236 protein-coding genes and 4 tRNA genes (1 of these 240 running past the window's edge) are annotated in these 217424 nt (G+C 68.2%); 156 read left to right on the plus strand and 84 right to left on the minus strand.

The annotated features are described in order from the left end of the window. Window positions 1–173: 173 nt before the first annotated feature. From AC3WJT_RS11935 to AC3WJT_RS12090, 32 genes are all read left to right on the plus strand, one after another. On the plus strand, window positions 174–1361 hold the full coding sequence (locus AC3WJT_RS11935) for a GNAT family N-acetyltransferase (RefSeq protein WP_492343349.1): 1188 nt from the start codon (window positions 174–176) through the stop codon (window positions 1359–1361). A 12-nt stretch (window positions 1362–1373) separates the two neighbouring features. Beyond that, window positions 1374–2240 (plus strand): cupin-like domain-containing protein, encoded by an 867-nt coding sequence (locus AC3WJT_RS11940; RefSeq protein WP_492343350.1) that lies wholly within the window; start codon window positions 1374–1376, stop codon window positions 2238–2240. 9 nt (window positions 2241–2249) lie between these two features. Next, on the plus strand, window positions 2250–2822 hold the full coding sequence (locus tag AC3WJT_RS11945; RefSeq protein WP_492343351.1) for an MmyB family transcriptional regulator: 573 nt from the start codon (window positions 2250–2252) through the stop codon (window positions 2820–2822). A gap of 107 nt (window positions 2823–2929) precedes the next feature. Next, a complete protein-coding gene (locus tag AC3WJT_RS11950) occupies window positions 2930–3778 on the plus strand; it encodes a GIN domain-containing protein (RefSeq protein ID WP_492343352.1) in 849 nt (282 codons plus the stop codon). A 678-nt stretch (window positions 3779–4456) separates the two neighbouring features. Then, entirely contained in the window at window positions 4457–4765 is a 309-nt protein-coding gene (gene rpsJ, locus AC3WJT_RS11955; protein WP_004616952.1) for a 30S ribosomal protein S10, read from the plus strand. Between the two features lie 14 nt (window positions 4766–4779). Continuing rightward, a complete protein-coding gene (gene rplC / locus AC3WJT_RS11960; protein ID WP_492343353.1) occupies window positions 4780–5559 on the plus strand; it encodes a 50S ribosomal protein L3 in 780 nt (259 codons plus the stop codon). Beyond that, window positions 5559–6197, plus strand: a complete 639-nt coding sequence (gene rplD, locus AC3WJT_RS11965) for a 50S ribosomal protein L4 (protein ID WP_492343354.1) — start codon at window positions 5559–5561, stop codon at window positions 6195–6197. The genes rplC and rplD overlap by 1 nt, the downstream gene beginning before the upstream one ends. After that, entirely contained in the window at window positions 6197–6493 is a 297-nt protein-coding gene (locus AC3WJT_RS11970) for a 50S ribosomal protein L23 (RefSeq protein ID WP_492343355.1), read from the plus strand. The genes rplD and AC3WJT_RS11970 overlap by 1 nt, the downstream gene beginning before the upstream one ends. Before the next feature lie 4 nt (window positions 6494–6497). Continuing rightward, window positions 6498–7337, plus strand: a complete 840-nt coding sequence (gene rplB, locus AC3WJT_RS11975) for a 50S ribosomal protein L2 (RefSeq protein ID WP_492343356.1) — start codon at window positions 6498–6500, stop codon at window positions 7335–7337. Between the two features lie 3 nt (window positions 7338–7340). Continuing rightward, window positions 7341–7619, plus strand: a complete 279-nt coding sequence (gene rpsS, locus AC3WJT_RS11980) for a 30S ribosomal protein S19 (protein WP_492343357.1) — start codon at window positions 7341–7343, stop codon at window positions 7617–7619. Between the two features lies 1 nt (window position 7620). After that, entirely contained in the window at window positions 7621–8001 is a 381-nt protein-coding gene (gene rplV / locus AC3WJT_RS11985; protein ID WP_492343358.1) for a 50S ribosomal protein L22, read from the plus strand. Continuing rightward, window positions 8001–8759, plus strand: coding sequence for a 30S ribosomal protein S3 (rpsC, locus tag AC3WJT_RS11990; protein WP_488901164.1), 759 nt, complete (start codon window positions 8001–8003; stop codon window positions 8757–8759). The genes rplV and rpsC overlap by 1 nt, the downstream gene beginning before the upstream one ends. A gap of 5 nt (window positions 8760–8764) precedes the next feature. Further along, window positions 8765–9196: a 50S ribosomal protein L16 gene (gene rplP, locus AC3WJT_RS11995; protein ID WP_492343359.1), complete on the plus strand. Its 432-nt coding sequence runs from the start codon at window positions 8765–8767 to the stop codon at window positions 9194–9196. 1 nt (window position 9197) lies between these two features. Next, window positions 9198–9389: a 50S ribosomal protein L29 gene (gene rpmC / locus AC3WJT_RS12000; protein WP_488901162.1), complete on the plus strand. Its 192-nt coding sequence runs from the start codon at window positions 9198–9200 to the stop codon at window positions 9387–9389. A gap of 10 nt (window positions 9390–9399) precedes the next feature. Continuing rightward, window positions 9400–9639 carry a 30S ribosomal protein S17 gene (gene rpsQ, locus AC3WJT_RS12005; RefSeq protein ID WP_488901161.1) on the plus strand — a complete coding sequence of 80 codons (240 nt, stop codon included), beginning with the start codon at window positions 9400–9402 and terminating at the stop codon, window positions 9637–9639. 20 nt (window positions 9640–9659) lie between these two features. Then, entirely contained in the window at window positions 9660–10028 is a 369-nt protein-coding gene (gene rplN / locus AC3WJT_RS12010) for a 50S ribosomal protein L14 (RefSeq protein ID WP_487298383.1), read from the plus strand. Further along, window positions 10028–10342 (plus strand): 50S ribosomal protein L24, encoded by a 315-nt coding sequence (gene rplX / locus AC3WJT_RS12015; protein WP_492343360.1) that lies wholly within the window; start codon window positions 10028–10030, stop codon window positions 10340–10342. The genes rplN and rplX overlap by 1 nt, the downstream gene beginning before the upstream one ends. Then, a complete protein-coding gene (rplE, locus tag AC3WJT_RS12020) occupies window positions 10335–10892 on the plus strand; it encodes a 50S ribosomal protein L5 (RefSeq protein WP_492343361.1) in 558 nt (185 codons plus the stop codon). Before rplX ends, rplE begins: the two co-directional genes overlap by 8 nt. A gap of 21 nt (window positions 10893–10913) precedes the next feature. Continuing rightward, the gene (gene rpsN, locus AC3WJT_RS12025) at window positions 10914–11219 is read left to right on the plus strand and encodes a 30S ribosomal protein S14 (RefSeq protein WP_492343362.1); all 306 of its coding nucleotides are present in this window, start codon (window positions 10914–10916) and stop codon (window positions 11217–11219) included. A gap of 15 nt (window positions 11220–11234) precedes the next feature. Continuing rightward, entirely contained in the window at window positions 11235–11630 is a 396-nt protein-coding gene (rpsH, locus tag AC3WJT_RS12030; RefSeq protein ID WP_492343363.1) for a 30S ribosomal protein S8, read from the plus strand. Window position 11631: 1 nt separating this feature from the next. Further along, on the plus strand, window positions 11632–12165 hold the full coding sequence (rplF, locus tag AC3WJT_RS12035; RefSeq protein WP_492343364.1) for a 50S ribosomal protein L6: 534 nt from the start codon (window positions 11632–11634) through the stop codon (window positions 12163–12165). 2 nt (window positions 12166–12167) lie between these two features. Further along, the gene (rplR, locus tag AC3WJT_RS12040; protein ID WP_492343365.1) at window positions 12168–12524 is read left to right on the plus strand and encodes a 50S ribosomal protein L18; all 357 of its coding nucleotides are present in this window, start codon (window positions 12168–12170) and stop codon (window positions 12522–12524) included. A gap of 12 nt (window positions 12525–12536) precedes the next feature. After that, window positions 12537–13145 carry a 30S ribosomal protein S5 gene (gene rpsE / locus AC3WJT_RS12045; RefSeq protein ID WP_492343366.1) on the plus strand — a complete coding sequence of 203 codons (609 nt, stop codon included), beginning with the start codon at window positions 12537–12539 and terminating at the stop codon, window positions 13143–13145. Between the two features lie 2 nt (window positions 13146–13147). Further along, complete coding sequence (gene rpmD / locus AC3WJT_RS12050) at window positions 13148–13333, plus strand: 50S ribosomal protein L30 (RefSeq protein ID WP_492343367.1); 186 nt, start codon at window positions 13148–13150, stop codon at window positions 13331–13333. Window positions 13334–13447: 114 nt separating this feature from the next. Continuing rightward, window positions 13448–13933 (plus strand): 50S ribosomal protein L15, encoded by a 486-nt coding sequence (gene rplO, locus AC3WJT_RS12055; protein WP_492343368.1) that lies wholly within the window; start codon window positions 13448–13450, stop codon window positions 13931–13933. A gap of 80 nt (window positions 13934–14013) precedes the next feature. After that, window positions 14014–15375, plus strand: coding sequence for a preprotein translocase subunit SecY (gene secY / locus AC3WJT_RS12060; protein WP_492343369.1), 1362 nt, complete (start codon window positions 14014–14016; stop codon window positions 15373–15375). Window positions 15376–15427: 52 nt separating this feature from the next. Next, on the plus strand, window positions 15428–16000 hold the full coding sequence (locus AC3WJT_RS12065) for an adenylate kinase (RefSeq protein WP_492343370.1): 573 nt from the start codon (window positions 15428–15430) through the stop codon (window positions 15998–16000). Window positions 16001–16184: 184 nt separating this feature from the next. Further along, window positions 16185–16553 (plus strand): 30S ribosomal protein S13, encoded by a 369-nt coding sequence (rpsM, locus tag AC3WJT_RS12070; RefSeq protein WP_492343371.1) that lies wholly within the window; start codon window positions 16185–16187, stop codon window positions 16551–16553. A 12-nt stretch (window positions 16554–16565) separates the two neighbouring features. Next, entirely contained in the window at window positions 16566–16955 is a 390-nt protein-coding gene (rpsK, locus tag AC3WJT_RS12075; RefSeq protein ID WP_007662706.1) for a 30S ribosomal protein S11, read from the plus strand. A 76-nt stretch (window positions 16956–17031) separates the two neighbouring features. After that, complete coding sequence (locus AC3WJT_RS12080) at window positions 17032–18048, plus strand: DNA-directed RNA polymerase subunit alpha (RefSeq protein ID WP_488901148.1); 1017 nt, start codon at window positions 17032–17034, stop codon at window positions 18046–18048. 163 nt (window positions 18049–18211) lie between these two features. Continuing rightward, on the plus strand, window positions 18212–18625 hold the full coding sequence (gene rplQ, locus AC3WJT_RS12085; protein WP_492343372.1) for a 50S ribosomal protein L17: 414 nt from the start codon (window positions 18212–18214) through the stop codon (window positions 18623–18625). Window positions 18626–18738: 113 nt separating this feature from the next. Then, window positions 18739–19302 (plus strand): pyridoxamine 5'-phosphate oxidase family protein, encoded by a 564-nt coding sequence (locus AC3WJT_RS12090; RefSeq protein ID WP_492343373.1) that lies wholly within the window; start codon window positions 18739–18741, stop codon window positions 19300–19302. Here the strand turns inward: AC3WJT_RS12090 and AC3WJT_RS12095 are convergent. From AC3WJT_RS12095 to AC3WJT_RS12105, 3 genes are read right to left on the minus strand one after another with little or no spacing between them, the layout of a single operon-like run. Next, window positions 19299–19460 carry a hypothetical protein gene (locus AC3WJT_RS12095; RefSeq protein ID WP_492343374.1) on the minus strand — a complete coding sequence of 54 codons (162 nt, stop codon included), beginning with the start codon at window positions 19458–19460 and terminating at the stop codon, window positions 19299–19301. The two genes, AC3WJT_RS12090 and AC3WJT_RS12095, sit on opposite strands and share 4 nt — an antisense overlap. 4 nt (window positions 19461–19464) lie before the next feature. Continuing rightward, window positions 19465–20334 carry an ABC transporter permease subunit gene (locus AC3WJT_RS12100; RefSeq protein WP_492343375.1) on the minus strand — a complete coding sequence of 290 codons (870 nt, stop codon included), beginning with the start codon at window positions 20332–20334 and terminating at the stop codon, window positions 19465–19467. After that, entirely contained in the window at window positions 20324–21217 is an 894-nt protein-coding gene (locus AC3WJT_RS12105) for an ABC transporter ATP-binding protein (RefSeq protein WP_492343376.1), read from the minus strand. The genes AC3WJT_RS12100 and AC3WJT_RS12105 overlap by 11 nt, the downstream gene beginning before the upstream one ends. 119 nt (window positions 21218–21336) lie before the next feature. On the opposite strand from AC3WJT_RS12105, the gene AC3WJT_RS12110 reads away from it, so the two are divergent. The 9 genes from AC3WJT_RS12110 (at window position 21337) to AC3WJT_RS12150 (ending at window position 29362) form a co-directional block, all read left to right on the plus strand. Continuing rightward, window positions 21337–22560 (plus strand): alkaline phosphatase family protein, encoded by a 1224-nt coding sequence (locus AC3WJT_RS12110; protein WP_492343377.1) that lies wholly within the window; start codon window positions 21337–21339, stop codon window positions 22558–22560. A gap of 86 nt (window positions 22561–22646) precedes the next feature. Next, window positions 22647–23114: a VOC family protein gene (locus tag AC3WJT_RS12115; protein ID WP_492343378.1), complete on the plus strand. Its 468-nt coding sequence runs from the start codon at window positions 22647–22649 to the stop codon at window positions 23112–23114. Continuing rightward, window positions 23114–23443, plus strand: a complete 330-nt coding sequence (locus tag AC3WJT_RS12120) for an ArsR/SmtB family transcription factor (RefSeq protein WP_492343379.1) — start codon at window positions 23114–23116, stop codon at window positions 23441–23443. Before AC3WJT_RS12115 ends, AC3WJT_RS12120 begins: the two co-directional genes overlap by 1 nt. After that, window positions 23443–23904 (plus strand): SRPBCC domain-containing protein, encoded by a 462-nt coding sequence (locus AC3WJT_RS12125; protein ID WP_492343380.1) that lies wholly within the window; start codon window positions 23443–23445, stop codon window positions 23902–23904. The genes AC3WJT_RS12120 and AC3WJT_RS12125 overlap by 1 nt, the downstream gene beginning before the upstream one ends. A 157-nt stretch (window positions 23905–24061) precedes the next feature. Then, a complete protein-coding gene (locus AC3WJT_RS12130; RefSeq protein WP_492343381.1) occupies window positions 24062–24406 on the plus strand; it encodes an MmcQ/YjbR family DNA-binding protein in 345 nt (114 codons plus the stop codon). After that, the gene (locus tag AC3WJT_RS12135; RefSeq protein WP_492343382.1) at window positions 24403–25689 is read left to right on the plus strand and encodes a TCR/Tet family MFS transporter; all 1287 of its coding nucleotides are present in this window, start codon (window positions 24403–24405) and stop codon (window positions 25687–25689) included. Before AC3WJT_RS12130 ends, AC3WJT_RS12135 begins: the two co-directional genes overlap by 4 nt. A 76-nt stretch (window positions 25690–25765) precedes the next feature. Continuing rightward, complete coding sequence (locus AC3WJT_RS12140) at window positions 25766–27187, plus strand: DegQ family serine endoprotease (RefSeq protein ID WP_492343383.1); 1422 nt, start codon at window positions 25766–25768, stop codon at window positions 27185–27187. A 112-nt stretch (window positions 27188–27299) separates the two neighbouring features. Further along, complete coding sequence (locus AC3WJT_RS12145) at window positions 27300–28601, plus strand: replication-associated recombination protein A (protein WP_492343384.1); 1302 nt, start codon at window positions 27300–27302, stop codon at window positions 28599–28601. After that, window positions 28598–29362, plus strand: a complete 765-nt coding sequence (locus AC3WJT_RS12150) for an RluA family pseudouridine synthase (protein WP_492343385.1) — start codon at window positions 28598–28600, stop codon at window positions 29360–29362. Before AC3WJT_RS12145 ends, AC3WJT_RS12150 begins: the two co-directional genes overlap by 4 nt. Window positions 29363–29526: 164 nt before the next feature. Here AC3WJT_RS12150 and AC3WJT_RS12155 read toward each other — a convergent pair whose 3' ends face one another. Further along, window positions 29527–30753, minus strand: a complete 1227-nt coding sequence (locus tag AC3WJT_RS12155) for a hypothetical protein (protein WP_492343386.1) — start codon at window positions 30751–30753, stop codon at window positions 29527–29529. A gap of 110 nt (window positions 30754–30863) precedes the next feature. Between AC3WJT_RS12155 and crcB the strand changes: the two genes are divergently transcribed. From crcB to AC3WJT_RS12170, 3 genes are read left to right on the plus strand one after another with little or no spacing between them, the layout of a single operon-like run. Continuing rightward, window positions 30864–31250 (plus strand): fluoride efflux transporter CrcB, encoded by a 387-nt coding sequence (gene crcB / locus AC3WJT_RS12160; RefSeq protein ID WP_492343387.1) that lies wholly within the window; start codon window positions 30864–30866, stop codon window positions 31248–31250. Further along, on the plus strand, window positions 31247–32248 hold the full coding sequence (locus tag AC3WJT_RS12165) for an RluA family pseudouridine synthase (protein ID WP_492343388.1): 1002 nt from the start codon (window positions 31247–31249) through the stop codon (window positions 32246–32248). Before crcB ends, AC3WJT_RS12165 begins: the two co-directional genes overlap by 4 nt. Before the next feature lie 4 nt (window positions 32249–32252). After that, entirely contained in the window at window positions 32253–34052 is a 1800-nt protein-coding gene (locus AC3WJT_RS12170) for a putative 2OG-Fe(II) oxygenase (protein ID WP_492343389.1), read from the plus strand. Window positions 34053–34057: 5 nt separating this feature from the next. On the opposite strand, the gene AC3WJT_RS12175 is transcribed toward AC3WJT_RS12170, so the two are convergent. Then, on the minus strand, window positions 34058–35293 hold the full coding sequence (locus AC3WJT_RS12175; RefSeq protein WP_492343390.1) for a DUF1501 domain-containing protein: 1236 nt from the start codon (window positions 35291–35293) through the stop codon (window positions 34058–34060). Continuing rightward, on the minus strand, window positions 35290–36699 hold the full coding sequence (locus AC3WJT_RS12180) for a DUF1800 domain-containing protein (RefSeq protein WP_492343391.1): 1410 nt from the start codon (window positions 36697–36699) through the stop codon (window positions 35290–35292). The genes AC3WJT_RS12175 and AC3WJT_RS12180 overlap by 4 nt, the downstream gene beginning before the upstream one ends. Window positions 36700–36784: 85 nt before the next feature. Here AC3WJT_RS12180 and AC3WJT_RS12185 point away from each other — a divergent pair, with 85 nt between their 5' ends. After that, window positions 36785–37504, plus strand: a complete 720-nt coding sequence (locus AC3WJT_RS12185) for an ATP12 family chaperone protein (RefSeq protein WP_492343392.1) — start codon at window positions 36785–36787, stop codon at window positions 37502–37504. A gap of 211 nt (window positions 37505–37715) precedes the next feature. Beyond that, on the plus strand, window positions 37716–39248 hold the full coding sequence (locus AC3WJT_RS12190; RefSeq protein WP_492343393.1) for an acyl-CoA carboxylase subunit beta: 1533 nt from the start codon (window positions 37716–37718) through the stop codon (window positions 39246–39248). Between the two features lie 55 nt (window positions 39249–39303). On the opposite strand, the gene AC3WJT_RS12195 is transcribed toward AC3WJT_RS12190, so the two are convergent. After that, a complete protein-coding gene (locus AC3WJT_RS12195; protein WP_492343394.1) occupies window positions 39304–39612 on the minus strand; it encodes a FliM/FliN family flagellar motor switch protein in 309 nt (102 codons plus the stop codon). On the opposite strand from AC3WJT_RS12195, the gene lipB reads away from it, so the two are divergent. Then, window positions 39611–40381, plus strand: a complete 771-nt coding sequence (gene lipB, locus AC3WJT_RS12200; RefSeq protein WP_492343395.1) for a lipoyl(octanoyl) transferase LipB — start codon at window positions 39611–39613, stop codon at window positions 40379–40381. The genes AC3WJT_RS12195 and lipB overlap by 2 nt on opposite strands. An 85-nt stretch (window positions 40382–40466) precedes the next feature. Here lipB and AC3WJT_RS12205 read toward each other — a convergent pair whose 3' ends face one another. From AC3WJT_RS12205 to AC3WJT_RS12235, 7 genes are all read right to left on the minus strand, one after another. Next, complete coding sequence (locus AC3WJT_RS12205; RefSeq protein ID WP_492343396.1) at window positions 40467–40826, minus strand: hypothetical protein; 360 nt, start codon at window positions 40824–40826, stop codon at window positions 40467–40469. A gap of 15 nt (window positions 40827–40841) precedes the next feature. Next, the gene (locus AC3WJT_RS12210) at window positions 40842–41246 is read right to left on the minus strand and encodes a DUF805 domain-containing protein (RefSeq protein WP_492343397.1); all 405 of its coding nucleotides are present in this window, start codon (window positions 41244–41246) and stop codon (window positions 40842–40844) included. A gap of 50 nt (window positions 41247–41296) precedes the next feature. Beyond that, window positions 41297–41722, minus strand: coding sequence for a DUF805 domain-containing protein (locus AC3WJT_RS12215; protein WP_492343398.1), 426 nt, complete (start codon window positions 41720–41722; stop codon window positions 41297–41299). Window positions 41723–41788: 66 nt separating this feature from the next. Then, entirely contained in the window at window positions 41789–42304 is a 516-nt protein-coding gene (locus tag AC3WJT_RS12220) for a DUF805 domain-containing protein (protein WP_492343399.1), read from the minus strand. Further along, window positions 42304–44277 carry an acetyl-CoA carboxylase biotin carboxylase subunit gene (locus tag AC3WJT_RS12225; RefSeq protein WP_492343400.1) on the minus strand — a complete coding sequence of 658 codons (1974 nt, stop codon included), beginning with the start codon at window positions 44275–44277 and terminating at the stop codon, window positions 42304–42306. Before AC3WJT_RS12225 ends, AC3WJT_RS12220 begins: the two co-directional genes overlap by 1 nt. 104 nt (window positions 44278–44381) lie before the next feature. After that, window positions 44382–45110, minus strand: a complete 729-nt coding sequence (locus tag AC3WJT_RS12230; protein ID WP_492343401.1) for an SDR family NAD(P)-dependent oxidoreductase — start codon at window positions 45108–45110, stop codon at window positions 44382–44384. A gap of 27 nt (window positions 45111–45137) precedes the next feature. Continuing rightward, the gene (locus tag AC3WJT_RS12235) at window positions 45138–45458 is read right to left on the minus strand and encodes a heavy metal-binding domain-containing protein (protein WP_492343402.1); all 321 of its coding nucleotides are present in this window, start codon (window positions 45456–45458) and stop codon (window positions 45138–45140) included. A 51-nt stretch (window positions 45459–45509) separates the two neighbouring features. On the opposite strand from AC3WJT_RS12235, the gene msrB reads away from it, so the two are divergent. The 6 genes from msrB (at window position 45510) to AC3WJT_RS12265 (ending at window position 51153) form a co-directional block, all read left to right on the plus strand. Further along, window positions 45510–45992 carry a peptide-methionine (R)-S-oxide reductase MsrB gene (gene msrB / locus AC3WJT_RS12240; protein ID WP_492343403.1) on the plus strand — a complete coding sequence of 161 codons (483 nt, stop codon included), beginning with the start codon at window positions 45510–45512 and terminating at the stop codon, window positions 45990–45992. 176 nt (window positions 45993–46168) lie between these two features. Next, window positions 46169–46255 (plus strand) — tRNA-Leu (locus AC3WJT_RS12245). A 57-nt stretch (window positions 46256–46312) separates the two neighbouring features. After that, window positions 46313–47761 carry a magnesium transporter gene (gene mgtE / locus AC3WJT_RS12250; RefSeq protein WP_492343404.1) on the plus strand — a complete coding sequence of 483 codons (1449 nt, stop codon included), beginning with the start codon at window positions 46313–46315 and terminating at the stop codon, window positions 47759–47761. A gap of 129 nt (window positions 47762–47890) precedes the next feature. After that, entirely contained in the window at window positions 47891–49354 is a 1464-nt protein-coding gene (locus tag AC3WJT_RS12255; RefSeq protein ID WP_492343405.1) for a lysozyme, read from the plus strand. A 225-nt stretch (window positions 49355–49579) separates the two neighbouring features. Next, window positions 49580–50743 carry an isovaleryl-CoA dehydrogenase gene (locus AC3WJT_RS12260; RefSeq protein ID WP_492343406.1) on the plus strand — a complete coding sequence of 388 codons (1164 nt, stop codon included), beginning with the start codon at window positions 49580–49582 and terminating at the stop codon, window positions 50741–50743. Continuing rightward, window positions 50740–51153 carry a DUF3574 domain-containing protein gene (locus AC3WJT_RS12265; RefSeq protein WP_492343407.1) on the plus strand — a complete coding sequence of 138 codons (414 nt, stop codon included), beginning with the start codon at window positions 50740–50742 and terminating at the stop codon, window positions 51151–51153. Before AC3WJT_RS12260 ends, AC3WJT_RS12265 begins: the two co-directional genes overlap by 4 nt. Before the next feature lie 279 nt (window positions 51154–51432). Here AC3WJT_RS12265 and AC3WJT_RS12270 read toward each other — a convergent pair whose 3' ends face one another. Next, complete coding sequence (locus AC3WJT_RS12270; RefSeq protein ID WP_492343408.1) at window positions 51433–51894, minus strand: DUF3617 domain-containing protein; 462 nt, start codon at window positions 51892–51894, stop codon at window positions 51433–51435. Window positions 51895–51988: 94 nt separating this feature from the next. Here AC3WJT_RS12270 and AC3WJT_RS12275 point away from each other — a divergent pair, with 94 nt between their 5' ends. Further along, on the plus strand, window positions 51989–52762 hold the full coding sequence (locus tag AC3WJT_RS12275) for a methyltransferase domain-containing protein (RefSeq protein ID WP_492343409.1): 774 nt from the start codon (window positions 51989–51991) through the stop codon (window positions 52760–52762). Window positions 52763–52885: 123 nt separating this feature from the next. Here the strand turns inward: AC3WJT_RS12275 and AC3WJT_RS12280 are convergent, their stop codons facing one another. Both AC3WJT_RS12280 and AC3WJT_RS12285 read right to left on the minus strand, forming a co-directional pair. After that, window positions 52886–54631 carry a patatin-like phospholipase family protein gene (locus AC3WJT_RS12280; protein ID WP_492343410.1) on the minus strand — a complete coding sequence of 582 codons (1746 nt, stop codon included), beginning with the start codon at window positions 54629–54631 and terminating at the stop codon, window positions 52886–52888. Window positions 54632–54697: 66 nt separating this feature from the next. Further along, window positions 54698–55975, minus strand: coding sequence for a serine hydrolase domain-containing protein (locus AC3WJT_RS12285; protein ID WP_492343411.1), 1278 nt, complete (start codon window positions 55973–55975; stop codon window positions 54698–54700). A gap of 148 nt (window positions 55976–56123) precedes the next feature. On the opposite strand from AC3WJT_RS12285, the gene AC3WJT_RS12290 reads away from it, so the two are divergent. From AC3WJT_RS12290 to AC3WJT_RS12315, 6 genes are read left to right on the plus strand one after another with little or no spacing between them, the layout of a single operon-like run. Beyond that, entirely contained in the window at window positions 56124–57731 is a 1608-nt protein-coding gene (locus tag AC3WJT_RS12290) for a carboxyl transferase domain-containing protein (protein WP_492343412.1), read from the plus strand. Window positions 57732–57748: 17 nt separating this feature from the next. Continuing rightward, entirely contained in the window at window positions 57749–58588 is an 840-nt protein-coding gene (locus AC3WJT_RS12295; RefSeq protein WP_492343413.1) for an enoyl-CoA hydratase-related protein, read from the plus strand. Between the two features lie 16 nt (window positions 58589–58604). Continuing rightward, on the plus strand, window positions 58605–59540 hold the full coding sequence (locus AC3WJT_RS12300) for a DUF3667 domain-containing protein (protein WP_492343414.1): 936 nt from the start codon (window positions 58605–58607) through the stop codon (window positions 59538–59540). Further along, window positions 59540–61432, plus strand: coding sequence for an acetyl/propionyl/methylcrotonyl-CoA carboxylase subunit alpha (locus tag AC3WJT_RS12305; protein ID WP_492343415.1), 1893 nt, complete (start codon window positions 59540–59542; stop codon window positions 61430–61432). Before AC3WJT_RS12300 ends, AC3WJT_RS12305 begins: the two co-directional genes overlap by 1 nt. Beyond that, window positions 61429–61818, plus strand: coding sequence for a hypothetical protein (locus AC3WJT_RS12310; protein WP_492343416.1), 390 nt, complete (start codon window positions 61429–61431; stop codon window positions 61816–61818). Before AC3WJT_RS12305 ends, AC3WJT_RS12310 begins: the two co-directional genes overlap by 4 nt. 13 nt (window positions 61819–61831) lie before the next feature. Next, window positions 61832–62239 (plus strand): DUF1489 family protein, encoded by a 408-nt coding sequence (locus tag AC3WJT_RS12315; RefSeq protein ID WP_492343417.1) that lies wholly within the window; start codon window positions 61832–61834, stop codon window positions 62237–62239. 88 nt (window positions 62240–62327) lie between these two features. On the opposite strand, the gene panC is transcribed toward AC3WJT_RS12315, so the two are convergent. Beyond that, entirely contained in the window at window positions 62328–63188 is an 861-nt protein-coding gene (gene panC / locus AC3WJT_RS12320) for a pantoate--beta-alanine ligase (RefSeq protein WP_492343418.1), read from the minus strand. Between the two features lie 154 nt (window positions 63189–63342). Here panC and mipZ point away from each other — a divergent pair, with 154 nt between their 5' ends. Both mipZ and AC3WJT_RS12330 read left to right on the plus strand, forming a co-directional pair. Continuing rightward, window positions 63343–64182, plus strand: a complete 840-nt coding sequence (gene mipZ, locus AC3WJT_RS12325; RefSeq protein WP_492343419.1) for a division plane-positioning ATPase MipZ — start codon at window positions 63343–63345, stop codon at window positions 64180–64182. Between the two features lie 18 nt (window positions 64183–64200). Further along, on the plus strand, window positions 64201–64620 hold the full coding sequence (locus tag AC3WJT_RS12330) for a J domain-containing protein (protein ID WP_492343420.1): 420 nt from the start codon (window positions 64201–64203) through the stop codon (window positions 64618–64620). An 87-nt stretch (window positions 64621–64707) separates the two neighbouring features. Here AC3WJT_RS12330 and AC3WJT_RS12335 read toward each other — a convergent pair whose 3' ends face one another. After that, entirely contained in the window at window positions 64708–66036 is a 1329-nt protein-coding gene (locus tag AC3WJT_RS12335) for a serine hydrolase (RefSeq protein ID WP_492343421.1), read from the minus strand. Window positions 66037–66319: 283 nt separating this feature from the next. Here AC3WJT_RS12335 and AC3WJT_RS12340 point away from each other — a divergent pair, with 283 nt between their 5' ends. The 4 genes from AC3WJT_RS12340 to AC3WJT_RS12355 all read left to right on the plus strand — a co-directional run bounded on the left by AC3WJT_RS12340 (window position 66320) and on the right by AC3WJT_RS12355 (window position 69275). Continuing rightward, window positions 66320–66757: a phasin family protein gene (locus tag AC3WJT_RS12340; protein WP_492343422.1), complete on the plus strand. Its 438-nt coding sequence runs from the start codon at window positions 66320–66322 to the stop codon at window positions 66755–66757. A gap of 135 nt (window positions 66758–66892) precedes the next feature. Further along, window positions 66893–67357, plus strand: a complete 465-nt coding sequence (locus AC3WJT_RS12345) for a RidA family protein (protein WP_492343423.1) — start codon at window positions 66893–66895, stop codon at window positions 67355–67357. Next, window positions 67354–68127 carry a glycerophosphodiester phosphodiesterase family protein gene (locus AC3WJT_RS12350; RefSeq protein WP_492343424.1) on the plus strand — a complete coding sequence of 258 codons (774 nt, stop codon included), beginning with the start codon at window positions 67354–67356 and terminating at the stop codon, window positions 68125–68127. The genes AC3WJT_RS12345 and AC3WJT_RS12350 overlap by 4 nt, the downstream gene beginning before the upstream one ends. Continuing rightward, a complete protein-coding gene (locus AC3WJT_RS12355) occupies window positions 68124–69275 on the plus strand; it encodes a GNAT family N-acetyltransferase (protein ID WP_492343425.1) in 1152 nt (383 codons plus the stop codon). Before AC3WJT_RS12350 ends, AC3WJT_RS12355 begins: the two co-directional genes overlap by 4 nt. A 6-nt stretch (window positions 69276–69281) precedes the next feature. Here the strand turns inward: AC3WJT_RS12355 and AC3WJT_RS12360 are convergent, their stop codons facing one another. Next, window positions 69282–70118: a hypothetical protein gene (locus AC3WJT_RS12360; protein ID WP_492343426.1), complete on the minus strand. Its 837-nt coding sequence runs from the start codon at window positions 70116–70118 to the stop codon at window positions 69282–69284. A 91-nt stretch (window positions 70119–70209) separates the two neighbouring features. Continuing rightward, a complete protein-coding gene (locus tag AC3WJT_RS12365; protein WP_492343427.1) occupies window positions 70210–70794 on the minus strand; it encodes a DUF4287 domain-containing protein in 585 nt (194 codons plus the stop codon). 57 nt (window positions 70795–70851) lie between these two features. On the opposite strand from AC3WJT_RS12365, the gene AC3WJT_RS12370 reads away from it, so the two are divergent. The 3 genes from AC3WJT_RS12370 to AC3WJT_RS12380 are packed head-to-tail and all read left to right on the plus strand — an operon-like array spanning window position 70852 to window position 72337. Then, window positions 70852–71292, plus strand: a complete 441-nt coding sequence (locus tag AC3WJT_RS12370; protein ID WP_492343428.1) for an HIT family protein — start codon at window positions 70852–70854, stop codon at window positions 71290–71292. Window position 71293: 1 nt separating this feature from the next. Continuing rightward, entirely contained in the window at window positions 71294–71752 is a 459-nt protein-coding gene (locus tag AC3WJT_RS12375) for a hypothetical protein (protein ID WP_492343429.1), read from the plus strand. A 27-nt stretch (window positions 71753–71779) separates the two neighbouring features. After that, window positions 71780–72337 carry a hypothetical protein gene (locus tag AC3WJT_RS12380; RefSeq protein ID WP_492343430.1) on the plus strand — a complete coding sequence of 186 codons (558 nt, stop codon included), beginning with the start codon at window positions 71780–71782 and terminating at the stop codon, window positions 72335–72337. Here the strand turns inward: AC3WJT_RS12380 and AC3WJT_RS12385 are convergent. The 6 genes from AC3WJT_RS12385 to AC3WJT_RS12410 all read right to left on the minus strand — a co-directional run bounded on the left by AC3WJT_RS12385 (window position 72334) and on the right by AC3WJT_RS12410 (window position 78430). Next, on the minus strand, window positions 72334–73269 hold the full coding sequence (locus tag AC3WJT_RS12385; RefSeq protein WP_492343431.1) for an aldo/keto reductase family protein: 936 nt from the start codon (window positions 73267–73269) through the stop codon (window positions 72334–72336). The genes AC3WJT_RS12380 and AC3WJT_RS12385 overlap by 4 nt on opposite strands. Before the next feature lie 15 nt (window positions 73270–73284). Then, on the minus strand, window positions 73285–73722 hold the full coding sequence (locus tag AC3WJT_RS12390) for an EamA family transporter (RefSeq protein ID WP_492343432.1): 438 nt from the start codon (window positions 73720–73722) through the stop codon (window positions 73285–73287). 42 nt (window positions 73723–73764) lie between these two features. Beyond that, complete coding sequence (locus AC3WJT_RS12395; protein WP_492343433.1) at window positions 73765–74172, minus strand: hypothetical protein; 408 nt, start codon at window positions 74170–74172, stop codon at window positions 73765–73767. A gap of 89 nt (window positions 74173–74261) precedes the next feature. Further along, window positions 74262–76583 carry an ATP-dependent Clp protease ATP-binding subunit ClpA gene (gene clpA, locus AC3WJT_RS12400; protein WP_492343434.1) on the minus strand — a complete coding sequence of 774 codons (2322 nt, stop codon included), beginning with the start codon at window positions 76581–76583 and terminating at the stop codon, window positions 74262–74264. A gap of 11 nt (window positions 76584–76594) precedes the next feature. After that, complete coding sequence (gene clpS / locus AC3WJT_RS12405; protein WP_492343435.1) at window positions 76595–76924, minus strand: ATP-dependent Clp protease adapter ClpS; 330 nt, start codon at window positions 76922–76924, stop codon at window positions 76595–76597. A 240-nt stretch (window positions 76925–77164) separates the two neighbouring features. Then, window positions 77165–78430: a DNA polymerase IV gene (locus AC3WJT_RS12410; RefSeq protein WP_492343844.1), complete on the minus strand. Its 1266-nt coding sequence runs from the start codon at window positions 78428–78430 to the stop codon at window positions 77165–77167. A 99-nt stretch (window positions 78431–78529) separates the two neighbouring features. Here AC3WJT_RS12410 and AC3WJT_RS12415 point away from each other — a divergent pair, with 99 nt between their 5' ends. Beyond that, the gene (locus AC3WJT_RS12415; RefSeq protein ID WP_492343436.1) at window positions 78530–79699 is read left to right on the plus strand and encodes an aromatic ring-hydroxylating oxygenase subunit alpha; all 1170 of its coding nucleotides are present in this window, start codon (window positions 78530–78532) and stop codon (window positions 79697–79699) included. A gap of 176 nt (window positions 79700–79875) precedes the next feature. On the opposite strand, the gene AC3WJT_RS12420 is transcribed toward AC3WJT_RS12415, so the two are convergent. Continuing rightward, window positions 79876–80781, minus strand: a complete 906-nt coding sequence (locus AC3WJT_RS12420; protein ID WP_492343437.1) for an ROK family protein — start codon at window positions 80779–80781, stop codon at window positions 79876–79878. Further along, complete coding sequence (locus AC3WJT_RS12425; RefSeq protein ID WP_492343438.1) at window positions 80778–81416, minus strand: 5' nucleotidase, NT5C type; 639 nt, start codon at window positions 81414–81416, stop codon at window positions 80778–80780. Before AC3WJT_RS12425 ends, AC3WJT_RS12420 begins: the two co-directional genes overlap by 4 nt. Window positions 81417–81546: 130 nt before the next feature. Between AC3WJT_RS12425 and AC3WJT_RS12430 the strand changes: the two genes are divergently transcribed. The 3 genes from AC3WJT_RS12430 (at window position 81547) to AC3WJT_RS12440 (ending at window position 83810) form a co-directional block, all read left to right on the plus strand. Continuing rightward, window positions 81547–81912: a response regulator gene (locus tag AC3WJT_RS12430; protein WP_492343439.1), complete on the plus strand. Its 366-nt coding sequence runs from the start codon at window positions 81547–81549 to the stop codon at window positions 81910–81912. Between the two features lie 11 nt (window positions 81913–81923). Further along, window positions 81924–83288 (plus strand): PleD family two-component system response regulator, encoded by a 1365-nt coding sequence (locus AC3WJT_RS12435; protein WP_492343440.1) that lies wholly within the window; start codon window positions 81924–81926, stop codon window positions 83286–83288. Window positions 83289–83390: 102 nt separating this feature from the next. After that, a complete protein-coding gene (locus tag AC3WJT_RS12440) occupies window positions 83391–83810 on the plus strand; it encodes a hypothetical protein (RefSeq protein WP_492343441.1) in 420 nt (139 codons plus the stop codon). A 39-nt stretch (window positions 83811–83849) separates the two neighbouring features. Here the strand turns inward: AC3WJT_RS12440 and rpmG are convergent, their stop codons facing one another. Next, entirely contained in the window at window positions 83850–84017 is a 168-nt protein-coding gene (rpmG, locus tag AC3WJT_RS12445; protein WP_492343442.1) for a 50S ribosomal protein L33, read from the minus strand. Between the two features lie 100 nt (window positions 84018–84117). Between rpmG and AC3WJT_RS12450 the strand changes: the two genes are divergently transcribed. Next, window positions 84118–84672: a hypothetical protein gene (locus tag AC3WJT_RS12450; RefSeq protein ID WP_492343443.1), complete on the plus strand. Its 555-nt coding sequence runs from the start codon at window positions 84118–84120 to the stop codon at window positions 84670–84672. On the opposite strand, the gene AC3WJT_RS12455 is transcribed toward AC3WJT_RS12450, so the two are convergent. From AC3WJT_RS12455 to AC3WJT_RS12470, 4 genes are all read right to left on the minus strand, one after another. Beyond that, window positions 84669–85253 (minus strand): NUDIX hydrolase, encoded by a 585-nt coding sequence (locus AC3WJT_RS12455; protein ID WP_492343444.1) that lies wholly within the window; start codon window positions 85251–85253, stop codon window positions 84669–84671. The two genes, AC3WJT_RS12450 and AC3WJT_RS12455, sit on opposite strands and share 4 nt — an antisense overlap. After that, window positions 85250–85978, minus strand: a complete 729-nt coding sequence (locus AC3WJT_RS12460) for an NUDIX hydrolase (RefSeq protein WP_492343445.1) — start codon at window positions 85976–85978, stop codon at window positions 85250–85252. Before AC3WJT_RS12460 ends, AC3WJT_RS12455 begins: the two co-directional genes overlap by 4 nt. 55 nt (window positions 85979–86033) lie before the next feature. Further along, window positions 86034–87047, minus strand: a complete 1014-nt coding sequence (locus AC3WJT_RS12465) for a DUF4424 domain-containing protein (RefSeq protein ID WP_492343446.1) — start codon at window positions 87045–87047, stop codon at window positions 86034–86036. A 114-nt stretch (window positions 87048–87161) separates the two neighbouring features. Beyond that, the gene (locus tag AC3WJT_RS12470) at window positions 87162–87872 is read right to left on the minus strand and encodes an N-formylglutamate amidohydrolase (protein WP_492343447.1); all 711 of its coding nucleotides are present in this window, start codon (window positions 87870–87872) and stop codon (window positions 87162–87164) included. A gap of 74 nt (window positions 87873–87946) precedes the next feature. Between AC3WJT_RS12470 and AC3WJT_RS12475 the strand changes: the two genes are divergently transcribed. Together AC3WJT_RS12475 and AC3WJT_RS12480 are read left to right on the plus strand one after the other, a co-directional pair. Continuing rightward, window positions 87947–88885 (plus strand): transglutaminase family protein, encoded by a 939-nt coding sequence (locus AC3WJT_RS12475; protein ID WP_492343448.1) that lies wholly within the window; start codon window positions 87947–87949, stop codon window positions 88883–88885. A gap of 18 nt (window positions 88886–88903) precedes the next feature. Further along, a complete protein-coding gene (locus tag AC3WJT_RS12480) occupies window positions 88904–89713 on the plus strand; it encodes a transglutaminase-like domain-containing protein (RefSeq protein WP_492343449.1) in 810 nt (269 codons plus the stop codon). Here AC3WJT_RS12480 and AC3WJT_RS12485 read toward each other — a convergent pair. The 3 genes from AC3WJT_RS12485 to topA all read right to left on the minus strand — a co-directional run bounded on the left by AC3WJT_RS12485 (window position 89710) and on the right by topA (window position 95220). Further along, the gene (locus tag AC3WJT_RS12485) at window positions 89710–90102 is read right to left on the minus strand and encodes a VOC family protein (protein ID WP_492343450.1); all 393 of its coding nucleotides are present in this window, start codon (window positions 90100–90102) and stop codon (window positions 89710–89712) included. The two genes, AC3WJT_RS12480 and AC3WJT_RS12485, sit on opposite strands and share 4 nt — an antisense overlap. Next, window positions 90099–92399 carry a ribonuclease R gene (rnr, locus tag AC3WJT_RS12490; protein ID WP_492343451.1) on the minus strand — a complete coding sequence of 767 codons (2301 nt, stop codon included), beginning with the start codon at window positions 92397–92399 and terminating at the stop codon, window positions 90099–90101. Before rnr ends, AC3WJT_RS12485 begins: the two co-directional genes overlap by 4 nt. Before the next feature lie 151 nt (window positions 92400–92550). After that, window positions 92551–95220, minus strand: coding sequence for a type I DNA topoisomerase (topA, locus tag AC3WJT_RS12495; RefSeq protein WP_492343452.1), 2670 nt, complete (start codon window positions 95218–95220; stop codon window positions 92551–92553). Window positions 95221–95474: 254 nt separating this feature from the next. On the opposite strand from topA, the gene AC3WJT_RS12500 reads away from it, so the two are divergent. After that, entirely contained in the window at window positions 95475–96356 is an 882-nt protein-coding gene (locus AC3WJT_RS12500) for a hypothetical protein (protein WP_492343453.1), read from the plus strand. Here AC3WJT_RS12500 and dprA read toward each other — a convergent pair. The 5 genes from dprA to AC3WJT_RS12525 all read right to left on the minus strand — a co-directional run bounded on the left by dprA (window position 96353) and on the right by AC3WJT_RS12525 (window position 101471). Further along, on the minus strand, window positions 96353–97438 hold the full coding sequence (gene dprA / locus AC3WJT_RS12505; RefSeq protein ID WP_492343454.1) for a DNA-processing protein DprA: 1086 nt from the start codon (window positions 97436–97438) through the stop codon (window positions 96353–96355). The two genes, AC3WJT_RS12500 and dprA, sit on opposite strands and share 4 nt — an antisense overlap. Continuing rightward, window positions 97435–98085: a glycerol-3-phosphate 1-O-acyltransferase PlsY gene (plsY, locus tag AC3WJT_RS12510; RefSeq protein WP_492343455.1), complete on the minus strand. Its 651-nt coding sequence runs from the start codon at window positions 98083–98085 to the stop codon at window positions 97435–97437. Before plsY ends, dprA begins: the two co-directional genes overlap by 4 nt. 109 nt (window positions 98086–98194) lie before the next feature. Further along, the gene (pyrC, locus tag AC3WJT_RS12515; RefSeq protein WP_492343456.1) at window positions 98195–99496 is read right to left on the minus strand and encodes a dihydroorotase; all 1302 of its coding nucleotides are present in this window, start codon (window positions 99494–99496) and stop codon (window positions 98195–98197) included. Beyond that, a complete protein-coding gene (locus tag AC3WJT_RS12520; protein WP_492343457.1) occupies window positions 99496–100473 on the minus strand; it encodes an aspartate carbamoyltransferase catalytic subunit in 978 nt (325 codons plus the stop codon). The genes pyrC and AC3WJT_RS12520 overlap by 1 nt, the downstream gene beginning before the upstream one ends. Before the next feature lie 77 nt (window positions 100474–100550). Next, window positions 100551–101471 (minus strand): AEC family transporter, encoded by a 921-nt coding sequence (locus tag AC3WJT_RS12525; RefSeq protein ID WP_492343458.1) that lies wholly within the window; start codon window positions 101469–101471, stop codon window positions 100551–100553. Window positions 101472–101568: 97 nt separating this feature from the next. Between AC3WJT_RS12525 and AC3WJT_RS12530 the strand changes: the two genes are divergently transcribed. Beyond that, entirely contained in the window at window positions 101569–102570 is a 1002-nt protein-coding gene (locus AC3WJT_RS12530) for an NADP-dependent oxidoreductase (protein WP_492343459.1), read from the plus strand. A gap of 136 nt (window positions 102571–102706) precedes the next feature. Here AC3WJT_RS12530 and ruvX read toward each other — a convergent pair whose 3' ends face one another. Then, complete coding sequence (ruvX, locus tag AC3WJT_RS12535; RefSeq protein WP_492343460.1) at window positions 102707–103180, minus strand: Holliday junction resolvase RuvX; 474 nt, start codon at window positions 103178–103180, stop codon at window positions 102707–102709. Window positions 103181–103415: 235 nt separating this feature from the next. Here ruvX and gatC point away from each other — a divergent pair, with 235 nt between their 5' ends. From gatC to gatB, 3 genes are read left to right on the plus strand one after another with little or no spacing between them, the layout of a single operon-like run. Continuing rightward, on the plus strand, window positions 103416–103703 hold the full coding sequence (gene gatC, locus AC3WJT_RS12540) for an Asp-tRNA(Asn)/Glu-tRNA(Gln) amidotransferase subunit GatC (RefSeq protein WP_492343461.1): 288 nt from the start codon (window positions 103416–103418) through the stop codon (window positions 103701–103703). A gap of 1 nt (window position 103704) precedes the next feature. Further along, window positions 103705–105180 (plus strand): Asp-tRNA(Asn)/Glu-tRNA(Gln) amidotransferase subunit GatA, encoded by a 1476-nt coding sequence (gatA, locus tag AC3WJT_RS12545; RefSeq protein ID WP_492343462.1) that lies wholly within the window; start codon window positions 103705–103707, stop codon window positions 105178–105180. Window positions 105181–105182: 2 nt separating this feature from the next. After that, complete coding sequence (gene gatB / locus AC3WJT_RS12550) at window positions 105183–106673, plus strand: Asp-tRNA(Asn)/Glu-tRNA(Gln) amidotransferase subunit GatB (RefSeq protein ID WP_492343463.1); 1491 nt, start codon at window positions 105183–105185, stop codon at window positions 106671–106673. Between the two features lie 90 nt (window positions 106674–106763). On the opposite strand, the gene AC3WJT_RS12555 is transcribed toward gatB, so the two are convergent. Next, window positions 106764–107318, minus strand: a complete 555-nt coding sequence (locus tag AC3WJT_RS12555) for an RcnB family protein (protein WP_492343464.1) — start codon at window positions 107316–107318, stop codon at window positions 106764–106766. Window positions 107319–107647: 329 nt separating this feature from the next. Here AC3WJT_RS12555 and AC3WJT_RS12560 point away from each other — a divergent pair, with 329 nt between their 5' ends. Continuing rightward, window positions 107648–107923: a sel1 repeat family protein gene (locus AC3WJT_RS12560; RefSeq protein WP_492343465.1), complete on the plus strand. Its 276-nt coding sequence runs from the start codon at window positions 107648–107650 to the stop codon at window positions 107921–107923. 7 nt (window positions 107924–107930) lie between these two features. Here the strand turns inward: AC3WJT_RS12560 and AC3WJT_RS12565 are convergent, their stop codons facing one another. Further along, window positions 107931–108710 carry a polysaccharide biosynthesis/export family protein gene (locus AC3WJT_RS12565; protein ID WP_492343466.1) on the minus strand — a complete coding sequence of 260 codons (780 nt, stop codon included), beginning with the start codon at window positions 108708–108710 and terminating at the stop codon, window positions 107931–107933. Between the two features lie 87 nt (window positions 108711–108797). Here AC3WJT_RS12565 and AC3WJT_RS12570 point away from each other — a divergent pair, with 87 nt between their 5' ends. Genes AC3WJT_RS12570 through AC3WJT_RS12580 form a run of 3 tightly spaced genes read left to right on the plus strand, consistent with a single transcriptional unit; the run spans window position 108798 to window position 112314 of the window. Next, window positions 108798–110300, plus strand: a complete 1503-nt coding sequence (locus tag AC3WJT_RS12570; RefSeq protein WP_492343467.1) for a GumC family protein — start codon at window positions 108798–108800, stop codon at window positions 110298–110300. 59 nt (window positions 110301–110359) lie between these two features. Continuing rightward, entirely contained in the window at window positions 110360–111064 is a 705-nt protein-coding gene (locus tag AC3WJT_RS12575) for a P-loop NTPase family protein (protein ID WP_492343468.1), read from the plus strand. Continuing rightward, the gene (locus AC3WJT_RS12580; RefSeq protein WP_492343469.1) at window positions 111061–112314 is read left to right on the plus strand and encodes an O-antigen ligase family protein; all 1254 of its coding nucleotides are present in this window, start codon (window positions 111061–111063) and stop codon (window positions 112312–112314) included. The genes AC3WJT_RS12575 and AC3WJT_RS12580 overlap by 4 nt, the downstream gene beginning before the upstream one ends. 10 nt (window positions 112315–112324) lie before the next feature. Here the strand turns inward: AC3WJT_RS12580 and hfsH are convergent, their stop codons facing one another. The 4 genes from hfsH to AC3WJT_RS12600 are packed head-to-tail and all read right to left on the minus strand — an operon-like array spanning window position 112325 to window position 116979. After that, window positions 112325–113077, minus strand: a complete 753-nt coding sequence (hfsH, locus tag AC3WJT_RS12585) for an oligosaccharide deacetylase HfsH (protein ID WP_492343470.1) — start codon at window positions 113075–113077, stop codon at window positions 112325–112327. Next, window positions 113077–114009 (minus strand): polysaccharide biosynthesis protein HfsG, encoded by a 933-nt coding sequence (hfsG, locus tag AC3WJT_RS12590; RefSeq protein ID WP_492343471.1) that lies wholly within the window; start codon window positions 114007–114009, stop codon window positions 113077–113079. Before hfsG ends, hfsH begins: the two co-directional genes overlap by 1 nt. After that, entirely contained in the window at window positions 114006–115454 is a 1449-nt protein-coding gene (gene hfsF / locus AC3WJT_RS12595) for a polysaccharide biosynthesis protein HfsF (RefSeq protein WP_492343472.1), read from the minus strand. Before hfsF ends, hfsG begins: the two co-directional genes overlap by 4 nt. A gap of 4 nt (window positions 115455–115458) precedes the next feature. Further along, complete coding sequence (locus AC3WJT_RS12600; RefSeq protein ID WP_492343473.1) at window positions 115459–116979, minus strand: exopolysaccharide biosynthesis polyprenyl glycosylphosphotransferase; 1521 nt, start codon at window positions 116977–116979, stop codon at window positions 115459–115461. A 178-nt stretch (window positions 116980–117157) separates the two neighbouring features. Here AC3WJT_RS12600 and AC3WJT_RS12605 point away from each other — a divergent pair. From AC3WJT_RS12605 to AC3WJT_RS12615, 3 genes are all read left to right on the plus strand, one after another. Next, window positions 117158–117248, plus strand: a tRNA-Ser gene (locus tag AC3WJT_RS12605). 135 nt (window positions 117249–117383) lie between these two features. Further along, on the plus strand, window positions 117384–117842 hold the full coding sequence (locus AC3WJT_RS12610) for a hypothetical protein (protein ID WP_492343474.1): 459 nt from the start codon (window positions 117384–117386) through the stop codon (window positions 117840–117842). Between the two features lie 6 nt (window positions 117843–117848). After that, complete coding sequence (locus AC3WJT_RS12615; RefSeq protein ID WP_492343475.1) at window positions 117849–118523, plus strand: DNA-3-methyladenine glycosylase I; 675 nt, start codon at window positions 117849–117851, stop codon at window positions 118521–118523. A 30-nt stretch (window positions 118524–118553) separates the two neighbouring features. Here the strand turns inward: AC3WJT_RS12615 and AC3WJT_RS12620 are convergent, their stop codons facing one another. Both AC3WJT_RS12620 and AC3WJT_RS12625 read right to left on the minus strand, forming a co-directional pair. Further along, window positions 118554–120176 carry a long-chain fatty acid--CoA ligase gene (locus tag AC3WJT_RS12620; RefSeq protein ID WP_492343476.1) on the minus strand — a complete coding sequence of 541 codons (1623 nt, stop codon included), beginning with the start codon at window positions 120174–120176 and terminating at the stop codon, window positions 118554–118556. Window positions 120177–120234: 58 nt separating this feature from the next. Then, on the minus strand, window positions 120235–120843 hold the full coding sequence (locus tag AC3WJT_RS12625) for a TetR/AcrR family transcriptional regulator (RefSeq protein WP_492343477.1): 609 nt from the start codon (window positions 120841–120843) through the stop codon (window positions 120235–120237). A gap of 82 nt (window positions 120844–120925) precedes the next feature. On the opposite strand from AC3WJT_RS12625, the gene AC3WJT_RS12630 reads away from it, so the two are divergent. Then, window positions 120926–121783, plus strand: coding sequence for a TauD/TfdA dioxygenase family protein (locus tag AC3WJT_RS12630; RefSeq protein WP_492343478.1), 858 nt, complete (start codon window positions 120926–120928; stop codon window positions 121781–121783). A 182-nt stretch (window positions 121784–121965) separates the two neighbouring features. On the opposite strand, the gene AC3WJT_RS12635 is transcribed toward AC3WJT_RS12630, so the two are convergent. From AC3WJT_RS12635 to AC3WJT_RS12670, 8 genes are all read right to left on the minus strand, one after another. Beyond that, the gene (locus tag AC3WJT_RS12635) at window positions 121966–123207 is read right to left on the minus strand and encodes an ABC transporter permease (RefSeq protein ID WP_492343479.1); all 1242 of its coding nucleotides are present in this window, start codon (window positions 123205–123207) and stop codon (window positions 121966–121968) included. Continuing rightward, window positions 123204–123887 carry an ABC transporter ATP-binding protein gene (locus AC3WJT_RS12640; protein WP_492343480.1) on the minus strand — a complete coding sequence of 228 codons (684 nt, stop codon included), beginning with the start codon at window positions 123885–123887 and terminating at the stop codon, window positions 123204–123206. Before AC3WJT_RS12640 ends, AC3WJT_RS12635 begins: the two co-directional genes overlap by 4 nt. 11 nt (window positions 123888–123898) lie before the next feature. After that, window positions 123899–125473, minus strand: a complete 1575-nt coding sequence (locus AC3WJT_RS12645; protein WP_492343481.1) for an efflux RND transporter periplasmic adaptor subunit — start codon at window positions 125471–125473, stop codon at window positions 123899–123901. Window positions 125474–125553: 80 nt separating this feature from the next. Beyond that, window positions 125554–126303, minus strand: a complete 750-nt coding sequence (locus tag AC3WJT_RS12650) for an EF-hand domain-containing protein (RefSeq protein WP_492343482.1) — start codon at window positions 126301–126303, stop codon at window positions 125554–125556. A gap of 91 nt (window positions 126304–126394) precedes the next feature. After that, window positions 126395–127840 carry an ATP-binding protein gene (locus tag AC3WJT_RS12655; RefSeq protein WP_492343483.1) on the minus strand — a complete coding sequence of 482 codons (1446 nt, stop codon included), beginning with the start codon at window positions 127838–127840 and terminating at the stop codon, window positions 126395–126397. After that, entirely contained in the window at window positions 127837–128595 is a 759-nt protein-coding gene (locus tag AC3WJT_RS12660; protein ID WP_492343484.1) for a response regulator, read from the minus strand. The genes AC3WJT_RS12655 and AC3WJT_RS12660 overlap by 4 nt, the downstream gene beginning before the upstream one ends. A 150-nt stretch (window positions 128596–128745) precedes the next feature. After that, a complete protein-coding gene (locus AC3WJT_RS12665; protein ID WP_492343485.1) occupies window positions 128746–129456 on the minus strand; it encodes an MBL fold metallo-hydrolase in 711 nt (236 codons plus the stop codon). A 119-nt stretch (window positions 129457–129575) separates the two neighbouring features. Continuing rightward, window positions 129576–131225: an amino acid permease gene (locus tag AC3WJT_RS12670; RefSeq protein ID WP_492343486.1), complete on the minus strand. Its 1650-nt coding sequence runs from the start codon at window positions 131223–131225 to the stop codon at window positions 129576–129578. A gap of 132 nt (window positions 131226–131357) precedes the next feature. Here AC3WJT_RS12670 and hrpB point away from each other — a divergent pair, with 132 nt between their 5' ends. After that, window positions 131358–133772 (plus strand): ATP-dependent helicase HrpB, encoded by a 2415-nt coding sequence (gene hrpB, locus AC3WJT_RS12675; protein ID WP_492343487.1) that lies wholly within the window; start codon window positions 131358–131360, stop codon window positions 133770–133772. Window positions 133773–133844: 72 nt separating this feature from the next. Next, the gene (locus tag AC3WJT_RS12680) at window positions 133845–135659 is read left to right on the plus strand and encodes an amidohydrolase (RefSeq protein ID WP_492343488.1); all 1815 of its coding nucleotides are present in this window, start codon (window positions 133845–133847) and stop codon (window positions 135657–135659) included. A 4-nt stretch (window positions 135660–135663) separates the two neighbouring features. Here AC3WJT_RS12680 and AC3WJT_RS12685 read toward each other — a convergent pair whose 3' ends face one another. Genes AC3WJT_RS12685 through AC3WJT_RS12695 form a run of 3 tightly spaced genes read right to left on the minus strand, consistent with a single transcriptional unit; the run spans window position 135664 to window position 138771 of the window. Then, complete coding sequence (locus tag AC3WJT_RS12685; RefSeq protein ID WP_492343489.1) at window positions 135664–136452, minus strand: TrmH family RNA methyltransferase; 789 nt, start codon at window positions 136450–136452, stop codon at window positions 135664–135666. After that, window positions 136449–137339 carry a class I SAM-dependent methyltransferase gene (locus AC3WJT_RS12690; RefSeq protein ID WP_492343490.1) on the minus strand — a complete coding sequence of 297 codons (891 nt, stop codon included), beginning with the start codon at window positions 137337–137339 and terminating at the stop codon, window positions 136449–136451. The genes AC3WJT_RS12685 and AC3WJT_RS12690 overlap by 4 nt, the downstream gene beginning before the upstream one ends. A gap of 16 nt (window positions 137340–137355) precedes the next feature. Then, window positions 137356–138771 (minus strand): glycosyltransferase family 2 protein, encoded by a 1416-nt coding sequence (locus AC3WJT_RS12695; RefSeq protein WP_492343491.1) that lies wholly within the window; start codon window positions 138769–138771, stop codon window positions 137356–137358. A gap of 170 nt (window positions 138772–138941) precedes the next feature. On the opposite strand from AC3WJT_RS12695, the gene AC3WJT_RS12700 reads away from it, so the two are divergent. The 4 genes from AC3WJT_RS12700 to AC3WJT_RS12715 are packed head-to-tail and all read left to right on the plus strand — an operon-like array spanning window position 138942 to window position 142150. Beyond that, entirely contained in the window at window positions 138942–139577 is a 636-nt protein-coding gene (locus tag AC3WJT_RS12700; RefSeq protein WP_492343492.1) for a TetR/AcrR family transcriptional regulator, read from the plus strand. Between the two features lie 4 nt (window positions 139578–139581). Then, window positions 139582–140391 carry an ABC transporter substrate-binding protein gene (locus AC3WJT_RS12705; protein ID WP_492343493.1) on the plus strand — a complete coding sequence of 270 codons (810 nt, stop codon included), beginning with the start codon at window positions 139582–139584 and terminating at the stop codon, window positions 140389–140391. Continuing rightward, complete coding sequence (locus AC3WJT_RS12710; RefSeq protein ID WP_492343494.1) at window positions 140388–141374, plus strand: FecCD family ABC transporter permease; 987 nt, start codon at window positions 140388–140390, stop codon at window positions 141372–141374. Before AC3WJT_RS12705 ends, AC3WJT_RS12710 begins: the two co-directional genes overlap by 4 nt. Continuing rightward, window positions 141371–142150 carry an ABC transporter ATP-binding protein gene (locus AC3WJT_RS12715; RefSeq protein WP_492343495.1) on the plus strand — a complete coding sequence of 260 codons (780 nt, stop codon included), beginning with the start codon at window positions 141371–141373 and terminating at the stop codon, window positions 142148–142150. Before AC3WJT_RS12710 ends, AC3WJT_RS12715 begins: the two co-directional genes overlap by 4 nt. Here the strand turns inward: AC3WJT_RS12715 and AC3WJT_RS12720 are convergent. Beyond that, window positions 142126–144234 carry a lytic transglycosylase domain-containing protein gene (locus tag AC3WJT_RS12720; protein ID WP_492343496.1) on the minus strand — a complete coding sequence of 703 codons (2109 nt, stop codon included), beginning with the start codon at window positions 144232–144234 and terminating at the stop codon, window positions 142126–142128. The genes AC3WJT_RS12715 and AC3WJT_RS12720 overlap by 25 nt on opposite strands. Before the next feature lie 125 nt (window positions 144235–144359). On the opposite strand from AC3WJT_RS12720, the gene dapA reads away from it, so the two are divergent. The 3 genes from dapA to AC3WJT_RS12735 all read left to right on the plus strand — a co-directional run bounded on the left by dapA (window position 144360) and on the right by AC3WJT_RS12735 (window position 146760). Then, window positions 144360–145244: a 4-hydroxy-tetrahydrodipicolinate synthase gene (gene dapA / locus AC3WJT_RS12725; protein ID WP_492343497.1), complete on the plus strand. Its 885-nt coding sequence runs from the start codon at window positions 144360–144362 to the stop codon at window positions 145242–145244. After that, on the plus strand, window positions 145244–145711 hold the full coding sequence (smpB, locus tag AC3WJT_RS12730; protein WP_492343498.1) for an SsrA-binding protein SmpB: 468 nt from the start codon (window positions 145244–145246) through the stop codon (window positions 145709–145711). The genes dapA and smpB overlap by 1 nt, the downstream gene beginning before the upstream one ends. Before the next feature lie 62 nt (window positions 145712–145773). Beyond that, a complete protein-coding gene (locus AC3WJT_RS12735; protein WP_492343499.1) occupies window positions 145774–146760 on the plus strand; it encodes an SPFH domain-containing protein in 987 nt (328 codons plus the stop codon). A gap of 6 nt (window positions 146761–146766) precedes the next feature. Here AC3WJT_RS12735 and AC3WJT_RS12740 read toward each other — a convergent pair whose 3' ends face one another. Together AC3WJT_RS12740 and AC3WJT_RS12745 are read right to left on the minus strand one after the other, a co-directional pair. Continuing rightward, window positions 146767–147423: a uracil-DNA glycosylase gene (locus tag AC3WJT_RS12740; protein ID WP_492343500.1), complete on the minus strand. Its 657-nt coding sequence runs from the start codon at window positions 147421–147423 to the stop codon at window positions 146767–146769. Further along, complete coding sequence (locus AC3WJT_RS12745; RefSeq protein ID WP_492343501.1) at window positions 147413–148021, minus strand: LabA-like NYN domain-containing protein; 609 nt, start codon at window positions 148019–148021, stop codon at window positions 147413–147415. Before AC3WJT_RS12745 ends, AC3WJT_RS12740 begins: the two co-directional genes overlap by 11 nt. A gap of 12 nt (window positions 148022–148033) precedes the next feature. Here AC3WJT_RS12745 and folK point away from each other — a divergent pair, with 12 nt between their 5' ends. The 3 genes from folK (at window position 148034) to AC3WJT_RS12760 (ending at window position 151286) form a co-directional block, all read left to right on the plus strand. After that, entirely contained in the window at window positions 148034–148552 is a 519-nt protein-coding gene (gene folK, locus AC3WJT_RS12750) for a 2-amino-4-hydroxy-6-hydroxymethyldihydropteridine diphosphokinase (protein ID WP_492343502.1), read from the plus strand. Window positions 148553–148626: 74 nt separating this feature from the next. Further along, the gene (rpoZ, locus tag AC3WJT_RS12755) at window positions 148627–148986 is read left to right on the plus strand and encodes a DNA-directed RNA polymerase subunit omega (RefSeq protein ID WP_492343503.1); all 360 of its coding nucleotides are present in this window, start codon (window positions 148627–148629) and stop codon (window positions 148984–148986) included. Between the two features lie 140 nt (window positions 148987–149126). Beyond that, entirely contained in the window at window positions 149127–151286 is a 2160-nt protein-coding gene (locus AC3WJT_RS12760; RefSeq protein WP_492343845.1) for a RelA/SpoT family protein, read from the plus strand. A 39-nt stretch (window positions 151287–151325) separates the two neighbouring features. Here the strand turns inward: AC3WJT_RS12760 and AC3WJT_RS12765 are convergent, their stop codons facing one another. From AC3WJT_RS12765 to AC3WJT_RS12780, 4 genes are all read right to left on the minus strand, one after another. Then, window positions 151326–151733 carry an NUDIX hydrolase gene (locus AC3WJT_RS12765; RefSeq protein ID WP_492343504.1) on the minus strand — a complete coding sequence of 136 codons (408 nt, stop codon included), beginning with the start codon at window positions 151731–151733 and terminating at the stop codon, window positions 151326–151328. A 130-nt stretch (window positions 151734–151863) separates the two neighbouring features. Further along, window positions 151864–152442, minus strand: coding sequence for a hypothetical protein (locus tag AC3WJT_RS12770; RefSeq protein WP_492343505.1), 579 nt, complete (start codon window positions 152440–152442; stop codon window positions 151864–151866). Window positions 152443–152627: 185 nt separating this feature from the next. Then, complete coding sequence (locus AC3WJT_RS12775) at window positions 152628–152753, minus strand: hypothetical protein (protein ID WP_492343506.1); 126 nt, start codon at window positions 152751–152753, stop codon at window positions 152628–152630. Between the two features lie 187 nt (window positions 152754–152940). Continuing rightward, complete coding sequence (locus tag AC3WJT_RS12780) at window positions 152941–153876, minus strand: IS1595 family transposase (RefSeq protein ID WP_492343507.1); 936 nt, start codon at window positions 153874–153876, stop codon at window positions 152941–152943. Between the two features lie 267 nt (window positions 153877–154143). Between AC3WJT_RS12780 and pyrE the strand changes: the two genes are divergently transcribed. The 15 genes from pyrE (at window position 154144) to AC3WJT_RS12855 (ending at window position 168871) form a co-directional block, all read left to right on the plus strand. Then, on the plus strand, window positions 154144–154728 hold the full coding sequence (gene pyrE, locus AC3WJT_RS12785; protein ID WP_492343508.1) for an orotate phosphoribosyltransferase: 585 nt from the start codon (window positions 154144–154146) through the stop codon (window positions 154726–154728). A 7-nt stretch (window positions 154729–154735) separates the two neighbouring features. Then, entirely contained in the window at window positions 154736–155515 is a 780-nt protein-coding gene (locus tag AC3WJT_RS12790; protein WP_492343509.1) for a pyridoxine 5'-phosphate synthase, read from the plus strand. Between the two features lie 63 nt (window positions 155516–155578). Next, window positions 155579–155998, plus strand: a complete 420-nt coding sequence (acpS, locus tag AC3WJT_RS12795; RefSeq protein ID WP_492343510.1) for a holo-ACP synthase — start codon at window positions 155579–155581, stop codon at window positions 155996–155998. Between the two features lie 82 nt (window positions 155999–156080). Further along, entirely contained in the window at window positions 156081–156917 is an 837-nt protein-coding gene (gene lepB, locus AC3WJT_RS12800; protein WP_492343511.1) for a signal peptidase I, read from the plus strand. 124 nt (window positions 156918–157041) lie between these two features. Beyond that, window positions 157042–157878 carry a signal peptidase I gene (gene lepB, locus AC3WJT_RS12805; protein ID WP_492343512.1) on the plus strand — a complete coding sequence of 279 codons (837 nt, stop codon included), beginning with the start codon at window positions 157042–157044 and terminating at the stop codon, window positions 157876–157878. Beyond that, window positions 157875–158576 carry a ribonuclease III gene (gene rnc / locus AC3WJT_RS12810; protein WP_492343513.1) on the plus strand — a complete coding sequence of 234 codons (702 nt, stop codon included), beginning with the start codon at window positions 157875–157877 and terminating at the stop codon, window positions 158574–158576. The genes lepB (AC3WJT_RS12805) and rnc overlap by 4 nt, the downstream gene beginning before the upstream one ends. Before the next feature lie 127 nt (window positions 158577–158703). Next, window positions 158704–159654: a GTPase Era gene (era, locus tag AC3WJT_RS12815; protein ID WP_492343514.1), complete on the plus strand. Its 951-nt coding sequence runs from the start codon at window positions 158704–158706 to the stop codon at window positions 159652–159654. Window positions 159655–159824: 170 nt separating this feature from the next. Then, window positions 159825–160316 (plus strand): nuclear transport factor 2 family protein, encoded by a 492-nt coding sequence (locus AC3WJT_RS12820; RefSeq protein ID WP_492343515.1) that lies wholly within the window; start codon window positions 159825–159827, stop codon window positions 160314–160316. Between the two features lie 75 nt (window positions 160317–160391). Next, window positions 160392–161123, plus strand: a complete 732-nt coding sequence (gene recO / locus AC3WJT_RS12825) for a DNA repair protein RecO (protein WP_492343516.1) — start codon at window positions 160392–160394, stop codon at window positions 161121–161123. A gap of 162 nt (window positions 161124–161285) precedes the next feature. Further along, window positions 161286–162443: a M24 family metallopeptidase gene (locus AC3WJT_RS12830; RefSeq protein ID WP_492343517.1), complete on the plus strand. Its 1158-nt coding sequence runs from the start codon at window positions 161286–161288 to the stop codon at window positions 162441–162443. Beyond that, a complete protein-coding gene (locus tag AC3WJT_RS12835; RefSeq protein ID WP_492343518.1) occupies window positions 162440–163423 on the plus strand; it encodes an isopenicillin N synthase family dioxygenase in 984 nt (327 codons plus the stop codon). The genes AC3WJT_RS12830 and AC3WJT_RS12835 overlap by 4 nt, the downstream gene beginning before the upstream one ends. A gap of 176 nt (window positions 163424–163599) precedes the next feature. Then, window positions 163600–165834 (plus strand): DNA topoisomerase IV subunit A, encoded by a 2235-nt coding sequence (gene parC / locus AC3WJT_RS12840; RefSeq protein ID WP_492343519.1) that lies wholly within the window; start codon window positions 163600–163602, stop codon window positions 165832–165834. 85 nt (window positions 165835–165919) lie between these two features. Further along, the gene (locus tag AC3WJT_RS12845; protein WP_492343520.1) at window positions 165920–167239 is read left to right on the plus strand and encodes a serine hydrolase domain-containing protein; all 1320 of its coding nucleotides are present in this window, start codon (window positions 165920–165922) and stop codon (window positions 167237–167239) included. Window positions 167240–167275: 36 nt separating this feature from the next. Beyond that, a complete protein-coding gene (locus AC3WJT_RS12850; RefSeq protein ID WP_492343521.1) occupies window positions 167276–167833 on the plus strand; it encodes a LemA family protein in 558 nt (185 codons plus the stop codon). 12 nt (window positions 167834–167845) lie between these two features. Next, window positions 167846–168871, plus strand: coding sequence for a M48 family metallopeptidase (locus AC3WJT_RS12855; RefSeq protein ID WP_492343522.1), 1026 nt, complete (start codon window positions 167846–167848; stop codon window positions 168869–168871). A 6-nt stretch (window positions 168872–168877) separates the two neighbouring features. On the opposite strand, the gene AC3WJT_RS12860 is transcribed toward AC3WJT_RS12855, so the two are convergent. From AC3WJT_RS12860 to AC3WJT_RS12870, 3 genes are all read right to left on the minus strand, one after another. Further along, window positions 168878–169336: a GNAT family N-acetyltransferase gene (locus AC3WJT_RS12860; protein ID WP_492343523.1), complete on the minus strand. Its 459-nt coding sequence runs from the start codon at window positions 169334–169336 to the stop codon at window positions 168878–168880. A gap of 2 nt (window positions 169337–169338) precedes the next feature. After that, complete coding sequence (locus tag AC3WJT_RS12865) at window positions 169339–170163, minus strand: arginyltransferase (protein ID WP_492343524.1); 825 nt, start codon at window positions 170161–170163, stop codon at window positions 169339–169341. Window positions 170164–170253: 90 nt separating this feature from the next. Then, window positions 170254–171162: a flagellar motor protein MotB gene (locus tag AC3WJT_RS12870; RefSeq protein ID WP_492343525.1), complete on the minus strand. Its 909-nt coding sequence runs from the start codon at window positions 171160–171162 to the stop codon at window positions 170254–170256. 86 nt (window positions 171163–171248) lie between these two features. On the opposite strand from AC3WJT_RS12870, the gene AC3WJT_RS12875 reads away from it, so the two are divergent. After that, window positions 171249–172109, plus strand: a complete 861-nt coding sequence (locus tag AC3WJT_RS12875; RefSeq protein WP_492343526.1) for an NAD(P)-dependent oxidoreductase — start codon at window positions 171249–171251, stop codon at window positions 172107–172109. Beyond that, window positions 172106–173182, plus strand: coding sequence for an alpha/beta fold hydrolase (locus AC3WJT_RS12880; RefSeq protein WP_492343527.1), 1077 nt, complete (start codon window positions 172106–172108; stop codon window positions 173180–173182). The genes AC3WJT_RS12875 and AC3WJT_RS12880 overlap by 4 nt, the downstream gene beginning before the upstream one ends. A 97-nt stretch (window positions 173183–173279) precedes the next feature. On the opposite strand, the gene AC3WJT_RS12885 is transcribed toward AC3WJT_RS12880, so the two are convergent. The 4 genes from AC3WJT_RS12885 to AC3WJT_RS12900 form a co-directional block, all read right to left on the minus strand. Beyond that, a complete protein-coding gene (locus AC3WJT_RS12885) occupies window positions 173280–174899 on the minus strand; it encodes a pectate lyase (RefSeq protein ID WP_492343528.1) in 1620 nt (539 codons plus the stop codon). Between the two features lie 56 nt (window positions 174900–174955). Further along, window positions 174956–177445 (minus strand): hybrid sensor histidine kinase/response regulator, encoded by a 2490-nt coding sequence (locus tag AC3WJT_RS12890; RefSeq protein WP_492343529.1) that lies wholly within the window; start codon window positions 177443–177445, stop codon window positions 174956–174958. Window positions 177446–177531: 86 nt separating this feature from the next. After that, window positions 177532–178548, minus strand: a complete 1017-nt coding sequence (gene hemB, locus AC3WJT_RS12895; protein ID WP_492343530.1) for a porphobilinogen synthase — start codon at window positions 178546–178548, stop codon at window positions 177532–177534. Then, a complete protein-coding gene (locus AC3WJT_RS12900) occupies window positions 178545–179030 on the minus strand; it encodes a hypothetical protein (RefSeq protein WP_492343531.1) in 486 nt (161 codons plus the stop codon). Before AC3WJT_RS12900 ends, hemB begins: the two co-directional genes overlap by 4 nt. 108 nt (window positions 179031–179138) lie before the next feature. On the opposite strand from AC3WJT_RS12900, the gene AC3WJT_RS12905 reads away from it, so the two are divergent. From AC3WJT_RS12905 to hemA, 6 genes are all read left to right on the plus strand, one after another. After that, the gene (locus AC3WJT_RS12905; RefSeq protein WP_492343532.1) at window positions 179139–180278 is read left to right on the plus strand and encodes an isobutyryl-CoA dehydrogenase; all 1140 of its coding nucleotides are present in this window, start codon (window positions 179139–179141) and stop codon (window positions 180276–180278) included. Then, window positions 180275–181327, plus strand: coding sequence for an enoyl-CoA hydratase/isomerase family protein (locus AC3WJT_RS12910; protein WP_492343533.1), 1053 nt, complete (start codon window positions 180275–180277; stop codon window positions 181325–181327). Before AC3WJT_RS12905 ends, AC3WJT_RS12910 begins: the two co-directional genes overlap by 4 nt. Before the next feature lie 63 nt (window positions 181328–181390). Next, window positions 181391–182194 carry a class I SAM-dependent methyltransferase gene (locus AC3WJT_RS12915; RefSeq protein WP_492343534.1) on the plus strand — a complete coding sequence of 268 codons (804 nt, stop codon included), beginning with the start codon at window positions 181391–181393 and terminating at the stop codon, window positions 182192–182194. Further along, window positions 182194–182949 carry a class I SAM-dependent methyltransferase gene (locus AC3WJT_RS12920; protein ID WP_492343535.1) on the plus strand — a complete coding sequence of 252 codons (756 nt, stop codon included), beginning with the start codon at window positions 182194–182196 and terminating at the stop codon, window positions 182947–182949. The genes AC3WJT_RS12915 and AC3WJT_RS12920 overlap by 1 nt, the downstream gene beginning before the upstream one ends. Window positions 182950–182952: 3 nt before the next feature. After that, entirely contained in the window at window positions 182953–183852 is a 900-nt protein-coding gene (gene mmsB, locus AC3WJT_RS12925; protein WP_492343536.1) for a 3-hydroxyisobutyrate dehydrogenase, read from the plus strand. A 227-nt stretch (window positions 183853–184079) separates the two neighbouring features. Next, entirely contained in the window at window positions 184080–185309 is a 1230-nt protein-coding gene (gene hemA / locus AC3WJT_RS12930) for a 5-aminolevulinate synthase (RefSeq protein ID WP_492343537.1), read from the plus strand. A gap of 6 nt (window positions 185310–185315) precedes the next feature. Here hemA and AC3WJT_RS12935 read toward each other — a convergent pair whose 3' ends face one another. Continuing rightward, window positions 185316–185747 carry a Ros/MucR family transcriptional regulator gene (locus tag AC3WJT_RS12935; RefSeq protein ID WP_492343538.1) on the minus strand — a complete coding sequence of 144 codons (432 nt, stop codon included), beginning with the start codon at window positions 185745–185747 and terminating at the stop codon, window positions 185316–185318. Between the two features lie 166 nt (window positions 185748–185913). On the opposite strand from AC3WJT_RS12935, the gene glyA reads away from it, so the two are divergent. From glyA to AC3WJT_RS12985, 10 genes are all read left to right on the plus strand, one after another. Further along, window positions 185914–187206 carry a serine hydroxymethyltransferase gene (gene glyA / locus AC3WJT_RS12940; RefSeq protein ID WP_492343539.1) on the plus strand — a complete coding sequence of 431 codons (1293 nt, stop codon included), beginning with the start codon at window positions 185914–185916 and terminating at the stop codon, window positions 187204–187206. 28 nt (window positions 187207–187234) lie between these two features. After that, window positions 187235–187702: a transcriptional regulator NrdR gene (gene nrdR, locus AC3WJT_RS12945; RefSeq protein ID WP_492343540.1), complete on the plus strand. Its 468-nt coding sequence runs from the start codon at window positions 187235–187237 to the stop codon at window positions 187700–187702. Between the two features lie 44 nt (window positions 187703–187746). Next, on the plus strand, window positions 187747–188394 hold the full coding sequence (locus tag AC3WJT_RS12950; RefSeq protein WP_492343846.1) for a RibD family protein: 648 nt from the start codon (window positions 187747–187749) through the stop codon (window positions 188392–188394). Then, window positions 188394–188984 carry a riboflavin synthase gene (locus tag AC3WJT_RS12955; RefSeq protein WP_492343541.1) on the plus strand — a complete coding sequence of 197 codons (591 nt, stop codon included), beginning with the start codon at window positions 188394–188396 and terminating at the stop codon, window positions 188982–188984. Before AC3WJT_RS12950 ends, AC3WJT_RS12955 begins: the two co-directional genes overlap by 1 nt. Beyond that, window positions 188984–190105 carry a 3,4-dihydroxy-2-butanone-4-phosphate synthase gene (gene ribB, locus AC3WJT_RS12960; RefSeq protein ID WP_492343542.1) on the plus strand — a complete coding sequence of 374 codons (1122 nt, stop codon included), beginning with the start codon at window positions 188984–188986 and terminating at the stop codon, window positions 190103–190105. Before AC3WJT_RS12955 ends, ribB begins: the two co-directional genes overlap by 1 nt. 3 nt (window positions 190106–190108) lie before the next feature. Beyond that, window positions 190109–190555, plus strand: coding sequence for a 6,7-dimethyl-8-ribityllumazine synthase (gene ribH, locus AC3WJT_RS12965; RefSeq protein ID WP_492343543.1), 447 nt, complete (start codon window positions 190109–190111; stop codon window positions 190553–190555). A 77-nt stretch (window positions 190556–190632) separates the two neighbouring features. Then, window positions 190633–191082 carry a transcription antitermination factor NusB gene (nusB, locus tag AC3WJT_RS12970; protein ID WP_492343847.1) on the plus strand — a complete coding sequence of 150 codons (450 nt, stop codon included), beginning with the start codon at window positions 190633–190635 and terminating at the stop codon, window positions 191080–191082. Beyond that, on the plus strand, window positions 191069–192007 hold the full coding sequence (gene thiL, locus AC3WJT_RS12975) for a thiamine-phosphate kinase (RefSeq protein ID WP_492343544.1): 939 nt from the start codon (window positions 191069–191071) through the stop codon (window positions 192005–192007). Before nusB ends, thiL begins: the two co-directional genes overlap by 14 nt. Window positions 192008–192041: 34 nt before the next feature. Continuing rightward, window positions 192042–192479 carry a hypothetical protein gene (locus AC3WJT_RS12980; RefSeq protein ID WP_492343545.1) on the plus strand — a complete coding sequence of 146 codons (438 nt, stop codon included), beginning with the start codon at window positions 192042–192044 and terminating at the stop codon, window positions 192477–192479. 173 nt (window positions 192480–192652) lie between these two features. Next, entirely contained in the window at window positions 192653–194812 is a 2160-nt protein-coding gene (locus tag AC3WJT_RS12985) for a sodium-translocating pyrophosphatase (protein WP_492343546.1), read from the plus strand. A gap of 116 nt (window positions 194813–194928) precedes the next feature. On the opposite strand, the gene AC3WJT_RS12990 is transcribed toward AC3WJT_RS12985, so the two are convergent. After that, entirely contained in the window at window positions 194929–195423 is a 495-nt protein-coding gene (locus tag AC3WJT_RS12990; protein WP_492343547.1) for an outer membrane protein assembly factor BamE, read from the minus strand. A gap of 113 nt (window positions 195424–195536) precedes the next feature. Here AC3WJT_RS12990 and AC3WJT_RS12995 point away from each other — a divergent pair, with 113 nt between their 5' ends. The 8 genes from AC3WJT_RS12995 (at window position 195537) to AC3WJT_RS13030 (ending at window position 200608) form a co-directional block, all read left to right on the plus strand. After that, the gene (locus AC3WJT_RS12995; RefSeq protein WP_492343548.1) at window positions 195537–196064 is read left to right on the plus strand and encodes a ubiquinol-cytochrome C chaperone family protein; all 528 of its coding nucleotides are present in this window, start codon (window positions 195537–195539) and stop codon (window positions 196062–196064) included. After that, window positions 196061–196594: a YceD family protein gene (locus AC3WJT_RS13000; RefSeq protein WP_492343549.1), complete on the plus strand. Its 534-nt coding sequence runs from the start codon at window positions 196061–196063 to the stop codon at window positions 196592–196594. Before AC3WJT_RS12995 ends, AC3WJT_RS13000 begins: the two co-directional genes overlap by 4 nt. Window positions 196595–196680: 86 nt before the next feature. Then, a complete protein-coding gene (plsX, locus tag AC3WJT_RS13005; protein WP_492343550.1) occupies window positions 196681–197745 on the plus strand; it encodes a phosphate acyltransferase PlsX in 1065 nt (354 codons plus the stop codon). Next, complete coding sequence (locus tag AC3WJT_RS13010; RefSeq protein ID WP_492343551.1) at window positions 197742–198719, plus strand: beta-ketoacyl-ACP synthase III; 978 nt, start codon at window positions 197742–197744, stop codon at window positions 198717–198719. Before plsX ends, AC3WJT_RS13010 begins: the two co-directional genes overlap by 4 nt. An 89-nt stretch (window positions 198720–198808) precedes the next feature. Then, on the plus strand, window positions 198809–199111 hold the full coding sequence (locus tag AC3WJT_RS13015; protein ID WP_492343552.1) for an integration host factor subunit alpha: 303 nt from the start codon (window positions 198809–198811) through the stop codon (window positions 199109–199111). Window positions 199112–199119: 8 nt separating this feature from the next. Beyond that, window positions 199120–199545, plus strand: coding sequence for a MerR family transcriptional regulator (locus AC3WJT_RS13020; RefSeq protein WP_492343553.1), 426 nt, complete (start codon window positions 199120–199122; stop codon window positions 199543–199545). An 80-nt stretch (window positions 199546–199625) separates the two neighbouring features. Then, window positions 199626–199702 (plus strand) — tRNA-Pro (locus AC3WJT_RS13025). 90 nt (window positions 199703–199792) lie between these two features. Beyond that, window positions 199793–200608, plus strand: coding sequence for a hypothetical protein (locus tag AC3WJT_RS13030; protein WP_492343554.1), 816 nt, complete (start codon window positions 199793–199795; stop codon window positions 200606–200608). 13 nt (window positions 200609–200621) lie between these two features. On the opposite strand, the gene AC3WJT_RS13035 is transcribed toward AC3WJT_RS13030, so the two are convergent. From AC3WJT_RS13035 to AC3WJT_RS13045, 3 genes are all read right to left on the minus strand, one after another. Beyond that, the gene (locus AC3WJT_RS13035; protein ID WP_492343555.1) at window positions 200622–200813 is read right to left on the minus strand and encodes a DUF2842 domain-containing protein; all 192 of its coding nucleotides are present in this window, start codon (window positions 200811–200813) and stop codon (window positions 200622–200624) included. A gap of 43 nt (window positions 200814–200856) precedes the next feature. Next, complete coding sequence (locus tag AC3WJT_RS13040; protein ID WP_492343556.1) at window positions 200857–201111, minus strand: GlsB/YeaQ/YmgE family stress response membrane protein; 255 nt, start codon at window positions 201109–201111, stop codon at window positions 200857–200859. A 68-nt stretch (window positions 201112–201179) separates the two neighbouring features. After that, on the minus strand, window positions 201180–201428 hold the full coding sequence (locus AC3WJT_RS13045; RefSeq protein ID WP_492343557.1) for a GlsB/YeaQ/YmgE family stress response membrane protein: 249 nt from the start codon (window positions 201426–201428) through the stop codon (window positions 201180–201182). Between the two features lie 113 nt (window positions 201429–201541). On the opposite strand from AC3WJT_RS13045, the gene AC3WJT_RS13050 reads away from it, so the two are divergent. Beyond that, entirely contained in the window at window positions 201542–202573 is a 1032-nt protein-coding gene (locus tag AC3WJT_RS13050; RefSeq protein WP_492343558.1) for a COX15/CtaA family protein, read from the plus strand. Here AC3WJT_RS13050 and AC3WJT_RS13055 read toward each other — a convergent pair. Beyond that, window positions 202570–203970: an alkaline phosphatase PhoX gene (locus AC3WJT_RS13055; RefSeq protein ID WP_492343559.1), complete on the minus strand. Its 1401-nt coding sequence runs from the start codon at window positions 203968–203970 to the stop codon at window positions 202570–202572. The two genes, AC3WJT_RS13050 and AC3WJT_RS13055, sit on opposite strands and share 4 nt — an antisense overlap. A gap of 227 nt (window positions 203971–204197) precedes the next feature. Between AC3WJT_RS13055 and rplM the strand changes: the two genes are divergently transcribed. From rplM to AC3WJT_RS13075, 4 genes are all read left to right on the plus strand, one after another. After that, window positions 204198–204671 (plus strand): 50S ribosomal protein L13, encoded by a 474-nt coding sequence (gene rplM / locus AC3WJT_RS13060; RefSeq protein WP_492343560.1) that lies wholly within the window; start codon window positions 204198–204200, stop codon window positions 204669–204671. A 3-nt stretch (window positions 204672–204674) separates the two neighbouring features. Next, window positions 204675–205145 carry a 30S ribosomal protein S9 gene (gene rpsI, locus AC3WJT_RS13065; protein WP_492343561.1) on the plus strand — a complete coding sequence of 157 codons (471 nt, stop codon included), beginning with the start codon at window positions 204675–204677 and terminating at the stop codon, window positions 205143–205145. 87 nt (window positions 205146–205232) lie between these two features. Beyond that, window positions 205233–206177, plus strand: coding sequence for an N-acetyl-gamma-glutamyl-phosphate reductase (gene argC / locus AC3WJT_RS13070; RefSeq protein WP_492343562.1), 945 nt, complete (start codon window positions 205233–205235; stop codon window positions 206175–206177). Further along, window positions 206177–206617, plus strand: coding sequence for a GNAT family N-acetyltransferase (locus tag AC3WJT_RS13075; protein WP_492343563.1), 441 nt, complete (start codon window positions 206177–206179; stop codon window positions 206615–206617). The genes argC and AC3WJT_RS13075 overlap by 1 nt, the downstream gene beginning before the upstream one ends. Before the next feature lie 41 nt (window positions 206618–206658). On the opposite strand, the gene phaC is transcribed toward AC3WJT_RS13075, so the two are convergent. Beyond that, the gene (gene phaC / locus AC3WJT_RS13080) at window positions 206659–208617 is read right to left on the minus strand and encodes a class I poly(R)-hydroxyalkanoic acid synthase (RefSeq protein ID WP_492343564.1); all 1959 of its coding nucleotides are present in this window, start codon (window positions 208615–208617) and stop codon (window positions 206659–206661) included. 77 nt (window positions 208618–208694) lie between these two features. Between phaC and AC3WJT_RS13085 the strand changes: the two genes are divergently transcribed. From AC3WJT_RS13085 to AC3WJT_RS13125, 9 genes are all read left to right on the plus strand, one after another. Then, window positions 208695–209156: a hypothetical protein gene (locus AC3WJT_RS13085; protein WP_492343565.1), complete on the plus strand. Its 462-nt coding sequence runs from the start codon at window positions 208695–208697 to the stop codon at window positions 209154–209156. Window positions 209157–209357: 201 nt separating this feature from the next. Continuing rightward, window positions 209358–210578 carry an LL-diaminopimelate aminotransferase gene (locus AC3WJT_RS13090; RefSeq protein WP_492343566.1) on the plus strand — a complete coding sequence of 407 codons (1221 nt, stop codon included), beginning with the start codon at window positions 209358–209360 and terminating at the stop codon, window positions 210576–210578. Continuing rightward, window positions 210575–211864, plus strand: coding sequence for a homoserine dehydrogenase (locus tag AC3WJT_RS13095; RefSeq protein WP_492343567.1), 1290 nt, complete (start codon window positions 210575–210577; stop codon window positions 211862–211864). Before AC3WJT_RS13090 ends, AC3WJT_RS13095 begins: the two co-directional genes overlap by 4 nt. Before the next feature lie 54 nt (window positions 211865–211918). After that, window positions 211919–212872: a class II fructose-bisphosphatase gene (gene glpX / locus AC3WJT_RS13100; protein WP_492343568.1), complete on the plus strand. Its 954-nt coding sequence runs from the start codon at window positions 211919–211921 to the stop codon at window positions 212870–212872. Window positions 212873–212874: 2 nt separating this feature from the next. Next, complete coding sequence (recJ, locus tag AC3WJT_RS13105; RefSeq protein ID WP_492343569.1) at window positions 212875–214677, plus strand: single-stranded-DNA-specific exonuclease RecJ; 1803 nt, start codon at window positions 212875–212877, stop codon at window positions 214675–214677. Between the two features lie 80 nt (window positions 214678–214757). Continuing rightward, window positions 214758–214832 (plus strand) — tRNA-Glu (locus AC3WJT_RS13110). A 163-nt stretch (window positions 214833–214995) separates the two neighbouring features. Continuing rightward, a complete protein-coding gene (locus AC3WJT_RS13115; RefSeq protein WP_492343570.1) occupies window positions 214996–215619 on the plus strand; it encodes a cold-shock protein in 624 nt (207 codons plus the stop codon). A 37-nt stretch (window positions 215620–215656) separates the two neighbouring features. Next, window positions 215657–216157, plus strand: coding sequence for a DUF192 domain-containing protein (locus AC3WJT_RS13120; RefSeq protein ID WP_492343571.1), 501 nt, complete (start codon window positions 215657–215659; stop codon window positions 216155–216157). Continuing rightward, window positions 216154–216606: a PaaI family thioesterase gene (locus AC3WJT_RS13125; protein WP_492343572.1), complete on the plus strand. Its 453-nt coding sequence runs from the start codon at window positions 216154–216156 to the stop codon at window positions 216604–216606. The genes AC3WJT_RS13120 and AC3WJT_RS13125 overlap by 4 nt, the downstream gene beginning before the upstream one ends. On the opposite strand, the gene AC3WJT_RS13130 is transcribed toward AC3WJT_RS13125, so the two are convergent. Beyond that, window positions 216603–217424 carry the 3' portion of an NAD(P)-dependent alcohol dehydrogenase gene (locus tag AC3WJT_RS13130; RefSeq protein WP_492343573.1) on the minus strand. 282 nt of this gene lie beyond the right edge of the window, so 822 of the gene's 1104 nt are visible here — the last part of the coding sequence; its start codon lies off the right edge, out of view; the stop codon is at window positions 216603–216605. The two genes, AC3WJT_RS13125 and AC3WJT_RS13130, sit on opposite strands and share 4 nt — an antisense overlap.

Raw genomic sequence — 217424 nt, forward strand, 5'->3', positions numbered from 1 at the left:
TTTACTCGCCGGCCTCAGCGCACGCTGAACCACAAGATCGAGCCCCCCGGTGGAAACGCCGGGGGGCTTTTTCTATGGCTCGCTTAACCCGACCTTTGCCAGTCGCCCTCATCCTCCGCGCGTTGGTGCGGCCTTTGCTCTCGTCACCAAGGACGCAGACTGGGGGTTCCGAAGTGGGACGCGGCCTTTCCGTAGAGACCGTAAAGCCGGGCGAACTCACGCCCGAGGAGATCGGTCTGTGGGCCGGTTTCATCCAGGCTGACGCCCGCTATGCCTCGCCCTATTTCCATCCCGCCTTTACCCGCGTGGCGGGCGAGGTCGCGCCCGGCGCGGCGGTCGCCCTCATCCATCAGGGCGGCGAGATCGTCGGCTTCTTCCCGCACCAGCGTCGCGGCTCGCGCGTTCAGCCTCTGGGCGCGCCCCTGAACGACTATCACGGCGTCATCGCCCGGCCCGGCTTTGCGCCGGCCCTGCAGGATCTTCCGGGGCTGCTGGGCACCGCCAGTCTCGCCGTCAACGGCTGGACGGGTCCGGGCGAGGGGGAGGGGGTGCTCGGCCGCCAGACCCTGCAGGCCGATCTGTCGCAGGGCTGGGCGGCCTATGACGCCGAACGCCGCGACGCCTGGCGCAAGTATTTCCGCGACAAGGACCGGGCGCGCCGCTCGCTCGAGCGCGACCACGGCGCCCTGACGGTGTCGTTCGATGGCGTCGATCCGGCGGCCCTGACCCGCCTGCTGACGCTCAAGCGCGACCAGTTCAATCGCTCCGGGCGCCATGACATCTTCGCCTGCGGCTGGACCGCGGAGCTGTTGCGGGCGCTGCCGATGGCCGGCGAAGCCGGCTTTGGCGTCCGGCTGGCCGTGCTGCGCGCCGGTGGGCGGCCGATCGCCTTCGAATACGGCCTGTATGCGGGCGACAACTATCATTTCTGGCTGCCGGCCTACGAGGCGGGCACATCGCGGTATTCGCCCGGCATCCTGCTCAGCCTCGAGACCATGCGCCTGGGCGCCGCCGAGGGGTTCCAGCTGTTCGACTACGGCTTCGCCGGCGAGCCCTACAAGAAGTACGCCTGCAACCGCGAGCAGACGGTGCTCGAAGGCGTGGTCCACAGGGCGGGATTCAACACCGCGATCGAGGCCGCGCTGGCGATGGTCGGCGCCGGCCCGGCTCTGACGGCGGGCGCAGCCCTGGGCCGCGCGCCGCTGGGGGTCAGTGTCCGCCGCCGCTGGGCCGCCATCGACGCCTGCGAGACCACTGTCGCGGGCCGGATGCGCGGCGTCGCCGCCGCCGTTTCCACCGTCATGAGCCGCGTCTCGGCGCCCCGCGCGGGCGTCGGCCTGCTCACCCTGCTGAACGTCTAGAAAGAGGCGATCATGCCGCTGCCGTCCGAACCCCTGGTCTTCTCGCATGATGTCGCCGGTCTGGGCCTCGCCACCGACCAGGCGCTGGCGACCCTGCTGGATCACTATCCGGAGCCGTTGTTCGACATCAACGCCTACAGCTACGACGCCGAGGGTCAGGTCAGCCTGGCGACCGGTTCCCGCGGTCGGGCCGACGGCGCAACGCTGCTGGAAGAGATCAAGGCGGGTCGACTTTGGGTCAACCTGCGCGACGTCCAGGACGCCCACCCCGATCTCTGGGAGCCCGTCGCGCGGAGCTTCGCCGGCCTGACCGACCAGCTGAACCTGCGGCCGATCAAGACCACCGGCCAGCTGATCCTGTCCTCGCCGACGACGAAGGTGCCCTATCATTTCGACGCGGCCGGCGTGGTGCTGTTCCACCTGCGCGGCCGCAAGCGCCTGTTCGTCTATCCGCCCGATGACGCCCATCTGCCCCAGGCCGGCATGGAGCAGACCATCATGCGGACGACCACCGAGGAGCTTCCCTACAACCTTGGCATGGACGCCAACGCCTGGACGGTCGACCTCGAGGCGGGGCAGGCCGTGACCTGGCCGCTGTACGCGCCGCACCGGGTCGAGAATCTCGGCGAGTTCAATGTCTCCCTGTCGCTCGACTTCCAGACCTGGGACACGCGGATGACCCGCGGCGCCCACTTCGCCAACGGCGTGCTGCGCCGGTGGGGCCTGTCGCCCGCGCCGATGCATCGCACGCCGATGGCGGCGCGCGCGGCGCTATGGGCCTGTTCACTGGCGATGAAGAAGGCCAGTCTGGTGGAGAACCGGATCAAGGACATTGAGCGCAGCTTTGAACTCGGCGCGGAGAAACGCGCGGCGGCCTGACCGCATCCCATGTCTGTAGAGAAAGACCTCTCGGCGCCGGAGATGGCCCAGGCCCGGCGCGCGATCACCCTGATCCTCGCGCGCCACGAGCCCTGGCCGGCGTTCGTCATCGACCGCGACTGGACGGTGCTCGCCGCAAACGACGCCGCCCAGCGGCTGGTCCGGCTCATGCTCGGCGAGTCCCGCATGGCCAGGCCGATGAACCTGATGCAGCTGTTCCTGGCGCCGGACGAGTTGCGCCGGCACATCGTCAACTGGCCGGCCTGGGCCCTCGCGCTGTTGTCCCGCGCCCGGCGGGAGGCGGCCGATGCGCCGCAGGATGGGCCGGTCCGGGCGGCGCTGCGCGACCTCCTGGCGCTTCCGGACATCGATCAGTTGATCGCGGGGGAGGGCGCTTCCTCGCCCGAGCCGCTCTGCGAGGTGCGGTTCCTGTCGCAGAGCCGCGAACTGGGCCTGATACCCACCACGACGGGCTTTGCGACCCCGATGGGCGCCGCGCTGGACGGCCTGCGCATCGAGGCCTTCCTGCCGTCGGACGATGAGTCCGAGACGCTGCTGCTGGCCCGGGCGGGGGGCGCCTGACGGGCAGGCGCTCCATGACACCTCTGTCATGACCTCGAATTAAGCTGCTCCGGCCGCCGCCCGGGCATAGCGTCCCCCGACACATCGCATTGAGGGGAGACTATCCGATGCGCGCTATCCTGACTTTGGGCGTCGCGGCCGCGGCGCTTCTGGGCGCCACCGCCGCCCAGGCCGCTTCCGTCGAGTTCAAGGACGCGGTCGCCCGCGTCGTGGTCATTCCCGAGGACCGCGCCGACGTGAAGGTCGAGTTCCTGACCACCAACCCCGGCCTGCCCCTGACGGTGCGCGTCGACGGCGGGAAGACGATCGTCAGCGGCGATCTGATCCGCAACGCGATCCGCAACTGCCGCACGATCAACGGCGAAGCCACGGTGACGGTCCGCGGCAAGTCGTACGGCTGGGACGCCCTGCCGCAGGTCGTTGTCCGCGTGCCGATGGACGCGAAGGTCGCCGGCGGCGGCGCGGTGTTCGGCAGCGTCGGCCGCAGCAACAGTCTGGAGCTGTCCAACGCCGGCTGCGGCGACTGGACGGTCGGCAACGTCGCGGGCGAACTGAAGATCAACCAGGCAGGCTCGGGCGACACCACAGTCGGCACGGCCGGCTCCGTCTCGATCAACATCGCCGGGTCTGGCGACGTCGCGACCGCGGCGATCGGCGGCGACCTGGCGGTCAACATCGCCGGATCCGGCGACGTCCAGGCGGCGTCGGTGTCGGGTGCGATCGCGGCCAACATCATGGGTTCGGGCGATATCACCGTGCGCGGCGGCGACGTCGGCGCGGTGGCCGTCTCGATCGCCGGGTCGGGCGATGTGACCGTCATGGGCCCGGCGGAAAGCGTCAGCGCCAAGATCGCGGGTTCCGGCGATGTGCGCGTGCTCCGGGTTACCGGCGCGATCAGCAAGAAGGTCGCGGGCTCCGGCGAGGTGATCGTCGGGCCGATCGACGCGGGCGACTGAACCAACACCCCCCGAACAGGGGATACGCCGCCGGCCACCGCCCACTAGGCTGTGGTTGTGCGGAACTCCCCGGCTGGTCTGCGTATTCGTCGTTCGCGGACGAGCCGGGCGCGGGCTAGCCCGCCTCCAGCCGGTGCTGTCCCTCCAAGGGCGCCGGTCGGCAGGAGTTCCGCCACCTGGAGGCTGAAAACAAGGAAGCCCCGGAGCGCGAAGCTCCGGGGCTTTGTCGTTGCACCGTCTCTTGCCGGGGGGGACGCGACGGCGCAGCGGGTCGTTACGACCGGCTTTGCGCGCGGTCGCTGAATTCAAACGCCGATGTGGCCGTAAGGCTCCGCCCGATCCGGTCGAATGCGCCTGCAAACGACCGCCGATGACATTCTATCCCCTTGCCGGGTTGACGTTTCCGAGTCGCTGCCGTAATACCCGCCGCTCTGTTGGACCGGCAGTGCACTTCGGTGCAGACGCGGCCCGCGGAACGAACCGACCTATGGCTTTCCACCAAAGGAAAATCGCGGTCGGGGAGCAGGTCCTCGCGGATGTCCGCGTGGACCACATTCGTTTTTGCGGACTACGTATTCGACCCATCCCCTCGGGGGGTGACGTCGAGTTGGTCTTTGAAATGGTTTGAAGCACGCGGGCGCCACCCCTTCAGGTCGCCCTTTGGGAAACACGAGCGATATGGATCGTCAGAACATCCGCATCCGGCTCAAGGCCTTCGATCACCGCGTGCTGGATCATTCCACACGCGAGATCGTGAATACGGCCAAGCGCACGGGCGCCACCGTCAGGGGGCCGATCCCCCTGCCCACGCTCATCGAGAAATTCACCGTCAACCGCTCGCCGCACGTCGACAAGAAGTCGCGCGAGCAGTTCGAAATCCGCACCCACAAGCGCGTGCTGGATATCGTCGACCCCACCCCGCAGACCGTGGACGCGCTCATGAAGCTCGACCTGTCCGCCGGTGTGGACGTCGAGATCAAGCTGTAGGGAGCGTAACGACAATGACTCTCCCCGCACAACGTACCGGTCTCCTGGCCCGCAAGCTCGGCATGACCCGTTTCTTCGATGAAACCGGCCAGCACGTGCCTGTCACCGTTCTCAGCCTCGACGGCTGCCAGGTGACGGCCCAGCGCACCGTTGAGAAGGACGGCTACACCGCCCTCCAGCTCGGCGCCGGCGCGAAGAAGCCGAAGAACACCCCCAACGCCATGCGCGGCCACTTCGCCAAGGCTCAGGTCGAACCCAAGCGGGTCGTGGCCGAGTTCCGGATCGAAGAAGGCGCGATGATCGATGTGGGCGCCGAGTTCACCGCCGACCACTTCATGGCCGGCCAGAAGGTGGACATCACCGGCACCACCGTCGGCAAGGGCTTCGCCGGCGCCATGAAGCGCTGGAACTTCGGCGGCATGCGCGCCACGCACGGTGTCTCGGTCTCGCACCGGGCTCACGGTTCGACCGGTCAGCGTCAGGATCCGGGCAAGACCTTCGCCGGCAAGAAGATGGCCGGTCACCTGGGTCAGGAAACCGTCACCACCATGAACCTCACGGTCTGGAAGGTCGACGTCGAGCGCGGCCTGATCCTGATCAAGGGCGCCGTCCCCGGCACCGAGAATTCGTGGGTCAAGATCCGCGACGCGATCAAGAAGGCCGCTCCGGCCGACCTGCCGCGTCCGGGCGCTTTCCGCAAGTCGGGTGAAGCGGCTGTCGCCGCGGCCCCGGCCGAGGAACCCGCCGCTGCCGAAGTCGAGGCTCCCGAAGCCACGCAAGAGGGCGCAGAATAATGAAACTCGACGTCATCAAGCTTGACGGCGCCAAGGCCGGTTCGGTCGATCTCGACGATGCCATCTTCGGCATCGACGATATCCGCGGGGACATCCTTCAGCGCGTCGTCACCTGGCAGCTGGCCAAGCGCCGCTCCGGGAACCACAAGATCCAGGTCCGCAACGAGGTCTCTCGTACGGGCAAGAAGATGTACAAGCAGAAGGGCACCGGCGGCGCCCGTCACGGTTCGCGCCGTGCGGCCCAGTTCGTCGGCGGCGCCAAGGCCCACGGCCCTGTCGTCCGCAGCCACGAGTTCGGCCTGAACAAGAAGATCCGCGCCATGGCCCTGCGCCATGCGCTGTCCTCCAAGGCCAAGTCGGGTTCGCTGCTGGTCATCGACTCCGCCGAGCTGACCGATCCGAAGACGGCCGCCCTGCGCGCCACCTTCGACAAGATGGGTCTGAAGAACGCCCTGATCATCGCCGGGCCGGAAGTGAACGCCAACTTCAAGCTGGCGGCTCGCAACATCCCGAACATCGATGTGCTGCCGAACGCCGGCCTGAACGTCTATGACGTGCTGCGCCGCGGGACCCTGGTCCTGACCAAGTCGGCCGTTGATGGCATCTCGGCTCGCTTCGCTCAGAAGGAAGCCGCGTAATGTCCGTCACCGCTCGCCATTACGACACCATCCTCGCTCCGGTGATCACCGAAAAGGCGACCTATCTGTCTGAACAGAACAAGGTCGTCTTCCGGGTCGCCGACGACGCGACGAAGGACGAGATCGCCGCCGCGGTCGAAGCGCTGTTCAAGGTCAAGGTGACCAAGGTCAACACCCTGAACGTCAAGGGCAAGACCAAGCGCTTCCGCGGTCGCGTCGGACATCGGTCCGACGTCAAGAAAGCCATCGTGACCCTGGCCGACGGCCAGTCGATCGACATTACGACGGGGCTCTAGAGAGATGGCTCTGAAGCATTACAATCCGACGTCTCCCGGTCGCCGCAGCCTTGTGCTGATCGACCGCAGCGAGCTCCACAAGGGCCGCCCGGAGAAGTCGCTGGTCGAAGGTCTGACCAAGTCGGGCGGTCGTGGCGGCGGTGGCCGTATCGCGGTCCGCTTCCGCGGCGGCGGCGCCAAGCGCCTCTACCGTATGGTCGACTTCAAGCGTCGCAAGTGGGACGTCGCCGCGACTGTTCAGCGCCTGGAGTACGATCCGAACCGGACGGCCTTCATCGCCCTGATCAAGTACGCCGACGGCGAGCTGGCCTATATCCTGGCCCCGCAGCGCCTGAAGGTCGGTGACGAAGTCATCGCCTCCGAGAAGGTCGACGTGAAGCCGGGCAACGCCGCCCCGCTGAGCGGTCTGCCGATCGGCACGATCATTCACAATGTCGAGCTCAAGCCCCTGAAGGGCGGCCAGATGGCCCGCTCCGCCGGCGCCTACGCTCAACTGGTTGGCCGTGACGGCGGCTACGCCCAGATCCGTCTCGGGTCGGGCGAGCTCCGCATGGTTCTGGACACCTGCATGGCCACGGTCGGCGCGGTGTCCAACCAGGACCACATGAACCAGGTTCTCGGCAAAGCCGGCCGCGTGCGTCACATGGGCTTCCGCCCGCACGTCCGCGGCGTCGCCATGAACCCGGTCGACCACCCGCACGGCGGCGGCGAAGGCCGCACCTCCGGCGGCCGCCACCCGGTGACCCCGGCGGGCAAGCCGACCAAGGGCGCCAAGACCCGCACCAACAAGGCCACGGACAAGTTCATCATCCGGTCGCGCCATAAAGCGAAGAAGGGCCGTTAAGCCATGACACGCTCAGTCTGGAAGGGCCCGTTTGTCGACGGTTACCTGCTGAAGAAGGCAGAGACCGCGCAAACCTCCGGCCGCAAGGATGTGATCAAGACCTGGTCGCGTCGTTCAACCATCATGCCGCAGTTCGTGGGTCTGGTGTTCGGGGTCCACAACGGCCTCAAGCACGTGCCCGTCTCCGTGTCGGAAGACATGGTCGGCCACAAGCTCGGCGAATTCGCCCCGACGCGGAACTTCCCGGGTCACGCGGCCGACAAGAAGGCCAAGAGGAAGTAGCATGTCGAAGAAAGCGAAAGCCCGTCGACTGCCAGGAACTGAGGTTCAGGCCAAGCTGCGCACGCTGCGCACCTCGGCCCGGAAGCTCAACCTCGTGGCCCAGTCGATCCGCGGCCTGAAAGTGCAGCGCGCGCTGAACGAACTTGAGTTCAGCCACAAGCGCATCGCCAAGGATGTCCGGGCCGCGCTCTACAGCGCGATCTCGAACGCCGAGAACAACCACAACCTCGACATCGACTCGCTCGTCGTGTCGGAGGCCTTCGTGGGCAAGAACCTGGTGATGAAGCGCTTCTCCGCCCGTGCGCGGGGCCGCTCGTCGCGTATCGAGAAGCCGTTCAGCGAACTCACCATCGTGGTTCGCGAACTGGGTGAGGCCGCCTGATGGGTCAGAAAGTCAATCCGGTCGGGCTTCGGCTCGGCATCAACCGCACCTGGGACAGCCGTTGGTTCGCCGACGGCAAGGAGTACGGTCGCCTTCTTCACGAGGACATCAAGGTCCGTCGTGAACTGAAGAAGCGCCTGTACCAGGCCGGCATTTCGCGGATCATCATCGAGCGTCCGCACAAGAAGTGCCGCGTCACCATCTATGCCGCGCGCCCTGGCGTGATCATCGGCAAGAAGGGCGCGGACATCGACAAGCTGCGCAAGGACATCGCGTCCATGGTCGGCGTCGAGGTTCACCTGAACATCGTCGAGATCCGCAAGCCCGAGACCGACGCCCAGCTGGTGGCCGAGAACATCGCCCAGCAGCTCGAGCGCCGCGTCGCCTTCCGTCGCGCCATGAAGCGCACCATGCAGTCGACCATGCGTCTGGGCGCCAAGGGCGTTCGGATCAACGTTTCGGGTCGTCTGGGCGGCGCCGAAATCGCGCGGATGGAATGGTACCGCGAGGGTCGCGTTCCGCTGCACACCCTGCGTGCGGACATCGACTACGGCTTCGCGGAAGCGAAAACCACCTACGGCATCATCGGCGTGAAGACCTGGATCTTCAAAGGCGAAGTGCTGGACCACGATCCCATGGCGCTGGACAAGCGCCTGGCCACTGAATCCGGCCCTGCCGGCGAAGGTGGTGGACGTGACCGTGACGATCGCGGACCCCGCGGCCCGCGCCGCGACCGTGGTCGTGGAGCTGAGGCGTAACTGTCATGCTGTCACCGAAGAAAACCAAGTACCGGAAGGCCTTCAAGGGCCGGATCCACGGAACCGCCAAGGGCGGCGCCCTGCTGAACTTCGGCTCCTACGGCCTCAAGGCTGTTGAGCCGGAGCGCATCACGGCGCGTCAGATCGAAGCGGCCCGCCGCGCGATCACCCGCCACATGAAGCGTCAGGGCCGCGTCTGGATCCGGATCTTCCCGGACCTGCCGGTTTCCGACAAACCCGCCGAAGTCCGGATGGGCAAGGGCAAGGGCGCCGTCGATTACTGGGCCGCTCGCGTTCACCCCGGCCGCATCATGTTCGAGATCGACGGCGTCGCCGACGATATCGCGCGTGACGCCCTGAAGCTTGGCGCCGCCAAGCTGCCGATCAAGACGCGCATCGTCGCCCGGATCGACTCCGGCCAGGCCGCGGAGCACTGAGATGAAGATCGATGAAGTTCGGGGCTTTACGCCCGACCAGCTGGCCGAAGCGCTGCTGAACCTGAAGAAAGAGCAGTTCAACCTGCGCTTCCAGGCGGCGACCGGCCAGGTGGAAAAGACCCACCGCGTGAACGAGATCCGCAAGGACATCGCGCGGATCAAGACCGTGCTGCGCGCCAAGAAAGCGGCGTAAGGAGACCGATATGCCCAAACGTATTCTTGAAGGCGTGGTCGTCTCCGACAAGGGCGACAAGACGGTGGTCGTGAAGGTCGAACGGACCTTCCTGCACCCCCTTCTGAAGAAGACCGTCCGCCGGTCTAAGAAGTATCACGCGCATGACGAAGCCAACGCCCACAAGGCCGGCGAGATCGTCAAGATCGTCGAATGTGCGCCGAAGTCCAAACTGAAGACCTGGGAAGTCCTTCCCAAGGCCGTCAGCTAGTTTCTGGAAGGTATTAAGCCATGATCCAGATGCAAACTAACCTGGAAGTCGCCGATAATTCGGGCGCACGCCGGGTCATGTGCATCAAGGTGCTTGGCGGCGCCAAGCGCCGCTACGCACACGTCGGGGACAAGATCGTTGTCTCCGTCAAGGAAGCCATTCCGCGCGGCCGCGTGAAGAAGGGCGATGTGCTGCAAGCCATCGTCGTTCGCACGTCCTCGGCCATCAAGCGCAAGGACGGCTCGGTCATCCGGTTCGACAAGAACGCGGCGGTGATCGTCAACAAGCAGGCGGAGCCGATCGGCACGCGGATCTTTGGCCCGGTTCCCCGTGAACTGCGCGCCAAGAACCACATGAAGATCATCTCCCTCGCGCCGGAGGTGCTGTAATGGCGGCCAAGATCAAGAAGGGCGATAAAGTCGTCCTCCTCACCGGCAAGGACAAGGGCAAGTCCGGCAACGTTGTGCGTGTTCTCCCCAAGGAAGAACGCGTTGTTGTCGGCGGGCTCAACATGGTCCAGCGCCACACCAAGCCGACCCAGGCGGACCCGCAGGGCGGCATCAAACACAAGGAAGCGCCGGTGCACGTCTCGAACGTCGCCATCGTCGATTCCAACGGCAAACCCACCCGCGTCGGCTTCCGCATGGACGGCGACAAGAAGGTGCGTTTTGCCAAGACCACGGGCGAGGCGATCAATGGCTGATCAAGCTTACGAACCCCGGATGAAGACCATTTATCGCGAGCGCATCCGCGCCGCGATGAAGGAACAGTTCGGCTATTCCAACGAGATGCAGGTCCCCAAGCTGGACAAGATCGTCCTGAACATGGGCATCGGCGAAGCGGTTGCGGACTCCAAGAAGGCCGCGACGGCGATGAAGGATCTGGCGGCGATCGCCGGCCAGAAGCCCGTTGGAACCAAGGCCCGCCTGTCCGTCGCCCAGTTCAAGATCCGGGAAGGCATGACCATCGGCGCCAAGGTCACCCTGCGCGCCGACCGCATGTATGAATTCCTCGATCGCCTGATCACCATCGCCCTTCCGCGGGTGAAGGACTTCCGGGGCCTCAACGGCAAGAGCTTCGACGGACGTGGCAACTTCGCCATGGGCCTGAAGGAGCACCTGGTGTTCCCGGAGATCAATTACGACCAGATCGATCAGATCTGGGGCATGGACATCATCGTCTGCACCACTGCGAAGACCGACGACGAAGCGCGCGCGCTTCTCAAGGAATTCCAGTTCCCGTTCACCGCGTAACGGACGGGAAGGAAAGAACTCATGGCCAAGAAAAGCGCCGTCAACCGTAACGAGATGGTCAAGAAGCTCGTCAAGCAGTACGCCGCCAGGCGCGCTGCGCTGAAGGCTACCGCCAACGACGAGACCCTGCCGCTCGAAGAACGTTTCGATGCCCGACTCAAGCTCGCGAAGCTGCCGCGGAACTCCGCCCCCAATCGCATCCGTAACCGGTGCGAGGTGACGGGTCGTCCGCGCGCCTACTATCGCAAGCTGAGGATGAGCCGGATTGCCCTGCGTGAGCTTGGCTCCGCCGGTCTGATCCCCGGCCTCGTCAAGTCGAGCTGGTAAGGGAGGGTCTGTCACATGGTCAACGACCCCATTGGCGATATGATCGCCCGCATCAAGAACGCCGCCATGCGCAAGCGGGCGAAAGTCTCCACCCCGGCCTCGAAGATGCGCGCGCGCGTCCTCGACGTGCTGGCCGGTGAGGGCTACATCCGCGGCTACTCGCTGGTCGAGAAGCCCGGCGCGTTCCCCGAATTCGAGATCGAGCTCAAGTACTTCGACAACGAGCCCGTGATCGTCGAGATCTCCCGCGTGTCCAAGCCTGGCCGCCGGGTCTACTCGTCGATCAAGGATCTCAAGCCGATCAAGAACGGCCTGGGCATCTCGATCCTGTCGACGCCGAAGGGCGTCATGTCCGACACCGCCGCACGCGACGCCAATGTCGGCGGCGAAGTGCTCTGCAGGGTCTACTGATATGAGCCGCATTGGAAAGAAGACCGTGCCGGTCCCCGCTGGGGTCACCGTCACGCTCGAAGGCCAGACGGTCACCGTGAAGGGGCCCAAGGGCCAACTCGCCTGGACCATCGTCGAAGAGATCGTGGTCAAGCTGGAAGACGGCGAGCTTTCGCTCACCCCGACCAGCGACAGCCAGCGCGCCCGTTCGATGTGGGGTCTGTCCCGCACGCTGGTCGCCAACATGGTCCAGGGCGTCACGACGGGCTTCGAGCAGACGCTCGAACTCGTGGGCGTCGGCTATCGCGCCGCGCTGAAGGGTTCCGACCTTTCGCTGGCGCTGGGCTTCAGCCACGACGTCGACATCATCGCGCCGTCGGGCATCACCTTCGCGGTGCCCAAGCAGACCGAAGTCAAGATCGCCGGCATCGACAAGCAGCTGGTGGGTGAAACCGCGGCCAAGATCCGCCGCATCCGTCCCCCTGAGCCCTACAAGGGCAAGGGCGTGCGGTATGCGGGCGAAAAGGTCCGTCGCAAGGAAGGCAAGAAGAAGTAGTCATGGCGCTTTCTCCTCGCGAATCCCATGTGCGCCGCGCCCAGCGTACGCGCACGCGCCTCAAGGCGCTGTCGAACGGCCGTCCGCGTCTGTCGGTCTTCCGTTCGAGCAAGAACATCTATGCCCAGATCATCGACGACGAACGCGGCGTGACCCTGGCTTCTGCTTCGTCGCTGGAAGGCGACAAGGCGGTCTCGGGTGGCGACAAGGACGCCGCCGCCCGGGTGGGCAAGCTCGTCGCCGAACGGGCGATCGAAAAGGGCGTCAAGGACGTCGTGTTCGATCGCGGCGGCTTCATTTTTCACGGTCGGATCAAGGCGCTGGCGGATGCCGCGCGTGAAGCCGGTCTGAACTTCTAAGGGAACCAGCAGATGGCTCGTGAACCCCGCAGTGGTGGTGGTGGCGGCGAAGGCCGGAACCGCCGGGACCGCAACGCCCCGACCGACGATCGCGCTGACAGCGACATCGTCGAGAAGCTGGTGCACATCAACCGCGTCGCCGCGACCGTTAAGGGTGGCCGTCGCTTCAGCTTCGCCGCCCTGATGGTGGTGGGCGACCAGAAGGGCCGCGTCGGCTACGGTCATGGCAAGGCGCGTGAAGTGCCGGAAGCCATCCGCAAGGCGACGGAAGAGGCCAAGAAGACGATGATCCGGGTGCCGCTGCGCGAATCCCGCACGCTGCACCACGACGGCAACGGCCGTTGGGGCGCTGGCAAGGTGATGGTCCGCGCGGCGCCTCCGGGCACCGGCGTCATCGCCGGCGGTCCGATGCGCGCCGTGCTCGAAACCCTCGGCGTCCAGGACGTCGTGGGCAAGTCGACCGGTTCGTCGAACCCCTACAACATGGTCCGCGCCACGTTTGAGGCGCTCAAGGCCCAGTCCTCGCCCCGCCAGATCGCCGCCAAGCGCGGCAAGAAGGTCAGCGACGTTCTGGGTCGTCGGGCCGACGGCGCTTCGGCGCCTGACTCGATCGAGGGCTAGACATGGCTGAGAAGAAAACCGTCACCGTCCGCCAGACGGCCAGCCCGCTGCGTCGCAAGGGCGACCAGCGCGCGACCCTCTCGGGTCTGGGCCTGAACAAGATCGGCCGCACCCGCGTCCTGGAAGACACCCCGTCGATCCGCGGGATGATCGCCAAGGTCGCCCACATGGTGGAAGTGGTCGACTAAACCCGCTACAGAGCGCCGCCCGTCCCGCAAACCGCAGGACGGGCGGACTCTATTTCTGCAAAGCCGAGTCCGGACCTGGTCCGGGCGCCAGATCTCCAAGGAGAGGCACTCAAGATGACGAAGCTCAACGAACTCGCCCCGCGCGAAGGCTCCACCAAGAACCGCATGCGCGTCGGCCGCGGCCCGGGCTCGGGCAAGGGCAAGACCGCCGGTCGCGGCGTGAAGGGCCAGAAGGCCCGTTCGGGCGTCGCCCTCGGCGGCTTCGAAGGCGGCCAGATGCCGCTGCACATGCGCATGCCCAAGCGCGGCTTCAACAATCCGTTCGCCAAGAAGCTGGTGGAAGTGAACTTCTGGCGTCTCGAGCAGGCGATCGCCGCCGGCAAGCTCGACGCCAAGAAGGCCATCGACGCCGACGCCCTGGTCGCCGCCGGCGTTATCCGCCGCAAGCTCGACGGCGTGAAGCTGCTGGGCAAGGGCGAGCTGACCTCGAAGATCGAGATCACCGTCTATCACGCCTCGGCCACCGCCCAGGCGGCGATCGAGAAGGTCGGCGGCAAGCTGACGCTGACCCGCCCGGCCAAGGTTGAAGCCGAAGCCTGACGCAGACAGGCGGCGCCCGGTGACAACACCCGGCGCCGTCCCTATTTGTGACGCTCCTTTAAAGAGTCGCGGGGAACTACATGGCTTCGGCCGCTGAGCAGCTAGCCGCAAACCTCAACTTCGGCGCCTTCCAGAAGGCGACGGAGCTGCACAAGCGCATCGGCTTCACCCTGATCGCGATGGTCGTCTATCGCCTCGGGACCTACATTCCGATTCCGGGCATCGACCCCGTCCAGTTCGCGCGAGCCTTCGAGGGCCAGAGCGCGGGCGTCCTTGGCATGTTCAACATGTTCTCGGGCGGCGCCGTCGAGCGCATGGCCATCTTCGCCCTGAACGTGATGCCGTACATCTCGGCCTCGATCATCGTGCAACTGCTCGGGACGGTCTATCCGCCCTGGGAAAAGCTGCGCAAGGAAGGCGGGGAGGCGGGTCGCAAGACCCTCAACCAGTACACCCGCTATCTGACCGTGGTCCTGGCCTTCGTCCAGGCGACGGGCATCGCCTTCGGCCTTGTCCGCAGCGAGGGCCTGGTCGATCCGAACATCGCGCCGATGTTCTTCATCGTCTCGACGGTCGTCACCCTGATGGGCGGCACGCTGTTCCTGATGTGGCTGGGCGAACAGATCACCAGCCGCGGCGTCGGCAACGGCATCAGCCTGCTGATCTTCGCCGGCATCGTCGCGGTTCTGCCGCGCAGCGTCTGGCAACTGCTGCAGCAGGTCCAGGTCGGCGCGATCGCGGCCTGGCAGCTGTTTGCGCTGCTGTTCCTGGCGGTGAGCGTGATCCTGGCCATCGTGTTCATGGAGCGCTCGCAGCGCCGGCTGCTGATCCAGTATCCGAAGCAGCAGCGCGGCGGCCGCATGGTCGGTGGCGAAAGCTCCTTCCTGCCGCTGAAGATCAACACCTCGGGCGTCATCCCGCCGATCTTCGCCTCGTCCCTGCTCCTGCTGCCGGCGACGGTGATGGGCTTCGTGGCCGCGGCCAACCTTCCGGCCTGGATGCAGTGGCTGCCGACGGTGGTCGGGCAGCTGCAGCATGGCCAGCCGCTGTTCATGGTCTTCTACGGCGGCCTGATCATCTTCTTCTGCTTCTTCTACACCTCGGTGGTGTTCAATCCTGACGACACGGCCGAGAACCTGCGCAAGTACGGCGGCTTCCTGCCGGGCATCCGGCCCGGCAAGCGGACGGCGGAGTATCTGGACTACGTCCTGACCCGCCTGACGGTCATCGGCGCGGCCTACATCGCTGCGGTCTGTCTGCTGCCCGAGTTCCTGATCAGCTTCATGGGGGCTCCGGAGTCGACCCGCGCGCTGGGCGGGACCTCGATCCTGATCGTGGTCTCGGTGACCATGGATACCGTCGCCCAGATCCAGTCCCACCTGCTGGCGCACCAGTATGAGGGCCTGATCAAGAAGTCGAAGCTTCGGGGTGGCCGTAAGTAGCGTTGTTTCGGGCGGCGCACCGGCGGAAGACCGGGGCGAGGGGAGACTACCGATGAACCTGATCCTGTTCGGTCCGCCAGGGTGCGGCAAGGGCACCCAGGCCAAGCGGCTTGTTGATGAGCGGGGCATGGTCCAGCTTTCGACCGGCGACATGCTGCGGGCGGCGATCGCGTCGGGCTCGGAGCTCGGCGAACGGGTGAAGGGCGTTCTGGCGCGGGGTGACCTGGTCTCGGACGAGATCGTCATCGCCCTGATCGAGGAGCGACTGCCGGAGGCGGAAGCCGCGGGCGGGGCCATCTTCGATGGTTTCCCGCGGACCGTGGCCCAGGCCGAGGCGCTCGATTCGATGCTCGCGGGTCGCGGGACGAAGATCGACGTCGTGCTGCGCCTTCTGGTCGATGAGCCGGTCCTTCTGGAACGGGTTACCGGCCGATTCGAACAACAGGGTCGTCCGGACGACAATCCGGAGACCTTCAAGACCCGCCTGGGCGCCTACAATGCCCAGACGGCCCCGCTGCTGCCCTACTACGAAGGGCAGGGAAAACTTAAAGCCGTTGACGGCATGGGCTCGATGGAGGCGGTTTCCGCCGCGATCCGGTCCGCGCTGGAGACGATCACGGACTAAGCCGGATAGGTTGGAAATCAACCTTTTCCGGCATTGACGGAAGCGCAACGATCCCTATAACGGTGCGCTTCCGCGAAAGGCGCGACTCCCGCGTCGGCTCGAAGTGCAAGCTTAGAGCCGGTGTGATTGTCGCGTTTCATTTTGCGCGTGCGTCCTACAGGGCGCGATAAAAGAGAGATTAGGCGTGGCCCGTATCGCAGGCGTCAATATTCCGACGAACAAGCGCGTAGTGATCGCGCTTCAGTACATTCATGGCATCGGCCAGCGCTCGGCGAAGGACATCGTCGCCCGGGTCGGTATCGATGACGCGCGTCGCGTCAACCAGCTGACCGACGCCGAAGTCCTCCAGATCCGCGAAGCGATCGACAAGGACTTCACCGTCGAGGGCGACCTGCGCCGCGAGACGTCGACCAACATCAAGCGTCTGATGGACCTGGCCTGCTACCGCGGCCTGCGTCACCGCAAGGGCCTCCCGGTCCGCGGTCAGCGCACCCATACGAACGCCCGCACCCGCAAGGGTCCGGCCAAGCCGATCGCCGGCAAGAAGAAGTAAGAGAGAGCCTCGATGGCCAAGGAACCGGCTCGCGTAAAGAAGCGCGAACGCAAGAACATCACCTCGGGCGTGGCGCACGTGAACGCCTCGTTCAACAACACCATGATCACCATCACCGACGCCCAGGGCAACACGATCTCGTGGTCCAGCGCCGGCGCGATGGGCTTCAAGGGCTCGCGCAAGTCGACCCCTTATGCTGCCCAGATGGCCGCCGAAGACGCCGGCAAGAAGGCCGCCGAGCACGGTGTGAAGACCCTGGAAGTGAACGTCTCCGGCCCGGGTTCAGGCCGTGAGTCGGCCCTGCGCGCGCTGCAGGCCGCCGGCATGACGATCACGACCATTCGTGACGTGACCCCGATTCCGCATAACGGCTGCCGGCCGCCCAAGCGTCGGCGAGTCTGAGTTCAATTAGCTGCCCCTCCCGTCGCCGGCCGTGCGTATCGCGGCCGGCGAATACGCGTTCCAAGGACATCCGCCCGTGATCGAAAGAAACTGGAACGAGCTCATTCGCCCCGAAAAGCCGATGATCGAGACCGGCGCCGACGCGAGCCGCAAGGCGCGCATCGTCGCTGAACCTCTCGAGCGTGGTTTCGGTGTGACGCTCGGCAACGCGCTGCGTCGCGTTCTGCTCTCCTCCCTGCAAGGCGCGGCCGTGACCGCCGTCCAGATCGACGGCGTGGTTCACGAGTTCTCCTCGCTGGAAGGCGTGCGTGAGGACGTCGTCGACATCGTCCTCAACATCAAGCAACTGGCCCTGCGGATGCACTCCGAAGGCCCCAAGCGCATGACCCTGCGGGCCACCGGCCCCGGCGTCGTGACGGCCGGCCAGATCGAAGTCCCCTCGGACATCGAGATCCTCAATCCCGACCACGTGCTCTGCACCCTGGACGACGGCGCCAACGTGCGCATGGAGTTCACGGTCAACAACGGCAAGGGCTACGTCCCGTCGGAGCAGAACCGTCCGGAAGACGCCCCGATCGGCCTGATCGCGGTCGACGCCCTGTACTCGCCGGTCAAGCGCGTCGCCTATCGCGTCGAGCCGACCCGTCAGGGTCAGTCGCTCGACTATGACAAGCTGGTGCTGGAAGTCGAAACCAACGGCGCCGTCGGTCCGGTGGACGCGGTGGCCTACGCCGCCCGCATCCTGCAGGACCAACTGCAGATCTTCATCACCTTCGAAGAGCCCAAGGCCAAGACCGACGGCGAAGCGAAGCCGGAGCTGCCGTTCAACCCGGCGCTGCTGAAGAAGGTCGACGAGCTGGAGCTGTCGGTCCGTTCGGCCAACTGCCTGAAGAACGACAACATCGTCTACATCGGCGACCTGATCCAGAAGACCGAAGCCGAGATGCTCCGCACCCCGAACTTCGGCCGCAAGTCGCTGAACGAGATCAAGGAAGTGCTCGCGGGCATGAACCTGCATCTCGGCATGGACGTGCCGAACTGGCCGCCGGAAAACATCGAAGATCTGGCCAAGAAGTTCGAAGACCAGATCTAGACCAAAGCCTTCCGCGCTATCTCCCGGGCCGACCGCAAGGTGGGCCCGGGGCCCAAAGACGCCGCAACAGCGGTCGAGGGCCCCGGCGCTTCGTTCTGACCCAGGCGGGAAACAGGCTGGGATGGGTGACAACACTGCGGGCTGAGGCCCAGGAGAGACCAACATGCGTCACGGTAAAGCACACCGTAAACTGGGTCGTACGACCGCTCACCGGATGGCGATGTTCGCCAACATGTCGGCGAGCCTGATCAAGCACGAGCAGATCGTCACCACCCTGCCGAAGGCCAAGGAACTGCGCCCGATCGTCGAAAAGCTGGTCACGCTCGGCAAGCGCGGCGACCTGCACGCCCGTCGTCAGGCGATCAGCCAGGTTCGTGACATCGAGCAGGTCGGCAAGCTCTTCGCCGTGCTCGGCCCGCGCTACAAGGCCCGCAACGGCGGCTACATCCGCGTCCTGCGCGCCGGCTTCCGTCACGGCGACAATGCCCCGATGGCGGTCATCGAGTTCGTCGATCGCGATCCGAAGGAAAAGGGCAAGGACTCCGGTCCGGTCCAGGACTTCTCCAGCGACGAATAGGCCTCGCGCAAGCGGCCCAGGATACTGAAAGGCCCCGGAGCGATCCGGGGCCTTTTGCTTTGCCGCCAGACCCGGCGCCCGCCATGATCGGCGGCGATACAGGGGAGGGGCGAATGAGCGCCGTCTATGACGAACTGAACGAGGCGCTGGTCGGCTTCATCCGCCGGCAGAAGCTGTTCTTTGTCGCCACCGCGCCCCTGTCGGCCGAGGGGTCGGTCAATGTCTCGCCCAAGGGCTACGACAGCCTGGTGATCCTTGATTCCAGGACGGTCGCCTATCTCGACCTCGGCGGCTCCGGCATCGAGACCCATGCCCATCTGCGCGAGAATGGCCGGATCACCCTGATGTTCTGCGCCTTCGAGGGGGCGGCGAATATCGTGCGGATCTACGGACGCGGCGAGACCTGCGCCTTCGACGCGCCGGGCTTCGCCGATCAGATGAAGCTGTTCCCCGCCTTCGAGCGCGCCCGGGCCGTCATCACCATCCGGATCGACCGCGTGTCGGACAGCTGCGGCTGGGGCGTCCCGTTTTTCGACTACAAGGGCGAACGCGACCAGCTCCGCCGCTGGGTCGACGCCCGGCCGCACGACGAATGGGCGGCGCGCCGCTTCGAGTCCAATGCGGTGTCGATCGACGGCCTGCCGGGCCTGACGCCGTCATCGGATAGTCAGGATTAACTGGCCTTACGCTTCGCCAGCAGCCTGAACGCGAACCAGGCAATGCCGAGCAAGACCCCCAGCACCGGCCACGCCCATGCGGAGTCGAGCAGGAAGGTCGACGGACCGGCCGTCACGGAGACGACATGCGCGGCAGGCAGGGCCGGCGGCTCGGCCATTCTCCTACTCCCGCGTCAGGTCCTGCCGCTTGAACAGCCACACTGCCAGGGCGGTCAGGCCGACGATCCAGGCCAGCAGGGCGGCCAGCGCCGCCGGCCAGTTGACCGGTCCGGCCGTTCCCAGTTCAGCGGCCGGGGTAAGGGCGGCCTTGAGCAGGTCGGCGTCGAGCACAGGCAGGCTCGCCATATACTGCAGCGGCGGCCGCAGCTGGCTTTCGAAGCCCTTGGACACAAGGCTGACGAAGAAGCCCTGGAAGATCCACACGCCGACCGGGACGAGCAGCGCGGCAAGGCCCGCGCGCGTCGCCACCGCGATCACCGCCGCCAGCGCGCCCAGCGCCATCATCTCCAGCCAGGCGATGACGAAGATGCCGGCGAACTGGGTCAGGGTGTAGCCCTCGGGCTTGGCCCAGGTGACCGGACCGCCGGTCAGGCCCGCGGAGACCAGGCCGGCCAGCATGCCGCCGATCGCCAGCAGGACCAGGCCGATCACCGTGGCCAGCCCGAACGTCGCCAGCTTGGCCAGCAGCAGGTTGGTGCGGGTGTTGCGCGGGGTCAGGAACCGCCAGGTCTCCCAGCGATAGTCGCCGGCCAGGATCGCCGAGCCCGCGATCAGGAAGAACAGCTGCATGATGAAGAAGTTGGACCCGGACACGGCGTCGACGGCCTGTTCCAGGAACGCCACCGGCGTGCGGATCAGGTCGAGGTCGCGCGCGCCCTGCGCGGAGGCCTTGATGTTGACCATGCGCAGGGTGAACCCCTGCAACAGCCCCATCAGGACGCTGATGATCGGTACGAAGCAGAGGCTCCAGAACAGCGTCCCGCGCGCCTTGAAGAAGCGCAGCCGCTCGGCGGCGAAGGCGTCAGCCAGCATGGGTCTCTCCCGTATGGCTGAGGAACACCTTCTCCAGGTCGCCGCCGATCCAGCGGGCCTCGGTGATCTCGACATCGGCCTTGGTCAGGGCCTTGATCAGGGCAGGGGCCTCGGCGCGGGTGATTGCGGCGAACACGGCATGCTCGCCGTCCGCGCTGCCCCTGGCCCCCAGAATCTCCAGCACCTTCGCGACCGGCGTCGCCAGCAGCCGCAGGCGCTCGTTGATGCCGGTCAGGGCGTCGACTCGCCCGCCCGCGACCAGCTTGCCGCGGTCGAGGATGGCGACCGCGTCACAGACGCGCTGCACCTCGTCCAGCTGGTGGCTGGCGAGGATGATGGTCACGCCATCCCGGTCGGCCAGTTCGCGCATCAGGGCGCGGATCTCGAGGATGCCGGCCGGGTCCATGCCGCTGGTCGGCTCGTCGAGGATCAGCACCTCGGGTTTGGTCAGCAGGGCGGCGGCCAGCGCCAGCCGCTGCTTCATCCCGACGGAGTAGCCGTTGACCTTGCGGTCGGCGGCCTCGGTCAGACCGACGCGTGCGAGCCAGCCGTCGATGTCGGGCGACGTTTCACCGGACTCCAGGGCCAGCATTTTCAGGGTGTCGCGGGCGGTCAGCCAGGGCAGGAAGCGCGGGGTCTCGATCACCGCCCCGATCCGCCGCAGGGCCTTGATGTCGCCGGCCGGCGCGCCCAGCAGGCGCGTCTCGCCCAGCGTCGGCCGGACCAGTCCCAGCACGATGCGGAACAGGGTGCTCTTGCCGGCGCCGTTGGGGCCCAGGATGCCGAAGATCCCGCCGCGCGGAATCTCCAGCGTCAGGCCGTCCAGCGCCTTGACCGTCCCGTAGGCCTTGCTGACTCCGGTAGCCTCGAGGGCGAAACTCATTGGGTCATCCGGTGGGCCGCTCCCGGTCATATACGCGTGACAGGGGCGGACTATGACCTCGTGGCTTGAGTCCGCCAAGCGCCCGGGTGCAGATGTACGACCCGTTGTCAGGAAGACCCATGACCTCGCTCGTCCGCCGCCTCTGTCTGGCCCTGTCGGCCCTCTTCCTGATCGCCGCGCCGGCGCGGGCGGCCGAGCGGGCGCCGGTGATCCTGATTTCGATCGATGGCTTCCGCGCCGACTACGCGCTGCGCGGCCTGACCCCGACCCTGGCCGCGCTGGCGACCGAAGGCGCCTGGGCGCGGGAGGGCATGCGGCCGTCCTTCCCGGTCAACACCTTCCCCAACCACTACACCCTGGTCACCGGGCTTCGGCCTGACCAGCACGGCATCACCGACAACACCCTGTTCGACGAGGCCCGGCCGGGGGTGAAGTTCAACATGTACGCGCGCGAGCAGGTCGAGGACCGCTTCTGGTGGGATGGCGGCGAGCCGGTCTGGGTGACCGCCGAACGGGCAGGGGTGAAGACCGCGACCATGTTCTGGCCCGGCTCCGAGGCGCCGGTGCGCGGCGTGCGCCCCACCACCTGGTTTCCGTACCATGAGTCACTCCCGGCCTTCGACCGGGTCGATCGCCTGCTGGGCTGGCTGGACCTGCCGAAGGCTGACCAGCCGCGCTTCATGACCCTGTATTTCGAGGCGGTCGACACGATCGGTCATCGCATGGGGCCGGACAGCCCCGAGCTCAACGCGGCCCTTGTGGCGACGGACGCGGCGCTGGCTCGCCTGGTCGCAGGCCTCAGGGCGCGCGGACTTTACGGCAGGGTCAACCTGATCGTCGTCGCCGATCACGGCATGGCGCCCGTGGCGCGGGAGCGGTCGGTCTTCCTGGATGATCTGGTTCCCGGAGGGGGCGTGAGGTCGATCACCCTGGGATCAGTGGCTGGGCTGATCGCCGAAACGCCGGCGGCCGAAGCGGCCATTGTCGGCAAGCACGACCATGTTGAGTGCTGGCGCAAGGCGGACCTTCCGGCGCGCTTCCGGTACGGGACCCACCCGCGCATTCCGCCGATCATCTGCCTGTCCGAAACGGGCTGGGCGCTGACCACCCGGGAGTCTTTCGCTCGGTCGGCCGGTACAAAGCGCGCCGGCGCGCACGGGTTCGATCCGGAGGCCGTCGAGATGCGCGCGCTGTTCATCGCGCACGGGCCGGCCTTCCGCCCGGGCGTCACCTTGCCGGTCTTCGACAATGTCTCGGTCTATCCGCTCGTGATGAGGCTGCTGGGCCTGACGCCGCAGCCCAACGACGGGGCGCTGAAGGACACCGGGCCCGCGTTGAAATAGGCCTGTCGGCGTCCGGCGCAGCCGCCGGCTTGACCAGATAATTGCGGTGTGCGTTAAATATTATGGAAATTGCAAAGGAGGCCACCGTGCCCGCCAAACGCGCCCTGTCGTCCGCCGTCGTCTATCGCGACCCCAAGGCGGCGCTGAAGTTCCTGGCTGAAGCCTTCGATTTCGAGACCACTCTGCTGATCGAGGACGAGGCCGGCAATCTGGCCCACTCCCAGATGGTCTACGGCGACAGCATCGTCATGGTCGGCAACGAATGGACGGACGAGCACAGGAGTCCGCTGTCGATCAACGGCCTGATGACCCAGACGGTGCACATCCAGCTCGCGGACGGGGAGGGGACGGTCGACGCCCACTGCGAGCGCGCCCGCAAGGCCGGAGCGGTGATCCTGGTCGAGCCGGAAACCCAATTCTATGGCGACCGCACCTACCGCTGCAAAGACCTCGAGGGGCACATCTGGACGGTCAGCCAGACGGTTGAAGTCCTGACGCCCGACGAGTGGGACGCCAAGGACATGGGCCTGAAGACCACCGTCTACAAACCCTGATGCCGGCCGCCGCGCTGGACAGGACCCTGGCCGCCCTGGCCGACCCGCACCGTCGGCGGGTCGTCGAGCTGCTGCGCGACCGACCCCGGCGGGCCGGGGAGCTGGCGCAGGCCGCGGGCCTGTCCGCTCCGGCCATGAGCCGCCATCTGCGCACGTTGCGTCAGTCTGGCCTGGTCGAGGAGACCTCGCCTGACTTCGACGCCCGCGTGCGGGTCTATCAGCTCAGGCCCGAGCCCATGGTTCACCTGCTGCGCTGGCTGGAAGAAACCGAGCGGATGTGGACGGTCCAACTCGCGGCCTTCAAGGCGCATGTCGAGAAGCCCGACTGATGGCCTCCCGGGTCGTGGTATCCCTGCGGGTCAAGGCGACGCCGGCGCGGGCGTTCGAGGCCTTCACCGCCGAGATCGGCCAGTGGTGGACCGCCAACAGCCTGTTCGCCTTCACCCCGCGCGCGCCGGGCGTGCTGTCGTTCGAGAACGGCGAGCGCCTGATCGAGACCCGCGAGGGCGGCAAGGTGTTCGAGATCGGCAGGGTCAGCGCCTGGGAGCCGGGCGTCCGCCTCGTGGTCGGCTGGCGTCAGGCGACCTTCACTCCGGACATGGCGACGCAGGTCGAGGTGACCTTCGAGCCGGTCGGCGACCAAACCCGCATCACCGTCACCCACACCGGCTGGGACAGCGTCCCCCAGGCCCATGCAGCCAAGCACGGTTTCCCGGAAACGGCGTTCCTCGCGCGGCATGGCGAATGGTGGCGGGCGCTGCTGGGGCGGCTGGGGGAGCATCTGGGATGAGCAAATCTGAACCTTCTCCCATGGGGAGAAGGAGGGGCCCGCCCTGCGAAGCAGAGCGGGAGGTTGAGGGGGTAAGGCGCCTCCGGACGGACCGTACTCCCTCACCCTCCCACGCCTTCTGCGAGGGCCTCTCCCTCTCCCTCCGGGAGAGGAGCATATGAACCAGTCCGGCCTCCGCGCCCTCGCGCTCGCCCTGCCCGAAGCGCTGGAACAGCCCCACTTCGACCGCGCCTCATTCCGCGTGCGCGGCAAGATCTTCGCGACCCTGCCGCCTGTCGGCGAGGACGGCGTCCACAAGGTCGTCCTGAAGCTGCCCGCGCTGGTCAAGGAGTCGCTGCAGCAGACCGACGCCAACGCCATCGTGTCGCTGGGAAACTGGGACAAGGGCGGCTGGACGCAACTGGACATCGGGCGCATGGACGGGGAGAAACTGGCTGATCTCGTGCGCCTCGCCTGGCGTCAGGTCGCGCCGAAAAAGCTGATCGCCGGGGAGCGGGAATGACGGATCAACAGGCGGCGCCAAAAGGGCGCCGGGCCGCCTTCGGCTTCATTTTCGCCTCGGCGGTCATGAACGCGGTGTCGTTCGGGATCATGATCCCGATCCTGCCCAACCTGATCAAGCAGTTCACGGGCGGCGACACGGCGTCGGCGTCGGAGTGGAATGTCGTCTTCGCCGTCACCTGGGGCGTGATGCAGTTCGTCATCGGCCCGATCCTCGGCATGCTGTCGGACCGCTACGGCCGCAGGCCGGTGCTGCTGCTGTCGCTGTTCGGCCTGGGCGTGGACTTCCTGTTCATGGCCCTGGCCCCCAGCCTGGCCTGGCTGCTGTTCGGGCGAATCCTGAACGGCATGACTGCGGCCAGCTTCTCGACCGCCAGCGCCTATGTCGCCGACATCACACCGCCGGAAGGCCGCGCGAAGGCCTTCGGCTTCATGGGCTCGGCCTTCAGCTTCGGCTTCCTGATCGGCCCGGTGCTTGGCGGCCTGCTCGGCGACATCAGCCTGCGCATGCCGGACCTGGTGATCGGCGCCTGGACGGTCGACATGGACCTGCGCCTGCCGTTCTTCGTCGCGGCCGGCCTGACGCTGGTGAACTTCGTCTACGGCCTCTTCGTGCTGCCCGAGTCGTTGCCGCTGGAGAACCGGGCGGCGGCGTTCGACTGGCGCAAGGCAAACCCGGTCGGATCGCTCAAGCTGCTGCGATCGCATGCGGATCTCGTCCGCCTGGCCGGCGTCGGCTTCCTGTTCCAGCTGGCGCACACGGTCCTGCCGTCGATCTTCGTCCTCTACGTCGGCTATCGCTACAACTGGAGCCCGTCGACGATGGGGCTGACCATGGGCCTGACCGGCATCCTGGGCATCGCCGTCTCGATCCTCCTCGTCGGCCCGACCGTGAAACGGATCGGGGAGAAGGGCGCGCTGCTCGTCGGCTGCCTGTTCGGCTGCCTCGGCTTCATCATCTACGGCTTTGCGCCGACAGGGGTCTGGTACCTGCTCGGCACGCCGGTGTTCGCCCTGATGGGTCTGGTGCAGCCGGGGCTCATGGGCCTGATGACCCGCCGCGTCGGCCCGGCCGAACAGGGCCGGCTTCAGGGCGCCAACCAGAGCCTTCAGGGCATCGCCTCGATCGCCGGTCCGGCGATATTCGGCCTGACCTTCGCCTGGTCGATCCACAACGAAGGCCGCGTACATCTGCCGGGCCTCGCCATCTGGCTGGCGGCCGGGATGCTGCTGGCCGCCTTCGTGATCGCCCTGAAGGCCGGATCGGAACCCAGGGCCGTCTGAAGGCTTTCAAGGCCATCATTGCGCCCGAAATCTTCGCTGTTCTGGCGACGGGGACAATTCTGACCTGAAAGACTTCATGCGCGCCGTGAAACTGCTCCTGCCCGTTCTGGCCCTGCTGGCCGCCTGTTCCGATCCCGCCTCGAAGTCGCAGGCGCAGGACGCCGGGCTCGCCCAGCCGACCAAGGCGCCGCCCTCGAGCGTCGAGGGCCTGAAGACCTCGTTCGCCCCGGTCGTGAAACGCGCGGCGCCGGCGGTGGTCAATGTCTCCAGCCGTCGGCTGGTGCGCCAGCGGGTGGATCCGTTCTGGGACATGTTCAGCGGTCGCGGTGGCATGCCCCAGCAGCGCGTGGCCCAGTCTCTCGGCTCCGGCGCCATCGTCCGCGCCGACGGGGTGATCCTGACCAACAACCACAACATCGACGGCGCCGACGAGATCATGGTCCAGCTGGCCGACCGCCGCGAGTTTCCGGCCAAGGTGCTGCTGGCCGATCCCCGGTCCGATCTGGCCGTGCTGAAGATCGACACCGGCGGCGAGCGCCTGCCGGTGATCGCCATCGATGATCAGGAGACCATGGAGGTCGGCGATCTGGTGCTGGCGATCGGCAACCCGTTCGGCGTCGGCCAGACGGTGACCAACGGCATCGTCTCCGCCACGGCCCGCTCGAACGTCGGCATCACCGACTACAGCTTCTTCATCCAGACCGACGCGGCGATCAATCCGGGCAACAGCGGCGGGCCGCTGGTCGACATGGACGGCGACCTGATCGGCATCAACACGGCCATCCTGTCGCGTTCGGGCACCTCGTCGGGCGTCGGCTTCGCGATCCCCGCCGCGATGGCGCGCCAGGTGGTCAACGCCGCGCTCGGCGGCGGCCAGGCGGTCATCCGGCCGTGGCTCGGCGCCCGCACCCAGACCGTTACCGCCGACGTGGCCCGCAGCCTCGGCTTCCCCGCGCCGCGCGGCGTGGTCATCACCGACATCTGGCCGGGCGGCCCCGCCCAGCGTGCGGGCCTGCAGGTCGGCGACGTGATCCTCGCCGTCGGCGGTGAGGACGTGAATGACGAAGGCGCGGCGACCTACCAGTTCGGTTCGCGCCGGCCGGGCGAGCAGGTGCCGGTCCGCCTTCTGCGCGACAACGCCGAGCGCACCGTCCAGGTCCGCGCCGAGCCTGCCCCCGGCGGCCGGGGCGACGAGCGGACGATCTCGGGCGCCAACCCCTTCCAGGGCGCGACGGTGGCTACCCTGTCGCCGGCCGTGGCGGACGAAATCGGCGTCGATCCCTTCGACGGCAAGGGCGGCGGCGTGGTCGTCACCCGCGTGGCCCAGGGCTTCGCCCAGCAGGCCGGCCTCAAGCCCGGCGACATGGTCCGCGAGATCAACGGCCGCCAGATCCGCTCCCTCGGCGATCTCAACAGCGCCATCGGCGCCGGCGGCAAGGTCTGGCGCGTCACCATCCAGCGGGGCGGCCAGCTGATCACGGCGGCGTTCAGGACCTAGGGGACATGTACCAAAGGTACGTGTCCCCCAATCGAAGCGCGAGAGCCCCAGATGCGCAGTTAGGGGACACGTACCTGCGGTACATGTCCCCGACTGATGCTAAACCCTCTCCATGTCCGACCTGTTCGAGGCCGCCGGCCTGACTCCCCACGCCCCTGCGCCGCTTGCCGAGCGGCTGCGGCCGCGCGCGCTGGAGGAGGTTGTCGGTCAGGATCACCTGCTCGGCGAGGGCGGGCCGATCCGGCGGATGATCGCCGGCAATCGCCTCGGCTCGATGATCCTCTGGGGGCCGCCGGGCACCGGCAAGACCACCATCGCCCGACTGCTGGCGAAGGCTGCCGGCTATGAGTTCCAGCAGATCAGCGCCGTCTTCTCCGGCGTCGCCGATCTGAAGAAGGCCTTCGAACAGGCCAAGATGCGCCGCGCCGCCGGCCAGTCGACCCTGCTGTTCGTCGACGAGATCCATCGCTTCAACCGCGCCCAGCAGGACGGTTTCCTGCCGTTCGTGGAGGAGGGGACCATCACTCTCGTCGGGGCGACGACCGAGAACCCCAGCTTCGAGCTCAACGGCGCCCTGCTGTCCCGCGCCCAGGTCTATGTCCTGCGCCGGCTGGATGAGGCGGCGATGGAACAGCTGCTGCAGCGCGCCGAGGCCGAAACCGGCCTGACCCTGCCGCTCGAGCCGGCGGCCCGGGAGGCGATGGTCGCCATGGCCGACGGCGACGGCCGCTATCTGCTGACCCTGGCGGAGACCCTGCTGTCGATCGGCTCGCCCAAGCCCCTGACGGCCGCCGAACTGGGCGAGGTGCTGCAAAAGCGCAGCCCGGCCTACGACAAGGACCGCGAGGAGCACTACAACCTCATCAGCGCCCTGCATAAGTCGGTGCGCGGCAGCGATCCGGACGCGGCGCTCTACTGGCTGGCGCGGATGCTGGAGGGCGGCGAGGACCCGCTGTTCATCGCCCGCCGCCTGACGCGCATGGCCAGCGAGGACATCGGCGCGGCCGATCCGATGAGCCTGCTGCTCTGCAACGCCGCGAGGGACACCTACGACTTCCTCGGCAGTCCCGAGGGCGAACTGGCCCTGGCCCAGGCCTGTGTCCACATGGCCTGCGCGCCCAAGTCGGTGGCCGTCTACAAGGCCTTCGGCGCGGCTCGCAAGGCCGCGCGGGAGACAGGCTCGCTCGCCCCGCCCAGCCACATCCTCAACGCGCCGACCCGCCTGATGAAGGACCTCGGCTACGGCGCGGGCTACGCCTATGACCCCGACACCGAGGAGGGGTTCTCTGGCCAAAATTACTTCCCGGACGGCATGGAGCGGCGGGTGTTCTACAAGCCGAAGGGCGAGGGGCACGAGGCGAAGGTCAGGGAGCGGCTCGACCGCTGGGCGGCGATGCGGGCGAGGAAGGCGTGAGTCCCCGTCCCCCCAAGAAGATCAAAGCCCACGAAAAGCCGATCACCCTCACGCCGGAGGAGATCGCGTTCATCCGGGGCATCGTGATCGCCGAGGACGCCCACATCATCGCCCTGAACAAGCCGGCGGGGCTCTCCAGCCAGGGCGGGCGGATCAACGCCAATACGCTGGATGAGCTGACCTGGGCGTTCGCCCGGCCGGGCGGATCGCGGCCGCGGCTGGTGCACCGGCTGGACCGCGATACCTCGGGCGTGATCCTGACCGCCCGCACCCAGCCCGCCGCAAGTTTCCTCGGCAAGGCCATGATTGCGAAGCGGTTTCGCAAGACCTACCTGGCCATCGTCGCGCCCGGCGCGCCGTCGCCGAAGGGCGGGGTGATCGACAGCGCCCTGCGCCGCGAGAGCATCGGCCGCGAGGCCTACATGCGCATTTCCCCGCCTGACCATCCCGACGCCGAGACCGCGAAGACGCGCTACCGCACGCTCGCCGCAACGCCGGAGGCGGCGCTGATGGAGCTCAGTCCCGAGACCGGCCGGATGCACCAGCTGCGCGTCCATATGGCCAGTCTCGGCCGTCCGATCGTCGGCGACGCCCGCTACGGCGGCGCGCTGATGGCCGGCGGCCTGCCGGTCCCGCGTCTGATGCTGCACGCGATGAAGCTGACCTTCCCGCACCCGGACGGCGAGACGATGACGATCGAGGCTCCGCCGCCGGAGGATTTCCGGACGCTGGCGCAAGGGTTGGGGTTAGCGCTTCCCTGAATCCTCCCCGCATCGCGGGGAGGGGGACCGCCGGAGGCGGTGGAGGGGCAGCGCGGAGAGTCGGTGATTGGCCGCGTTCTGACTCTGACTTCGAGCGCCGGTTCTGCCCCCTCAGTCAGGCTCCGCCTGACAGCTCCCCGCGAGCGGGGAGCATTGATGGCGGATCACGCCGCCGTCCCCTGCTCCAGCGTCATCGCCGCCACCCGCAATGACGCATGGGTCAGGCCGGCCGTCTCGGCCACGGCGAAGAAGCCGTCGGAATTGAGCCCCTGCACCACCAGCGCCGGCGCCAGGCCGCGCGCCTGGCGGCCGAATTCGAGGATCTGGGCGGCCAGGCGACTGTCCCCGCCGGGCAGGTCGGCCGCGTCGAGCGTCACGCCCATCAGGCGCAAGCCCTGCAGCGGCGCCGTGGCGTCGCGTCCCGGCTGCACCCGGGCGAATACGCCGCGGCAGACGGACTTGAGCAGCCCGACCACCTCGATCAGCCGCGCCAGCGGCGCGCCGCGGTCGATATCCACCAGTTCCAGCATCACGCTGGTCTTGACCCGGCCTGCGGCGGAGCCGGCGCAGTTGATCAGAATCGTCCGGCCCTTGCTTGTGGCCATGGTGCGGAACGACACCGGCACGATAAGCGCCGGCTGACCCGGCTTGTCGATGCGCGGCAGAAACAGGGTGGCGAAATCGAGGGTCGCCTGGTCGATCTGCAGCAGATCGGCGTCCGACAGCTTGTTGAACAGCCGCGCGGGGATCGCCCGACCCGTGGGGACCTCGGTGACCGTCGGGGCGATCCGCAGGGCGGCGGTGATGCCGTGCTTCAGGCTGCGCAGATCCTCGACCGCGAAGTCGATCCGCAGGGGAATGCCGATCCCGGCCTGGAAACTGAACGGATTGCGCTTGCGAAGCTCGGCGGGATCGACCTCGGGCCGGTCGACGGGCTTCGGCGCGGCGACTTCACGCGTTCGCGCCTGCAGGATGAATACCGGATCCAGTGGCGCGCAGCTGACCTGGCCGTCCTTCAGCGACGTCACCGCCTGTACAGCCATGTCGCGCGGCTCGGCGACGCCCAGGAAGTGCATCAGCACCTCCTCCAGCACCTTGAGCGCGACGGCCTGTGCGGCGACGCCTTCCTCGCTCGTCATGGCGATCAGGTAGTCCGTCTCGCCGATCCGCTGGGCCAGGTCCTGATAGGTCAGGTGCTCGGCCAGCTTGCGCTCGACATAAGCCCAGACATCGGGCCGCTTTCGCGACCAGCGCTCGCCGCTGCGGCTCTGGATCGCCGCCAGGCTGATGATGTTGACGGCCCCTCGACCCATCAGGTCGTGACCGCCGAACCGCTCCAGCAGGGCGGAAATATCGGCGGCGTTGAAGCGGTCGATGGTCGATTGGCTCATGAACGCTCGCGAGGCTCGTAGTCTGCGATACCCATAATGAGCCGTCGCGTTTAACGCGACGTTGAAGCCGGTGCTTTGCGCGCAGCGGCGCATCGTCGCATAAGGGCGGCATGGACAAGATTTTGCTCGTGGCAACGGGCGGCGCGGTCGGCGCCGTGGCGCGCTACATGACCGGGGTCGGCGCAACCCGGGCGCTTGGAACGGGCTGGCCGTACGGCACCCTGGCGGTCAACGTCGTCGGCGGCTTCGCCATGGGGCTGCTTGCCGCGTCCCTGGCCCTGCGCGGCGGCGGGGATCAGGAGCGCTGGCGTCTGCTGCTGGGCGTGGGCGTGCTGGGTGGGTTCACCACCTTCTCGGCCTTCTCGCTGGAGGTCGCCCTTATGATCGAACGGCGGCAACTGCCGCAGGCGTTCGGCTATTCGCTGCTGTCGGTCGTGCTGTCGGTGGCCGCGTTGTTCGCGGGTCTGATGCTGGCCCGCCGGGTGCTGGCCGCATGAGCCCGCGCGAGGTCAAGACCCTCTATGTCGACCCGGCCGAGGCCGGTGAGGACGGCGTGCGGCTTGACCGCTGGTTCCGCCGCCGCTGGCCGCACCTGACCCAGGTCCAGATCCAGCGGCTGGCCCGCTCGGGCCAGATCCGCGTCGACGGCTCGCGCGCCAAGGCCGACACACGGCTCCAGGCGGGATCGATGGTGCGCGTGCCGCCGTTGCCCGATGCGCCCGATCCGACCGAGAAGATGGCCCTCTCGTCGCGCGACGCGGCCATGGCCCGCGCGATGGTGCTCTACGAGGACGAAGAGGTGCTGGTGCTGAACAAGCCGGCCGGCCTCGCGGTCCAGGGCGGCACCAAGACCAGCCAGCACGTCGACCGCCTGCTGTCGGCCTGGGGGGAGGGGCTGGAGCGTCCGCGCCTCGTCCACCGGCTCGACCGCGACACCTCCGGCGTGCTGGTGCTGGGCAAGACCCCGGCGGCGGCGGCGAAGCTGTCCGGCGCCTTCGCCCGGCACAAGGCGCAGAAAACCTACTGGGCGCTGGTCGTCGGCACGCCGCACCCGACCGAGGGCATCATCGACGTTCCCCTCGCCAAGAAGGGCATCAACGACCGCGAGATGGTCGTGCCGGTCGATCCCAAGGACCCCAAGGCCGAGGCGGCCGAGACCGAGTTCGTCACGATCAGCCGGGCCGGTCCGCGCGTCAGCTGGATGGCCCTGCGTCCCCACACCGGCCGCACGCACCAGCTACGCGCCCACATGAAGGCCATGGGTCACCCGATCCTGGGCGATCCCAAATACGGCGACGAGAAGAGCGCGGCCCTGTCGGAGGGGCTGCAGCTCCAGTTGCACGCCCGCCGGCTGGTGATCCCCCATCCCTCGCAGGGCATGCTGGCCATCGAGGCTCCGATCAGCAAGGAAATGAAGGCGGGTTTCGAGCGCTTCGGCTTCTCCTCGGATGAAGCCGATCCCGAACCGTTCGCGAGGCGCGGCAAGAAGCGGTGACGATGTGACGCCAGAGATCGCCAGGGCGCTCCAGACCGGAGCGGGTCTGCTCTCGGCGGGCCGGCTGACTGAAGCCGTCGCCCTGCTGTCAAGCCTCGCCCGCGCCCAGCCGCGCCTGGCCGACGCGCGCCGTCTGCACGGCCTGGCGCTGCATGCCGCCGGCCACCTCGAGGCGGCGGAGCAGGAGCTGAAGGCGGCCTCGACACTCGACAAGAAGGCGCCGATCCTGATGGTCGAGCTGGCCGCCACCCTGCTGGCGCTCGGCCGCGACGCCGACGCCGAAAGGGCCCTGCGCGCCGCCCTGGTCCGCGACCGCCGCTTTGTCCCCGCGGCCGGGGCCCTCGGCCGCTTCCTGATCAGCAAGGGCCGGGCGGCCGACGCGCTGAAGGTGACCCTGCCGCTGGCGACCGCCGGCGAGGATCCGGTGGTGCTCAGCGTCCATGCAGAGGCGTTGCGCGCACTGGACCGGCTGGACGAGTCGATCGCTGTCTCCAGACGCATCGCCGACCGCCCGGGCGCTGATCCGGCGGCGGTGCACAATCTCGCGGTCAGCCTGGTCGACGCCGAGCGCTACGAAGAAGCCGGAGCGACCCTCGACCGGCTGATCGCGACCGGGGGCGAGTCGCCCGAGACCTGGCGCCTGCGCGGGCGGGCCGTTCAGGGCCTCAGCCGTTACGACGAGGCCGAGACGGCCTTCCGCGAAGCCCTGCGGCGCAAACCGGATCTGGCGCCGGCCCACCGCGATCTGGCCGACCTGATCTGGATGCGGACCGGCAGCGTGGCGGCGGCCGGCGAGGCGCTCGACGCCGCTATTCGCCAGTCGCCGGCAGACGCAGCCTTGCGGATCGTCAAGGCCAAGCTGCTGGACTTCGCCGGCGAGACCGACGCGGCCTACGAGGCCATCCTGCCGGTGGTCTCACGGCCTGACGCAGACCCTTATGCCGACATATCGGCGGCCCAGATCATCATGATGAAGGACGCGGTGCGCGGGCGGCTCCACGCCGAGCGCGCCCTGGCCCGGTCGCCGGGGGATCCCATGATCCTGGCGGTGTCCGCCGAGGCCAGCCTGGCCGCCGGCCTGCCGGACGAGGCCGCGCGACGCGCATCGATCCTGCGCGAGCAGTCGCCACACGACCAACAGGCGATCGGGCTCCTGGCCACCGCCTGGCGCATGCTGGGCGACCCGCGCTACGGCGAGCTCTACGACTACGACGCCTTCGTGAAGCCCTGGCGGCTGGATACGCCGCCCGGCTGGCCGACGCTGGACGCCTGGCTGGCAGACATGACCGCCGCGCTGAACGGCCTGCACAATCTCGAAGCCCATCCGATCGGCCAGTCCCTGCGCCAGGGCACGCAGACCAGCCAGAGCCTCGACCGCTCGGACAACCCGGTCATCCGCGGCCTGTTCGATGCGATCCGCGGACCGATCCAGCGGCATATCGAGATGCTCGGACGCGGGCGCGATCCCCTGCGCTCGCGTACGACCGGCAAGTTCCGGGTCAACGGATCCTGGTCCGTGCGCCTGAAGCCCGGCGGGCGTCACGTGAACCACATGCACCCCCGCGGCTGGCTCTCGACGGCCTGCTACATCGCCCTGCCGGACGCGGTTGAGACGGGCCGCGAAGGCTGGATCGGCTTCGGCGAGCCGGGCGTCCCGACGCAGCCACCGCTGCCGGCCGAGCACTGGGTCAAGCCCGAGCCCGGGCTGCTCGTGCTGTTCCCGTCCTACATGTGGCACGGCACGGTCCCGTTCGGCGGAGACCAGCCGAGGCTCACCTGCGCGTTCGACGTGCTGCCGGCCTGACGGCCCTACACCAGTCCCGTCACGGCTCGCGCCCCGGCGCTGTCCGGGAAAACCACGGTCTCCAGCGCGGCGCGATCGACGCCCATGTGGTCGGCCAGCACGCCCTTGAACAGGCCGCGCATGTCCAGGGTCGGGCGCGTGTCGCGGCCCTCGAACAGGGCCTCGGACCGCAGGGTTGGCCAGTCGCCGATGATCCCGCCGGGTTTGAGCGCGCCGCCCAGCACGATCGCGGTCGAGCCGGTGCCGTGGTCGGTGCCGCTGGTGCCGTTGATCCGCGCGGTCCGGCCGAACTCGGTGGCGACGACCACGACCGTGTCGCTCCAGGCCGACCCCAGACCCTCGTTCAGGCCCGAGAGCAGGGCGTCGAGATACAGCAGCCGCGTGGCCAGCTGCCCCTCGGCGGCGCCCTGGTTGGCGTGGGTGTCCCAGCCGTCGACGGAGATGGCGACGATCTGCGGGCCGCCCGGCTGGGTCATGAAGCCGGCGACGGTCTTGCCCAGCGTCTGCGCAAGCCTCTGACCCTGGCGGACAAACCCGGCGACGCCGCCTGATCCGGCCATGGCCGGGGCCATTCCCCCGGCCATGTCGCCCTGGGCCGTGGCGGCCATCGCCTCGGTCTGCAGGCCGCTTGCCAGCGCCGGCGCGAGCAGCGGATCGCCCGCATAGAGGTCCATCAGGATGCCCGGCAGCCGCGGACTGCCTTCACCGGCCGCGCCCGGAGACCATGAGGCCGCCTGCGTCGGACCGCGCAGAATCAGCGGAGCAGTCGCGCCGACCGACAACGCCTCGACCTTGCGCCCGCCCGCTGCGGTCAGGGCGCGATTGAGAAAGCCCGACGCGGTGCCGTAGACCACGGACGCGCCGCTCTCGAGCACGTCCTGCGCTTCGAAATGCGACCGGGCGCGGTCTGGACTGGCGATGGCCGGCGCAATCCGCGCCTGACCCTTCAGCGCCAGCGCGTGGACCCCGGCGAGGGCCGGGTGCAGGCCGAAGGTCCCGTCCAGCTTCAGCGCCGCCTCGGCCGGAATGGTGATCCGCCCGCGCAGCGCAGCGTAGTCCGCATCGCCGATGGGGGGAGACACCGACAGTCCATCCATGCCGCCGCGCGCGAGCACGGTGATCAGCTTCTTGCGGCCAACGGCGTCGTCGGCGAAGGCGGCGCGGCCCATAAAGGCGACGCCGAGGCCAAGGCCGGCGGCGGCGGCGAGCAGCGACCGGCGTGTAGGGGCAGGGCGGGTCATCGGCGCTGGAACTCCGGACTCATAAGCAGGATCGAGAGGGCCTCCTGACGTGACTCCGCGCGGGCCACGGCCTCGCGGACCGGGTCGCTCAGTCGCGCGCCCAGGGCCCCGGCGGCGATCGGACCGGGGTCGAGGTCGGCGGCGACCACGGCCGAGAAGCCCTCGGCCCAGGTCATCCGCTTGATGATCGCATCCGGCGCGGCCCAGGTGATGGCCTCGTCTGACCAGCCTTTGGGGGAGGGTGGTGAGAACACCCGCTGGCCCATCGCCAGCAGCGGCGGCGAGATGTGCTCGATGGCCCCCGGCTGTCCGCCGATGGCTCGCCAGCTCGAGATCAGGAACTCGTAGGGCGTCTTCAGCTTGCGCGGCGCGGGGTCCCACGCTTCCGGCGCGTTAATCAGGGCCTCGGCGACGCGGGTCAGATGACCGCCGGACCCGGTCCATGCCGCCTCCAGCCGCGCCACCAGCGACTCCGGGGGATCATCGGCCACGAAGTGCCGGGCGATCTTGCCGCAGATGTGCCGCGCTGTGGCCGGATGGGCGGCGAGGTCCTTGAGCACGGCCAGCGCCTGTCCCGGGCCCGCCGCCGGATAGGTCTTGCCCATCACTGTGCGGGCGCCGGGCTCGTGGGTGTTGGCGCGGAAGACGTACTCGCCGCGTTGGCCGACCGCCTCCCGCAGCCCGCCGACGCTCCAGCCGGTCAGGGCCCGGGCGAACTCGGTGACATCCTCCTGGCTATAGCCGCCCTTCACACCGACCGTGTGCAGTTCGAGAATTTCGCGGGCAAGGTTCTCATTCAGGCCGCCGCCGATACCGGGCATCGGCCGGCGCTTGAGATAGGCCGCCGCCGGGCTGCGTGGCCCCACGGACTGGACCTGGTCGAGGTACACCAGCATCCCCTGGTGGGCCGTCGAGGCGACCAGCAGGTCCTCGAACCGGCCGAACACGCGCGGACGAATCGCCTCCTGCTCGAACGGACCGACCAGCACGGAGGTGATCAGCTTGATGCCGGAAACGGTGAAATGGTTGGCCCAGAACAGCGCCCAGCGCTCGCGGAAGCCCGCCGGCGTGGTCGCCGCCAGTCTTGCCCGGGCCAGGAAGTCCACGGCCGGCCCCTCGCGAAGCATGCGGGCGGCGATCCTGACCGGATCCTCCGCCGGATCGACCTCGCCCTGACCCTCGCGCATCTGGCGGCGGTCCTGCTGGTAGAGCCGGAAGTTCCGCAGCCGCGATCCCGCCGACTCCGGCGTCTGTTGCGGCTGGTCGGCGCCCTCGGCCGGCCGGATCTGGCTGATCAGCCACTGACGCGGACCCGCGGCGGCGGCCGCGGCGATCTCGCCGGGCCGGGCGCCCAGGCCAAATCGCGTCACCGCGATCGCTGCGGTCAGATCGGCGGGTGATGCCAAGGCGGCGCCTCCTTGCACTGGCGGGGCGGTTACGTCACTTCCACGATCAGGCGCGGCGCTTCCGTCGCACGAGGAGATCGACACAGTGGCGGCACGGGAAGACGGGGTCCAGCATCCACGCCGGTTCTATACCGCGGTGACCGTCGCCCCGGCCGGGGACGGCCACGCGGTGCTGCTCGACGGTCGTGCGCCGAAGGCGCCGGGCGGAACGCCGCTGGTCCTGCCCACGCCGGGGCTGGCGGCCCTGGCGGCCGGGGAATGGGACGCCCAGAACCCGCATATCGTCATGGTCTCCATGCCGGCTGTGCGGCTGGCGTTCACGGCGCTGGAGAAGATCGGTGCGGTGCGCGAGGCCGTGGCCGACGAGGTCGCCCGCTACGCCGGCTCGGACCTGCTCTGCTACCGGGCCGAGTCGCCCCGCGAACTGGCCGCTGAACAGACGACCGCCTGGGACCCGCTGCTCGCCTGGGCCCGATCCGAGCTTGGCGTGGCGCTGGAGCCCACGGTCGGCATCATTCATCGCGAGCAATCCGCCGACGCCCTGACGCGGGTGAAGGCGTTGTCGCTTGAGCTCGACGACTTCGGCCTGGCGGCGCTGGCCCATGCCGCCGGCCTGCTGGGGTCGGCGGTGCTGGCCCTGGCCCTGCAGCGCGGCCACGTCTCGGGCGAGCAGGCCCACCACCTCGCCCGCCTCGACGAGGCTTTCCAGGAACGGCTCTGGGGCATCGACGGGGAGGCGGCTATCCGCACCGAGGGCCGTCTGGCGGAGGCCCTCTGGCTGGAGCGGTGGTTCAGGGCGCTTTGACCCCTCTCCCGCAAGGAGAGGGAGGGGCCCGGAGCGAAGCGCCGGGAGGGTGAGGGGTTACGCTGGGTCGGGCGAATCCTGACCCTCCGTAACCTCTCATCCGTCGGGTTCCACCCGACACCTTCTCCCGCCGGGAGAAGGGATTTCGATGCTTGTCACACCCCCGCCGCCGCTTTAACCCGGTCCCGTTCGACAGACAGGGAATGGCGGCGTGCAGAACATCCTCGAAGAACTCGAAAAGCGGCGCGAGCAGGCCCGGGCCGGCGGCGGCGCCACGCGGGTGGCCAACCAGCACGCCAAGGGCAAGCTGACCGCGCGCGAGCGGATCGATCTGCTCCTCGACGAGGGAAGCTTCGAGGAGTTCGACATGTTCGTCGAACATCGCAGCCACGACTTCGGCATGCAGGACCAGCGGGTTCCGGGCGATGGCGTTGTCACCGGCTGGGGCACGATCAACGGCAAGGTCGTTTACGTTTTCTCGAAAGATTTCACGGTCTTCGGCGGCTCTCTTAGCGGCGCTCACGCCCAGAAGATCGTCAAGGTCCAGCGCCAGGCCATGAAGGTCGGCGCGCCGGTCATCGGCCTGTTCGACGCCGGCGGCGCCCGCATCCAGGAAGGCGTCGACAGCCTCGCCGGCTACGCCGACATCTTCCTCGAGAACGTGCTGGCCTCGGGCGTCGTGCCGCAGATCAGCGTGATCATGGGCCCCTGCGCCGGCGGCGACGTCTATTCCCCTGCCATGACCGACTTCATCTTCATGGTGAAGGACACCAGCTACATGTTCGTCACCGGCCCGGACGTGGTCAAAACGGTGACCAACGAGATCGTCACGGCCGAGGAACTGGGCGGCGCCCGGGTTCACGCGGCCAAGTCGGGCGTCGCCGAGGGCGCGTTCGACAACGATCTGGAGGCGATGACCCAGGTCCGCCGGCTGGTCGACTTCCTGCCCAGTTCCAACCGCGCCAAGGCCGAGTCGCGCGAAAGCTTCGACGAGCCGTTCCGCGACGAGATGAGCCTGGACACCCTGATCCCGGCCAATCCGAACAAGCCCTACGACATGAAGGAACTGATCCTCAAGATCGTGGATGAAGCCGATTTCTTTGAAATCTCAAGCGAGTGGGCCAAGAACATCATCTGCGGCTTCGCCCGCATGGACGGCGAGAGCGTCGGCATCGTCGCCAACCAGCCTCAGGTGCTCGCCGGGGTTCTGGACATCGACTCCAGCCGTAAGGCCGCGCGGTTCGTGCGCTTCTGCGACGCCTTCAACATCCCGATCATCACCCTGGTCGACGTCCCGGGCTTCATGCCGGGCACCAAGCAGGAGTACGGCGGCCTGATCAAGCACGGCGCCAAGCTGCTGTTCGCCTACGCCGAGGCCACGGTGCCGAAAGTCACGGTCATCACCCGCAAGGCGTACGGCGGCGCCTATGACGTGATGAGCTCCAAGCACCTGCGCGGCGACGTCAACTACGCCTGGCCGACCGCCGAGATTGCGGTCATGGGCGCCAAGGGTGCGGTGGAGATCATCTTCCGCGCCGAGATGAACGACCCGGAGGCCCTGGCCGCCCGCGAAGCCGAATACAAGGACCGCTTCGCCAACCCGTTCGTCGCGGCCTCGCGCGGCTACATCGACGACGTGATCAAGCCCCACGGCACCCGTCGCCGCATCGTCCGGGCGCTGCGCAGCCTCAAGGGCAAGCAGCTGTCGAACCCCTGGAAGAAGCACGACAACATTCCGCTGTAAGGAAGGCGACTGCCCTCCCTGGCGAAGCCGGGAAGGGGGATCGCGCCGAAAGGCCCTAGGTCGTCCCGCCGGCCATGAAGTCGTAGACGTCGGCGGCGCGGGTGACGGCGATGCTGATCTTGTCGTCGTTGATCTGGATTTCGCCGCGCGCCACCGGGTGGTTGTTGGCCAGGATCCAGACTTCGTCGCTGGCCTTGGCGTCGAGCGGGATCACCGCCCCGCGGCCCATGCGCAGCAGCTGGGACATGGGGAGCGTCGAGCGCCCCAGGACCACGGAAATCTCGACGTTGACCGACTGAACCTGACTCACGAACTGCTTGGCCCCTCGCGCAATGAGCGCCGACACGCCACATTGGGGCCTCATGCTTGATCAGCCGTTAAATCCAGGGGCTTTGAGGCCCGCCGCGTCACCTCTTTTCGGCCGGGCCGACGGATTGCCGGCCGGCTGGGCGGTGTCGCACGCGCCGGTGGCCTATCCCGACGCCGTGGCGGCGATGGAGGCCCGCGCGGAGGCGATCGCGAAGGGTGAGGCGGGTGAGCTGGTCTGGCTGCTGGAACACCCGCCGCTCTACACCGCCGGCGTCTCGGCGAAGGCCGCGGACCTCATCCAGCCGGACCGGTTCCCGGTGTTCGAGAGCGGGCGAGGGGGCCAGTACACCTACCACGGGCCCGGCCAGCGGGTGGCCTATGTGATGCTCGATCTCGGCAAGCGCACGAAAGACGTGCGCGCCTTCGTCGCGGCGCTGGAAGCCTGGGTGATCGGCGCCCTGGCGGTCTTCAACCTCGAAGGCCAGGTCCGCGACGGCCGCGTCGGCGTCTGGGTCGAGCGAAGGGGCGCCGGCTGGTCGCGCGAGGACAAGATCGCCGCCATCGGCGTCAAGCTGCGCCGCTGGGTCAGCTTCCACGGCATCAGTCTGAACGTCGAGCCGGACCTGGGCCACTTCGGCGGCATCGTCCCCTGCGGGGTCACCGACCATGGCGTCACCAGCCTCGTCGATCAGGGCCTGCCGGTGACCATGGACGAGGCCGACGCCGCGCTGCGGGCCGCGTTCGAGCCGGTGTTCGGGGCGGTGGTGGACTACCCTCTCCCGGCGGGAGAGGGAGGGGCACGGCGCATCGCGACGGGAGGGTGAGGGGATACGGCGCCTGTCGGCTCCCTAAACCCTCATCCGTCGGGTTCCACCCGACACCTTCTCCCAACGGGAGAAGGATATCAGCCTAACCCTTCTGGCAGGCCTTCCAGGCCTGATAGAGCGGCCGCTCGGTCGAGCGCTGCAGGCGCGGGTTGCCCCAGACGAACTCGGAATAGCCGTAGTCCGGCGACTCGTTGATCCAGACGTTGCCGGTGGCCTTGGTCCAGACGAAGGCGATGTCGTCGCTCGAGGCGGTGGGGGTCACAAGGGCGCAGACGTCGCCGGCGGCGTTGACCTTGATCTTGCGGAAGCTGACCGACTTGGCGCTCTTGAGCATGCCCTTGACCGCATCGATGCCCGGCTGGGCTTCGGGCGGGATGGCTTCAGCGGCGAGGGCCGGGGTCGACAGGGCCAGAACGGCGGCGAAGGTGAAGACAGCGCGCATGACGGGAAGAAGCTCCTAGACGGTGACGGCTTTGACGGGATTGGGTCCGTAGCGGTTGGCGCCCTGCTCGCCGGACAGTACGCCCAGCTCGACGGCGGCCCACAGGATGACCAGCGAGAAGGCGAAGTCGAGGAAGCCCGCCGGAATCGGCCAGGCCACGATCAGCGCCAGGATGATGATCGCCGCCAGCCAGCCGGACCGTCCCCGGTCATGTAGCCGCTTGGACAGCACGCAGGCGCCGGAGAACAGCAGGCCCGGATAGACGAACCAGCCGGTCAGCCAGTGAACGCCGGGCGGCATCGAGGCTTCGTAGACCATTGCGATGGCGATCAGCACCGCCGCGGCGATCAGGAACGGCGTCCGCGCCACGCGGCCCGTGGAGGAGAAGAACAGCTCCGCCCAGTCGATCTGGCCGCTCATGGGGTTTGCTCGCTCCGACTCTCGAGAGACAGGGTCTCGTAGACCCCTATCTAGGCGAGAGCGCGGCGCTGTGAAAGGTCGCCGCTCCAGTCGACGTGCATCGGCTCGCGCGCGCCGAAACGATTGCGGCCGCCTGTGCCCTCGCCGGTGACCAGGCTGAGCACCAGCCAAAGCTGGCCGAGCAGGGGCGGGAACACGAACAGCAGCATCCAGCCGCTCAGATCGCGGTCGTGGCAGCGCTTGATCGACGCCGCCAGACTGATCCAGGCCCCGTTCAGCAGCAGGAAGGCGATGGCCAGGCCGACACCCGTCTGGCCGGCCCAGGTGATGCCGGCGGCCGTCTCGTCGCCGGCGCCGCTGAAGATGATCATCAGGAAGGTCAGCACATAGCTGGCGGTGAACACCCCGATCTGCGTCAGGGCGAACGAAAGCCGTCCGATCCGGCCGTCAAAGCGATAAAGGTCCCAAAGCGCCATGCGACAGCCTCCCGCCATCGCGGGATCAACGCGGCAGACCCATGTTCGGTTCGGCGGGGCCGTGAATTATTCGGCGGGCGCGGTATCGGCCTTCGGCGAGGGCCCGAACCGGTTGTCGCCGGGCGTGCCGGCGAGGAAGCCCAGCGTCACCAGAAAGCCGATCGCCACGGCCAGGTAGACGAGGTTGAACGACATCAGCAGCAGTCCGCCCGCACCGCTGAACTTGCCGGCCGCGGCGCCGACGTCCTGGCGGGTGACGAATCCCATCACCATCGCCACCGCGTAGAACGCCACGACGGGCCAGCCGGGTATGTTGCGATCCTGCAGCCGCTTCACCCCCAGCGCCGTCGTCGGCCACAGGAACAGCAGCTCGAACGGGACAGCCGCCCAGAGCGGCAGTCGTCGCGCCGCGCCAAACAGCGTGCTGAGCGGACTCTCGGCGGCGAACACATTCAGACCCAGCCCGAGGCTGATCACTGCGGCGGCGGCGACGTGGGCAACCGCCAGGCCGATCACCCACAGCCACCAGTGTGTGCGACGGATGCGCCCCTTGAACCCGAACAGGGTCTGGACCGGCGTCATCAGCCGAACTCGACCAGCACCTCGTCGGCGGCGACGCTGTCGCCACCCTTGGCCGAGACGGTCTTCACCACGCCTTCGCGTTCGGCGCGGATGATGTTCTGCATCTTCATCGCCTCGATGACGCAGACGACCTCGCCCTCGCGGACGGTCTGGCCGACCTCGACGTCCATGCTGACCACCAGGCCGGGCATCGGCGAGATGATCATCTTGCTGGTGTCGGCGGCCTTCTTCTCCGGCAGCTTGCCGTGCAGGTCGGCGGAACGTGGGCTCAGCACCAGCACCTTGGCCTTGGCGGCCCGGTGACGGATCACGAAGCCCTCGGCCGCCGCGGCGACCGAGACGGTGAAGGCCGCGCCGTTCAGCCTGGCGCGGAACAGCGCCTTGCCCGGCCGCCAGTCGACGCCTTCCAGCGTGAGGGTGCGATCGTCGCCTTCGAGGTGCAGGCTCAGCACGCCGCCGGCCTCATCGACATCGACGCGGCGGCTGTCGTGGCCGACGAACACGACCCAGTCGCGGCGGTCCGAACCGCCGGCCCGTTTCGTCATCATCCGGTGCATCGCTACGCCGGCGGCGGTCAGAAGATCAGTCTGCAGCGCGGTCGGCGTCGTGCCGGCGAAGCCGTCGGGGAACTCGTCGACGATGTAGCTGGTCGACAGCTTGCCGGAGCGGAACCGCTCCTGGTCCATCACGGCGGCGAGGAACGGGATGTTGTGGCCCAGTCCCTCGATGTGGAAGTCTTCCAGCGCCCGGCCCATGCCGTCGACGGCGGCAAGGCGTGTCGGCGCCCAGCTGCACAGCTTGGAGATCATCGGGTCATAGAACATCGAGATCTCGTCGCCCTCGCGGACGCCGGCGTCGTTGCGCACGACATAACCGTCATGCTCGCCCTCGACGGGCGGATCGTAGCGGACCAGCCGGCCGATGCTCGGCAGGAACTTGCGATAGGGGTCTTCGGCGTAGATCCGGCTCTCGATGGCCCAGCCGTTGATCTTCAGGGTGTCCTGGCTGACGTTCAGCGCCTCGCCGTAGGCCGAGCGGATCATCTGCTCGACCAGGTCCAGGCCGGTGATCAGCTCGGTGACCGGGTGCTCGACCTGCAGACGGGTGTTCATCTCCAGGAAGTAGAAGCTCTTGTCCTGGCCGGCGACGAACTCGACCGTGCCGGCGCTGTCGTAGTTGACGGCCTTGGCGAGGGCGACGGCCTGGGCGCCCATGGCGGCCCGGGTGGCTTCGTCGAGCAGCGGGGAGGGAGCCTCCTCGATGACTTTCTGGTTGCGGCGCTGGATCGAGCATTCCCGCTCGAACAGGTGCACCACGTTGCCGTGCTTGTCGCCCAGCACCTGGATCTCGATGTGGCGCGGGCTGGTGATGAACTTCTCGATGAAGATCCGGTCGTCGCCGAAGCTGGACTTGGCCTCCGATCGAACGGCCGGGAAGCCTTCCTCGACGTCCTGTCGGCTGTGGGCGACGCGGATGCCCTTGCCGCCGCCGCCGGCGCTGGCCTTGATCATCACCGGATAGCCGATCTCCTCGGAGATCCTGATGGCGTGGGCGGTGTCGTCAATCTCGCCGATATGGCCGGGCACGCAGCTGACGCCGGCCTTTTCAGCGAACTTCTTGGACTCGATCTTGTCGCCCATGGCGCGGATCGCGCCGGGATTGGGGCCGATGAAGACGATGCCCTCGTCCGCGCAGCGCTGGGCGAACGAGGCGTTCTCCGACAGGAAGCCGAAGCCCGGATGCACGGCCTGGGCGCCCGTCTGCTTGCAGGCGGCGATGATCTTGTCCTGCACCAGATAGGATTCGCTGGCCGGGGCCGGACCGATGAACACGGTCTCGTCGGCCATCTCCACGCCCAGGCTGTCGGCGTCCGCCTCGGAGTAGACGACGGTCTTGATGCCCATCCGACGGCAGGTCTTGATGACCCGGACGGCGATTTCACCCCGGTTGGCGATCAGAATTTTCGAGAACATCGGCCTGGCCACGCCCCTCACGCACGATTTTGCCGGGCCGGGTTAGCCCGCGTGGGTCGCGTTGGCAACGGCGCCGCAACGTCGCCCGGAGCGGCTTCGTTGGCTCAGGCCGGAATCCGGGCGCCGTCCCAGGCGAACACGCCGCCGCTGTCGGCGGGCGTCAGGCCATCGATGACCTGTAGCAGCCGGTCGGCGCTGTGGTCGGCGGTGAACAGCCGCTCGCCCGGAACACCGCCCTGGAAAGGCTTGCTCAGGCCGGTGTCGACGGTCCCGGGATGCAGGCCGACGCACAGGGCTGCGGGCCGCGTCCGGGCCAGTTCGATGGCGATGGTGGCGATGAGCATGTTCAGCGCCGCCTTCGACGCGCGATAGCTGTGCCAGCCGCCCAGCCGGTTGTCGCTGATGCTGCCGACTCGCGCCGACAGCGCCGCGAACACGCTCCGGCCCTCACGCGGAAACAGCGGCATGAGATGTTTGGCCACAAGCGCGGGGCCGACTGTGTTGATGGCGAACGCCTGGTGCATCGCCGCCGGGTCCAGCATCCGCAGCGCCTTTTCCGGCGCCAGGCCCGGACCATGCAGCCGGCCGCTGGCGACGATCACCAGCCTCGGCGGAGCGGACAGACTCGCGGCGGCCTTCGCGATGGACGCCTCGTCCTCGAGATCGATCCTTCCCCCCGTCGACCCGTCCGGCGCGCCTTCTCCTGACCGGCTCAACGCATGGACCGCGGCGAACCGGCCGCTCGCGACGATCTGTTCCGTCAGCGCCCGACCGATGCCGCCCGACGCGCCGATCACGACAGCGCAGCCTTCAGGGGGAGGGGAGTTTGTCATCCGCCGCGATCTAGGGCGACGACGGCGTCAGCCCAGCTTCACCGCCGTGCCGGTGGCGGTGACCATCAGCATGCCGTTGTTGGCGCCCAGGGTCTCGTAATCGATGTCGATGCCCACGACCGCGTCGGCGCCCTGGCGTGTCGCTTCCTCGATCATTTCCTTCATCGCGCCCTCGCGGGCCTGGCGCAGCACCGACTCATAGCTGGCGGCCCGGCCGCCGACGATGTCGCGGATGCCGGCGAACAGGTCGCGGAAGATGTTGGCGCCGAGGATCACCTCGCCGGACACCACGCCCAGGGTCTGGCGGGTCGGGCGTTCGGCGATGGACGGGGTCGTGGCGGTCAGCATGGGGAGTCCTCTCTCTTTCGGCGGGGCCGATCCGCCCTTACATTGGCACGCATGACCCAGACCGCCATATCCGCCGCCGGCTTTGACATCACCCCGCCCACGGAGGCCGAGCGCGCGACGCTTGAGGCCGATCTGACCCGTGAGGAAGCGGAGGTCCTGCTGCATCAGGGCACGGAGGCGCCCTTCTGTGGCGGCCTGCTCGGCGAGAAGCGCCCCGGCGCCTATTGCTGCCGCCTGTGCGGCCTGCCGCTGTTCCGGTTCGAGACCAAGTTCGAGAGCGGCACCGGCTGGCCCAGCTTCTACGCGCCCTACGACCCGGCCCACGTCGGCGAGGTGCGCGACACCAGCTACGGCATGCTGCGGATCGAGACCCTCTGCGCGCGGTGCGGCAGCCACCAGGGCCACGTCTTCCCCGACGGCCCCCCGCCGACCCGCCTGCGCTACTGCATCAACTCGATTTCCCTGACCTTCGTCGGGGATGGCGAGGCGCTGCCCGATCCGCTGGGGCGAGGGGACCAGGTTCCCTCGCCCTGAAGGGAGCGGGAGAGTGAGGGTTTGCGGCGCGGGCCGGCTTTCACCGTAGCCCCTCGACCTACCAGGCCGCTTCGCCGAGGCTCAGCGGGACGGGCCCCTCCGTCTCCCTCCGGGAGAAGGGAACATAGCTCTTCCCATTCTTCGCGGCTTTTGCTACCTGCCGCGCCTCACCACGGGCGGTCGTGGCGGAATTGGTAGACGCGCAGCGTTGAGGTCGCTGTTCCCTAACCGGAGTGGAAGTTCGAGTCTTCTCGACCGCACCAGTGAATCAGAGGCAAGAAACACTGCAGGATTGATCTCTTCATTCAGGAGGCCCCGACATGACCCGGGATAAAGCCGACCTGTTCGAGGAGAGTAACCTCTCGATCCCTGCAGCCCCTGAAACCGTCGCCCCGCCCGAGGATCTCGAGGATCTCGCGCTCGGCGACGACTACGCCCTCAATCCCGCCTACGTGGACATGGTCATCGACGCCGCCGACCGCGGCGACGCCGAGCGCCTGCGCGAGCTGGTCGGGGCGCTGCGCTCCGAGGACGTGGCTGACCTGATGGGCTTTCTCAACGCGGACTACCGCGAGGAGATCATCCCCTGCCTCGATTCCGAGACCCTCGCCGAGGTGCTGTCCGAGCTGGACGACAACCTGCGCGAGGAGGTCCTGGAGACGGTCCATCCGACCGCACTGGCCCGGGCCCTCGAGGAACTCGATTCGGACGACGCGGCCGACGTCGTCGACGACCTGGGGGGCGAGAAGCGCGCCCAGGTGCTGGCGGCCATGGACGCCGATGACCGCGCGGCCATCGAAAGCAGCCTGGCCTACGAGGACGAGACCGCCGGCCGACTGATGCAGCGCGAGGTGCTGGCCGCGCCACAGTTCTGGACCGTTGGCCAGACCATCGACCACGTGCGGCAGGCCGGCGACGAACTGCCCGAGCTGTTCTTCGACATCTACATCGTCGACCCGGCCTACCGGCCGATCGGCGCCGCGCCTATCAGCCAGCTTCTGCGGGCCCGGCGCGAGACGACCCTGGCCGAGATCATGGAGCCGGTGACCGACATCACCGTCGATATGGACCAGGAAGAGGTCGCCTACATCTTCGACAAGTATCACCTGATCAGCGCCCCGGTCGTGGACGCGGGCGGTCGGCTGGTCGGCCAGATCACCGTCGACGACATCGTCGGCGTTATCCAGGAGGAGTCCGAGGAGGACATCCTGGCCCTCGCCGGGGTGAGCGACGCCGGCCGCGACGCCGGCGTCTGGGACGTGGCGAAGTCGCGTCTGCCCTGGCTGGTCGTCAACACCCTGACCGCCGCGACAGCCGCCAGCGTCATCGGCGCGTTTCAGGGCGAGATCGCCAAGGTGCTGACGCTGGCCATTCTGATGCCGGTGGTCGCCTCCCTCGGCGGCAACGCCGGCACCCAGACCCTCGCCGTAGCTGTCCGGGCGCTGGCCAGCCGTGAGCTGAACGCTTCCAACGCGGTGCGGATCATCCTGCGGGAGATGGCCGTCGGCCTCGTCAACGGGGCGGTGCTGGCCACTATCATGGCGGCGGCGACCTATGCCTTCTTCCGCGATCCGCTGCTGTGCCTGACGATCGCGCTGGCCCTGATCATCAACCTGTTCGTCGCGTCCCTGGCCGGGATTCTCGTGCCGCTGGCGCTGGACAAGCTGGAACGTGATCCGGCGGTGTCGTCTTCGGTCTTCGTCACGTTTACGACCGATTTCATGGGCTTCCTGTCCTTCCTTGGACTGGCGGCGCTCATCCTCCTCTAAACCGGTCGCTGCTGGCCTGTACGGCGGTCTGTTCCCGTTCAGCGGGAGTTCAGGCTGCGTTCGGCATCCCTCTTGCGGGAGTGGGATGGAACGCAGCCCCGTCTGTATCATTTCGGATCAAGAAGGCCGATGAAACCCCGCCACCAGGTCTCCCGCGCAGCCATCGAACTGATCAAGACGTTCGAGGGCTATCGCCAACGGGCCGCCCAGCTCCCTGACGGACGCTGGACGATCGGCTACGGCCACACCCTGACCGCCCGCCAGGGCGCCGAGGTGTCTCCGGCTGATGCAGAAGCCCTGCTGATGTACGACCTCATCGCCGTGGCGCATGCGGTCAACGAGCACAGCTATACGCCGCTGACCCAGAACCAGTTCGACTCGCTCTGCTGCTTCGCCTTCAACGTCGGCGTCGACAACTTCCGCCGCTCCTCGGTGCTGCGCCGGGTCAACGAAGGCCAGATGCTGCAGGCCGCCTGCGCCATGGAGATGTGGCGCAAGGCGGACTTCGAGGGCGAACGGATCGTCATCGACGCCCTGGTCCGTCGCCGCGCCGCCGAGAAGACCCTGTTCCTGACCCCGACCAACGGCTGGATTCCCGCGCCGTCCCCGGTGCTGGCGCCCAAGGTCGACTATGACGCGGTCAACGCCGTGCCGCGCCAGACCCCGACGGCCGTCAAGGCCTCGCTGACCGGCGAGCGCACCAGTGTCGAGCGCGACCAGACTCCGCAGCCGCAACCCGAGCCCCGGCCGGAGGCGCCGCTGGCCAGCGAGATCGCCGCCGCCGGCGTCGGCGCGCGTCTGGAACAGCTGCTGCCCGAGACAGCCCCCGAGCCCGTCGCGCCGCCCGCGCCGCAGCCGGAACCCGTGGTTGAGGCCGTCCAGGCCGAACCCGAGCCCGCGCCTGCGCCTGAGGCCGATCCCTATCCGCAACCGCAGCCCGAGCCCGTCTACGACCCGGTCGTCGAAACGGCCGCCGAGGTTGCGCCGCAGGAAGCCTGGACGCCCCAGCCCCAAGACTCCTATCCGCAGCCCGCGCCGATCGTGTTGGGCTCCAGCCTGGCCTATGCGACCAACCCCGACGCCGCCTTCACCCTGACGCCGGCGCCGGAAGTCTCCATCGAGCGCTCGCCCGATGACGCCCTGCGCGTGGATCTGCCGGAACCGGCCAACGAGTCCGGCCCCGGCCTGTTCGACGTCGCGCCGTCCGGCATGGCGCTCGAGGGCGCGCCGGCCCGTCCGCTGGTCAGCGAGGACTATGTCCGCCGCCTGGTGCAGCAGGACGAAATGGCGCTGGGTGGCTTTGACCCGGCCTTCGACGACGCTCCGATCGAGCCCGTGCGCATCGAGGGGCTGCCGTTGATCCTGACCGGCGTGGGCGGCATCGCCCTGATGGCCGGCGGCATGGCGGTCGGCTTCACCGCCGGCGCCGGCGACGGCCCGCTCAGCGTGAGCAATCTCGGCTGGCTCCTGTCGTTCGTCGGCATCGGCATGACCGGCTTTTCGGTCTGGGTCGGCCTGAACAAATTCCTCGGCGCCCCGCTGGACGACGAGGACGAGGAAGTAACCGAGGCGGAGTCGGAGCCCCGGTCGTAACCCGCGTAGCGTAAGGGCCCCCGCGTACAGTCCAGGGGAAAGCGTTGGCGCCCTGCGAGTCCGCTCGCAGGGCGTCGTGCGTTTGGGGACATGTACCTCTGGTACGTGTCCCCCAATCCAGATTCAGCAATGGCTCGATTAGGGGACACGTACCTGCGGTACATGTCCCCTCGACACGTGCCAAAGGTACATGTCCCCGTTTCAAGGTCGTGCTATTTCCCGGCCATGACCCAATCCGGACCCGCCATGGATTTCGGCCTCGGCGAAACCGCCGACGCCATCCGCGAAACCACCGCCCGCTTCGCCGCCGATCGCATCGCGCCGCACGCCGCCGACATCGACCGCGACAACGCCTTTCCCCGCGAGCTCTGGCCGCAGATGGGCGATCTGGGCCTGCACGGCATCACCGTCGAGGAGGAGTTCGGCGGCCTTGGCCTCGGCTACCTCGAACACGTCGTGGCGATGGAGGAGATCAGCCGCGCCTCGGCCTCGGTCGGCCTCAGCTACGGCGCCCACTCCAACCTGTGCGTCAACCAGATCCGCCGCTGGGCCACCCCCGAACAGAAGTTGCGCTACCTGCCCAGGCTGATCAGCGGCGAGCATGTCGGCGCACTGGCCATGAGCGAGGCCGGCTCGGGCTCGGACGTGGTGTCGATGAAGCTGCGCGCCGACCGCAAGGGCGACCGCTTCGTGCTCAACGGCACCAAGTTCTGGATCACCAACGCGCCGCACGCCGACACCCTGGTGGTCTACGCCAAGTCGGCGCCGGAGGAGGGCAGCCGCGGCATCACCGCCTTCTTGATCGAGAAGGGCATGAAGGGCTTCAGCGTCTCAAGGAAGCTCGACAAGATGGGCATGCGCGGCAGCGACACGGCCGAGCTGGTGTTCGAGGACTGCGAAGTCCCGGAAGAGAACATCATGGGCCCGTTCAACGGCGGGGTCGGGGTGCTGATGAGCGGCCTCGACTATGAGCGCGCCGTGCTGGCCGCCGGCCCGCTGGGCATCATGCAGGCCTGCCTCGATGTGGTTCTGCCCTACGTTCGCGACCGCAAGCAGTTCGGCAAGGCGATCGGGTCGTTTCAACTGATGCAGGGCAAGGTGGCCGACATGTACGTCGCGCTCAATTCCGCGCGCGCCTACGTCTACCAGGTCGCCAGGGCCTGTGACGCCGGCAAGACCACCCGCTTCGACGCCGCCGGCGCGATCCTGATGGCGTCCGAGAACGCCGTGAAGGTCGCCAACGAGGCTGTCCAGGCGCTGGGCGGCGCCGGCTACACCCGGGAGTGGCCGGTGGAACGCTACGTCCGCGACGCCAAGCTCTACGATATCGGCGCGGGTACGAACGAGATCCGGCGGTTCCTGATCGGCCGGGAGCTCGTCGGGGGGTGAGGGCGCTCGCGGCCCTTGCCGCCGCCCTGGCGCTGGCGGGCTGTGTCAGCGTCGACGTCGACGCGTCCCTGACCTGCGATGTCGGCCTCAAGTCCTCGACCACGGCCGAACTGGTCTTCGGCCGCAACATCGGCGGCGTCATGGGCGTCAGCGACGCGGACTGGAAGGCCTTTCTCGACCTGGAAGTCTCGCCGCGCTTTCCCGACGGCCTGACGGTGTACGAGGCCGCGGGGCAATGGCGCGGCCCGAACGGCGCGCTCATCGCCGAGCCATCCAAGGTGCTGCTTTTGGTCCTCAGCGGCGCGCCGGGCGAGGCGGAGAAGGTCGAGGCCATCCGCGCGGCCTACAAGGCGCGGTTCCGGCAGGATTCGGTGCTGCTGATAAAACGCCAGGCCTGCGTGGGGTTCTGACCTCAATTCCCAACTGTCATCCCGGCCGAAGCACAAATGCAAAGGGCCGCCGGGTTGCCCCGGCGGCCCTTCCATCGTCTGCCGCGGTTGCGGCTCAACGCTAGGCGCTGATCAGGCGCTGACCTCCGCCGAAACGGAATTCAGGGTCACGCACTGCGACCGCGGGTTCATACGATGAGACACCGGATCACCTCCTTTCAGCTGTTGAAACAGGACTCACACTATGGGCAGCAGATTGACGAGTCGCCAACCCTGCTCACGCGTGGGGCGACAATTTGCCTAGCTCTTGATCTTCACCGGCTTGCCCAGGCAGGTGTCGCCCAGCCGCCTGGAAACGGTGTTGGCGCTGGCCTTGAGCGGGACACCGGCGATCTTGCCCGAGAGGTTGGCCTTCATGCTGTAGGCGTTCGCCGAGTAGACCCCGGTGGCCGTCACATTGACCATCCGGCCGCGCTTGTCGACGCAGGTGCCCTTGAAGAACATCTTGCCGTCGGCGACCCGCTTTTCCGGATAGGTGCAGGTGTAGTGGCGGTTGATCCGGCCCGACAGGATCTTGTCCACGTCGGCGGGCGTGATGCAGCGGCGCTCGACCTCGGTCTTGCTGACCACGAGGTTGAGCGTGTTGGTCATCTCCCACCAGCCCGGCTCGATCGTCGTGACCGGCTGGCGCGCCATCGCGGCCGGCGCGGCGGCGGCGAGGGCGAGGAGGCCGAGGGCGGCCAGGGTGCGGATCGTTTTCATGGTCCAAAGTCTCATCACAGAGCGTGGCGACTTTCTGACCTATCGCAAATGAACGGTCGATGACCACGGCTTGCAACCGGTGTAGGGCATGATCATGCCGAGCTGGGACCCCGACATCTACGAGCGCTACAAGGCGTACCGCGACCGGCCGGCGCTGGATCTGATGGTCCAGATTCCCGACCGCCGCTTCCGCGAGATCTGGGACCTGGGTTGCGGCGCGGGCGAGCATGCCGCGCTGCTGGCGCTGCGTCATTCGACGGCGCGGGTGCATGGCCTGGATTCCAGCCCCGACATGCTGCGCCAGGCGAAGAATCGCCAGAGCGACGTCGACTGGGTGCTCGGCGGCGTCGAGGACTTCTCTCCGACCACGCCGCCGGACCTGATCTTCACCAACGCGGCGCTGCAGTGGCTGCCCGATCACGAGATCCTGTTTCCGCGCCTCGCCGGCCTGCTGGAGCGGGGCGGGGTGTTCGCCTGCCAGATGCCGATGGCCTTCGAGACGCAGCACCATGCCATCCTGCGCGAGACGGCGGAGGCGGGGCCATGGTCGTCCCTGACCCGCGACGCGCGCCGGATCAACCCGACGCCGGCGCTGGACGACTACTATGGCTGGCTGTCGGGCGTCTGCGGCGAGGTCGATCTCTGGACCACCACCTATCTCCACGCGCTGGAGGGCGATGATCCGGTCGTCGACTGGATGCGCGGTACGGCGCTGCGACCCTATCTCGACGCGCTGGCCGAGGACGAGATGCTGCTGGAAGCCTTCCTCGACGCCTTCCGCACCCGCATCGCCGCCGCCTTCCCGCCGCGCGCGGATGGCGTGACGCTCTTCCCGTTTCCCCGGCTGTTCATGGTCGCGGTGCGCTGACCCGGATCCTCCCCCATCGGGGGAGGTGGACCGGCGTAGCCGGGACGGAGGGGGTCCGCTCAGATCGCGGGTGCCCCCCTCAGTCAGGCCTTTGACCTGACAGCTCCCCCGATAGGGAGCATCCTACCCCTTCGCCCGGACCTTGCGCATCTCGGTCACCGGCCGCTCGAGCTTGTCGAGGGCGACCAGGGCGGCCTTGTAGCCGGCGTCGACGCCCGGCTCGAACGCCTTCCAGTCGCGGATGTCGATGCCGTCGGTGTTGGGCATGATCAAGAGGTCCGTCGCCTCGCGCGCCGCGACCAGGTCCCGTCCGGTGGAGACCGTCGCCGCCCGCATCAGCAGCGCCACGATCGGTGGGCCCTTGCGCCAGTCGCCCGACAGGATCCAGCGCCAGACCGACGACGGCCGGGCTACGTCGTCGGCGGTGATGCTGCGGCCGCGGGTGACGTCGACGCCGACGATCGGTCCCAGCTGCATCGAGCGCATCACGTCCGACGGGAAGTTCTTCATCACCGCGCCGTCGACCAGCACATTGTTCTTGTCGATCGCCGGCGGCATGACTCCGGGCAGGGCGATCGAGGCCCGCAGCGCATGCCGCAGCGTGCCGCGCCGGTGCAGATGGTAGGCGCCGGTGGTCAGGTTCGACGACACGCAGAAGAACGGCAGCCACAGGTCGGCGATCTGGGTTTCCTCGAAATGCACCCGCAGCCGCTCGCGGACCTTCTCGCCATGCGTCATGGCGATCAGCGGGAAGGCGATGTCGTCGAGCGGCGAGGAGTCGACGAAGGCATCGCGGATGCGAACATCCATCTCCGCCTCGTCCCAGCCCATCGCCACGCCGGCGGCGATGATCGCGCCCATCGAGGCGCCGCCGACGAAGTCGATCGGCACGCCGCGCTGCCGCAGCGCCTTGATTGCGCCGATATGGGCATAGGCCCGCGCGCCGCCGCCGGACAGCACCAGGCCCACCGAGCGGCCCGTCAGCACCCGGGCCAGACGGCCGGCGTCCGCCGCCGCGCCGTCCCGCACGTGGAACAGCCGCGCGGCCTGGGTCGCGTCCAGCCAGGCTTCCGACCCGGCCGGATACTTCGCATCGGCCTTCTGGATCAGGATCAGGTCGACGAGCTGCTGTTGCTGCAACGTCTCGGACGCGTAGGCCGCGACATGGGCCGGCGGCGCCTTGTCGCCCCGTCCGACGCGGAACAGGCGGTCGACCTGCCGTCCGACGATCGACTTCCAGGCGGTCTCGACATGCTCGGCGGCATAGAGGACGTAGTCGTGGTCGGCCTCGACGTTGGAGAACCACTCGGTCGGCGCATGCGTCGCCTCGACGCCGGCCACGGTGACGGAATGGCCCATCCGCGCGATCTCCAGCGCGATCTTGTCGACCAGCGGCCGGATCTTGCGGCCGGCGTCGACGGCGACGAACCCGAACACGGTCGGCTCGCCGATGGACGCCTGGGTCGCCGCCTGGCGGGTCCGCAGGATCATCAGCCGCGCCAGCTCGATCATCACCGCAGGATCGCGGTCCGCGGCGGCGAAGAAGTCCTCCCGCGACAGGGCGAGCACCTCGGAATCGCGCAGCGCCACGACCTGGGCCGAGTGGGCCGTGCCGGCGATCAGCGCCATTTCACCGGCCGGTTCGCCGGGCCGGATCACGCCCAGAAAGTGCCGTTCCTGACCTTCCTCGCGGCGGAAGGCGCCCAGCCGGCCGGCGCGCAGGAGGTACAGCTCCTGAGAAGGCTGGCCGGGGTCATAGAGCGTCTCGCCGCCTGGCAGGGAGAACCAGCGCGCGTCACCGGTCTGGCGCGCCTCGTCAAAGAGCCGCTCCAGCGCCGTCTCGTGCAAGGGATCGATCAGGCTGCCCACGAACCGAAGGGTAACAAGGCTGTTGAGTCGTTGCGATGGGCCTTGGAGGCGGCTGCAACGTCGGCGTCAGGCCTTCGCGGGTTTCCGCCGTCGCGTCAGGCGCCAGACCAGCAGGAACACGGCCAGGAAGGCGACGCCGGCGGCGACCGCGACCTGGATCAGCGTTGACCGGAGCTCCAGCAGCACCATGAAACTGTCGACATAGCCGGTGGACCAGAACACCCACTCACCCGCCACCTGCGTGGCCAGCCGCGAGTTGCCCGACTCCAGGATCACGATGCCGTCGCCGGTCGCCGGGTTGACCCGCGCCGTGGTGTTGATCGCCGGGGCGTTGCTGCCGTCGTGGCCGGCGACAAAGTCGCCCTTGTCGAGCGGGGCGTAGAGGACCTGCCCCAGACCCCAGATGTCGGCGCCGTACTGCTTTGCGTGCGGCTTGCGCATGGCCGCCAGGGTTTCGGGCTTCAGCACGCCCCGTCCGGCGGGTTCGCCGTTCGGCCCGGGCGTCTGGGCCGCGATCAGCCGGGCCATGTCGGCGGCGGAGGTGTAGAGCGATGCTGCGGCCAGACCGGTGAAGCGGTAGTGGATCGCCCGCGACCCGTCGACGTCATAAAACTCGGCAAGGTTGGTCGGGGTCTCCGGCAGGATAAAGGTCGAGCGTGTCATGCCCAGCGGCATGAACACCGTCTGCGTGACGTAGGTGTTGAACGGCTGGCCGGAGACTTCCTCGATCAGCAGCTGAAGCAGGGTGTAGCCCCCGCCGGAGTAGTCCCAGTTTCCGGCTTCGCGGCCGACCTTCGTCGCGCCGTCAGCGCCGGGGGAGGCGTCGGCGGCCTTCGTCAGCGAGGCCTCCAGGGTCTGCACCGGCTCGCCCGGCTTGAAGCCGCCGTAGCCCAGGCCGTCGGTCAGACCCGCCGTATGGCTCAGCAGCCGCCGGACCGTCACCTGGTCGTTGTCGAACTCCGTCGGCGGCAGCTTCCAGCGCGTCAGGTAGCGCGAGACCGGCGCATCCAGGTCGAGCTTGCCCTGTTCGACAAGGGTCATCACGGCGATGGCGGTCGGCCATTTGCTCAGGGACGCCACCTGGAACTGGGTGTCGCGGTCGACTGGCGCGCCCTTCGAGATAAAGGCCTCGGCGACCGGCTTTCCGCCCTTGATCAGAATGAAGGCCGCGTTGCCCTTCGAGTCCGCCTTGATCCGCGCCGTCGCGGCCGCAGCGAAGGCCGCGACATCCCCGGCCGGCGCCATCGGCTTGCGCCACCAGCCCTCGAGGGCGCCGGCGACCACTAAGGCCGCGACCAGCGCCGCGGCCAGCAGGCCCGCCATCAGTGACTTCAGGAACCGCATTGCTGTCTCCCCCGTGGCCCGCAGCCCACCTGAACTTGACCCAAAGGGCAAGGTCCATGCGTTTCGCCCGCGAGGCGCACGACATTTGCGCGGGCGACAGCGGTTTGCGGTGCTTCCGGCCCCCGGAAGAACAGGCTATGCCTCAACCATGCCCAGGTTGACCTCGGATCTCGATCCCAACTCCGAAGCCTTCCGCAACAATGTTGCGGTGAATGCTGCGCTGGCGGCAGACCTTCGCGCGCATGCGGCGAAAGCCGCACTGGGCGGCTCCGAAGCCTCGCGCCAGCGCCACTCCAGCCGCGGCAAGCTGCTGCCGCGCGAGCGCGTCGAGCGGCTGCTCGATCCCGGCTCGCCGTTCCTCGAGATCGGCCAGCTGGCGGCGTTCGACCTGTACGACGGCGAGATCCCGGCGGCAGGCATCATCACCGGTATCGGCCGCGTCTCTGGCCGCGAGGTGATGATCGTGGCCAACGACGCCACCGTGAAGGGCGGCACCTACTACCCGATGACGGTCAAGAAGCACCTGCGGGCGCAGGAGATCGCGCATCAGAACCGGCTGCCTTGCGTCTATCTGGTCGACAGCGGCGGGGCCAACCTGCCGCACCAGGATGAGGTCTTCCCGGATCGCGATCACTTCGGCCGCATCTTCTACAACCAGGCCCGGATGAGCGCCGAGGGCATCGCCCAGATCGCCTGCGTCATGGGCAGCTGCACCGCCGGCGGGGCCTATGTCCCGGCCATGAGCGACGAGACCGTGATCGTCCGCGGCGCGGGTGAGGAGAGCCAGGGCACCATCTTCCTCGCCGGCCCGCCGCTGGTGAAGGCCGCGACGGGCGAGGTGATCAGCGCGACGGATCTCGGCGGCGCCGACGTCCACGGCCGCCGCAGCGGCGTCGTCGACCACGTCGCCGCCAATGACGAACATGCGCTGGAGATCGTCCGCTCGATCATCGGCAACCTGAACACCGTCAAGCGCGTCGACATGGATGTGCGCGAGCCGAAGGCCCCGCTGTTCGACGCCGCCGAGCTCTACGGCGTGGTTCCGGCCGACGTTCGCGCGCCCTACGACGTCCACGAGGTCATCGCCCGCATCGTCGACGGCAGCGAGCTCGACGAGTTCAAGCCACTCTACGGCACGACCCTGGTCACCGGGTTTGCGCGCATCTGGGGCTATCCGGTCGCGATCCTGGCCAACAACGGCGTGCTGTTCAGCGAGGCGGCGCTGAAGGCGGCGCACTTCATCGAGCTGGCCTGCAAGCGGAAGATCCCGCTGGTCTTCCTGCAGAACATCTCCGGCTTCATGGTCGGCGGCCGCTACGAGGCCGGCGGCATCGCCAAGGACGGGGCCAAGATGGTCACCGCCGTGGCCAGCGCCAATGTGCCCAAGTTCACGGTCCTGATCGGCGGCAGTTTCGGCGCCGGCAACTACGGCATGTGCGGCCGCGCCTATTCCCCCCGCTTCCTGTTCACCTGGCCCAACAGCCGCATCAGCGTCATGGGCGGCGAGCAGGCCGCCAGCGTGCTTGCCACTGTCCACCGCGACGCGGACAAGTGGACGAAGGAACAGGAAGAGGCCTTCAAGGCTCCCGTGCGCCAGAAGTACGAGGACGAGGGCAATCCCTACCACGCCACCTCGCGACTCTGGGACGACGGCGTAATTGATCCAACGCAGACCCGGGACGTTCTGGGTCTGGCCATATCGGCCAGCCTCAATGCCCCAATCCCCGACACCACGTTTGGCGTCTTCCGGATGTAGCCGGAGCAGGAAACACCATGACCAATCCCATCGCCGATCCCCTCGTCGAAGTCGCCGACACCGACGTCCTCAGCGACCTTGTGGTTCTCGACGCCAGCCCGTCGGGCGTCGCAGTCGTCACGATCAACCGACCGGACAAGAAGAACGCCTTCAACGCCGAGGTGATTGCAGCGCTCGCCCAGCACTTCGAGACCCTGCGTGACGCAGACGGCGTGCGGATCGTGTTCCTGCGCGGGGCGGGCGGGGCGTTCAGCGCCGGCGCCGACCTGGAGTGGATGAAGTCCGCCGCGACCTTCACCAAGGACGAGAACCGCGAAGACGCCATGGCGCTGGCCGACATGCTGCTGGCCCTGCGCGAGCTGCCGCAGTTCACCGTCGCCCTGGTCGAGGGCCCGGCCTTCGGCGGCGGCGCGGGTCTGGTCGCCGCCTGTGACTACGCGGTGGCGACGAAGGCGGCGAAGTTCGCCTTCTCCGAGGTCAAGCTGGGCCTGGTCGCCGCGACCATCAGCCCGCATGTGGTCGCCGCCATCGGCCCGCGCCGGGCCAAGAGCCTGTTCGCCACGGGCCGGATGTTCGAAGCCGCCTTCGCCGAGAAGATCGGCCTGGTCGACGAGGTCGTCGCCGCCGCCGCCGATCTGGACGACGCCATGGAGCGTCTTGCGACCGAGATCATGGCCTGCGCGCCCGGCGCGGTGGCCAGGTCCAAGACCCTCGTCGACGACGTCACCGGCCTGCCGATGGACGAGGAGTTGCTCGACATGACGGCCCGGCTGATCGCCGACCAGCGCCTCAGCGATGAAGGCCGGGAGGGCGTCGCCGCCTTCCTCGAAAAGCGCAAGCCCGGCTGGGCGCTCTAGACGACGGGGAGGGGGCGTGTCTCAGGAGCTGGAAGCGGCGGCGGCCGATGGGGCGGGCGGGTTCTTCTCCCGCAAGCCGAAGCACGCCCTGCCGATGGGAACGCCCTGTCCCAACTGCGAGACGCCGCTGGAGGGGCCGTGGTGCCACGCCTGCGGCCAGAAGGGCGAGGAGTTCCATCGCTCGATCGGCCATCTGATCACCGAGGCCTTCGAGGGGCTGACCCATTTCGACGGCCGGTTCTGGCAGACGATGCCGGATCTGATCCTCAAGCCCGGACGGCTGACCCGCGCCTATCTCGACGGCCGCCGCGCACCGCAGATTCCGCCGTTCCGACTGTTCCTGGTGGTGGTGCTGCTGGTGTTCTTCACCGGCGGTCTGGGGAATAGCGGCACACCGGTCGTCACGGCCAAGGAAGGCAAGGGCGCTGTGCTGTCCGCGCCGGGCATCAAGATCGGGGTGACCGAGAATACGCCCAAGTCGCCCATCGTGATCGACACCGGCGAGACCGCCTTCGACCGCTGGATGGAAGAGCATGTCACCGCGGCGCTGGAGAATCCCGAGGCCTTCGGCCACAGCCTTCACGCTTGGGGGCACCGCCTGGCGGTGCTGGCCCTGCCGATTGCGGCCTTGTTGCTAGGCCTGCTGTTCGCGTTTCCGGCGCGACGCTTTTACCTGTTCGATCACCTGATCTTCTCCATGCACTCCCTGTCGTTCCAGGGGCTGCTGCTCAGCCTGGGGTTCCTGGTCAATCTGCTGCCGGGCGAGATCGGGGATGTCCTGTACCTGCTCATGCCGGTGCATCTGTTCATCCACATGCGGGGAACCTACGGAACGAAGGTCTTCGGCACGCTCTGGCGGATGGCGGGCCTGTTTTTCGGCTCCGTGATCGGCGGCGGGCTGATCATGGTCCTGCTCATGTTCCTGGGTCTCAACGAGGTCGCCGCACACTGATGATCACCTCCCTGCTGATCGCCAACCGGGGTGAGATCGCCCGCCGCATCATCCGCACCGCCCGCCGGATGGGGGTGCGGACCGTGGCCGTGTACTCCGACGCCGACACGGGCGCGCCGCACGTGCTGGAGGCTGACGAGGCGGTGCTGATCGGGCCCGCGCCGGCGCGCGAAAGCTATCTGGTGGCGGAGAAAATCCTCGCCGCGGCGACGCAGACGGGCGCGGAGGCGATTCACCCCGGCTACGGCTTCCTGTCCGAGAACGCAGCCTTCGCCCAGGCGGTGATGGATGCGGGTCTGATCTGGGTCGGCCCGCCGCCCGCTGCGATCAACGCCATGGGCCTGAAGGACGCCGCCAAGTCGCTGATGATCGCCGCCGGCGTGCCGACGACTCCCGGCTATCTCGGCGACGACCAGTCCGAGGCCCGTCTCGAGACCGAGGCGGCGGCCATCGGCTATCCGGTACTGATCAAGGCTGTGGCCGGCGGCGGCGGAAAAGGCATGCGTAAGGTCGATGCGGCCGCCGACTTCCGGGCCGCCCTGGCCAGTTGTCGCCGCGAGGCCGCCGCCAGCTTCGGCGACGACCGGGTGCTGATCGAGAAATACGTCACCCGCCCGCGCCACATCGAGGTGCAGGTGTTCGGCGACAGCCACGGCAATGTGGTCCACCTGTTCGAACGCGACTGCTCGCTGCAGCGCCGCCACCAGAAGGTTATCGAGGAAGCTCCGGCGCCCGGCATGGACGCCGCTACCCGCGCCGCCGTCTGCGATGCCGCCGTCAAGGCCGCCAAGGCCGTGAACTACGAGGGCGCGGGCACGATCGAGTTCATCGCCGACGCCAGCGAGGGTCTGCGCGCCGACCGCATCTGGTTCATGGAAATGAACACCCGGCTGCAGGTCGAACATCCCGTCACCGAGATGATCACCGGCCAGGACCTGGTCGAATGGCAACTGCGCGTGGCGTCGGGCGAGCCGCTGCCGCTGAAGCAGGACCAGATCGAAATGAACGGCTGGGCGATGGAGGCCCGGCTCTACGCGGAGAACCCGGCGACGGGCTTCCTGCCGAGTACGGGGCCGCTGACGCATTTCCGGTTGCCCGACGATATCCGCGTCGACAGTGCGGTGGAGGAGGGCGGCGAGGTCACGCCTCACTACGACCCGATGATCGCCAAGCTGATCGTCCACGCCGGAACGCGTGGAGAGGCTGCCGAAGCGCTGGCCGAGGCCTGCGCGAGCGTCGAGGTCTGGCCCGTCAAGACCAATGCCGCCTTCCTCGCCCGTTGCGCAGGCCATCCGGACTTCGTGTCGGGGGATGTGGATACCGGTTTCATCGAGCGACGACTTGAGGGTCTGATCGGGAGCCGCGCGCCATCGAACGTCATCGCCGGCGTCGCCGCGACGGCGTTGGTGGAATTGCGGTCTCGTGACGACGCGCCGACTCCCTGGTCGCCGCTGGATGATGCGAGCGGCTTCCGCCTGAACGGCCCGCCGCTGCGGCGGATGATCCTGGATCATGGCGGCGCGACGATCGAGGCGGATCTCCTGGATGTCGATCTCTATCCGGACGACCTGCTGGTTGTTGATGAAGACGAGGTGGTCGTCTTTGAAGCCGGCGAGGCCTTCAGCTTCCGGGTCCCGAAGGCGCATGCCGGCGGCCCCGGCGGCGAATCCGACGGTTCGGTCCTGTCCCCCATGCCGGGCAAGATCGTCTCCGTCTCGGTCAAGACGGGCGATGCCGTGAAGAAGGGCCAGACCCTGCTGGTGCTGGAAGCGATGAAGATGGAACATGCGCTGGCCGCGCCGTTCGACGGCGTGGTCGCGGAACTGTCGGCCCTCGCCGGCGGGCAGGTGAGTGAAGGCGTGGTGCTGGTGAAACTGGAGGCGGGCGAATGACCCTGAATGCGATCAAACCGGCGCTCGTCGCCTCTGCCGCCGTCCTGGCGTTCGCCGTGCCGGCGCATGCCGCGTCGCCCGCCGTCTCGCCGCCGCAATACGAGACCCTCTGCCTGGCCGGCTTCCTGTCCATGGCCGGCAATGCCGATGCAGCCACGCGCAACGCCGGGGTGATGGGCTCGCTCTATTACGCCGGCCGCGTCGAGGGGAAAAACCCCGGCAAGGACCCGCTCGACCTCGTCGTCGCCGTGTTCGGTCGCCCGACCGCGACCGCGGACATCCAGGCCGCGATGCCCCAGTGCGGGCAGGACATGCAGGTCATGGGCAAGCGATGGACCGAGCGGGGCGAGGAACTGCAGCGCGCCGCGGCCGCCGCGGGCAAGTGATCGCGGCGACCCCGTGCCGCTCCATCTGATCAAGCTCTGCGTCGGCATCGACAGCGTCGAGGAACTGCGCGCCTGGCGGGCGCAGCGCGCGGCGCAGGGGCATCGCTCGGTCTGCCCGACGCGCCAGACGCCCAAGCGCGCCGGGGAGTTGCTCGACGGCGGTTCGCTCTACTGGGTGATCAAGGGCCAGGTGCTGGTGCGTCAGGCGATCGACGAGATCGTCACGGCCGAAAGCGGCCCTCAGCCCTGCCGCATCTATCTCAAGCCCGAGCTGATCGAGACCGCGCCCCAGCCGCGCCGCGCCTTTCAGGGCTGGCGCTACCTGACCCCTGCAGACGCCCCGCCCGACCTTCCCACCGCCGCCGGCGAGGCGATCGAGCCGGAACTGGCGCGGCAGCTGAGAGAGCTGGGAGCGTGGTGAGTGCGGGGACATGTACCGCAGGTACGTGTCCCCTGATCTGCCATCGCTGAATCTGGATTGGGGGACACGTACCTGCGGTACATGTCCCCTACACCGCCCAGTTGTCGATCAGCCGCGTCTTGCCCATCCAGGCCGCCACGAACACCCGCGCGCCCGCGCTGGCCGGACCTGGTCCCACACGCTCCAGTGTCGCGCCGTCTCGGACCTCGACGTAGTCGATCTTCGCAAACCCGGCGCCGGTCAGGGTGGCCTGCACCGCGCCCTCGACATCGATCACCGGTGTAGCGTCGCGCAAGGCCTCGACGGCATAGCGCATGGCGGCGGGCAGGGCCCGGGCGGCGGCGCGTTCCGCCGGCGTCAGGTAGGCGTTGCGCGAGGAGAGGGCGAGGCCGTCAGCCTCCCGCGCCGTCGGCCCGCCGACGATCTCCACGGGCAGGTCGAGGTCCCGCGCCATGCGCCTGATCACGAGCAGCTGCTGGTAGTCCTTCTCGCCGAAGATCGCGACGTCGGGCCCGCACTGGACCAGCAGCTTGGCCACCACCGTGGCCACCCCGCCGAAGAAGTGCGGCCGTGAGACTCCCTCCAGCGGCTCGGACACGCCCTTCGCCACATTGACGGTCGTGGCGAAGCCGTCGGGATACATTTCGCGGGCGTTCGGCGCGAACAGCAGGTCGCAGCCGGCCTGCGCCAGCTTCGCCGCATCTTCCGCCTCGCCGCGCGGATAGGCGTCGAAGTCCTCATGCGGTGCGAACTGCGCCGGATTTACGAAGATCGAGGCCACGGTCCGGTCCGCCAGCGTCCGGCCCTGGGCGATCAGCGACAGGTGGCCGCTGTGCAGCGCGCCCATGGTCGGGATCATCGCGACGCGCTCGCCCGCCGCCTTCCAGCCGGCGACGACGGTGCGCAGGTCCGCCACGGTGCGGACGACGGGGAGGGGCGTTTCACTCATGCGGCGCGGCATATCGCGCAGGGGGCCGAGGGTCCAGCCGCGACCTTACAGCTGTGGACAACTCCGCCGCCGCGATTGCCCCGACTCACCCCGCGGGTGTCTCGTCGGATGAAAACCCGCCGAGCGTGGCGGTCCGACGGAACTGGGGCGACCTATGGCGACACAGCCGCATGTCATCGTGGTGGGCAATGAAAAGGGCGGGGCGGGCAAGTCGACCATCGCCGTCCACCTGACCACGGCCCTGCTGCACGGCGGGGCCAGCGTGGCGGTCATGGACCTGGACCTGCGCCAGTCGTCGATGGCCCGCTTCTTCACCAATCGCCGCGCCTGGCTGGCCTCGCAGGATCAGGTCCTGCCCGAGCCGCTGATCCGCCACGCGTCCGACGACGGCGTCGCGCTGGCCAAGGCCGGCGAGGCCGAGCAACTGACGCGCTTCGAGGAGGCGTTCGCCCGGGCCCACCAGGACGCGGACTTCGTGATTATCGACACTCCGGGCGGCGATTCCGCCCTGTCGCGCGTCGCCCACGCTCGCGCCGACCTCATCGTCACGCCGATGAACGACAGCTTCGTCGACTTCGACGTGCTGGGTCATGTGGACCCCGTGACCCTGGAGCTGCTGAAGCCCAGCATCTATTCCGAGACGGTCTGGGAGGCCCGCAAGGCGCGCGCCCTGACCGGTCAGCGGCAGGCGCTCGACTGGATCGTGCTGCGCAACCGTCTCGCCAGCGTCGAGGCCCGCAACCGCAAGCGGGTCGACGATCGGCTGACGGCCCTGGCCAAGCGGGTCGGGTTCCGCATCGGCGCCGGCCTGCGCGACCGGGTGATCTACCGCGAGCTGTTCCCGTTCGGCCTGACGGTCGCCGACCTCTCGGCGAAGGTGCGGCCGGTTCCGGTGTCGCTGGTGCACGTGTCGGCCCGTCAGGAACTGCGCGGCCTGCTGCATTCGGTTGGACTTTCGCAGTTCTCGGGCGAAGAGTTGCTCGCCGCCGAATAGGGCGGGGAGTTCGCGTTGATGATCTACCTTCTCGCCGGCGTCGCCGCGTTCGCCCTGCTCGTCTGGGCCGGCCGGCGCGCGCGTCCGATGCTTGCCCGCGCAGAGTGGCGGATCGCCACCGGCAGCATGGCGGCGCTGGCCGTGGTCGTCGGCGGCCTGCTGGGCGTGACCGGTCGGGTCCTGCCGGGCGTTCTGCTCGCTGTGCTGGGAATCGTGCTGGCGGTGACCGCGCGTCGCGGCGCAGCGCCTGTGCCTTCGGTGGACAAGATCGAACTGGCCGAGGCGCGGGACATTCTCGGCGTCGCCGCCAACGCCACCCGCGAGGATATCCAGGCCGCCTACGCCCGGCTGATCCGCGCGGTGCATCCCGACGTCGGCGGCTCAAGCGGCCTGGCGGCGCGGATCAATGCGGCGCGGGACCGGTTGCTGAAGAAATAGAACGGGGACATGTACCGCAGGTACGTGTCCCCTAAACCGTGGCCGCTCGATTAGGGGACACGTACCTTCGGTACATGTCCCCGGGTATCAAGGCGCGATCACCATGCAGGCCTGCTTCTTCGCCTTGAGGGCCTTGCAGGCCGCGCGGGCGGCGTCGGCGCTCATGCCTTCGAAGCGCACCCGGAAATAGCCGCCCACAGCGCTGCCGATGGCCGCCTCGCCATCATCGACCGCCGAGGCGAAGCGACGCTGGATCAGGGCCAGCTGCTCGCGGGCCTGGGACTTGGACTTGAAGGCGCCGGCCTGGATGGCCCACTGGCCGCGCGGTTTGCGGGCGGGCGCGGCGACGCGCTTGGCCGGAACGATACGCGGCGCCACGGGGTCGGGGATGGGCGTCATGCTGCGCTGGACCGTGATCGGGCCCGGCGCCGGGCCGTCGGTCAGCACCACACGCAGGCCGTCCTGCCCGCCGTCGCCCTGTTCGGTCGAGGCGCGGACCATCGGCCCGTCCATGACCGGTTCGAACATCGACTGGGCGACGGTGATCGTCTCGCCGAGCGAGCGGCGCTTGAGCACGTCGAACCCGGTCAACAGCAGGTCCTCGACATGATCGTCGCGGGTGACGGTCGAGCGGCCGCCCAGCACCACGGTGATCAGACGCCGGCCGTCGCGGACGGCGGAGGCGGCGAGGTTGAAGCCCGAGGCGTTCGTGTAGCCGGTCTTCAGCCCGTCCACACCCCACATCTGCCCGAGCAGGCGATTGTGGTTGTTCATGGTCACGCCCCGGAAGGTGAAGGAGCGCAGGCTGAAGTAGCTGTAGTACTGCGGATAATCGCGCATCACGGCGCGTGACAGGATGGCGATGTCGCGGGCGGTGGAGATCTGGCGGCTGTCCGGAAGGCCGGAGGCGTTCACGAAGCGGGAGTTGGTCATGCCCAACTCCTGGCCCCGCAGGGTCATCAGGGCGCCGAAGCGTTGCTCCGTACCGGCCAGGTGTTCGGCGAGGGCGACGGCCATGTCGTTGGCCGACTTCACCGCGATCGCGCGCATGGCGTCGTCGACGGAGATCTGCTGACCGGCGGCGAGCCCAAGCTTCGTGGGCGGCTGTGAGGCGGCCTTGGCCGAAACCGTGATCATGTCGGTCGGGCTCAGCCGACCTTCGGAAATCGCTTCGAAGGCCAGGTAGAGGGTCATCACCTTGGTGATCGACGCCGGATAGCGCGGACTGTCGGCGCGCTTCGCGTAGAGCACCTCGCCGGTATTGGCGTCGACGACGATCGCCGCGTACTTCGGCTCGGTGGAGGGCAGGGAGAGGTAGGGTACCTGAGCGGCCGCGACCGATGGCGCACCAAGGCCGGTCGCGACCATGGCGACCATTGCGAGTGCGAAAGACAGGCGGCGGGCGAGCTCGATCATGCGGCGTCCGACGAAAAAAGTCACAGTGTACAGGGCGGCTCCGAAGCAGCGCTGCGGCGTTCAACTAGCATGCATTGTTTCGTCTTTCGCCAAAGTAAACACCTGTTGAGCGAATCCGCCGCAGGCCTCGCCCGGTGATGGTGCGTCGCAACCGACCCATGTTGCACTGCACAAAAATGTTTGACTGCTGCACTGCAACATGAGACATGGAGAGCGTCAGCAGCGACTCGGTCGCCGCCGAACCCCATATCCAGGTCCTCCCCGACCACACAGGAGACTTCCGATGGCCACTGGCGCCGAAACCCTCAAGACCACGGTCGAGCAGTTCACGACCGCCGGCAATCAGGCTTTCAAGGACAACGTCGAAAAGTCCCTCTCGACGCTGAATGAAGTGAACGCCTACTCGAAGAAGAACCTCGAAGCCGTCGTGGCTTCGGTCACCGCCGCCACCAAGGGCGCGGAAGTCCTGGGCGCCCAGGCGATGGCCTTCTCCAAGAAGAACATCGAAGACCAGGTTTCGGCCGCCAAGGCCCTGGCCGGCGCCAAGAGCGTTCAGGAAGCCGTTGAGCTTCAGACCGCCTGGATGAAGACCTCGCTGGAAGGCTACATGGCCGAATTCGCCAAGTGGGGCGAAACCGTCGCCTCGTCCGTCAAGGACTCGGTCAAGCCGCTGAACGAGCGCGTCACCGCGACCGTCGAGAAGCTGCAAGCCGCGAAGTAAGAGCTGGACCCGGGGCGGGCGACCTCCCCCCAGAAAGCCCGCCGGGTTCAAGTTCGCGTGAAGGCCCGGGTCGGAAACGACCCGGGTCTTTTTCGTTGCCTTCCGCCGGGAGGCGGAGCGGTCTAGTTTCGCAGCATGTCCAGTGTCGAACACCGTCTTGCCGCCGCAGGTATCACCCTGCCTGACCCGGTCGCCCCGATCGCCAACTATGTGCCGTTCGTGCGCAGCGGCGATCTTGTCCACATCTCCGGCCAGGTGTCGCTCGACGCGTCGGGCGGGATCACCGGCATCGTCGGCGTCGATGTCGACAAGGACACGGCGGTTCGCGCCGCCCGCCTGTGCGGCGTCAATCTGCTGGCCCAGATGCGCGCCGCCTGCGACGGCGACCTGAACCGGGTCGCCCGTGTGGTGAAGCTGGGCGGCTTCGTCCAGGCGGGTCCGGACTTCTTCGACATTCCCGCCGTGATCAACGGCTGCTCGGACGTGATGGTCGAGGCGTTCGGCGAGGCCGGGCGCCACGCCCGCTCGGCGGTCGGCGTTTATCGCCTGCCGCGGAACTTCTCCGTCGAGGTCGACGCGATCGTGGAGCTGGCCCGATGAAGAGCAAGGCCCGTCCCGAGCCCGGCGCGTTTGGCGAGGCCTGGGAGCGACTGTTCGATCCGCCCGTCGCCCACCGCGGCCTCTGGACGCCGGACGGCGCTCCGGAGAACTCGTTGGCCGCCTTCCAGGCCGCCTGCGCCGCGGGCTACGGCATCGAGCTGGACGTTCAGATCACCGCTGACGGCGAGGCGGTCGTGTTCCACGACTACAGCCTGGCCCGCATGACCGGCGCCGAGGGCAAGCTGTCTGATCGGTCGCTGACCGACCTGCAGGCCCTGCGTCTGTCAGGAACGGACGAGACCATCCCGACGCTGGCCGAGGTGCTCGTCGAGGTCGGCCACCGGGCGATGGTCCACATCGAGCTGAAGACCAAATTCGGCGACGTCGGCCCGCTGGAAAAGCGCGTCAGCGAGGTGCTGCTCGACCACAACGGCCCGACCTGTGTGATCGGGTTCAACCCCTACAGCCACGCCTGGTTCGCCGATCATCATCCGCAGATCCTGCGCGGCCTGGACAGCTATGACTGGAAGGACGGCGCGGCCAGCCAGCTGACGCCCGAGGTCCGCAAGTCGTTCGCCAACCTCGAGCATGTCGAGATCGCCCGGCCGGACTTCCTGGCGCTGGACGCGAAGATGCTGCCGTCGCCGCGCGCGGATGTCTTCCGCGCGAAGGGGATGCCGATCATCGCCTGGACCGTTCGGTCGGCCGAGGAATGGGACCGGCTCAAGGATCACTGCGACAACCTGATCTTCGAGGGCTTCGCCGCGTGAGTCTGAAGCCGGCGGTCGCCATCCACCGGCGCATCAGCGAGATCGGCCGCACGGACTGGGACGCCTGCGCCGGCGACCAGAACCCGTTCGTGGCCTTCGATTTCCTCGACGCTCTGGAAGAGTCGGGCTCGGTCTCCGACCGTACCGGCTGGGGCCCGCACCATCTCACCGTGGCGGACGACGACGGCAGGGTAGGGGCGGTCATGCCGCTCTATCTGAAGACCCACAGCCAAGGTGAGTACGTCTTCGACTGGTCCTGGGCCGACGCCTACGAAAAGGCCGGCGGTCGCTACTATCCCAAGCTTCAGTGCGCCTCGCCGTTTTCGCCGGTCACGGGGCCGCGGATGCTGGTGCGGCCGGATATCGACCCGGACGAGGGGAGGCGGATGCTGCTGGGCGGCGCCCTGACCCTGTGCGAACGGCTCGAGGCGTCCAGCCTGCACGTGACCTTCCCCGACGAGGAGGACTGGGCCTTCCTCGGCGCCGCCGGCCTGCTGCAGCGGCAGGACCAGCAGTACCACTGGTTCAACAAGGGCTACGCCGACTTCGACGCCTTCCTCGCGGACCTGTCGTCCGGCCGGCGCAAGACAGTGAAGCGCGAGCGACGGTTGGCCCAGTCGGCGGTGGACGAGATCGTCGCCCTGACCGGCGCCGACCTGACCGAGGCGCACTGGGACGCCTTCTACGGCTTCTACATGGACACCGGCGGCCGCAAATGGGGGCGGCCCTACCTGAACCGCCAGTTCTTCTCGCTGCTGGGCGAGCGGATGGCCGACAAGGTCATGCTGATCATGGCGAGGCGTGGGGAGCGCTGGGTGGCGGGCGCGCTGAACCTGATCGGCGGAGACTGCCTGATCGGCCGCAACTGGGGGTGCGTCGAGGACATCCCGTTCCTGCATTTCGAGCTTTGCTACTACCAGGCCATCGAGCATGCGATCCGGCTGGGGCTGCCGCGTGTCGAGGCCGGCGCGCAGGGGCAGCACAAGATTGCCCGCGGCTACCTGCCGGCCGCCGTCTATTCCGCCCACTGGATCGCTGACCCGGCCCTGCGCGAGCCGGTGCGCCGTTATCTGGATCAGGAGCGGGCCGCGATCCGGGAGGAGATGGACTGGCTGGCGGAAGAATATTCGCCGTTCAAGCAGGCCTAGAGCGACCTATTCCTCGTCTTCCATGCCGGGACATCGCTTCCAGAGGTCGCGCGGAGGGCCGCCGACAGGCGTGTAGGACCCGCCCGACGAAGTGTAGATCACCTCTCCGCGGTATGTTCCCCTGTACCGGATCCTGAAGGCGCGGCCTGGCTTGCCGGGGATGATCTTGCCTTCGATCGAGCAGTCCGCCGCGCCCCCGTCATTGTCGTAGCTGAGGTCAAAGTGATCGAGGGCGACGGATACGTCGTCGATGGTCGGGCCGAGGCGCACCAGTTGCCCCCAGGCCTCCGTGCTCCCCTGGCCGGACTGGCCGCTGCGAACAAGGACCATGGGCTCCGGGCTCAGGGACCGGATGATCGCAATCCGGGGCGGCGTTCCCCATCCTCCCGTTTGACCCATGCCCACATACGGCGACCCTTCAACGGTCCAGCCCGGGTGCGATCGGAGGTAGGCGATGCTGAAGAACCCGGTGCAGCCGTGGCAATTCTGATCGAGGTTTTGTCCCCCGCTGACCAGAACCAGGGTCGAACCATCCAGCCGGAGCAGGGCAATCGGCGAGAAGAGTACGTTGATTGCCTCACCGTCGACCGTCGCAAGCGCCTTTCCGGTTGGATAGACGATGCTGAAAGCCTCGTCCCGGGTCAGCCTGACGGGATCCGCAGCGGCCTCCGGGGGCGCGGGGGCCGCGGCTGAAGCGAGAATCGGCGCTGCGATGGCTCGCGAATGGCTCGTCAGGGACGGGGACGCCACCGCGACAATCGCAACCCCGGCCAGAGCCGCGACGCCTGGCCTAAGCCGCTTTCGGGACTTTCGCCCGTCGTCTCGCACGATCCTGTCGCTCATTCCTGTCCGTCCGTGTCTGAAGGTCGCCGGTAGTCGGCGTCCCGCTCTTCATGCCCGGGGTTCAACTGCATCGGGTCACTGGCCGCGACCATCAGGACGCATCCCAGGCCTTTTGCAGCAAGCCTTTCAGCGCTGCATCCACGTCTTGCGGCCCCTCCAGCGTCAGCGCCGCCTTGAGCCGCTCCGACCAGCCTTCGTTCTTCGGCGTGACCAGACGCGGATCGGCGTCTGGCGTCACGCAGAGGCCCACCCGCGCCTTGCCGCCCTTCAGAGGACGCACGGCGGCGAACTGGAAGTTTCGCGACCAGGCCGAGAAGCCCTTTCGCTGGCCGGTGACCAGGCCCGGGAAGCCGGCCACCGCAGCCTCGACCGCCTCGAAGATCCCCTTGGACGCCGGATCCTTCCACAGGGCCGCGCGCAGGGCGTCGGCGTCGTCCCAGCCGCCCTCGGACGGGAAGGCCACCGACAGGATGTGGGCGATGCGGTTGACCCCAAGGCCGTAGTGCTCGCGCAACCACTCGACCCGCTTGCCGGGCCGGGTCTCGGGACAGGTTCTGGCAATGGCGACCCATTCGGCGATGCGCTTGCCGGTGTCGCGCTCGAGGCTGGCTTCAACCGACGCGAACCACTTCTTCTGCCGTTCCGACAGGGTCTCGCCGTCGCCGCCCGCGCCCATGTCATTGCGCTCCCCGCTGCCTTTGATAGGACAATACCCCTTCAAGGGAGTGCTTCAATGAGCCTCGACGGCGCGTACGACGACGGCAACATCTTCGCGAAGATCATTCGCGGGGAGGTGCCCTGTGTGAAGGTCTGGGAGGACGATCAGGTCCTCGCCTTCATGGACGTCTTTCCCCAGGCGCGCGGGCATGTGCTGGTGATCTCGAAGACGTCGAAAGCCCGCAATCTGCTGGAAGCCGAGCCCAAGACCATCGGCCGGCTGATCGGGGCGGTGCAGAAGACTGCCCGCGCGGTCCGCGCCGCGCTGACGCCTGACGGGATCGTGGTGACCCAGTTCAACGGCGCCCCGGCCGGGCAGACCATCTTCCACCTTCACTTCCACATCATTCCGCGCTGGGATGGCGTGCCGCTGGGCCGGCACGGGGAGGGGGGAATGGCGGATCCCGCCGAGCTGAAGGACCTTGCCGACCAGATCGCCGCCAGACTGGAGAGCTGACATGCGCACCCTCGTTTCCGCCATCGCGCTGTTCCTCGCCCTCTCGGCCTCGCCGGCGCTGGCGCTGGACTACCGAATCGCGGCGGAGAACGAGAAGGGCCTTGGGCTCATCGACGCGGACAGTATTACGACGGTCGGCGGAAACCGGCGGGTGAAGCTCACCGCGGTGTTGCCGCCGGCGCCCGGCGACGAGGCGGTCGTCATGGTCGCCTGGGTCGTTCTCGACTGTTCCGCATCGCGCTACCGGATCGAGGAGCTCGACATCTTCGACCCGTCCCTCAAGAAAATCGGCCACGAAAAAGGCGGAGAGGGGTGGTCTTCAGCCAATCGCAATTCGCCGTTCACGCCTTCGGCCGATTTCGCCTGTCGCGGCATTGATCTGCAGCGGCCGGCGACGCAGGACCTGAAGACGCTGGTCGACGCCTATCTGGCCGGGCCTTCCCTCGGCACGCCGGTCTAGCCGCGGGTCGGCTCAGGAGTTCGCTCGATGCCCCTTCGATATGCAGGCCTCGGCATTGCCGCCGCATTGCTGACGCCGGCGGTCGCGCTGGCCGTCGACTACCGCGTGATGAACGAGGACGAGCGGGCGATCAGCCTCATCGAGGCGTCGGTGAAGACCGACTCCGACGGCCATCGCGAAACGGTCTTCTTCATCGCCTTTTCCCAGCCCGTGAATGGTCCGGGCACTACCCAGGTCGTCAGCTCGACCATCCTGTTTGACTGCCAGGGACGCTACAAGGTCGGCGGGTCCAGCACCTTTACCGCGACCATGGCGCCGATCGAGCGCAGCGACCCCCGCTATGGCTGGCGCGACCTCGTACCCGGATCGCCGTTCGCCAAGGCGGCCGGCTATGCCTGCAAGGCCGAGCCGCTGCCGAAGGCCGACGCGCCGGAGGTGAAGGGGATCGTTGACGGCTACCTGGCCCGCCGCGCAGCGGCGGCCCCGCCGGAGGCCGTCCCGGTCCCGGAGCCGGCGCCCGTTCCCGAGCCGACGCCGCAGCCGGCGACCGAGCCTGGACCGGTCCCGGCGCCCGATCCGACCTAGCTGGCCAGAACGGCCTCCGCCTGGGCGAACAGCGCCGGGTCGATCGTCAGGTCCACGGCGGCGGCGTTGTCGTCAAGCTGGCCCGGCCGGCTGGCGCCGACGATGGCCGAAGCGACATTCGGCTCGCGCAGCACCCAGGCCAGGGCGAACTGGGCCATGCTGCAGCCGGCTGCGGCGACAATCGGCTTCAGCTTCTGCACCCGCTCCAGCGTGCCCGGCTCCATCCACCGCTGGATGGCGCTGCTCATGCTGTCGCTGGCGGCGCGGGAATCGTCGGGCAGCGGCTGACCCGGCAGGTACTTGCCGGACAGCACCCCCTGGGCCAGCGGCGACCAGACGATCTGCGAGACATCGTGCGCCTTGCAGACCGGGATGACCTTCGCCTCGGGCCGGCGCCAGAGCAGCGAATACTGCGGCTGGCTGGACACGAAACGCTCGACGCCGGGCAGGGCGAAGGCCGCCTCGATCTGGTCGGGCGACCATTCCGAGAAGCCGATGTAGCGGACCTTGCCGGCCTGAACGATCTCGGTCAGCGCCTGCATCGTCTCTTCAAGCGGGGTGTCGGGGTCGTAGCGATGGCACTGATAGAGATCGACATAGTCGGTGCGCAGGCGGGCCAGCGAGGCGTCGATCTGCTTGAACACCTGCGCCCGGGACAGGCCCTTGTCGGTGTCGCTCATCGGCCCCATCAGCTTGGTGGCCAGGACGTAGCTGTCGCGCGGGCGCCCCGCGAGCGCCTCGCCCAGCACCTCTTCCGCCGCGCCGCGACCATAGACGTTGGCCGTGTCGATGAAGGTGATCCCCAGGTCGAAGGCGCGGTTCACGCAGGCGATCGCATTGTCGCGCTCGACGCCTACGCCGTAGGTCAGCCACGACCCCAGCGAGATTTCGGAGACCATCAGATCGCTGGCGCCCAGCTTGCGGTATTTCATGGGATCCTCCCGGGATCAGCGTTTTGCAGCGACGAGCAGGGCACCGGCCGCGACCAGCACCACCCCCAGCCAGTTCCTGGCCGTCAGACGCTCGCCCAGGAACAGGACCGCGAAGACGGCGACGAGCACGATGCTCAGTTTGTCGATCGGCGCGACCCGCGCCGCCGGCCCGAGCTTCAGGGCGCGGTAGTAGCAAATCCACGATGCGCCGGTGGCCACGCCGGACAGGGCAAGGAAGATCCAGCTCTTGCCCGAAACAGAGGCGAGAGGCTGCCAGGCGCCGGTGGCCGCCACGATGCCCGCCGTAATCGCGAGGATGACCGCCGTGCGGATCAGGGTCGCGAAGTCCGAATTGACCGCCTCGACCCCGACCTTGCCGAAGATCGCCGTCAGCGCCGCGAAAGCCGCCGCGAGGAGCGCCCAGACCTGCCAGGGAAGGATCGCGGAGTTCATCCCGCGAGCATCGGCGGGTGAGGGCGGTCAGCGCAAGCGAGATCAGGCGACGAGTTTGCCGACCAGCGTGAATAATCCGAGCAGCGCCGCCATCCCGCCAAGCATGGCCAGGGTATGCTGTCGGAATTTCTCGCTGATGTCCGCGCGAAGGATGTGCAGGTCAGACCTGGTCACCATCTCGTCGCGGATCGCGGCAATGTCGGCTTTCGTCGCCATGTCCGCGATATCAGCCCTTGTGGCCATATCGGCGATATCCGCCTTCGTCGCCATATCGGCGATGTCCGCCTTTGTGGCCATGTTGGCGATATCGCCCTTCGTTGCCATCTCGGCGATGTCGGCCTTCGTCGCCATCTCGGCGATGTCGCTCTTCGTCACCAACTGATCGAAGTCCACAGAAGCCTTCGCGTGCTGGAACACAGTCACCACCGCTTCAGCCACGCCTTCCGGCATCCCCGCTTCGCGGAGTCGCCTGGACGCGCTGAGGGTGTCGAACGTGTGGGGCGACATAAAGCAACCTTAACGTTCAGTGACGGTGTTGTCTACTCCGCGAGGGCGGGTTCCTCGATCTCGGGCGCGCCGGGCTGACGGCCCTTTTCGTCGACGGCGAACTCGAAGGCGATCTTGCCGTCCTTGAGCACGACCTTGACGTGGCCGCCCTTGGCCAGCTTTCCGAACAGGATGTCGTCGGCCAGCGGCTTCTTGATGTGCTCCTGGATCACCCGTCCAAGGGGGCGGGCGCCGTAGAGCTCGTCGAAGCCGTTCTTGGCCAGCCAGTCGGCGGCCTCGTCGCTGGTCTCGATGGTGACGTTGCGGTCCGCCAGCTGGGCCTCCAACTGCAGCACGAACTTCTGCACGACCTGACGGATGATCTCCTGGGTCAGCGGCTTGAACGCCACCACGGCGTCCAGACGGTTGCGGAATTCCGGCGTGAAGATGCGCTTGATCGCCTCTTCTGACTCGCCGTCCGCCTTGCCGCGGCCAAAGCCGATGGTCTGGCGCTGGGCGTCGGCGGCGCCGGCGTTGGTGGTCATGATCAGGACCACGTTGCGGAAGTCGACCTTCTTGCCGTTGGAGTCGGTCAGCTGACCGTGGTCCATGACCTGCAGGAGGATGTTGTAGACGTCGGCGTGCGCCTTCTCGATCTCGTCGAGCAGGACGACGGCGTGCGGGTGCTGGTCGACGGCGTCGGTCAGCTGACCGCCCTGATCGTAGCCGACATAGCCCGGGGGCGCGCCGATCAGGCGGCTGACCGTGTGGCGCTCCATGTACTCACTCATGTCGAACCGCAGCAGTTCGATGCCGAGCGTCGAGGCCAGCTGGCGCGCGGCTTCGGTCTTGCCGACGCCGGTCGGGCCGCTGAACAGGTAGCAGCCGATCGGCTTCTGCGGGTCGCGCAGGCCGGCGCGGGCCATCTTCATGGCGCTGGACAGTTGCACGATGGCTTCGGGCTGGCCGAACACCGTGCGTTGCAGGTCGTTCTCGAGTTCCTTGAGCGCCTCGGTGTCGGTCTTGCTGACCGACTTCGGCGGGATGCGGGCGATCTTGGCGACGACGGCCTCGATCTCCTTCACGCCGATGACCTTCTTGCGCTTGCCCTCGGGCAGCAACATCTGGCCGGCACCCGCCTCGTCGATCACGTCGATCGCCTTGTCCGGCAGCTTGCGGTCGTTGATGTACTTGGCCGACAGGTCCACCGCGACCTTCAGGGCGTCGTTGGTGTACTTCAGCTTGTGAAATTCCTCGTAGTAGACCTTGAGTCCCTTGAGGATTTTCAGAGTGTCCTCGATCGTCGGCTCGTTGACGTCGATCTTCTGGAACCGTCGCACGAGGGCGCGGTCCTTCTCGAAATGCTGGCGGAATTCCTTGTAGGTCGTGGACCCCATGCAGCGCAGCGTGCCCGAAGCCAGGGCCGGCTTGAGCAGGTTCGAGGCGTCCATCGCACCGCCGCTGGTCGCGCCGGCGCCGATCACGGTGTGGATCTCGTCGATGAACAGAATGGCGTTGGGGTGGGTCTCGAGTTCCTTGATGACCTGCTTGATCCGCTCTTCGAAGTCGCCGCGATAGCGGGTGCCTGCCAGCAGCGCGCCCATGTCGAGCGAGAAGATGGTCGCGCCTTCCAGAACCTCAGGCACCTGATGGGTGACGATCTTGCGCGCCAGACCCTCGGCGATGGCGGTCTTGCCGACGCCCGGATCGCCGACCAGCAGCGGGTTGTTCTTCGTACGGCGGCAGAGGATCTGGATGCAGCGCTCCACCTCGGCGTGGCGGCCGATCAGCGGATCGACCTTGCCCTGGCGCGCCTTCTCGTTGAGGTCGACGCAGTAGGCTTCGAGCGCTTCGCCGCCGGTCTTCACCGACGCCTTTTCCTCGTCCACCTCGCTGGTGTTCGCACCCTTGGCCTGCTTCGGCTCGGAGGCGCCGGCCTTCTTGGCGATGCCGTGCGCGATGAAGTTGACCGCGTCGTACCGCGTCATGTCCTGCTCCTGCAGGAAGTAGGCGGCATGGCTTTCGCGTTCGGAGAAGACGGCGACCAGCACATTGGCGCCTGTGACCTCGTCGCGGCCCGAGGACTGCACGTGGATCACGGCGCGCTGGATCACGCGCTGGAAGCCGGCGGTCGGCTTGGCGTCCTCGCCGTCCTCGACGATCAGGCTGCGCAATTCGGTGTCGAGATAGTTGGTCAGGGTCTTCTTCAGCGCCGCGAGATCAACGTCGCAGGCGCCCATCACCCCGGCGGCGTCCTCGTCGTCGGTGAGGGACAGGAGCAGATGCTCCAGGGTCGCATACTCGTGCTTTCGCTGGTTGGCGTAAGCCACGGCGCGGTGGAGGGTCTCTTCGAGGTTGCGCGAAAACGAGGGCAAGCTTTGGCTCCTCAATCCTTTTCCATGGTGCACTGCAGCGGATGCTGATGCCGGCGGGCGGAGTCGATTACCTGGGCCACCTTGGTTTCGGCCACTTCGTAGGTATAGACGCCACAGACGCCGACGCCGTTCTGGTGCACGTGAAGCATGATGCGGGTCGCATCCTCGCGCGATTTGTTGAAAAAGCGCTCAAGCACGTAAACGACGAACTCCATCGGAGTGTAATCGTCGTTGAGAATAAGCACGCGATAGAGCGACGGCTTGGCGGTTTTCGGCTTCGTCTGCGTGACGACGGCCGATCCCGTTCCGTTCGATCCAGCGCCTGATTTCTTCTCCGCCATTCGTCGTCCATCCAGGGAGAGCCGGGGAACGGCTCGCCTCCTCCCGATTAGATATGGAAAGAACCGCGCTTTGGAAGGGCTGGCGAGGCGATGCGCGTCGGTTTGGCGCGGTCGTGATCAGCTTTCCCCTGCGGCGCGAAGGAAAAACGCCGGATCGTCCGGATTCGGCGATGCCCGGCGGCCGCCAGGTGAGGCGGCGTGGCGGCGTGATCGGAGGTGAGTCGGCGTCTCGGGAGCGAGTCAGTCGCGCTCCTGACGGCCCAGAGACCGGCCGGTCACGACGGCGCCCTTGCCGAAGCGGGCGCGCAGCGCGTCGACCGCTGTCTCGCTCTTCAGGCTGCGCTTCTCGGCCTCGGCGAAGAAGTCGCCCTCCGCCGCGGCCGCCTCGATGAAGTCGGACAGGCCGGCGCCGATCAGCCGGTACGACCGGCCCGGCGGCTCCGCCGCCAGCAGTTCGCGCACGACGTTGAACAGTGTCCGGGCCGTCTGGGTCGGGACGGGCAGGGTGCGACGCCGGGTGATGATCCTGAAGTCCGGCGTGCGCAGCTTCAGGCCCGCGACCCGGCCCGCGATCCCTTCGGCCCGCAGTTGACGGGCGACCTTTTCGCACAGCGGCCAGAGGCGATCCTCAAGGTCGGAGATCTGGTCCAGATCGTTGTTGAAGGTCGTCTCGGCGCTGATCGTCTTGCGGGATTGCTCCGGATTGACGGCCCGGCTGTCCTGGCCGTGCGCAAGCTTGTGCAAATGCAGGCCGTGCTGTCCGAACCGGTCGGCGAGGTCACGCAGGTCGGCGGCGGCGATGTCGCCGACGGTCCGATAGCCGGCCTTCTCCAGCGAGGCGGCCAGCACGGGACCCACGCCCGGCAGGATCCGGACCGGACGGGGGGCCAGGAAGGTCTGTGATTCCGCGCCGCCGATGACCGAAAAGCCTCTTGGCTTGTCGATCTCCGACGCGATCTTGGCCATGAACTTGTTGGCCGCCAGGCCGATGGAGACGGTCAGGCCGATCTCGGCCTCGATCTCCGCCTGCAGCCGGGCCAGCATCATCGCCGGCGGAGCGCCGTGCAGCCGCTCGGTGCCGGACAGGTCGATCCAGGCTTCGTCCAGAGATAGCGGCTGCACCAGCGGGGTCAGGTCCCGCGCCTTGGCGAAGATGCGCTTGCTCTCGGCGCGGTACTTGGCGAACTCCGGCGGCAGGATCACCGCCTGCGGGCAGAGCGCGCGCGCCTTGAACATCGGCATGGCCGAGCGCACCCCGCTCATGCGGGCGATGTAGCAGCAGGTGGTGACGACGCCGCGAACCCCGCCGCCGACGATCAGGGGCACGTCGCGCAGTTCCGGCCGGTCCCGTTTTTCCACCGATGCGTAGAAGGCGTCGCAGTCCATGTGCGCCATGGACAGGGTCGCCAGCTCCTCGTGCGCCAGCATCCGCGGCGAGCCGCAGGACGGACAGCGGCGCGGTTCGCCGTTCCCGGTCCAGAAGCAGTCGCGGCAGAGAGCCTTCATGCCGGGCAGCATACACCGGTCGCCGCCGTCCCGCGTCAGGATGTCTTGACCTTCGGGAGCCGGCGGAGTGTCTAGGGCCGGTCGGGGATGAGGGACATCATGGGCGCGATCCGGTCATCGCAAATCAGGCCAGAGGCGGCGGACGACAGCGTCGGTCTTCCGGGGTGGATCTATCACGACCCGGACTTTTTCGAGGCCGAGAAGCGGGCGGTCTTCCGCCAGAGCTGGCAGATCGTCTGCCACCTGTCGGACATTCCGCAGCCCGGCGACTTCCACACACTGGAGTTCCTCGGCGAGAGCATCGTGGTGGTCCGTGGCGACGACCAGAAGGTCCGCGCCTTCCACAACGTCTGCCGTCATCGCGCCTCCCGCGTGGTCGACGGGCCTGCGGGAAACTGCGGGATGCGGATGACCTGCCCCTACCATGCCTGGAGCTACGACCTGAAGGGTCGGCTGGCGGGCGTGCCGCATGTGAAGGCCTTCGAGGGCTTCGACCAGGCGTCGCACAACCTCGTTCCGGTCGATATCGAGATCTGCCTCGGCTTCGTCTTCATCCGCCTCGAGGGCGGCCTGCCGTCGGTGCGCGAGATGCTCGGCGGCTACTACGCCGAGATGGAGCCCTACCGGATGGAGGAGCTCCAGCCGCTCGGCCGCGTCACGCTGCGCGAGCGCGAGGTGAACTGGAAGAACGTCTCGGACAACTACTCCGACAGCCTGCACATCACGGTGGCTCACCCCGGCCTGACCCGCCTGTTCGGCGCGGGCTACGGCCTTGAGGCGTCGGCGTGGTGCGACAAGATGTGGGGCGCGCTGCGCGATACGCCGTCCGACAACTGGTCGGAGCGGCGCTACCAGGCTCTGCTGCCGGTGGTCGAGCACCTGCCGCCGGAGCGGCGACGCCTGTGGACCTACTTCAAGCTCTGGCCCAACTGCGCCTTCGACATCTATCCCGACCAGATCGACTTCATGCAGTTCCTGCCGGTTTCACCGACCCGCACGATGCTGCGCGAGATCGCCTATGTTCTGCCTGACGACCGCCGCGAGATGCGCGCGACCCGCTACCTGAACTGGCGCGTGAACCGCCAGGTCAACATCGAGGACAAGGCCCTGATCGAGCGCGTCCAGGCGGGCATGGCGTCATCGAGCTACAGCATGGGCCCGCTGAGCGTGAACGAGGTGGCGCTGAAGAGCTTCACCAGGCGGATGCGCGACCTGATCCCGCAAAGCCGCGAGCCGGTGGCGCCGCCGCCGGGGTGGGGACGGCTCTGATCCTCTCCGCGTAGCGGGGAGGGGGACCATGCGGAGCATGGTGGAGGGGCGGCGCAGCTCAGGCCGGATAGTCCCGACGACCACTGCTGGCCGCCCGGCGTTCAGGCTATTGCCGCTGAAGCCGGCGCAGCCCCTCAGTCACGCTCCGCGTGACAGCTCCCCGCGGGCGGGGAGCATCAGTCCTCCAGAGGCCAAAGCCAGGCTGCCCCGCGCACGCCGGACGAGTCCCCGTGCACGGCCTTCCGGATCGGCGTCTCGAAGCTGTCCGAGAAGATGTAGTGGGCCACCACCGGCGGGACCCGCTCATAGAGCTCGTCGACGTTCGACATCCCGCCGCCGAACACGATGACGTCCGGGTCGAGCAGGTTGCACATGGAAGCCAGCGCCCGACCGAGCCTGGCGATATAGCGGTCGAGCGCGCCCTCGGCCGCCGCCTCGCCCTCGCGCGCCGCCGCCACGATCGTCGCGCCGTCACGGATCAGGCCGGTGGCCCGCTGGTAGTCCTCGACGAACGCCGAGCCTGACGTCCAGGTCTCCAGGCAGTCCACGCGGCCGCACCAGCAGCGGTGGGCCTGGAACTCCTCCGGCGAAGGCCAGGGCAGGGGGCTGTGGCCCCATTCGCCGCCTACGCCGTTGCGGCCGTTGATCGTGCGACCGTTCACGACCACCCCGCCGCCGCAGCCGGTGCCGAGGATCGCGCCGAAGACGACGCCCGCGCCGGCGCCCGCACCGTCGGTCGCCTCGGACAGGGCGAAGCAGTTGGCGTCGTTTTCCATGCGGACGGGGCGTCCCAGCGCCCGCGTCAGGTCCTCGCGCATCGGCCGGCTGTTCATCCAGACCGAGTTGGCGTTGCGCATGAGCCCGGTCTTCGTCGAGATCGAGCCGGGCATGCCGATGCCGACGCTCGCGCCGCTGACGCCGGCCTGGGCCTCCGCTTCACCGACAAGATCGCGGACCACGCCGACGAAGGCGTCGTAGTCGCCCGGGTTGGGCCGGCGCACCCGCGCCACGAAGGCTCCGGTCGCGTCGAGCGCCGCCGCCTCGATCTTGGTCCCCCCGATGTCGACGCCGATCCGGATCACGCGATCGCCGCTCCGAGCGCCGGGCCGAGCGTCACCCAGTCCTCGTGCAGATCGTGCCGGTCAGGGATGGTCGGGGCCAACGGCCGCAGTCGGTGATCGGCGATGATCTGGAATGTGGCGACAGCCGGGGCGGACTCGAAGGACGATTCCAGGTTCGGCAGCAGGTCGTCGATGAAGGCCGCGGGTCCGGACGTGCGGGCGGCCATGCCGGCGATTGTCGGGCCCTTGAGGCCGGAATGGAGAATCATCGGGTAGTCGAAGCCGTGCCTCGACAGCCAGCCGGTGCGTGATTCGAGCGCATGGGCCGGCGCATTGGTCAAAATTACCACGCCTGCGCGTTGCGACAATGTCGCCAGGGCGTCGGCGGCGCCGTCCACCGGGTCGAGGTCGTCAGCTCCGTGACGGAAGAAGTCGTCGAACAGGCGCTTGCCTGTTTCGAAGTCGATCGGCTCAGCCTCGCCCGGCCTGTACATGTTCTGGAACAAGGCGAAACGGTCGATCCGCATCTCGACCCCATGCCGCGCCGCATAGCGCTCGAACCCCGCCATGAAGTGGGCCAGCACCTCGTCGACATCGACGATGAGCAGCGGCGCGGCGGGCCGGATATCCAGATCTTCAAGGGCGACGGGCTGCAAGGCGATCTCGTGGTTAGTGCGGGGGGTTAGCTCGGGTTTAAGGATATTCCCCGATTACTGGCTGGAACACGACAGCGGCGAGTCTCTTGTTCGTCCGCCAGGTCGAAACGGCTGGGATTACGGGTCCGGAATGACCAAGAAGGTCCTCATCGTCGAGGATAACGAGCTCAATATGAAGCTCTTCCACGACCTGCTCGATTCTCAGGGCTACGAGACGTTGCAGACCCGCGAGGGTTTGCAGGCGCTCGGTCTCGCGCGGGTGCATCGCCCGGACCTCATCCTGATGGACATCCAGCTACCCGAAATCTCGGGTCTGGAGGTCACCAAGTGGCTGAAGGAAGACGATGAGCTGAGCCACATCCCGGTTGTCGCCGTCACCGCCTTCGCCATGAAGGGGGATGAGGAGCGCATCCGTGAGGGCGGCTGCGAGGCCTATATTTCCAAGCCGATCTCGGTGTCGCACTTCCTCGACACCATCCGGCGGTTTCTGGGCTAGGGGGCGGTACGATGAGCGCGCGGATCCTGGTCGTCGACGACATCGAGGCCAACGTAAAGCTGCTCGAGGCCAAGCTGGCCGCCGAGTATTATGACGTCCTGACCGCCCAGGACGGGCCCACGGCGCTGGCCATCGCGGCGGCGGAAAGTCCGGACATCATTCTGCTCGACGTGATGATGCCGGGCATGGACGGCTTTGCTGTCTGCCGTCGGCTGAAGGACGATCCCGCCACGCGCCACATCCCCGTCGTGCTGGTCACGGCGCTTGACGGCCGTTCGGACCGCATCGAGGGGCTGGAGGCCGGCGCCGACGAATTCCTGACCAAGCCGATTGACGACGTGATGCTGTTCGCCCGTGTGCGGAGCCTGACGCGGCTGAAGCAGGTGATGGACGAACTGCGGGCTCGCGAGGCCTCAGGCCGCCGCATCGGCGTGATCGCCGGGGCAGCCGCCCGGCTGGGCGGAACCGGCGGCCGGGTGCTGGTCGTCGACGACAATGAACGCCAGGCCCAGCGCCTGATGACGGAACTGGCCATCGAGCATCGCCCGGTGATGGAGACGGATCCGGAGAAGGCGCATCTGACCGCGCGCGGCCCGGTCGACCTGATCATCGTCAACGCCACCGCGCGCGCGTTCGACGGCCTGCGCTTCGCTGCGACGATCCGGTCGGACGAGGCGACCCGGCATCTCCCGATCCTCGCCATCGTCGATCCGGACGAGCGCCACCGTCTGGTCAAGGCGCTGGAGATCGGCGTCAACGACCTGCTGACAAAGCCGCTCGACCCGCAGGAGATGGCCGCACGCGCGCGAACCCAGATCCGCCGCAAGCGCTACACCGACTTCCTGCGCGACAATCTCGATCATTCGCTGGAACTGGCGGTCACCGACCAGCTCACCGGGCTGCACAATCGACGCTACATGGAAGGCCAGCTCGGCGCGCTCGTGAAGCGGGCGACCCATGGCGGCGATCCGGTTTCGGCGCTGATGATCGACATCGACCACTTCAAGAAGATCAACGACAACTTCGGCCACGATATCGGCGATGAAGTGCTGCGCGAGTTCGCCGTGCGCCTGGCGTCCAACGTCCGGGCGATTGATCTGCCGTGCCGCTACGGCGGGGAGGAGTTCACGGTGATCATGCCGGGCGCGCGTCTCGATGATGCGCAGCGGGTGGCGGAGAGAATCCGTCTGCACGTCGCGGGATCGCCGTTCCGGGTGGCTGGCGGGCGAGAGTTGCTGACGGTGACGATCTCGGTCGGTGTCGCCACGACCCTTGGCGAATCGGACACCCCGGACCTGTTGCTGAAGCGGGCCGACGAGGCGGTTTACGAGGCCAAGGCCGCCGGTCGGAACCGTGTGATCTCCCGCGCCGCGTGATTTCCACAGAAATTATCGTTTCAATTCCCAAAATGAGCCAGCTGCTCGCTGGTAGGTTGGAAACCGTCTGCTATGCCTAGTTGTGTCGGGGAGGCGACACACATGGTTTGGCGGAAGCTATCGATCCCCATGGCCTGTGGGCTGGGGCCGTTGATCATTTTGGCGCTGGTGCTGCGGAACTGGCACGGCTGGGCTTCTCCGCCGTTCTGGCTTGATGATCTGTCCGCCGGACTGCTCATTCTTTCCGCTGCGATCTACGCCTATCGCGACCAGAGCAGCCTGAGGGGGCGGCTCGTCACCGGGGCCTTCGGTCTGTCCGTCGCGGTCATGTGGGGCGCGATGTTCGAGGTGTCCGCCGGTCTCCATTCCAAACCCGAGGAGTGGAGCGCCCTCCCGAGCGTGGCCCAGTTCCTGACGGTCGTCACCTTCCTGCTGTCGCTGATCGGCCTGGTGGTCAGCCTGCCCAGCGCGCGTCAGCCGATGCTCGGCACCCGGCCTGAAAAGCCGAAAGCCCGGCGCTAGGGCCGGGCTTTCTTCAACGCATACAAAGGACTGGAAGATCTATTTGATCTTGCCTTCCTTGAATTCGACATGCTTGCGGATGACCGGGTCGTACTTCTTCAGCACGAGCTTTTCGGTCATGGTGCGGGCGTTCTTCTTGGCGACGTAGAAGAAGCCGGTGTCCGCCGAGGAGTTCAGGCGGATCTTGATTGAAGCCGGTTTGGCCATCGTGGGAATCCTTGGGTAGCCGCGAGGGCCGAAACTGAGAGGCGCGGAACATACTCAGGTGCGACTGGAAGTCAACGCCCCCGCCGTCTAGCCTGGGGGCATGACCTTCAGACCTCTCGCCATTCTGGCCGCCCTGTTCCTTTCAGCCTGCGCCTCAACGCCCGCGCAGTCGCCGCCGGACGCCTTCTTCGCACGGCTCCAGGCGCTCTGCGGCCAGAGCTTCGCCGGCCGCGTAACTAGCACCGATCCGCTCGACGCGGACTTTGCCGGCAAGCCGCTGGTGATGCGGGTTCAGACCTGCACGCCGGACGAGGTGCGCATTCCCTTCAGCGTGGGCGAGGACCGCTCCCGCACCTGGGTGATCACCCGCACCGATGCCGGGCTTCGGCTGAAGCATGATCACCGCCACAGCGACGGGACCGAGGACACCCTGTCGCAGTACGGCGGCGACACCGGCACGGCCGGCACGGCCGCCCGCCAGGACTTTCCGGCCGACGCCTTCAGCCGCACCCTGTTCCTGGGCAAGGGCAATCCGGCGTCGGTGAGCAATGTCTGGGCCGTTGAGGTGCATCCGGGCCGGATGTTCGCCTACGAGCTGCGGCGGCCGAACCGGCATTTCCGCGTCGAGTTCGATCTGACGCGGCCACTGCCCTAGTCCAGGGGGCGCACCCGCGTGGTTCCGGCGCGATAGGTCATCAGGAACGGCGCGCCCTCGACCTGTAGCGTGCGAAGCACCGCCTCGGTGATGTCGAATAGCGGCAGCCGCAGGGAATCGTCGAGCGAACGCCAGGCCAGATTGGCCAGTTCATGGCTGTCCGCGGCCTCGCCGCCGGCCAGATCGGCGTCCACCGCGAAGAACCGGGCGTGGAAGCGCACCGGGCTGTTGGTCGGGGTGATCGCCCGCGCGGCCAGGGTCAGGGGGCCGTGATCCTGCGGCAGGATCAGCCCGGTCTCTTCCTCGGTTTCGCGCAGGGCCGCGCTGGCCAGGGCCGCGGCGAGCCGCGCGTCGGCTCCGGTGCGCCGCACGCAGTCCGGCGACAGGCCGCTGGCGACCGGCCGGTCATAGTCGGCCGCGTCGACCCGTCCGCCGGGAAAGACGAACACGTCCGGGGCGAAGCGCGACTTGGCGGGGCGCTGGCCCATCAGCACGGTCAGGCCGCCCGCGCTGCGGCGCAGGAGGATCAGGCTGGCGGCGTGGCGGGGCCGTACCGGCCGGGGAGGTGCGGGGGGCGTCACAGGTGCTCCAGGCGGCGCGCGCCGTTGATGAACCGCATGAACGGGATCGGACGGGCGCCGGTCGCCAGCCGCTCGGCGATCTCGGCCACGACGAACCGCGTGATGTTGGGAAGGTCGAGCGCCAGGGCCTCGTCCAGGTCGACCCATTCGATCTCGTCCAGCTCGCCACAGTCCGGACGCCGCTCCAGGCTGAGCAGGGCGTCCGCCTCGGCCATGAAGAAGCGCGCGTCGAACCGGCGCGGCCGGTAGGGCGGCGTGATGGCGCGGGCGACGTAGTCCAGCGCCGCCAGGTCGGGCAGGGCGCCGGCCTCGAGGAACTCGCGCCAGCCGCCGGTTCCGGGACGGGGCGGGGCGGCCTTCGCCAGAAGCAGCCCGGCTTCCTCGAACGTTTCGCGGATGGCGGCCAGCGCGAGGGCGCGCGGCAACTGCGGGCTGGCGTGACGGGCGGTCATGGCCAGCTTGGTCTCGACCTCGGGCGACAGCTCCGTGGCCGAGGGCGCGGTGAAATCGCCGCGGTCGATCCGTCCGCCCGGAAACACCCATTTGTCGGGCATGAAGGCGTGGCCGCGATTGCGTCGGCCCATGAGCAGGCGCGGCTTCTTCGCGTCGCGGCGGACGATGATCAGGGTGGCGGCATGGCGCGGCTTCACCGACTTCTGGCCGGCGTCGCGCATGGCGCCGTCGCTGCGGGGATCGTAGTTGGGGTCGAGAACAGGTCCGGTCATGGCGTCAGGATAAGACGCTCCGCGCGAAGCGAAAGCGTGACCCGGCGTCACCCCCTCATTCGTCGGGCAGGCCGTGCGGCCGGAGCAACAGGATGTAGAGGTCCTGTTCCGGGCGCCAGTTGGTCTTGCGCACCTCGAACCGGGTGGGGCTGATCTTCTTCACGCCGCTGGCGCAGAAGCTGACCAGATTGCGGACGTCGCCCTTGTCGATCACCAAGCGGAAGTCGCCGATCGGCTTCGCCCAGTTCGCCCCCGTCTTGAGCACATAGGCGATGCGCCGTTCGGTGTAGCCCATGGGCGCCGCGCCACGCGCGCCTGCCCGGACACCGGCGACGAAGCTGTCGTCGATGCAGTACCGTTGCCGCATCTCGCGCGCGTAGTCGTCCGTCGACCAGTCCGCAGACCCGACCATGGTGTCGACGCTGCCGCCGACGGCGGGGCGATAGCGGTGCTCGACCACCACCTCTGTTCCGGCCGGGAAGGTCTGTTCCCAGTGGAAGGTTGTTTTGAGTATCCAGGCGGGGGTCAGGTGTTTCTCCCAGCCCTTGCCCTGGTCGAACTCCTCCGGCGTGACGAGGCCCAGCCGCATGGCCTCTTCCTGGGCGGCGCGGGGCAGGGCGTCGAGCCGGGCGCCGACCCCGTCGAGATGAAGCGCGAGGGGAATGCCGTGAGCCTTGAGCCAGGCGGTCTGGTCCACGCCGTTTGCGATCGCCCGCTGCTCCACCGTCATGGCGACCGGCCTGCCGTCGACCGTCGTGCGGAAGTCCAGAATGTTGGCCGGATCCTCGCGATCCGGGATCGCGGTGTCCGACTCGAAGAAATACTCGCCGCCGATGTCCGGCATCGGGAAGGCCACGCGCGTGGTCACGGGCGCGCCGGAGGTATTGACGAACACGTAGCGGACCTGGACGGCCTCGGCGGAGATGAACAGGTCCTCGGACCGCATCTCGATGGCCTCGGTCTTCGTCAGCACCAGCCCGCCGGCGGCCAACTCGGCCGTCGAGTCGTTGGCCAGCGCCGGCAGGGCCAGCGTCGCGGTCAGGGCAAGGGCGAGAACGGTCTTCTTCATGACGGGCCTCCGGTCCGGGAGGCTAGCATAGCCGCGGAGACATGCACTTCAGTACGTGTCCCCTGTTTCGGGGAGGGGTTCGGGGACACGTACTGAAGTACATGTCCCCACCGTTCAGCCCAGCGCCTGCCCCAGCAGCCGTGCGACGAACGCCGCCGCTTCCGCCTGCCCCGCCGCCTCCGCAATCAGGTCCTGGCGGATTTCCAGTTCAAGGTAGTCCAGACCGCGCGCGTCTGCGTGCAGCGGGATGGTGTTGTCCCGTCCGTCCATGGCGTAGGGCTCGTTGTCGCCCGCCGCATCGCCCAGTTCTGCCCGCAGCAGCGCGAGGACGCGGTCTGACAGGGGCGAGTCGCCCCGATGCAGCACGCCGTAGCGCCACGGCCGGACGAACCCCTGCATCACCGGCGTGAAGCTGTGCAGCGAGACCAGCAGCGTCTTCTGGCCCCTGGCCGACCGCTCATCCAGTAGCGCGGCGATCGCCGCCTGGTAGGGGGCGTAGATCGCCGTCTTGCGCGCGACGAGATCCGCCGTTGAAAGGCCGGCGTTGCCGGGGATCGCGATCCCGTCGCTGACCGCCGGCGCCAGGTCCGGAGCGTCCGGCTTGCGGTTGCAGTCGATCACCAGCCGGGAGTAGCGCTGCTGCACGAACGGGGCGTCGAGCAGCGGCGACAACCGGGCGCCGACCCTGCTGACGCCGATGTCCCAGGCGATATGCAGGTCCATGGCCGCCGGCGGCACGCCCAGATCGCCGAGCGCGGCCGGGATCGCCCGTCCGGCATGGTCGCCCAGCAACACAAACGGCGAAAGTCCGCCCGGATTCGTCACATCGACCGGGGGCGGATCGTCGCGCCCCCATAACGGGTTCGACGCGGGCGTTGAATCGGCGCAACCCTCGGACAATGCCGATCCTCTCGATCCGTCATCTGACCCGGTACCGATACCGCAATCCCGTAGCACTCGGCGAGCATCGTATGATGTTCCGGCCGCGCGAGAGCTACGATCAGCGATTGCTGGCCTGTGACCTGACGATCAGCCCTGTTCCGGCCCGCCAACGCTTCCTGCAGGACGTGTTCGGCAACTGTGTCGGCGTCGTCGACTTCAACGGGCGCGCGTCGGAGCTGGTGTTCGAGAGCTTCGTTCGCCTCGAGCACACGCCTCTGCCGGCCTTCGCCGACATGGACGGCGAGATCGAGGTCTATACGGGGGCGATGCCGTTCGCCTACAGCCCAGAGGACCTGCCCGACCTGCTGTCGTCGATGGAGCGGCTGCACCCCGATCCGGACGGGCTGGTGGACGCCTGGGCGCAGCGGTTCGTGCATCCGTCGGGCAAGACCAAGCTGCAGACCCTGCTCAGCGAGATGACCCAGGCGATCTACGCCGACTTTCGCTACAACACCCGCCTCGAGGGCGGCGCGCAGTCGCCGGTCGAGACCCTGACCCTGGGCACGGGGAGCTGCCGGGATTTCGCCGTGCTGATGATCGAGGCCGTGCGCAGCCTGGGGCTCGCGGCGCGCTTCGTCTCGGGCTATATCTACAGTCCCCATATCGGGCCGACCTTGCCGGGTCGGGTCGGGGGCGGTCACACCCATGCCTGGGTCCGGGTCTATCTGCCCGCCTGTGGCTGGGTCGAGTTTGATCCGACCAACGGCATCGTCGGCAATGCGGATCTGGTGCGGGTGGCGATCGCCCGCGATCCGCGCCAGGCGACGCCGTTGCACGGAACCTGGGCCGGAAGTCCCGGCGACTATCTCGGGATGGATGTCGAGGTCGAGGTCCGTCCGGAGTTCGACCCGACCGCGCAACTTTCACCGCCGTGGACCGTTGGCATGGCCAGTTAATCAGGGATTTCAGCCGTCATGCGCATCCATACCGGGTTTGAGGTCATCTACGACTGCCCCGAACCCGTCCCGATGATGCTGATGCTGAGCGTGCATCCCTCGCGGCGCGACGATCTGGAAACCCCCGACTGGTTGCGGACCGATCCGATGGCCGACGTCCGCCAGTACATCGACGGCTTCGGCAACATCTGCAGTCGCGTGCTGGCCCCGGCGGGCCGGTCCACGCTGTCGGCGGACTTCATCATCCGCGACACAGGCCTGGTCGACGACCATGCGCCGGACGCCATCCAGATCGCCGCGCACAACCTGCCGGACGAGGTGCTGATGTATCTGCTGGGCAGCCGCTACTGCGAGACCGACCGCCTGAGCGACATCGCCTGGGAGCTGTTCGGGTCGACGCCACTCGGCTGGGCGCGCGTGCAGGCGATCGTCGACTACGTCCACAACCACATCGCCTTCGGCTACGAGCACGCGCGCGTCACCAAGGGCGCCTGGGACGCCTGGGAGGAGGGGCGGGGCGTCTGCCGCGATTACGCCCACCTGGCCATCGCCTTCTGCCGCTGCATGAACATTCCGGCGCGCTACTGCACCGGATATCTGCCGGATATCGGCGTGCCGCCGGTAGGGGTGATGGACTTCGCCGCCTGGATGGAAGTCTGGCTGGGCGATCGCTGGTACACCTTCGACGCCCGCAACAATCAACCCCGCATCGGCCGCATCCTCATCGCACGCGGCCGCGACGCCACCGACGTCGCCATCGCCAACACCTTCGGCCGCGCGGAGCTGGTCGGGTTCACGGTGAAGGCGAAGGAGCTCGCTGAGGGCTAGGCTGACCGCGCCTTCGCGGTTTCCGCCCCCAGGTAGTTCAGCTCGATGGTGATCCCGTTGGGGTCCTGCAGGAACAGCTGGCGGATCGGCGCGCCCGGCACGCCGATCTCGCGGAACTCCACGCCGAGCCCCGTCAGCCGCGCCTTCGCGGCCTCAAGATCGGGAATGGCGAACGCCACATGGTTCAGCGTCGCCTGGTCCGAGCCGACGCCCTGCGCCGGTCGGCCCATCAGATGCACCACCGGCTTGTCGCCGGCGTAGAGCCAGTGCCCGTCGAACGGAAAGTCCGGCCGCCAGCGCTCGGTCAGCCCCATGACATCGCGCCAGAAGTCGCGCGTCTGCGTCAGCAGCGGCGTTGCGATGTTGATGTGGTCAAGGTCGCGGATCATCGCCGCTTGCCCTTCCGCACGCCCTTCGGCGTTCCGCCGCGCTTGGGGCCGCCTCTGCCCGGGTCCATCTTTCGACGGATGCCGAGGCGCAGGCGGGGCGCGTTAGGATCGGCCGGCATCGGCTCGCTGAGCATCGAGAACAGCAGGCCACCGGTGACCGGCGTCGCCTCGCGCAGGCGGACCTCCACCGGCATGCCCAGCGGCCAGCGCGCACCCGTCCGCTCACCGACCAGCGCATGGGTGCGGTCGTCGTGGACGAAGAACTCGTCACCCAGCGAGGAGACCGGGATCAGGCCGTCCGCACCGGTGTCGGTCAGCCGGATGAACAGGCCGAACCGGGTCACGCCGGTGATCCGGCCGTGGAAGTCGCTGCCGACCTGGTCCGCCAGGAAGGCGGCCACATAGCGGTCCGTCGCGTCTCGTTCAGCGGCCATGGCGCGCCGTTCGGCGAAGGTGATCCGCTCGGCGGTGTCCTTCATCTGCTTGACGTCCTGGTCGGTCAGACCGTCGGTCCCCAGGCCCAGCGCCCGGATCAGCCCGCGGTGCACCACCAGGTCGGCATAGCGCCGGATCGGGCTGGTGAAGTGGGCGTAGCGCTGCAGGTTCAGGCCGAAGTGGCCGATGTTGTCCGGATTGTACTGGGCCTGCATTTGGGTGCGCAGGACCACCTCATTGACGATGTCGGCGTGCGGGCCCTCGCGGGTCTCGACCAGCAGCTTGTTGAACCTGTCCGTGCGCGGCGCCTCGCCCTTGGCCCAGGGGATCTCCAGCGTCGCCAGGAAGTCGGTCAGCGCCATCATCTTCTCCGGCGATGGCGTGTCGTGGATCCGGTAGATCAGCGGCGTCTTCTTCTGCTCCAGGGTCTCGGCGGCGCAGACGTTCGCCTGGACCATCATCTCCTCGATCAGCCGGTGCGCCTCGAGCGACGCGCGCTTGGTGATCGAGGCGACTTCGCCCTCGGCCGAGATGATAATCCGGCGTTCATCGCTCTCGATGCCCAGCGGCGAACGCGAGAGGCGGCCCTTGAGCATGCAGTGATAGGCCGCCCACAGCGGGCGCAGGATGCCCTCGACGATGGTCCCGGTCTTGTCGTCCGGGTTGCCGTCGATGGCCATCTGGGCCTGCTCGTAGGAGAGCTTGGCCGCCGAGCGCATCAGGCCGCGCACGAAGCGGTGGCTGACCTTGCGCCCGTCCTTGTTGAACACCATCCGCACAGCCATGGTCGCGCGGTTCTCGCCCTCGCGCAGACTGCAGAGGCCGTTGCTCAGCACCTCCGGCAGCATCGCCTCGACCCGGTCCGGGAAGTAAACGCTGTTGGACTTGTCGCGGGCGACGATATCGAGCGCCGTTCCGGGCCGCACGTAGGCGGCGACATCGGCGATGGCCACCCAGACGATCCAGCCGCCGGCGTTCTTCGCCTCGGGATCGGGATGGGCGAAGACCGCGTCGTCGTGGTCGCGGGCGTCGGCGGGATCGATGGTGATGAACGGCAGATCGCGCAGGTCCTCGCGACCCTGCAGCGTCGGCGGCTGAGCAGCCTCGGCCTCGGCTTCGGCCTCGGGGCTGAACCCGGTCGGGATGCCGTGGCTGTGGATCGCGATCAGGGAAGCGGCGCGGGGCTCATCCTCGCGACCGACGCGCTCGACCAGCTTTCCGTGCTTGGGGCCGTAGCGTTGCTGCTGCGCGCCGACCGTGGCCAGCACCAGGTCCCCGTCCTTCAGCTTTTCGCCGTCGGCGAAGGACAGCACCAGGCTCTCCTTCGACTTGCGGTCCACCGGTTCTACGCGGACCTCGCGGTTCGACTTGCGAATGACGCCGAGGATGCGGTGCGCGCTCTGGCCCAGCTTCTTGATCAGCCGGGCTTCGTACTCGCCGGTCTCAAGCCGGTCGAAGTGGACCAGCACCCGGTCGCCCATGCCCGGCGCGCCGATCACGGCCTCGCCGCGGGCGGGGGCCAGCCGGGCCAGCGGCGCGTCCTCGCCGGCCTTGACCAGGCGTACGTAGAGATCGCCGTCCGGATCGCGCTCGACCACATCGGCGACGCCCACCGGGGGCAGGGCGCCGGCCTCGGCGAAGCCCTTGCGGCCGCGCTTGCCCAGCGCGCCCTCGTCTTCCAGCTTGCGCAGCATGTCGCGCAGGGCGCGTCGACCTTCGCCCTTGAGCCCGAAGGCCCGGGCGATGTCGCCCTTGTCCTGTTCGCCGGCGGTGCGCAGGTATTTGATCAGGGTGTCACGGTCCGGCAGCCCCGGCGGCGGGCGCTGGGTCTTCGGCGGTTTGGGCGGGGGAGGCTTGGCCATGAGGCGGAGATATCACAACAGAGCGTCATCGTCGGACTTGTTCCGACGCCCCATGAACACCTGATTCTGCCCCGGGATGCGTCGTCGCCAGCGAGCGTTAGGCAGACGGCGAGCGCATGGGTCCTCGGGACAAGCCCGAGGATGACGGCCGTTATTCGGCGGGCGCCTTGGCCTTCGCCGCCGGTTTCTTCTTCGCCGGAGCCTTCTTTTTCGCCTTCACGGTATTGGCCGTCAGCGGGTCGGGCTTCTTCGGGGCAGCCGCCTTCTTAGGCGCGGCCTTCTTCACCGGCTTCTTGCCGCCGCCCTTGGCGACGCGCTCGGCGATCAGGCCGATGGCTTCCTCAAGGGTGATTTCCAGCGGATCCCGCCCGCGCGGGACGTTGGCGTTGGTCGACCCGTGCTTGATGTAGGGACCAAAGCGCCCGTTGAGGATCTTGATCGCCTGGCCGTCCTCGGGATGGGCGCCCAGCTCCTTCAGCGCGGCGGCGGCGGTGCGGCCGCCCTTTCCGCCCGCGCGCTTTTCGGCGAGCACGGCGACGGCGCGGTTGAGACCGACGTCGAAGACCTCATCGGCGCTCTCGAGGTTGGCGTAGGTCCCCTCGTGCAGCACGAACGGTCCGTAGCGGCCGATCCCGGCGACGATCACCTTGCCGTCTTCGGGATGCTTGCCGACCTCGCGGGGGAGGTCGAGCAGGCGCAGGGCCTTGTCGATGTCCATGGACGCCGGCGGCCAGCCCTTGGGCAGGCTCGAGCGTTTGGGCTTGTCGCCCTCGGCCGGGGTTTCCTCGACGTAATGGCCGAAGCGGCCGTTCTTGAGCCAGACGGTCTGGCTGGACTTCGGGTTGATGCCCAGCTCGCGGTCGCCCTCGGCGGCCTCGCCGTCGCCGTCAGGCTGGGCGATCGGGCGGGTGAAGCGGCATTCGGGGTAGTTCGAGCAGCCGATGAAGGCGCCGAACTTGCCGGTCTTGAGGCTCAGCTGGCCGACATTGCAGGTCGGGCAGAGGCGCGGGTCGGACCCGTCTTCCTTGGCCGGGAAGATGTGCGGACCGAGCGCCACGTTCAGGGCGTCCAGCACGTTGGTCACGCGCAGCTCGGCGATCTCGCCGACGGCCGCGTGGAAGTCCTTCCAGAAGTCGCGGAGGAACTGTTTCCAGTCGAGCTTGCCGTCGGAGACCAGGTCGAGCTTCTCTTCCAGCGCGGCGGTGAAGTCGTATTCCACGTAGCGCTTGAAGAACTCCTCGAGGAAGGCCGTGACCAGCCGGCCCTTGTCCTCGGGAATGAAGCGGTTCTTGTCCATCCGGACATAGGCGCGGTCGCGCAGCACGGTCAGGATCGAGGCGTAGGTCGAGGGCCGGCCGATGCCGAGCTCTTCCATCCGCTTGACGAGGCTGGCTTCGGAGAAGCGCGGGGGCGGTTCGGTGAAGTGCTGGTCGGCGCGGGCGGCGATCACCCGGGCGTCGGCGCCCTCGTTGATCACCGGCAGCTTGCCGGCGAAGTCAGCGTCCTCGCCGGCGGCCGGGGCGGTCTGGTCGGGATCGTCGCGACCTTCTTCATAGACGGCGAGATAGCCGGGGAACTGAACCACCTGGCCGGTGGCGCGCAGGGCGGTCTGGCCGTCGCTGCCTTCCAGTTCGACGGCGGTCCGCTCGATCCGGGCGGCTTCCATCTGCGAGGCGATCATCCGCTTCCAGATCAGCTCGTAGAGCCGGCCCATGTCGCTTTCGAGCTTCAGCTTGCCCGGGTTGCGCTCCAGCGAGGTCGGACGGATCGCTTCGTGCGCTTCCTGGGTGTTCTTGGCCTTGGTCTTGTAGAGGCGCGGGGACTCCGGAACGTAGTCCTTGCCGTACAGGCCGCCGATGACCCGGCGGGCCTCGTCGAGGGCCTCGGGCGCCGACTGGACGCCGTCGGTCCGCATGTAGGTGATCAGGCCGGTGGTCTCGCCGCCGATGTCGACGCCTTCATACAGTTTCTGCGCCGCCTGCATGGTCCGCTGGGCCGAGAAGCCGAGCTTGCGCGAGGCTTCCTGTTGCAGGGTCGAGGTGGTGAAGGGCGGCGGCGGCGTGCGCCGGGCCGGCTTCTTCTCGACCGAGGCGACCTTGAAGCTGCAGGCCTGCACCGCCGCGCGCGCTCCGCCGGCGAGGGCTTCGGTATTGAGATCGAACTTCGAGAGCTTCTTGCCTTCGTGCTTGACCAGGCGGGCCAGGAAGGGCTCCGCGCCGGCCGAGACATCCGCCTCGACGGTCCAGTACTCCTGGGTCCGGAAGCGCTCGATCTCCAGTTCGCGATCGACGATCAGCCGCAGGGCGACGGACTGGACCCGCCCGGCCGAGCGCGAACCCGGCAGCTTGCGCCAGAGCACGGGCGAGAGGGTGAAGCCGACCAGATAGTCGAGGGCGCGGCGGGCCAGGTAGGCCTCGACCAGCTCCATGTCGATCTCGCGCGGGTTGGCGATGGCTTCCAGCACGGCGGTCTTGGTGATGGCGTTGAAAGTGGCCCGGCGGACGGTGACGTCCTTGAGCGCCTTCTTCTTGCTGAGCACCTCGAGCAGGTGCCAGCTGATGGCTTCGCCCTCGCGGTCGGGGTCGGTGGCCAGGAACAGGGTGTCGGCGCCCTTCAGGGCGTCGGCGATGTCGCTCAGGCGCTTGGCCGATTTGGCGTCGACTTCCCAGCTCATCGAGAAATCGTCGTCCGGCTTCACCGACCCGTCCTTCGACGGCAGGTCGCGCACGTGGCCGTACGAGGCGAGAACCTTGTAGTCCGACCCGAGGTACTTGTTGATGGTCTTGGCCTTGGCCGGACTCTCGACGACGACGACGTGCATGCGGTCTCAATGACGGAGGAGCGGGAGGTTCGCCCTTGAAGCGAGCGCGGAAAGTGGGCGCGGGGCAGGGGCAATGTCAACGCAGGGCGTGGAAGTCAAAGGATTCCGCGCCACGATGTCGCCCTCCTGCGCCCCTCCGGCCATAGAACCGGCCAACTGTGACGCCAAACACAGGACGCTCGCGGGCGTTCGCGTCTGGCCCCTGAGCGTGTAATCAGGTTCGAACTGAATCGCCTCGCCGTGCGGAAAGCAGCATGCAGCCACCCCGCAAGACTGACCCGACCAACCCGTTCGCCCGACGCACGCCGTGGGGCGTCGCAAAACCCGCGCCGTTCAAGCTGGGCCTTGGCCCGGCGTCGATGGGCGGCGTCAAGGCGTCGGGCCAGTCAGCGCCGGAGCCCGAGCCCGAGCCGCAGGGCCCGAAGCTGGCGCCGCCGCCGCCGAAGATGGGCGCGGGAATTCTCGGCAGCTCTCCGCTCATCCCGAAGGCGGCGCGGAAGGCGCGCCCCGCGGCCACGCCGCTCGGCGTGCCGATCAAGCCGGCCGGGCAGGGCAGCGCCCTGGCGAGACCCGCCCCGTCCGATGCGCCGCCGCCCGACCTCGAGCAACTGGCCAGCCGACTGCGCGAGCCCGCGGCCCCGATCGGTCGGCGTCTGCTGATTGGCGGCGTCGCGCTGGGGGTCATCGCGCTGATCGCCGCCGCGGCGGTCGTGCTGTCGGAGCGGAACGCGCAGCTTGAAGCCGCGACGCCCGTGGCGGACTCCGCCACCCCGCCGGATCTAGCACCCTCGGCCGCCGAAGCGACGGCGGCGGCGGACGCTGCCGCCCGCACTGCCGCCGAGCCTGTGGCCGAAGAAGCCGCCGCGGACGCTCTGCCGACGGCGCCGATCTATCGGGCGGAACCACCGGCAGGGACCGCGCGGGTCGCCGCCGCGCCCCGGACGACGGCATCGCCGACGCCGACGCCGACCCCGACCCCGACAGTGGCGGCGCCGGTCCTGCCGCCGCCTGCGCCGGTCAACCTGCCGCCGGTCGTGGAAGCGCCGCCGGCGCCCAGGCCCGCGCCGCCGCCGGCCGTGGTCCGTCCGCCGGTCGATCCGGATGCACCGATCGTGCTGCGCCGGGGCGAGGACTAGGGCTCGCCTCGGGCCACCGTTCCGCCTGGCCCGAACTCGGCCAGCCCGGCCAGCGACAGTTCCACCAGCGCCGCAAACACTGCGGGCGCCGGCGCGCCGGCGGCGCGCACCAGGTCATCGATCGTGACCGGCGTGGGCGACAGCAGGCCTTCGACCCGCTCGCGCAGGCCGTCCGGCGACGGGGCGACGGGGCCGATCCAGCGTCGCCGCTCCCGTTCCCGCAGGCCGCCCAGACCTTCCAGCGTCCGCAGTACGTCCTCGGCGCCCTCGCAGACGGTGGCCCCCTGACGCAACAGGTCGTTGGTCCCGCGCGCCCTGGGGTCCAACGGCGAGCCCGGCACGGCGAGCACCTCGCGCCCCTGTTCGGCCGCCAGCCGTGCGGTGATCAGGGATCCGGACTTCAGTTCGGCCTCGACCACCACGACCGCCAGCGAGAGGCCGCTGATCAGGCGGTTGCGGCGGGGAAAGTCGCGGGCCTGGGCGCGATGATCGGGCGGGCTCTCGGAGATGACGGCCCCGGCTGCGGCGATGCGGGCATGCAGGTCGGCATGCTCCGGCGGATAGATGTCGCCGACGCCGCCTCCCAGCACGGCCACTGTGCCGGTGGGCAGCGAGCCTTCGTGCGCGGCGCCGTCGATGCCCCGGGCGAGGCCTGACACGATCATCTTCCCGGTTTGGCCCAACTCGGCGGCGAGGGTCCGGGCGAACCGCTGACCGGCGGCGGAGGCGACCCGGGCGCCGACAATGGCGACGGCCTGGCGGGTCAGCATGCCGGCGTCGCCGAGCACCCAGATCAGCGGCGGCGGCGGATCGAGCGCCGCCAGCAGCGGCGGAAAGGCGGGGTCGGCGCCGCAGATCAGCCGGGCGCCCAGCCGATCGCCTGCCTCAAGCTCCCGCTCGGCTTCGGCCCGGGTGGGGATATCCACAGAGCGCCGGGCCAGGTCGGGCAGGGCGTCCACGGCGGCTGAGGCCGAGCCGCAACGCTGCAACAGATGTTCGAAGGCCACCGGTCCGACATTCGGGGTTCTGGCAAGACGCAGCCAGGCGACCCGTTCGACGTCGGACAGCAGCCCCGCCGTCACGCGTCAGGGGACGGGGGTGCGGCCTCCGCCTTCTTTGCGCCGATCTTCGGCTCCTCGCCCTTGAGCAGGCGGCGGATGTTCTCATGGTGGCGGATGAAGATGAGCACGGCCATGACGGCGGCCAGCACGACGATGGGTCGGGGCGCATCCACCGCGAAGGCGAACAGGGGCGCCAGCGCGGCTGCCGTCAAGGCCGCCAGCGACGACATCCGGAACAGGAAGGCCATGGCGATCCAGGTCACGGCGGCCAGTGCCCCCACCGGGAAGAAGGCCGACAGCAGAACGCCGTAGAAGGTGGCCACGCCCTTGCCGCCGTTGAACTTCAGCCAGACCGGGAACAGGTGGCCGACGAAGGCGCTGCCGCCGGCCAGCGCGACCATGGCGGGGCTGCCGTTCGTCAGCAGATGCGCCAGAAGCACCGCCAGGGCGCCCTTGCCGGCGTCGCCGACCAGGGTGATGGCCGCCAGGTCCTTGCGCCCGGATCGCAGCACATTGGTCGCGCCGATGTTGCCCGAACCGATCTTGCGGATGTCGCCCGCGCCGCCGAGGCGCGTGGCGATCAGGCCGAACGGGATCGACCCCAAAAGGTAGCCCCCCACGACGACCAGGCCGATGGTCAGCCAGACTGCGCTCGCCAGAGATTCCATAGTCGCCCCCAATACACGGTATGGTTGTTGTTGTCTTGTGGTTTGACGCTAACGCGCGTCGCGGGTTGCTCGCAATCCTCCCCCGCGACGCAGGGGTGCGGCTGAGACCTTACTCGGCCGCCCGGAACACGACCTTGCCCGCGACCACGGTCCGCAGGACCTGGCCCTGCAGTCTCCGGCCGTCGAATGGAGAGTTCTTGGATTTCGAGGCCAGTCGGTCGGCGTCGATGATCACCGGCGCGCCGAGGTCGCACAGCACGAGGTCAGCCGGCGCGCCCGGGGTCAGGCGGCCGCTGGAGAGGCCAAGGAACCGCGCCGGCGCCAGGGTGACGGCCCTGATCAGGTCCAGCAGCGGCGCGCGGCCGTCGTGATGGAGCGCCAGCAGAGCCGGCAGCAGGGTTTCGAGCCCGACGCCGCCGGGCGCGGCCTCGTCAAACGGCAGGCGCTTGTCTTCGGCGGGCGCCGGGGTGTGCGCCGAGACGACGATGTCCACCAGGCCGGACGCCAGCGCCTCGATCAGCGCCTGCCGGTCGTCCTCGCTGCGCAAGGGCGGAACCAGCTTGGCGAAGGTGCGGTAGTCGCCGATGTCCAGTTCGTTGAAGCTCAGGTGGTTGATCGAGGCGGTGGCCGTCACCTTCACGCCGCGCGCTTTCGCCCGGGCCAGGGCCTCGAGCGCGCCGGCGCTGGTGATCTGGTCGACCAGCAGGTGGGCTCCGGTCAGTTCGGCCAGCGCCAGATCCCGCTCCAGCCCGATCCGCTCGGCCATCACAGGGCCGGAGGGCAGGCCGAGACGACCGGCGAACTCGCCCTCGGTCGCCGCCGCGCCCTTTGTCAGCCAGGGATCTACCGGCCGATGGGCGACGGCCATGTCGAAGGTCTTGGCATAGGCCATGACGCGGCGCAGGACGCGGCTGTCGACCACGGCATGGTCCACGTCGGTGACGTAGACGCAGCCGGCCTCGCGCATCAGGCCGATCTCGGCGATCTGCTCGCCCCTGAGGCCCTTGGTCGCGGCGCCGGCGCAGAGGATGCGGGCGGCTTCGATGTCGCGGGCCCGGCGCAGGATGAAGTCGACCACCGAGGGATCGTCGACGGCCGGGTCGGTGTCGGGCTGGACGACGAAGCTGGTGACCCCGCCCGCTGCGGCGGCCTGGGCGGCCGAGCGGAGGGTTTCTCGGGTTTCGGCGCCGGGCTCGCCGGTCTTGACCCGCAGGTCGATCAGACCGGGAGCCAGCAGGTGCCCGCCGCAGTCGATGACCTGAACATCACCGGACAGGCCGCTGAAATCCTTGCCTTTCGAGACGTCTGCGATGGTTCCGCCCGCGACCACGAGCGCGCCGGGGCCGTCATGTCCGCTCTCCGGGTCGAGCAGCCGGGCGTTCTGGAAGGCGAGGGGGCGGGGCCGGGCCATCAGCTGTTGTCCAGCCGGGCGGCGAGCGAGGCCAGCACGGCCATCCGGGCGGCGACGCCCATCTCGACCTGGTCCTGGATCAGGCTGACCGCCGGGTCGTCTGCCACGTCGGAGTCGATCTCCACGCCGCGGTTCATCGGGCCGGGATGCATGACCTTCACCCCGTCGCTGGCGGCCTTAAGCTTCTCGCGGTCGAGGCCCCAGAAGCGGAAATACTCGCGGGTCGAGGGGACCAGCGCCCCCTGCATGCGCTCGAGCTGAAGGCGCAGCATCATCACCACATCCGCGCCGGCGATGCCCTTTTCGAGGTCGTGATAAACGGTCGCGCCCCAGTGTTCGGCCCCGGCCGGCATCAGGGTCGGCGGGCCGACGAGGCGAACTTCCGCGCCGAGGATATTGAGAAGATTGACGTTTGAGCGCGCGACGCGGCTGTGCATCACGTCGCCGCAGATCGCCACCGTCAGCCCGGCGACATGGCCGAACGCCCGGCGCATGGACAGGGCGTCGAGCAGCGCCTGGGTCGGATGTTCGTGCTGGCCGTCGCCGGCATTGATCACGCTGCAGCCGACCTTCTGCGACAGCAGGGCCGCGGCGCCGGACGAGGCGTGCCGCACGACCAGCAGGTCCGGCTGCATGGCGTTCAGCGTCACCGCCGTGTCGATCAGGGTCTCGCCCTTGGCCACGGAGCTCGTCTTGACGCTCATGTTCATGACGTCGGCGCCGAGCCGCTTGCCGGCCAGCTCGAAACTGGCCTGGGTGCGGGTCGAATTCTCGAAGAACAGGTTCATCAAGGTGCGACCCTTGAGCAGGTCGAGCTTCTTGGTGGTTTGCCGGTTCAGCGCCACGAAACCGTCCGCCAGGTCGAGCAGCTGCTGCGCCTCGACGACGTTCACATCCATGGCGGAGAGAAAATGACGGCGGGGGAATGGGAAGGTCCGTGCGCGGACCTCATCGATACCCGGGGCGAAAGCCGTCATAAGCCGTGGTCATAGGCGAAGGCGCAGATTCCGCCAACCGGAATCCCTCTCCCTTTGGGTGAATGATTCTGGAGGTGTCAGTTTACGTGGAAGACCACCAGCAGCAGCGGGATGGTCACCAGGCTGGCGGCGGTGGTGAAGGCGACGATGCCGGCCATCAGCGGGGCGTCGCCGCCCATCTGGCGCGCCAGCACGTAGGAAGCGGCTGCGCCCGGGGTCGACCCGACCAGCAGGGCCACGCCTTGGGCGGTCTCGTCGCCGCCCGCCAGCCGACAGAGCCCCCACATCATGACGGGCAAAACCAGCAGTTTCACCGCGCTGATTGAGGCGATCAGCCAGCGGCGGCTGTGGAGGTAGGCGAAGCTCAAGCCCGCGCCGGCGACCACCAGCCCCATGGTCAGGGCGGCGTCCGACAGCAGGTCGAGCCCGCTCATGACCACCGGCAGTTTCGGAACATGCAGAAGGTTGAACAGCGCGCCGATGCCGCAGCCCCACAAGACAGGGTTCCGGGCGAGGCCGAGCAAGGCCGTGCGCAGCCCGCCGCCCTGGCCCTCGCCCCATTTGCTCAGGACCAGCACGCAGATCACATTGATGACCGGGATCAGCGCGCCCATCGTCATCGCGCCCAGGCCCGCACCTTCGGGCCCGAACACGAGCGCCGCCAGCGGCAGGAAGACGAAGGTGTTCCAGCGCAGGCTGCCCTGGAACATGCTGGTGTAGCTGGCGTCCGATACCCGCAGGACCGGCCTGATCGCCAGCAGCCCGAGCGAGACCAGGATGATCGTCCCGACCGTCGCAATTCCAAGTGGCCCGGCCGACAGACTGCTGAAGTCCGCCTTCCAGACCGCGGGCATCAGAAAGCCCGGATAGAAGACGAAGTAGGTTAGCCGCTCGATCGGCGGCCAGCCGGCCTCCGGGATGAACTTCGAGGCCTTCAGGCCCCAGCCCAGGGCGATCATGGCGAAGACGGGGAGGACCCCGAGGAGGATGGCGCTCATGGCGGTGCTGGGTAGCGGGCGAGGGGCGCGCTGTCGACGCATGACAAGCCCGCCCGGCTCATGTTGAGTGCGATCAACGAACAGAGGAAACGCCGCCATGACCGCTAATCGCCAGATCGTGCTCGCGCAACTGCCCGGAGGCGACCACCTGGGCCCGCAGCACTTCACCCTGAACACCGCGCAGGTCGGAACGCCGGGCGAGGGCGAGGTCCTGCTAAAAATTCGATACGTCAGCCTCGACGCCGCCAACCGCGCCTGGATGCAGGGCGCGACCTATCGTGCGGCCATCGAGGCCGGCGACGTGATGGCCGGCGGGGCGCTGGCGGAGGTGGTCGAGTCGAAGGCGGCGCACCTGGCGCCCGGCGACCTCGTGTTCGCCGACACCGGCTGGCAGGAGTATGCGGTGCTGCCGGCCAAACGGCTGGCGAAGATCCCGCGGATGGAGCCGCTGACCCATCTGCTCAGCGTCTATGGCGTGGCCGGCCTGACCGCCTATCACGGCCTGCTGGAGTGCGGCGCGCCGAAGGCCGGGGAGACAGTTGTGGTCTCGGCCGCCGCCGGGTCGGTCGGCTCGATCGTCGGCCAGATCGCGAAGATCAAGGGCTGCCGGGTGATCGGCATCGCCGGCGGCAAGGCCAAGGGCCAGTTGCTGGTGGACGAACTCGGGTTCGACGCGGTCATCGACTACAAGGCCGAGAACGTCCGCAAGGCCCTGCGCGCAGCGGCGCCGGACGGCGTGGACGTCTATTTCGACAACACCGGCGGCGACATTCTGGAAGCGGCCCTGTTCAACATGAACACCCACGGCCGCATCGCCTGCTGCGGCGCGGTCTCGCAGTACGACGGCGCCGCCCCGCCGCATGGCCCGCGCGGCGTCCCCGGCCTGGTCGTCACCAAACGCCTGACCATGCGTGGCTTCATTGTCAGCGACTTCGCGGCGAACGACGCCCCGGCGCTGAAGGACCTGCAGGGCTGGGTGGCGGACGGATCGCTGAAGGTCCGCGAGGACGTGCTGGAGGGGCTCGAGAGCCTGCCGGGGGCGCTTGTGGGGCTGCTGGCCGGGGAGAATGTCGGCAAGCGGATGGTGCGGGTGGCGTAGCGCACCCTTACCGTTTATCCCGGCGAAGGCCGGGACCCAGGCGTTTTTGGTTGGCCGGCCGCGGCCCGAGTGTTCGCGAAAAACCTGGGTCCCGGCCTTCGCCGGGATGAGCGGAATAATTTGCGAAGGCTTTCGGCTAGCCCGCCGCGTTCCGCAATCGCTCCAGCGCGCCCTGGAGGATCCACGCAGCCGCCATCTTGTCGACCACCTCGGCGCGGCGCTTGCGGTTGACGTCGTGCTCGTCGATCAGCACCCGGGTCACGGCCGCCGTCGACAGGCGCTCGTCCCAGAAGGCGATCGGGATGTCCTTCAGCCGCAGCAGGTTGCGCGCCAGAGCCCGGTTGGACTGGGCGCGGGCGCCCTCGGTGCCGTCCATGTTCATCGGCAGGCCGATGACGATGCCGACCGCGCCGCGGCTCTCCATCAGCTGGAACAGCCGCGCGGCGTCCTTGGTGAACTGCACCTTCTCGATGGTCTCCAGCGGGCTGGCGACGGTGCGGGTGACGTCCGAGACCGCCACGCCGATGGTCTTCTCGCCGGGATCCAGCCCCACGATCGGCGCATAGGCGGGCAGGGCGGCGGGCAGGTCGAGGATGTCGAGGATGGGCATGCGCCCTCTATTACCGACTTCGCGGCTGCCCACCTACTGTCATCCCGGACGGCGGAGCCGATCCGGGACCCAGATTCGGCCTGGATTCAATCTGAGTCCCGGATAGCCGCTGCGCGGCTTCCGGGATGACAATGTTGGGGCATTGGGCTTCCGCAATGAGCCTGATGGGGCCGAATGGCTTGCTTTTTGGGTGCGGTGGCGGCTAACCCGCACGTTCGAAACAAAGGAGGCCACGATGGCCATCGACGCCGCGACCGTCCGCAAGGTCGCCCGGCTCGCCCGCATCGCCGAACCGGAGGCGCGACTGGAGTCGCTGGCCTCCGAGCTCAACGGCATCATCGCGTGGATCGAGCAGCTCAATGAGGTCGACACCGACGGTGTCGAGCCGATGACCTCGGCCGTCGCCATGGCCGCACCGCTGCGCGAGGACGTGGTCACCGACGGCGGCGACGCCGCCCGCGTTCTGGCCAATGCGCCCAAGTCTGTCGACGGGTTCTTCGTGGTGCCGAAGGTGGTCGAATAGCATGTCCGAGCTTACCGCCCTCACGCTGAAGGCCGCCCTCGAAGGCCTGAAGAGCAAGTCGTTCTCCGCGACCGAAATCACCAAGGCGCACATCGCCGCCGTGGAAGCCGCGCGGCCGCTGAACGCCTTCATCCTCGAGACGCCCGACAAGGCGCTGGAGATGGCCGCCGCCTCCGACGCGCGTATCGCCAGGGGCGAGGCGGGGCCGCTGGAAGGCGCGCCGCTGGGTATCAAGGATCTGTTCTGCACGGAGGGCGTCCGCTCGACGGCGGCCTCAAAGATCCTCGGCAACTTCATCCCGCAGTACGAATCCACCGTCACCGCCAACCTGTTCGGCGACGGTGCGGTGATGCTCGGCAAGCTGAACCTCGACGAGTTCGCCATGGGCTCGTCGAACGAGACCAGCGCGTTCGGCAATGTCGTCAACCCGTGGAAGTCCGCCGCGGGCGGCAACCGCGCCCTGACCCCCGGCGGCTCGTCGGGCGGCTCGGCGGCGGCGGTCGCGGCCGACATCTGCCTGGGCGCCACGGCGACCGACACGGGCGGCTCGATCCGCCAGCCCGCGGCCTTCACCGGCACCGTCGGCATCAAGCCGACCTACGGCCTCTGCTCGCGCTGGGGCATCGTCGCCTTCGCCAGCTCGCTCGACCAGGCCGGGCCGATCGCCAAGACCGTCGAGGATGCGGCCATCCTGCTGACCAGCATGGCCGGCCATGACCCGAAGGACTCCACCAGCCTCAACGTCGAGATCCCCGACTACGCCCCGTTCGTCGGCAAGTCGGTCAAGGGCCTGCGCGTCGGCGTGCCCAAGGAGTACCGCGTCGACGGCATGCCGGCCGAGATCGAGAAGCTCTGGCAGGACGGCATCGACTGGCTGAAGGACGCCGGCGCGGAGATCGTCGAGGTCTCGCTGCCGCATACCAAATACGCCCTGCCGGCCTACTACATCGTCGCCCCGGCCGAGGCCTCTTCGAACCTCGCGCGCTATGACGGCATGCGCTTTGGCCATCGCGGCGAGGGCAAGAGCCTCACGGAGGTCTACGAGAACAGTCGGGCTGAAGGCTTCGGCGACGAGGTCAAGCGCCGCATCCTGATCGGCACCTATGTGCTGAGCGCCGGCTACTACGACGCCTATTACCTGAAGGCCCAGAAGGTCCGCCGGCGCATCGCCGACGACTTCGACCAGGCCTGGCAGACCTGCGACGTGCTGCTGACCCCGACGGCCCCGTCGGCGGCCTTCGCGCTCGGCGAGCGCAACGCCGACCCGATCGCCATGTATCTCAATGACGTCTTCACGGTGACGACCAACCTGGCCGGCCTGCCGTCGATCAGCGTGCCGGCCGGCCTCGACGCCGGCGGCCTGCCGCTCGGCCTGCAGGTCATCGGCAAGGCGCTGGACGAAGGTACGGTGTTCTCGGTCGCCGGCGCGCTGGAAAAGGCCGCCGCCTTCCGGGGCAAGGCGGAGAAGTGGTGGTAGCGATGACTGAACCCACAATCCTCAAGGGTCGCACCGGCGACTGGGAAATCGTGCTCGGGCTGGAGGTCCACGCCCAGGTCGCCAGCAATTCCAAGCTGTTCAGCGGCGCGGCCGTCGGCTTCGGCGCGGGTCCCAACGAGCAGGTCAGCCTGGTCGACGCGGCCATGCCCGGCATGCTGCCTGTGCTCAACAAATACTGCGTCGAGCAGGCCGTCCGCACGGGCCTCGGCCTCAAGGCGCAGATCAATCTGAAGAGCACCTTTGACCGGAAGAACTACTTCTACCCGGACTTGCCGCAGGGCTATCAGATCAGCCAGTTCAAATCGCCGATCGTCGGCGAGGGCGTGGTGCATGTGGACCGTGACGACGGCTCCAGCTTCGACGTGCGCATCGAGCGGCTGCACCTCGAACAGGATGCCGGCAAGTCGATCCATGACCTGTCGCCGAGCGAAACCTACGTCGACCTGAACCGGTCCGGCACGGCGCTGATGGAGATCGTCAGCAAGCCGGACATGCGCTCGCCGGAAGACGCGGCCGCCTACGTCAAGAAACTGCGCGCGATCCTGATCACGCTCGGCACCTGCGACGGCGACATGGAGAAGGGCAACCTGCGCGCCGACGTGAACGTCTCGGTCTGCCGCGTCGGCCAGTACGCCAAGTACCAGGCCACCCAGGACTTCAGCCATCTGGGCACGCGCTGCGAGATCAAGAACGTCAACAGCTACCGGTTCATCCAGCAGGCCATCAACCATGAGGCCCGTCGCCAGATGGAGATCCTCGAGGACGGCGGCGTGGTCGATCAGGAAACGCGCCTGTACGACCCGACGAAGAACGAGACCCGCTCCATGCGGTCCAAGGAAGAGGCGCACGACTACCGCTACTTCCCTGACCCCGACCTGCTGCCGCTTGTGCTCGACCCGGCCTGGGTCAAGGCCATCGAGGCCTCGCTTCCCGAACTGCCGGACGCCAAGAAGGCGCGGCTGATGAGCGCCTATGGTCTGTCGGCCTATGACGCCACGGTGCTGACCTCGGACGGCGACGTGGCCGGCTATTTCGAGGAGGCCGCCAAGGGGCGTGACGCCAAGCTGACGGCCAACTGGGTGCTCAACGACCTGCTGGGCCGCCTCGGCAAGGACGGGCTGGAGATCAAGGATTCGCCGATCGCGGCGGCCGACATCGCCGCCCTTGTCGCCCTGATCGAGGACGGCACCATCTCGGGCAAGATCGCCCGCACGGTGTTCGAACACATGTGGGCCGGCGAGGGCGCGCCCTCGGCCATCGTCGAGAAGCACGGTCTGGTGCAGATCACCGACACCGGCGCCATCGAGGCGGCGGTCGATGCCCTGATCGCGGCCAACCCCGACAAGGCCGAGGCGGTGAAGGAAAAGCCCCAGGCCATCGGCTGGTTCGTTGGTCAGGTGATGAAGGAGACCGGCGGCAAGGCCAACCCGGCCGCCGTCAACGAGATCCTGAAGGCCAAGCTCGGGCTCTAGCGCTCTCCTGCGCCACGTGGTGGGAGATGTGAACGAAAACCGCCCCGGAGATCGCTCTCCGGGGCGGCGTTCGTCTGGCGGTGATCAGGCCTAGTGGTTGATGATCACGTCGAGGATCAGGCCTGTGGCCACGGCGGCGAGCAGGAAGTCATCGCCCGACCGGTACCAGTAGTAGCCGCGCGGGGGCGGGCGCAGGCGATAGCGACCGTAGTCGTAGACCACATAGCCGCGATCCCGGTAGCTGGGCGGCAGGTAGGCGCCGCGACGCCAGGCGTTGTAGCCCGGATAGTAGCCCGGGCGGCCGTAGTAGGCGGCCGGCGGCGGGCCATAGTACCAGCGGTTGTTGTAGTAGTAGCCGTTGTGATGGCCGCGGTCCCAGCGGGTGCGGCTGTCCCAGCGGCGGTCGCGGCGGTCGTCGCGACGATCATACCGGCCGTCGCGGCGGTCCCAGCGATCATCCCGCCGCTCGTCGCGGCGGTCCCAGCGGTCGTCACGACGTTCATCGCGACGGTCCCAACGGTCGTCTCGCCGCTCGTCGCGGCGGTCGTAACGGCCGCGGTCCTGAGCGGCCGCATCGGTCGCAGCAAGGGCCAGGGGGCCGGCGACCGACGCCATGGCGGCGATGGTCAGAAACAGACGCTTCATGGAAGTGCCTCCTTACGAAATCGATGCGGCCCGTGGGTCGCGTGGGGTCCCTCGACTGGCCCCGACGATGAATCAGGGAGCCTGAACCCCACCTGAACGGCCCGGTCAGGAATGGCGTTCCGCACGCCGGCGTTAAGGGTTCGCAGAGGCCTTCTTAACCCGCCGGAGACACTGCTTTACGACCAGTAACGCGGGTGAACAAATCCTGTATTCCGCCTTGAATACAAAGGAATTGCGCGATTAACCCTATGTTCAGGCGAGAGGTATTCTTCTGTGCTCATCGGCTTCGGACAGAACGGTCCGGAGAGGGTTTTGAAGGGAAGAAGACCATGCTTGCGAGCGTCGAAATCGAAGCTCCCGCGACCATGCCGCTGCCGGGTCCCGACACGTCGGGCGACGAGCTGTTCCGCATGGGCCTGCTCTATTCGACCGGTCAGGGCGGCGCGCCGCTCGACTACGTGTCGGCCCACATGCTGTTCAATCTCGCGGCCATGCGCGGATCGGTGGAAGCCAAGATCTACCGCAAGGAACTGAGCGCCGAGATGGATCCCGCCGAGGTCGCCGACGCCCAGCGTCAGGCGCGCCAGTGGCTGGCCGCGGGCTGAGCAGATCCTACTGGGACTGGCCGTTCAGCGCGTAGCTGAAGCCCTGGATCGGCGACACGTCGCGGAACCACTGCTGCATGAACAGTCCCGCCTCGGCGATATTCGACCGCGGCACATAGATGATGTCGAACCGGCGCAGCGGCACGAAGTCCGCGCCGGACTGCGCCTTCATCGCGCTTTGCAGGTTCACCGTCCGCATCATCGCCTGGCCGCCGGGCCCGCGACGGATGATCACCACCCGGTCGGTCTTGGCGCTGACCTTGAAGCCGCCGGCCTGGATCACGGCCTGCAGGCTGTTGATGTCGCCGGGCATGTCATAGACGCCGGGCGTGCCGACCTCGCCGCCGACGAACACCTTCAGCGGCGTCGCCACCTTCATTGTCACCGAGACCTGTGGCCGCAGCAGCTGGCTGGCGTAGGCGCGCGAGAGCATCGCCTCCAGTTCAGGCACGGTCCGGTCGGCAGCCATCACCGGCGCGATCAGCGGCATGGTGACGCGACCGTCCGGCTGGATGATGATCCCGGTCTTCGACAGTTCCGGCGCCGAGGGCACCGTGATGTCGATCTGGTCGCCGGGATACAGCCGGTAGTCCGGCTCCTGCTCGCTCCAGTCGGCGTAGCTGATGTTCGGAAACGTCTCGCGCGGCGAACTGTCCGGCCGGGGCGCGGCCGGGCGAGGGGGGCTGCGCCGCCCGTCGCCGAACGGCCACCACGCCTGCGCCGGCGAGCTGACGGCCAGGGCGGCGGTCAGCAGCAGGGCGGTGCGGAACGGGGCGGCTTTGCGCATGGGGCGAAGGTTAACGAGAATGGGTAACGGAGTGTTAATCGCGCTCCGGCGAGGGTCTGGTTCAAGGCCAGAAAGACCCAGAATCGCATGAGCAGCCAGAGCGCATGGAGGACCGTACCGCACGACCAGCCGGCGCGCGCCGACTGGGCCGGCCGTGCGCGCTATGCGCCGAGTGATTTTGTGACGCTGCTCTGGCGCGAACGCGGACTGATGCTGGCGGTGTTCGCCCTGATCTTCGTCCTCGGGCTCGGCTTCGCGGTGACCCTGAAGAAGAGCTACGCGGCCAGTTCCAGCATCCTGATCCAGCTGGGCCAGGAATACGTCTACGAGCCCCGCGCCGGCGACGCCGGGCGAGGCGCGGTGCCCGACACCGACAGCCTGGTCCAGTCCGAGGTCGAAATCCTGCAGAGCGGGCAACTGCGCGAACGTGTCCTGCGCAGGATCGGCCTTGGCGTTGTCTACCCGGACCTGGCCGCGAAGTATGCCTCGGCCTCGCCGGCGGACAAGACGCTGCTGATGTCCAAGGCGATCGAGGGGATGGGCAAGAAGCTCAGCGTCGGCTCCGCGCCGGACAATCCGGTGGTCCGGGTCTCGTTTGAGCACGACGATCCGGTGATGGCCGCGCGGGTGGTGAACACCCTGCTCGAGGAATACCTGATCTACCGTCGCTCGGTGCTTATCCATCCGACCTCGCCGGTGTTCGAGCGTCAGCGGGTGATGTTCGAGGACCAGCTCGACGAGGCGGACGCCGCCTACCAGGATTTCCTGGCCACCAACGATATTGGCGATTTCGCCGCCCAGAAGACCGCCGCGACCCAGCTGATCGGCCAGATCGAGGCCCAGCGCTATGCCGCCGAGGTCACCCTGCAGGACCGTCAGGCCCGGTTGGCCACCCTCGATGCCCAGATGGGCCAGGTTTCTCCCGAGATCGGACTGTTCCGCGATATCGACGCGACGGCCTCGACCCGCCTGGCGGCCCTGCGGCTGCAGCGGGAGGAGCTGCTCTCGCGCTATCGTCCCGATGCCGATCCGGTCCGCGACATCGAGGCGCAGATCGCCCAGCTTGAGGCCGGCGTGGCGTCCGGCCGCACGGCCACCGACGGCGCGCGGCGCATCGGGATCAATCCCGTGCACCAGACCCTGCAAACCGAGCGGATCCAGACCGCGGCCGAAATCGCCGCGCTGCGGCAGTCCCTGACCGCCTATGCCGCGCAATCGGCCAAGGCGACCGAGCAGCTTCAGCGTCTGGCGGCCCTCGAACCGCAGTTTCAGGCGCTGAGCATGGACCGCGATGTCCTGCAGAGCAGTGTGCGCGACTTCACCGTCCGTCAGCGGCAGGACCAGGCGGCGCGTCAGATCGCCTCGGAGACCAACGACAACATCCGCATCGTCGATCGCGCCACGCCGACCACCCAGGGCAAGAGCCTGCGCAAGCCGGTCGTGGTTCTGGCCTTCCTGTTCGGGGCCTTCTCGGCCCTTTGCGCGGGACTGCTGCGGATGTTCCTGCGCCCCGGCCTGCCGACCCGGGCCTCGGCCCAGCGGACGCTCGATCTTCCGGTCCTCGGAACCGCCCCTCTCAAGGCACGCTAGGTCCCTAGAGGCGCGCAATAGTCTACCTTGCGAGGATTGAGCGCGCGGCGATTCGAGCGATGGTGGATTTGAGCGCCGAGATGGCGGAGTTGTGGGCGTCGCTGGGCGGGACGTCGCCTGGACGCGCGCGCGCTGTCCAGTTCGTCGCTGCCCGCCGCGGGGAGGGGACCTCGACCGTCGCCCGCGAGTTCGCCGCCTATGCCGCCAGCCGCGCTGGGCGCACGGTCTGGCTGGTCGATCTTGACCTTTTCACCTCGCCGCAGCACGCCGCCATCGCGGACGCGCCTGAGATGTATGGCTCGCTGGGCAAGGCGGTCGCGGCCACGCCGGCTGACGGTTCGACCTTCTTCACCGTCCAGCCGCCGACCCTGATGCCGGACGGCGCGGCCGCGCCGGACTCCCGCTTTCTTGTCGCCCATGCGGTCGGCCAGCACCGCTGGTGGGTGACGCGCTTCAGGGCTGACGTGCTCAAGGGCAGCCAGAACGTCCACATCCTGCCCAGCGCCGACTACTGGAACGCGCTGAAGCGTCATGCCGACCTGGTCGTCGTCGACTGCCCGTCGGCCGACCGCTCGCAGTCCGCGCTCACCGTCGCGCCGTTTATGGACCAGTCGGTTCTGGTCGTCGCCGCAGACCAGGCCGACGTCCAGGCCCCCGCACGGCTGCGGGACGCGATGCAGGGCGCGGGCGGACGCGTCGCCGGGGTGTTCTTCAACCGCACCCAGGTCGAGACGCCCGGCTTCATGCGGGCCTTCCTGCGGTGACCATTCCCGCAGACGCCTGGACCGTCCGGGAGGCGGAACGGACGGACGCGTGGGACTGGCTGGCGTTCCTGCTCGGCGTGTTCTTCATCCTGGTCTACAGCCAGGGATGGATCGCGCCGATCTTCGGTGTGAAGCTTGATGAAGCCAGTTCCGGCATGATCCGGAACGCCTATCTGCCGGCCTATGCGGCGGGGATCGTGCTGCTGGCCATGGCGCCGGGCGCCACGCTGGCGGCCTTGCTACGGCAGCCTTTCCTGCTGGCGCTGCTCGGGATCGTGGCGCTTTCGACGCTATGGTCGATCGCGCCCGACCAGACCATTCGCCGGATCGTCGCCGTCTACGCCACCACCCTGTGCGGCGTGGTGCTGGCGACCCGGTTCCGCTGGTCGACGATGGCCGAGGTCCTGGCCACCGCCAACGCGGTGCTGGTGATCGGCTCGATCGCCTGGGCGGTGCTGCCGCCGCACAACGGGATCATGACCGAGCTGTTCCCGGGCGCGTGGCGGGGGCTGTGGGTCGAGAAGAACGCCCTGGGCGGCAACATGGCGACGGCCTTCACCGTCTTCGCCGCTGCAGCGCTGCTGGCGCCGCGCCGCCGGGTGCTGTGGTGGATCTTTGCGGGCCTGGCCCTGGCGCTGGTGTTGCTGTCGACGTCGAAGACCTCGCTGGTGTCGCTGATCCTGGGCGCCGGCGCTGTCGGATTTGTCTGGGTGGCGCGGCGAGGCCCGGTCTCGGGCGTCGCGGCGACCTGGGCGGCGGTGCTGGGCGCGCTGCTGATGGCGGCTTTCCTGCTGTTCGCCTCGGACGTCTTTCTCGAGCTGCTCGGCAAGGACGCGACCCTGACCGGCCGGACGAAAATCTGGGACGCGGCGCTGCGGCAGGCCGAGCTGCGCCCCTGGACGGGCTACGGCTATTCTGCGGTCTGGGACGACAAGAGCGGCTGGGGGCCGCTGGCCTGGATCACCAAGGAGGCCGGCTTCAAGGCGAGTCACGCCCACAACGCCTGGATCGAGCAGTGGCTGGGCCTTGGCATCGCCGGCGTCATCGCCTGGGGTCTGTTTTATCTGCAGACGATGGGGGCGGCGATCGCCTCGGTCTTCGGCCGGGCCGGCGCCTACCTGGCCTTGCCGTTCCTGGTGATTTTCTCGCTGCTGACGCTGACCGAGAGCATCGCGGTGACCTACCACGACATCCGCTGGTCGATCTTCGTCGCCCTGGCCGTCAAGCTGTCATGGCCCGGCCGGGAATAGCGCGCCGGCTCTAAAGGCCGAGTCGCTTCGCCCCTTCGGCGGCGGTGACGACGTCGAAGCCACCGGCCTTGGCGGCGTCGGCGATGTAGCCGAGGGCCTCGGGCGTGCAGCCCCAGGGGGAGGGCGTCCGGGCGACGTCGTGTGTGTAGAGGATCAGCCAGGCCTTGCGCTCGGCGGCGCGATCCAGCCAGCGCAGCGCATTCGCCTCACCGTCCGCGCCCTCGATGCCGACTGATGGCAGCTGGTTGGCGTCGGCCCCGTCCTCGACTAGCCCCGCCTGCACCGTACGCAGCGTGCGGTAGCGCCGACCCAGCACCTTCTTGGCCGGGGTGGAGACGTCGCCGTAGGGGTAGGCGAAGCTCTCGGCCGGCGCGGCGCCCCAGGCTTTCAGGGCCGCGGCGTTGCGCTCAACGTCCGCGACGATGGCGTCGGCCGCGGCCTGACCGCAGTCCAGATGGGTGAAGGTGTGGCAGGCGATCTCATGCCCGGCGAGGGCCAGGCGGCGCGCGTCATCGGCCTCGGCATAGACGCCCATCGGTCCCGTCTGCCCTGCGAGCCCGGCTGAAAAGTACCAGGTCCCTCGAATCCCGCGCAACTCCAGCACCTCCGCGCCGGCCTGGGCGGCGGAGGCGGGCGCGTCGTCGAAGCTGAAGGTGATCATCGGCCGGTCGAGCCTGAGGCTGATCCGGCGGCGTTCCGACAGCAGCGCCAGCCGTCGGCGCAGCTTGCCCTTCAGGGACCGGTCGGCGCTGTAGGCTTCCATCAGACCGCCTCTGCGTAGAGGGCGGCGCGATAGAGGCGCAGCGCGAAGGCGCGGGACGCGACGGGCAGGGCGTCACTGAGGGCGAACAGCTTGATCAGCGGCCGCCATAGCCCTCGCATCGGCACATGCTTCAGCAGCCGGGCGACCCGATAGCTGGGGTAGGTCTCGACCACGGCGCGATGGTCGGCGACGACACGGGCGAAATTGGCGGCCGACTGCTCGTACTTGCGCGCCATGACCGGCGCTGTGTCGAGGCCCAGATGGCTGGCGGGTATGTCCGCATGAACGATCGGCCAGAGATCCGCGACGCGGATCGCCCATTCGACGTCCTCCCAGCCCCAGCCGGTAAAGCGTTCGTCGAAGCTTACACTGTCGAACACGTCGCGGCGGACCAGCAGGTTGGCGGTGAACATGTGCTTGGCCGGGTCGCGCGCGCGGTCCGCGGCGCTGACGCAGTCGCTGCGCAGGGCCATGGCGCGATGCAGGGCGTTCTCGCGCGTGCGCGGCGTCTGGTCGAGCGAGAAGCCGCCGAACGCCGCCGCCGGGTCACGGCGGTCGACCAGCGCCAGCCAGTCACCCAGGAAGTGGTCGCTGTCGGGCAGCATGTCGGCGTCGATGAACAGGAAGCGGTCGGCGCGGGCCTGGCGCGCCAGCCGGTTGCGTCCACGGGACCGGCCCTCATTGGCGGCGAGGCGGATGAACCTGGCCGGAAGGCGCATGGCCTCGACGGCCTCGCCGACCCGGGTCGCCAGCGCCGGGTCGCCGGAGCCGTCGTCGAGCACGATCACCTCGACCGGAACGGATTCGCGATCGAGGGCGGCCAGCAGCGCCGTGGGATCGTCGCGCATGAACGGGATCAGCACGGAGAGGCGCGGCGCAGCGCCGGTCCAGGCCGCGTTGTCGGTAATCCACTCGGTCGGTCGGGCGGTCATGTGGCCGCCCTCGCGCGCAGGCCCTGCAGGATGCCGAGACCGCGGCTGCGCAGACCGCCGCCGTCAAGCAGCAGGATCACCGCGCCATAGACCATGCCGCCGACCGTCGCCTTGAGCGCCAGTTCCAGAATGCCGCCGAGGGCCGGAAGCTGCAGAACGACCAGCGCCATGGCCGCACAGGCCGCCGTCGCCCGCCATATGACGTCCAGCGGAACGGGCAGGGGCATGGCCGTGCGTCCGAGCAGCCAGGAACTGACCGCGCCGAGCCCGTAGCTGGCCGCCGTTGACCACATGGCCCCGGCGATGCCGAAGCGCGGAATGAGGATCAGGTTCAGCACCAGGTTGGCCACCGCCGGGATGATCATCGCCGCGAACAGCAGGTGCGTGCGCCGTCCCAGGGTGAAGGCCTGGTGGAAATAGTAGGTGGTCAGGCCGGAGAAGAAGGCGCCGAACGCCACCCATGGCGTGACGTCGGCGGCCCCCTGCGAGAGGGCTTCGCCGATCATCAACTGGGCGAGGGGGCCGGCGACCAGCGCCACGCCGACCGCAGCGGGCAGGGTCAGCAGGACCATGAAGGACATCTGTTCGCGCGCGGTCTCGGCCAGCGCCGCACGGCCGCCGCGCTCCAGCGCCGAGACCATCGCCGGGCCGCCGGCCATGCCGAGCCAGACGAACACCACGTCCAGGGTGCGGTTCGCGAGCGAGTAGCCCGCGTGATAGACGCCAACCGCCTGCTCATCGAGGAAGATCGCCAGCAGGAACCGGTCGGTTGTCGAGATGACCAGCGCCAGGATCAGCGAGAAGGCCACCGGCAGGCCGTAGCTGGCGTAGTCCTGTAGCCGCGCCCTCTGGACATGGCCGCCGCGGGCCAGCCGAAGTTCCTTGGCCAGCGTGAACATCAGGCCGATGACGGCGATGGCGCCGAGGCCGATCATCGGCCCCGCTGCGCCGGCGCCGAGTGTGATCGCCAGCACGCCGATTGCGAAGCCGCCCGCCGTCTGGCCCATGTCCAGCGCCGAGGCGGCCATGACCTCGCCATCGGCGCGGCGGCGCTCCTGGACGATGCGGATCAGGCTGCGGAAGATGATCGAGGCCAGGCCGACGCCGACGGCGATCTTCAGCGCCGGACTGATCGGGGCGAGCCAGACGGCCACGCCGGCGAACGCCGGGAAGACAACCGCGAGCACCGCGAACGCGCGCAGCAGGCTGGCCAGATGGTCGGCGACGTCGCCCTGTTCGACGGCCCGGGCCTGGAAGCGGGCGAGGGCGGCCTCGACCCAGGTGAACAGCGTCGTATGCGCCAGGGTCATCACCGACAGCGCCAGCGCATATCCGCCGTACTGTTCGGGCGTCAGCAGCCGCGTGAAGACCATGATGGTCAGCAGCCCGACGACACCCTGGACGATGTTGGCCGGCAGATACCCGATCAGGCCGCGTCTGAACATCGGCCTAGCGCACCGCGTCCCGGTCGCCGAGCAGGCAGGGGATGGTCATGGCCATGATGTAGAGGTCGAACCAGAAGTTCTGGCGCTCGATGTATTCGATATCCAGCGCGACACGTGTGCGAACCAGTTCCGGCGTATCGACCGGGCCACGCGAGCCGTTGATGGCCGCCCAGCCGGTCATGCCGGGCTTCATGCGGTGGCGGTGGGCGTATTCGGCGACCAGGCGCGCCGACTCGGTCTGGCCGGTCTTCATGCCGACGGCGTGCGGGCGCGGGCCGACCAGGCTCATCTCGCCGGTGAGGACGTTGAACAGTTGCGGCAGCTCGTCGAGACTGGTCTTGCGGATGAAGCGGCCGACGCGCGTGACCCGGTCATCGCCGGCGCGCACCTGCTGGACGGCGGCGAAGTCGGCGGCTTCCGCGCGCATCGAGCGGAACTTCCAGACGAGAATTTCCTCGTTGTTGAAGCCGTGGCGACGCTGGCGGAAGAAGATCGGGCCCGGGCTGTCGAGCTTGATGGCGACCGCCACGGCGACCATCAGCGGCCAGCCGATCGCGAGCGCGGCGGCGCCGACGACCAGATCCTGAACCCGCTTGACCCCCGCGCGCTGAATGTCGGCGGGCTCGCCGGACACCTGCGCCAACTGGGAATCGGCGATCCGCGAGAGCGCGCGCTGGCGACCGCCTTCGCCGCCGGAATCGAGAACCAGGCTGACGTCGTTGGGCAGCACCCGCAGACGGTCGATCAGTTGCCGGATGCGTGGCTGGGCGGACGGGTTCACGGCGATCACGATGCGATCGACGTAGGGCATGATCTTGTGACCGAGCAGGTCGCTGGTGTCGCCGAGCACCGGCACGCCGGCGATTTCCTTCGGGGCGCGCCCCAGGCGATCGTCGAATACGCCGAGCACCGCGACCTCGCGGGTCGCCAACGCCGTCTCGATCAGTTTGCGGGCGGCGTCCGTGGCGCCGACAATGACGATGTTCGGCGTCAGCTTGCCCTGCCGCCGCCAGCCGCTGACGATGTTCCACCACAGGCCGTGCAGCACCAGCAGCGCGACAGATCCGCCGGCGAACCAGACCGCGGTCATCTCCCCGACGCCGGGTCGGAACAGGTCCAGCAGCGCCAACGGCAGGCCGGCCAGGCTGAGGGCCGCGCAAACGCGGATGAAATGGCGGGTGACACCCTCGCTGAGCGCGAAGCCGTAGGTGTCCATCACCCGCAGGCCCCAGACCAGCAGGGTGGCGCTGACCACGAGCGGCAGGGTCTCGCCGAGCGTCAGGTTCAGGAAGCCGTTGACCGCCATGAACCGCGCGACCGTGAGGCTGGCCAGGAGAATGATGGCCGTGTCGATCAGTCGGAAGGTCCGCGTGACGTGCCGCAGTTCGAGGCGGGAACGGACCGGCACGAGGCGGCTCGGCCTGAACGGGCCGCGACGATCGCGCGGATCGACCAGCGGAGGCGTATTCTCGTCAGGCCCGAACTGCGCTTCGAGAACGCGGTGCAGGGCGCGCACGGAGTCCACCCAACCCTCAGCGGACTGGGGTTCCGGCAGGTCGCTTGGGGCAGGTGCGAGCTTCATCCCGACCACTGTCGCACAGGCGACTGAGCGTCCGGTTAACGCGGTTCACCGAAACAGCGCGCAAGCGTCGTTGCGAACCGCGAAGCACTTGGATATGAGGGGCCTCCCGCGAAAGCGGGATGGAGACGTGCCCGAGTGGCCGAAGGGACTCGTTTGCTAAATGAGCGTACCCCAAAAGGGTACCGTGGGTTCGAATCCCACCGTCTCCGCCATTTCCCCTTTCGAACTTTGACCTGACAGTCCCGCCGCGCCCGGCGGGGCCGGATCGGTGAACGGCGATATCCGGGGTAGCCCCGCGGCCCGGCAGGTCGCAGGATGCGGCCAGCGCCTCAACGCCGGAGCCTCTCTTGAAGCAGACCCTTGCCGCCGCCGCCGCCTTCGGTGCGCTCGTCCTGGCCTCGCCGGCCGCGGCGGCGTCCGTTCGACCCTGCGACGGGGTCACCGAGGCGGCGTACAACATCGTCGAGCCGTGGGAAGCCAACAGCCGGACCTTCTATCAGGGCCGGGTGCGCGTGGCCGCGCTCGACACCGGCGGCGAGCCGGCCTGTTGCAGCGCGCATCTGCTGATCGTCTTCTACGCCTCCGACGACCCCGAGAGCTTCACCTGCCGGCTGGTCAGCGACCGGGACCGGACGGGCTTCGCGGGTATCGATTTCAGCACCATCAAGAGCAGCTATGACCCGAGGCACGGCTTGCTGCTGACGTTCGGCTATTCGGTCATGCCGGCCGATGGCGGACCGACGCCGCGACGGGCGACGATGAAGGTGCGGGTCAACGTCCCTGCCGGCGCCGTGACGGTGGAGTAGGCTGAAATGACCCTTAGGTCTTTCGCCGACATCCGCGCCCGCGCGGCGGATCGCAAGGGCGGAGAAGCGGCGCTGGCCGCGCTGCTGCCGACGATGAAGACGGCGGCGGACCTGGCCGCCATCCCGGACGACCGCTGGCTGTCGATGATGAGCCGCTGCGTGTTCCAGGCCGGCTTTTCCTGGAAGGTCGTCGAGAGCAAATGGCCCGGGACCGAGGCGGCCTTCTGGGACTTTTCGCCGGCTCGATGCCGGGCGATGTCGGACGAGGAATTCGACGCCCTGCTCAAGGACCGCCGCATCATCCGCAACGGCGCCAAGGTGCGTTCGGTGCAGAACAATGCGGCCCTTGTCATGGCGTTGGCGGCCGAATACGGCTCGGTCGGCAGGGCCGTCGGCGACTGGCCGGCGGACGACTACATCGGCCTGCTGGACCTGCTGAAGAAGCGCGGCGACCGGCTGGGAGGCGGGGCGGGCATGATGGCCCTGCGCTTCATGGGCCGCGACGGCTGGGTGACCTCGCCGGACATGGTCAGGGCGCTGGCCGCGGAGGGCGTCATCGACGGCTCCGTCGACAGCCAGAAATCCCGCAGGGCGATCCAGGCCGCGTTCAGCCAGTGGTCGGCGGAGGAGGGGCTCCCCTGCGCCCACATCAGCCGCATCCTGGCGATGAGCGTGGATTAGCCGGGGACACGTACCGAAGGTACATGTCCCCTACAGGAGATGCCTGTTCCACGCCGCCCGCAGGGTCTTCTTGTCGATCTTCCCCGTCGCCGTCAGTGGGACCGCCGCGAACACCACGTCGTCCGGCATCCACCATTTCACGATCCGCGGGCGCAGGTAGTCGAGCACCTCCTCGCGGGTGACGGTGCGCCCCTCGTGGGTCTCGATCACCAGCAGCGGCCGCTCCTCCCACTTGGGGTGGGGGATGCCGACCACGGCGGCGATCTTCACGCCGGGACAGGCGACCGCGATGTTCTCGAGATCGATGGAACTGATCCATTCGCCGCCGGTCTTGATCACGTCCTTGGCCCGGTCGGTGATGCGCATGAAGCCGTGTTCGTCGAGGGTGGCGATGTCGCCGGTGTCGAACCAGCCGCCGTCGTCGAGCAGGGCGTCGCCTTCCTTGCGGAAATAGCGCCGGATGGTCCACGGGCCGCGGACCATCAGCGCGCCGCTGGTTTCGCCGTCGCGCGGCGCCTCGCTGCCGTCGTCGAGCATGATCTTCAGCTCGATGCCGAACTGCAGCCGGCCCTGGCGCGTCCAGATGATCTCGTCGACCTCGTTTTCGCCGAGCGCGGCGATCGACGGGGTCGGGGTGGCGACCACGCCCAGCGGGCAGGTCTCGGTCATGCCCCAGATCTGCAGCACCTGGACGCCATGCCTGACCTTGAAGGTCTCGGCCATAGCGCGCGGCACGGCCGACCCGCCGATGATCACCCGTTTCAGGGCGCCGACGTCCTGGCCGGTCTGGGCCAGCCAGTCGAGGTACATGGTCCAGATGGTCGGCACGCCGCCCGAGAAGGTCACGCCTTCGCCGACGATCAGCGCCTGCAGGCTGGCCGGATCCATCTTCTCGGCCGGCAGCACCAGCTTGCAGCCGTTGATCGGGCAGATGAACGGCAGGCCCCAGGCCGTCGCGTGGTAGAGCGACGAACAGGGCATGACCACATCGAACGCCGTCAGCCCGAAGGCGCTGGCCAGGCCCGCCGCCATGCCGTGCAGCACGACGGCCCGATGGCTGTAGAGCACGCCCTTGGGGTCGCCCGTGGTGCCTGAGGTGTAGCAGAGGAAGGCCCCGGCGTTCTCGTCGAAGCTGGGCCAGGCGAAGGCCGCGTCGCTCTCGGAGCTGATCAGGGTTTCGTAGTTCAGGGCGCCGACCGCGCCGGCGTCATGGCTGTCGGCGTCCGACAGCAGGACGAAGGTCTTCACCGTCGTGAACCGGTCGGCCAGCCGCTCGACGAGCGGTGCGAAGGTGCGGTCGTAGAACAGCACCGTGCTTTCGGCATGCTCGAGCACGTAGACGATCTGGTCGTCGAACAGGCGCGGATTGACGGTGTTCAGCACCGCGCCCAGGCCCGGCACGGCGTAGAACAGCTCCAGATGGCGATGGGTGTTCCAGGCGAGGCTGGCGACCCGGTCGCCGGACTTCACGCCCAGTCCCTGCAGCGCGCGCGCCAGTTGTCGCGTCCGCGCCGCCAGACCGGCGTAGTCGTAGCGGTGCACGCGGCCCTCCACGGTCCGGGACACGATCTCGACCCGGCCGTGCGCCGTCTCTGCATGGGTCAGAATTGCGGTCGTCAGGAGCGGGACGTCCTGCATCAGTCCGGGGATCACGGGCGCTTCCTCATGCGTTTTGATTTGACCGCAAAATCCGCCTTCCGGGCCTGTGAAGTCAATCGAGACGGAAGGCTTCGCGGCCAGCGGCGCGGCTTTCGCGTACGATCCGGCCCCACCACCGGATGCGTTCCTCATCGGTGAGGCCGTCGCAGTCCTCCAGCCAGGTGACCATGCTGTCGAGGAACAGGCCGAAAAGGGCGCCGGCGGCCTTTTCCGCCCGCGCCTCGGCGCCGGCCGGCGCGTCGGGGCCCGGCGTGAAGAGCGGCATGGATGTGCGGGCCAGCAGGGACCGCATTCCCGCTTCCCACTCCGGCATGCTGGCGCGGCAGTTCTTGAACACCACCAGGAAAGGGGCAGGGTCCTTGCGGGCGGTCTCCAGCACCTTGCCGACCATCGAGCCGTAGCCCTCCCAGGGCGAATCGAACGCGTCGTCGATGGCTCGCGCCACCCGTTCGAACACCGCTTCGACCAGGGCCTCGCGTGACGGGAACAGGCGATAGAACAGCACCTTCGCCGCTCCGGCCGCGTCGGCGATATCGCGCATGGTGGCCGCGTGCAGCCCCTTGTCGAGGAACACCCTGGCGGCGACGCCGACGTACTCGGCACGGCGTGCGGCGTGGTCCACGCGGGGCTTCTTGCGGGCGGTGGGCGCGGGGGCGGTCATGGAGCGGGGTCTAGCGGATGGATCGGGACTTGCCGAATGAAACTCAGTGGTAACATAATCTGTGACCCCACGGGAGCCTGTCATGAACCAGCTCGTCCGCAGCCTCGTCGTCGAGGACCTCACCATCCTGCCCCTCACGCCGACCATCGGTGCGGAGATCGAGGGTGTCGATCTGACGCGGCCGCTCAGCGACGCGACGGTTTCGGCGCTGCGCCAGGCCCTGCTGGACTGGAAGGTGCTGTTCTTCCGGGACCAGGCGATCGACACCGGGCAACATCTGGCCTTCGCCCGCCGCTTCGGTGAACTGGAGGTGCACCCGTTCGCGCCGCAGAAGCCCGGCTATCCGGAAGTGCTGGCCATCACCCATGACGAGAAGAGCCGCGGCCGCGAGAACACCTGGCACAGCGACGTCACCTGGCGCCTGGAGCCGTCGCTGGGTTCGATCCTGCGCGCCCTCGAGGTCCCGCCGGTGGGCGGCGACACCCTGTTCGCCGATATGTACGCCGCCTATGAGGGTCTGACGGACGAGGTGAAGGCGAGGATCGAGGGCGCCCTGGCGGTGCACGACTTCGAGAACTTCCGGCGCGGCATGCGCAAACGGGGGGTGTCAGAGGCCGAGATTGAGGCCTTCGACAAACTTTATCCCACGGTCGAGCATCCGGTGGTCCGCACCCACCCGGAAACCGGCCGCAAGGCGCTCTACGTCAACGCCGCCTTCACGCGGTTCATCGTCGGCATGGAAAAGGCCGAGAGCGACGCGCTGCTGGCGCATCTCTATGCCCAGGCCGCGATCCCCGAATACCAGTGCCGGTTCCGCTGGGAGAAGAACTCGATCGCCTTCTGGGACAACCGCGCGTCCCAGCACTACGCCGCCAGCGACTATTTCCCGGCCGTGCGGCGGATGGAGCGCGTGACGGTGATCGGAGATCGGCCGCGGTGATGTTGCCTTTTCCCGCAGGGACAAGGTGGCCTGCCCCCGGGCTCGGTCGAAGGCCGACCCGAGGATAGACGCCGCAGGCCGGCTGAGGGATTCGGGACGGGTCCGGCAAATCAGCCGATGCCGTAGCCCCTCACCCTCCCGTCGCATCGCGCCGGGTCCCTCCCTCTCCCTCCGGGAGAGGGTTACTCTCTGCGCAGCGCCTCGATGGGATCCAGCCGCGCGGCTCTCCACGACGGGTAGGCGCCGAACACCAGCCCGACCAGCAGCGAGAAGCCCAGCGAGACCGGGATCGACCAACTGGCGATGGCCACCGGCCAGTCACCCAGCTTCGCCATCAGCATGGCCCCGCTGACGCCGAGCACCAGGCCGATGATCCCGCCCACCACCGACAGGGTGATGGCCTCCAGTGCGAACTGGTAGAGCACGTCGTTTCGCTTCGCGCCGACCGCCATCCGCAGGCCGATTTCCCGCGTTCGCTCGGTCACCGCCACCAGCATGATGTTCATGATCCCGACGCCGCCGACGACAAGCGACACGGCGGCGACGGCGGCCAGCAGGGAGGTGAAGGTCTTCACCGAGGCCTGCATGGCTTCCATGATCGAGGCCATGTTCTGGACGCTGAAGTCGTCTTCGGCGCCCTGGCGAATGCGATGGCGTTCGCGCAGCAGATTGGTCACGTCCTCCTGCAGCCGGTCCATCTCCTCGGCGCTGGCGGCCTTCACGTAGATGGTCTGGACGTTGCTGCCCTGGACCCGTCGGCCGACGACGCGCGAACGCACCGCCTGCAGCGGGCCGAGGACGATGTCGTCCTGGTCCTGGCCAAAGCCGCTCTGGCCCTTGGATGTCAGCAACCCGATGACCTCGAACGGAACGGTGCCGACGCGAATGCGCTTGCCGACCGGGTCGGAGTCCTCACCGAACAGCTCGGTGGCGATGGTTTTGCCGATGACGACGACCTTGCGGCCCTGGCGCGCTTCGGTGTCGTCGAACATGCGACCTGACGCCATGGTGAGGTCACGGGCGGTCAGATAGTCGGGCGTCACACCCTCGACCCGGGTCTGCCAGTTGGCCCCTTCGGCGGTCAGTTGCGCGCCGCCGCGGACCGAGGGGGCGACCGCGACAGCCCCTTCGATCTGGCTGGCCATCGCCTTGGCGTCGTCCTCGGTCAGGGAGTTGCCGGTGCCGGCGCCCTGGCTGACGATGCCGCCGCCCGGGCCGCGCGAGGCGCCCGGCGAAACGATCAGCAGATTGGAGCCGAGGCCGCCGATGGCGCTGGTCACGCGCTGCTGCGCGCCAAGGCCGATCGAGGTCATCATGACCACGGCGGCGACGCCGATGACCACGCCCAGCGAGGTGAGGGCGCTGCGAGTCGGATGGGCGATGATCGCGCGCGCCGCGAACGTGACCAGATCGATGCGTCTCATGACCGCGCGCCTCGCTCGTCGGTGATGATCCGGCCGTCCTCGAAGGTCACCCGGCGCCGGGCCTGGTCGGCCACCTTTGTGTCGTGCGTCACCAGCACCAGGGTCAGACCCTCGGCGTTGAGGTCATGGAACAGGGCGAGGATGTCCTTCCCGGTCTGGCTGTCGAGCGCGCCGGTCGGCTCGTCGGCGAGCAGCAGGTCCGGCGCATTGGCCAGGGCCCGGGCGATGGCGACGCGTTGCTGCTGGCCGCCGGACATCTGGGTCGGCTTGTGACCCGTCCTGGAGCCAAGACCGACCCGCTCGAGCAGGGTCGCGGCCCGGGCGCGCCGCTCCTCGGGCTCCATGCCGGCGTAGACCATCGGCAATTCAACGTTCTGGAGGGCCGTCAGGCGCGGCAACAGCTGGAAGGACTGGAAGACAAAGCCGATCCGGCGATTGCGGAAGTCGGCGAGCGCGTTGTCGTCGAACGCGCCGACGTCCTCGCCTTCGAAGTGGTAGGTGCCGCGGGTGGGGCGATCCAGGCCCCCGAGGATGTTCATCATCGTCGACTTGCCCGACCCCGACGCCCCGATGATGGCCGTGTGCTCGCCACGCGCGATGGTCAGCGAGACGCCGGCCAGGGCGGCCACCGTCTCGTCTCCCATCTGGTAGATCTTCTCCAGATCGCGGATTTCGATCATGGGTCCGGGGCCTACATCCGGACCCGGACGCCGCCGCCCATCGGGCCGCCCTGCGCCGGCTTGGCCTTGGCCTTGGGACCACCGCCGATGATCACCTCGTCGCCGGCCTTCAGCGGGCCGACGATCTGGGTGAATGAGCCATCGGTTGCGCCGACGCGCACGGGAACCGCTACGGGCTTGCCCTCGCGCAGCACATGGACCACGCCCGCCGTCATCCCGCCCCGGCCGCGACCGCCGCCCATGGCGGCCATGCGGGCGCGCAGGGCGACGAGCTTTTCCTTCTGGGCAGGCTTCAGGATCGGTTCGATGCGGGTGAGGACGGTCTGGGTCATCTCGCGCATGGCCTGGCGCCGCGCGGTCGGATCGCCGGACGCCTTCGCAATCGCTTTGGTGCGCTCCTCGGCCATGATGGCTTCCGCCCTGGTCCGCTGGCCGGCGTCTAGATCGAGCTGTTCGAGCAGACGCCCGCCCATGCCGCCGCCCTGGCGCTGGCCGCCGGCCTGCCGCTGCCCGCCGCCCGGAGGGCCGCCTGCGCCGCCCATCATCGGGCCGCCGCCGCCGCTGCTGCGTTGCGCGGTCCCGGGCTGTTGGTCGGGCGGCGTCCAGCGCAGCGCAGCCGCAGGCACCTTGATCACGCCCCGAAGCTGCTGGATCACGATGTCGGCGTTGGCCGTCATGCCCGGCATCAGCTTGCCGCCGGGATTGTCCGCCTGGGCGATGACGATATAGGCGACGACGTTGGAAGCCGTCTCCGGCTGCTTGCGGACCTGGGTGACCACGCCGGTGTAGGTGTCGTCCGGAAAGGCGTCGACGGTGAAGCGGACGGCCTGTCCTTCCTGCACCTGACCGATATCGGCCTCGTCGACGGTGATCTTCACCTCGAGCTTGGACAGGTCGTTGGCGATCTGGAACAGCACCGGCGCCGACAGGCTGGCCGCGACGGTCTGGCCCGGCTCGATCGACCGGCTGATGATGATCCCGTCGATCGGCGCGACGATGCTGGTGCGGCCAAGATCGGTTCGGGTGCTGGCGAGCGCGGCCTGACTCTGGGTCACGCCGGCGCGGGCGGCCTGCACGTTGGCCTGGGCCGACTTCCAGCTCGCCATGGCCGTGTCGAGCGCGGCCTGGGCCATGATGCCCTGATCAAAGAGGATCCTGGTGCGGTTATAGGCGGCGCGGGCCTGCTCGGCCTGGGCCTGGGCCTGGGCGACCTGCGCCTGGTTCGCGGCGATCTGGGCCTGCCCCTGCCGCAGGCGGCTGACGTAGGTCTGGGGATCGAGCGTCGCCAGCAGCTGGCCGGCGCGGACCTGGTCGTTGAAGTCCACCAGCACCTTCAGAATCTGGCCGGAAATCTGCGAGCCGACGTCGACCTGGACCAGGGCCTGCAGCGAGCCGGAGGCCGAGACGGACTTGGTGATGTCGCCCTGCTGGACCTGTTCGGTGCGATAGGGATCCTTTGGCGCCTTGGGCTTTAGCAACTGCCACCCACCCATGGCGACGACCAGCAGACCCAGGGCGGCGAGGGCGTAGATCACCGGGCGTGGCAGGCCCTTTTTGCGGCGCGTCGGGGTGGCGTTCAGGCTCATGGTGTCTCGTAACTGTGGTCGGCGGCAGGCGGCGCTATCTCAATGGCGTTAGCGGTCGCAGGTTGCAGCCTCATTTCAACTCATTGCGGCTTCTTGTTCCGTCGACCGCCTTCCGGCGGCGGCTCGGCCATCGCCTGGGCCGGCGTCTGGGGCAGGTCGCCCGCGAGCAGCCGTCCGTCTCCATCGGTATCGAGCAGGTCGAACCGTCTGCGGGCGGCGACCTGTGCTTCGGCCAGAGTGACCTTGTGATCCAGGTCCGCGTCGGCGCCGCGTACGGGATGGGGCTCGTTGATCACCGAATACTGCGCTGCGCCCTGGCGTCGCGGCGCCATGGGGCGGCCGCGGGGGTACAGCATGCTGGGTTGGCCGAAGGCCTGCTCGGCGCGGGTCGGGGGCAGTCGCAAGGGCATCTGGCCGTCGCTGCGCCGTTCGGGAAGAGGCATGATCCCGGTGATCTCCGGCGCGACGTCGCGCTCGTAGTCGGCGTTCTCGAAGCCGTCGACGACCCTGTCCCTGTCCTTGTCGAGTTGGTCAAAGAAGGCGAGGGCGTCGGCAGAAAACTCCGGCCCGGTCAGAACGCCGTCGTGATCAGCGTCTGCGCGGCTGAACCAGAGCGCGACGGGGTAAGGCGCGCCGGGCTCCGCCCGGAACGGCTCTCCCGACGGGCTGATGAACAGCTGGGCGGGCGGGGGACCCGGCGGCCGGGGAGGCTCGCGTGGGCCGCCGCCCGGGATGCTGATCGGCCCGGTGTACTCCGGCACGGGGAGATCCTGCGCCAGCGCGGGCGTCGCGATCAGAAACAACAGCAGGCTGGCGGCGCGGGCGATCATCAGGGGCTCCAACAGGCGAGGCGAGTCAGGATCACGCACGCCCGTGTCGCCAGTAGGGCCTGTGGTTTGCGCCGCCGCAACACTTGCTGTCTCAGAGCGGCAGGGTCACGCGGGCCGTCAGGCCGCCGCCGGGCCGCGTTATCAGCGCGACGTCGCCGCCATGGGCCCGGGCGATGGAGCGCACAACGGCCAGACCCAGCCCGGCGCCGCCGGTTTCCCGGCTGCGCGAGGGTTCGCCGCGATAGAAGGGCTCGAACACCCGCTCGATGTCTTCAATGGGGATGCCGGGCCCGTCGTCCTGGATCTCGATGACCGCTTCAGCGCCTTCGATGAACACTCTTCCGCGCGCGCGGACACCGTACTTCAAGGCATTCCCGACCAGATTGGCCGCCAGTCTGCGCAGGGCGACCGGGTCGCCCTGTATGACAATCCTTTCGGAGGGCAGGGCGGTGGCGTCGGCGCCGGTTTCGGCGGCCTCGTCCAGAACGCTTTCCACGAGCGAGGAAAGCTCGAGCTTCTCGCGTGGTCCGGCCAGCGTCGCATCGCGGACGAACCCGAGCGTGGCCGAGATCATCGCGTCCATCTGGTCGATGTCGGCGGCCAGTTTCGCGCGGATGTCGTCGGGCGTCGCCTCGATCCGGAACCGCAGGCGCGTCAGTGGCGTGCGCAGGTCGTGGGCGATGGCGCCGACCATCGCGGTGCGGTCCTCGACATAGCGCCGCAGCCGCTCCTGCATCCGGTTGAAGGCCTCGGCCGCGGCGTGAACCTCGCTGGATCCGCCGAGCTCGAGGGGCGGCGCGCGCGGATCCCGTCCCAGGCGCTCGGCCGCGGTGGCGAACGCGGCGATCGGCGCGGCCAGCCGGCGCGCGAACAGCCAGGCCAGGGGTGCGATGGCGACGATCGAGATCAGCAGGGTGATCAGGATATGCCCCTGCCATGAGCTGGCCTGGAATGACGGCTTTGGCCGAACGACCAGCCACTGCCCGTCGCTCTGCTGCACGCCGATCTTGAAGGGCGCGAAGACTACGCGTTCGTCGGATCTCAGCAGACCAACGGGGCCGCCTGGACCTGCGAGGCGGCCAGGACCACCCGGCGGCGGGCGAAGGTCTCTCATGCCTCCCGGCGGCGGCGGGCCGCGATGGATTCGCACCTCAAAGGTGCTCTCGACCTGTCGTGCTCGCGTGAACATCCGCCGCGGGCCGTCCGTCTCGATCACGATCCGTGACGGCTCGACCTGCAGGCTTTCGGCCAGACTCCGGCGAACCTCCTCGCGCCAGCGAAGGCCCCGCGGCAGCAGGGACCGCTCGCGCGGCGGGATTGCCTGTCGCCGGACGACGAGCGGGCGGGCGTCGACGACCGGCGTCACTCCGGGGACGCGCGCGGCCCTGGCGATGTCGGACAGCCGGTAGATCTCGGGCGGCGGTGGCGGCAGGTTCAGCAGCACCGCCGTCGAGATCGCCGGCACGGCGACCACACAGACGATGACCAGCCCGAGCACCTGCAGGAACAGCGGCGCGCCGCGCCAGGGAGTCTTCATGACGAACGGCTGACCTTGGGCGAGAACATGTAGCCCTCGCTGCGGATGGTGCGGATGATCTCGACGCCGCTGTCATTGTCCAGCTTGCGGCGCAGGCGGCTGATCTGGACGTCGATGGCGCGGTCATAGGCCTCGGTGTCCGGGCCGCGCGCCATGTCGAGCAGCTGGTCGCGGGTCAGCACCCGCTGCGGTCGCTCGACGAAGGCCCGCAGCAGCGAGAACTCGCCGCTGGACAGGTTGACGATCACACCCTGCGGCGAGCGCAGTTCGCGCCGGACCAGGTCCAGCCGCCAGCCGGCGAACTCACAGGTGGCGCCCATGGACTCGCCGGCCGCGCGGGGCTCCTGGCGGCGTCGCAGCACGGCGCGGACGCGGGCCAGCAGTTCCCGTGGATTGCAGGGCTTGGGCAGATAGTCGTCGGCGCCGAGCTCGAGGCCGACGATACGGTCGGTCTCCTCGCCCATGGCCGACAGCATCACGATGCCCGGGCCTCCGGGGTTGCCGGTCAGTCGCCGACAGATCGACAGGCCGTCCTCGCCGGGCATCATCACGTCCAGCACGATAAGGTCGGCCGGCGTGCGCTGCAGCGCCAGATCCATGCTGCGGGCGTCGGAGGCCTGATCCACCCGGTAGCCGTGTCGGGTCAGGAAGTCGGCGATCACCTCGCGGATGCCCGGATCGTCATCGACGATCAGGATCCGGGCTCCGGGATCTTCGGGGACGCTGTGGGCGGTCTTGTCCAATACGAGCTCCATTGCGCCTTCATGCCAATCGCACATGGCGGGCGAATTTCAGAGCTGCAACACGGGGGGACATGTACCGCAGGTACGTGTCCCCTAAACCAACCGCCGCTGAACCTCGATTGGGGGACACGTACCTGCGGTACATGTCCCCGATCCCCGCGCCTAGCTGTAGCGTTTGGGAACGCCTTCCAGCTCCGGAAGGCTGCCGGCCTCGACGCCCAGGGCGATATCGGAGACGAACGGATTGGCCTTCCGCTCGAAGCCGAAGGTGCTCATCGGGCCGTGGCCGGGCACGAAGGCGACGTCGTCGCCCAGCGGCCAGAGCTTCAGCGTGATCGAGTCGATCAGCTGCTGGTGATTGCCGCGCGGAAAGTCCGTCCGGCCGATCGAGCCCTTGAACAGCACGTCGCCGACCTGGGCGAAGCGCGCCTCGCGGTGGAAGAATACTACATGGCCCGGCGTGTGGCCCGGGCAGTGGATGACCTCGAATTCGGTCTCACCGAGCGTGACGGTGTCGCCGTCGCCCAGCCAGCGATCCGGAGTGAAGGCCTCAGCGCCCGGGATGCCGTACCTCGCGCCGGACTCCGGGATCTGCTCGATCCAGAACTGGTCGTCGGGGTGAGGGCCTTCGATGGGCGCGCCCGTGAGGGCCTTCAACTCCGCCGTGCCCCCGGCGTGGTCCATGTGGCCGTGGGTGATCCAGATCTTCTCGACCGTAAGGCCTTGCTGGGTGATGGCGGCCATCAGCCGCGGAATCTCGCCGCCCGGATCGATCACTGCGGCCTTCTTCGTCTTCTCGCACCAGACGACCGTGCAGTTCTGCTGCAGCGGCGTTACCGGGGCGATGATCGCCTTGATCGGGGAAGTGGTCACGAAAGCTCCTGGGTCGGCTCGCCCATATGATCGGTGTTCAGGCGTCCGGAATAAAGGGGCGCTGACGAAAAAGGCCCGGGATTGCTCCCGGGCCTTTCCGCATTTGGTGAGCGGAGACGTCAGTCCTTGATGTCGTCGACGCCACGGCCCATGGCCTCGGCAGGGCTCGACATCGAGGTGTCCTCGGTGATGTCGATGCCCTTCGCCAGCTTCGAATTCCAGAAGCCGTAGACGACGTAGATGATCGCGCCGATCACGGCATAACCGCCCAGCAGCATCAGCGGCAGAGGGTTGTCGTCCATCGCGTGCTGGATCATCGGTTTGAAGTTCTGCCAGGCCAGGAACAGGCAGGCGAGAATGCCGGCCACGGCCGTGGCGATGCCGCCCGGCACCTTGAACGGCCGGGGCAGTTCAGGGTGCTTGATCCGCAGGTAGATCACCGAGAGGCAGACGATCGAGAAGGCGACCGCCGTGCCCAGCGAGACGAGGTCGCCGAGCAGGCTGATCGGCAGGAACGAGGCTGCCACCGCGATCAGGACGCCGAGCAGGATGGTGCCCATCCACGGCGTGCGGAACTTCGGGTGAATGGCCGCGAACACCTTCGGGAGAAGGCCGTCGCGCGCCATGGTGTAGAAGATCCGGGTCTGGCCGTAGACCAGCACCAGCATCACCGAGCTGAGGCCGGTGATCGCGCCCACCTTGATCATCATGCTGATCAGGTTGAGCTTGCCGCCCTCGACGCCGGCGAACGGAACGTCCGCCCAGGTCAGGGCCATCCGGTCGATCGCGACCGCGATCGGCGCGGGGCTGGCGAGTTCCTTGTAGGGGACGACGCCCGTCATCACCGCCGCGACGGCCATGTAGATCAGCGTGCAGAGGATGAGCGCGCCGAGAATGCCGATCGGCACGTCCTTGCTGGGGTTCTTGGCTTCCGCCGCCGCCGTCGAGACCGCTTCGAAGCCGACGTAGGCGAAGAAGATGATCGCCGCCCCGCGGAAGATGCCGCCGACGCCGAACTCGCCGGGCTGGCCGGTCGCTTCGGGAATGAAGGGGTGCCAGTTGGCCGGGTTGATGTAGCTGACGCCCACCGCGATGAACGTGAACAGCACGATCAGCTTGATGAGCACGATCACGTTGTTGACGTTGGCCGATTCACTGACGCCGAGCACGAGCAGGATGCTCACCATGGCGATGCCGATGGCGGCGATAATGTTGAGGCCGCCGGTCATCTGGAAGCTGACCTTGCCGGCCTCATCCGCGACCGCCTGGATCAGCGGCGTGCCCCACTGGGGCACATCCTGACCACCTACAGCTATCATCGGTAGTCCTATCCCGAAGTCGTGCAGCATGCTGACGACATAGCCGGACCAGCCGACGGCGACGGTGGAGGCGGCGATGCCGTACTCCAGCACCAGCAGCCAGCCCATGATCCAGGCGAAAACCTCGCCCAGGGTGCCGTAGGCGTAGGTATAGGCCGAGCCGGACACCGGCATGGTCGAGGCCAGCTCTGCGTAGCACAGCCCGGCGAGGGCGCAGGCGATGCCGGCGACCACGAAGGACAGCATGATGGCCGGGCCGGCGTTGGCCGAGGCCACCTGGCCGGTGAGCACGAAGATGCCGGCGCCGATGATCGCCCCGACGCCAAGGCTGACGAGGTTGATGGGCCCCAGGGTGCGTTTGAGCTCGCTCTTGGCGGCTTCCTTCTGGATGCTCGCGATGGACTTCTTCAGAAAGAACCGGTTCCCGCGTTTCGCGGTATCTGCGGACATGTCGTCTCGCTCCCCCAATGGCCGACGACCCCCGTCGGCGCAGTTAACAGGTCGCGGACGTTAGCAGCTAAGTGGTGTCGCGCAACGGCTTACGGTGACGAGGGGCTTTGGACGCACTAGGACTGCCCCTTCATGCTGCCGATTGAGGAAATCCTGCCCCGCCTGGGCGATGCGCTGGCCGAGGGCCATTGCGCGGTGCTGGTCGCCCCGCCGGGCGCCGGCAAGACCACGCGCGTGCCGTTGTTCCTCAAGGACCAGGCCTGGGCGGCCGGCGGCAAGCTGATCGTGCTGGAACCCCGCCGGCTGGCGGCCCGGGCGGCGGCGGCCCGAATGGCCTCCACCCTGGGCGAGGCGGTCGGGGAGACCGTCGGCTTCCGGGTGCGGCTGCAGTCGAAGGTCTCGGCGCGAACCCGCATCGAGGTGGTCACCGAGGGCGTCTTCACCCGGATGATCCAGGACGATCCGGGCCTGGACGGCGTCGCGGCGGTGCTGTTCGACGAGTTCCACGAACGGAGTCTGGACGCCGACCTGGGCCTGGCTCTGGCCCGCGACAGCCAGTTGCTGCTGCGCGAAGATCTGCGGCTGCTGGTCATGTCCGCGACGCTTGACGGCGCGGCGGTGGCGCGGCTGCTGGGCGACGCGCCGGTGATCGAGAGTCAGGGCCGCGCCTTTCCGGTCGACACCCGTTACCTCGGCCGGGATCCGGCGAAGCGGCTGGACGAACAGGCCGCGCGCGCCGTGGAAAAGGCCCTGGCGGAGGAAGTCGGCAGCCTGCTGGTGTTCCTGCCGGGGCAGGGCGAGATCCTGCGCACCCGCGACCTGCTGGCCGAGAGGATGCGTCGGACCGACGTCGATCTCGCTCCGCTCTTTGGCGCCATGGATCCCGCCGACCAGGATCGCGCGATCAGCCCGTCCCCGCCCGGACGTCGCAAGGTGGTGCTGGCCACGTCCATCGCCGAGACCAGCCTGACCATCGAGGGCGTGCGGGTGGTGATCGACGCCGGGCAGGCGCGCGTGCCCCACTTCGATCCGGCCAGCGGCCTGACGCGGCTGGAGACGGTCCGCGTCTCGCGCGCCGCGGCGGACCAGCGGCGGGGCCGGGCGGGTCGCACCGAGCCCGGCGTCTGCTACCGCCTGTGGGACGAGGCGGAGACGCGCGCGCTCGTTCCGTTCGCCCGGCCGGAGATCCTCGAGACCGATCTGTCGGGCCTGGCGCTCGATCTGGCGCGCTGGGGCGCTCGGGATGCGTCGACGCTGGCATTTCTGGACGCGCCGCCGAGCGCGGCTTTCGCTGAGGCGCGGGCGCTGCTGGAGCGGTTGCAGGCGCTGGACGGCCAGGGCGGGCTGACCGCTCACGGCAAGCTGCTGGCCGCCATGCCGTTGCCGCCGAGGCTGGCCCACATGGTGGTTCGGGGAGCGGCCGGCGGCCAGGCGATGCTGGCGGCGAAGATCGCGGCGCTGCTGACCGAGCGCGGGCTCGGCGGGCGGGACACGCATCTGTCGCACAGGCTAGAAGCCTTCGACCGCGATCGCGGCCCCCGCGCCCGCGACGCCCGCCAGCTCGCCGAACGCTGGGCCCGCGCCGCCGGAACGCCGCCGAAGCAGCCGCCGCTGGACGAGGCCCTGCTGCTGGCCGAGGCCTTCCCGGAGCGGATCGCGAAGGCGCGGGGATCAACGGGCGAATTCCAGCTGGCGACCGGGCGCGGCGCCCATGTCGAGCCGACCGATGTGCTGGCCCGCGAAAAGTGGATCGCCATCGGCGACCTCGGCGGCGGGGCCACCCGCGATCGCATCTCGCTCGCCGCCCCGCTCGATGAAGCCGCCCTGCGCGAGGCGTTTTCCGACCGGCTGGTCACAGAGGACCGGCTGGAGGTCGAGGCTGACGGCAAGGTCCGCGGCCGGCGGCTGCTGAAGCTGGACCGTCTGACCGTCGAGGACCGGCGGATCGAGAAGCCCGACCCGGCGATGATCGCGGCGGCGCTGCTCGGCGAGGTCCGTCGCAAGGGCCTCGGCGCGCTTCCGATGGCTGGCGCCGGGCCGCTGCGCGCCCGGCTTGCCTTCCTCGGCGAGCCTCTGGCGGACGAGTCCTTGCTGGACAGGCTCGACGACTGGCTCGCCCCGCTACTCAGGAGCAGGACCAGTCTCGCGCAACTCACCGAGGGCCAGGTGGCCGATGCGATCCGCAGTCTGATCCCCTGGGACGTCCAGCGTCGGCTCGACGCGGAGGTCCCGACGCGCTTTACGGCGCCGACCGGCAACAGCTTCGCCATCGACTACGCCGCCGAGGGCGGGCCGAAGGTCGAGGTGCGGGTCGGGGAACTCTACGGCCTGTCGGTTCACCCAACCGTCGCCGGGACGCCCCTGACCTTCAGCCTGCTGTCGCCTGGTCACAAGCCGATCCAGACCACGAAGGACATTCCGGGCTTCTGGAAGGGCTCCTGGGCGGACGTGCGCAAGGACATGCGCGGCCGCTATCCCAAACATGTCTGGCCGGAGGATCCTGCGGCGGCCGCGCCGGTGACAAGGGCCAAGCCGCGGGGAACCTGATCTGGGGGTATCACTCGCTGGCGCCGGCGGCCGGCCATGGTCATGGTGCGCCGGTTCGATCGGGAGGGATCATTGACCGCCAGCATCATCGACCGGCCGCAAGGTCAGGGCAGGCTATCGCAGCGCGTCTTTCAGGCTCGGGACTCTCGCCTGCACGGCTGTCCCTGCTGCGCGCCGATCCTCAAGGACCTCGGCCAACTGTCGCTGCCCTACATGGCCGGGGCGGCCGGCGAGGCCGCCTGGAAGCGTCTCGGCGCCCCGCCGGAGACGTCGACCGGAACGCAGGTGCTGGTCAACGCGCGGATCCTGACCATCGACGCCGCCTTCTCCAGCGCCGAGGCCCTGGCCCACCGCGACGGGCGGATCATCGCGATCGGCGACCGGGCTGACGTCCTGACCCTCGCCGGCGAGGACGCGGCGATCGTCGACTGCGGCGGCCGCACGGTGCTGCCGGGGTTCATCGAACCCCACATGCATTTCTTCTCGATCGCCATTCTTGGCCGTTATCCCGATGTCGGCCCGACCGCCTGCGCCGACGCCGACGCGGTGATCGAGCGGATCGGCGCCCTGTCGGCCGTGGCCCCTCCGGGCGACTGGATCGTCGCCCGGCAGTTCGATCCGTCCCTGCAGCCCGGCGGGGACCGCATCACGCGCCACACGCTCGACCCGGTTGCGCCGGACCGGCCGGTGTTCCTGTTCAATGCCTCGTTGCACATCGGCTACTGCAACAGCCGTGCGCTGGAGATCGCCGGGGTCACCGCCGAGACCCCCGATCCGCCCGGCGCCGCCTATGGCCGCGACCTGGACGGTCGTCCGAACGGCGTGCTGCAGGGGCAGACGCCGATCTTCGCGGTGCTCGGCCATAACCTCACGGCGATGGCGCTCGACGACGTCCCCGAGGCCAGTCGGCGGGTCTGTGAGAAGGCCAACCGCGTCGGCGTGACGACCTTCTGCGATCAGGCCTCTGGCGGATTCCAGGGGCGACGGGAGATGGCCGCCTTCCACGCGTTCGCCGCCTCGGGCCACATGACCGCCCGTTTGCGCTATTCGCTGATTCAGGCCGGACACGCGACCTGGGACGAACAGGGGCTCAGGCCCGGCGACGGCGACGCCATGGCGCGCGCTACAGGCTGGAAAATCGTCTCCGACGGCTCCAACCAGGGTCGAACGGGCCTGCAGCGCGAGCCCTATTTCGACGGTGTGGGTGGCTTCGGCATCGCCTATGTCGAACCGGACGCCCTGCGCGAGATCGTCGTCAAACGCGCGCTGCAGGGCTGGCAGGTGACGGTCCACGCCAATGGCGACCTGGCTATCGACCGCGCCCTGGACGCCTTCGAGGCCGCCTATGCCGCCGGGGCCTCGCGCGAACTGCGGTTCCGTATCGAGCACTGCTCGGTGCTGCACGATGAACAGATCGCCCGGATCGCGGCGCTCGGCGTCAGCCCCAGCTTTCTGATCGGCCACGTGCACTACTGGGGCAAGGCGTTCCGCGACGAGATCTTCGGGCCGGAGAAGGCAAACCTGCTGTGCCGCGCCGGCTCCTGCGGTCGGGCCGGCATCCGCTGGACGGTTCACTCCGACGACACGGTCACGGAGATGGGGCCCATGCGGCTGATCGACAACGCGGTGAACCGGACCCTCTGGCGCGAGCCCGGCGGCGTGCTGAACCCGGCCGAGCGTGTCAGTGTCGAACAGGCGATCATCGCCCTGACCCGCGATGCGGCCTGGCAGTGCCATTCCGAGCATGAGATCGGCACGCTGGAGGTCGGCAAGTTCGCCGACTTCGTGGTGCTGGACCGCGACCCGCTAGCCATTCCGCCGGAAGAGGTCGGGGCTGTGCAGGTGCTGGAAACCTGGGTCGGCGGCCGGCGGGTCTACGCGGCCTGAGCGGTCAATCTCCCGCCGCGTAGATCATGATCCCCGTCGCCACCGACAGGTTCAGGCTGTCGGCCCGGCCGCGCATGGGGATCTTGACGTTCACGTCGCACAGGGCCGCCAGTTCCGGCGTCAGCCCGGCCTGTTCGTTGCCCATCAGGATCAGGGTCGGGCGGCGATAGTCGGCGGTGCGGTGATCGACGGTGGCGGTCAGCAGGGTGCCGACCACCGAGCCCGGCCAGCCCGCGCGCCAGGCGATGAACTCGGCTTCGGTCAGCTTGACGATCGGCACGGCGAAGATCGAGCCCATGGTCGCCCGCACTGCCTCGACCGAATAGGGATCGCAGCAGTCGCCGACCAGGATCACCCCGCCGCAACCGGCCGCGTCGGCCGTGCGCACGATGGTGCCCAGGTTGCCCGGGTCGCGCACCTTGTGCAGGGCGACCCAAACCTTCGCGCTGTCCGGCGCCAGGGCCTCCGACGGGGTGAAGACCTGGTCGAAGACCGCCAGCACGGACTGGGGGTTGTCGCGGCGCGCGACCTTTTCGAGGATCTCGCGATTGACCTCGATGACGTCGCCGCCGGCCATGCCGGTCGCGCCGATGGCCTTGATCAGCAGGGGATGGTCGCCGCCGTCCTGGCCGAACATCAGGATCCTGGGGGTGAACCCCAGTTCGATCGCCTCGGTGACGATCTTCAGGCCCTCGGCGAGGAACTGGCCGGTCTCCTCGCGGGTCTTGCGCATGTGCAGCGCCTTGACCGCCTTGACGGTCGCGTTGCTGTGCGAGGTGACGACACGGCTCATGCCGACCACCGGGCGAAGAAGGAAAGGCCGACCTGCCGGTCGCCGGACTCCTCGACCAGCGCCAGTTCGCCCCAGTCGATGCGGCCCGCGCGGCCTGCGGTCGCCTCGGCCACCAGTCCGGCCATCGAGGCGCCGGAGATGCGGGCGGCGTAGGCATTGAGGATCAGGAAGGAGGCGTCGTCCGACAGCAGGCCGGCGCACAGCTTGACCATCTCCGGCAGGTCCTCGAACAGCCGCCAGACCTCGCCGTCCGGGCCGCGGCCGAACTTGGGCGGATCCAGAATGATCCCGTCATAGCGACTGCCGCGCCGGTCCTCGCGCTGCACGAAGCGGCGGGCGTCCTCGACGATCCAGCGCACGTTGTCGATGCCGGACAGGGCGGCGTTCTCGCGGGCCCGGCTGACGGACTGCTTGGAGGCGTCCACATGGGTCACCTGCGCCCCGGCGGCGGCGCAGACCAGGCTGGCGACGCCCGTGTAGCCGAACAGGTTGAGGATCTTCAGCGGCCGGCCCGCGGCGCGCTGGCGGGCGTCGAGCCAGTCCCAGTTCGCCGCCTGCTCCGGGAAGAAGGCCAGGTGGCGGAAATTTGTGAACCGGCCGTGGAACTTCACCTCGCCCCAGCCGAGCTCCCAGCTGTCGACCGGCGTTCCCTTGAACCGCCAGCGGCCGGCCTCATCCTCGTCGGTAGGGTCGAACACCGCGTCGGCATTGTCCCAGCGGGCGGCGGGCAGGCGCGGGGTCCACAGGCACTGCGGCTCGGGCCGGACCACGTGATAGGGGCCGTAGCGCTCGAGCTTGCGGCCGCCGCCGCTGTCGACCAGCGCATAGTCGGTCCAGCCCGTGGTGCGCATCAGCGCGGGGATTTCGGCGATGATCGGCCCGGTCATCAGCGGGCGATACGGCTCAGGCGACGACCTGTCCAGCCCGTGGCGCATGCGGGGTCTTGTCCCAGTGGAACGGCCGGTCGAGCAACTGGATCAGCGCGTGGATCGCCGCGAGCGAATGCAGTGGCCAGTAGAGAGGCATGAGCAGCAGGTCCCGCGCCCTGACCGGCCCCCCCGCGCGCGCCAGTCCGACCGCCCCGGCGAAGGCCGCGCAAGCCCAGCCGAAGACGAGCAGCGCGGCATCGGCCGGCCTGACCCACGGCGCGCCGTCATGAACCAGTCCGATGACGCTCGCCATCAGCACCCAGGCGGTCAGCGGCCCATGCAGGAAGGCTGCGGCGATCGCCGATCCGAGGGTGGCCGCGAAGACGGCCGCGACGCCGGTGCGCCAGTGCGGCGGCGTGCGGGAGTGAACGCCGAACGTCTGCATGTAGCCCTTCACCCATCGGGCGCGCTGCGGGATCCAGTCCCGAAGGGTCTCCGGCGCCGGCTCCCAGGTCGGCCGCGACAGCACGCCCATCGCGTAGCCCTCCGCAGCGAGCCGGAAGCCCAGGTCAGCGTCCTCGGTCACGTTCCAGGCGTCCCACCCGCCGACGGCGCGCAGGGCGGACAGGCGGAAGTGATTGCTGGTCCCGCCCAGAGGGAAGGGCGCGCCCAACCGGGCCAGGGCGGGCAACAACACCTCGAACTGGGTCGCGTACTCCAGGGCGAACTGCGCCGGGAGAACCCTCGGATCGCGGTCAATGCGCAGCGGCGCCTGAAGGCAGGCAAGCCGGGCAGGGGCCGTCGCGAACCGCGCCGCCGCCTCGCGGATCTGTCCCGGATCTGGCCGGTCCTCGGCGTCGTAGATGGTCACCAGCGTCCCGGTCGCCCGTTCGAGCGCGACATTGCAGGCGCGGGGCTTGGTGCGGGGATGTCCGGGCGGCGCCACCAGCACCCGGATGAAGGTCGGCAGGTCCAGCGCCGAGAGGGCGTCGCGGGTTTCATGATCATCGCTCTCGAGCACCATGATGATCTGAAGCCGGTCGGCCGGATAATCGAGCGCGCAAAGGGCCTCGACGAGGTGCGGGGCGATCTTGGCCTCGCGGTAGAGCGGAGCGATCACGGTATAGGGCGGCAGCGCCTCGTCGGGCAGGGTCACGGCGTCGCTCCATCGCAGCGGCATCAGACCGGCGATGAGCCGCGTCAGGGCCGTCGCCAGAAACAGCAGGAAGACCAGGTGGTGCACCAGGGTCGGCGCGAACGCGACGGCGGCGAGCAGGATCGCGATGGCCAGGCCGCCGATTGCGATCTGGAGCGCCGTCGGAGGCACGGCCGCGCCGCGGAGGCGCATCACGTCGCCCGGGTCGGCCAGACGGGGCCGGGCTCTGAGCAGGCCGGGAGCCATGACGCTGACTATGCCGGGTCGCCGCGACTCGTGGAATTTCCGCGCCATTCCGCGCCCTCCGCCCGCAGCGAATCAGACCCGCCTCGAATATCCCGTCAAGAGGGAAAATGCCACAATGCAACCCAAGGGCGCTTCTTTGGCCGCGAAGCGCCTTGCGGGGTCTGGGTGATTGCCGTTTAGTGGACGGTGGGGAAACGTTTTGGGGAAGGCCGAGTCGCGTGACGACCACCTTGAAGAAGCCGCAACGATCGGCGCGTAAGCCCAAGGGCGACGGTCATATGCGCCGGGGCGAGATCCTTCTCGCGGCCGAGCGGATATTTCTCGCCGAGGGCTACCACGGCGCCACCATCCGCAAGATCGCCGACGAGGTGGGGGTATCCTCTACGGCGCTCTACATGCATTTCCGCGACAAGGACGAGATCCTGCTGGAGATCTGCGACAGCGCGATCGCCAAGCTGCTCCGGTCCAACAGCGAGATCTCCGCCCGGCCGATCGACGCCGTGGCCAAGGTTCGGCTGATGCTGGACGCCTACATCACGTTCGCGCTTGAAAACCCGAACGCCTACCAGCTGGTGTTCTGTGGTCAGAGCGGTCTGGTGTCCGAGGGCAAGCAAGCCGCCACCGAAGCGCTCGGCGACAGCTGCTACGATGTCTTCGTGAGCACGGTCCGCGATATCGGCGCCACCGGTCGACTGCGGACCGGCACCGTGGAGAGCGCGGCCCAGTCGATGTGGGCCGCCTGCCACGGCCTCGTGGCGCTGCTCCTGACCAAGCCGACGTTTCACTGGGCTCCGACCGATGAACTGCGCAGCGTGATGCTCGATGGTCTGCTCTACGGCCTCGTAACGGACTGAACCCGTGTACCGCGCGTCAGCTCTGACCGCCGCCCTGGCGGCGCTGGCGTTCGCCGGTCCTGCGCTCGCGGCGCCGCCGACGGTAATGTCGCTGGACAGCTGCGCCGACCAGTATGTGCTCGCCCTCAGCCCCCGTGCGGCGATCGTCGGCCTCTCGGCCCGCGCCGATGACCGCGACAGCTATATGCGGACCTCGGCGCGAGGGCTGCCCGTGCGCCGGGCGACGACCGAGGCGGTGCTGGCGGTCAGACCGGACATCGTGGTCCGCTACTGGGGCGGGGACGCCCGGCTGGAAGACGCGCTCAGCCGGCGAGGAATCCGCGTCGTGCGGATCAACGAGGCGACCGATTTCGACGGGGTCCGCGCCAATGTTCGCGAGGTGTCCGCTGCGCTTGGCCAGCCCCAGGCCGGCACCGGGCTGATCGCGCGGATGGACGCCAAACTGGCCCGGGCCCGAGGGGCCTGGACCGGCGAACCGGCGCTGTATTTCACGCCCAGCGGCTTCACGACGGGGCCGGGCAGCCTGGTCGACGCCATGCTGCGCGCGGCCGGCATGACCAATCTGGCCGCCGGTTCGACCTGGAAGCCGATCCCGCTCGAGCGGCTGGTGATCGATCCGCCGAAGGCCTTCGTGCTCGGCTTCTTCGACACCTTCGCCGTGGCCATGCAGCGCTGGGGGCCCGGACGACATCCGGCGCTGAAGCGTCGCCTTGCGGGCCGAGCCGTCGCGTCGCTGCCCTCGTCGATCCTCGGCTGCCCCGCCTGGTTTGCGGCGGACGGCCCGGAGCTGCTGGCGAAGGCGCGCGGGCGATGACCCGCCGTCGCGGGCTGGCTCTGCTGGCGGTTCTGCTGCTGGCCGCGGTGATCATCGCGGTGCTGGTCGGCGAAACGCCGTTGCGCGCGGCGGACTATCTGGCGGCCTTGATGCGGCCAGGCTCAGCGCCGGGCGAAATCCTCTGGACCATCCGGGCGCCGCGCGCGGCGATGGCGGCCCTGATCGGCGCGGCTCTGGGGCTCTCCGGGGCGGCGCTGCAAGGGCTGCTGCGCAATCCACTGGCCGATCCGGGCGTGCTCGGCGTTTCCGCCAGCGCCGGACTGGGCGCCGGGCTCGCCATCGCGCTCGGTCTGGCGGCCATCCCTGGCGCGATTGAAGCCTCGGCCCTTGTCGGCGCGCTGGTCGCCGGGGCGCTGGTGGTGGCGCTCGCCGCGCGGTTCCGCGAGCCGGAAACCCTGATCCTGCTGGGCGTCTCGATTTCGGCCTTCGCCGGGGCGCTCAGTTCGCTGGTCTACAATCTTTCGCCGTCGCCGGTGACGACCGCCGAGGTGCTGTCCTGGATGCTCGGGTCCGTCGCCAACCGCGGCTGGTCGGACCTGCTCACCACGGCGATCCCGGCGGCGCTCGGTGCGGTGCTGGTGGCCTGGTCGGCGCGCGGACTGACCATGCTGACGCTGGGCGAGGAGACGGCGGCCCTGTCCGGCCTGCCGATGGCGCGGCTGCGCGCGGCGGCGGTGGGCGGCGCGGCCCTGCTGGCGGGCGCGTCGGTCGCCGCGGCGGGGATCATCGGCTTTGTCGGCCTGGCGGCGCCCCATCTGGTTCGACGCTTCTCGGGCGATGACCCCGGCAAGACCCTGCTGCCCTCGGCGCTGGCCGGCGCCCTGCTGCTGGTGCTGGCGGACCTGGCGGCGCGGGTCATTCCAACCGAACAGGAGCTCAAGCTGGGCGTTGTCACCGCCCTGTTCGGCGCGCCCCTCTTTGCACTGGTCGCCTGGCGCGCTGCGCGGAGCTGGCGGTCGTGAGCGCGGCCTGGTCGCTGCAAGGGCTGGTCGTTCGTCATGGCGGCCGGCCGGCGCTGGACGGCGCCGGCCTTGCCGTCATCGCCGGGCAGATGGTCGGGGTGCTCGGTCCCAACGGCTCGGGCAAGACGACGCTTCTGCGCGCGGGGCTTGGTTTGCTTCGGCGTGAGGCGGGCGCAGCGGCGTTGTCCGGTCGACCTGTCGAGACGATCCCGGCGACCGAGCGCGCGCGCCTCGTCGGCTATCTGCCGCAGGAGCGCCGCGTCGGCTGGAACCTGGCGTCGCTGGATATCGTGGCGCTCGGCGCGCCGGACCTGCCGCCTGCCGCTGCCCGCGACATTGCCGCCGACTGTCTGCATCGGGTCGGTCTGGGCGGTTTCGAGCAGCGAGGCGTGCTGGAGATGTCCGGGGGGGAACGGGCGAGGGTGCTGCTGGCGCGGCTGCTGGCCACACGGGCGCCGCTGCTGGTCGCTGACGAACCGGCGGCTGGTCTGGACCCGGACGCCCAGCTCCTGACGCTCGAGCTTCTTTGCGCGGAGGCCGCTCGCGGGGCCGCCGTGGTGATCACCCTGCACGATCTGTCGCTGGCCGCCCGCTTCTGCGACCGGCTGGTGGTGCTGTCAGAAGGACGCGTCGCGGCGGACGGACCGCCGGCGGAGGCGCTATCCCCGGAAATACTGCACAGCGTATTCGGCCTGGACGGCGCCTTGATCGAGGCCGGCGGCGAGACCGTCCTTGCGGCCCGCCGCGCGGTTCAGCGGCCGGCGCCAGGCAGGTAGGGTGCGCGCGGGTCCGGGCCTGGCTGGACCGGCGACCAGCCGCCCCGCCGGATGTCGCTGGACAGCGTCATCGGCGTGGAGCCGCCATTCAGTCGGGCGCGATAGACCAGCATCGTCTCGACCGTCCGCATGACGTAGTTGCGCGTCTCGGAGAACGGGATGCACTCGATGAAGTCGAGCGGATCTGTCGTTCCGCCGCGCGGATCGCCGCACTGGCTCACCCAGGCCGCCGGCCGGCCCGGCCCGGCGTTATAGGCCGCAGCGGCCATGATGTAGGAGCCGTTGAAGGTGTTGATCATGTCGCCCAGGTAGCGAGAGCCCAGGCGCATGTTGAACTGCGGATCGAACAGGCGGTCGACCGAATAGGGTTCAGCCAGCTGCCGGGCCACCATCGCCCCGGTCGTCGGCATCAGCTGCATCATGCCGCGCGCGCCCGGCGCCGATTTGGCGCGAGGGTCGAAGTTGCTTTCCTGGCGCGAGATGCTGTGCACGAACGCCGGCTCGGCGCCGCCCGCGACCTGCGGCAGGATCAGGATCGGATAGCCGCGCTCGGGCAGGACCATGCCGCGCTGGGCGGCCGTGCGAACGGCGCGCATCGCGGTGTCCTGGTCGCCGTAGTTCCGCGTAAGGTCGACCAGCAGCGCGCATTCGGCCGCCGTCGGCAGGGTGTCGTCCACGTGCAGGGCGAACACCTTGAACGTGTCCCGGTTGCCGGTCTCGTAGAGCAGGCGCAGGGCGCGAACCAGTTCACGGCCCTCGAACCGTGCACGGTCAGCCTGGGTGATCACCGGATCCTTGGGCAGGACCAGATCCCTGATGCCCGCCTTCTCGGCCGCCAGTTGGCCGTAGAAGACCGTGATGTACTCCGCGCCCTTCAGGTAGAACGCCTGGGCCCCGGCCTTGTCGCCCATGGCTTCGGCCGCGCGGCCTTGCCAGTACAGGGCGCGGCCCTGGGTGATCGGCGAAGTGCCTGCGGCCGCAAGGCGGGCGAAGTGATCGGCCGCCATCATCGGGTTCTTCAGTTTCGAGAGCGCGATCCATCCGGCGTAGAATTCAGCCTCGGCGGCGTCGGGGCCGACGGTCAGACCGGTATTGGCGGCCGCGCCGTAGGCGCCGGCGTAGTCTCCGGCGACGAGGGCCGCGCCGACCATCTGGCGTCGCCCGCCGTCCTTGGTGGTCCAGGCGCGCGCGGCGACATCCTGGCTCGGCGCCGCCTTGAAGCCGCGGGCCAGCTGCAGCGCCATGACGGTCAGGCCGCGGCGCTGGAAATAGGACGCCTGCTCGAAGATCAGTCCGGGATCCTGCCGCTGCTCATGCGACATCGAGGCGATCATGTCGTTGCCGCCGGTCGAGTTCGACCTCAGGGCGATCCGCGCATCAGCGATCGGGCGATAGGACTCGGGCAGGCTGGCGACCATCTCGCGCGCCGCCGGACCCTGCGGTCCGTAAAGCAGCATGTCGGCGCGGGCGAGGTTGTCGTCCTGTGTCAGGTAGGCGCTGAACCGGGCGCGCATCGCGGCCTGGGGCGCGGCGTCGAACAGTTCCTCGCGCCACCAGCGCCGGATCAGGGTCCGGGCCTCGTCGTCGCGACCGGCGGCGCGATAGGCGCCGGCCAGCGCCATCGCGCCCTGCACGGTCTCCGGTTCGGTTCCGCCGAACCAGGCGATCACCCGCTCGGGCGGCATGCCGGACGTCTCGATCAGCTTTTCAGCGGTCGTCTGCCGTTTGGCGCCGCGCGGCCAGCCGTTGAGGTCACGGCGCACGGAATCGGCCTCGAAGAAGCTCAGGGACTCCGGCGCGCCGTCGGCCAGGGCCCAGAGCGCGATCTTCTTTGCGACCGGGTCCTGGATCGAATCCATCGCCAGGCGGGCGCGACCCGCATCGCCGGCGCGGCCGGCGGTCAGCGCTGCGCTCAGGTTGGCGGCGTCAGAATCGGACAGGGACGGGCGGTAGGCGATCTGGGGCGTGGTCACCAGTTGTGGGCCGCCATCGGCCTGCATCGACTGGGACTGCGCGACCGCGCCGCCGCCGAGAATCGCCGTCAGGACTGCGCCGATCGCCAACTTCCGTGCAATTGCCGTCAAACCAGTGTCTCCAAACCGTCAAACCGCGCCGCTGGCGGTTGCGAACGCCCCGTGCGGGGACATATTGTCCGCCTCCGACACACAGCCGCAAATGAAAGCGGCGATCTCACGGCTTTTTGCAAGTCATGGTCCAGTTTCCCTTCAAGGGCGTTCTCCCCGCCCTCGTGACTCCTTTTCGCGACGGCGCCGTCGATGAGGCCGCCTTTGTCGCCCTTGTCGAACGGCAGATCGCCGGCGGCGTTCACGGTCTGGTGCCCGTGGGCACCACCGGCGAGACCTCGACGCTGAGCCATGACGAGCACCGTCGCGTGGTGGAGCTCTGCATCGCCACGACGAAGGGACGCATTCCCGTCATCGCCGGCGCCGGCAGCAATTCGACGGCCGAGGCCATCGAGCTGGTCCGGCACGCCAAGGCGGTCGGCGCCGACGCGGCGCTGTGCGTCACGCCCTACTATAACCGGCCCAGCCAGGAGGGGCTCTACGCCCACTACCGGGCCATCAACGATGCGGTTCAGCTGCCGGTCTTCGTCTACAACGTGCCGGGGCGGACGGCCGGCGACATCAGCAACGAGACCCTCGCGCGCCTGTCGGCCCTGCCCAACATCATCGGCATCAAGGACGCCACCGGCGACATGACCCGGGTCAGCCTCCAGCGGCTGATGTGCGGCCCCGAGTGGGTGATGCTGTCGGGGGACGATCCCTCCGCGCTCGGCTACATGGCGCACGGCGGCCACGGCTGCATCTCGGTCACGGCCAATGTCGCGCCGGAAGGCTGCGCGGCCTTCTTCGACGCCTGCATGGCCGGGAACTGGGAGTCGGCGCGCGACTGGCAGGATCGCCTGGTCCGGTTGCACAAGTCGCTGTTCCTCGACGCCTCGCCGTCCCCGACCAAGTTCGCGCTCGCGCACCTCGGCCTCTGCGCCGAGGACTGCCGTCTCCCGATCACCGCCTGCGCCGACGGGGTGAAGCCGGTCATTCTCGACGCCATGCGGGAAGCAGGGGTCCTCTAGTGACCCAGGTTGGCAAGACCATCGCGGAGAACCGCCGCGCGCGGTTCGACTACTTCATCGACGATGTGGTGGAAGCCGGCATCATGCTGACCGGGACCGAGGTTAAAAGCCTGCGCAACGGCCGGGCCAACATCGCCGAATCCTATGCGGCGGTGGAAGGGTCGGAGATTGTCCTGATCAATGCCGACATCCCGCCCTACAGCGGCGGCAATCGCTTCAATCACGAGCCCCGGCGGCACCGGAAGCTGCTGCTGCACCGCAAGCAGATCGGCAAGCTGATCGGCGCGGTCCAGCGCGAGGGGCGGACCATCATTCCGCTCAAGCTCTACTGGAACGAAAAGGGCCTCGCGAAGCTCGAGATCGGCCTGGCCAAGGGCAAGAAGCTCCACGACAAGCGCGAGACCTCCGCCGAGCGTGACTGGCAACGGGACAAGGCGCGCCTGATGAAGGGCGACCGGACGGGCTGAGGCCCCGGTCGTCAGGGCCGAATCGCCGCACAGTCGCCGGATCGCCGTCAGGGAGATCCGGTATGAGCGCCTCGGACAACAAGATCACACGGATGTCTCGGGGGCCGCGCGTCGCCCGGGTCGGGCTGACGGTTGCACTGCTGGCGTTCGTGCTGGTCGGCGGCGGTTGCACCGTCACGGCCTGCAGCACCACGGTCGAGAGCGGCGAGGCCGGCATCAAGACCACCAAGTTCGGCGCGAACCCCGGTGTTCAGCCCACCGAGCTTCGCCCCGGCTGGCACTGGAAGGGCATCGGCGAGAACATCATCATCTATCCGACGCGGCAGCGGACCTACAGCTACACGCGCGAGCCCAACTCCGACGGCAAGGAGAACGAGGAAATCGCGTTCGCAGACCAGACCGGCCTGCCGATGACCGCCGACGTCAACCTGACCATCCGCGTGCGCGACGACCGCGCCGCCGAGCTCTACGCCCGCTGGCGTCAGCCGTTCGACGACCTGCTTGACGGCCAGATCCGCAATGACGTGCGCTCGGCCATCGCCAAGGAGACCGAGCAGGTTCCGGTGTCCTGCAACCTGAACACCACGCCCGGCGCCGCCGTCGGCGCCGCGCCGATCGCGGCGGCGGCCTGCACCGGCTCGCTGATGGGCGCCGGCCGCCAGCTGGTGATCCAGCGCGCCTTCCAGCGGGTCCGCAACAAGTGGGCCGCCGAGGGCGTCGAGATCAGCCAGATGGAATGGGTCGGCACCATCCGCTATCCGCCGAGCGTAACCGCCGCGGTTGAAGCCCGCACCCAGACCGAACAACGCACCCTGGCGGCCCAGCAGAAGGCCGCCGAGGCGCGCGCGAACGCCGAGGCGGCCATCGAGACGGCCCGCGGCATTGCCGAAAGCACCCGTCTGCGCGGCGAGGCCCTGCGCGCCAATCCCGAGATCATCCAGCAGATCTACGCCGAGCGCTCGCAGGGCCTGTGCCCCCCGGGCACGGACACTTGCATCATCGGCCAGGGCGCCTGGGGGCTGGTGCCCGGGAAGGGGCAGGGGGACTGACGCGCGTCAGTCTTTCAGCAGCGCCCGCACCCGCAGGAAGATCTCCTCGAACATCGCCGGCGTCAGCCGTCCGGTATTCGTGTTCAGCCGGGAGCAATGGTAGCTGTTGATCACGGTGTAGGGGCCGGCCGTGAACTGCGAGCCGTGGCCGGGTTCGCCCAGTGAGGCCTTGAGTCCCATCGCCCGCAGCACGCTGCGCCGGGCCACGTCGCCGAGGGTGACGATCACCTTCAACTCGGTCAGCTCCGACAGCTTGGCGGCGAAGAACGGGCTGCAGGTCTTTTCCTCGCTGGTCTCGGGCTTGTTCAGCGGCGGGGCGCAACGGACCACGTTGGTGATCATCACGCCGCTCAGCGCCAGATCATCGTCGCCGTTCGGGTCATAGGTCCCCGTGGCGAAACCTGTCTTCTTCAGGGTGTCGTAGAGCAGCCAGCCGGCGTGGTCGCCGGTGAACGGCCGTCCCGTGCGGTTGGCCCCGGTGCGGCCGGGCGCCAGACCCGCGATCAGCAGCCGGGCGTTCGGGTCGCCGAAGGACGGGGCGGGGCCGTTCCACCAGTCGGGGTTCTGCCGCTGGTTCTCGCGCCGGTACTCGACCAGGCGCGGGCAGAGCGGGCAGTCGCGCGGGGGTTCGGAGGCGCTCATATCGCCGCAGCTAGACTTCATCGTCGGCCTCGACTTCGGCGCGGGTGCGGGCCGGCGGGTCCTGCAGGAATCTCGGAGTCGGCGCCCGGGCCGGGCGGCCGATGATGTCGCCGAGGTCGGCCAGGTCGACGAAGGCGTCGCACTGCCGGCGCAGGTCGTCGCTGACCATCGGCGGCTGGGATTTGACGGTCGAGACCACGGTCACCCGCACGCCCTTGCGCTGGACGCCCTCGACCAGGGCGCGGAAATCGCCGTCGCCGCTGAACAGCACCACATGATCGGCCTTGCCGGCGATATCCATCATGTCGACGGCGATCTCGACATCCATATCGCCGCGCCAGCGCTTGCGGCCGTTGGCGTCGGTGTATTCGCGGGCCGGCTTGGTCACCACGGTGAAGCCGTTGTAGTCGAGCCAGTCGACGAGCGGGCGCAGCGGGGAAAAGTCGTCGCCGCTCTCGGCCAGGGCGGTGTAGTAGTAGGCCCGGATCAGCACCCCGCGCTTGCGGAACTCGTCCAGCAGCTTGCGGTAGTCGATGTCGAAGCCCAGCGCCTTGGCCTGGGAATAGAGGTTGGCCCCGTCGATGAACAGGGCGAGCCTGTCGGTCGGATAAAACGTCATATTTTCAAATCCTTGAACGCAATATCTCAATCAATATCGGACGAATCCGTCGTCATCGCCCTCGGGAGCAATCTAGCGGGGACGCATGGCTCCTGCGAAGCCCTGCTCGAGGCGGCGCTGGCGAGGTTTGCGGACCACGGCCTGACGGTGACCGCACGGTCCGGCTGGTGGCGCTCGGCGGCCTGGCCGGATCCCACGGCGCCGGCCTACCTCAACGGCGTGGCGCTCGTTGAGACGGACCTGACCCCCGGCGAAGCGCTGGAAGCGCTGCACGCCATTGAGCGCGAGTTCGGACGGGCGCGGGGAGAGATCAACGCCGCCCGTACGCTCGATCTCGACCTGATCGCGTTCGGCCGGCTGGTCCTTGAAGCGCCGGGGCTCTGTCTGCCGCACCCGCGCGCACACGAGCGGCTGTTCGTCATGGGGCCGTTGGCGGAGATCGCGCCGGACTGGCGGCATCCGGTGAACAGGCTGAGCGCCGCAGCGCTCGCGGTCGCTGCAAGTGTAGGCCAGGACGCGAGGCCGGCCTGATCGCGCTTGCGGCGTTGCACAATGACGCGCAAAACTCTATGTACCCCGGTCCCACCGGCACCAGAGAATCCAATATGGCCCGCGTCACCGTCGAAGATTGCGTCGAGAAGATCCCCAACCGCTTCGGTCTGGTCCTCGTCGCCGCCCACCGCGCCCGCGCCATCTCGGCCGGTTCGGCGCTGATGGTCGACCGCGACAACGACAAGAACCCGGTCGTCGCCCTGCGCGAAATCGCTGACGACGTGGTCGACAATGACGGCCTGAAGGAAAGCCTGATCGGCACGCTGCAACGCGTCGACGAGCGCACGGAAGCCGAGGAAGAGGCGGAAACCATCGCCCTGCTGTCGGATCCGACCCACATGCAGATGAGCGAACAGGAACTGATCCGCGCCCTGCAGAGCGACCGCGACGGCGGTCAGGAGGAGCGGTACTGAGCCCTGACGGCACAGATCCGCTAGAGACCACCCTGGAGGCGGCGCCGACCGCCGCCGCCTATCCCCCGAACACGACTCCTGAGGCGCCCGAGGCGGCGCCTCACACCGCCGCCCGCGCACGGGCGGCGGGTCCGAAGTTCCTGCGCCAGTACGAACTGATCGAGCGCGTCCGGGCCTACGACCCGACGGCTGACGAGGGCCTGCTGAACCGGGCCTATGTCTACGCCGTGCGGATGCACGGCTCACAGACGCGGGCGTCCGGCGATCCCTATTTCGCCCATCCGATCGAAGTGGCCGGGATCCTGACGGAATATCGCCTCGATACGGCGTCCATCGTCACCGCCCTGCTGCACGATGTGATCGAGGACACCTCGGTCACCCGCGAGGACATTGAGGAACTGTTCGGGGCCGAGGTCGCCGAACTGGTCGAAGGCGTCACCAAGCTCTCCAAGCTGGAACTGGCCGCCGAACATGCCCGCCAGGCCGAGAACCTGCGCAAGTTCATCCTGGCCATCTCCAAGGACGTGCGCGTCCTGATGGTCAAGCTGGCCGACCGTCTGCACAACATGCGCACGCTGGGCTACATCGCCAAGCCAGCCAAGCGCGAGCGGATCGCCCGCGAAACCCTCGACATCTATGCGCCGCTGGCCCGCAACATCGGCTGCCATCGCATTTGCACCGAGCTGGAGGAGCTGGCGTTCGAGCACCTCAATCCGGTCGCACGGAATGCCATCCTGCGCCGGCTCGAGGCCATGCGGGTCGACCAGGGCAGGGCGGTGCAGCAGGTCAGCGGCGACATCAGCCGCATCCTCGACGCGGAAGCGATCCCGGCCCGCGTCTTCGGCCGCGAAAAACACCCGTTCTCGATCTGGCGAAAGCTGCAGCGCAAGTCCATCGGCTTCTCGCAGATGAGCGACATCTACGCCTTCCGCGTGATCGTCGACAGCGAGGACGACTGCTACCGGGCGCTCGGCCTGATCCACCGCCAGTGGCCCTGCGTGCCCGAGCGCTTCAAGGACTTCATCTCGACCCCCAAGCGGAACAACTACCGGTCCCTCCACACCACGGTGATCGGGCCGCGCGGCATGCGCGTCGAGATGCAGATCCGCACCGAGGTCATGGACCGTGTCGCCGAGGACGGCGTGGCGGCGCACTGGCGCTACAAGAACAAGTCCTACGGCTTCGACCGCGAGGCGATGGAGGCCGAGGGCGGCCGCGACCCGCTGGCCAGCCTGCGCCAACTGGTCCAGGTGCTGGAGCACGGCGGCGACTCCGAGGAACTCGTCGAACACGCCAAGATGGAGCTGTTCCTCGACCAGGTGTTCGTCTTCACCCCCAAGGGCAAGCTGATCACCCTGCCGCGCGGCTCGATGCCGCTGGACTTCGCCTACGGCGTCCACACCAACGTCGGCGACACCACGGTGGGGGCCAAAATAAACGGCGAACTCAAGCCCTTGCGGACGGAACTTCAGAACGGCGACGTGGTCGAGATTGTCCGTGGGCCCAAGCCCGCGGTGCTGCCCGACTGGCGCTCGCTGGCCGTGACCGGCAAGGCGCGCTCGGCGATCCGCCGCCATATCCGCCAGACCGAGAAGGAAGAGTTCCTGCGCCTCGGCGTCGCGGCGATGGACCAGGCGTTCGGTCGCGTCGGCAAGACGCGCTCTGGCGTGACCTTCCGTCCTGCGCTCGACCGGTTCGCGATGGCCAGCGAGGACGAACTGTTCGACGCCGTCGGTCGCGGGCGGTTCAGCCCGGCTGATGTCCTCGAAACGATCTTCCCCGGCCTCAAGGACTCGGAAAAGGCCGCTGTCAGCGCCCGACGGCGGATCGAAGACGGCCGCGAGGCCCATGTCTTCGTGGTCGGCGACAAGGTCCGGGCCGGCTCGATGATCCGCTTCGCCAACTGCTGCCGGCCGGTGCCGGGCGACCGTATTGTCGGGATCGCGGTCGAGAAGGCCATCGAGGTTCACGCCATCGATTGCCCGACCCTGGAACAGTACGACGAGCGCCAGGACCTGTGGCGCGACCTGCACTGGACCGCCGAGGCCGAGCGTCACACCGTGTCCCGCACGCGCCTGCGCGCCACGATCCGCAACGCCCCCGGTGTGCTCGGCGAGGCCTGCACGATCATCGGCGAGGTCGGCGGCAACATCGTCAACCTGAACATGCACTACCGCGGCGACGACCATTTCGACGTCGACTTCGACCTCGACGTGAAGGACGCCCGCCACGCGACCAACATCGTCGCCGCCCTGCGCGCCAATCCGTCCATCGAGACGGTGGACCGGGCCAAGGGGTGAGCCTCACTGAGGGGCATGCACTTCAGTGCGTGTCCCCGGCTATTCGACCAGCGCCTTCACCGCCGCCACTGTCGCGCTGGTCAGGGGCGAGGGCAGGGCGTCCAGCGGAAACCAGCCGCAGCCGCCCAGCTTGTCCGGCTCCAGCACGACGGGCTCCCCGACGCTGTCCTCCACCAGATAAACCGGCGCGACCCAATGCTGGCCGTCGCCCAGGTCGATGGTGTCGGCGAGGCACAGCAGCCGCCCCGGCGTGATGGTCAGGCCCAGCTCCTCGGCGATCTCGCGGGCGCAGGTGTCGCGCGTGGCCTCGCCCCAGTCGACCTTTCCGCCCGGCAGGCCCCAATGGTTGGCCTCCGGTTCACGCAGCCGCTGGACGAGGAGCAGCTGGCCGTCGCGCAGGATCGCGGCGCCGCAGCCGACTCGGGGGACGGGGTGTGGAGAGGTCATGAAGCCTCCTACCGTTCCTCCCCCGCGAGGGGAATTATATACGTGACAAAGCTGACCGAACGATGCGATTCCCAAGAGGGACAGGCCGGCGCTGAGATTGAGATTACCCCCGCTATGATCGAAGCGGGGACTATTCGCCTAAGGGACCTTCTGGACGCAGAAACAGGCTCAGCTTACGTGGTGGAGGAGGTGTTTCTGGCCATGTCACGGGCCAATTGCCATGGCTAAGGTCGTCCACGGCATCAACCACAGCGTGGACGAACTCACGCACCATCACCGCGCTTCGCGCAGCGGCGCGAAGGTCTTCTAAGCCAAACGCGTATTCGTTTACGTCTCCAGGGCGGCCCTTAACGCCCTTCACCACAAAGAGCGTATCCCTTCCAGCCGCGCCGAAAGTCGGCATAGCGTGCATCACCAGATTTCGGTTTTCGGCACAGATGCCGAAGAGGCGAAGGGCTGCATCCACGTAGCCGCAGACGTGTTCGTTGTGTCGTCTGGCATAGACATGGCGGATGAAGTCCGCGCGTTGAGCGTTGTTGAGTTCAAAGTAGAGGAATGGAACTATGTCCTCTTCTTCGCCGAGGAGGGCGGTAAGGAGCCCGTATAGCGAGAACTCAAGATCGCAGAATGTGAGCGCCACGGCTCCGACCGCCTCAATGTGAGGCTTGGGGCCGATCCACGCCAACACCTCTTTCCACGCCAAGGCCATGACCGACAAACCCTCTGAAGCTGAAGAGAAGGCCGCTGAAGCCGAGTTTCAGCGGGTGCTAGGTAATCTGGCGGCGATGCCACACAAGCCGCACGTTAACCGCCGGGAAGGGGACTCGTCCCAAACCCGGAAAAAGAGGGGCGCCCCTAAGAGCGCCCCCAAGTCAGAGCAGCCGTCCTAAGCCCTTACTTCTTGGGCTTAGGCGGCGTCTTGATGGTCTCAACGGTCGTCGTGTTCGGACGGCGTTGTGCTTCCTTGACCGGGATAAACTCGCCGGTCTTGGCATCGCGACCAATTTTGAACGTGGTCATGGGTAGTGGGTCCATACGGAAACCGGGCAAAAGCGCCCGCGGTAAGGCTTAGAAGCCCGCTTCCGGTATGGTCCTCAACGCACTCTCACGCACGCGAGCAAGTGCAACGATTCGCACGGCAAAGGCGAAGGATCGTTCTTACTTTGTGCCGTTCTTGCGAAGGCTTTGCAGCTTCCTTGCCTTCTGCCTACGCGTGCGCGGCTTCACCAGCCCGCCGATAGGTCAGGCGCTTGCCACCGATGCCGCGCAGCAGCTCGTCGGTGCGCATCGTGTCGGTGATGCCGAGGGCGATGCGGTTCGAGTAGCGGAAGTCGAACTCGGCAAGGTAGCGCGCTAGGTGCGCTTCCGAGACGTGGTGGAACGTGCCGACGACGCCGCGCTTCAGGATGGCGAAGAAGCCTTCGACCGTGTTGGAGTGAGCGTTGCCGCGAACGTATTCGTCCTTGCCGTGGTTGACCTTCTCATGGCCCGCAAACTCGGTCCCGACGTTGCGGTATTGGCCCGCCTCGTCGGTCATCAGGACGCTTTCGCGGCGGACCTGGGTGCGCAGGATCGGCGCGAGGGTCTTGCCGGTCACGTTGGCCACATGGAACGAACGGGCGCGGCCACCGCGCTCAACGAGGGCGAACACGACCTGCTTGCCAACGCCGCCGATCTGGCCGGGCTGACGCTTGGAGACGTGCTTGTTCTTCTCTTTGCCGCCGACGAAGGTTTCATCGGCTTCGACAAACTTGCCTTCGCCGCCCATCGGGGCGCCGTTGTCGCCCATCGCCTCGCGGATGCGGTGGCACATGAACCAAGCGGTCTTGTAGGTCACGCCGAGAGTGCGGCCGATCTGGTGGGCCGAGATGCCCTTCTTGCTGGACGACATGAGGTAGGTCGCCAGCAGCCACTTGTTGAGCGGAACCTTGGAACGCTCGAACACGGTTCCGACCGTGACGGTGAACTGCTCACGGCACGCGTTGCACTGATACAGGCCCGCACGGTGAGCCTTGCCCTGAAGCGCGGTGGCTTCGGCCACGACGCCGCAATGAGGGCAGATCGGACCTTGCGGCCAACGGGTGGCTTCGAGGTGTTCGCGGGCCTTGTCGGCGTCGGTGAAGATCGGTGCGGTGAGGTTCATCGGTAGGGCTTCCTTCAGTGAAGAAACCTTACGAAATCAACGCTGCTTTGTCACGTATATAATTCCCCCCGCGAGGGGGAGGGGGACCATGCGGAGCATGGTGGAGGGGGATGCGCGGCACCAGGGGGTTTGGGAGCGATCCTGCCTGACGACGCCTGTGCATCCCTCTCCACCACCCTCCGGGCGGTCCCCCTCTCCCTCGCGGGAGAGGATGGCGCGTTTTTTGGGAGGCTGGTCGGACTCGGTTCCCGACGCTATCTAGCCAGAATGACCCAGGAAGACGTCCTCAACGAGTTCCGTGGCGCCGACGCGCTGCGCGAAGGCCATTTCGTGCTGTCCAGCGGGCTGCACAGCCCGGTGTTTCTGCAGAAGAACCTGGTGTTCGCCGAGCCGGATCGCTGCGCGCGCCTGTGCAAGGCGCTGGCGGCCAAGATCATCGCCGAGGTGGGCCAGCCGGACGTGGCGATCAGCCCGGCCGTCGGCGGCATCATCCCGGGCTACGAGACCGCCCGGCATCTGAACATCCGCTCGCTCTACGTCGAGCGCGAGGGCGGCGCCTTCAAGCTGCGGCGCGGCTTCTCGATCGAGCCTGGCGCGAAGGTGGTCATGGTCGAGGACATCGTCACCACGGGGCTGTCGTCCCGCGAATGCATCGCCGCCATCCGTGAGGCCGGGGGCGAGGTCATCGCCGCCGCCTGCATCGTCGACCGCTCCGGTGGCCGGGCTGACGTCGGCGTGCCCCTGATCGCGCTCGCGACCCTGGATGTTCCGGCCTACGAGGCCGACAAGCTGCCGCCCGAACTGGCCGCCATCCCGGTGCAGGACCCGGGGAGCCGGCGGCTCAAGGGATAGGATCGCGATGAACCCTCTCCGCCTCGGCGTGAACATCGACCATGTGGCGACCATCCGGAACGCCCGGGGCGCCAGCTATCCGGAGCCGCTGCGTGCGGCCGACCTGGCGCTGGCAGCGGGCGCCGACGGCATCACCGCCCACCTGCGTGAGGACCGGCGGCATATTTCCGACCACGACATCGACGAGCTGTCCGACCTCTGCCTCAAGCGCGGCAAGCCGCTGAACCTTGAGATGGCCGTCACCGAAGAGATGCTCGGCATCGCCGTCGCACACCGGCCGCACGCCGCCTGCCTCGTGCCCGAGCGGCGCGAGGAGGTGACCACCGAAGGCGGTCTGGACGTCGTCGGCGGCCACAACCGCATTGCGCCCGCTGTCCAGCGCCTGCGTGAGGCGGGCTGCCGCGTGTCGTTGTTCATTGAGGCCGATCCGGCGCAGATCCGCACCTCCGCGGACATCGGGGCGCAGGTCGTCGAGCTGCACACGGGCGCCTATTGCGACGCCCTGCGCGCCGGGGAGCATGAGCGGGCAGGGGCGATCCTGCAGCGGCTGCGCGCCGGCGCCCGGCAGGCGTTCGAGCTGGGTCTGGAAGTCCACGCCGGCCACGGTATCGACTACGCCACGGTCAAACCGGTCGCCGCGATCCCGGAGCTGATGGAACTGAATATCGGCCACTTCCTGATCGGCGAGGCGATCTTTACCGGGCTCGCCCCCGCGATCCAGCGCATGCGGGTCCTGATGGACGCGGCCAGAACGCATCCCGCAAAAGTGGAGGCCGGTTTTGCGTAAGGATGCGTTCCCCCTTTTGATTCACGAATGCGACTTCGCGCATTCGTGGGCCGAGCTGGCCGCATGATCATCGGCATCGGTTCGGACCTCAGCGACATCCGTCGCCTGGAAAAGACCCTCAATCGCTTCGGCGACAGGTTCGTCGAGCGGATATTCACCGACGTGGAGCGCGAACGGTCCGAGCGCAAGGTCAATGCCCAGGGCGGTCGCGCGGCCAGCTATTCCAAGCGTTTCGCCGCCAAGGAAGCTTGCGCCAAGGCGCTCGGCACGGGCGTGCCCCGGCGCGGCGTCCACTGGAAGGACATGGGCGTGGTCAACCTGCGCAGTGGCAAGCCGACCATGGCGCTGACCGGCGGCGCGGCCGAGCGGCTGGCCGAGCTCATTCCCGAGGGCATGGTTCCGGTGATCCACCTGTCCCTGACGGACGACCATCCCTACGCCCAGGCCTTCGTCGTCATCGAGGCCCTGCCCGGGCCGGCATGACGACGAGTTAACGGGCGCCCCGAAACGGACTAGCCTACAAGCCGATCCGGGCGGGGGCGCCCAGCCGACAGAGACAGTGGCCATGAACGACGCCGTTGATACGCCAGCCGACGACACCGTCGACGGGGACGTCGCCACGCAGGATGGGACGGCGCCCGTTACCGACACCAAGGCCGAACTGATCGAGATGGCCCGGACCATCGCCTACGCGCTGGCGATCGCGCTGGTCCTGCGGATCTTCATCTTCCAGCCTTTCACCATCCCGTCGTCGTCGATGCGGCCGAACCTGTTGATCGGCGACTACGTCGTCGTCTCGAAGTTCAGCTACGGCTACAGCAAGCACTCGATCCCGTTCAGCCCGCCGCTGTTCAGCGGGCGCCTGTTCGCCGCCACGCCCAAGCGCGGCGATGTGGTGGTCTTCAAGACGCCGGCGGAAGGTCACAAGGACCTGATCAAGCGCCTGATCGGTCTGCCGGGCGATACGATCCAGATGACGAACGGGGTTCTGACCGTGAACGGCGTGACCCTCCCCCGCGAGGCCGACGGTCTGGCGGAAGGCGACTCGAGCGCCTGCCCCAATGACGCGACGCCGATGCGCTACTGGGAAACCAACGCCATCGGCCGCCGCTACATAACCTATGACTGCGGCCCCGGCCGCCTCGACAACACGCCGGCGTATCTGGTGCCCGAGGGGCAGTATTTCTTCATGGGCGACAATCGCGACAACTCCCTGGACAGCCGGGTCGCGCCCGAGGCCGGCGGCGTCGGCTATGTCCCGGCGGAGAATCTCGTCGGCAAGGCCGAGACGGTGCTGGCCTCGTGGAAGGAGGGCGCGTCGCTGTTCAAACCCTGGACCTGGGTGCTGAACCTGCGCTGGAACCGGTTCTTCCACTCGATGAGCGCCCAGGCGCCCGCCTGAGCCGCCGCCAATACGCCACGAACGCGAAGTAGCGGGCGTCAGGCTTGCCGCTGTCGTATAGGCGGACTAACCAGACTCGCGGGGATGCTTCCCGCATCATTGAGAAGAGAGCCGCGCGCGCACTATGACTGACGCCGCCGAACCGCAGGTCGAGACCATCGCCGACGCCAGGCCGCTGGCGCTCGACACGCCTCACGAAGAGACGCCGCCCGAAACCGGCGTCGACGCGGTCAGCGAGACGATCGAGATCGTCAAGACGGTCGTCTACGCGCTGCTGATCGCGCTGGTGCTGCGGATCTTCCTGTTCCAGCCGTTCACGATTCCCTCGGCGTCGATGGAGCCGAACCTGCTGAAGGGCGACTACATCATCGTCTCGAAGTTCAGCTACGGCTACAGCAAGCACTCGATCCCGTTCAGCCCGCCACTGTTCAAGGGCCGGATCTTCGCCAGCGCGCCCGAGCGCGGCGACATCATCGTCTTCAAGCTCCCGTCGGATAATCAGACGGACTACATCAAGCGCCTGATGGGCCTGCCGGGCGACCGGATCCAGGTGAAGGCCGGCGTGGTTTATGTGAACGGCAAGGTCAACGCCCGCCTCTACGACGGCCCGGGCGATCCCGGGACCTGCTGGAACGGCTCGACCGTCCAGCGCTTCCGCGAGACCAACATGGACGGCCGCGCCTATGAGACCTACGACTGCGGGCCGCGCGGCGATGTGGATGACACCGGCGTCTATATCGTGCCCGAGGGCCACTACTTCTTCATGGGCGACAACCGCGACAACTCGCTGGACAGCCGCGTTGCGCCGGAAGCCAGCGGCGTGGGCTTCGTGCCGCAGGAAAACCTCGTCGGTCACGCCCGGATCATCCTGCTGTCATGGAACGGCAAGGCGTCGCTGTTCAAGCCCTGGACCTGGTTCCTCGACGCCCGTCCGAGCCGGTTCTTCAACGTCCTGAAATGAACGCCAGGCTCGAGGCTGTAACGGCCCTCGAACGGCGCATCGGCCATGTCTTCGCCGATCGCGATCTGCTGGAGCGGGCCCTGACCCACTCCAGCGTCGGCGACGGCGCGCGCAAGGTCCGTCACAACGAGCGGCTGGAGTTCCTCGGCGACCGGGTGCTGAACCTGCTGGCGGCCGAACGCCTGCTGGCGCTGGACTCGGACGCCAAGGAGGGCGTGCTGTCGCCCCGACTGGCGGCGCTGGTCAACGGCAGGGCCTGCGCCCGCGTGGCGCGCCACATCGGCCTGGCGCCGGCCCTTCGCCTGTCGGGCTCGGCGACCAAGATCGGGGCCCGGGAGTCCGACGGCGTGCTAGGCGACGCCTGCGAGGCGCTGATGGCGGCCCTCTACATCGACGGCGGCCTCGACGTTGCGCGCAGCTTCTTCAACGAGGCCTGGCGCGAGGAGTTCGACGCGCCGTCGGACACCCGCGGCCACGATCCCAAGACCCGGCTGCAGGAATGGGCCCAGAGCCTGGGCCTGCCGCTGCCGGCCTACGCCGTCATCGCCCGCAAGGGCCCTGACCATGCCCCTGTGTTCACCGTCGAGGTGATGATCCAGGGCTTCGACCCTGAACAGGGCGAGGGCCGCTCCCGCCAGGAAGCCGAAAAGTCCGCGGCCCTGGCCATGCTGCTGAGCCGGGAAGGGCGGGCGGATTAGTCGGAGACATGTACCAAAGGTACGTGTCCCCTAAACCCGGAGCCGCTCGATTGGGGGACACGTACCTGACGGTACATGTCCCCGCGAGACATGTCCCCGACGGCCAACTGTGCTACAGGCCGCCGCAATGACCTCTTCATCCCCCACCCGCGCGGGTTTCGCCGCGATCATCGGCGCCCCCAACGCCGGCAAGTCGACCCTGACCAACCGCCTCGTCGGCGCCAAGGTTTCCATCGTCACCCGCAAGGTTCAGACGACCCGCTTTCCCGTGCGCGGCGTGGCCATGGCCGGCTCGTCACAGATCGTGCTGGTCGACACCCCGGGCATCTTCACCCCGCGCCGCCGGCTGGACCGGGCCATGGTCCGTTCGGCCTGGTCGGGCGCCGAGGACGCTGACGCCGTCGTGCATCTCGTCGACGTCCAGGCCCAGCTCGCCGTCAGCGGCGAGGGCAAGGCCGAAGGGGCCGACAAGAAGGCCGTCCAGGACGTCCAGACGATCATCGAGGGTCTCAAGGGCGCCAAACGTCAGGCGATCCTGGCCCTGAACAAGATCGACGGCGTCAAGCGCGAGCGAATGCTGGCGGTCGCCCAGGCGCTGTTCGACACCGGCGTCTATTCGGAGGTGTTCATGATCTCGGCTGCCACGGGCGCCGGGGTCGAGGATCTGCGCGACCGGCTCGCGGCCATGATGCCGGAAGGGCCGTGGCTTTATCCGGAAGACCAGACCGCCGATCTGCCGGTGCGCCTGCTGGCCGCCGAACTGACGCGCGAGAAGCTCTATCTGCGGGTCCACGAGGAGCTGCCCTACGCGGCGACGGTCGAGACAACCGCCTTCGAGGAGCGCCGCGACGGCTCGGTGCGCATCGAACAGACCATCTTCGTCGAACGCGACGGCCAGCGCGCCATCATCATCGGCGAGAACGGCCAGACCCTGAAGTGGATCGGCTCGGCCTCCCGCGAGGAACTTGCCGAGCTGCTCGACCGCAAGGTTCACCTGTTCCTGCACGTGAAGGTCCGCGAGAACTGGGCCGACGAGCGGGATATTTACCAGGGCATGGGTCTGGAGTTCGACGTCTAGGGACGGGCTCACCGCTCTCACAAATTTCGCTCATCCCGGCGAAGGCCGGGACCCAGACTTTTTCAGAGCCTCGGCTTACGGTTCAGGCAAAGCCTGGCCTTGCCGGACCGATGAGCGGCTGTTTCAAAAACGCCTGGGTCCCGGCCTTCGCCGGGATAAGCGGAGTTAGAATGCGCAAGCTTGCCCTGATGCTGACCGTGTTGATGGCGGTAGTCGCCCAACCCGCCCGCGCCGCGACCCCTCAACAGGACATCGCGGCCGTTCTCGACGCCCTGCACACTGCGGCGGCCAAGGCGGACGGCCCTGCCTATTTCGCGCTCTACACACCCGACGCCACCTACCTGGGCACCGACGCCGCCGAGCGCTGGAGCCTCGATGAGTTCAAGGGCTACGCGACGCCCTACTTCTCGAAGGGCCAGGGCTGGACCTACGTACCGCGCGAGCGGCACATCACCATCGCCCCGGTGGCCTGTCGCTGCGTGGCCTGGTTCGACGAACTGCTCGACAGCCAGAGCTACGGGACCAGCCGGGGAACCGGGACCCTGGTGCTGACGCCGGACGGCTGGAAGGTCTCGCAGTACGCCCTCACGTTCCCGATCCCCAACGATCTGGCCAAGGACATGACCTCCACGATCAAGGCTTTCGAGGCGAAGGCGAAGTAGCTCCGGTCCCCGGGCCATGACGGATGGGGGCGGTCGGCTCTCGCGGGAACTCCCGCAACCCGCTATCCCTCATGCATGGAATGGGAAGACGACGCCTTCGTGCTCTCCGCCCGCTCGCATGGCGAGTCCGGAGCGATCGTTGATCTGCTGACCGAGGCGCACGGCCGGTTCGCCGCCCATGTCGCAGGCGGCGGCTCACGGAAGATGAAGCCCTACCTCCAGGCCGGGGCGCGGGTGCGCGCCAGCTACCGGGCGCGGATGTCCGACCAGTTGGGGTCTGCGCAGCTGGAGCCGGTGGGCGAGGGGCCTTCCGCGCTGTTCGATGATCCCCTGGCCCTCGCAGGCCTGGCCGCCGCCGCCGCTGTCGCCGCGGGCGCGCTGCCGGAACGGGAACCGCATCCGGGCGCCTACTACGCCTTCGACTCGCTCCGCAACGCCTTCACCCTGACCGACATCTGGCCGGCGATCTTCGTTCGGTTCGAGGCCGGCCTGCTGCAGGAACTGGGGTTCGGTCTGGATCTGAGCAAGTGCGCCTCGACGGGCGCCACCGACGATCTGGTCTGGGTCAGTCCGCGCACCGGCCGGGCGGTCAGCCGCGCGGCGGGCGAGCCGTTCGCCGACCGGCTGCTCGCATTGCCGGGCTTCCTGCTCGGCTCCCATGGCGGGTTGTCGGAGGGCGACATCCGCAAGGGCTTCGACCTGACCGGGCACTTTCTGGAGCAGTTCGTCTTCGGCCCCCTGAACCGCCCCCTGCCGCCGGCGCGCGTTTGGTTGCTGGAGCGGCTGGCAGACGCGGGGCGGCTTTAATCCTCCCCATCGGGGGAGGTGGCCCGAAGGGCCGGTGGGGGTCACCCGGGATCTGAGCGGACCCCCTCAGTCCCCTTCGCGGACAGCTCCCCCGATGGGGAGCATCTTGAGATCGGCGCCGACCTCGATTGTGCCTAGACTGCCTGTGAGGAGTCTCCCGCCATGACCAACCCGCCACCCATCACTCTCGTCGAACGCCAGGCGCGCCTTGCCGCGCTACGCACGCAGATGGACGCAGCAGGGGTCCAGGCGGTGTTGCTCGGGGCGACGTCGAGCCTGCGCTATTTCACCGGACTGGTCTGGCATCCATCAGAGCGGCTGTGCGGCGCCATCGTCCACGTCGACGGACGTCTGGAGTACGTCTGCCCACGGTTCGAGCTGGACAAGGTCGCCGGGATCGTCGGCGTGCCCGGCGAGATCGCCACCTGGGAAGAGCACGAGAACCCCTACGCCCTGGTCGCCGACCGGATGGGCCCGGCGGGACGGCTGGCGGTCGACGACCAGATCGCGCTGTTCATGTTCCTGGGTCTGCGCCGGGCGCTGGGCGACGAGCGGCTGGCCGATGCAGGACCCCTGATCAATCGTCTGCGGCGGGCCAAGTCGCCGGCCGAGATCGCGCTGATGACCCGCGCCAAGGCGATCACCATCGAGGTGCATCGCCGCGCCTGGCAGAGCCTGACCCCCGGTGTTCTGACGTCTGAGGTCACGCGCTTCATCGACGCCCAGCACCGACTGCTCAACGGCGGGACCGGGTCGAGCTTCTGCATCGTCTCGTTCGCCGAGGACACAGCGCTGCCCCACGGCGGCGAGACCGACCGGGCGCTGGCCGAGGGCGACATGGTGCTGATCGACACCGGCACGACCCTCGACGGCTACAATAGTGACATCACAAGGTCCTACGTCTTCGGCGAGGCGACGCCGCGCGTGCGCCGCATCTGGGACATCGAGAAGGAGGCGCAAGCCGCCGCCTTCTCCGCTGCCGCGCTCGGCAGGCCCTGCGAGAGCGTCGATGACGCCGCCCGCGCGGTGCTGGTCCGCCATGGCCTCGGGCCCGACTACCAGCTGCCCGGCACGCCGCACAGGACGGGCCACGGCATCGGCCTGGACGTCCATGAAGCGCCCAATCTTGTCCGCGGCGACGCGACTCCGCTCGAGGTGGGCATGTGTTTCTCCAATGAGCCGATGATCGTCGTGCCGGGCGTGTTCGGTGTGCGGCTGGAGGATCACTTCCACATGACCGCGGCGGGGCCGAAGTGGTTCACCAACCCGCAGTTCAGCCTCGATGATCCGTTCGGCGACCTCGGCGCGTTCGAACCGTGAGCCTGCCCGTCGTCGATCTGGGTCCGCTATTTGGTGATAATACCGAAGATCGGGCGACCGTCGCGGCGCAGATCGGCGCAGCCTGTCGTGCGGATGGTTTCTTCTATGTCACTGGCCATGGCGGCGAGGCGCTGTTTGCGGAACTGCGGGCCGAGAGCGAGCGGTTCTTCGCCCTTCCCCTCGAAGAGCGCATGGCGATCGCGATGGCGAATGGCGGCCCGGCCTGGCGCGGCTACTTTCCGGTCGGCGGCGAGCTCACCTCGGGCCGACCCGATCTGAAGCAGGGGCTCTATCTCGGCGAGGAGCTCGATGAGAGCGATCGCAGGGTCGCGGCCGGCTGGCCGATGCATGGGGCCAACCAGTGGCCGGCGGCCCAGCCGGAACTCCGCCCGGCGGTCACGGCGTGGATGGACGCCATGACCGACGCGGGACATGCGCTGATGGAAGGCGTCGCCTTGAGTCTCGGCCTGCCGGACCGGTACTTCCACGACCGCTACACCGCCGACCCGACCGTCCTGTTCCGCATCTTTCACTACCCGGCGACGCCGCCGAAGGACGGCAATGACTATGCCTTCGGGGTCGGGGAGCACACCGACTACGGCCTGCTGACCCTGCTGGCCCAGGACGCCAACGGCGGCTTGCAGATCAAGGGCCGGGACGGCGTCTGGTTCGACGCCCCGCCGATCCCCGGAGCGCTGGTGGTGAATATCGGCGACATACTCGATCGCCTGACCCAGGGACTCTATCGCTCCGCACCGCACCGGGTCGTCAACACCAGCGGCCGCGACCGGCTCAGCTGGCCGCTGTTCTTCGATCCGGCCTTCGACGCCGTCGTCGAGCCCTTGCCGCTGGCTGCCGGCATGAAACGCGAGGCGCGTTGGGACGAGGCGGACCTCGGTGCGATCAGCGGGCCGTACGGCGATTACCTGCTCGGCAAGGTCGGCAAGGTGTTCCCGGGGTTGAAGGCGAGCTTGATCTAGGTGCGTGGTTCGAGACGCGATCCTGGCGGATCGCTCCTCACCATGACGAACACTTTTGAACCCAGCCTGCACGTCATCCTGAGGAGCGAGCTTCAAGCGGGCGTCTCGAAGGACGCAGGGACAACCCCCTTCCGCCCGCGCTAAACACAGGCGTCCCTCAAGTTCCCGATTCGAGCATGACCCTCCACACTCCCCCGCCGGGCGACGGCGACCGCATTCTTGAAGAGCCGCTGACCGAGGCGCTGTCGCGGCGCTACCTCGCCTACGCCCTGTCGACGATCAGCTCGCGGGCGCTGCCCGATGTGCGGGACGGGCTCAAGCCTGTGCACCGCCGGCTGATGTACGCCATGAGCAACATGCGGCTCAGCCCCGAGGCCGCGGCGCGCAAGTGCGCCAAGGTGGTCGGGGAGGTGATGGGTAACTTCCACCCGCACGGAGACCAGTCGATCTATGACGCCCTGGTCCGCCTCGCGCAGGATTTCGCCCAGCGCTACCGGCTGGTCGACGGCCAGGGAAACTTCGGCAACATCGACGGCGATAACGCCGCGGCGATGCGCTACACCGAGTGCAAGATGACCCCGGCGGCGATGCTGCTGCTGGACGGCATCGACGAGGACGCGGTCGACTTCCGCCCGACCTACGACGGCCAGGACGAAGAGCCGGTCGTCCTGCCTTCGGGCTTTCCCAACCTGCTGGCCAACGGCAGCTCCGGCATCGCCGTCGGCATGGCCACCTCGATCCCGCCGCACAACGCCGCCGAACTGATCGACGCCTGTCTGATGCTGCTCAAGCGGCCGGAAGCGACCACTGCCGATCTGATGGAGCATGTGCGCGGGCCGGACTTCCCCACCGGCGGCGTGATCGTCGAGCCGGCCGGCTCGATGCTCGACATGTACGAGAGCGGCCGGGGCGGCGTGCGCGTGCGCGCGCTCTGGACGAAGGAAGAGCAGGCCCGCGGCGGCTGGCAGATCGTCATCACCGAGATCCCCTACCAGGTGAAGAAGGCCGAGCTGGTCGAGCAACTGGCCGACCTGATCGAGAGCAAGAAGGCCCCGCTGCTCGGCGACGTGCGCGACGAGAGCGCCGAGGACGTCCGGCTGGTGCTTGAGCCCAAGAGCCGCAACGTCGAGCCCGAGGTCCTGATGGAGAGCCTGTTCCGGCTGTCTGATCTGGAGACGCGCTTTCCTGTTAACATGAATGTTCTCGACGCCCGCGGTACGCCGGGGGTGATGGGGCTCAGGCAGGCGCTACTGGCCTTCCTGGCGCACCGCCGTGAGGTCCTGGTGCGCCGGGCGCGGTTCCGCCTGGGCAAGATCGAGGCCCGACTGCACATCCTCGACGGCCTGCTGATCGCGTTCCTGAACCTCGACGAGGTGATCCGCATTGTCCGCTACGAGGACGAGCCGAAGCAGAAGCTGATCGCAGCGTTCGCCCTGACCGACATCCAGGCCGACGCCATCCTCAACACCCGCCTGCGCCAGTTGGCGAAGCTGGAAGAGATGGAACTGCGCCGCGAGCACGCGGAGCTGGCCGAAGAGCGCGACGGCATCATCGCCATGCTCGGCGACGAGAAGCTGCAGTGGAAGCTGGTCGGGGAGGGGCTCAAGGACGTCCGCAAGATCCTCGGGCCTGACACCGCGGTCGGCAAGCGGCGCTCCGCCTTCGCCGAGGCGCCGACCGTCTCGATCGAGGCGTCGGTCGAGGCCTTCGTCGTGCGCGAGCCGATCACGGTCATCCTGTCCGACAAGGGCTGGATCCGCGCGGCCAAGGGCCGGGTCGAAGACCCCTCCGAACTGAAGTTCAAGGAGGGCGACAAGCTCGGTTTCATTGTTCCAGCGGAAACAACGGACAAGCTGCTTATCTTCGCGTCCGACGGTCGCTTCTTCACCCTCGACTGCAGCAAACTTCCCGGCGCGCGCGGCCATGGCGAGCCCCTTCGCCTGATGGTCGACATTGATGACCGCGTGAAGATCCTCGACGTCTTCCCGCACAAGCCAGGCCGCAAACGGCTGCTGGCGTCGAAGGCCGGCTACGGCTTCATCCTGCCTGAAGAGGAGGCCCTGGCCTTCCGCAAGGCGGGCAAGCAGGTGCTGAACGGCGAGGCCCTGATTTCGCTGGAAGCCACCGGCGACCGGGTGGCCGTCGTCGGCGACAATGGCAAGATCCTGATCTTCAACCTCGACGAACTGCCGGAAATGCCCCGCGGCAAGGGCGTGAAGCTGCAGACCTACCGAGAGGGCGGGCTGCGGGACGCGCTGGTGTTCACGGCCGGCGCCGGTGCGGCCTGGACGGACGCCGCAGGCCGCACCCGGGACTGGCCGGAGTGGAAGGACTGGGAAGGCCGTCGCAGCGCCGCCGGCAAGCTGGCGCCCAAGGGCTTCCCGACCAGCAAGCGGTTCAGGCCGAAGTAGGGCGCGGGGCCCCTCTTGATTGCCGCTCGGGCAACCGGCGCTAGTCTCGTTGAAATGACCGGCCGAGCCGGTGCGGGGGAATCACATGGCGATCTGGCGTAAATCGGTGATGGCGGCTGCCGTCGCGGTCCTGGCGTTCTCCGGGCCGGCGGCGCAGGCATGGCCGGGTAAGCCCAAACCGGCGGCGGTCTCCTCGCTCGGCCTGCCGCGCGCGACACCCGAGTCGGTCGGCTTCTCGTCCGAGCGCCTCGCGAAGCTGGACGCGACCCTCAACGGCATCGTCGACTCCGGCCGCCTGCCGGGCGTGCTGACCCTGCTGGCGCGGCACGGCAAGATCATCGCGGTCAACGCCCACGGCGTGAAGGACGTCGCCAGCGGCGCGGCGATCACCGAAGACACAATCTTCCGCATGTACAGCCAGACCAAGCCGGTCACCGGCGTGGCGATGATGATCCTCTATGAGGAGGGTCGCTGGCGGCTCGATGAGCCCGTCACGAAGTACATTCCCGAATTCGCCGGCCTGAAGGTGTTCAAGGGCCTCGATGCGGACGGCAAGCCGATCCTCGAGCCGATCGCGCGCTCGGCCACCATGCGCGAGCTGATGACCCATACCGCGGGCTTCGCCTACGGACTGGTCGCCGACAACTACGTCGACAAGGCCTACCAGGAGTCCGCCCTGTTTCGTCAGCCTTCGCTGAAGGAGGGGATGAGCATCCTGACGACCCTGCCCATGGCCAGCCAGCCGGGCGAGCAGTGGAAGTACAGCGTCGCCGTCGATATCCAGGGCTACATCGTCGAGAAGCTGTCGGGCCAGACCCTGCCGGACTTCATGCGCAGCCGGATCTTCGCGCCGCTGCAGATGAACGATACCGACTTCTGGACCCCGGAAGCCAAGCGCGGCCGGATGGCCTCGCTCTACATGTTCAGCCCCCGTGACCGGAAAATCGTCCCCGCGGAGGGCTTCATGGTCCTCCCCGTCGACAGGTTGCCGGACGCGGCCAACGGCGGCGGCGGCCTGGTCTCGACGCTTCGCGACTATACGCGGTTCGCCCAGATGCTGCTGAACGGCGGCGAGCTGGACGGCGTGCGCATCCTCGCGCCGGGCACCGTGAAGCTGATGGCCAGCAACCACCTCACCGAGCTGCAGCTGGCGAAGACGCCGCTGGGCGAGGGCGTCGGCTTCGGCCTGGATGTCGCGGTGGTGATGGACCCGGCGAAGGCCGGCACCCTGGCGGGCAAGGGGACCTACAGCTGGGGCGGCGCGGCCGGCACCTGGTTCTGGATCGATCCCGAGAATGACGTCGTCTTCCTCGGCATGATCCAGGTGCTCGGCGGCAGCGCGGCGCGGCTCGACGAGCTGTCCCAGGCGCTGGTCTATCAGGCGCTGGTCGATCCCTCGAAGTAGGGATAGCGTCGCGGGGACTCGCCTCGGAGAGACCCCGTGACCCTGATCATCATTCTCGTCGTCATCGTGGTGCTCGGCCTGCTTCTGGTCGGCATCTACAACCGGCTGGTCGCCCTCAACACGCGCGCAGACCAGGCGTTCGCCGACATCGACGTGCAGCTCAAGCAGCGGCACGACCTGATCCCCAATCTGGTCGAAACGGTGAAGGGCTACGCGACGCACGAGAAGGGCACGCTGGAGGCGGTGATCGCCGCGCGCAACGCCGCGACGAGCGCCGGATCGGTCGCCGACAAGGTGCAGGCCGAGAACATGCTGACCGGCGCCCTGCGCCAGATGTTCGCCGTCGCCGAGGCCTATCCGGACCTCAAGGCCAACAGCAATTTCCTCGGCCTGCAGTCCGAACTGTCCGATATCGAAAACAAGCTGGCCGCCGCGCGGCGGTTCTTCAACAACGCCGTGGCCGAGTTCAACGCCGCGCGGCTGTCGTTCCCGGCCGTGGTGTTCGCGGGCATGTTCGGCTTCAACGGCCGCACGCTGTTTGACCTCGGCGAGCAGCGGGCGGCGCTGGATGTCGCGCCCGAGGTCAAGTTCTAGGATCATCGCGCCATGGGGGCCGTCGGCCTCTACACCCACATCCAGAGCAACAACCTGCGTTCGGCCCTGCTGCTGGCAGGGTTTCCGGTGCTTCTGCTGGGGATCGTCTATGCCCTGACGCTCGGCATGATCGGCGCGGGCATGCTGCCGTCGACGGGTTCGGTCGGCGGCGACCTTGGCCAGGCCGGGATGTTCATGCTGGCCGGCGCGCCGCTGGCGTTGATCGTCACGGCAGTCTGGTTCGCGGTCGCCTATTTCGGCAATCAGGTGATCATCGACCTGGCGACCGGGGCGCGGCCGGTGACGCGCACCGCCGAGCCGGACCTGTACAACCTGCTGGAAAACCTCTGTATCTCGCGCGGTCTGGCAGCGCCCAGCCTGCGGATCATCGAGAGCGAGGCGCTGAACGCCTTCGCCACAGGCCTGAACGAAAAGCAGTACAGCATCACCGTCACCCGCGGCCTGATGACCACGCTCGACACGGCCGAGCTCGAGGCAGTGCTGGGCCATGAGCTGACCCATGTGATCAACCGCGATGTGCGGACGATGGTCATCGCCTCGGTGTTCGCCGGGATCATCACCCTGATCGCCGAGATCCTGTTCCGCTCGTTGCGCTTCGGGGCGCTCGGCGGGCGGCGGAGCGGGAACAACAAGGGGGCGGGGATCTTCATCCTGATCGCCTTCGTCGCGGCCGCGATCGGCTGGCTGCTGGCGGTCGTTATCCGGATGGCCCTGTCGCGCAGCCGCGAGTTCGTCGCCGACGCCGGGGCCGTCGAGCTGACGAAGAATCCCGACGCCATGATCAGCGCCCTGCGCAAGATCGAGGGTCACAGCGCCCTGTCGGCCCCGGAGTCGGTCCAGGGCATGTTCATCGAGAACCACGAGAAGGGTTTCAGCAGCCTGTTCGCTACTCACCCGCCGATCAGCAAGCGTGTCGAGGCGCTGGTGAAGTTCGCCGGCGGCCGCGATGAACCGGTGGAGATCGTCGCGCCCGCGAACGGTGTGGACGAGACACCGTCGCCCGGTCCCTGGGGGTAGCCCCCTCTAGAGCGCCAGGTGCAGGAACTGGTTGTAGGGGCTCGCCTCGTAATCGCCGAACGCCCCGCCGTTTGTGAAGCCGCGTTTGCGATAGAGGGCGAGGGCCGGTTCGAAGCTCTCGCCAATGCCTGTCTCCAGGCTCACCCGCTGGTAGCCGCGCGTCGCCGCCTCGTCGAGAATATGACCCAGCAGCGCCGCGGCGACGCCCTTGCGAAGATGGTCCGGATGCGTGCGCATCGACTTCAGCTCGCCGCTGTCCTTGTCGAGCGCCTTCAGTGCGCCGATGCCCGCCAGTGCGCCGTTGTCCCGCACCGCCCAGACCGTCACGTCAGCTCTCTGCAGCCCCGACAGGTCGAGGGCGAACACATGGCCTTGCGGCGTGTTCTCGGCCATGCCGGCCAGGTGGATCGCCAGCAACTCACGGAAGTCAGGGGCGTCGAGATCGGCCGGACGGATCGACAGCATGGCTAGGGCGCCTTGCTGCCCAGTTTCGGCACGATCGGCCCGCGCATGCGTCGCTCACGGGCCAGGCTTTCCTCGGCTTCGGCGCGGTCGCGGGACGACATCAGCATCCAGCCTTGCGGTCGCAGCACTTCCAGCGGCGAGAACCGCGCCTTGTAGGCCATCTTCTCGCTGCCCGGGACCCAGTAGCCCAGATAGACGTAGGCCAGCCCGTTGAGGCCGGCCTGGACCACGTGATCGAGGATGATGAAGGTGCCCAGGCTGCGTTTGACCGCCCGCGGATCATAGAAGCTGTAGACCATCGACAGACCGTCGCTCATCACGTCGATCAGCACGCAGGCGATGAGGTCTCCGGGACCGTCGTCGGTCGAGGGCAGGCGATACTCGATGATGTGGGTCCGGACGGCCGTGTCCTCGACCATGGCGACGAAGTCGGGCCAGGTCATCTCGGCCATGCCGCCGTCGGCGTGACGGGCGGTCAGATAGCGGCGCAGCAGGTCGAACTGCTCCATCGTCGCTTCCGACTCCACCAGGTGCCGGCGCAGATCGCTGTTGCGCGCGAGGGCCTTCCGCTCGGAGCGCGAAAAGACGTAGTCCATGACCGGGAGTCGCGCCGAGGTGCAGGCCGAACAGGCCTCGCAGGCCGGCCGATAGGCGATGTGCTGCGAGCGGCGAAAGCCCGCCTGGGTCAGTCCGTCATTGACCGAGGCGCCGTCCGAGGCCGGCAGATGGGCGAAGACCTTCCGTTCCTCCCGTCCCGGCAGATAGGGACAGGGGGAGGGCGCGGTCAGGAAGAAACGCATCCGTCTCGATGTGAAATGATGCGTCACCTGCCCCTACGCCTTGCGGCTCTCCTCTTCCCCACAGCGATTAGGGCGCATGGCGCGCTCCTGTGCAAGCAGGGTTTGACCGATCGCTGTTCATCGATCTGGCGGAAGCACGGGGGCTTCGCGCAGCAGGACGATGGAGATGCGGCGGTTGCCGGCCAGCATCGGATCGTCCGGGAACAGAGGGTCGGAATTGGCCTTGCCCGAGACCTGGTAGACCCGGTCAGGGACAACGCCGAAGCTCTGCAACAGCTGGCGGGCGACATCGGCGCGGGCCGACGACAGGGCCCAGTCGCTGGACTGGGTTCGACCGTTGGGATTGATGCTCGTGTGGCCGCTGATGGCGATGCGGTTCGGCAGCTGGTTGATGATCCGCGAGATCGCGCGCAGCAGGATGCGGGCGCGGTCATTGGGCATGGCCGCGCCGTCCTTGAACATCGACCGGCCTTCCTGGTCGACCAGCTGGATGCGCAGGCCTTCCGGCGTCTGGTCGATGAGGATCTGCTTCGACAGTTCCGCCAGCTCGGGCATGTCCTGCAGGGCCTGCTTGAGCGACTGGGCGGCGGAGGTGAAGGCGGCGTCCTCGCGGGCCTGGATCTCCTGCCGCAGCTCGGCCTCGGACGCCGACTGCAGCGCGCCGGCGCCGGTCGTGTCGGCCGTCTTGCCCGGATCCTGGGGATCGGTGGGGGATTCGGGCGAGGTCTGTTCGATGATCGCGGCCGAGCCGGACGACTTGGCGCCGTCTTCGCCGAGCGAGGTCCCGCCGAGAATGCCGCCCGATCCGCTGGTCGTTTCGGACACGCTGGCCGGCGCGAAATAGTCGGCGATGCCGCGCTTCTGCTCAGGGCTGGTCGTGTTGATCAGCCACATCAGCAGAAAGAAAGCCATCATGGCGGTCACGAAGTCGGCGTAGGCGACCTTCCAGGCGCCGCCGTGGTGTCCGCCACCGACGACCTTCTTGACCTTCTTGATCATGATGGGCGCGTCGCTGTTCAGCGCCATGGTGAATTCCCTCTTTATCCCAGGCGAAGGTCGCCTGTGGTTGTTAAGATGGCGTTGCGGCGCAGGGCCGGAATCGGGGATGCGACATGAAAATCGCCTTTGTTGGCCTTGGGGTCATGGGTTTCCCGATGGCGGGGCACCTTGCCAGGGCGGGACACGCGGTCAGCGTCTTCAATCGAAGCCCCGAAAAGGCGGCTCGCTGGGTCGGGACGCATGGCGGTTCGGCCGGGACGACGGTGGCAGAGGCCGCGGCGGGCTGCGAGATCGTGGCGCTCTGCGTCGGCAATGACGCCGATGTGCGCGGCGTGGTTCCGGACGCGCTGGCGGCCATGGCCCCCGGCGGGATCATCGTCGATCACACCACGACCTCGGCCGTGGTGGCGCGCGAGATGGCCGAACTCGCCAGGGCCTCCGGCCGCTGGTTCGTCGATGCGCCGGTCAGCGGCGGACAGGCCGGCGCCGAGAATGGCCAGCTGACCGTCATGGCCGGTGGCGACGCGGAGGCAGTGGCGCGGATCGAACCCGTCATCGGCGCCTATTCGAAGGCCGTGAAGCGGATCGGCGAGGCCGGGTCAGGCCAGTTGGCCAAGATGGTCAACCAGATCTGCATCGCCGGTGTGGTCCAGGGCCTGGCCGAGGCTGTCCATTTCAGCAAGCGGTCCGGCATCGACCCGCAGCTGGTGTTCGAGGCGATCAGCAAGGGCGCCGCACAGTCCTGGCAGATGGACAACCGCTGGGCGACGATGGTCGAGGGCAGGTTCGACTTCGGCTTCGCGGTCGACTGGATGCGCAAGGATCTTGGCCTGGTGCTCGACGAGGCGGCGGCCAATGGCGCGAAGCTGGAGATGACGACGCTGGTCGACGGCTACTATGCCGAGGTCCAGGCCATGGGCGGCCATCGCTGGGACACGTCGAGCCTGGCCGCGCGACTGGAGAAGCCGCAATGACCCGCCTGTTCGCCGCACTCTTCGGCGGCATCATTCTGGTCCTGGCCGCGCCGGCGCTCGCTGCGCCGACGGTGAAGGAGGGCGACGTCGTCGTCCGCGACTTCCGGTTCCGCTCCGGCGAGACCCTGCCGGAGCTGCGTCTGCACTACCGCACCCTCGGCGAGCCCCGGCGCGACGCGTCGGGTCGAGTGGTCAATGCGGTGATGATTCTGCACGGGACCGGCGGGTCGGGCGCCCAGTTCCTGCGGCCGCAGTTCGCCGATGTGCTGTTCAGGCCGGGCGGCCTGCTGGACCCGGCGAAGTACTACATCATCCTGCCGGACGGCATCGGCCACGGCGCCTCGTCCAAGCCCAGTGACGGCCTGCGCGCGCGGTTTCCCGCCTACGACTACGACGACATGGTCGAGGCCCAGCGGCGGCTGCTGGTCGACGGGCTGAAGGTCGACCGGTTGCGGCTGATCCTGGGCACCTCGATGGGCTGCATGCACGCTTTCGTGTGGGGCGAGACCCATCCGGACTTCGCCGAGGCGCTGATGCCGCTGGCCTGTCTGCCGACACAGATCGCCGGCCGAAACCGGGTCTGGCGCCAGATGCTGATGGAGGCCATCCGCGCCGACCCGGCCTGGAAGGGCGGGGATTATGTCGAACAGCCGGTGCAGGGGTTACGGACGGCCCAGAGCCTGCTCAGCCTCGCCGGCGCGGCGCCGCTGCCGATGCAACTGGCCATGCCGACCCGTGAGGCCGCTGACGCCTGGACCAGGAAGACGATTCCGGCTGCCATGGCCGGTCTCGACGCCAACGATCTGCTGTTCCAGGTGAACGCCTCGCGGACCTACGATCCCTCGGCCGGGCTGGAACGGATCACCGTCCCGGTCATGTGGATCAACTCGGCGGACGACTTCATCAACCCGCCCGAATTGGGCCTGGCCGAGACCTTTGCGCCGCGGCTCCGGCGCGGGACCTATGTGCTGCTGCCCAACAGCCCTGAAGGCAAGGGACACGGGACCCATACCTGGGCCGTGTTCTGGCAGGACCGGCTGGCGGCGCTGCTGAAGGACTCGGAAACCCGCTGATGATGTTCACGCTTCGCCTGCGCGACCCGGTGATGCGCGGCGAAGTGACCTGTTCGGTGCGGATCTGGCAGACGCCGAAGGTCAGGGCCGGCGCATGCTACGCGGTGGCGCCTGAACCTTCGAGGTAGCCGATCAGCGTGGCCATTTTCTGGATGAAGGTCCCGGTCGAGATGCCGATCACGGGCTGGTCCGCCAGATACGGCGAGGTGTCGGTGTAATCGCCGACGCTGGTCGTCGCGAAGTCGCCCGGCGCGATCTCCAGCTGACCGTCGCCGGCGTAGGGATTGCTCGTTGATCGCAGCGGCGTGGGCCACCAGCCGTCGGCGGTCAGCTCGCCAAGGATGGCGCGGACCGCGTCCGGCGTCGGCGCCGCCGATCGGGTGCCGCTGCTGTTGAGGTCAGACACCTGGATGTCGCCGAGGGCGAAGAAGCGGGGCAGGGGCGTCCGTCCCTCGGCCAGTAGCGGCGAGCCCCTGGACGCCTCCGCCGGCGACAGGGCCCGCGCCGCGGCATAGCGCGACCGCAGACCGGTCAGGTCGATCTTCCGGGTCGCGCTGTAGTGTCCGATGGTCTTCACCGGGTCGTGGTTCACGAAGTAGGCCCCGTTGACGACATTCGAGCCGCGTCGATGGACGTAGAGGGGCCGGTTGCTGCCGATCTCGATGAAGGTCGGATGGGTGCGGCCTTCCTTCGTCGGCTCCGCCAGTTTCACCGACTCCAGCCAGTCCAGCGCCTCAGGGATACGTTCGAGGAAGGCTGCGTCGCCGGTCAGGCGGTGAAAGACCATCAGCTGGTCGATGTTGGTCGCGGTCGTGTGGGTCGCCAGCGCCAGCGGCTCGTAGGACCGCGCGCCGGCGGGTTTCAGGTCCGGCGTATACTGCAGTGACCAGCCGGCCTGCGGGGCGGCCTGCTGGGTCGCCAGGAACACCTGCATGGCCCGCCGGATCGGCTCGACCAGGCTCTGGTCGCCCAGACTCTGGCGAACCATCAGCAGGAACTTGATGTTCTCGCCGGCCACGTCGTCGTTGAAGGTGACATAGCCCGTGTAGTCCGGCCGTCCGCCCTTGGCGAAGGCGTCCGTGCGCGGAAAGCGCTGCGGCCAGCCGCCGCTGGGCTGCTGGCTGCCCAGCACCAGCGCCACGGCCTTGCCCAGCGGCGCTCTGATCTTCGGATCGCGGCGCTCGACGTACATCCGCAAGAGGAACTGCATCGCCTCGGACGTGCCGGCGTCGTCGAAGGTGGCGTTGCCCCAGTCGTGCTGGAATTCCTCCAGCCGCCAGGCGTTCTTGCCGATGGTGGCGTACCAGCGCCTCAGCGACTCCTCGCCGGCGAAGTCGATCATGTAGGTCCAGCCGCCGCTGGGCAGCTGGCCGGCGATCAGGGCGCCGGCGGCCTCCTGGGCGGCGGCGTAGTAGCCCTCCTCGCCGGTCGCGTGGAACGCGTCCAGGAACAGGTGACCCATGGTCGCCGTGCCCGGCGGCTGCACCCAGATCATTCCGGGAAAGGCTTCCATCTCGCCCCAGCGACGCGAGAAGTCCGGAAGGCAGGACCAGACATAGCCGCCGTTCACCGCGACCCTGTCGGTCATGAAGGCTGTGGCCTGCCTCATCGCGGCCAGCACTTCGGCGCGGGTCGGCGCCCCGGCGGCCATCGTCGGTGTCGCTATGACCCCGGCCGTCGACGCGGCCCCGGCGATGAACTGTCGGCGAGGGATCATGCGCGGCTCCGGAGGCTCAACCGTCGCGGCAATCTACCATGCGGCGCGTCTCGCGGTCAGTCGCCGCCGGAGGTCCACTGGACGATCGCCATGATCAGCGCGCGTGCGTCGATCGGCTTGGGGACATGTCCGTCGAAGCCGACGCCCAGCAGGCGCTCGGTCGCCTGCCCGTCGACGTCGGCTGTGAAGGCCAGGATCGGCGCTTCGGCGTTCGGGCCGCCGCTGGTGCGGATCAGCCCCATGGCCGCCTCGCCACCCATGCCGGGCATGCGAATATCCATCAGGATCAAATCATATGGGCCGTCGCCCGAAACGGTCACAGCCTCTTCGCCGCTGGAGGCGAAGGTCATGTCGAGGTCGAGCGATCCGAGCAGATGCTTCACCAGCTCCCGGTTTGCCTCGTTGTCATCGACGACGAGGATGCGCGCGCGGTCGGATGGCGTCGCCGCCGCCCGAGGGGCGGGCAGGTGGGCGGAATCGTCGGGCGCTTCGGCCAGCGGCGCCGGCGTCCTGATCCAGAACCGGCTGCCCTGACCCTCGGTGCTCTCGACGCCGATCTCGCCGCCCATGGCCTCGACCAGGCCGCTGCAGATCGCCAGGCCGAGGCCGGTGCCGCCTTCGATGCGGTTCGAGGCCTGGTCGACCTGGGAGAAGCGCCGGAACAGGCGCGCCTGGCCATCGGCCGAGATGCCGGGGCCGGTGTCCTGAACGTTGATGTCGAGGCCGTTATCGCCGGACCAGTCGGCGCTGACCGCGACGCGTCCGGCCGGCGTGAATTTCACGGCGTTGCCGATCAGATTGAGCAGGACCTGTCTCAGCCGGTCCGGATCGATCATCACCCAGTCCGGCAGCGCGTCGGACAGGTCCAGCGAAAGCGTCAGGCCCTTTTCGGCGGCCTGGGCCTCGAACAGGCCGGCGACGTCCTGGACAAGCGCCCTGAGAGCCGTGGCCCGGGGTTCGATCCGCGCCTGGCCGGCCTCGATCTTGGAGAAGTCGAGCACGTCGTTGACGATCGCCAGCAGGGACTGTGTTGCGGTGACGATCCGGGAGGCGAAGCCGTTCGAAACGGTCGACAGTTCCGGCTGTTCGCTGAGCAGTCTTGAAAAGCCGACGATGCTGGTCAGCGGCGTGCGGATTTCATGGCTCATGTTGGCCAGGAATTCGGATTTGACCCGATCGGCGCGTTCAGCCCGGTCCGCCGCCGCCTGAAGCCGCTTCTGCAGTTTGCGTTGCGCCAGGATGGACGCCACGGCCGCGATCAGGGCCAGGGCGACGATGCCGACCAGGGCGGTGATCTGCAGCGTCTGGCGGCGCTGCGCCTTCAGCAAGGCCTGGGTGTCATCGATCTCGCCCTCGAGACTGGCGCGCATGTTGTGCAGCCCGTCGACGGCGGCGGCGGTGGTGTCGCGGCGCTGCTGTTCCTGGAACTCGACGAGGACCTCGTAGGCTTCGGACAGTCTGCCTTCGCTCCGGAGAACCTCCGCCTCGCTCTGCAGAATGTCGTGCATCAGCAACGGGTCGCCGCGACGGGCCGCCAGCGCCCGAAGGGCCTCAAAGCGCAGGCGCGCGTCCCTGGGACGGCCAAGCCGGGCAAGGGCCGTCACCTCTATCAGCATGACCTTCGGCCGATGGTCCGGGGCCATCTCGGGATGGGCCAATGCGGTCTGCGCGCAGGTCAGCGCCTCGGCGTAGGCGCGTGCGGCGATGCGCACCGTGGCGCAGAGCTCATTGGCCCAGCCGATCTCGGTGGCGCTTCCCGTCGCGACCGACAGGCGCTCGAACTGCCGCATCAGATCGGTGGCCAGTTCATTTCGGCCGAGGTTCGAGGTGATGATCGCCAGGTTGTAGAGCGCGGTGCGGCCATCAAGCGGCTGGTCTGTGCTTTGCGAAACAGCGACCTGAAGCTCGACGTTGTCGATGAAGGCGGGCAGGTCGCCGAGCTCGCGCGAGGCATAGGCGCCGGCGTCGGCAAGGCCCAGTTTCAGGGAGCCTGCGCCCTTTGCCTGGCCCGCGTCGCGCAGTCCCGAACGGATGACCTGCAAGGCCTGCACTGGAAGGCCGGCGTCGGTCAGGGCATAGGCGAGCAGCCGGGCGCCGGCCGCCCTCAGATAGGGATCTCGTTCGCCGGCCAGCAGTCGGGTCAGTTCGGCCGCAGCGTCGGCAAAATCCCCCTCGATGCCACGCGAGTAGGCTTCCAGCTGAAGCAGGGCGCGGGCATGCCGGCTGTCTTTCCGCAGGCGTATCTCGTCGGCGTAGAGCGTCATCCAGCGTTCGGCCCGCTGAACGTCAGACGCTGTCAGGGCCTCGACCGAGATCCGGCGCAGTTGTTCAAGCCGCCCCTCGCCGGTGGTTGCGGCGGCGCGGGTCTCCCAGGCCGTGATTTGCTCGGGCGTCGTCATCAGACGCCGCGCTTCCAGCGTGGCCGCCAGTTGTGCGGCGCGCTGGTCCTGCGCTTGCTGGCTCGAACTGGGGGCTTGTGTTCCGGCGGCCAAGGCCGGACCAGCGGTCAGGGCGAAGCACAGTGAAAGAAGAATACGCAGCCGCATGGGCCCCTTGCACAGCAGTTCAGCGCAGGTTGGCGGACGGCGGAGAATTTAGCGTTAACGACCGCGGACGAGCACGGACGAGCGATCTATCGCGACAGCATCTCCGCGGCCCGCGGCGCGAAATAGCTGATCACGCCGGCGCAGCCCGCTCTCTTGAATGCGCCGAGGCTCTCCAGGATGGCGCGCTCCTCGTCGATCCAGCCGTTCTGCGCCGCCGCCATGATCATCGCGTACTCGCCGCTGACCTGGAAGGCGAACGTCGGCATGGAGAAGGTCTCGACAACCCTCTGAATTACATCAAGATAAGGCATGCCAGGCTTGACCATGACCATGTCGGCGCCCTCGGCGATGTCGAGCGCGACCTCGCGCAGCGCCTCGTCGCTGTTGGCCGGGTCCTGCTGATACGTCTTCTTGTCGCCGGGGTTATCGATGTCGCCGGAGCCCAGCTTTCCCGAGCCGATCGCGTCGCGATAGGGGCCGTAGAAGGCCGAGGCATATTTGGCGGCGTAGGACATGATCATAGTGTCCTGAAAACCCTCGCTTTCCAGCGCCCCGCGAATGGCGCCGACCCGGCCGTCCATCATGTCCGAAGGCGCGAGGATGTCGCAGCCGGCGCGCGCCTGGACCAGGGCCTGCTCCACCAGTCGTTCGATCGTCGCGTCGTTGACGATCCGCCCGCGCTCGAGAACGCCGTCGTGGCCGTGGGTGGTGAAGGGGTCCAGCGCCACGTCGCACATGATTCCGACTTCGGGGGCGGCGTCCTTCATCGCTTTCACGGCCCGGCTGATGACCCCGTCGGGATCGGCGGCGCGGGAGCCGTCCGCGTCCTTGCTGGCGCCGTCGATGAGCGGGAAGATCGCGATCGCCGGAATGCCGAGTTCCCGAGCCTGAACAGCGGCTTTGGCCGCTTCCTTCACGGACAGACGCTCGATGCCGGGCATGGAGGCGACGGGGATTCTGCCTTCGCCCTCGTGGACAACCATCGACCAGATCAGGTCTGCGGGGGTCAGCACGCTTTCGCGGACGAGACGACGGCTCCAGTCAGCCTGACGCAGGCGGCGGAGACGCAGGGCGGGATAGGCGGCGAGAGGAGGCAGGCTCATGGCCGGGCGGTTTCACCCATGCGCCGCGACGTGGCAAGCCGGATGAAGCCCGCCGTCGGCGCAATCAGCATCCACAAGGCTCCCAGCAGACCCGCGCCGGCCGACGCGCCGGCGGCGACGACCACCAGCGGCGTGATTCTCAGTCCGCTCAGGTCGAACTGTCGGCCGAACACCACGATCTCGGTGACCACGTCGGTCGGCGCGGCCTGATGCAGCAGGTTGCCGACAGCGCCGAAGGCGGCCACGAGACCGGCGACAAGGGTCAGGGCAATGAACCCGACTCCGATCCAGAAGATGCGGATCTGAAACCGGAAATGCCGTGACAGGTCGTCGGTCGCCGCATCGTGAAGAGCGTAGGCGATCCCGACGGCGACCACGGCGGTGACGCCCGCGAAGAAGATCGAGACCCCCAGCAGGCCATAGCCCAGCAAGGCCAGGTTTCGTTCGGCCTCGGCTCGGAGGGAACCTGCGGGCTTGGTCAAGGGCGGTCTCCGGCTCAGTCTCGCGCGTTGACAGGGTGCGCCGCTGGCGTCAGGTCATCAACCCGCTACAACCGGGGCGCAACATGCTCCAAAGGAGACCGGACGCGCATGGATTTCTCCCTGTCGGACGATCAACGCGCGATCCAGGAGATGGCCCAGGCCTTCGCGCGGGACGAACTCGCCCCCCACTCGGCGAAATGGGATGAAGAGAGCCACTTCCCGGTCGACGTCATGCGCGCTGCGGCAGCGCTCGGCTTTGCTGGCATCTATGTGCAGGACGATGTCGGCGGCTCAGGTCTGAAACGCCTCGACGCTTCGATCATCTTCGAGGCGCTAAGCTACGGCGATGTCGCCACCTCCGCCTATCTGACGATCCACAATATGGCGTCCTGGATGATCGACAGGTTCGGCTCCGAGGATCTGCGCGGACGGTATCTGCCGCGGCTGACGACGATGGAGCTGATCGCCAGCTATTGCCTGACGGAACCCGGCTCCGGCTCTGACGCCGCCGCGATGCGGACGACGGCGACTCGGGATGGCGACCACTACGTCCTCAACGGCTCGAAGGCCTTCATCAGCGGCGGCGGCGTTTCGGACGTCTATGTCGTCATGGCCCGCACCGGCGAGCCGGGCGCGAAGGGCGTCTCGGCCTTCGTCGTCGAGAAGGGGACGCCCGGCCTCAGCTTCGGCGCCAACGAGCGCAAGATGGGCTGGAAGAGCCAGCCGACAGCCCAGGTGAACTTCGACGGCGTGCGGGTCCACGAATCCAACCGCATAGGCGGCGAGGGGGAGGGCTTCCGTTTCGCCATGATGGGCCTGGACGGCGGGCGGCTGAACATCGCCAGCTGCTCGCTCGGCGGCGCGGCTTTCGCGCTCGATACGGCCAAGGCCTATCTGGAGACCCGCAACCAGTTCGGCCGGCCGCTGAAGGACTTCCAGGCCCTGCAGTTCAAGATCGCCGACATGGCCACCGAGCTGGAGGCCGCCCGGCTGATGGTTCGCCATGCCGCTGACGCCCTGGACAAGCGCGATCCGAATGCAACGAAACTCTGCGCCATGGCCAAGCGTTTCGCCACCGACGCCGGATTCACCGTGGCCAACGAGGCCCTGCAACTTCATGGCGGCTACGGCTATCTCGCGGACTATCCGCTGGAGCGCGTCGTCCGCGACCTGCGCGTCCACCAGATCCTCGAGGGGACCAACGAGATCATGCGCGTGATCATCAGCCGGGAGATGTTCAGGCAGTGACGGACGAACCCGAAGTCCTTTGCCGCGTCGAGTCCGGCGTCGGGCGGATCACGCTGAACCGGCCGAAAGCCCTGCACGCCCTGACCCTGGTGATGTGCGAGGACATGATCGACGCCCTGTCGATCTGGCGCTACGACGAGCAGGTCCAGTGCATCCTCATCGACCACAGCGGCGAGCGCGGCTTCTGCGCCGGCGGCGATATCCGCATGCTGGCGGAAAGCGGGGCGGGGGACGCGGTCGCGGCGCGCAGGTTCTTCCACACCGAATACCGCCTGAACCACCTGCTGTTCTCCTATCCCAAACCGGTCATCGCGGTGATGGACGGCGTGACCATGGGCGGCGGCGTGGGTCTCTCGATGCCAGCGGCGGTGCGGATCGCAACCGAGCGGACCACCTTCGCCATGCCGGAGACAGGCATCGGCCTGTTCCCGGACGTCGGTGGCGGCTGGTTCCTGCCGCGGCTTCCGGGCAAGGCGGGCCTCTGGCTCGCCCTGACCGGCGCGCGGATCAAGGCGCCAGACTGCTGCGCCCTGGGTATCGCGACGCACTTCATGCCGTCAGAGCGGGTGGGGGCGTTCAAGGCGGCCTTGCTGGCTCATCCGGCGAGCGTAGCAGGCGCTTTGGCCGCCGTTGTGGAGGACCCCGGCCACGCGCCTCTGGCGGCCCGTCAGGCGGACATCGACCGGCTGTTCGGCGGCGACAGCGTCGAGGCGATCCTGGACGCCCTCGCGGCTGAGCCCGGCGAGTGGGCGGCCGCGCAGAAAGAGACGCTGGCGACCAAGTCGCCGCAGACGCTGAAGGTGGCCTTCCGCCAGCTTCGCACCGGCGCAGCGCTCGACGACTTCGCGGCCAATATGGCGATGGAGTACCGGATCGGCTCGCGGGTCGTTCGGATGCACGATTTCCTTGAAGGGGTCAGGGCTGTGATCATCGACAAGGACAACGCCCCGGCCTGGAACCCGGCGGCCGTCGAAGCGGTCTCCGACGCCCTGCTGGATGACATCTTCGCGCCACTTTCGGCCGATGAAGAATGGACGCCGCTGACTTGAGGCCGGAACCGGCGTAGGACAACAGCCGGGTCGGGGAAACGCTATGCCGGGAAGAACCACGCCATGAAGACCCATGCCCGCTGGATGGCCCTCGCGGCCGTGCTGGCCCTCGCCGCCTGCGAAACCGTCCCGCCGCCGCCGCCGCCGCCACCCGCTGATGCGCCGGTGACGCTGCCGGCGTTCCTCAGCGCCGCACTGGCCGACCCCGCTCGCCCTGAAGCCGACCGCGCCCGCGACGCCGGTCGCCGCCCCGGGGAAGTCCTGCTGTTCGCCGGGCTGAAGCCCGGCATGAAGGTCGTCGATCTGGTTCCGGGGACCGGCTACTTCACCCGCATCTTCTCAAGGGCCGTCGGCCCGAACGGGCGCGTCTACGCCTATGTGCCGGACGAACTGACCGTGCTGGCCAAGGGCCGCCCGCCGTCAGTAGCGGCCTTCGTCGGCAAGCCGCCGTACGGAAACAGCCGGATGATCCTGCAGAGGCTGCCGCTGTTCTCGGCCCCCGAGAAGGTCGACATGGTTTTCACGGCCCAGAACTATCACGACATGCATCTGGATTTCATGGGCCCGGCTGACCTGTCGGTGGTCAACCGCAAGGTCTTCGCGGCCCTCAAGCCCGGCGGCGTCTACATCGTCATCGACCACTCGGCCAAGCCCGGCTCGGGCCTGCGCGACGCCGGGACGCTGCATCGCATCGACCCCGGCTTCGTGCGCCGCGAGATCGAGGCCGCCGGCTTCATCTACGAAGGCGAGAGCCGGGTGCTGCGCAATCCGCGCGACGCCATGACCATCAACGTCTTTGAACCTTCGATCCGTGGCCAGACGGACCAGTTCGTCTACCGCTTCCGCAAGCCCAGGAGCGCCCGCTGATGCTGTTCCGTCTCACTGCCCCGCTGGCCGGGATTGTCGCCGTCCTTCTGTCCGCCACCGCCATGGCCGCGGACGTTCCCGCCAACATCGCCGCGGCGATCGCAAACCCGGCGCGGCCCGAGGTTCAGCGTGAGCGGGACGCCGCACGCCATCCGGGCGAGCTGCTGGCCTTCGCCGGGGTCAAGCCCGGCGACAAGGTCGCCGACTTCCTGATGGGCGGCGGCTACTTCACCCGGATCTTCTCCGGCGCCGTCGGTCCGACCGGCAAGGTCTACGGCTACCAGGCCGCCGAGTTCATCGCCTTCCAGGCCGACTACGCCAAATGGCAGGACGAGACGGTCGCGTTCGCGCCGAACATCGTGCCGGTCCGCAGTTCACTGGCCGCCTTCAGCTTCGCCGAGCCGCTGGACCTGATCTTCACCGCCCAGAACTACCACGACCTGCATCTGGGCCAGGCCAAGCCGGAACAGATCGCCTTCATCAATCGGCAGTTGTTCGCCGCGCTAAAGCCGGGCGGCGTGCTCCTGGTCATCGACCACTATGCCGCTGATGGCTCCGGTGATCGTGACTCGAACAAGCTGCACCGCATCGACATCGCGATGGTCAAGGCGGAGCTGGCCGCAGCCGGCTTCGTGCTGGAAGGCGAGAGCGACATCCTGCGCAATCCGTCAGACCCGCGCACCGCCAACGTCTTTGAGCCGGCCCTGCGCGGCAAGACCGACCAGTTCGTCCTCAAATTCCGCAAGCCGGCCTGAGTCATGACCCGCATCGCCTTCATCGGTCTCGGCAACATGGGCGCCGGAATGGCGGCCAATCAGGCGAAGGCCGGCCACGAGGTCACCGCCTTTGACCTGTCGCAGGCCGCCGTCGACCGGGCGGTCGCCGCCGGTTGCCGGCCGGCCGCAAGCGTCGCCGAGGCGGTGAAGGACTCCGAGGCGGTGATCACCATGCTGCCCGCCGGGCCGCACGTCCGCAGCGTCTATGGCGAACAGGTGCTGGCTCATGCGCCGACCTCAGCGTTGCTGATCGACTGCTCGACGATCGACATCGACAGCGCCCGCGCGGTCGGAGAGCAGGCGAGGGCGCAGGGATTCCGCTTCGCCGACGCACCCGTCAGCGGCGGGATCATGGCCGCCGAGGCCGGCACGCTGGCCTTCATGGTCGGCTGCGAGACCGGTGACTACGCCGCCTTCGAGGACATCCTCAAGCCGATGGCGCGCGTCGTGTTCCACGCCGGCGGCTCCGGGTCGGGGCAGGCGGCCAAAATCTGCAACAACATGCTGCTGGGCATCTCGATGATCGGCGTCTGCGAGGCTTTCGCCCTCGCCGAGAAGCTCGGGCTCGACCCGGAGCGATTCTACGAGATCGGGTCGAAGTCGTCCGGCCAGTGCTGGTCGCTGACGACCTATTGCCCTTGGCCCGGACCGGTCGAGACCGCGCCGTCGAATCGCAACTACGAGGGGGGCTTCCTAAGCGCCCTGATGCTGAAGGACCTCAAGCTGGCGCAGGAAGCCGCGGCCCGGGCCGGAGCCTCGACGCCCATGGGCGCCCAGGCCGAGGCCCTCTATGCCCTGTTCGACGGAATGGGGCATGGCCAGAAGGACTTCTCGGCGATGCTGCAGATGTTCCGGGGGCAGCTGGAAACGCTGAAGACCTGACGCACTTCGTTTGCGCTGGATCAATTCGTCCGGCGCTCTCGCGGCCCATGCTGGTCGACATTACCTGAGAGCCGTTCGCGCAAGACCCGCGGCGTTTCGCGTAATAGGTTGCCAGATGAAACGGCCGTAAGTGGACACGGACGTAGGGCGGTGCGAATAAGCCGCCGAACAGGAACAAGGGGCCGGTCAGGCGGGGCAATCCGCCATTGAGGACCGGGGCGTCGTCGATGGACTACAAGGCCGCTTTCGAAACCGCCGTCGAACAGGTTCGTGGCGAGGGGCGCTATCGGGTTTTCGCCGATCTCAAGCGCCATCGCGGCGACTTCCCGCGCGCCACCTGGACGCGCGATGACGGATCGGAATCCGAGGTCATCGTCTGGTGTTCCAACGACTACCTCGGCCAGGGCCAGAACCCGGTCGTCGCCGACGCGATGCATGCGGCCATCGACGCCAACGGCACCGGTTCGGGCGGCACCCGCAACATTTCCGGCACGACCCATTTCCACGTCGAGCTCGAGCGTGAACTGGCCGATCTGCACCGCAAGGAATCGGCGCTGCTGTTCACCTCCGGCTATGTCTCCAACGAGGCGACGCTCGCGACGCTCTACAAGATCCTGCCGGGGCTGATCATCTTCTCGGATGAGCTGAACCACGCCTCGATGATCAGCGGCATCCGCAACGGCGGCGGCGCGCGCAAGATTTTCCGCCACAACGACCTGGCCCATCTCGAGCAACTGCTCGCCGAGGCCGATCCCGAAGCGCCCAAGCTGGTGGCCTTCGAGAGCGTCTATTCGATGGACGGCGACATCTCCGACATCCGCGGCACGGTCGCGCTGGCGAAGAAGTACGGCGCCATGACCTATATCGACGAGGTCCACGCGGTCGGCCTTTACGGCCAGCGCGGCGGCGGGGTTTCGGAGCGGGACGACATCGCTTCTGAGATCGACATCATCGAGGCGACGCTCGGCAAGGCCATCGGCGTGATGGGCGGCTATATCGCCGCCGACGCGGTGATCTGCGACGCCATTCGCTCCTATGCTTCCGGCTTCATCTTCACCACATCGCTTCCGCCGGCGCTGACGGCCGGCGCTCTGGCGTCGGTGCGCTGGCTCAAGGAGCACAACGAAGTCCGCGAGCAGCACCAGGAACGGGCCGCGACGCTCAAGGCCATGATGAAGGCGGCGGGCCTGCCGGTGATGGACAGCTCGGTCAGCCACATCGTGCCGGTGATGGTCGGCGACGCCGTCCACTGCAAGATGGTCTCGGACATGCTGCTCGAGGATCACGGCATCTATGTCCAGCCGATCAACTTCCCGACCGTGCCGCGCGGCACCGAGCGGCTGCGGTTCACGCCGACGCCATTCCACACCGACGCGATGATGCGCGATCTGGTGAAGTCGCTTGAAAACCTCTGGGCGCACTGCAATATCGCCCGGGTCGGCGGCTACGCCGCCTAGAAGGATCTAAGTCCGCCGCCGAACGCCCTTTCCAAGACCGATCCGTTTCGCGAAATCAGACCGTCGCTCGGCGTAAGCGGGCGCGACCATGGGGTAGTCAGGCGGCAGCCCCCACTTGCGGCGATAGTCTTCAGGGCTCAGGTCGAACCGCGACCGCAGGTAGCGCTTCAGCATCTTCAGCTGCGCGCCGTCTTCCAGGCAGACGATGTAATCCCGCTGGATGGAGCGCGAAACCGGGACGGCGGGCTTCTGCCGCTCGCGGGCGACCGGCGCCGGCGCCTCGGACAGGCCGCTCAGCGCGCTGTGAATGGTTCGAATCAGATCGGGCAGGGCGGCGACGCCGACGGGATTGCGACCGACAAACGCCGCCACGATCTCCGCCGAGCAAGCCAGGATGTCGGCGTTCGAGGTTTCCGTTTCGGGGGTCTCGTCGGCCATTACGCGATTTCCTCAGACAAAGAAGCGTCACCACTCCCTGCCGGCGGTCGAGCGCCGGCGGGTTATTCGACCAACGCGCCCGACAGGGCCGGGTTCCGATTGATCATGCCGACATGATCGCTAAAGAGGGCGCGCCAGCCAGCGCGTCGCAGCAAGGGGTATGCCCATGAACGCCTCCACATCGATCCGTCCCGCCTTCTTCGGCGCGGACCTTGCGACAGCCGACCCGGCGATTGCCGAGGCCATCACGCATGAGCTTACCCGGCAGCAGAACCAGATCGAGCTGATCGCCTCGGAGAACATCGTCTCCCGTGCGGTGCTCGAGGCCCAGGGCTCGATCCTGACCAACAAGTACGCCGAGGGTTACCCGGGCAAGCGCTACTACGGCGGCTGCGAGTACGTCGACGTGATCGAGACCCTGGCCATCGAACGGGCCAAGGAACTGTTCGGCGCCGGCTTCGCCAACGTCCAGCCGCACTCGGGCGCCCAGGCCAACCAGGCGGTGTTCATGGCGCTGCTGACGCCGGGCGACACCTTCATGGGCATGGATCTGGCCGCCGGCGGCCACCTGACCCACGGCAGCCCGGCCAATCAGTCGGGCAAGTGGTTCAAGCCCGTAGCCTACAGCGTCCGCCCGCAGGACCAGTACATCGACTACGACAACGTCGCCGAGGTCGCCGAGCGCGAACGGCCCAAGCTGATCATCGCCGGGGGCTCCGCCTACAGCCGGGCCATCGACTTCAAACGCTTCCGCGAGATCGCCGACAGCGTCGGCGCCCTGCTGATGGTGGATATGGCGCACTACGCGGGTCTGGTGGCCGGCGGGGCGTATCCCAATCCGGTGCCGCACGCGCATGTCGTGACCACCACCACCCACAAGACCCTGCGCGGGCCGCGCGGCGGCCTGATCCTGACCAACGACGAGGCCATCGCCAAGAAGATCAACTCGGCGGTGTTCCCCGGTCTGCAGGGCGGTCCGCTGGAGCATGTCATCGCCGCCAAGGCCGTGGCCTTCGGCGAAGCGCTGCAGCCGGACTTCAAGGCCTACGCCGCCCAGGTCGTGGTCAACGCCCGCGCCCTGGCCGACACCCTGATGGCGTCGGGCGTCAACATCGTCTCAGGCGGCACCGACAGCCACGTCATGCTGGTCGACCTGCGGCCCAAGGGCGTGACGGGAAAGGACACCGAAGCCGCGCTCGAGCGGGCGCACATGACCTGCAACAAGAACGGCATTCCGTTCGACACCGCGTCGTTCACCGTGACCTCGGGGGTCCGCCTGGGCACGCCCGCGGGCACCACGCGCGGCTTCGGCGAGGCGGAGTTCCGTCAGGTCGGCCGCTGGATCGGCGAGGTCGTCGACGGCCTGGCCGCCAACGGCGCCGAAGGCAATGCGGCGGTCGAGGCGAAGGTTCGCGAGCAGGTCATGGCGTTGACGGCGCGCTTCCCTATCTACAACTAATAGGGACGGCCGCCGGGAGGGGCCCAACATGCGCTGCCCGTTCTGTGGTCACATGGAAAGCCAGGTGAAGGACAGCCGCCCGTCGGAAGACGGCGCGGCTATCCGTCGCCGTCGCCTCTGCCCCGAATGCGGCGGTCGTTTCACCACCTTCGAGCGGGTGCAGCTGCGTGAACTGACCATCGTCAAGCGTTCGGGCCGCCGCGCGCCGTTCGACCGGGAGAAGCTGGTCCGCTCGATCTCGATCGCCACCCGCAAGCGGCCGATCGACGCCGAGCGGCTCGACCGGCTGGTCAACGGCATCGTCCGGCAGCTCGAAAGCATGGGCGAGACCGAGCTGGCCTCGAACGTGGTCGGTGAGATGGTCATGAAGGCGCTCAAGGCGCTCGATGATGTGGCTTACGTCCGCTACGCCTCGGTCTACCGCGACTTCCGCCATACCGACGACTTCGCCCAGTTCCTCAGCGCCGAGGGCTTGGCCGAAGACGTGGAGGACTGACGCTGGGCGTCACGCTCAAGCTGGCCACCTCGCTCGACGGTCGCATCGCCACCGCATCGGGGGAAAGCCGATGGATCACCGGGCCGAAGGCGCGTGAGGAGGTTCACCGCCTGCGCGCCATGCATCAGGCGATCCTCGTCGGAGTCGAAACCGCGATCGCCGATGATCCCGAACTCACGGTCCGCATGCCGGGCTTCGTCGGTATCCAGCCGGTCCGGGTGGTGCTCGACAGCCGGCAGCGACTGCCCCTGACGTCAAAGCTGGTGAAGGACGCCGAAAGGCTGCCGACGGTCGTCATCACCGTCGAGAATCCAAACAACCGTTTGACTGACGCGGGGGTCACCGTGATTCAGGTGGCCCAGTCTGAGGGGCGGCCTGAGCCGCGTGCGGTTGTCGAAGCCCTCCAGGGCGACTTCGATCGGCGACTTGTGGAGCGTTTCGGCGGAGAAGCCTCCGGGAGCACGGCGATGAATCTGATGATCGAAGGCGGCGGACAGGTGGCGGCGAGCTTTCTGTCAGCGGGGCTGGTCGATCAGATCGAGTGGTTCCGGGCGCCGATGATCCTCGGTGACGAGGGGCGTCCGGCGATCGGCGCCTTCGTGTTGAAAGATCTGGCCTCCGCCCCACGTTTCAGGCGGCTGGCCATCGAGATGGTCGGCGACGACCTGTGGGAGCGGTACGGAAAGGCCTGATGTTTACCGGAATTGTCACCGATGTCGGCCGGGTGCGCAGCGTGCGCGAGACCAACCGCGACCGCCGCTTCGAGATCGAAACCGCCTACGACATGGCGAGCGTCGACCTTGGGGCGTCGATCTCCCATTCCGGCTGTTGCCTGACGGTCGTGGAAAAGGGTGAGGGCTGGTTCGCCGTCGAGGTTTCGGCCGAAACCCTGTCGCTGACGACGCTGGACCAGTGGGTCGAAGGCGGACCGGTGAACCTCGAGCGGGCCGCGCGGCTTGGCGACGAGATGGGCGGCCACATTGTCTCGGGACACGTCGATGGCCTCGGCGAAGTGATCTCCATCACGCCCGAGGGCGGCTCACACCGGCTGCGCATACGCGCTCCGAAGCCGCTGCATCGGCTGATCGCCCCCAAGGGCTCGATCACGGTCGAGGGCGTCAGCCTGACCGTCAATGAAGTCGAGGACGATGTCTTCGGCCTGAACATCATTCCCCACACCTGGGATGTGACCACGCTCGGCCGGCTGACGGTCGGCTCAAAGGTCAATCTCGAGATCGACATGCTGGCGCGCTACCTCGCCCGGTGGCAGGAGACCGCGTGATGAATACCGACAGCCCCATCTCTCCCATCGAGGACATCATCGAGGACGCCCGCAACGGGCGGCCCTACATCCTCGTCGACGCCGAGGACCGCGAGAACGAAGGGGATGTGATCATCCCCGCGCAGTTCGCGACGCCGGACCAGATCAACTTCATGGCCCGGCACGCCCGCGGCCTGATCTGCCTGAGCATCACCAACGAGCGCGCCCGCCAGCTGCGGCTGCCGCCGATGGCCGCCGAGAACCGCGAAAGCATGACGACCGCCTTCACCGTCTCGATCGAGGCGAAGGAAGGGGTGACCACGGGCATCTCGGCCCATGACCGCTCCCACACGGTCGCCGTCGCCATCGACCCGACCAAGGGGCCGGACGACATCGTCTCGCCGGGCCACGTCTTCCCGCTGGTCGCCCGCGACGGCGGTGTGCTCGTCCGCGCCGGCCACACCGAGGCGGCGATCGACATTTCCCGTCTGGCGGGCCTGAACCCGGCCGGGGTGATCTGCGAGATCATGAAGGACGACGGGACCATGGCCCGCCTGCCGGACCTGGTGTCGTTCGCCCAGTTGCACGGGCTGAAGATCGGCACCATCGCCGACCTGATCGCCTATCGCCGCCGCACCGAGCGTCAGGTCGAGCGGGCGCTTGAGACGCCGTTCACCAGCATCCACGGCGGCGATTTCCGGATGATCGTCTACCGCAACACCATCGACCGCTGCGAGCATGTGGCGCTGGTGAAGGGACGGATCGAGGCTGACAAGCCGACTCTCGTCCGGATGCACCAGGTCGATCTGGCCGCGGACATGCTGGGTTTCGTCGGCGCGCGGCACGACTATGTGCCGGCGGCGCTGCGCGCCATCGGGGCTCACGACGGCCCTGGCGTCGCGGTGTTCATTCGCGATCCGAACCCGGCCTGGCTTTCCGAACGCTACGGCGGGGAGTATGCGGCGGGGAGCCAGTACCGGAACAACGCCATCCGCGACTACGGAGTGGGGGCGCAGATCCTGCTGGACCTGGGGGTGCGGGAAATGGTCCTGCTTACCTCCAGTCCCTTCAAACCCGCCGCCCTCGAGGGCTACGGGCTCAGGATCGTCGGGCGCCAGCCCATCGAGACGCCCAAGGAGTAACGCATGTCCGCTGCCAAGGTCCGCATTCTCATCGTGGAAGGCCGGTTCTATTCCGAGCTGTCCGACGAGCTCCTGCGGGGCGCGGCCGACGCCATCACGGCGGTCGGGGCCGAGTATGAGGTGATCACGGTGCCGGGCGCGCTCGAGATCCCGGCGGTCATCGCCATCGCCGAGAAGGCCGGCGGCTTTGACGGCTACGTGGCGCTGGGCTGCGTGATCCGCGGCGAGACCTATCACTTCGAGATTGTGTCCAATGAGTCCTCGCGCGGCCTGATGGATCTGGCCACGCGCAAGCGGCTGGCGATCGGCAACGGCATCCTGACGGTCGAGGACGAGGAGCAGGCTTGGGCCCGCGCCCGCGTCTCGGAAGGCGACAAGGGCGGTGGCGCCGCGCGCGCCTGCCTGGAAGTCCTGAGCATTCGCAGCCGTCTGCTCGGGGGCGGCAAGTGACCGGCGACAGCAAGCCTGCCTCGCTGCGTGACGCCTACGAGAAGCTCCTTGCGGCGACCGACAGCAAGGCCGCGCCGCTGAGCGCGAAGGCGCGCCGCGCCCGTACCGTGGCCCGGCTGGCCGCCGTGCAGGCGCTCTACCAGATGGAACTGGCGGGAACCGGCGTGGACGCCGTGGTCCGCGAGTTCACCGATCACCGCTTTGACGGCGACCTTGAGGGCGAGACGCTTGCCGAGGCCGACGAAGTGTTCTTCTCCGAGCTGGTCCATGGCGTGGTCGGCGAACAGGCAGCGATCGACAACGCCATCTCGCACCGGCTGGCGGCCAACTGGCGGCTGGAGCGGGTCGACGCGACGCTGCGGGCGATCCTGCGGGCCGGCGGCTGGGAACTGATGAACCGCCCTGATGTGCCGGTCGAGGTGGCCATCGACGAGTACGTCGAGATCACCAAGTCGTTCTTCGAGGGGCCAGAGCCCGGTTTCGTCAACGGCGCCCTCGACGGCATCGCCCGCGATGCCCGGGGGTGAGTTCGACTGGATCGCGCAGCTTCTGAAGCCCCTGACCCGGGGCGCGCCGGAAGCGCTCGATCTGCTCGACGACGCGGCGGTGATTCCCTCGCGGCCTGGCTTCGACCTCGTCGTCACCAAGGACGCCCTGGTCGCCGGCGTCCATTTCCTGCCTGCTGATCCGCTCGACCTCGTGGCGCGCAAGCTGCTGCGGGTGAACCTGTCGGACCTCGCCGCCAAGGGCGCCGCGCCCTACGGCTATTTTCTCACGACGGCCTGGCCGACCGGGACGACCTGGGACGTGCGCGAACTGTTCGCCGCGGGGCTCGCGGCGGACGGCGAGATGTACGGCTTGGCCCTGCTCGGCGGCGACACCGTATCAACGCCAGGGCCACTGACCCTGACCGCGACGCTGCTGGGCTGGGTTCCGCAGGGCGGTGCGGTGCTTCGCCGCGGCGCGCGCCCGGGCGACCTGCTGGCGGTCAGCGGCCCCATCGGCGACGGCTGGCTCGGGCTCAAGGCCGCGCGGGGCGACCTCAACTCCGCCAGACTCGCCGACCGCTACCGTCTGCCAGACCCCAGGACCGATCTCGCTGACCTGATCCGGGCGAAGGCGAGGGCGGCTGCCGACATCTCGGACGGCTTGCTGGCCGACGCCGGTCATCTGGCGACGGCCAGTGGTTGCGCTGTCGCCGTCGATCTGGACCGCATGCCGCTCTCTGCGGAGGCGATGGCCTGGCTTGCCGGGCAGCCGTCGCGGGCCGACGCGCTGATCGCGCTCGCTACGGGCGGCGACGACTACGAGATTGTCTGCGCGCTGGCGGCCGACCAGCCGGTCCCTGAAGGGCTGACCGTGGTCGGAGCCTTCGCCGAAGGGGCAGGAGTCACGGCCCTGTCCGGCGGCGCGCCGCTCGCGCTCGACCGCCTCGGCTGGACCCACGGTTAACGCCGTTTTCACCACGCGGTCGCACTGTCGGGCCATGCGCCGTCGTCAGCTTCTCGCCGTCCTTCCGTTCGCGCTCGCCGCGGGTTCTGCATCCGCCAGCGCGCCGCCCAAGAAGGCTGCGGAGGGCCAGTACGTCGACCTCTCGCCGATCGCGCTGCCGATCGTGCTGAACAACCGGCTGATCAACTACGTCTTCGTGCAAGTCCGTCTGAACCTCACCGCCTCAGCTGACGCGCCGAAGATCCGCGAGAAGGAGCCCTGGTTCCGGGACGCGCTCGTTCGGGCCGGACACCGGACTCCGTTCACCAAGGCGACCGACTACACGGTCATCGACGAGGCCCGGCTGAAGGCGACCCTGTTGCGTGAGGCGGCGGCCATCACGCCGGCGCGAAACCTGCTGTCGGTGACCGTGGTTTCCCAGACCCCGAAGCAGCGCAACGGCCTGCCGCGCCCTCCCGCCGCAGCCCGCTGATTTCCCCAAACGGAACGGGCGGTTGCTTAGGCCGCGCGCTTTTGGCAAAGACGGGCGTCTTTTCGCAAGGGGGCGTCGTCTGACGGCGTCTATTCAAAGCAAAGCGGGGGAACCGAACGTCGGCCAGCGGTCGCGCGGGAACCCTCGGGCTACAACAAGGGGCTCTTGGAACTATGGGCATCGACTTTCTGGTACTGGCGATCGTCGCCGGTCTGGCCGCCGTCGTATACGGCGTCGTCCAGACCCTCGGACTATTGCGCAAATCTCCCGGCAACGCGCGGATGCAGGAAATCGCCGCCGCCATTCAGGAAGGCGCGCAGGCCTATCTGAACCGCCAGTACACCACGATCGGCATCGTCGGCGTGGTGGTGATCGCGGTCCTGGCCTGGTTCTTCAAGAGCTGGGAACAGCCGGTCGGCTTCGCCATCGGCGCCATCCTGTCGGGCCTCGCCGGCTTCGTCGGCATGCTGATTTCGGTTCGCGCCAACGTCCGCACCGCCCAGGCCGCCTCTGAGAGCCTCGGCAAGGGCCTGAACCTCGCGTTCACCTCCGGCGCCATCACGGGCATGCTGGTGGCCGGCCTCGCCCTGCTGGGCGTCGCGGGCTACTACTTCGTCCTGACCCGCACCCTGGGCCTCGACCCGACCAGCCGTCCGGTGATCGACTCGCTGGTGACGCTGGGCTTCGGCGCCTCGCTGATCTCGATCTTCGCCCGCCTCGGCGGCGGCATCTTCACCAAGGGCGCCGACGTCGGCGGCGACATGGTCGGCAAGGTTGAAGCCGGCATTCCGGAAGACGATCCCCGCAACGCCGCGACCATCGCCGACAACGTCGGCGACAACGTCGGCGACTGCGCCGGCATGGCCGCCGACCTGTTCGAAACCTACGCGGTGACCACGGTCGCCACCATGGTTCTGGCCGCCATCTTCTTCCGCGACTCGGCCGATCTGGTTTCGGCCATGATGGTCCTGCCGCTGGCGATCTGCGCCGTCGGCATCGTCACCTCGATCATCGGCGCCTTCTTCGTCCGTCTGGGCAAGAGCCAGAACATCATGGGCGCCCTGTACCAGGGCCTGATCGTCACCGGCGTGCTGTCGGCGATCGCCCTGTACTTCCTGTTCCCGCACTTCGTGTCCGCCCCGATCGAGTTCACCCCCTTCGGCGGTGAAGCCAAGTCCTACGGCGCGATGGAACTGTTCTGGTGCGGCATCACCGGCCTGGTGATCACCGCCCTGATCGTCGTCATCACCGAGTACTACACCGGCACGGGCTTCCGTCCGGTGAAGTCGGTGGCCCAGGCCTCGGTCTCGGGCCACGGCACCAACGTGATCCAGGGCCTGGCCATGTCGCTGGAGGCCTGCGCGGCCCCGGCCATCGTGATCATCGCCGGCATCATCGTCACCTACGGCCTGGCGGGTCTGTTCGGCATCGCCATCGCGGTGACGGCCATGCTGTCGCTGGCCGGCTTCATCGTCGCCCTCGACGCCTTCGGCCCGGTGACGGACAACGCCGGCGGCATCGCTGAAATGGCCGGTCTTCCCCCGGAAGTCCGCGTCACCACCGACGCCCTGGACGCCGTCGGCAACACGACCAAGGCCGTCACCAAGGGCTACGCGATCGGTTCGGCCGGTCTGGGCGCCCTGGTGCTGTTCGCCGCCTACACCGAAGACCTGAAGTTCTTCACGGCGGAAGCCACGCCGGGCTCCTTCTTCGACGGTCTGGGCGCGGTCACCTTCGACCTCTCCAACCCCTACGTCGTCGTCGGCCTGCTGTTCGGCGGTCTGCTGCCGTTCCTGTTCGGCGGCATGTCGATGACCGCCGTCGGTCGCGCCGCCCAGGAAGTGGTGGTCGAGGTTCGTCGCCAGTTCCGCGAGAACCCCGGCATCATGACCGGCGAGGTGAAGCCGGAATACGGCAAGGCCGTCGACATCCTGACCAAGGCCGCGATCCGGGAAATGATCGTCCCGTCGCTGCTGCCGGTCGTTTCGCCCGTGCTGCTGTTCTTCGTCATCAACGCCATCGCCGGCAAGGTGAACGCGTTCGCCAGCCTCGGCGCGATGCTGATGGGCGTCATCGTCACCGGCCTGTTCGTCGCCATCTCGATGACCTCGGGCGGCGGCGCCTGGGACAACGCCAAGAAGGTGATCGAAGAAGGCTTCACCGACAGCGACGGCGTCACGCACGGCAAGGGCTCTGAAGCCCACAAGGCCGCCGTGACCGGCGACACCGTCGGCGACCCCTACAAGGACACCTCCGGCCCGGCCGTGAACCCGATGATCAAGATCGCGAACATCGTGGCCCTGCTGCTGCTGGCGGTCCTGGCCCACGGCTAGGACTTTGGGGAGCCGGTTCCGCCGGCTCCCGTCCACCGCAACGAAAGACGCCCCGGAGAGCGATCTCCGGGGCGTTCTCGTTTTCAGGATCTGCCGGCAGGGCCGGCGAGGGTGGTCTATTCGCGGCGGTCGCCCGGCCGGCTGCCCGGAAGTCCTTCGGCATCGTCACGGGGCAGCATGCCGCCGCGACCGACGTTGCCGAGAAGCTGTTCAAGGACGCTCAGCTCACGACCACGCGTCGGCGTCTCGCGGCTGTTGTAGGCGAACACCTTGCCGTCGCGCAGGGTGAAGGCCTTGACCGTCAGCACCTGCTCCGTCGCCGGGTCGAAGGTGATGGCGAAGATGTTCCGCTGGGCGACGCGGGGCTGGTAGAACGCCACCCGGTCGGTCACCTGGCTCATGTAGAACCAGACGTTGGGATCGAAGGTCGACTTTGCCGAGGGCGAGCCGAGCTTGCCCATCACGGTCGACTTGGTGTCCTCGCCGGACTTGATGTCGGCCGGATTGACCTCGATCGCCTGAAAGCCGGAATAGTTGGTCATCGGCATGCATCCGCCCGTCGTCGTCATGACGATGGCGGCGGCTGCGGCGAGGGCGGCTTTACGGTACATGTCGGCTCCCGGTGCGCGCTCTTGAGCGCAGGTCTTTGACCTATCGCCCGCGCGGGCTTAGTTCAATGCCCGCTTTAGGCTCCCCTGGCGGCGAAATCGAGGCGATACCGACGATGTTGCAGCGGCTGTTCCGGCCAAATCCGGCGAAACTGGCGGGCGAGGCGCTTTATGCGGCCGCCGCGGGCCAGGCGCGGCAGCCTGACTTTTACCGGATCGGCGGCGTCGCCGACACGCGGGAAGGGCGGTTTGAGCTCTACACGATGCACGTCATCCTGCTGGTCGAGCGCCTGAAGGGCGAGACCGGCATGGCGGCCGAAGCCAGGCAGAACCTCTTTGATTGCTACGTTCGCGGCCTCGACGACGCCTTCCGCGAACTCGGTGTCGGCGACACTGCCGTGGCCAAGCGGGTGAAGAAGCTGGGCGAGGCCTTCTATGGCCGGCTGAAGGCTTTCGAGGAGTCGCTGACCGCGCTGCCTGACCGCGCCGTCCTGACCGATCTGGTGACGCGCACGGTGCTTGAGGGGCGGGGCGAGACGGCCCAAGCGATGGTCGACTATGTGCTTTCGGCGCGGGAGGCCCTGTCGGGCCAGACGATCGAGCGTCTGCTGACGGGCGATATTCTCTGGGAGCAGGCCCAATGATCGGCGAATCACCCTGGCGCCAGGTGATGCGGTTCAGCGAAGTCAGCCGCGGACCGGTCACAAAGCGACTTGAGGCCGACGAGGCCGCGCGCGCGAAGATCGCCCGTCACCTCGATCTGGTCTCGATCGGGTCGCTGACGGCGGACCTGAAAATCCGGCCGTGGATGGACGGCGTCGAGATCGAGGGGACCTTCGCCGCCGACATCACCCAGACCTGCGGCGTCACCGCCGAGGACTTCGAGGAGACCGCCGAAGGCGAGTTCACCCTGCGGGCGCTGCCCCCGGGCAGCCCCAACGCCCCGCAGGAGTTGGCGGAAGAGCTCGAGCTCGATCCGGACGCCGACGATCCGCCCGACGTGCTCGAGGGCGAGGACATCGATCTGGGCGGCTATGTCGTGGAACACCTGTCGCTTGAGCTGGATCCGTTCCCCCGGGCGCCGGGCGCCGAATTCCTTGCGCCGAAGGACGATACGGATCTGTCGCCGTTCGCGGTGCTGCGTCTGCTGAAGAAGGACGATGCCCCGGAATAGAGGCCGGGCTTGCATCGTCGCCGTGCGGGGGTAAGTTCCGGCGGCTTCGCCCCGAGCGGGGCTCGCAACGGAATCGCGACCGGCCATTGCCTCAGAACATCGTCATTTCCATTGACGCCATGGGCGGCGATCACGGTCCGTCCGTCGTCGTTCCGGCGGTCGATATCGCTGCTCGCGCCATGCCGGACCTGCGGTTCCTGCTGCACGGCGACGAATCCCTGATCAACGCAGAGCTCGCCAGGCTGCCCGCGGCGAAGGCGGCCAGCACCGTCCATCACACCGACAAGGCCATCTCGATGGACGAGAAGCCGGCCCAGGCCATGCGCCGGGGCAAGGGCTCGAGCGTCTGGAACGCCGTCGAGGCGATCAAGGAGGGCGCTGCGACGGCGGCCGTCTCCGCCGGCAACACCGGCGCCCTGATGGCGATCTCCAAGCTGGTGCTGCGGATGGCCGCCGGCGTGTCCCGCCCGGCCATCGTCGCCAGCTGGCCGACGCTCAACGGCGTGACTGCGGTGCTCGACGTCGGCGCCAACGTCGAGTGCGACGCCGAGCAGCTGGTCGAGTTCGCCATCATGGGCGCGGCTTTCCACCACGCTGTGCACGGGTCGGTCCGCCCGACCGTCGGCGTGCTGAATGTCGGCTCGGAAGAGGAAAAGGGCCACGACGAGGTTCGCGGGGCCCACGCCCTGCTGCGCGCCACCGCGTTCGACCTCGACTATCGCGGGTTTGTCGAGGGCAACGACATCGCCAAGGGCACCGTCGATGTGATCGTCACCGACGGCTTCACCGGCAACATCGCCCTGAAGACAGCCGAAGGCCTGGCGCGGTTCTTCGCCACCGAACTGCGCGCGACCTTCACCTCGGGACCGCTGGAGATGCTGGGCGCGCTGTTCGCCTCGGGCGGGCTTGGGCGAATGCGCAAGCGGATGGATCCGGGCGCGGTCAACGGCGGGCCCTTGCTCGGTCTCAACGGCATCGTGGTGAAAAGCCATGGCAGCGCTGACGCGAAGAGTTTCGCCAGCGCCATCCGCGTCGCCGCGGATCTGGCGCGCAGCGATTTCGCGGCCGAGATCGACCGCAACATGCAACGCCTGACGGCGACCCTGTCCGAAGTGACCGCCACGGAGCCGGCGGAGGGAGTAGCCCAGTGAGCGTTCTGCGTAGCGTTGTGACCGGCGTCGGCGGCTATCTGCCGGAGACGGTCGTGACCAACGACGACCTGTCGAAGATCGTCGACACCAATGATGAGTGGGTGCGCGAACGCACGGGGATCCGCCAGCGGCATCGGGCCAGCGAGGACCAGGCGGTTTCGGACCTGGCGGTCGAAGCCGCGAAGAAGGCGCTCGCCGCCGCAGATAAGACCGCCGCAGACGTCGATCTGATCGTCGTGGCGACCACCACCGCAGACCTGACCTTTCCGGCTACGGCCGCCATCGTCCAGCGCAAGCTCGGTTGCCCGGTCGGCATCGCCTTTGATGTGCAGGCCGTTTGCTCGGGCTTCGTCTACGCCCTGACCGTCGCCGACGGCTTTGTCGGTCGCGGCCACTCGAAGTGCGCCCTGGTGATCGGCGCCGAGACCATGACGCGACTGATGGACTGGACCGACCGGGGCACCTGCGTGCTGTTCGGCGACGGCGCCGGGGCCATCGTGCTCGAACCGCAGGACGGCGAGGGGACTACAGCCGATCGCGGTCTGCTGGGGTTCGCCTTGCGCTGCGACGGGACCAAGCAGGACCTGCTCTACGTCGACGGCGGCCCGTCGACCACCGGCACGGTCGGCAAGCTGCGGATGCTGGGCAACCAGGTCTTCAAACACGCGGTGGTCAACATTTCCGAGGCGGTGGTCGCCGCGGCCGCCCAGGCCGGGATCGAGGTTTCCGACGTCGACTGGTTCATTCCCCACCAGGCCAACGAGCGGATCCTCAAAGGGGTGGCCAACCGCCTCGGCATCGACGAGCACAAGGTTATCCAGACCGTCGGCGATCACGCGAACACCTCGGCCGCCTCCATTCCGCTGGCCTGGGCGACCGGGATGGCCGATGGGCGGATCAAACAGGGCGACCTGCTGCTGATCGAGGCGATGGGCGGCGGTCTGACCTGGGGCGCCTGCGTCATCCGGCTTTAGTCCGGTAAATCCGTTCCTGCCGGGAACCCTTTGACTTGACGGACCAATCGGCTCATGCACCGATAGGTTAAGGGCATCGGGAGCTGGGCATGAAGGGCGAAACCCTCACGCGGGCGGAATTGACGGAAGCGGTCCACGAAGAAGTGGGCCTGACCCGTCAGGATTGTGGCGGGCTCGTCGAGCGCACGCTCGATCTGGTCGCCGAGGCGCTCGAGAACGGCGAAACCGTCAAACTGTCCGGCTTCGGCGTTTTCCAGGTTCGCGCCAAGCGCGCCCGGATGGGCCGCAATCCCAAGACCGGCGAACCGGCCGAGATCGAGCCGCGACGGGTGATCGGCTTCCGCGCCTCGCAGGTCATGAAGGCGCGGATTGACCGCGCGCTGAGCGACTGACGGCCCCCGTGGCGAAGGGCCCGCACGCCTTCCGCACGATCTCGGAAGCAGCCGAGGAGCTGGGCGTGCCCCAGCATGTCCTGCGCTTCTGGGAGACCAAATTCTCGTTTATCCGCCCGATGAAGCGGGCCGGAGGCCGTCGCTTCTACCGGCCGCAGGACATCGCTGTGCTGCGCGGCGTGCGCGCCCTGCTGCATGACGAGGGCTACACCATCAAGGGCGTGCAGAAGCTGCACAAGGACCAGGGCGTCCGTCGCCTGGCCGGAGCCGGCGAGGGCGGGAGCAGCGACGCCTCGACGCCGCCCGCCGAGGCCGATTTCAGCGGCGCGGAGGGCGTCGATATCGGCGGCGAGACCCGTGACCGCCTGAGCTTCGCCCTGGCCGATCTGGAGGCGGTGAAAGCCCGTCTCGACGGCCTTCTCAAAGGTCGCTGAATTCGAGTTGCCGCGCCGGGGCCCGGTCCCTATAAGGGCGCTCCCCACGGCGGTCGTTCGCGACTGCCGAGAGAAGATGTCGGAGCGTGGCGCAGCCTGGTAGCGCACTTGACTGGGGGTCAAGGGGTCGCAGGTTCGAATCCTGTCGCTCCGACCATCTTCTCCTGGCCGGCGGTTCACATGAACCGCGGCCGCCCATCCACCGCGTTTGTTGACAGAGCCGGCAGGGCCGCGTGCAATTCCCGGCATGTGGTGGTTCAAGCGGAAGACGCAGCTCAAACTCATTCCGTTCGCCGCGGGAAAACCCCGGACGTTCACCGAACTGCTCTGTGATGGTGTGACGGCGCATAACCTGGCGTCGTTTGAGGACCTTCTGGCGCTGCACGCCAGGCTGCAGCAGGACCGGCCGGATGTCCGCGTGCTGGCGTCGCTCGATAACCTTGGCCAGGCCGGCTACACATCCGGCCACTGCATCGAGACCCACGGTCTTGACGCTATCGACGGGCGCGACGTTTCGGCGCTCCCCCGGGACGCCTTCGAGGACGGCGAATACCTCGGCTTCCTGACGACGAGGGCAGCCTTCCCGATTCGCCTCGAGAACCTGATGGACGCGGCCGCCGGTGTCACGATCCAGGCTGCGGCCGGTGTGCTCCCGTGGCAAACCCCTGGCGACAGCAATGACCTCGTCACGGTCAACAATGACCCCGAGCAGGCGCTGCGCATCGCCGGGGAGCCTGAGGTGGTCTTTCAGTTCGTGCCTGTGAAGGCGGCCGCCGACGCGCTGGCCGCATTCCCGAACGGCTACTTCAGCTCAGACCTTACGCCGATCCAGAACCTCGCCGTCGCGCGGCGGCTGGAGGCGACCTACGGCCTGGCGCTTTTCGGCGTCGGGTCGCGGTTTCTGGGATTTCGGCGCGGCGAGCCGTTTGGCGAGGCGGAGGCGCAGGCGTTGTCGGACGAACTGGTCGGGCTCTACGAGGAGACGCCGCCGGAGGCTGCCGGATTGCTCGCGCGGGTCGTCAGCGGCCGCAACTGGCTGCTCTTTCGCTACACTGAGAGCTGACGCAGGCGACCGGCTATCGGTTCATCCACTTCATCAGCGGGAACAGCGGCAGGCCCCAGGCCGTCCCGACCACCAGGAAGTAGATCAGGTCGATGGCCGGATGCTTCGGCAGATGGTCAGCGATGGTGATCGCGGCCACGATCCAGCCGAAGAGGAAAGCGAGCATCGCCACCATGCCGACGAGCTTTCGGATCCGAGGCGACATGGCGAACTCCGGCGACGGTTGATCCCGCCGCCGGAGCCATACGCTACGCCTGGCGACGTTTGAAGAGGCCGAGAATGAACAGCAGCATCACGGCGCCGGCGACGGCCGCGACGATGCTGGCCAGCAGGCCCGAGTAGCCGATGCCGAGAAGGCCGGCCAGCCAGTTGCCGATCACCGCGCCGACGAGGCCGACGATCAGATTTACGAGGATCCCGTGATTGCGGTTCATGATCCGCTCGGCGATCCAGCCGGCGAAAATGCCGACGATGATCGCCACGATCCAGTTGACGCCTTCCATGCCCGATAGTCCCTTCCTGAAGTCCCTGTTGGCGGAGGGAATGCGGCCCTCGGCGCAAGGTTCCATCCTCAACGGCGGACGAACAGCAGGGTCGGGACCAGCAGGATGACCGCGCCGGCCATGGCGCCTAGCGCAAGGCCGCCGAGGCCCTCGACGGGGCGCCCCATGGCCGCCGCTATCGGTGGCCCGGCGAAGGCGCCGATGACGCCGGCCAGCAAGCCTGCGAACCGGGACGGCCGGCCCCGCAGAATCCAGCGGCCGACCGCGCCGGCCAGCAGTCCGATAACCGCGACGATGAACAGACCGGGCGTCCCCATATCGTGATCATGACAGGCCCCGGATGCGCCGTCACGACTATGGACGGTATCGCGCGAGGGGCGTAGGGATCGCCGCCCTTATCTGGCTGCGAAACCCCTCTAGATAGCCCCTCATGACTTCGTTTCTGCGTTCTGACCGGTCGCGACCGGTCGCCGTCTGGCTCTTCGCCGTGGCGGCGCTCGTGCTGGCCATGGTCGTCGTCGGCGGCGCGACGCGCCTGACCGGGTCGGGCCTGTCGATCACCGAGTGGCGGCCGGTCACCGGCGCGATCCCGCCGATGGGCGAGGAGCGCTGGCAGAGCGAGTTCGCCAAGTACAGGCAGATCCCGCAGTACCAGCAGATCAACAAGGGCATGAGCCTTGAGCGGTTCAAGACGATCTACTGGTGGGAATGGGCGCACCGGCTGCTGGGACGGCTGGTCGGCGCCGCGTTCGCCATCCCGTTCGTGGTCTTCCTGATCCGCAAGGATCTGCCGCGACGGCTGATCTGGCGATGCTGCGCCTTGCTCGGGCTCGGCGGTCTGCAGGGCGCGGTCGGCTGGTGGATGGTCGCCAGCGGCCTGTCGACGCGCGTCTCGGTCGCGCCGGAGCGGCTGGCGACCCATCTGGGCCTGGCGCTGGCGTTGTTCGTGCTGCTGGTCTGGACCGCGCTGGACGCCGAGACCGGCCAGCCGCGGCAGGGCAACCCCACCCGCTGGCGGGCCGGATCGCTGGCCTTCCTCGCGGCGGTTTTCCTGCAGTGCCTGCTGGGCGCGCTGGTCGCCGGGGCGGATGCCGGCCTGATCTACAACGACTGGCCGCTGATGGGCGGCGCGCTCGTTCCGCACGACTACGCCGCCGACTCGATCTGGGCGACGCTGGCTCACAACCAGGCCTCGGTGCAGTTCAACCACCGGATCGGCGCCTACCTGTTGCTGGGCGCGGCGCTCTCCGTGGCGGGTCTGGCCTGGCGGGACCGGTTCCTGACGACGCAGGCGAAGGCGCTGGCGTTCGCGGTCGGCGGCGTGAGCCTGTTCCAGGCGGCGCTGGGCGTCGCAACGCTGATGACCGGCGTGCCGCTGTGGCTGGGCATCCTGCACCAGCTGGGCGCCGTCGCCCTGCTGGCCGTCGCCACGGCCTTCGCCTGGCGCGTACGGCGACTCTAGGCCTTCAGGCTGCCCCACGGCCCGGTCACCGCCAGGGTGATGCCGGGGGTATAGATGTTGATGAACAGCGTTCCGCCGTCGGGCGAGAAGCAGACCCCGGCCAGTTCGGCGTTATCGCGATAGACGTTCCGGGCGATCGTGTAGACCTTGCCCTCCGGCGTGACCCCGCGGAGGTGATTGCGCAGGGTGTCCGAGTAGCGGTCCTCGCAGACCATCAGGTGCCCGTTCGGCGCGACCGTCAGGTTGTCCGGGAAGTCCATGACCTTGCCGTCCGTCGGCTCGAGAAACAGCTCGATCGTTCCGGGGGTGTCCGCCTCGCCGGGCTGACCTTCGTTCGGGCTGGGGCGGTAGCGGAGGATCTGTCCGTGCTTTGCGGCGCCGCTGCTGGTGCAGGTGAACCAGGCCTCGCCCTTTCCCCAGAAGATGCCTTCGCCGCGGCCGACGATGGCGGCGCCGTCGGCGTGACCCCGCAGGCGCAGATCGTCTTTCGGGGATTCGACATCCGTCAGATCGACCCAGCGGACCTGTCGCACATCGCCCTGTTTCCAGATCACTTTGCCGTCCCAGTTGCGCGCGTCGGCGCCGGGCGCATCCTTGAAGGCCAGCGCCTGCAGCTTTCCACCGAGGGCCAGCTCGCCCGGCGTGACCGGGACGTAGCGGTAGAACAGGCCGGGACGGTCCGGGGAGGGGGCGTCCTCGGTCAGGTAGACAATGCCGGTTGCCGGATCGACGGCGCCGGCTTCGTGCAGGAACCGGCCCATGCCCTTGATCGGAACAGGGTCAACGAGGCCGCGACCGCGCGCCGGGACCTCGAAGACCCAGCCATGGGTCTGCTTCAGTCCATCCTGCGGGCCGTTCGTGGTTTCCTCGCAGGTCAGCCAGCTGCCCCATGGCGTCGGACCGCCGGAACAGTTGGTCGAGGTGCCGAACAGGGCCATCTCGGACTTGATCAGCTTGCCCTTCTCGGTGTCCCACACCAGCCGCGACACGCCGCCGGGCATCGGATGGCCGGCCGCGTCCAGGCCGTAGATCTTCTCAGGCCTGGGGCGTTTGGCGACGCTGCGGCCGATGCCGAGCGGGCCGAGGTTGGGCTGCTTGAAGCCGTTCTCGTGGTTGCGCATCAGGATCACGCGCGACCCGCGCCCGGGGAAGCAGGCCATGCCGTCGGCGCGTCCAGGCACGACATAGCCGTCATCCATCGTCTGGCCGGCGAAGGACACCACCTTGTAGGAAAAGCCCTCCGGCAGTTCCAGGATGCCGTTGGGGTCGACCTTCAGAGGCCCGTAGCCCTCGATCTCATTGCTGTACGTCTCGGCCGTGTCCTGCGTGCGCGCCAGGCCGGCGAAGGCCAGCGACGCGGCGGCGGCGCCAAGGACGGTGCGACGGTTGAGGATCATCGGTGAACTCCGGGTATGGAACTCTCGCTAGGACCGGTCCGTGACGTTGTCACTACAGTTGCCGCAATCGTTTTCGGTATTATGTTACCTAATGAAAGTTTTCCCTTATGCCGTAACGGTTTGCGGAGAAAATGAAGTGCGCCTGTGTTGACAGATTGAATCGTCGCGGGTAACAGCGCGCCCTCACGTCGGGGACCGCTTGTCTCCGCCTGCAACGGATCAGTCCCATGATGAAGACCACGGCTTCTTTGAAGCCCGCCGAGGTCGAGAAGAAGTGGATCGTGATCGACGCCGAGAATGTGGTCGTTGGCCGCCTCGCGTCGTTCATTGCCATGCGTCTTCGCGGCAAGCACCGTCCTGACTACACCCCGAACGTCGACTGCGGCGACTATGTCGTTGTCGTCAACGCGCAGAAGGTGAAGTTCACCGGCCGCAAGCTCGAGCAGAAGATCTACTACCGCCACACCGGCCACCCGGGCGGCATCAAGCAGATCACCGCCGGCAAGCAGCTGGACGGGCGTTTCCCGGAACGCGTGCTGGAGAAGGCCGTCGAGCGCATGCTGCCCAAGGAAAGCCCGCTTGCCCGCAAGCAGCTGACCCACCTGCGCATCTTCAACGGCGCCGAGCACACCCACCAGGCGCAGAGCCCTGAGCCCGTCGCGTTCGCTGAACGCAACAGCAAGAACACCCGGAGCCAATAGATCATGGCCGAAGCTCAAGGTTTCGACGCTCTCCAGAGCCTGTCGTCTGCTCCGGAAGCCGCGCCCGCGGTCCAGAAGCTGGACAAGTACGGTCGCGCCTATGCGACCGGCAAGCGCAAGAACGCCATCGCCCGCGTCTGGATCAAGCCGGGCAAGGGTTCGATCACCATCAACGGCCGGGACCAGGAAGTTTATTTCGCCCGCCCCGTGCTGCGCATGATGCTCGCCCAGCCGTTCCAGGTCACCGACCGGGTCGGCCAGTTCGACGTCATCGTCACGGTCGAAGGTTCGGGCCTGTCGGGCCAGGCCGGCGCCGTGCGTCACGGCATCTCCAAGGCCCTGACCTACTACGAACCCGCGCTGCGCACGGCCCTGAAGCCGCATGGCTTCCTGACCCGCGACAGCCGCGTCGTCGAGCGGAAGAAGTACGGCAAGGCGAAGGCCCGCCGCTCCTTCCAGTTCTCGAAGCGCTAGTCGTTCGCGAACCACTGTTTGCGAAAGGGCGCTTCGGGAAACCGGAGCGCCCTTTTTCTTTGTCCGTTGTCCTGAGCGGAGTTTGAGATGCCCAAGGTCTTCATCGACGGCGAAGCCGGCACCACCGGCCTGCAAATCCGCGAGCGGCTGGTCGGCCGCACGGACCTTGAGCTGCTGTCGATCGCCGAGGAACGCCGCAAGGACGCCGGCGCCCGGGCCGAGCTGCTCAACGCCGCCGACGCCGTGATCCTCTGCCTGCCGGACGACGCGGCGCGCGAGGCGGTCAGCCTGATCAGCAACCCGGCGGTCAAGGTCATCGACGCCTCGACGGCGCACCGCACCGCGGATGGCTGGTCGTTCGGCTTCCCCGAACTGGACAAGGGCCAGCGTGCGGCGATCCAGGCAGCGACGCGCGTGTCGAACCCCGGCTGCTACTCGACCGGCGCCATCGCCCTGATCCGGCCGCTGGTGCAGGCCGGGCTGATGCCGGCGGACTATCCCGTCAGCATCAACGCCATCAGCGGCTACTCCGGCGGCGGCAAGGCGATGATCGCCGAGTTCGAGGACCACGGCGGCCCGACCTACACAACGGTCCCATACCGGATCTACGCGCTTGGGCTGGAGCACAAGCATGTGCCGGAGATCCAGGTGCGCTCCGGCCTGCTGTCCCCGCCGCTGTTCAGCCCGTCGGTCGGCCGCTACGCCCAGGGCATGCTGGTGGAGGTTCCCCTGCACCTGGGCCTGCTGGGGGCCGGCGTGTCGCTGACCCGGCTGCATGAGGCCCTGACCGAACACTATTGCGGCGAGGCCTTCGTCGAGGTGGCGTCGCTGAAGGACTGCGAGGCGCTCAAGACCCTCGACCCGGAAGGGCTGAACGGCACCAACCGGATGAAGCTGTTCGTGTTCGGCTCCGAGAGCGGGCGCCAGGCGCGGCTGGTGGCCCTGCTGGACAACCTCGGCAAGGGCGCGTCCGGCGCGGCGGTGCAGAACCTGAACCTGATGCTCGGCCTGCCCGAAGCCGCCGGGCTGTGATGATCCGGCGGGCCGTGCCCGAGGACACGCCGGCGCTGCGGGCGATGATGGCCAGCAGCAACGGCTACCAGCGGCCGGCGGCCCGGGCGATGATCTTCGGGTTCGCCGCCGGCTGGTCCGTGCCGGACGGCGACCACGAGGTCTGGCTGGCCCAGACGATCCACGGCGTGGCCGGCTTCTACGTCCTGATCCCTTACCGCGACGACCAGGAACTGGACCTGTTCTTCACCGCCAACGACAGCCAGGGAACGGGTCTGGGCCGCCGGCTGTTCGATCATATGGCCGAGCGAGCAAAGGCGCTCGGCGCCGCGAAGGTGGTGATCAGCGCCAATCCGGAGGCGACGGGGTTCTATCGCAAGATGGGCGCGGTCGAGGTCGGGGTTTCCCCGCCTGAGGCCGGGATCAGCTGGGACCGGCCGAAGTTCGAGTTGGCGTTGTAACGCGGCCAATCCTCCCCGCTTTGCGGGGAGGATCGAGAGACCTAGCTCCGCACCTTCACGAAGCTGCCCGGCGCGTCCTCGAGCGGCTTGCCGAGCGGGCCGTTTGACGGATCGCGCGCGGGGACCATGTCGCCGGAGCGCTCGTTCAGCCAGGCGGCCCAGTGCGGCCACCAGCTGCCGGGATGCTCGACCGCGCCGGCGCGCCACTCGTCGACCGTGGCGGGGAGGGCGTCGTTGGTCCAGTGCTGGTACTTCTTCGCGTCCGGGTGGTTGATAACGCCCGCGATGTGGCCGCTGCCGGCCATGGTGAACTTCACCGGCCCGCCGAACAGTTTCGCCCCGCGATAGATGCTCCGGAACGGCGCGATATGGTCGTCGCGCGAGGACTGGACATAGATCGGGGTCTGCACCTTCTTCAGGTCCAGCCGTTCGCCGGCGAGGGTCAGCTCGCCCTTCGACAGGGCGTTGTCCTTGTAGAAATTGCGCAGATAGAACAGGTGCAGCGCCTTGGGCATGCGCGTCTGGTCGCTGTTCCAGAACAGCAGGTCGAAAGGCTTGGGCTCCTTGCCCATCAGGTAGTTGTTGACGAAGAACGACCAGATCAGGTCGTTGCCGCGCAGCGAATTGAAGGTGTCGGCCATCGACTTGCCGGGCAGGAAGCCACCCGACTGGTCCATGGTCTCCTCGATCGACTTGAGCCAGGCGTCGTCGACGAACAGCTTCAGATCGCCGGCTTCCTCGAAGTCCTGCTGGGCCGCGAAGAAGGTCGCCGACTGGATCCGCTTGTCGCCCTTGGCCGCCATGTGGGCGAGGGCGCAGGAGAGCAGGGTGCCGCCGATACAGTAGCCGACCGTGTTCACCCGGTCCGTGCCGCACTGCTTCATCACCTGGGTCGTAGCGTCGTAGATGCCCTCGACCAGGTAGTCCTCGAAGGTCTTGGCCGCGAGCGTCTCGTCGGGATTGACCCAGCTGGTGACGAACACGCTGAAGCCCTGGCCGGTCAGCCAGCGGATCAGGCTGTTATCGGGACGCAGGTCGGTGATGTAGAACTTGTTGATCCAGGGCGTGAACAGCAGCAGCGGGATCTCGCGCACCTGGTCGGTCGTCGGGGCGAACTGCAGCAGCTGCAGGATGTCGTTCTGGTAGACGACCTTTCCCGGCGCCGTGGCGACGTTTTCGCCGACGATGAACTGCTCCATGTCGGTCTGGCTGATCGCCAGCTGGCCGCCGCCGCGCTCGAGGTCCGCGGCGAAGTTCTCCATCCCGCGCACGAGGCTCTCGCCGCCGCTGGTCATGGCTTCCTTGAGCGCCGCCGGATTGGACAGCAGGAAGTTCGACGGCGAGATCGCGTCCGTCAGCATCTTGATGAAGAACTCGACGCGGCGCTTTTCCAGCGGATCGACGCCGTCGACATCGGCGATCAGCTCGTTCAGCCAGCCGCTGGTCAGCAGATAGGACTGCTTCATCACGTCATAGACCGGGTGGGCGCCCCATTCGGGATCGTTGAAGCGCTTGTCGCCCTTGGGCGGCGTGACGACCGGCTCGACCTGTTCGCCGCCCATGCGGCGGGCCGTGGTCTGCCAGAGGTCGAGGTAGCGCGAGAACAGGTCGGCCTGGGCGCGCAGCAGCCGGTCAGGCTGGGCGGCGAGTCGGCCCATGACGTCGGTCAGCGCGGGGGCGACGTGAAAGGGATCGGTGCTGAGAGCGGCCGGGCTGTCGGCCTGTCGCAGGGCCGCCTCGGCGATGGCGCCCTGGGCCGTAACGGCGGCGCGGGCCAGATTGGCCGACAGTTTCTCCAGCGCCACGCGCTGATCGGACGACAGGAATGCGGCCGGATCAGCGGCGGAAGCCCAGTCCTGCTGGGCGGCCGCGGCTTTCGGCGCCTCGGCGGCGGCGGGCTTTTCGGCGGTTTGGGCGGCTTTCGGGGCCGCCGGCTTCTTCGCCGCAGCCTTCTTCGGTGCCGACTTTTTTGCAGGGGTCTTGCCGCTCGTACCGGCCATGCCGCGTTCCTTCCCGGGTGCGTGGACGTCTCGCGCCCTTCCGCTGAACCCGATCATGGCATAAGACCGGACCCAAGATGAACGGCGATGCGAGAACTTTCTGGCGAACGGTCCGGCTGACGCTCCTGGCGAGCGCGGCGAGCGGGCTGACGGCCTGCGCCAGCCTGCCGGCGTTCGAACCCGGAGCGGGCGCCGTGATCGATCCAAAGTCCGCCGCCGCGGCCGACGTCGCCGGGGTGATAAGCAATCCGGGACCCTGGCCGACCTTCGCCGGCATTCCTGACGTGCCCGAGGATGTGCGCACGTCCGCCGCCTGGCGCGCCGCGATCGAAGACCAGGAGGCCGAGGGCCTCTACACCAGCCGCAGCGCCGCGCCGGACAGCTGGAGCCTGACCGCCACCGAGGCGTTCGAGGCCCGCGCCCGCGCCGACGCCAACCCGCTCGGCCTGCAGGCCCCGACCGACGCCGAGATGGCCGAGTCGGAAGCCTACGCCCGCGCCCTGCGCAAGCGAGCTACCCCGCCTCCGTCGCCGAGGTAAGTCCGGCGCGGCGGAGGCAAGACATTCCCTGAACCTGCCTGGATTTGACCCCCTTTCGACGCAAAGCATCGAAAAGGACCAAAAGTGGGGTAGATCGGACCACAACGGACCCAAGGGTCCATTGCTACGATCCACCCGTGGGGGCTATCCATGCGCGACATCCGCTCCCAGCGCGCCGCCGATGGCGCAGAGAGCCCTTAAATGACCACCGAGTTTCACCGTATCCGGCGTCTGCCGCCCTACGTTTTCGAGGAAGTGAACCGTATCAAGGCCAAGCTGCGGGCCGAGGGGACGGACATCATCGACTTCGGCATGGGCAATCCCGACATGCCGACCCCCAAGCATATCGTCGACAAGCTGATCGAGACGGCCCGTGACCCCAAGGCCGGGCGCTATTCCGCCTCCAAGGGCGTCATCGGGCTGCGCCGCGCCATGGCCGGCTACTATGAGCGCCGCTACGGCGTGAAGCTGAACCCCGACACCGAGGTCGTCGCGACCCTTGGCTCCAAGGAGGGCTTCGCCAACCTGGCCAACGCCCTGACGGCGCCCGGCGATGTGATCATCTGTCCGAACCCGGCCTATCCGATCCACGCCTTCGGTTTCATCATGGCCGGCGGGGTGATCCGCCACGTGCCGGCCCTGTCGCCGGAAGAGTATCTGTCGGGCATCGGCCGGGCGGTGAAGCACTCGGCGCCGCCGCCGAGCATCCTGATCCTCAGCTACCCGTCCAATCCGACGGCCCAGTGGGTCGACCTGGACTTCTACAAGGACGCGGTCCAGCTGGCGAAGAAGCACGACCTGCTGATCATCTCCGACGTCGCCTATTCGGAGATCTATTTCGACAACAACCCGCCGCCGTCGATCCTGCAGGTCGAGGGAGCCAAGGACCTGGCCGTTGAGGTCAACAGTCTGTCGAAGACCTATGCCATGGCCGGCTGGCGCGTCGGCATGGTGGTCGGCAACGAACGCATGTGCGCAGCCCTGGCGCGGGTGAAGTCCTATCTCGACTACGGCGCCTTCCTGCCGATCCAGGTGGCGGCGGCCGCGGCCCTGAACGGCCCGCAGGACTGCGTCGAGGAGATCCGCGGCATCTACAAGGGGCGCCGCGACACCTTGGTCAGTTCGATGGCCCGGGCGGGCTGGGAGATTCCCGCGCCGCCGGCCTCGATGTTCGCCTGGGCCAAGGTGCCCGAGCAGTACAAGGACATCGGCTCGATGCAGTTCTCCCGCCTGCTGGTGGAAGAAGCCGGCGTCGCCGTGGCGCCGGGCTCGGGCTTTGGCGAGTATGGCGAAGGCTATGTCCGCATCGGACTGGTCGAGAACGAACACCGTATCAAACAGGCCGCCCGCAACGTGAAGAAGTTCCTCGCCGACTCCGACCGCATCCTTGCCAAGGCGCACAACGCGGTGGCCGCCCAATGAGCGCGCGCATCTGGAAGATCGGGGTCGCGGGCCTCGGCACCGTCGGCGGCGGCCTGCTGCAGTTCCTCGCCGAGCGGCCGGACTTCGCGCCGGCCGGGGGCAGGGCGGTGATCACCGGCGTGACCGCCCGTTCGCGCTCGCGGCCGCGCAGCATCGATATCGCCGCGATTCCTTGGTTCGACGATCCCGTGGCGCTGGCCACCTCGCCGGACACAGACATCTTCGTGGAACTGGTCGGCGGCTCCGACGGCCCCGCCAAGGCGGCTGTCGAGGCGGCGCTGAAGGCCGGCAAGCCGGTCGTCACCGCCAACAAGGCCCTGATCGCCGAGCACGGCGCCGAACTGGCCGCGCTGGCCGAGACGGCCGGCGTGCCGCTGCTGTTCGAGGCCGCCGTCATGGGCGGGACCCCGGCGGTGAAGATGCTGCGCGAGGCGATGGTTGGCGACGACGTGGTCGGCGTGGCCGGGATCCTCAACGGTACCTGCAACTTCATTCTCAGTGAGATGGAGCAGCGCGGCGCATCGTTCGCCGATGTGCTCGCCGAGGCCCAGCGCATGGGCTACGCCGAGGCCGACCCGACGATGGACGTCGGCGGCTTCGACGCGGCGCACAAGGTGACGATTCTGGCCGCCCTGGCGTTCGGCTGCGCGCCGAACTTCGCCGCCGCCGAGATCGAGGGCATCGACCAGGTCGATCTGCTCGACATCCGGCTGGCCAAGGATCTGGGCTATCGCATCCGGCTGATCGCCTCGGCCGATCGCACGGCCGACGGGGTGGCGGTGCGGGTGCACCCGTCGCTGGTCGCCCAGGGCCATCCGCTGGCCGAGACGCGCGGGGCGCTCAACGCCCTGTTCATCGAGGGCACGCGGATCGGGCGCATCTTCATCCAGGGCCCAGGCGCGGGCGCGGGACCGACCGCCGCCGCCGTCGCCGCCGACATCGCCGATGTCATGACCCTGCCCACGCGGCCGGTGTTCCAGCGCCCGGCGGGAGATCTGAAGCCGTTCGTGGCCGTCGCTCCGACCCGCCGGGTCGGCAAGGCCTACCTGCGGCTGCTGGTGAAGGATCAGGCCGGCGTGATCGCCGCCGTGTCCGAGACCCTCGCCGAGTGCGGCGTGTCGATCGACAGCTTCCTGCAGAAGCCCGTCGAGGACGCCGGCGGCGTGCCGATCGTGCTGACCACCCACGCCATCGCCGAGTCGGTGCTGACGGACGCGATAAACCGCATCGAAAAGCTGCCGGCCGTGCTAGAGCGTCCGCGGCTGTTGCGCATCGCGCGCATTTGAGAATCCTCCGACAATAGCGGAGAGCGCCCCGCCGGGGCCGGGAGACTGACTTTCATGAGTTCTGAGACGCTGGACCGGGGGCTGGTTCTTGACGCGGTCCGTGTGACCGAAGCCGCCGCGATCGCCGCCTGGGGCCTGGTAGGCCGGGGCGACGAAAAAGACGCCGACCAGGCCGCCGTGGACGCCATGCGCAACGCGCTGAACGAGCTTTCCATCGATGGCGAGATCGTCATCGGCGAGGGCGAGCGCGACGAGGCGCCGATGCTCTACATCGGCGAAAAGGTCGGCACCGGCAAAGGTCCGCGCGTCGACATCGCGCTGGATCCGCTGGAAGGCACGACGCTGACGGCCAAGGCCATGGCCAACGCGCTGGCCGTGATGGCCTGGGCGCCCGCCGGCACGCTGCTGAACGCGCCCGACACCTATATGGACAAGATCGCCTGCGGCCCCGGCTACGCCGAGGGCGTGATCGATCTGGACGCCACGCCGGCCGACAACGTCAAGGCGCTGGCCAAGGCCAAGGGCGTGGAGCCGGACCAGATCACGGTCTGCGTGCTCGACCGTCCGCGTCATGCCGAGATCATCAATAGCCTGCGGTCCGTCGGGGCCCGGGTCTATCTGATCACGGACGGCGACGTCGCCGGTGTGATCAACACCGCCGATCCCGAGACCGGCGTGGACCTCTACATCGGCCAGGGCGGCGCGCCCGAGGGCGTGCTGGCCTGCGCGGCGCTGAAGTGCGTTGGCGGCCAGTTCCAGGGCCGTCTGGTGTTCCGCAACAATGACGAGCGCAGCCGCGCCGCCAAGTGGGGCATCACCGACCTGGACCGCAAGTACGTGCTGGGCGAGATCGTCCGCGCCGACGCCATCTTCGCGATGACCGGCGTGACCAACGGCGCGCTGCTCGACGGCGTGAAGCTCGAGGGTGGCTTTGTGCACACCCACACGCTGGTGATGAACTCCTCCACCCGCACCGTGCGCGAAGTGCGGATGAAGCGGCCGCTCTGACCATGGCGGACGGCGCGCCTGAGGCAGGGTTCCTCGGTGTGCGCCGCTCGCTGTCCGGACGGGCCTGGCGCTGGCGCCCCGCCGACGCCGCCCTGGTGCGTGATCACCAGCTGCGACATGACCTCAGCGAGCCTCTCGCGCGCGCTCTGGCGGCGCGCGGCATCGGCGCCGAGGGCGCGGCCAACTACCTGACGCCGACGCTGAAGGCGCAGTTCCCCGATCCCTCGACCTTCGCCGACATGGATCTGGCGGCCAGCATCCTGGTGGACGCCGTCGTGAGCGGTCGGCCGACGGCCGTGTTCGCCGACTACGACGTCGACGGGGCCTCGAGCGCCGCCCAGCTGGTGCGCTGGTTCCGGGCGATGGGCCGGGAGCTGGCGATCTATGTTCCCGACCGGATCATCGAGGGCTATGGCCCCAGCCCGGCCGCCTTCCGCCATCTGCAGGAGCAGGGCGCCGATCTGGTGGTCACCGTCGACTGCGGCGCGGCGGCGCATGATGCGCTGATCGCCGCGCGCGACATCGGCCTCGATATCGTGGTCATCGACCATCACCTGATGCGCGGCGAGCAGCCCCCCGCGGCAGCGCTGGTCAATCCGAACCGGCCTGACGACACCTCGGGGCAGGGGCATCTGGCCGCCGCCGGGGTCACGTTCGTGCTGCTGGCGGCCCTGAACCGCGAGGCGCGCCGCAGGGGCCTGTTTCAGGACCGCCCGGAGCCCGACATCCGCCAGTGGCTCGATCTGGCCGCCATGGGCGCGGTCTGCGACGTCACCAGCCTGACCGGGTTCAACCGCGCGATCGCCGCCCAGGGCCTGCGCACCATGTCGGCCTGGGCCAACCCAGGCCTGAAGGCCTTGCTGGACGTCGCCAAGGGGCAGGGGCCGGCCACCACCTTCCACGCGGGCTTCATCCTCGGGCCGCGGATCAACGCCGGCGGACGGATCGGCCGGTCCGACCTCGGCGCCCGTCTCCTGTCGACAGATGATCCGCAGGAGGCGCGAGATCTGGCCGAACAGCTCGATGCGCTGAACGCCAGCCGCAAGGATGTCGAAAAGGGCGTGATCGACGAAGCCGTGCTGGCGATCGAGCGCGACAGCAACTTCGACCCGGACGCGCCGGCCATCGTCGTCGCCGGAGACGGCTGGCATCCGGGCGTGGTCGGGATCGCCGCGGCCCGGCTGCGCGAGCGCTATCGCAAGCCGGTGGTGGTCATCGGCATCGACCGGCCGTCGGACACCGGCAAGGGCTCCGGACGGTCGCAGCCGGGCGTGAATCTAGGGCGCGCGGTGCAGGCGGCGTTCGACGAGGGCCTGCTGCTGGCCGGGGGCGGGCACGCCATGGCCGCCGGGCTGACGATCCGCCCGTCCGCGATCCCCGATCTGCGCGCCTTCCTGTGCGAGCGGCTGGCGGACGAAATGGTCGAGGCGGCCGGCCAGGACGCCATCGAGATCGACGCCCTGGTCAGCCCAAGCGGCGCGACGCGCGGCCTGTACGGAGACTTCCAGCGGCTGGCCCCGTTCGGGCCCGGAAATCCCGAGCCGACCTTCGCCGTCGCCGACGCCCGGATCGAACGTCCGATGATGCTCAAGGGCGGTCATGTCCGGTGCACCCTGATGGATGCGTCGGGCGGGCGGCTGAAGGCGGTGGCCTGGCGCGCCGGCGAGACGGAGATGGGCGCCCGCATCATGGCGGGTGGCGGATCCATGCACTTCGTCGGCCGTCTGAAGCCTGATGACTGGCAGGGCCGCGAGAGCGTCGAGCTGGAAATCGAGGATGCCGCCGACCCCCGGATGGTTCTCTGAACCCACCGGCGAACTTCTGTCCCGCTGGGGGCTTGCGCCTGCGGAGAGTCGCGAATATACAGCCGCTTCCTCGCGACCGGGCGCCCTTCGTCTATCGGTTAGGACCCCAGATTTTCAATCTGGTAAGAGGGGTTCGACTCCCCTAGGGCGTACCACCGCCGCGAGCGACTTTTCCCAGACAAATGCGACTAATTGTCGCGGCTTCGGCCCGAGTCATCGTCTGCGCGAATTCCAGCATTGACGGCTCTCCCTTCGCGAGAACAGTGTTATACTTGCGATCCCGTCCAGAAGGCACTTAGGGCGGGGCAGAGGGGCGGAATGTCTGGTTACGATTTCGAGGCCCAGGAGCCGCACGAGGAATCCGTGCGGATCAATGGCCGCGTGAAATGGTTTGATGCCGGGAAGGGGTACGGGTTCATCGTTCCCGACGATCCTGGCCAGACCGGTCTGAAGGATGTGCTCCTGCACATCACTTCGCTGCGCAACGCCGGTCGCGAGTCGGCGATGGAAGGCTCCGTAATCACCTGTGACGTGGTGCGACGCACCAAGGGGTGGCAGGTTTCCGACATCGTCGATCTCGACGAGACGGCCGCATCCCCGGTGGGCGAGCGGCCGCGACGACTGGACCGGGAGTCCGGAGGCTTCGGCCGTGACCGCGACCGGTTCGATCGCGGCGGTGGCTTCGGCGGGCACCGCGATGCGCCCCGGCGGGCGGCGCCGCCACAGGGCGACGGACCGCTCGAACATTGTACGGTCAAATGGTTTAACCGCACCAAGGGCTACGGTTTCGTGGTGCGTGACGCCGAGCCGGGCGATATCTTCGTCCACATCGAGACCCTGCGTCGCAGCGGTCTGGATGACCTGCAGCCCGGCGAAGGCGTGATGGTGCGTTTCGCGGAGGGGCCCAAGGGTCTTGTCGTGGCCGAAATCGCGGCGTCCTGACGCCCGACGCACCTGGAGTAACCCGTTGGTATCGCTGATGCGGAATGCCGGTCGGACCGCCGTCCTGACCCTGGCGATGCTCGCGCCGTTGTCGGCCGGGGCCTGCCGCGCGGAAACGCCCGCGCCGGCGGTGGCTGCACCGGCCGGGGCGCCCGCGGCGGCCCTCGAGACGGTGACGGTCGACACCGCACGGGGACCGTTCACCTTCAAGGTCGAGATCGCCGACGACGACGCCGAGCGTGAGCGCGGCCTGATGTTCCGCACGAGTCTCGCGCCGGACGCCGGCATGCTGTTCATCTGGACCAAACCGGCCCAGCGGGCCTTCTGGATGCGCAACACCTACATCCCGCTCGACATCATCTACATCGGCGTCAATGGACGGATCCTGTCGATCGCGGCCATGGCCGAGCCGTTCAACGAGACCCCGCTGCCGTCGGAAGGCGCGGCGCTGGGCGTACTGGAAATAGCCGGCGGCCGGGCGGCGGAGCTCGGCATCACGATCGGCGACAGGGTCCATCACCGGATGTTCGGCCAGTGACCGACGAGTTGATCCCGGCCCCGCCGGAAGGCTTCAAGCCCAGCGCCCGCGGCCCCTACACCACCCACAATGGCCCCTTTTTCCACCGCTCGACGCCCGAGACGCTTGAACACGCCTTCTTCGTGCTCAAGCGCCACTGCAACAGCCTGGGCATCGTCCATGGCGGGATGCTGTCGACGTTCATGGACGGGGTGCTGGCCAACGCCGTGGGCCGTGAGGCCGGCACGGCGTCGGTGACGGTGCACCTGTCCCTCGACTTCCTGTCCATGGCGCGGGCCGGCGACTGGGTGTTCGGCGACGCGGTCGTCACCCGTCAGACGAAGGACCTGATCTTCGTCGAAGGCCGCATTCGCGTCGGGACGCGCGACGTCATGCGGGCGAGCGGCATCTTCAAGCCGGTCCACCGTCGCGCCGACCAGCCGGCGCCGGGCGCGAAGCCGAAGCCCTAGGGCAGGGTCAGCACGACCTTCACGCAGTCGCCGTGGTGCTGCGCGGCGATGGCGGCGTTGATCTGGTCGAACGGGAAGGTCTGGACCAGCCTGTCGACCGGCAGCCGGCCGGCGCGCCAGTGCGCGATCAGTTCCGGCAGGTAGACGTCCGGATCACTGTCCCCCTCGATGATCCCGCGCACCGTCTGGCCGAAGGTCAGGACCGAGCCCAGATCGCCCGGCATCGGCGTGCCCGCCGGCGGAATGCCGACGATGCCCAGCACGCCCTTGGGGGCCAGGGCGCCCATGATGGCGGTCAGGGTGTCGGGCCGGCCAGTGGTGTCGAAGGCGTAGTCCACGCCCTGCGGCAGGATCGCCCGCACCGCGGCGGCGAGGTCGGGGCTGGCGGCCGGATCAATCACGTGGGTGGCGCCCAGTTCCGTGGCCAGGGCGCGCCGCGCCGCGTGCGGCTCAACCACGATGATCGCGCCGCAGCCCTGGATCGCCGCACCCATGACGGCCGAGAGGCCGACCGCGCCGCCGCCGGTGATCAGCAGCGTCGAGCCGGCGGGGCAGGCGAGGGCCAGCATCACGCCGCCCGCGCCGGTCTGGACCCCGCAACCGAACGGCGCGGCGATCTCGAACGGGATGTCGTCCGGCAGCCGGATCACATTGCGCTCGTAGGCCAGGGCGTAGGTGGCGAACGAGGACTGGCCGAAGAAGTTCGACGAAACGGCGTCCTCGCCCTGCTTCAGCGCCTTGGTCCCGTCCGGGCGCATGCCGATGTAGTTCAGCGCCGGCATCGCATAGCAGTAGGCCGGGTCACCGCTCTTGCAGCG

Source organism: Caulobacter sp. FW305-C-30-S16, assembly GCF_058783025.1.

What these genes read in the sequence shown, in the direction of transcription:
- AC3WJT_RS11940 (WP_492343350.1), top strand. Translation starts at nt 1,374, where the DNA reads ATGCCGCTGCCGTCCGAACCCCTGGTCTTCTCGCATGATGTCGCCGGT.
- AC3WJT_RS11945 (WP_492343351.1), top strand. Translation starts at nt 2,250, where the DNA reads ATGTCTGTAGAGAAAGACCTCTCGGCGCCGGAGATGGCCCAGGCCCGG.
- AC3WJT_RS11950 (WP_492343352.1), top strand. Translation starts at nt 2,930, where the DNA reads ATGCGCGCTATCCTGACTTTGGGCGTCGCGGCCGCGGCGCTTCTGGGC.
- rpsJ (WP_004616952.1), top strand. Translation starts at nt 4,457, where the DNA reads ATGGATCGTCAGAACATCCGCATCCGGCTCAAGGCCTTCGATCACCGC.
- rplC (WP_492343353.1), top strand. Translation starts at nt 4,780, where the DNA reads ATGACTCTCCCCGCACAACGTACCGGTCTCCTGGCCCGCAAGCTCGGC.
- rplD (WP_492343354.1), top strand. Translation starts at nt 5,559, where the DNA reads ATGAAACTCGACGTCATCAAGCTTGACGGCGCCAAGGCCGGTTCGGTC.
- AC3WJT_RS11970 (WP_492343355.1), top strand. Translation starts at nt 6,197, where the DNA reads ATGTCCGTCACCGCTCGCCATTACGACACCATCCTCGCTCCGGTGATC.
- rplB (WP_492343356.1), top strand. Translation starts at nt 6,498, where the DNA reads ATGGCTCTGAAGCATTACAATCCGACGTCTCCCGGTCGCCGCAGCCTT.
- rpsS (WP_492343357.1), top strand. Translation starts at nt 7,341, where the DNA reads ATGACACGCTCAGTCTGGAAGGGCCCGTTTGTCGACGGTTACCTGCTG.
- rplV (WP_492343358.1), top strand. Translation starts at nt 7,621, where the DNA reads ATGTCGAAGAAAGCGAAAGCCCGTCGACTGCCAGGAACTGAGGTTCAG.
- rpsC (WP_488901164.1), top strand. Translation starts at nt 8,001, where the DNA reads ATGGGTCAGAAAGTCAATCCGGTCGGGCTTCGGCTCGGCATCAACCGC.
- rplP (WP_492343359.1), top strand. Translation starts at nt 8,765, where the DNA reads ATGCTGTCACCGAAGAAAACCAAGTACCGGAAGGCCTTCAAGGGCCGG.
- rpmC (WP_488901162.1), top strand. Translation starts at nt 9,198, where the DNA reads ATGAAGATCGATGAAGTTCGGGGCTTTACGCCCGACCAGCTGGCCGAA.
- rpsQ (WP_488901161.1), top strand. Translation starts at nt 9,400, where the DNA reads ATGCCCAAACGTATTCTTGAAGGCGTGGTCGTCTCCGACAAGGGCGAC.
- rplN (WP_487298383.1), top strand. Translation starts at nt 9,660, where the DNA reads ATGATCCAGATGCAAACTAACCTGGAAGTCGCCGATAATTCGGGCGCA.
- rplX (WP_492343360.1), top strand. Translation starts at nt 10,028, where the DNA reads ATGGCGGCCAAGATCAAGAAGGGCGATAAAGTCGTCCTCCTCACCGGC.
- rplE (WP_492343361.1), top strand. Translation starts at nt 10,335, where the DNA reads ATGGCTGATCAAGCTTACGAACCCCGGATGAAGACCATTTATCGCGAG.
- rpsN (WP_492343362.1), top strand. Translation starts at nt 10,914, where the DNA reads ATGGCCAAGAAAAGCGCCGTCAACCGTAACGAGATGGTCAAGAAGCTC.
- rpsH (WP_492343363.1), top strand. Translation starts at nt 11,235, where the DNA reads ATGGTCAACGACCCCATTGGCGATATGATCGCCCGCATCAAGAACGCC.
- rplF (WP_492343364.1), top strand. Translation starts at nt 11,632, where the DNA reads ATGAGCCGCATTGGAAAGAAGACCGTGCCGGTCCCCGCTGGGGTCACC.
- rplR (WP_492343365.1), top strand. Translation starts at nt 12,168, where the DNA reads ATGGCGCTTTCTCCTCGCGAATCCCATGTGCGCCGCGCCCAGCGTACG.
- rpsE (WP_492343366.1), top strand. Translation starts at nt 12,537, where the DNA reads ATGGCTCGTGAACCCCGCAGTGGTGGTGGTGGCGGCGAAGGCCGGAAC.
- rpmD (WP_492343367.1), top strand. Translation starts at nt 13,148, where the DNA reads ATGGCTGAGAAGAAAACCGTCACCGTCCGCCAGACGGCCAGCCCGCTG.
- rplO (WP_492343368.1), top strand. Translation starts at nt 13,448, where the DNA reads ATGACGAAGCTCAACGAACTCGCCCCGCGCGAAGGCTCCACCAAGAAC.
- secY (WP_492343369.1), top strand. Translation starts at nt 14,014, where the DNA reads ATGGCTTCGGCCGCTGAGCAGCTAGCCGCAAACCTCAACTTCGGCGCC.
- AC3WJT_RS12065 (WP_492343370.1), top strand. Translation starts at nt 15,428, where the DNA reads ATGAACCTGATCCTGTTCGGTCCGCCAGGGTGCGGCAAGGGCACCCAG.
- rpsK (WP_007662706.1), top strand. Translation starts at nt 16,566, where the DNA reads ATGGCCAAGGAACCGGCTCGCGTAAAGAAGCGCGAACGCAAGAACATC.
- rplQ (WP_492343372.1), top strand. Translation starts at nt 18,212, where the DNA reads ATGCGTCACGGTAAAGCACACCGTAAACTGGGTCGTACGACCGCTCAC.
- AC3WJT_RS12090 (WP_492343373.1), top strand. Translation starts at nt 18,739, where the DNA reads ATGAGCGCCGTCTATGACGAACTGAACGAGGCGCTGGTCGGCTTCATC.
- AC3WJT_RS12095 (WP_492343374.1), bottom strand. Translation starts at nt 19,460, where the DNA reads ATGGCCGAGCCGCCGGCCCTGCCTGCCGCGCATGTCGTCTCCGTGACG.
- AC3WJT_RS12100 (WP_492343375.1), bottom strand. Translation starts at nt 20,334, where the DNA reads ATGCTGGCTGACGCCTTCGCCGCCGAGCGGCTGCGCTTCTTCAAGGCG.
- AC3WJT_RS12105 (WP_492343376.1), bottom strand. Translation starts at nt 21,217, where the DNA reads ATGAGTTTCGCCCTCGAGGCTACCGGAGTCAGCAAGGCCTACGGGACG.
- AC3WJT_RS12110 (WP_492343377.1), top strand. Translation starts at nt 21,337, where the DNA reads ATGACCTCGCTCGTCCGCCGCCTCTGTCTGGCCCTGTCGGCCCTCTTC.
- AC3WJT_RS12120 (WP_492343379.1), top strand. Translation starts at nt 23,114, where the DNA reads ATGCCGGCCGCCGCGCTGGACAGGACCCTGGCCGCCCTGGCCGACCCG.
- AC3WJT_RS12125 (WP_492343380.1), top strand. Translation starts at nt 23,443, where the DNA reads ATGGCCTCCCGGGTCGTGGTATCCCTGCGGGTCAAGGCGACGCCGGCG.
- AC3WJT_RS12130 (WP_492343381.1), top strand. Translation starts at nt 24,062, where the DNA reads ATGAACCAGTCCGGCCTCCGCGCCCTCGCGCTCGCCCTGCCCGAAGCG.
- AC3WJT_RS12135 (WP_492343382.1), top strand. Translation starts at nt 24,403, where the DNA reads ATGACGGATCAACAGGCGGCGCCAAAAGGGCGCCGGGCCGCCTTCGGC.
- AC3WJT_RS12140 (WP_492343383.1), top strand. Translation starts at nt 25,766, where the DNA reads ATGCGCGCCGTGAAACTGCTCCTGCCCGTTCTGGCCCTGCTGGCCGCC.
- AC3WJT_RS12145 (WP_492343384.1), top strand. Translation starts at nt 27,300, where the DNA reads ATGTCCGACCTGTTCGAGGCCGCCGGCCTGACTCCCCACGCCCCTGCG.
- AC3WJT_RS12155 (WP_492343386.1), bottom strand. Translation starts at nt 30,753, where the DNA reads ATGAGCCAATCGACCATCGACCGCTTCAACGCCGCCGATATTTCCGCC.
- crcB (WP_492343387.1), top strand. Translation starts at nt 30,864, where the DNA reads ATGGACAAGATTTTGCTCGTGGCAACGGGCGGCGCGGTCGGCGCCGTG.
- AC3WJT_RS12165 (WP_492343388.1), top strand. Translation starts at nt 31,247, where the DNA reads ATGAGCCCGCGCGAGGTCAAGACCCTCTATGTCGACCCGGCCGAGGCC.
- AC3WJT_RS12175 (WP_492343390.1), bottom strand. Translation starts at nt 35,293, where the DNA reads ATGACCCGCCCTGCCCCTACACGCCGGTCGCTGCTCGCCGCCGCCGCC.
- lipB (WP_492343395.1), top strand. Translation starts at nt 39,611, where the DNA reads ATGCTTGATCAGCCGTTAAATCCAGGGGCTTTGAGGCCCGCCGCGTCA.
- AC3WJT_RS12195 (WP_492343394.1), bottom strand. Translation starts at nt 39,612, where the DNA reads ATGAGGCCCCAATGTGGCGTGTCGGCGCTCATTGCGCGAGGGGCCAAG.
- AC3WJT_RS12205 (WP_492343396.1), bottom strand. Translation starts at nt 40,826, where the DNA reads ATGCGCGCTGTCTTCACCTTCGCCGCCGTTCTGGCCCTGTCGACCCCG.
- AC3WJT_RS12210 (WP_492343397.1), bottom strand. Translation starts at nt 41,246, where the DNA reads ATGAGCGGCCAGATCGACTGGGCGGAGCTGTTCTTCTCCTCCACGGGC.
- AC3WJT_RS12215 (WP_492343398.1), bottom strand. Translation starts at nt 41,722, where the DNA reads ATGGCGCTTTGGGACCTTTATCGCTTTGACGGCCGGATCGGACGGCTT.
- AC3WJT_RS12220 (WP_492343399.1), bottom strand. Translation starts at nt 42,304, where the DNA reads ATGACGCCGGTCCAGACCCTGTTCGGGTTCAAGGGGCGCATCCGTCGC.
- AC3WJT_RS12225 (WP_492343400.1), bottom strand. Translation starts at nt 44,277, where the DNA reads ATGTTCTCGAAAATTCTGATCGCCAACCGGGGTGAAATCGCCGTCCGG.
- AC3WJT_RS12230 (WP_492343401.1), bottom strand. Translation starts at nt 45,110, where the DNA reads ATGACAAACTCCCCTCCCCCTGAAGGCTGCGCTGTCGTGATCGGCGCG.
- AC3WJT_RS12235 (WP_492343402.1), bottom strand. Translation starts at nt 45,458, where the DNA reads ATGCTGACCGCCACGACCCCGTCCATCGCCGAACGCCCGACCCGCCAG.
- msrB (WP_492343403.1), top strand. Translation starts at nt 45,510, where the DNA reads ATGACCCAGACCGCCATATCCGCCGCCGGCTTTGACATCACCCCGCCC.
- mgtE (WP_492343404.1), top strand. Translation starts at nt 46,313, where the DNA reads ATGACCCGGGATAAAGCCGACCTGTTCGAGGAGAGTAACCTCTCGATC.
- AC3WJT_RS12255 (WP_492343405.1), top strand. Translation starts at nt 47,891, where the DNA reads ATGAAACCCCGCCACCAGGTCTCCCGCGCAGCCATCGAACTGATCAAG.
- AC3WJT_RS12260 (WP_492343406.1), top strand. Translation starts at nt 49,580, where the DNA reads ATGACCCAATCCGGACCCGCCATGGATTTCGGCCTCGGCGAAACCGCC.
- AC3WJT_RS12270 (WP_492343408.1), bottom strand. Translation starts at nt 51,894, where the DNA reads ATGAAAACGATCCGCACCCTGGCCGCCCTCGGCCTCCTCGCCCTCGCC.
- AC3WJT_RS12275 (WP_492343409.1), top strand. Translation starts at nt 51,989, where the DNA reads ATGCCGAGCTGGGACCCCGACATCTACGAGCGCTACAAGGCGTACCGC.
- AC3WJT_RS12285 (WP_492343411.1), bottom strand. Translation starts at nt 55,975, where the DNA reads ATGCGGTTCCTGAAGTCACTGATGGCGGGCCTGCTGGCCGCGGCGCTG.
- AC3WJT_RS12290 (WP_492343412.1), top strand. Translation starts at nt 56,124, where the DNA reads ATGCCCAGGTTGACCTCGGATCTCGATCCCAACTCCGAAGCCTTCCGC.
- AC3WJT_RS12295 (WP_492343413.1), top strand. Translation starts at nt 57,749, where the DNA reads ATGACCAATCCCATCGCCGATCCCCTCGTCGAAGTCGCCGACACCGAC.
- AC3WJT_RS12305 (WP_492343415.1), top strand. Translation starts at nt 59,540, where the DNA reads ATGATCACCTCCCTGCTGATCGCCAACCGGGGTGAGATCGCCCGCCGC.
- AC3WJT_RS12310 (WP_492343416.1), top strand. Translation starts at nt 61,429, where the DNA reads ATGACCCTGAATGCGATCAAACCGGCGCTCGTCGCCTCTGCCGCCGTC.
- panC (WP_492343418.1), bottom strand. Translation starts at nt 63,188, where the DNA reads ATGAGTGAAACGCCCCTCCCCGTCGTCCGCACCGTGGCGGACCTGCGC.
- mipZ (WP_492343419.1), top strand. Translation starts at nt 63,343, where the DNA reads ATGGCGACACAGCCGCATGTCATCGTGGTGGGCAATGAAAAGGGCGGG.
- AC3WJT_RS12330 (WP_492343420.1), top strand. Translation starts at nt 64,201, where the DNA reads ATGATCTACCTTCTCGCCGGCGTCGCCGCGTTCGCCCTGCTCGTCTGG.
- AC3WJT_RS12335 (WP_492343421.1), bottom strand. Translation starts at nt 66,036, where the DNA reads ATGATCGAGCTCGCCCGCCGCCTGTCTTTCGCACTCGCAATGGTCGCC.
- AC3WJT_RS12340 (WP_492343422.1), top strand. Translation starts at nt 66,320, where the DNA reads ATGGCCACTGGCGCCGAAACCCTCAAGACCACGGTCGAGCAGTTCACG.
- AC3WJT_RS12345 (WP_492343423.1), top strand. Translation starts at nt 66,893, where the DNA reads ATGTCCAGTGTCGAACACCGTCTTGCCGCCGCAGGTATCACCCTGCCT.
- AC3WJT_RS12350 (WP_492343424.1), top strand. Translation starts at nt 67,354, where the DNA reads ATGAAGAGCAAGGCCCGTCCCGAGCCCGGCGCGTTTGGCGAGGCCTGG.
- AC3WJT_RS12360 (WP_492343426.1), bottom strand. Translation starts at nt 70,118, where the DNA reads ATGAGCGACAGGATCGTGCGAGACGACGGGCGAAAGTCCCGAAAGCGG.
- AC3WJT_RS12365 (WP_492343427.1), bottom strand. Translation starts at nt 70,794, where the DNA reads ATGGGCGCGGGCGGCGACGGCGAGACCCTGTCGGAACGGCAGAAGAAG.
- AC3WJT_RS12370 (WP_492343428.1), top strand. Translation starts at nt 70,852, where the DNA reads ATGAGCCTCGACGGCGCGTACGACGACGGCAACATCTTCGCGAAGATC.
- AC3WJT_RS12375 (WP_492343429.1), top strand. Translation starts at nt 71,294, where the DNA reads ATGCGCACCCTCGTTTCCGCCATCGCGCTGTTCCTCGCCCTCTCGGCC.
- AC3WJT_RS12380 (WP_492343430.1), top strand. Translation starts at nt 71,780, where the DNA reads ATGCCCCTTCGATATGCAGGCCTCGGCATTGCCGCCGCATTGCTGACG.
- AC3WJT_RS12385 (WP_492343431.1), bottom strand. Translation starts at nt 73,269, where the DNA reads ATGAAATACCGCAAGCTGGGCGCCAGCGATCTGATGGTCTCCGAAATC.
- AC3WJT_RS12390 (WP_492343432.1), bottom strand. Translation starts at nt 73,722, where the DNA reads ATGAACTCCGCGATCCTTCCCTGGCAGGTCTGGGCGCTCCTCGCGGCG.
- AC3WJT_RS12395 (WP_492343433.1), bottom strand. Translation starts at nt 74,172, where the DNA reads ATGCCGGAAGGCGTGGCTGAAGCGGTGGTGACTGTGTTCCAGCACGCG.
- clpS (WP_492343435.1), bottom strand. Translation starts at nt 76,924, where the DNA reads ATGGCGGAGAAGAAATCAGGCGCTGGATCGAACGGAACGGGATCGGCC.
- AC3WJT_RS12410 (WP_492343844.1), bottom strand. Translation starts at nt 78,430, where the DNA reads ATGAAGGCTCTCTGCCGCGACTGCTTCTGGACCGGGAACGGCGAACCG.
- AC3WJT_RS12415 (WP_492343436.1), top strand. Translation starts at nt 78,530, where the DNA reads ATGGGCGCGATCCGGTCATCGCAAATCAGGCCAGAGGCGGCGGACGAC.
- AC3WJT_RS12430 (WP_492343439.1), top strand. Translation starts at nt 81,547, where the DNA reads ATGACCAAGAAGGTCCTCATCGTCGAGGATAACGAGCTCAATATGAAG.
- AC3WJT_RS12435 (WP_492343440.1), top strand. Translation starts at nt 81,924, where the DNA reads ATGAGCGCGCGGATCCTGGTCGTCGACGACATCGAGGCCAACGTAAAG.
- AC3WJT_RS12440 (WP_492343441.1), top strand. Translation starts at nt 83,391, where the DNA reads ATGGTTTGGCGGAAGCTATCGATCCCCATGGCCTGTGGGCTGGGGCCG.
- rpmG (WP_492343442.1), bottom strand. Translation starts at nt 84,017, where the DNA reads ATGGCCAAACCGGCTTCAATCAAGATCCGCCTGAACTCCTCGGCGGAC.
- AC3WJT_RS12450 (WP_492343443.1), top strand. Translation starts at nt 84,118, where the DNA reads ATGACCTTCAGACCTCTCGCCATTCTGGCCGCCCTGTTCCTTTCAGCC.
- AC3WJT_RS12460 (WP_492343445.1), bottom strand. Translation starts at nt 85,978, where the DNA reads ATGACCGGACCTGTTCTCGACCCCAACTACGATCCCCGCAGCGACGGC.
- AC3WJT_RS12465 (WP_492343446.1), bottom strand. Translation starts at nt 87,047, where the DNA reads ATGAAGAAGACCGTTCTCGCCCTTGCCCTGACCGCGACGCTGGCCCTG.
- AC3WJT_RS12475 (WP_492343448.1), top strand. Translation starts at nt 87,947, where the DNA reads ATGCCGATCCTCTCGATCCGTCATCTGACCCGGTACCGATACCGCAAT.
- AC3WJT_RS12480 (WP_492343449.1), top strand. Translation starts at nt 88,904, where the DNA reads ATGCGCATCCATACCGGGTTTGAGGTCATCTACGACTGCCCCGAACCC.
- AC3WJT_RS12485 (WP_492343450.1), bottom strand. Translation starts at nt 90,102, where the DNA reads ATGATCCGCGACCTTGACCACATCAACATCGCAACGCCGCTGCTGACG.
- rnr (WP_492343451.1), bottom strand. Translation starts at nt 92,399, where the DNA reads ATGGCCAAGCCTCCCCCGCCCAAACCGCCGAAGACCCAGCGCCCGCCG.
- topA (WP_492343452.1), bottom strand. Translation starts at nt 95,220, where the DNA reads ATGCACGTCGTCGTCGTCGAGAGTCCGGCCAAGGCCAAGACCATCAAC.
- AC3WJT_RS12500 (WP_492343453.1), top strand. Translation starts at nt 95,475, where the DNA reads ATGCAGCCACCCCGCAAGACTGACCCGACCAACCCGTTCGCCCGACGC.
- plsY (WP_492343455.1), bottom strand. Translation starts at nt 98,085, where the DNA reads ATGGAATCTCTGGCGAGCGCAGTCTGGCTGACCATCGGCCTGGTCGTC.
- pyrC (WP_492343456.1), bottom strand. Translation starts at nt 99,496, where the DNA reads ATGGCCCGGCCCCGCCCCCTCGCCTTCCAGAACGCCCGGCTGCTCGAC.
- AC3WJT_RS12520 (WP_492343457.1), bottom strand. Translation starts at nt 100,473, where the DNA reads ATGACGGCTTTCGCCCCGGGTATCGATGAGGTCCGCGCACGGACCTTC.
- AC3WJT_RS12525 (WP_492343458.1), bottom strand. Translation starts at nt 101,471, where the DNA reads ATGAGCGCCATCCTCCTCGGGGTCCTCCCCGTCTTCGCCATGATCGCC.
- AC3WJT_RS12530 (WP_492343459.1), top strand. Translation starts at nt 101,569, where the DNA reads ATGACCGCTAATCGCCAGATCGTGCTCGCGCAACTGCCCGGAGGCGAC.
- ruvX (WP_492343460.1), bottom strand. Translation starts at nt 103,180, where the DNA reads ATGCCCATCCTCGACATCCTCGACCTGCCCGCCGCCCTGCCCGCCTAT.
- gatC (WP_492343461.1), top strand. Translation starts at nt 103,416, where the DNA reads ATGGCCATCGACGCCGCGACCGTCCGCAAGGTCGCCCGGCTCGCCCGC.
- gatA (WP_492343462.1), top strand. Translation starts at nt 103,705, where the DNA reads ATGTCCGAGCTTACCGCCCTCACGCTGAAGGCCGCCCTCGAAGGCCTG.
- gatB (WP_492343463.1), top strand. Translation starts at nt 105,183, where the DNA reads ATGACTGAACCCACAATCCTCAAGGGTCGCACCGGCGACTGGGAAATC.
- AC3WJT_RS12555 (WP_492343464.1), bottom strand. Translation starts at nt 107,318, where the DNA reads ATGAAGCGTCTGTTTCTGACCATCGCCGCCATGGCGTCGGTCGCCGGC.
- AC3WJT_RS12560 (WP_492343465.1), top strand. Translation starts at nt 107,648, where the DNA reads ATGCTTGCGAGCGTCGAAATCGAAGCTCCCGCGACCATGCCGCTGCCG.
- AC3WJT_RS12565 (WP_492343466.1), bottom strand. Translation starts at nt 108,710, where the DNA reads ATGCGCAAAGCCGCCCCGTTCCGCACCGCCCTGCTGCTGACCGCCGCC.
- AC3WJT_RS12570 (WP_492343467.1), top strand. Translation starts at nt 108,798, where the DNA reads ATGAGCAGCCAGAGCGCATGGAGGACCGTACCGCACGACCAGCCGGCG.
- AC3WJT_RS12575 (WP_492343468.1), top strand. Translation starts at nt 110,360, where the DNA reads ATGGTGGATTTGAGCGCCGAGATGGCGGAGTTGTGGGCGTCGCTGGGC.
- hfsH (WP_492343470.1), bottom strand. Translation starts at nt 113,077, where the DNA reads ATGGAAGCCTACAGCGCCGACCGGTCCCTGAAGGGCAAGCTGCGCCGA.
- hfsG (WP_492343471.1), bottom strand. Translation starts at nt 114,009, where the DNA reads ATGACCGCCCGACCGACCGAGTGGATTACCGACAACGCGGCCTGGACC.
- hfsF (WP_492343472.1), bottom strand. Translation starts at nt 115,454, where the DNA reads ATGTTCAGACGCGGCCTGATCGGGTATCTGCCGGCCAACATCGTCCAG.
- AC3WJT_RS12615 (WP_492343475.1), top strand. Translation starts at nt 117,849, where the DNA reads ATGACCCTTAGGTCTTTCGCCGACATCCGCGCCCGCGCGGCGGATCGC.
- AC3WJT_RS12625 (WP_492343477.1), bottom strand. Translation starts at nt 120,843, where the DNA reads ATGACCGCCCCCGCGCCCACCGCCCGCAAGAAGCCCCGCGTGGACCAC.
- AC3WJT_RS12630 (WP_492343478.1), top strand. Translation starts at nt 120,926, where the DNA reads ATGAACCAGCTCGTCCGCAGCCTCGTCGTCGAGGACCTCACCATCCTG.
- AC3WJT_RS12635 (WP_492343479.1), bottom strand. Translation starts at nt 123,207, where the DNA reads ATGAGACGCATCGATCTGGTCACGTTCGCGGCGCGCGCGATCATCGCC.
- AC3WJT_RS12640 (WP_492343480.1), bottom strand. Translation starts at nt 123,887, where the DNA reads ATGATCGAAATCCGCGATCTGGAGAAGATCTACCAGATGGGAGACGAG.
- AC3WJT_RS12645 (WP_492343481.1), bottom strand. Translation starts at nt 125,473, where the DNA reads ATGAGCCTGAACGCCACCCCGACGCGCCGCAAAAAGGGCCTGCCACGC.
- AC3WJT_RS12650 (WP_492343482.1), bottom strand. Translation starts at nt 126,303, where the DNA reads ATGATCGCCCGCGCCGCCAGCCTGCTGTTGTTTCTGATCGCGACGCCC.
- AC3WJT_RS12655 (WP_492343483.1), bottom strand. Translation starts at nt 127,840, where the DNA reads ATGAAGACTCCCTGGCGCGGCGCGCCGCTGTTCCTGCAGGTGCTCGGG.
- AC3WJT_RS12660 (WP_492343484.1), bottom strand. Translation starts at nt 128,595, where the DNA reads ATGGAGCTCGTATTGGACAAGACCGCCCACAGCGTCCCCGAAGATCCC.
- AC3WJT_RS12670 (WP_492343486.1), bottom strand. Translation starts at nt 131,225, where the DNA reads ATGTCCGCAGATACCGCGAAACGCGGGAACCGGTTCTTTCTGAAGAAG.
- hrpB (WP_492343487.1), top strand. Translation starts at nt 131,358, where the DNA reads ATGCTGCCGATTGAGGAAATCCTGCCCCGCCTGGGCGATGCGCTGGCC.
- AC3WJT_RS12685 (WP_492343489.1), bottom strand. Translation starts at nt 136,452, where the DNA reads ATGAGCCGTGTCGTCACCTCGCACAGCAACGCGACCGTCAAGGCGGTC.
- AC3WJT_RS12690 (WP_492343490.1), bottom strand. Translation starts at nt 137,339, where the DNA reads ATGACCGGGCCGATCATCGCCGAAATCCCCGCGCTGATGCGCACCACG.
- AC3WJT_RS12695 (WP_492343491.1), bottom strand. Translation starts at nt 138,771, where the DNA reads ATGGCGCGGAAATTCCACGAGTCGCGGCGACCCGGCATAGTCAGCGTC.
- AC3WJT_RS12710 (WP_492343494.1), top strand. Translation starts at nt 140,388, where the DNA reads ATGACCCGCCGTCGCGGGCTGGCTCTGCTGGCGGTTCTGCTGCTGGCC.
- dapA (WP_492343497.1), top strand. Translation starts at nt 144,360, where the DNA reads ATGGTCCAGTTTCCCTTCAAGGGCGTTCTCCCCGCCCTCGTGACTCCT.
- AC3WJT_RS12735 (WP_492343499.1), top strand. Translation starts at nt 145,774, where the DNA reads ATGAGCGCCTCGGACAACAAGATCACACGGATGTCTCGGGGGCCGCGC.
- AC3WJT_RS12740 (WP_492343500.1), bottom strand. Translation starts at nt 147,423, where the DNA reads ATGAAGTCTAGCTGCGGCGATATGAGCGCCTCCGAACCCCCGCGCGAC.
- AC3WJT_RS12745 (WP_492343501.1), bottom strand. Translation starts at nt 148,021, where the DNA reads ATGACGTTTTATCCGACCGACAGGCTCGCCCTGTTCATCGACGGGGCC.
- rpoZ (WP_492343503.1), top strand. Translation starts at nt 148,627, where the DNA reads ATGGCCCGCGTCACCGTCGAAGATTGCGTCGAGAAGATCCCCAACCGC.
- AC3WJT_RS12765 (WP_492343504.1), bottom strand. Translation starts at nt 151,733, where the DNA reads ATGACCTCTCCACACCCCGTCCCCCGAGTCGGCTGCGGCGCCGCGATC.
- AC3WJT_RS12770 (WP_492343505.1), bottom strand. Translation starts at nt 152,442, where the DNA reads ATGGCCTTGGCGTGGAAAGAGGTGTTGGCGTGGATCGGCCCCAAGCCT.
- AC3WJT_RS12775 (WP_492343506.1), bottom strand. Translation starts at nt 152,753, where the DNA reads ATGACCACGTTCAAAATTGGTCGCGATGCCAAGACCGGCGAGTTTATC.
- AC3WJT_RS12780 (WP_492343507.1), bottom strand. Translation starts at nt 153,876, where the DNA reads ATGAACCTCACCGCACCGATCTTCACCGACGCCGACAAGGCCCGCGAA.
- pyrE (WP_492343508.1), top strand. Translation starts at nt 154,144, where the DNA reads ATGACCCAGGAAGACGTCCTCAACGAGTTCCGTGGCGCCGACGCGCTG.
- AC3WJT_RS12790 (WP_492343509.1), top strand. Translation starts at nt 154,736, where the DNA reads ATGAACCCTCTCCGCCTCGGCGTGAACATCGACCATGTGGCGACCATC.
- acpS (WP_492343510.1), top strand. Translation starts at nt 155,579, where the DNA reads ATGATCATCGGCATCGGTTCGGACCTCAGCGACATCCGTCGCCTGGAA.
- lepB (WP_492343511.1), top strand. Translation starts at nt 156,081, where the DNA reads ATGAACGACGCCGTTGATACGCCAGCCGACGACACCGTCGACGGGGAC.
- lepB (WP_492343512.1), top strand. Translation starts at nt 157,042, where the DNA reads ATGACTGACGCCGCCGAACCGCAGGTCGAGACCATCGCCGACGCCAGG.
- rnc (WP_492343513.1), top strand. Translation starts at nt 157,875, where the DNA reads ATGAACGCCAGGCTCGAGGCTGTAACGGCCCTCGAACGGCGCATCGGC.
- era (WP_492343514.1), top strand. Translation starts at nt 158,704, where the DNA reads ATGACCTCTTCATCCCCCACCCGCGCGGGTTTCGCCGCGATCATCGGC.
- AC3WJT_RS12820 (WP_492343515.1), top strand. Translation starts at nt 159,825, where the DNA reads ATGCGCAAGCTTGCCCTGATGCTGACCGTGTTGATGGCGGTAGTCGCC.
- recO (WP_492343516.1), top strand. Translation starts at nt 160,392, where the DNA reads ATGGAATGGGAAGACGACGCCTTCGTGCTCTCCGCCCGCTCGCATGGC.
- AC3WJT_RS12830 (WP_492343517.1), top strand. Translation starts at nt 161,286, where the DNA reads ATGACCAACCCGCCACCCATCACTCTCGTCGAACGCCAGGCGCGCCTT.
- parC (WP_492343519.1), top strand. Translation starts at nt 163,600, where the DNA reads ATGACCCTCCACACTCCCCCGCCGGGCGACGGCGACCGCATTCTTGAA.
- AC3WJT_RS12845 (WP_492343520.1), top strand. Translation starts at nt 165,920, where the DNA reads ATGGCGATCTGGCGTAAATCGGTGATGGCGGCTGCCGTCGCGGTCCTG.
- AC3WJT_RS12855 (WP_492343522.1), top strand. Translation starts at nt 167,846, where the DNA reads ATGGGGGCCGTCGGCCTCTACACCCACATCCAGAGCAACAACCTGCGT.
- AC3WJT_RS12860 (WP_492343523.1), bottom strand. Translation starts at nt 169,336, where the DNA reads ATGCTGTCGATCCGTCCGGCCGATCTCGACGCCCCTGACTTCCGTGAG.
- AC3WJT_RS12870 (WP_492343525.1), bottom strand. Translation starts at nt 171,162, where the DNA reads ATGGCGCTGAACAGCGACGCGCCCATCATGATCAAGAAGGTCAAGAAG.
- AC3WJT_RS12875 (WP_492343526.1), top strand. Translation starts at nt 171,249, where the DNA reads ATGAAAATCGCCTTTGTTGGCCTTGGGGTCATGGGTTTCCCGATGGCG.
- AC3WJT_RS12880 (WP_492343527.1), top strand. Translation starts at nt 172,106, where the DNA reads ATGACCCGCCTGTTCGCCGCACTCTTCGGCGGCATCATTCTGGTCCTG.
- AC3WJT_RS12885 (WP_492343528.1), bottom strand. Translation starts at nt 174,899, where the DNA reads ATGATCCCTCGCCGACAGTTCATCGCCGGGGCCGCGTCGACGGCCGGG.
- AC3WJT_RS12890 (WP_492343529.1), bottom strand. Translation starts at nt 177,445, where the DNA reads ATGCGGCTGCGTATTCTTCTTTCACTGTGCTTCGCCCTGACCGCTGGT.
- hemB (WP_492343530.1), bottom strand. Translation starts at nt 178,548, where the DNA reads ATGAGCCTGCCTCCTCTCGCCGCCTATCCCGCCCTGCGTCTCCGCCGC.
- AC3WJT_RS12905 (WP_492343532.1), top strand. Translation starts at nt 179,139, where the DNA reads ATGGATTTCTCCCTGTCGGACGATCAACGCGCGATCCAGGAGATGGCC.
- AC3WJT_RS12915 (WP_492343534.1), top strand. Translation starts at nt 181,391, where the DNA reads ATGAAGACCCATGCCCGCTGGATGGCCCTCGCGGCCGTGCTGGCCCTC.
- AC3WJT_RS12920 (WP_492343535.1), top strand. Translation starts at nt 182,194, where the DNA reads ATGCTGTTCCGTCTCACTGCCCCGCTGGCCGGGATTGTCGCCGTCCTT.
- mmsB (WP_492343536.1), top strand. Translation starts at nt 182,953, where the DNA reads ATGACCCGCATCGCCTTCATCGGTCTCGGCAACATGGGCGCCGGAATG.
- hemA (WP_492343537.1), top strand. Translation starts at nt 184,080, where the DNA reads ATGGACTACAAGGCCGCTTTCGAAACCGCCGTCGAACAGGTTCGTGGC.
- AC3WJT_RS12935 (WP_492343538.1), bottom strand. Translation starts at nt 185,747, where the DNA reads ATGGCCGACGAGACCCCCGAAACGGAAACCTCGAACGCCGACATCCTG.
- glyA (WP_492343539.1), top strand. Translation starts at nt 185,914, where the DNA reads ATGAACGCCTCCACATCGATCCGTCCCGCCTTCTTCGGCGCGGACCTT.
- nrdR (WP_492343540.1), top strand. Translation starts at nt 187,235, where the DNA reads ATGCGCTGCCCGTTCTGTGGTCACATGGAAAGCCAGGTGAAGGACAGC.
- AC3WJT_RS12955 (WP_492343541.1), top strand. Translation starts at nt 188,394, where the DNA reads ATGTTTACCGGAATTGTCACCGATGTCGGCCGGGTGCGCAGCGTGCGC.
- ribB (WP_492343542.1), top strand. Translation starts at nt 188,984, where the DNA reads ATGAATACCGACAGCCCCATCTCTCCCATCGAGGACATCATCGAGGAC.
- ribH (WP_492343543.1), top strand. Translation starts at nt 190,109, where the DNA reads ATGTCCGCTGCCAAGGTCCGCATTCTCATCGTGGAAGGCCGGTTCTAT.
- thiL (WP_492343544.1), top strand. Translation starts at nt 191,069, where the DNA reads ATGCCCGGGGGTGAGTTCGACTGGATCGCGCAGCTTCTGAAGCCCCTG.
- AC3WJT_RS12980 (WP_492343545.1), top strand. Translation starts at nt 192,042, where the DNA reads ATGCGCCGTCGTCAGCTTCTCGCCGTCCTTCCGTTCGCGCTCGCCGCG.
- AC3WJT_RS12985 (WP_492343546.1), top strand. Translation starts at nt 192,653, where the DNA reads ATGGGCATCGACTTTCTGGTACTGGCGATCGTCGCCGGTCTGGCCGCC.
- AC3WJT_RS12990 (WP_492343547.1), bottom strand. Translation starts at nt 195,423, where the DNA reads ATGTACCGTAAAGCCGCCCTCGCCGCAGCCGCCGCCATCGTCATGACG.
- AC3WJT_RS12995 (WP_492343548.1), top strand. Translation starts at nt 195,537, where the DNA reads ATGTTGCAGCGGCTGTTCCGGCCAAATCCGGCGAAACTGGCGGGCGAG.
- AC3WJT_RS13000 (WP_492343549.1), top strand. Translation starts at nt 196,061, where the DNA reads ATGATCGGCGAATCACCCTGGCGCCAGGTGATGCGGTTCAGCGAAGTC.
- AC3WJT_RS13015 (WP_492343552.1), top strand. Translation starts at nt 198,809, where the DNA reads ATGAAGGGCGAAACCCTCACGCGGGCGGAATTGACGGAAGCGGTCCAC.
- AC3WJT_RS13030 (WP_492343554.1), top strand. Translation starts at nt 199,793, where the DNA reads ATGTGGTGGTTCAAGCGGAAGACGCAGCTCAAACTCATTCCGTTCGCC.
- AC3WJT_RS13035 (WP_492343555.1), bottom strand. Translation starts at nt 200,813, where the DNA reads ATGTCGCCTCGGATCCGAAAGCTCGTCGGCATGGTGGCGATGCTCGCT.
- AC3WJT_RS13040 (WP_492343556.1), bottom strand. Translation starts at nt 201,111, where the DNA reads ATGGAAGGCGTCAACTGGATCGTGGCGATCATCGTCGGCATTTTCGCC.
- AC3WJT_RS13045 (WP_492343557.1), bottom strand. Translation starts at nt 201,428, where the DNA reads ATGGGGACGCCCGGTCTGTTCATCGTCGCGGTTATCGGACTGCTGGCC.
- AC3WJT_RS13050 (WP_492343558.1), top strand. Translation starts at nt 201,542, where the DNA reads ATGACTTCGTTTCTGCGTTCTGACCGGTCGCGACCGGTCGCCGTCTGG.
- AC3WJT_RS13055 (WP_492343559.1), bottom strand. Translation starts at nt 203,970, where the DNA reads ATGATCCTCAACCGTCGCACCGTCCTTGGCGCCGCCGCCGCGTCGCTG.
- rplM (WP_492343560.1), top strand. Translation starts at nt 204,198, where the DNA reads ATGATGAAGACCACGGCTTCTTTGAAGCCCGCCGAGGTCGAGAAGAAG.
- rpsI (WP_492343561.1), top strand. Translation starts at nt 204,675, where the DNA reads ATGGCCGAAGCTCAAGGTTTCGACGCTCTCCAGAGCCTGTCGTCTGCT.
- argC (WP_492343562.1), top strand. Translation starts at nt 205,233, where the DNA reads ATGCCCAAGGTCTTCATCGACGGCGAAGCCGGCACCACCGGCCTGCAA.
- AC3WJT_RS13075 (WP_492343563.1), top strand. Translation starts at nt 206,177, where the DNA reads ATGATCCGGCGGGCCGTGCCCGAGGACACGCCGGCGCTGCGGGCGATG.
- phaC (WP_492343564.1), bottom strand. Translation starts at nt 208,617, where the DNA reads ATGGCCGGTACGAGCGGCAAGACCCCTGCAAAAAAGTCGGCACCGAAG.
- AC3WJT_RS13085 (WP_492343565.1), top strand. Translation starts at nt 208,695, where the DNA reads ATGAACGGCGATGCGAGAACTTTCTGGCGAACGGTCCGGCTGACGCTC.
- AC3WJT_RS13090 (WP_492343566.1), top strand. Translation starts at nt 209,358, where the DNA reads ATGACCACCGAGTTTCACCGTATCCGGCGTCTGCCGCCCTACGTTTTC.
- AC3WJT_RS13095 (WP_492343567.1), top strand. Translation starts at nt 210,575, where the DNA reads ATGAGCGCGCGCATCTGGAAGATCGGGGTCGCGGGCCTCGGCACCGTC.
- glpX (WP_492343568.1), top strand. Translation starts at nt 211,919, where the DNA reads ATGAGTTCTGAGACGCTGGACCGGGGGCTGGTTCTTGACGCGGTCCGT.
- recJ (WP_492343569.1), top strand. Translation starts at nt 212,875, where the DNA reads ATGGCGGACGGCGCGCCTGAGGCAGGGTTCCTCGGTGTGCGCCGCTCG.
- AC3WJT_RS13115 (WP_492343570.1), top strand. Translation starts at nt 214,996, where the DNA reads ATGTCTGGTTACGATTTCGAGGCCCAGGAGCCGCACGAGGAATCCGTG.
- AC3WJT_RS13120 (WP_492343571.1), top strand. Translation starts at nt 215,657, where the DNA reads ATGCGGAATGCCGGTCGGACCGCCGTCCTGACCCTGGCGATGCTCGCG.